This window comes from Paracoccus seriniphilus, from assembly GCF_028553745.1.
Taxonomy (GTDB): Bacteria; Pseudomonadota; Alphaproteobacteria; order Rhodobacterales; family Rhodobacteraceae; genus Paracoccus; species Paracoccus seriniphilus.
Genome location: NZ_CP067129.1, coordinates 1314692 through 1545377, shown reverse-complemented (window position 1 = coordinate 1545377; position 230686 = coordinate 1314692). Strand labels below are relative to the sequence as shown.

Genomic DNA, 230686 nt, shown 5'->3' with positions numbered 1-230686 from the left:
TGATCAATGCGGCGGGCTGTGTCTCTGCCACGGCGGCGGCGGTTTGCGCGATGCGTCGCTTCAGCTGTCGGTATTTCGGCAGGACTTCCCACAGGCCCATCAGGCTCAGTTCTTCCATCGGGAACAGCGATGACAATCCCTGTGCCTGCATCTGTGGCCCGCCTATGCCGATGAATTCGACCTCGGGGCACAATTCGCGCAGCCCCGCCATCAGCGCCGCGCCCAATTGGTCACCGGAAGGCTCGCCCGCGATCACGAAGAACTTCATCTCTGGCCTCCAGTCCGTATGCCCTGTTCAGGCGTTCCCAGAAACAAAGACTGCCCGGAGCTTTCCCGACAGTCAGCCGATCAGTCGCGGGCCCACAGGAACAACCCGGCATTGCTGGCACGTGCAACCGTCTTGTCACGCTCAAGGACAATAACGCCGCCCGCCTGCCATGCGATCCCTGCCAATCCTGCCGCCACTGCCTGAGAGACAGTCTCGGGTCCGATGGTTGGCAGGTCGATACGACGGTCCTGCGTCGGCTTGGGGGCCTTGTAGAAGACGCCTTTGGATCCGGCGGGATCGGGTTTCAGATCACGATGGCGGCCCGCAAATTCCAGCATGGCGGCGGTGCCGGGCAAGGTTTCGATGGCAAGGCACAGCCCCTGCGCAACGACGACCCCCTGACCGATGTCGAATTCTCCTGTGCCCCGCAGGATGCGGGCAGCCTGTTCGGCATCGCGCCGGTCCGCTTCGCTTGGCGCGCCGGTCAGAATACCGGCTGCGGGGACCAGATCGGGCAAGAGTTCGTCCACACCGCGCACGGAAAGATCATGTTCCTCGAAGATATCCAGAACCTCACGCAGCGCGGCGTCATCGCCCGATTGCATGGCGGTCAGGATACGGGGAACCAGTTGCGCCGTTCTGGCATCAAAGGCCTCGGGATCCAGTCGGGGACGGCGGATGGCACCGGCAAAGACGACATTCTCGACCCGGGCCTCGACCAGAGAATCGAGAAAGGGCACCAGCCGCTCCAGCCGGAAGGGCTGGGCCGGAATTCCGGGTTCGAAGCCTTCCAGCGCATAGACCAGAGGTGCATCCAGCGCGGCGACGACGGTTTCGGCAAGGGCACCCTGCCCTGCAATCACGGCGGTTCTGCTCATGCCGGCCTCGGTGCCAGGAAAGAGCGATCAGACGGCCCCAGAATGAACTCGAGAATGTCGCGCTCCATTGCGGTTACCTCATTTTCGGATCGGCTGCGCGCGGTTTCCCGAAATGACCCCTGCCCCAGATCGGCCAGCAGGTTGCGCAGCGCGATGATATCCGCCCTGGACGCCCCGCGACGTTTCAGGCCCACAAGGTTCAACCCGTCCAGATGGCCGCGCGGCCCCTGAACAAGCCCATAGGGGATGACATCCGCAGTCACCATGGTCACCGCGCCAATCATGGCCCCGCGTCCGATCCGCACCCATTGATGCACCCCGGACAGCCCGCCCACGATCACGTCATCTTCCAGCACGCAATGACCGGCCACCGAAGCGTTGTTGACCAGAATGACCCGGTTCCCAAGCTTGCAGTCATGGGCGACATGCGCCCCGGCCATGAACAACCCGTCATCGCCAATGACAGTCACCCCGCCGCCACCTTCGGTGCCGGGGTTCATCGTCACATATTCACGGATACGGTTGCGCGCGCCGATTTCCAGACGGACATCCTCGCCGCGAAATTTCAGATCCTGCGGCACCTCCCCGATCGAGGCAAAGGGGAAAATCTCGGTTTCCGCCCCGATCGTCGTGTCACCGCTGACGACCACATGCGATTTCAGAACCGCCCCGTCATTCAGCCGGACCTGCGGCCCGACCACGCAAAAGGGACCGATCTTGACCCCGGCACCAAGCTCCGCCCCTGGCGCGATCACGGCCGAGGGGTGAATTTCGGTCTCAGACATTGGGCGACAGATCCATCATGGCCGTGAAATCGGCCGAGGCGGCAAGCTGACCGTCCACCTTGGCCTCGCCATGGAATTTCCAGATTTTCCCGCCGCCGCGCATGACCTTGCAATGCAGTTCCAGAACATCGCCCGGAACGACCATGCGGCGGAACTTGCAGTTGTCGATACCCATGAAATAGGTCAGCATCTGCTTGTCGATCAGATCCATGCTGATCCCGACGACGACGGCGGATGTCTGGGCCATGGCCTCGACAATGGTCACCCCCGGCATGATCGGACGGGCCGGGAAATGCCCCTGGAAGTGAGGCTCGTTGCAGGTCACGTTCTTGATGCCCACGGCCCCCTCGTTGGGGACGATATCGCGCACCTTGTCGATCAGCAGGAAAGGATAGCGATGTGGGATGAGGCGTTTGATCAACGACAGATCAGCCTCGGTATAGGGGGCGGGTTTGCGCGTTTCGTCGGCCATAAGCGTTCCTTCGATCGAATTGAGTTCGGTTAACAACGCCGCGGCGACTTGGCAAGCTTAACAGCAGTCGCCCCTCGGCGTCACGCCCCATTCGGGGGCAAGGATCGGTCCCTGTTGCGTCCCTCGACCAACCATCCGGCCAACGCCAGCCCCGCGATCAGGCAAAGCCATGCCCAGTCGGGCATCAGCGGTTTCCGGCGCAGGCCGGTGACGGTTGCGGCATCCCGGGGTGTGATCCCGATCCAGTCCCGCCTCACGCCGCGTCCATGGGCCCGTGCGCCGACCTTCACGGCACGCAGGTCGGGAATCCCGTCAGACAATCGCACCACCTTGCCGCCGCTGCTTTTCACCAACGGCGCCATCCCGGCCTCATCCGCCACCGTGCGTTCGAACTCGCGTGGCGCGGCGGGGCCAAGCGCCAGCACCCGTTCCAGATCATGGTCGCGCAACCGGTACAGCCCTGCCGAAGGCGCTGTCCAACTGGCTGTAAATCTGCCCTTCTCGGTTTCCCGCAAGGAGATCGTCTCGGTTTCTCCGTCCGGGCGGGTGATTTCCAGCGGACCGGCGCTTTCCAGCATTGTGCGGCGTGTAAAGCGGACATTCAGCCCGCCCGAAACATCAGCAAGCAGGGCCTCTTCTTCCAGTTCGGGCTCTTTCATCGACCAATGGGCAATGCGCCGCAGCAGCTCAAGCTGAGGGCCGCCACCCTCAAAGCCACGCCCCCACAGCCAGACCTGATCCGAGGTCAGCATCGCGACCCGTCCCTTGCCGACCCGATTCATCACCAACAGCGGCTTGTCCTCGGCTCCGGTCATGACGGTGGCCGCGCCTGCTTCGGGGATCACCTCGGCCATGCGCAACCAGCGGCCCCAGTGCTCTTCATTGCCTTCGGGTGCGCCAGTCAGCCCCGCAGTCACCGGATGGCGTCGCCCGTCATCCGTCAGTTGCGGCAGAAAGGGCTGTTCGATCACGCGACCCGTCGGGCGCGCGGGAAGAATGGTCCCCATGGGCGAAAGATTCAGGCTTTCCACGCCAGCCATCTCGGGGCCGGCGGCGACCAGGATTGCCCCGCCATCCTCGACATAGCGGACAATGTTGCGGAAGTAGTCCGGGGGCAGGATTCCGCGCACACGATAGCGATCAAAGATGATCAGATCGAAGTCATCGATCCGTTCAAGGAACAGCTCACGCGTCGGAAAGGCGATCAGCGACAGCTCATCCACCGGCACACCATCGGATTTGTCGGGCGGACGCAGGATCGTGAAATGGATCAGATCGACTGCGGCATCCGATTTCAGCAGATTGCGCCAGGTGCGTTCGCCTGCATGGGGCTCTCCGGAAACCAGAAGAACCCGCAGCCGGTCGCGGACTCCGGTGATGCTGACCGCCGCGCTGTTGTTGCGGTCGGTCAGTTCCGTCCTGTCCCCTGCATCCGGCGCATCAATGGAAATCTGCACGACATTCTGACCGGCATGGTCAATGGTGACCGGCAGATCCAGCGAGACATCAAGGGGAACCGCAAACAGCTGCTCATCCTCGCCATCGATGCTGATGCGCAGGTTGACCGATCCCGCGCGTGCCGAAGCTGGAACCTCTCCGTCATCGGAAATGCGCAGGCGAATGCGGGCCTCCTGATCGATCAGCGCGAAGGCCGGAGCTTCCTCGATGACCAGTCGGCGGTCCCAGTCATCGGGCTGACCGGTCAGCAGGACATGAAGTGGCGCATCGATCGTTTCGGGCAGCATGGCGGAATCATGCAGCAATCCGTCAGTTATCGTGATGACCCCGGCCAGACGGCTGGCCGGTTCGGCAGCCACGGCGCGGGCAAGCCGCGTGGCCAGCAATGTGCCATCGACATCATCGGTCAGGCTGATCCGGCGCAACTCGGTATCGGGCATGGCCGCGATCTGTCGGGCGATATCCTTGGATGCGGCATCGATCTGACCGGGCCGTTCGCCCAGGTCCTGACTGGCGGTCCGGTCCTCAAGCAGGATCACGATATCGGACAGACCTGAACGCTGCCCCAGTTCCATCGCAGGACCGGCCAGTGCCGCTGCGGCGGCCAGACCGGCACAGCCACGCCACAGCCAGCCCCGCAATCCGCGCCAGATGGAAAAGACCATGACCAGCAATGCCAGCACCGCCAGAGCGGCAGGAACCAACCACGGCAAGGAAGGATCGAAACGCAGTTGCGTCATGGTCGCCCTCCCTCTTCGATGCGCAGGCGGTTCAGCAATTCCGGGACATGCACCTGATCAGATTTGTAATTTCCGGTCAGCACATACATGATCAGATTGATGCCGAAGCGAAAGGCCATCTCGCGCTGTCTTTCACCCTCCCAGCCACCACGGATGGGAAAGCGGGGATAGCCACCTTCGTCAATCGCCCAGGCCTGCGCCCAGCCATTGGCGCCGATCACGACCGGCGAGACGCCATCATTAAGTTGCCTGAAGCCAGAAGTCACATCACCTTGCCCGGCGGCTGGCGGTGCTTCGACCCAGACGGGATTGCCGCTCCAGCGACCGGGGAAATCGTCCAGCAGATAGAAGGTCCGTGTCAGCACATGATCTTCGGGGATCGGGGCCAGCGGCGGCACCTCCAGCGGCGCGGCCAGACGCCGCAGGTCCTGTGACATGTCCGGGCCGCCCAGTCCGGCAACATCGCCGTCATTGGTGTCAAACAGCACCATCCCGCCCGAGCGGAGAAAATGGTTCAGCCGCAGATAGGCCAAGGGCGAGGGGGCCGGCTGGCTGTCCGTGACCGGCCAATAAAGGAACGTCAGCATCGACAGATCGTCCGTATCCAGATCAACGCCGATGGGTTCGCCCGGTTCGACCGAAGTGCGTTGGCGCAGGGCGAAGGACAGGCCCTGCAAACCTTCCCGGGAGGTCCGATCAACCTCTGCATCTCCGGTCAGCACATAGGCCAGCGCAACTTCGTCGGCGGCACGGATCAACTCGGGGTCAAGAAAGCTGCTGTCCTGCGCCTGTGCCTGCGGGGACGGCAGGCACAACAGGCACAACAGGATCGCGCCCAGCACTCTGCCGCCGCGCAGGATGGCCGCCGATCCCAGAGCATCCAGCGCCAGCAGCATGGCCGCCAAAGCCAGCAGATAACCACGCAGGGCGAGGCCGGCATTCTGCGTCTCTTGCTCGATGACGGCATTGTCCCAGGTCGCGGTCGTGACCGGACCACCGGCATTCAGGGCGATGCGGCGTTCACCGGCGGCATAGATCCCCGCGGGCCGTCCGGGGCCCGGTCCGTCGTCCAGTTCCTCTGCGGGAAGCGGGGACAGGCCATCCGGCGCGCCGCTGCGGCCAAAGCCGTCCAGCACGATCTCGGGCGTCCAGAAAGGCTGTGCGCGATCGCTGCTGTCCGGTCCTCTGGCGCTGACCTTTGCCGTGGCGACCAGCCGCTCCAGCATTTCGACGAAAACGCCAGACAACGGCAGATTGGACCAGTCCGGATTGGCCGTGACATGGAACAGCACCACCTGGCCCTGTCCAAATCGCTGCCGTGTCACCAGGGGCGTGTTGTCAGACAGCGCGGCAATCGTGCGCTCGGACAGTTCAGGCGAGGGCTGGGCCATCAGCTGCGCGCGCACCGCGACATCAGGGGGCGCGTTCAACCCGGAAAAAATCCCGTCCGCAGCAAATGGCAGCAGCCCGCGCGGATCGCCCCAGCTCAGCGCGCCACCGATATCGCGCCCGCCCTGACGCAGCATGACTGGCAGCAATGGCTCGGAGGTCAGATCCTGATAGGCGGCCATGCGCGGACCGGCAAAGCGGATCAGCATGCCGCCCGCCCTCACCCAATCGGCCAGTTCATCGGCATCGGCCATATCGACCTGATCGGCGACAATCACCACATCAGGGGCAGAATCCAGCACATCGCCCAGCCCGCCTTCGGTCAGATCGGCCGAAGGGGCCAGCGCGCGACGCAGGTAATACAGCGGCGACAGCAATTGCTGGCCCTCGGCCTGATTGTCGGCATCTCCGACCAGGCCGACCTTGCGCCTGCGCACCCGATCATCGGCCAGCAGGACCGCTCCGGCATGGGATTGACCTTCGATCTGGAACCGCCGGACGCGGTTGCGCAACTCTGGCGGCATGGTCACGGGCACCACCAAGGCATCTTCGCGTGCCCCCACGGTCGCGCCATCGGTGGCCAGACGGGACAATTCACGTTCGATCCCCTGTGGATCGGGACCGATGGCCAGAATTGCCGGGCGATTGCCCTGGGTGGCGCCATGCAGCAACAGCGCGGGTTCGTCTGAATCGTTCAATTCAAGGCTGAGCAGCCGTCGCGAGGGCACATGGACCCGCAACAGGCCACGCGCTGCCAGTTCGGCCCGCCAGAGATCGCGACCGGGGTGATCCAGCCCATCCGAGATCCACAGGCTGGTCAGCCTGCCATCAGGCTGATTGCTCAATGCATCCTGAGGATCCTCGGGCAAGGTCGAGGGCCAGGAAACCGGCTGCGCCGCCCGCAATCGCGCCAGCAACCTCTCGCCGGTGGTAAAGCTCAGCGGCGCCGGTTCTGCCCGCCCATCCGCCAGCAGCAAGGCCGCGGGTCGGCCCTGCGTGTCGGCCTCCTTCAGGGCTCTTTCGGCGCGGGCCAATCGTTTCGACCAATCTGGCGCTGCGGCCCAACCGGCGTCCATGACCACCAGCAACGGGCCATCCAGCTCTGCCTGGGCCACAGGACGCCAGACCGGACCGGCACAGCCAAGGATCACCGCTGCAACCGCCAGCAGGCGCAGAAGCAACAACCACCAGGGCGTTCTTCGCGCAACCGGAGAGCGATCGGCCAGCCCAAGCAGCAGCGCGACCCCGGGGAACAGGACCCGGCGCGGCGCAGGCGGCATGGCGCGAAGGATCAGCCACAGTGCAGGCAGCGCGATCAGCGCCGTCAGAACCCAGGGCGCCGCAAATCCGATGGGACCAAGAACCAGCATCAACGCCCCAAAGTCTGATACAGCCATCCCAGGGCATGGGCGGGGGCCTGATCGGTAGAGTGACAGGTGAAATACCAACCGGCGGTTTCGGCGGCGCGGCGCAGCCTGTCGCGGCGCTCGGCAAGGCGCATCAGATAGGCCTCGCGCAAACCGGCGGCATCATGGCTGTCATGGCGCAAACCACCACTTGGCGATCTGAAAGTGACCGCGCCATCAAAGGGGAATGTCTCTTCGTCAGGATCCAGAACCTGCAACAGGACACCCGAAACGCCCAGAGCAGCGGCACGGGCAAGAAACGGGGCGACCCAGTCGATATCGGTCAGGAAGTCCGAGAGGATGACCAGCCGTTGATTGGGACGCAACTCATCCGCTTTGGGGGCATCGCCGTCACCTGTGGCCATGGGCCTGCGCAGCAATTGCTCGGCCAGTGGTCCGGATTGCGCCCGACCCAGACGTGCCGGATGCCCCAGCAGGCCAACCTTTTCACCGCCGCGCAACAGCACCATGGCCAGCGCCAGCGCAAGCACCCGTGCCCTTGCAAGTTTCGTCGGCCGCAATTCGGAACCGCTGTAGGACATCCCCTGTCCCGAAGAGACCCACAGCCGCGCCGTCTGGGCCGATTGCGCCTCGCGGTCGCGCACGAATTGGGCATCGGAACGGGCCGATCTGCGCCAGTCGATGGCGCGGGCACTATCCCCGATTCCCGCTGGCCGGTATTGCCAGAAATCCTCGCCCATGCCCGCGCGGCGCAATCCATGCGCGCCCGGCGCAACCATGGCGGCCAGGCGCTCGGCCGAAAGGATCAGCCCGGGCAGATCGGCGCTGGCCGCTTCGGCACCGGCGCGAAGATGGGCGGTGGTCGCGGTCACATCAGCCTCACGCAGCACGTTGCCCGTTCAGGCAAGACTCGATGACCTGCGAGATCACCTCGTTCACGGTTTCGCCCCTTGCACGCGCCGCGAAGGTCAGGGCCATCCGATGGCGCAGAACCGGCGCGGCCATGGCCTGCACATCCTCGATCGTCGGAGCAAATCGCCCCTGCAGCACGGCGCGCGCGCGCGTCACCAGCATCAGCGCCTGCGCCGCACGCGGCCCCGGCCCCCAGATCAGCGAATCGGTCACGAATGAGGCCGCATCTTCGGAACCCGGACGGCAGGTCCGGACCAGATCAAGAATCGCCTCCAGCACGGTTTCACCGACCGGCATCTGCCGTATCAACCGCTGCGCGGCGATCAGCGATTCGCTATCAAAGCTTTGATCTGCGGTCCCTTCTTCAATGCCGGTGGTGGCCAGCAGAATATCGCGTTCTGTCGCGCGGCTGGGATAGTCGACATCCAGCTGCAACAGGAACCGGTCCAACTGGGCCTCGGGCAAGGGATAGGTGCCCTCTTGCTCGATCGGGTTCTGCGTCGCCAGAACATGAAAAGGGCGACCCAGGGGGCGATGCTGGCCACTGACGGTGACCTCGTGTTCCTGCATGGCCTGCAACAGCGCCGATTGCGTGCGTGGCGAGGCGCGGTTGATCTCATCCGCCATCAGCAACTGGGTAAAGACCGGACCTTCGATAAAGCGGAAGCTGCGGGTACCGTCGGGCATCGCGTCCAGCACTTCCGAGCCCAGAATATCCGCGGGCATCAGATCGGGGGTGAACTGGATCCGCTGGCTGTCCAGCCCCAGCGCCCTGGCCAGCGTATCCACCAGCATCGTCTTGCCCAGTCCGGGCTGTCCCACAAGCAGGACATGCCCGCCCGCCAGAACCGCCGCCAGAACCTGCTCGACCACATCATGCTGGCCCACGAATTTCTGTTCGACGCTGGTGCGCACGGCGTTCAGTCGCTCGGCCAATGCCTGCACCTGCCCGACGAGAATTTCATCCGCACTCATGACAATGCCCTTCTGCTGCTCTAGACCGGAGCATAGGCAACTCAGCAAGAGGCGACCATATCGAATGCCGGATCAGAGTGACAAAAGCGTGAGCGCAGAAGGAATTGCCGCAGCCGCCAGCAAGGCCGCTGCAAAGGGCGGCTTGCCGCCGGTGCATTTGTGGAACCCGCCGTTTTGTGGCGATCTGGATATGGAGATCCGCGCCGATGGCACCTGGTTTCACGAGGGAACGCCCATTGGCCGCCCCGCCATGGTGCGGCTGTTTTCGACCATTCTGAAACGCGAAGGTGATGACTACTTCCTGGTCACACCGGTCGAAAAGGTCGGAATTCGCGTGCAGGACGCGCCCTTCATCGCCACGGATGCCGATATCACCGCCGATCGCATCGTCTTTACCACCAATGTCGGCGACAGCGTCGTGGCGGATGCCGATCATCCGATCATCCTGCGCGGTGACAGCAGCGCCCCCCGGCCCTATGTCCATGTCCGTGCCGGGCTGGAGGCGCTGATCGACCGCAAGACCTTCTACCGGTTGGCTGCGGCCGCGGATACCGGCCCGGATGGTCGCGCTGGCGTGCGCTCCTGCGGGCAGTTCTTTCCTCTGGAGAACTGACGGCACCGATGCCACGTTTTGCTGCGAATCTGTCGCTGATGTTTACCGAACTGCCCATCCACGACCGCTTTGCCGCGGCCGCAGATGCGGGTTTCAAGGGTGTCGAGCTTCTGTTTCCCTATGATGTCGCAACCGACACCCTTTCGCGCGCAGCGCGCGCGGCCGGTCTGAAGATCGTCCTGCTGAACACGCCACCCCCGAACTGGTCCGGGGGGCCGCGTGGTTTTGCCGCCGTGCCGGGGCTGGAAGCGCGTTTCCAAAGCGACTTCAAACGCGCCTTGCGATTCGCACAGGACCTGCAGGCGCGCCACATCAATATCATGGCAGGCGAATCCTCGGGCGATGAAGCCCGCAGGGTCTTTCTTCGGAATCTGATATGGGCGGCGCAATACGCCCCCGAGGTCAGCCTGACCATCGAGCCGGTCAGCCCGGCCCTGCATCCCGAGAACTTCCTGACCAGCTATGATCAGGCGGCGGCGTTGATCGCCGAAATCGACGCGCCAAACCTGGGGCTGCAACTGGACAGTTTTCACGCCCGGATGATGTCGAAAGATGTCGCGGCCACATTCAGAACCCATCAGGCCATGATCCGCCATGTTCAGATCGCGGGCCATCCCGGACGTCAGGAACCGTCCGACAAAGACTTTGATCTGCATGGCTTTCTGGTCATGCTGGATGATCTGGACTATCGCGGCTATGTCGGGGCCGAATACGAACCCCATGGCCTGACCCGCGCCGGACTGGGTTGGCTGCATCAGGCATTGATGGTGAAGGATGGAACCCGATCCGCCTGAGCAGGTTGGGCCGTCAATGCACCGCGATGATCGCGGCGCCCTGTCAGGAGAAGCTGTTCATGAATTCGATCATCTATATTGTCGGTCTGGTCGTTGTCGTCCTGTTCATTCTGTCCTTTCTGGGGCTGCGCTGACCCCGACCGGGCTGGTGACGTCCGGTATCGGCGTTGATAATGCGATTACCGCTGGCAATTCACCGCCCGTTTCTATAGGGCAGCGGCGAATTGTACGGAAGGCTACCATGGATATCCGCAACATCGCCATTATTGCACACGTTGACCACGGCAAGACGACGCTGGTCGACCAGTTGCTGAAGCAATCCGGTTCTTTCCGCGAAAATCAGGCCGTCGCCGAACGCGCGATGGACAGCAACGACATCGAACGTGAGCGTGGCATCACCATTCTGGCCAAGGCAACCTCGGTCGAATGGAAAGGCACGCGCATCAATATCGTCGACACCCCGGGCCACGCCGATTTCGGCGGTGAGGTCGAACGGATCCTGTCGATGGTCGATGGCGTCTGTCTGCTGGTTGATGCCGCAGAAGGACCGATGCCCCAGACGAAATTCGTGACCTCGAAGGCCCTGGCCCTCGGTTTGCGCCCGATCGTCGTTCTGAACAAGGTGGACAAGCCCGCCGCAGAACCCGATCACGCGCTGAACGATGTGTTCGATCTTTTCGCCAATCTGGGCGCCAGTGACGAGCAACTCGACTTTCCGCATCTGTATGCCTCGGGCATCGGGGGATGGTGTGACGAAACGCTGGACGGTCCGCGCAAGGACATGACTGCGCTGTTCGATCAGATCCTGAAACATGTTCAGCCGCCCAAACAGGTCGAACATGCCGATGAACCCTTCAAGATGCTGGCCACCACCCTGGGGGCCGACAACTTTCTTGGCCGCCTGCTGACCGGTCGGGTCGAAGCAGGACGCGCCAAGGCGGGCGACACGATCAAGGCGTTGTCGCGCGACGGCGACCGGATCGAGCAATTCCGCATCAGCAAGGTTCTGGCGTTCCGCGGATTGACCCAGACCCCGATCGACGAGGCTGTTGCCGGTGACATCGTCACGCTTGCCGGCATGTCCAAGGCGACGGTGGCGGATACGCTCTGCGCGCTCGACGTCGAGACCGCCCTGCCCGCACAACCGATTGATCCGCCCACCATCAGCGTGACCTTCGGCATCAATGACAGCCCGCTGGCCGGCAAGGACGGCAAGAAGGTCCAGTCGCGCGTCATCCGCGAACGCCTGATGCGCGAAGCCGAGGTGAATGTCGCCATCCGGGTCGAAGACACTCCCGGCGGCGAGGCTTTCGTGGTCTCGGGTCGCGGGGAATTGCAGATGGGCGTTCTGATCGAGAACATGCGCCGCGAAGGCTATGAACTGTCGATCAGCCGTCCGCGCGTGATCTTCCGCGAAGAAGATGGCGTCCGCATGGAGCCGATCGAAGAGGTCATCATCGATGTCGATGACGACTATACCGGCGCAGTGATCGAAAAGCTGACTGGCGACCGCAAGGGCGAAATGGTCGACATGCGTCCCGCGGGCGTCGGCAAGACGCGGATCGTGGCACATGTGCCGTCGCGCGGCCTGATCGGCTATCATGGCGAATTCATGACCGACACGCGCGGCAATGGCGTTCTGAACCGTATCTTCCATGGATGGGCACCCTACAAGGGTCCGATCCAAGGGCGTCGTCAGGGCGTGCTGATCAGCATGGAAGATGGTGTCAGCGTTGCCTATGCGCTTTGGAACCTGGAAGATCGCGGCAAGATGTTCATCGGCTCGCAAGAGCAGCTGTATCAGGGCATGATCATCGGCGAACACAGCCGTGACAATGACCTGGAGGTGAACCCGCTCAAGGGCAAGAAACTGACCAACGTCCGCGCCTCGGGCACGGATGAGGCGGTCCGGCTGACGCCCCCGGTTCGGATGTCGCTGGAAGAGGCAATCGCCTATATCAATGATGATGAACTGGTTGAAGTCACGCCCAAGAACATCCGGTTGAGAAAGCGCCATCTCGACCCGCATGAACGCAAGCGTCAGGCCCGCGCCGAGGCCTGATCCCGTCCGGACATGTCAGACCGCCGTGCAGCCCCGCTGCGCGGCGGTTGTTCTTTTATATTAGTTCGTCGTTAACCGTGTCTGTGTTACGCTGGGTCAAGTTGGGATCCAGAGAGGCTGAACATGTATCGCATTTGCGTGTCGGATGTCACGGACCGCTCTGACCTTGTTCGGAATATCTCGCGGAACAGGGCGCGAATCATGCGCAGCGCCGACGAATTTTTCCACGGGAGTATAACTGCTTGTCTCGAAGAACTGGAATGTTAGATAGACATATTGGACAATACGGATCCGTTCACATGTCAAGTTCATCTTCGTGAAAGGGCCTGCCATGGCGATGACCATCGACAAGAAGCTCGGCGCCGATTTCGGCAACATGAAAGGCGATGACATGAGCAACAGACGGCAAGGTCTTGCGGGTGTCGGCCTGCATGGCCGCACGATCGCAACGTTGCTTGATGTGCTGGAAAGTTCTCAGACGACATTGCCTCAGATCGAGGATCTTTCCGAGATCCTGGGGGTTTCGGCACAGGATCTGCGCAAGATATTCCCGGATGAGCATTCCGTTCTTGTGGCGGCCGCGGAACAGGCGCTGGTTCGCTTGATGGATGCCTGCGTCAAGGCCGTGGTCAAGGTCGACCCGCAGGACTCGGTCGCACAGTTTCTTGCCCTGGGCGAAGCCTATATCGAATGGGCCGACATGCATCGCGCGCAGTTCCGGCTGTTGTCGGATGACCGCATGCTGAACCTGCTGAACGTTCCGTCACTGCGCCGATATGCGACCTCGCTGGACGAATTGATGGGGCGTATGCTGGAACGGGCCCGCGATGCCGGCCATCTTGCCGAAGATGAGAATATCCGGCTGATGGTTCTGTCCAGCCGCTCATTTGCTTATGGGCTGGCGCGCATGGTCGTCGATCAGCGCATGTCCGAATGGTATCCCGACACGCCACAGGTCGAGGCGGCAAAGATCGCGCTTCATGATTTCGTCAGGCGTATCGCCCGCGGCTCTACGCGCAAGCCGAACTGAGCCAGTGCCCCAGATGACGCGACAGGCACGGCCAGGCCTGCGGCAGCACGCTGATAATGCCCGGCAAGGGGCGGCTGTGCGCAAAACGGCCTTTCACCTTCGGGGGGCATCCATTATCACGGGGCGAAATTCAGTTTAACGAAAGATCGCCCCCGTGACCGATTATATCATCAGGGACATCGGCCTTGCGCAATTTGGCCGCAAGGAATTCGATATCGCCGAAACCGAAATGCCGGGTCTGATGGCGTTGCGGAAAGAATATGGTGAGAGCAAACCCCTTGCAGGTGCCAGGATCGCGGGCAGCCTGCATATGACGGTTCAGACCGGAATTCTCATCGAGACCCTGACCGCGCTTGGTGCCGAGGTCCGTTGGGCCTCGTGCAATATCTATTCCACCCAGGACCATGCCGCCGCCGCAATTGCCGCCAGTGGCGTACCTGTCTTTGCCGTCAAGGGCGAAACGCTGGAAGAATACTGGTCTTATACCGATCGGATCTTCCAGTTCCCGGAGGGCACCGCCAATCTGATCCTGGACGATGGTGGCGATGCGACCATGTATATCCTGCTGGGCGCGCGTGTCGAAGCAGGCGAAACCGATCTGATCGCCGTTCCCACCAGCGAAGAGGAAGAAGCCCTGTTCGCGCAGATCCGTAAGCGGCTCGCGGCCAGCCCCGGCTGGTTCGCCCGTCAGCGCGATGCGCTGAAGGGCGTCAGCGAGGAAACCACGACCGGCGTGCATCGCCTGTATGACCTGCACAAGAACGGCCAGTTGCCCTTTCCCGCGATCAACGTGAATGACAGCGTCACCAAGTCGAAATTCGACAACAAATACGGCTGCAAGGAGTCACTGGTCGACGGCATCCGCCGTGCAACCGACGTGATGATGGCCGGAAAGGTCGCCGTTGTCTGCGGATATGGTGATGTCGGCAAGGGCTCGGCGGCCAGCCTGCGCGGCGCGGGCGCGCGCGTCAAGGTGACCGAGGTTGACCCGATCTGCGCCCTTCAGGCGGCGATGGACGGTTTCGAGGTGGTCACATTGGAAGATGTGGCGGCCGACGCGGATATCTTCGTGACCACGACCGGCAACAAGGACGTCATCCGCATCGAGCATATGCGCGAGATGAAGGACATGGCGATCGTCGGCAATATCGGCCATTTCGACAATGAAATTCAGGTCGCTGCGCTGCGCAATCACAAATGGACCAACGTCAAGGACCAGGTGGACATGATCGAGATGCCCTCGGGCAACCGGATCATCCTGCTCAGCCAGGGCCGTCTGCTCAATCTGGGCAACGCTACGGGACATCCCAGTTTCGTCATGTCGGCCAGCTTTACCAATCAGGTGCTGGCGCAGATCGAACTGTGGACCAAGGGCAGCGAATATCAGCCCGGCGTCTATATCCTGCCCAAGGCGCTGGACGAAAAGGTGGCCCGTCTGCATCTGGACAAGATCGGGGTCAAGTTGTCGACCCTGTCCAAGGAACAGGCCGACTATATCGGCGTGTCCCCGGAAGGCCCCTTCAAACCAGACCATTACCGGTATTGATCAATGCCTGAATATTCGCTTTTCACCTCCGAGTCCGTCTCGGAAGGCCATCCCGACAAGATCGCCGACCAGATCAGCGACGCGATTCTGGACGCCATTCTGGCCGAGGACCCGCGCGCACGCGTAGCCTGCGAGACGATGGTAAAAACCGGCGTCGCCATCATCTCGGGCGAGATCACCACCAGCGCTTGGGTCGATCTGGAATCGATCGTGCGCGACGTGATCAATGATATTGGCTATACCAGCAGCGATGTCGGCTTCGACGGGGCGACCTGTTCGGTGATCAATATCATCGGCAAGCAATCCCCCGAGATCAATCAGGGCGTGGATCGCGCCAGCCTGGAAGAACAGGGCGCGGGCGATCAGGGCCTGATGTTCGGCTATGCCTCGGATGAAACCGATGTGCTGATGCCCGCCCCGATCACCTATGCCCACCGGCTGGTGGAACGTCAGTCCAAGGTCCGTCGCGACGGCACGCTGAACTGGCTGCGCCCGGATGCCAAGTCACAGGTCACCCTGCGCTATGGCGAAGACGGCCGTCCGACCGGCATTGATGCGGTCGTTCTGTCCACCCAGCACAATCCCGATATCTCGCTGGCGGATCTGCGCGAAGCGGTGATCGAGGAAATCATCAAGCCGGTTCTGCCTGCCGAATGGCTGTCGGCCGAGACCAAATATTTCATCAACCCGACCGGAAAATTCGTCATTGGCGGCCCGGTGGGTGACTGCGGGCTGACCGGGCGCAAGATCATCGTCGACAGCTATGGCGGCATGGCCCGTCACGGTGGCGGTGCGTTTTCGGGCAAGGATCCGTCCAAGGTCGACCGCTCGGCCGCCTATGCCGGGCGTTGGGTCGCCAAGAATATCGTGGCCGCCGGTCTGGCCAGCCGCTGCGAAATTCAGGTCAGCTATGCCATTGGCGAGGCACAACCTACCTCGATCAGCCTCAACACATTCGGCACGGAAACGGTCGCCCATGATCGTATCGTCGCCGCGGTCCGCGAGGTCTTTGACCTGCGACCCTTCGCGATCATCCGCGATCTGGACCTGCTGCACCCGATCTATCGCCCGACGGCGGCCTATGGTCATTTTGGACGTGAGCCCTATGCGCTGGCCAATGCCACGGCCTTCAGCTGGGAGCGCATCGACCGCGCCGAAGCCCTGAAAGCGGCCTTGAGTTGAAAAGCCGGAAAAGGGGCGCAGGCCCCTTTTCCTTCATCCTTGGGCTGGAGGGCTCAATAGGCCATCATTCCCCAGTGCCGCGTCCCCGAGATCGGCTTGCCGTCATGGGCCAGCAGAAAGCCCGACAACACCCGCAACACGCCCCAGACTGCCAGGAACAGCCAGATCAGCAGGCCGATTCCGATGACCGTGGTGATCAGGGCCAGCACGGCGATGCCAAGGCTGATCCAGAAAGTTCTGATCTGAAAGGTCAGATGGCTGTCCAGAACCGGATCCTTGCCACGTGACAGATAGGCATAGACCACACCGGCCAGCGTGGTCACCGCCACCAGATAGCCAATCGCATACAGCCCATAGACAATCTTGGCGGGCATCAGATCCGGTTGCGCCTTTCCCGATGTCGGAGTCATGTCGAAATCCTGCGCTGCTTGAATGAATCCTAGCTGTAAAGCGCGCGGGCGCGATCTTCAAAGGCTTTGACGATCCGAGACATGGCTTCGTGAAAGACGACGCCGATCAGCTTTTGCAGGATGGCATTGCGAAATTCGAAGTCGACATAGAACTCGACACGGCAGCCACCCTCGGGGCGGTCGGTAAAGACCCAGCCGCTGCGCATGTATTTGAACGGCCCGTCCAGATATTCGGTGTCGATCTTCAGGGCCCCTGTTGCGCTGTCCGCGGGCCACAGGACCACCCGGCTGCCAAAGCGTTCGCGGAACACCTTGAAGCTTATGACCAGATCGGCGGCGATTTCCTCGGCGCCATCTTCGCGCGTCTTGCGGGTGCGGATCCGCGCCGCGCTGTTCCATGGCAGGAACTCGGGATATTTCTCGACATCGGCCACCAGCGCGAACATCTGGCTGGCGGTATAGGGAAGGTCGCGGCTGTCCTGATGATGCGGCAAGGTGATCTCTTGTGTTTCGTGGCATTCGGGTGTTGTCTTGCGCCACCGGCATTAGCAGGGAGAGCGGGCAATGAACAACCTGATCTGGCTGCTTCGCGCATCGAAATGGGCGCGAAACCCGCCCAGCAAGGCCCGTGTCATGCTGGTTCTTGCGGTGATTGCACTGGCCATCGGGATCGTCGCACTTGAAAAACTGGGGCTCTGGCCGGAATGGGCGCAGATGACACATGGCCGGGCGCCGCGCCTGCCGCATTGAGCCGCACCCCTACAGCCCCGCTGCCGCGAAGGTATCGCATTGCGCCATGTCGCCGGAATTATAGCCCCGCATCAGCCAGTCCTGACGTTGCCGCGCCGAACCATGGGTAAAGCTGTCGGGCATGGGCGTGCGCCCTGCCCCGGCCTGAATGACATCATCACCCACCGCATGGGCGGCCCTCATGGCCTCTTGCAGATCGCCGGTCTCCAGCAGGTCAAAGCGTTGATCCGCCTGCCGCACCCAGATGCCGGCATAGCAATCGGCCTGCAGTTCCACGAGGACCGACAGCGCATTGGAATCCGCCTTGCTGACGCGGCTGCGCAGTGAATTGACCTGCCCCAGCGTGCCCATAAGGTTTTGCACATGGTGCCCGATCTCATGGGCAATGACATAGGCGAAAGCAGCATCTCCGCCCGCCTGCATCCGTTGCTGCATCTGTTCGAAGAAATCCGTATCCAGATAGACGCGCTGGTCGTTGGGGCAATAAAACGGCCCCATGGCCGCCGAGGCCCCGCCGCAGGCCGATTGAACACTGCCGCGAAACAGGACCAGCGTCGGCTCGACATAGGAGATATCGGCCTGTTGCGGCAATACCGCCGCCCAGACGTCTTCGGTATCGGCCAGAATGACCGAAGCAAATTCGCCGTATTCCCGGTCGCGCGCGCTCAACGGCTGTCCTGTCCCGGCGGGCTGTTGATCGAGTTCACCGACGATCGGCGCGATATCGACACCGAAGAAATAGCCGACGGCTAGCACGACCAACATGCCGACAATGCCCATGCCGCCCGCACCACGCCTGCCAAGGCTGCGCCGGTCGTCGATATTGCGGCTGCTGCGCCTGCCTCGCCACTGCATGATGGTCCGCCTTTCTGCGAAGCGGTCTGCGCCATTGCGTCATGAGGCGCGCGACCGGTCACGATTGCCGAAGATGTCACAGGTCATGATCACAGCCTCGCGAAAGCAGCGCAAGGTGCTTGACCCTGTTCACTTGCCGGTCCATCCACGGCCACGGAATACGGAAGGGACCGTGATGCTGCGCAGGCTTTATGACTGGACCATGGGACTCGCGGCGCATCGCCACGCCATGCCGGCCCTTTTCGGCATCAGCTTCATCGAAAGCTCGGTCTTTCCGATCCCGCCGGACGTGCTGATGATCCCCATGGTTCTGGCGCGTCGCGCCCGCGCGATGGCCATTGCCTTCATCGCGACCTTCGGCTCGGTTCTGGGGGCCATGTTGGGTTACTGGATCGGTGCCGCGCTGATGGACAGCGTCGGCCAATGGGTGCTGAGCGCCTATGGCAAGCAAGAGGCCTATGAGGTTCTCTCGGCAAGGTTCAACGAATATGGCGGCTGGGCCGTCCTCTTCGCGGCGCTGACGCCCTTTCCCTTCAAGGTCATCACGATCTTTTCCGGCGCTGTCGCCCTGCCTCTGCCACTGTTCCTGCTGGCGACGGTTCTGGGCCGCGCCGCACGCTTCTTTGTGGTCGCCGGACTGTTGTGGCGCTTTGGTCCGCCCATAAGGGATTTCATCGAGAGACGCCTGGGCCTTGTTTTTACCGTCTTCATGGTCTGCCTCATCGGCGGCTTTGTCGCATTGAGGTATCTATGAACGCACGCCAACTGACATTTCTGGCCGGAGCCGGTTCCGCGGGCCTGCTGATCGCTGCGCTGGGGTTCCAGGCTGCGGGCTATGCACCCTGCGAATTGTGCATCCTGCAACGCTGGCCACATCTGGCGGCCGCAGTGATCGCCGCGCTGATCTGGCTGACCGGACGCCTGCGTGCATTCGCCGTGCTGGGCATGGTGGCGGCCGCGGTGGCGCTGGGACTGGCGATCTATCACAGCGGCGTCGAGATGGCATGGTGGCCAGGGCCTGCGCATTGCTCTGGCGGAGTCGGAGATATCGCCAGCATGTCCGCCCAGGACCTCTTGACCAAGCTGCAATCGGCGCCGGTGACACGTTGTGACGAGGTCAGCTGGCGCTTTGTCGGGCTGTCGATGGCCAGTTGGAACGCCATTTGCTCGGCCGGGCTGCTGGCGATCTGGACGATCGCGTCAATGCGCGGTCTAAAAGGCATCAATACGGCAAAATAAGGGGGGGCAAGATTGCCCCCAGAAACCCTGTCGGCTATACCAAACTTCAACAAGATGTTGAGGAATTTCCGTGGCCGATACTCCAGAAGACGACATGCCCGAAACGCCACAGTCCGGACCGGACAGCACCGATCCGGTGCGCAGCGTGATGCCTCATGACGGGCCGGTGATCGATATTTCATCCGAGATGCGGACATCCTATCTGGATTACGCCATGTCGGTCATCGTCAGCCGTGCGATCCCCGATTTGCGTGACGGGTTGAAGCCGGTTCATCGACGTATCCTTTACGCCATGCAGGAAAGCGGCAATACCGCCGACAAGCCCTATCGCAAATCGGCGCGACCGGTCGGCGACGTGATGGGTAAGTACCACCCGCACGGCGATGCAGCGATCTATGACGCCCTGGTGCGGATGGCGCAGGATTTCTCGATGTCCCTGCCTCTTCTGGACGGTCAGGGCAACTTCGGCTCGATGGATGGCGATCCGCCCGCGGCCATGCGTTACACCGAAGTGCGCATGGACAAGCCTGCCGATTTCCTGCTGAAGGATATCGAAAAGGATACCGTCGACTATCAGGACAACTATGACGGCAAAGACCGTGAACCCACGGTCCTGCCCGCCCGTTTTCCCAACATGCTGGTCAATGGTGCCGGCGGGATCGCGGTCGGGATGGCCACCAACATCCCGCCGCACAACCTGGGCGAGGTCATCGATGCAACATTGGCCCTGATCGAAAACCCCGATCTGCCGACCGAGCGGATCATGGAAATCATCCCCGGTCCGGATTTCCCGACCGGCGCGCTGATCCTGGGCCGTTCGGGCGCGCGCAAGGCCTATCTGGAGGGTCGGGGCAGCGTCATCATTCGCGCCAAGACCCATATCGAGGAGCCGCGCAAGGACCGCTATGCCATCGTCGTCGACGAAATCCCCTATCAGGTGAACAAATCCAGCCTGATCGAACGGATCGCCGAACTGGCCAAGGAAAAGCGGGTCGAGGGGATCTCTTCGGTTCAGGATGAATCCGACCGTCAGGGTGTCCGCGTCGTGATCGAACTGAAGCGCGATGCCACCCCCGAGGTCGTATTGAACCAACTGTTCAGATTCACCTCGCTGCAGACCACCTTTGGCTGCAATATGCTGGCGCTGAACGGCGGCCGTCCCGAGCAACTGAAGCTGCGCGATTTTCTGACGCATTTCATAAGCTTCCGCGAAGAAGTTGTGGCGCGACGTACAGCCTATGAACTGCGCAAGGCCCGCGAGCGCAGCCACGTCCTGTGCGGTCTGGCCGTTGCCGTCAGCAATGTGGACGAGGTTGTGGCCACCATCCGCAGCAGTGCCGATGGCGCGGAAGCCCGCGAAAGGCTGATGCAACGCCGCTGGCCCGCCCATGAGATTGCCGAATATCTGCGCCTGATCGACGACCCCCTGCATCCCATCAATGATGACGGCACCTATTATCTGTCGGAAACGCAGGCCCGCGCCATTCTGGACCTGCGCCTGCAGCGCCTGACACAGATCGGCGTCAAGGAGGTCACGGACGAACTGCAGCAGCTGGCTGACGCGATCCGCGACTATCTGGCAATCCTGGCCTCGCGCGAACGGATTCTGGAAATCATCTCGAATGAATTGCAGGAAGTGCGCGATCAGTTCGCCGTCCCGCGTCGCACCGAGATCACCGAATGGTCCGGTGACATGATGGACGAGGATCTGATCGAACGCGAAGACATGGTCGTCACCATCACCTCGGGGGGATATATCAAGCGTACCGCGCTGGCCGAGTTCCGTGCTCAGCGGCGCGGTGGCAAGGGCCTGTCTGGGATGGCCACCAAGGAGGATGATGTCGTCACGACATTGTTCGTCGCCAATACCCATACCGAGCTGCTGTTCTTCACGACCGATGGCATGGTCTATCGGCTCAAGACCTGGAGACTGCCCTTGGGCGGGCGGACCTCGAAGGGCAAGGCGATCGTGAACATTCTGCCCATCGACCCGGGAGTCTCGATCGCGGCATTGATGCCTGTCGATGCCCCAGAGACTGAATGGGAAGCCTATCAGATCGTCTTTGCGACCTCGCAGGGTGACGTGCGCCGCAATGCGCTGTCGGATTTCACCAATGTCAAATCCAACGGCAAGATCGCGATGAAACTGCCGGAAGGTGTCAGCCTGGTCGGTGTGCGTATGGCCACCACCGAAGACGACATGATGCTGTTCACCGAACATGGCCGTGCGATCCGCTTTCCGACCACGGCGGTTCGGGTCTTCAAGGGGCGCGATTCCACCGGAGTCCGTGGCATCCGGCTGGCCGAGGGCGACAGCGTTGTCAGCATGTCGGTCATCCGCCATTTCGAAGCCGACCCGGCAGAGCGCGCGGCCTATCTGAAGATGCGCCGAGCCGTCGCCGGTGCGCTGGATGACGGTGCCGAGGCCGACGAGGATGAAGAGAACGTGGTCGAGGGTGAAATCTCGCCGGCACGCTATGGCGAGATGTCGGCCGCCGAAGATCTGATCCTGACGATCACCGCCAATGGTTCGGGCAAGATCAGTTCCAGCCATGACTATCCTGTCCGCGGTCGGGGTGGTCAGGGTGTCATGGCCATGGACAAGGCCATGCGTGGCGGTTCCCTGGTGGCCAGTTTCCCGGTCGAGACGGATGACCAGATCATGCTGGCGACATCGACCGGTCAGTCGATCCGGGTGCCGGTCGACGGGATCAGCTTCCGCTCGCGCAGTGCAGGTGGCGTGCGTGTCTTCAACACGGCAGCAGGCGAAAAGGTCGTCTCGGTCGCGCGCATTGCGGAACAGGGCGATGCGGAAGATGCTGGAAATTCCGAAGAAGATACCTAGTGTAAACAAAGGCCGGGCGGCTATCAGCACCGCCCGGCACAGAAGATACAGGGTGAGGTAGCGATTGGATCAGCGATCTGGCGAGGCAGTTCTGCGCGAAAGACTTCAGACGGGCTTCCTTGGAATCATAGCTTTCGCTCTGTTGTTGTTCATGCTGGTTCAGGCACGCTTTCTGCTGATTTCTCTGGCCATCGCGATCATCCTGTTCTCGCTGACCTCCGATGCCATTTTCGCCATTTCGTCACGGTTGAAGGTGCCGAACTGGCTGGCAACGACGCTGGCGCTGATCGGGATCGCCCTGGGGCTTCTCTGGGTCTCCACCACCATTGTCGCCCAGGTCAACGAAGTGGTGGTAACCGCCATCGCCTATGCCGAACAGGCCCAGGCTGCCTTGCCGGGTCTGACCGAAGGCTTGGGCCCCGAGGCGCAGGAGCGCGTCCTGACCGCCCTGTCCAATTTCAACATCACCGGCTGGATCAGGTCACTGGCAGGTCAGGCTTCGGGCGTGCTGTCGGGCAGCGTGCTGGTCATCCTGTTTGTGGGCTTCATGTTTGCCGAGCAGGTCTGGTTTCCCAGCAAGATGGAGCGGCTGACGAACGACCCGGTGAAGGCCCTGCAGGTACGCCGCATCATTAGCTCCATCATGCATCGCGTGAACCGCTATCTGGTCGTCAAGACAGCGGTCAGCGGTGTGACTGCCATCGCGGTATGGCTGATATTTCATCTGGCCGGGCTTGAACTGGCCGCAGCGGTCGCCTTGCTGACCTTCGTGCTGAATTTCATTCCCTCGGTTGGATCGATCATCGCGACAGCCATTGCCGTCGTCCTTGTCTTCGTCCTCAGCGGCGACACGACATTGACCCTGTTGGTCGGCACCGCCTGCAGCCTGGTGCAATTCATCATCGGCAATGTTCTGGATCCCATGCTGCTGGGGCAGACGTTGCGGCTGTCCAGCTTTGGCATCATCCTCAGCCTGGCCTTCTGGGGCGCGGTCTGGGGCATCCCGGGCATGTTTCTGGCGGTGCCCATCATGGTGGCGCTGATGATCGTATGTGCCCATATCCCCTGGCTGCGCCCGGTTGCGGTGCTGCTCTCGCGCGAGGGGCTGCCCGATGACGGCAGCAGCGACAATTCCGAAGCGCCGCCATCCATCGCCGCCTGACAGCCCTGGCACTGCACTGCAGAAATGAAAGGGGCGCTGCAAAGACATGCAGCGCCCTTGTGACATGACGACCGTCACCCGCACTCAGCGATCTCCGCCGTCACCCTCTCCGGCATCTTCACCGGGATCATCAAAGGTGATCCGGGGATCATGGGTCGATCCCTGCGGTCGAGGACGTCCGGGCGTGGCAACACGGGGTTCCGCAGGCGTCTCGGGCATGGCGTCGCCGCGCAGGGCCTCGGGGTTGCGCAGCCAGATATCCTGCTGCGGGAAGGGCATCCTGATGCCTTCCTCGGCAAATCTCTCGGCGATGATATGGCACACCTCGGAGGTCACCCCGAGACCTGCTGACACATCGCTGAGGACAGCACGGATTTCGAAGTCGAGGCTGCTCTCGCCGAAGCCGCGGAACAGGACAGAGGGCGCCGGATCGACGGTGACGACCGGCTGATCCTCGATGATGTCCAGCAAGACCCGTTCCACATGGCGGGTGTCAGTGCCATAGGCGACCCTGACCGGGATGATGATCCGGCCGGTCAGATTGTGCCGTGTCCAGTTGACCACGGGCTGGCTGATCAGATCGCTGTTGGGGACGATGACCTCGGTCTTGTCGAAGGTTTCGACCTGGGTAGAGCGCACGGAGATGCTTTTGACGATCCCCTGCTGTCCCCCGGCGCTGATCCAATCGCCCACGCTGACGGGACGCTCTATCAGCAAGATGATGCCGGATACGAAATTCGACACGATGTTCTGCAGGCCGAAGCCGACACCGACAGACAGGGCCCCGGCCACGATGGCCAGCGAACTTAGGTCGATACCTGCCGAGACAATCGCGATCACCGCCGCAAGAAAGATGCCGACATATCCAATGCCCGCGACAACCGCCGCCTGCCCGCCCGAATTCAGCTTGGTCTTTGGCAGAATCGAATTGCGAAACGCACCTTGCAGCCCGCGGGTGATCGAATAGCCGATGGCGAACACGATCAGGAAGGTCAGCACCACGCCGGGCGACAGATTGATGCCGCCGACACTGATGCCTCTTATCACGGCGGACCAATATTCGCTGAGTTCGGCGCTCCTTGCGCCCCAGATGATCAGGAACAGCGGAACCGACAGCAGGATCAGGAAGAACCCCAGCAACAGGGGGATGAGCCCGTCCCTTGCGCCTTCCTCACCGCGCTTGATCAACGCATAGACGTCGGCGATGAAGTCCTGCAGCAGCACCAGAACACAGATCAGCGTCAGCGTCAGCGTCCAGGGCCAGAACAGCGTATTGGCAAAATTGATGAAGCCCAAGGCCCCCAGCAGAACCGACACTGCCACCACGATGCGGGTCAGCATGCCTGAATATTTCAGGACACCGTGACGATAGGCCCTGCCGTGAATGCTCTTGCCGGCATCCAGTTTGCGCAATGTCGATCCCAGCCGGAACAATGGCAGGGCACCCAAGAGCAGAATCGCGAAATGCCCAACCGATACAAAGGCATCCGACACCTCGAAGGGCACACGCGTGATATTGTCACCGATGCGCCCGTAAAGGCCCGACTGGGGCAGCAATGTCATGGAGGCGACATGGTGAATGGCGAAAACGATGGACAGCGCGGACAGCATCCGACGCGCGCGATTGCGCTGGCTCTCGTCCATGGTCAGCGTATCATAGATGATCGCCTGCCTTGGAAACAATTGCCGCCCCAGCCAGCCAAAGGCAAAGAAGATGATGAACGCCTGTGGCAAGGCGTCAAGAAATGGCGTCGTCCAGGGGCCGGCCAGCCCGGTGGCGCGCACGGCATTGATCGCCAGGTAGACGCCGATCATCGGCAAGGCGATCTGCCCCAGTGACACGACGAAAACCACGACCGAGCGCGAATATTCCGAGGCATGGACCGAAAGGCGCGAAGGCAAGGATCTGACCCAATGGCGACCGTAGGTCAGCAGGATGATCGCCGCGATCAGATAGGCCAGAGCCTGCGGCAGCCGGGGCGAAATATTGCTCCAGCTGCTGGTCTTGCCGATCTCGATGGCCTCGGCCCCGAAACCTTCCAGCAGTTGCAAGCTGTCCTTGGCCGCGGCGGCAAGGCTGGCGGGTCTCAGCGGCGAGGGCGACAGCCGCGCCAGTTCAAGCGCCTGACGCGCGTCGCTCAATCGGTCGATCTGGTGAATCAACGCATCCGCCCGGCTGAATGCCTCGACGGCGGTAAGCTGGGGCGCTTGCAGTTTCGACAGCAAGTCCTGCAGTTCGGCCCTGCGCCGGGCAATATCTTCGCTTTCGGTTTCCCCTTCGCCCGGAGCGGGCTCTAATGCCTTCAACTGTTCATTGACAGAGGCGATGCGCGTGGCATTCACCTCTTCGCCCGTGCGGAATTTCTTGCGCCAATCCGCCAGTTCGCTGCGCAGCTCGGTAAGCTGCTGATCCGTCACATCGGGATTTTCGACCAGGGCTTCGGCCTGCGACGCCCTGGACTCCCACACGGTATAGTCAGGTGTTGCGACATCCTGCGCGGCCAGAGAGGTTGCCGACAGGAACAGACCCGTCAGCCAGACGGCAAGAAATGTGCGCAACATGAATGATCAGTCCTCGAAGACTTCCGGCAACTCAGGCGCCTTGCGAGCCATCCATGCGGGAACCGGCAATCCCTTGGCCTGCAGGAATGCAGGATTGAACAATTTGGTCTGATAGCGGTTGCCGTAATCGCAAAGCACCGTCACGATGGTATGACCCGGCCCCATCTCGCGTGCCATCCGCATGGCACCCGCGACATTGATTCCCGAGGAACCACCAAGGCAAAGCCCCTCGAATTCCAGCAGGTCGAAAATGATCGGCAAGGCTTCGGAATCGGGGATCCGCCAGCTGAAGTCGGGCGTGAAACCTTCGAGATTGGCCGTGATGCGCCCCTGCCCGATGCCTTCGGTGATCGAGCTTCCGGGGCTGGCGAATTCGCCGGTGGTATAGAAGGAATGCAGCGCCGCACCCTCGGGGTCGGCCAGACCGATCTTGACCCCCTTGGGCTGCAGGGCCATGGCCACGCCCGCCAGCGTTCCGCCCGAGCCGACCGCACAGGTAAATCCGTCAACCTTGCCGCCAGTCTGCTCCCATATCTCGGGGCCGGTGGTTTCGACATGGGCCTGCCGGTTGGCGGTATTGTCGAACTGGTTTGCCCAGATCGCGCCATTGGGTTCGGTCTTGGCCAGGGCTTCCGCCAAGCGCCCGGAATAACGCACATAGTTGTTGGGGTTCTTGTAGGGCGCGGCAGGAACCTCGACCAGGGTCGCCCCGGCCAGACGCAACATGTCCTTCTTTTCCTGGCTTTGGGTCTCGGGGATCACGATTACCGATTTGAACCCCAGCGAGGCTCCGACCAGAGCCAGCCCGATCCCGGTGTTGCCCGCGGTCCCTTCGACAATCGTGCCCCCGGGCTTCAGCGCACCGCGCGCCACCGCATCCTTGATGATATAGAGAGCTGCGCGATCCTTGACCGATTGACCGGGGTTCAGGAATTCGGCCTTGCCCAGGATTTCGCAACCGGTTGCCTCGCTGGCACGGTTGAGACGGATCAGGGGCGTATTGCCGATCGCGGAGGACAAATCAGAGCAGATGGACATGGCGATCGACCTTTTCAGCAGTTCATTCGTTTCCGCATTCCTACACGTGGCGGTCCCACAGGGGCAACCCCGTCCCCAAGCGATCAGGCCCCGTAAAGTTCCTTGCGCAGGGCCGCTTTCTGATGCTGCAGCCACAGCGCCAGACCTGCCAGGGGTCCGTTGGAGATTTCATTGGCCAGAACCATCCGCATCAACTCGTCGCGATCAAGCAAATGGCCCCGGATGTCCTCGACCTCTCCGGCCAGCCCATGGATCCCCGCACTGTCATCGGGCAGATCGGCAATCCCTACATACATATACAGAAATTCGGCCGCCGCGCCGGGACTTGGGTAGTGGTGAAATGCCGGGAACAGCCGCGTCAGCGAAAGATCGGCCTCTTCACGGGTCTCGCGCCGCGCCGCCTGTTCTGCGGTTTCTCCCGCGTCGATTCGACCGGCAATCGGCTCGAGCAACCAGGGCTGAGGATCATGGCGAATGAAGGGCGCAAAGCGGAACTGTTCGATCACCAGAACCCGGTCGCGGACCGGGTCCCATGGCAACACCACGACGGCGTCGCCCATGACGAAGGCCTCGCGTGTCATCTGAGGAGTGAAACCACCCTTATGCCTGCGGTGGGTCAGTGTCTGCCGTTCGACAGCAAAGAAACCGGCAAAGGGCTGACTGCGGTCGGCAATCCTGACGTCCGAGCTTGCGCGCATGTCGACGATCTTGCCGCCTGAAACGGGACCATTCGCCGCGCGCAGCCTGCTGTCGGCCCAGACCGCAATCATCGGCAGCCGGGAGGCAATATCTTCGGCACTCATATCAGGGTCCGCATCGAGAATCTCCCGGGCAATCGCCGCGACCAGCTGCAGCGATTGTGACTCGGGGCGCCAAGGCACAGCGTCCTGACCGTCAGGTTGCGCACCAAGAATCCGAACGCCCTGCCAGTTGACGGGCTTCAGCCCCATCACGCTGGCATAGCGCTCCAGCTTGGCGTTCGCTCTGACCACGGCATGATCCAGGACCGCGTCAGCCGCCCGAAGCACCGGCCATTGCTGGCCCGGAAGTCCGGCGCGAAGTCCACCCCTCAGCCCGCCCGTCAAACGACGATCTGGAGCTTCCACCTTCAGATCAAGCGCGGCAATCATTTCGGGTGCCGCGAGCGGCCCGACCAGATGAAGAACCCGAGTCAAAGATGGTCACCTTGCATATGGCCCGCCGCCGCAAGGCCCAATTCCCAGGATGTCTGCTGGAACAGGGCGTCAAAGCCGGCAAAGAGCACCGCTGACAGCGCCTTGCCCTCGGGGGATTTCGCGAAACGGATATAGGTTTCAAGCTCGTCATCGCTTAGCGGCGCATAGGCAAGGAAAAGATAGGCTTCCATCCAGTCGATGGTCTGGGCGCGGATCTCCTCTTCCTGCGCCCATGCTTCATCAAGCATCTGCTGTTCATCCTTGGGGATATCGAAACCGCCCCCTTCCGCGAACCCGCGCGAGAACGCCATCAGCGCATTCAAACCGCCTGCAACATTGGGCGTGATCAGGTCGGCGCCCTCGATCAGGCGTTCAATCTGGTCGATTCGCGGATGGTCGCGGTTGGCGGCATCCCAAAAGGCCTTTTCTGCCCGCGCTTCGGTATCCGGGTCCAGCATGGCGCGGCGCGCCTCGGTCTCCAATCGCAGCACGCGACGCCCCAGATCGGTCTGATAGAAGGTCAGTGCCCTTTCAATGCGATCGGCCTGACGGCCTTTCAGTGCTTCTGCCGCGCCCTGCATGAAATGCCGTTTCAGCCGCTGCGGCGAGTGAATGCGCGACACGGTCCGCAACCAGACAGCATTCCCTGCGCGCCGTCCCATGTTTTCCTGCATCTGCGCAGCTTCGATCAGCGCCTCGTCATGAAGGATGGGCATCAAGGCCGCCATGTCCAGATCCTGCCATATGCGCAGAATCCCAGCCTCAGTGGCCGCGATTCGCCCGTGAGGCGTTGCCATCGACATGGGAACAACCGCGAAAGACAACGCCATCACGGCAGCAACCACAGAGAAAATCCTCAGCATATTTGCGCCTTTCGCAAGTTCCGGCTTTTTTTCGTTGAAACCCTCTTGCACTTCAACCCCTTCCCCTCTAAATCCCCGCCTCACCACACCAAAGCGCGGAGAGGTGCCGGAGTGGTCGAACGGGGCGGTCTCGAAAACCGTTGAGCCCGAGAGGGTTCCCAGGGTTCGAATCCCTGTCTCTCCGCCATTTTCCATTGTTTACATTGGAATTTTTAGGGATGATATGTTCATTCCTGTTTGAAGCCATAGCAACATTTCATGCCCCGGGATACCTCGTGGTCCCAGATGTCCCTTGCGCGATTTCATGACCTTTGGCGTTCCTGAGACGACACTCCGACTGAGCCCTGTTCATGTCGAGCGATTGACAGACATCAGATGTAAACGGCAGCGCGCGATGGGGGTCTTTTTCGTCCGGCGAAGGGATGTGTGACGATGGGTGCTGACGCGCCGTTTCAGACGCCGCCCGATCACGCGTGGACTGATATCGCGAACGAGGAAGCTGAGCCTGACACGGGTGGCACCCTGCCATATCCGGCACCATGGGCGAGGGCGTCGAAAAAACGGCATTGATGCATCAGGGCTTGCAAGACTACTGTGCGCGCGAAACAGAGGGAAACGAACATGGCCCATAACTACGACATCGACACGCTGGCAATTCACGCCGGCACGGATGCTGATCCCGCGACCGGTGCGCGGCAGGTACCGATCTATCAGTCCACCTCCTATCAGTTCCGCGATGCCGATCATGCCGCGCGTCTGTTCAACCTGGAAGAGGTCGGATACATCTATTCGCGCCTGACCAATCCGACGGTGGCCGCGCTGCAGAACCGTGTCGCGGCGCTGGAAGGTGGCGCGGGCGCTGTTTGCTGTTCTTCGGGTCATGCTGCACAGATCATGGCGCTGTTCCCGCTGATGGGACCGGGCAAGAATATCATCGCCTCGACACGCCTTTACGGTGGCACGGTCACGCAGTTCAGCCATACGATCAAGCGCTTTGGCTGGTCGGCGAAATTCGTCGATCTCGACGATATGGAGGCGCTGCGCGAGGCGATTGACGATGACACCCGCGCGATCTTCTGCGAATCGATTTCGAATCCCGGCGGCTATGTCACCGACATTCCTGCCGTGGCCGAAATTGCAGATGCGGCCGGCATCCCGCTGATCGTGGACAATACCCTGGCCACGCCCTTCCTGTGCCGCCCCATCGAAATGGGTGCAACGCTTGTCGTCCACAGCCTGACCAAATTCATGACCGGCAATGGCACCGTGACCGGTGGCGTGGTTGTCGACAGCGGCAAGTTCGACTGGTCTGCCAGCGACAAATTTCCCAGCCTCTCGGCCCCCGAGCCTGCCTATCACGGGCTGAAGTTTCACGAGACCTTCGGGGCATTGGCCTTTACCTTCCACGGCATTGCCATCGGTCTGCGTGACCTTGGCATGACCATGAACCCGCAAGGTGCGCATTATACGCTGATGGGGATCGAGACCCTTGGCCTGCGGATGCCGCGCCATGTCGAGAACGCCCAGAAGGTCGCGGAATGGCTGGAGAAGGATCCGCGCGTGACCTCGGTCACCTATGCGGGGCTGCAGTCCTCGCCCTGGAACGAAACAGCCAAGCGTCTCTATCCCAAGGGCACCGGCTCTTTGTTCACCTTCTCGATCAAGGGAGGCTATGAGGCAGCGGTCAAGCTGGTCGATTCGCTGGAACTGTTCAGCCATGTCGCCAATCTGGGCGATGCGCGATCGCTGGTGATCCATTCGGCCTCGACCACCCATCGCCAGCTGACCGAAGAACAACAGCGCGCAGCCGGGGCCGCGCCCGAGGTCGTTCGACTGTCCATCGGCATTGAAAATGTCGATGACCTGATTGCGGATCTGGATCAGGCTCTGGCCAAGGCAACCGCCTGAGTCCGGCAGATAGCTGAAGCAAAGATGAAACGGGCGGCGATCTGCCGCCCGTTCTGCGTCATTGCCCGGCCCCGGTTATACGGTGTCGGTCATTCGGTGGCCTCACCCTGTGCCGGGGCATCTGCCTGATTGTGCGCGGCGCCATCCTTGCCCTTGTGACCCTTCTTGCGATCGGGCCGTGGCGCGCAGGCATTTTCGTCGATCAGTGCGAATTCCATCTGCACCTGCGCACCAAAGGACAGTTCACCAGCCTCGACGGGAACATCCTTGGACATGCTGGCTTCGGCGCGCATCATCATCGGGCGTGGTCCACCACCCGACTGGGCGCTGGCCTGCATCCGAATGACACGCCCCAGTTTCTGACCGGCGGCCTCGGCCAGGATTCCGGCCTTGTGACGGGCATCCTGAACGGCAGCGCGACGGGCCTCGTCCTCGGCCTCGCGGCCATCCTCGCGCCCGAATGAGATGCCGTTGATTTCATTGGCCCCTGCCGTCACCAAAGCATCCAGGACCTCGCCCAGAGCGGCAAGATCGCTGACCCGCACCGATACCATATTGCGTGCCTGATAGCCGGTGACCCGCGGGGCACGGTTGTCACCGTAATCCATCATCGGGCTTAGATTCAGCCCCGAAGTCTGGATGTCCTTGCCGACGATCCCCGCAGCCTTCAGCGCCTCGATCACGGCACCCTGCTGCGCCGAGTTCTGCGACATCGCTTCGGCGGCGCTTTCCCCCTGGGTGGTAACGCCGACCTGAATGCTGGCCATATCCGGGACCAGGCGCGCCTCGCCCTGCCCCGTCACTGTCAGCCGCCCGATGTCCTGTTGGCACATGGCACCGCCATGCGTCATGCCGCCACTCTTGCCCGGGCCGGCGTCCGCAGGCCCGACGGCCCAAAGTGCAAGAACCGTGGACGCGATCAAAGCTGTTCGGCCAAGCTGAACGGGAAATCGATACATGACTAATCCTTCTGGTAAATGAAATTGCCGCCCAATTCATCTCGCCTTCCTTGCGAAAGGTCCATTAAATTGCGTTCACAGATACGCCAGATGTCCTTTCCTCATACCAGCATTTGCGGTAAATCTGGCTAATCCCACCATATCGCGGACCCAGGCCCCGCGATCATATTCGAGCAGCGAAGCAAAAAATGAACCAACACGCCGCCGCCCCTGAATTTGCCATGAGCTTCACACAGGAAGCTGTCTTGCTTGAACGGCGCGAGGGCCTTGACTGGCGCTTGCTTGGTCAGGTGCGTTTTGCAGGTCGCGAAATGACCGACAGACTGAATGCCCTGCGCCGATCAGCGGGCGATATTTCGGGTTTGTCCGAAACCGTTCTGGTCATTCCCGACGATCAGATTCTTTACACCACCCTGACGGTTCCCGTTGGTGCCGATACCGCTGCTGCGGTCGGCCGCGCACTGGAAGCCGTCACCCCATACCGGGCCGAAGATCTGGCATTCGACTGGTGCCCCTCGGAAAATGGTGACATCGAAACCCTGCGGGTGGCCGCGGTCGCCCGGCGCACATTGGAAGAGGCCGAGGAATTCGCCCGCGCCCAGGGGTTCGTCCCCTCTGCATTCGTCGCACGTCCGGGTGATGAGCGTTTTGAAGGCCAGCCCGATTTCGGTCTGAGCACGCTGCACGCCGACACACCCAGTCGCCCGCCTTTCAGCGAACCGGATCTGAGCAAGGCCCGCGTTACCGCGCCCGTCATCGAAACGCCGTCTGAAGATGAGGCACCCGAGGAAAATACCCTCGACATGCCTCCCGAGTCCGCGGCAGAAACCGCCGCGATCAGCCGCGTGATTGCGCATCACTATCCTCGCGCTGCCAAGGCACCAGCCAGGCCTGTGGCCACGAAAGAGAACGTTGCGAAAGCACCGGCGACCATCGTTACAAGGCCAGAGCCAACGCCGGAACCTGCGACCCGGCCAGAGCCCCCCAGGGCACCGGCGGTCATCCGTCACGGCGATCCGAAACCCGCCCCCGGCAAGCGCAATATGTCACCACGCGCCGAAGCGGTGCATGCTCGGGCCGCCGAGGCACGGGCCAGACGCGCCGATCAGGCAGAGGGGCAGCAGGTTTCGGAATCCGCCCTGATGGCCCTGCTGCGCAGAGCGGCTCCGGGCAAGCTGACGCTTCTTCTGGGTGGACTTCTGGTCCTGCTCTTTCTGGTCCTGTTGGTGTTTGGCAGCAAACCCGCCCAGACACCGCCAACGGCAGAACCCCAGGTTCAGCCTGCGGAAAGGGCAGAGGCACCGCAAGAACAGGCCGCCAACGAACCCGCAGCATTGCCGACAGTTTCACAGTCCGCCGCCAATCCCGAGGATGGCATCGATGGCCTCGCGTCCGAAGCAATCGCGCCCGACACCGGCGACATGCAAGGACTCGCCAGCATCCCCGAAGCGGCCCCTGATGCTGAGTTCGTACCCGAGGCAGAGCTTGAGGCAGAAGCATCGGCCGATGTCGCGCAATCTCCGGTCCGGACTGCTGATGAACCGGCGGCTGCCGAACCCCTGTCCAGCCCGTCGCAGGACGCTTTGACCCGCGCCCTCTCCGAGGCTATCGATGCGGCGGCGCAGGCAAATGATGCCGGGCCAGGAAGTCGCACCCGGACCGAGGACGGCACGGAAAATCCGGACCTGGCAACACCTGACACGGCGTCCGCGGCAACGGATGTGCCCCCGGAAGCCGTGGCGCAATCGCGCGCCGAAGCCCGGGAAGAGCGCGCGCCGGTTGCGGCGGTGGCGGCACCCGCGGTCAATGTCACACCGACTTCGCGACTGCGCAGTTCCGCCCGTCCACCCATTGCGCCGCCAACACGCACAAGCGCACCGGCAAGACCCGACAAGCTTCCCACGGTTCCGGTAAACCCGCTGCCTTTTGAGCAACGCGACCAGCCCGAGCCACCCCGGGTCAGTGGCGAACGGCCGCCGTCACGCCCCGCCCGTCCGGCACCGGCACCGGCACCGGCACCGACTCCCGCCGCAGCCCCCGCAGAGGTCAAGGCACCCGAGGTGAAATCGGTGCCAACCACCGCGCGCCCGCCGTCACGCCCGTCCCGAGGCCAGACATCGACATCTGCTTCTGCTCCGACGCCGGAAAAGGCGCCGACAGTGACCTCATCGTCATCTGTCCCACGTCCGCCCGAGCGCCCGGCAAGTCTGACCCTGCTGGAGGAAGGCAGTGCCAGCGAGGATCGCGCGCCGACACGTCTGACCGCCGCGGAAGAAGCCTTTGTCCAAGAGCTGATGCGAAATCTGCGTTCGGCGCAGGCTGGCGCAAGCGGGCTCAGTCCTGATGAGCGCAGGCTGATCCGGTTGGCCGATGCTCGCCCGGCCCGCAGACCGGTTTCCGTATCGCGTCCATCAAATGACGCCGTACGCGCCGCCGTGGCCGAGGCGGTGGCTGCCAGTGATCGGCCGATTCCGCGCGCCAGCGTCATCGGAAAGGCAGCCCCTGCCACTGCAGCGCCGCCCGGTCGCGTTTCGGGCATGACCAGTTCGTCGCGCCCCCAATCGCGCCCCAGAACGATTGCCGCGCAATCGGGGCGCGATCCCGGCCCGGGCAATGCCAGCCTTTCTGCCGGGGCGGTCGAAGATGCGATCGCCGCCGCCGTTTCCTCCAGCAGTGCCACACCGGGCGCCGTCGCTTTGACGGCGCTTCGCACATCAGCCCTGCCGCCACGCCGCAGTCGCAATAGCGGGGCACGCGCGGCCAAACCCTCGACCCCGACCACCGAAGACTTGCGCGAAGCCGCCATGAACCAGAAGCGCCAGGCCGAGATCGCCGAACAACGCCGCCTTGATGCCGAGCTTCAGGCCCAGGCCGAGGCGCGTGCCCGTGCCCGTGCCCAGGCTGATGCCCAGGCCGAGGCGCGCGCCCGCGCACAGGCCGAGGCCCGCGCCCGCGCACAGGCTCAGGCCGAAGCCCGCGCGGCAGCCGCACGCAAACAGAATTACATGCCACCCGAAGCCGAGAATGAGCCCGAGCTGCAGGCCACCCTGCCAACGGGCCGGGGTCAGGGCAGCGCCGCCCAGGCAGCCACGGTCAAGGACGGCATCCAGTTGAGTCGGACCCAGATCATCGGCACGATCGGTGCGGGCAAGGCAAGTCGCGCGCTGGTCCGACTGTCCAACGGGCGCATCATCACCCTGCGCCTGGGTGACAGGATCAATGGCGGAACCATCACCGATATCGGCGACAGCCGCATCACCTATGTGAAAGGCGGCCGTCCCCAGCAACTGTCGGTGTTGAGCGGGAAATAATGGACAATTTCCTGCTTCTCTCGACAGTCTATCTGATCACCATGGTCGTCGCGGTCCCCATCTCGGCACGGCTGGGCCTTGGTTCGGTGCTGGGGTACCTGATCTGCGGCATCCTGATCGGGCCAGTGCTTCACCTGACCGGTAACAAAACCGCAGATTTGCAGCATTTTGCGGAATTCGGCGTGGTGATGATGCTGTTCCTGATCGGTCTGGAACTGGAACCACGCAGCCTGTGGAACATGCGCCACAAGCTGATCGGGCTGGGCGTTGCACAGGTGTCCATCTCGGTTGCGGTCATCGCCACATTGGCGGCCTTCATCTTTGACCTTGGCTGGTCCAGCTCTCTGGCTCTGGGCATGATCCTGTCGCTCAGTTCGACCGCAATTGTCCTGCAAACCCTTTCGGAGAAAGGGTTGATGCAGACCGCCGGAGGTCGCTCGGCCTTTTCCGTGCTGCTGACGCAGGATATCGCGGTCATTCCGATGATCGCGCTGATGCCGTTGCTGGCCCCCTATTCCGGCAGCATGGGCGATTCTCATGGAGAAGATCATATTGGCGAGGTCTTCATGGCCCAACTTCCCGGATGGGGGGTCACCCTGGTCACGCTTGGGGCCGTGGCCGTGGTGATCGTTCTGGGGCAATATCTGATCCGCCCGATCTTTCGTCTCGTCGTGTCCTCGCATCTGCCCGAGATGGAAACCGCCATGGCCTTGCTGATCGTGGTCGGGATTGCATCGCTGATGATCCTTGTCGGCCTGTCGCCTGCCCTTGGAACCTTTCTGGCAGGTGTCACCCTGGCAAGTTCCGAGTTGCGCCACGAACTGCAATCCCAGATCGAGCCATTCAAGGGGCTTCTGCTGGGTCTGTTCTTCGTGACCGTCGGCGAAGGAATGAACTTCACCATTCTGGCGCAGAACCCCGTTCCGATCCTGTCGGCCACGGCCGGGCTGATCGCGGTCAAGGCGCTGATCCTCTGGCTGATCGGCCGATCCTCGCATATGCGGCACAAGGACCGTTCGCTGTTCACGCTGTCGCTGGCACAGGCGGGTGAATTCGGTTTCGTGCTGGTCTCTTTCGCGGTGTCGCTGGCAATCCTGCCGACCGAACTTGCGCAATCGGTCCTGCTGGTCATTGCTCTGACCATGCTGTGCACGCCATTGCTGTTCATCCTGCATGCGCAGGTGACGCGCCGGCTGGCCGAAGCAGGGGTGACCGAGCCCCCCGATGACATCACCGAACAACAGCCCATCATCATCGCAGGGGTCGGAAGGTTCGGACAGGTCGTCAACCGTCTGGTGACCATGTCGGGCTTTCAGACCACCGTTCTGGATCATGACCTGAAACTGATCCAGCTGATGCGCCGCTTTGGCTTCAAGGGGTATTTCGGTGATCCGACCCGCCCCGAGATCCTGCTGGCCGCGGGGCTGGACAAGGCCAGCATCCTTGTCGCTGCGCTGGACAATCCGGCGGCCAATCTCAAACTGATCCACTTTGCCCGCGAGCGCCGCCCCGATCTGCATATCATCGCCCGCGCGCGCGACCGGGTGAATGTCTATGAGCTGTACAGTTCCGGCGCCAATGACATCGTGCGCGAGACCTTTGACAGCTCTCTGCGTGCCGGGCGCTATGTGTTGGAGAACGCAGGTCTTTCCGAATATGAGGCATCCGAACTGGAGCGCATCTTCTATCGGCTTGACCGCGCCTCGCTGCGCGAACTGGCACAGGTATGGAAGCCGGGTGTGCCGCTGGATCAGAACGCCGAATATGTGCAGCTCAGCCGCGAATTGAACCGCAATCTTGAAAACGCCCTGATGGAACGCTTTGATCACGCGCAGCAGGCGCCGGCCGCGAAAGAAAGGGACGAACCAGAGGAACCCGAGCACGGCCTGGCCCATGAGCTTCGCCAGAACCGTCCCGGCGGACGCAGCAGATCGCGGGAACGGTGATCACCCCTCCAGCTTCTCGATCGTCCATCCCTGCTTTTCCAGCAGGCGCAGCACGCCCATCTCGCCGGGCAGATGCAAGGCCCCGAAACCGGCCATGACCCCCTTGCCACGCCGGGCCGCCTGATGGGCGGCCCGGGTCAGAGGGGCGATCCAGCGCTGATTGCGCCGGTCCATCAACTGCGTGCGTGCCAGTTCCATCAGGTCATCAACCTCTGCGCGCGACAGCCCCGAGTTTTCATAGGCGTCAAAGCGACCGAACTCCCATATCTTCCAGACATCGCCTTCGAAATAGGCGTCCGTCAGGGTGACGGCATAGTCATCGGCATAGGCCGCCGTCGGCAGGGACGCCCGGATCATGTCGATTTCTTGCGCCGGGGTCATGTCCTCGAACAGGGAAAATACCGTGTCCCAGGGCTCGAGCGGCTGCACCGGAACACCCATGTCCCGGGCCCGCGCGACCAGCAAATGATCCAACCCCGCCGCACCGTCATTGGCCCGGCCCTGCATCATGCAGGGTGAAATCCCCAGCATCATCGCGACATACCAGGGACGCAGCTTTGCCGCGACGACCGCAGGTGTGCCACGCAACGCCATGGCATCAGAAAGGGCCTGCCATTCCTCCGGGCGCAGCCGTTCCGGCAGGGTCGGGCCGGTCGGATCGACCATCAGCGTGGGATCTTCGGTCAGGGCCTGTGTCAGCCGCGCCTCTTCTTCGGGACCGGCTTCGACCAACAGCACGTCGGCAGCGACCAGGGGGGCCTCGATCCGCTTCAGATTGGCCTGATGCCGTGGATCGGCGAAATGATAGCTGCCCACGATGGTGATGACCTCATCGCCCCGACGGGCGCGCCAGAACAACCCTTCGTGGTAAGGCACCTTGCGGACCGCCTCCTCGATCCGCGCGCGCTGCTGGGGCGGCATGGTCTCGAACAGATTCTGGCCGACGCATTCCCCCGCGACACCGGCTCCAGCAAGGCCAAGAAACAAGGCAGCAGCAGTTAGCCCAAAACGCATATCCACTCTCCGGTATTCTGTCAGACAGGCCAAGTGACGCCCTATTTCACGCAGGCTGACACAAGAACGCGCCAAGCTCCACCGCCAGCGAGATTTTCTTGATCAGCGCCGTTGACAGTGCCCTCCGCCTCTCCTAGATCACCTGCATTGGCACTCGCCGAAGGTGAGTGCCAACAACACGACACTGCAACCTGAAACATCGGAGTGTTCAAAATGGCATTCAAACCGCTGCATGACCGCGTGCTGGTCCGCCGCGTCGAGTCGGAAGAAAAGACCAAAGGCGGTCTGATCATCCCCGACAGCGCTAAAGAAAAACCCGCTGAAGGCGAAATCATCGCTGTCGGCGAAGGTGCGCGCAAGGACTCGGGCGAGCTGATCGCACCCACGGTCAAAGCGGGCGACCGGGTGCTGTTCGGCAAATGGTCGGGCACCGAAGTCACGATCGACGGCGAAGAGCTGCTGATCATGAAGGAAAGCGACATCCTGGGCATCATTTCGTAATCGACGCCCCGGAAACGCAACCTTCAACGATTAATTCAGGAGATTCAAATGGCTGGTAAAGAAGTCAAATTTGGTACCGACGCCCGCGACCGGATGCTGAAAGGCGTCAACATCCTTGCGGATGCGGTCAAGGTGACCCTGGGCCCCAAAGGCCGCAACGTCGTGATCGACAAATCCTTCGGCGCGCCGCGCATCACCAAAGACGGTGTTTCGGTTGCCAAGGAAATCGAGCTGACCGACAAGTTCGAAAACATGGGCGCTCAGATGGTCCGCGAAGTTGCTTCGCGCACCAATGACGAAGCTGGCGACGGCACCACCACCGCCACCGTTCTGGCACAAGCCATCGTCAAAGAAGGCATGAAGGCTGTTGCTGCCGGCATGAACCCGATGGATCTGAAGCGCGGCATCGACCTGGCGACCTCGAAAGTGGTCGAGTCGATCAAAGCGGCTTCGCGTCCGGTCAACGACAGCGACGAAGTCGCTCAGGTCGGCACGATCTCGGCCAATGGCGAAGCTTCGATCGGCCGTCAGATCGCTGACGCCATGCAGAAAGTCGGAAACGAGGGTGTCATCACCGTCGAAGAAAACAAAGGCATGGAGACCGAAGTCGAAGTCGTCGAAGGCATGCAGTTCGACCGCGGCTACCTGTCGCCCTATTTCGTCACCAACCCCGACAAGATGGTCGCGGATCTGGAAGACGTCTACATCCTGCTGCACGAGAAAAAACTCTCGTCGCTGCAGCCGATGGTTCCGCTGCTGGAATCGGTCATTCAGTCGGGCAAACCCCTGCTGATCATCGCAGAAGACGTCGAAGGCGAAGCTCTGGCAACGCTGGTCGTCAACAAGCTGCGCGGCGGTCTGAAAATCGCAGCCGTCAAGGCACCGGGCTTCGGCGATCGCCGCAAGGCCATGCTGCAGGACATCGCCATCCTGACCGGTGGTCAGGTCATCAGCGAAGACCTGGGCATGAAGCTGGAAAACGTCACCATCGACATGCTTGGCACCGCCAAGAAGGTCACGATCAACAAAGACAACACCACCATCGTCGACGGCAATGGTGACAAGTCCGAGATCGAAGCACGTGTCAGCCAGATCCGTCAGCAGATCGAGGAAACCTCCTCGGACTACGACAAGGAAAAACTGCAAGAGCGCGTTGCCAAACTGGCAGGCGGTGTTGCCGTCATCCGCGTCGGCGGCATGAGCGAAGTCGAAGTTAAAGAGCGCAAGGACCGCGTCGATGACGCACTGAACGCAACTCGCGCGGCTGTTCAGGAAGGCGTCGTTGTCGGCGGTGGTGTTGCTCTGGTTCAGGGCGCCAAGGCACTCGAAGGCCTCAAAGGCGAAAACGCGGATCAGGAAGCTGGCGTTGCCATCGTCCGCCGCGCGCTGGAAGCTCCGATGCGCCAGATCGCTGAAAACGCCGGCGTCGACGGCGCTGTCGTGGCCGGCAAGATCCGCGAATCCGACGACAAAGCCTTCGGCTTCAACGCTCAGACCGAAGAATATGGCGACATGTTCAAATTCGGCGTCATCGACCCGGCGAAAGTTGTCCGCACCGCGCTGGAAGATGCAGCATCGGTTGCCGGTCTGCTGATCACCACCGAAGCCATGATCGCCGAAAAGCCCGAGCCGAAAGGCCAGGCTGGCGCCGGCATGCCCGACATGGGCGGCATGGGCGGCATGGGCGGCATGATGTAATCATCCCCCTGCCCCTGGCAGATACGGGAAAGGGCGTCCTTCGGGGCGCCCTTTTTCATTGCACAGCGGCACTGTCCACGAGTTATGCGGATCGGATCGTTCTTGAAAATGCCGACAGGCTGCCAGCGGGCAGATGCCCGGGCAGTTGTTCCCAACTCGGAAGGTCAAGAAATCAGTCGATGATGTCCGGTTCGACCTTCATCGCATTGCACAACGACTTGAAGCGCGCCACCGCCACCTCGCCCATCAGTCTCCGCCCCATGTCGGTCAGGTGAAGGCGCAGGATCTTGTCAGCCCGCTTGTACTTCAGCGTACCGGCATCCGCGGGGTCGTCGATGGCAAACATCGCACCGAAACGCATCGCCTTGCCCAGGATTTCCGCGTCACGCAATTCATCGTCATCCAGCAGCGAAAACAGCCGGGCCATGGGTGAATTGTTGCGGTTGTTCTTGTAGCGATGCAGCAAAGAGACGCCCAGGAAAACACGTTCCGGATGGCTGAGCGCGGCCATGTTCGCGCGGGTGACATTGTCGAAACAGGCCTCGGCGCGATAATCGGGATGCGCGCGCCATGTCGTGTCATGCAACAGGCAGGCCGCCTTGATCAGGCGATCCCGCTCGGGCGGCACATCGTCATAGATAGGCTGCAGAAAATCATACAGCTTGCGCCCCGACCCTGGAATGCGCGCCATTTGCCGTTCACTGAAACGCGCCGCTTCGATCAGCGGATCGCGCTTGCGCAGCGCGTCGGACATATGTTCGTACAGCAGGCCCTCGCGGATCCCATAGCTGGAAACGGCAAGATCTTCGGGTTTGAAGACGGAAACCAGTTCGGACAACACGCGCGAGGCCAGCGGCACCAGCTCCATCCGCGATGCGGAAATACTGACCGAACTGCGGATCTCGGACAGATCGCTGGCAGAGATGAAGTCAACGGTGTCCTGCACGGCCTCGGGGGTCATGCGATATTCATGCAAAACGGTCATCGGATATCCGGTGCGCTCCATGTCAAGGCGCGCTATTGCCCGCCACGAACCGCCGACCAGATAGATCCGCTCATGCTCGGTGCCCATTTTCTCTGCAAGCTCGGACACAATCTTGCGGATGTGTTTTCGCAAACCGTCCTTGCCGCCCTTGACCTGTTGCAGACGGAATGGCCCCAGTGGCGAGGTCACACGTCGCCCGACCTTGCCATTCGCGACTTCGGCCAGTTCCATCGAGTTTCCGCCGATGTCGCAGACCAGCCCGCTGGCTTCGGGCCAGCCCAACAGCACACCCTGTGCCGACAGACGCGCTTCTTCCTCGCCATCGATGACCAGCAGCTTCAACCCGGTTTCGCGCTCGACCCTTTGTTGAAAGGCCGGACCATCCTCGGCCTCACGCACAGCAGCGGTGGCCACGCAGGTCAGCGGTTCGATATCCATCCCCTTGGCCAGCGCCGCGAAGCGACTGAGGGCCGCGAAGCCGCGTTCGACGCCTTTGGGATTCAACTTGCCGGTCGAGGCCATCTCGGCCCCCAGCCCCGCCATCACCTTTTCATTGTAGAAATAGGCCGGAGAGCGCGCGGCACCATCGAAAACCACAAGCCTGATCGAGTTTGATCCGACATCAACCACGCCGACCCGAGACAGGGCGCGTTTGGGCAGTTTCGCAAACAGCTTGCCCAAGGGCTCATGCTGCTTTCCGGAAGTTGTCCGCACACCATTCATCGAAAAGCTCCTGCTTGCGCATTGAGGGACCTAATGCCCGTTTACCACCAAGCCGTCAATCGGGCGCATGGGTCAGGGCCGGCACATCGCGCGCTCCGGCCGTGCCGCGCCCGGACAGCGAAGGGTTCTCCATGAAGAACCGGTGACAATTGAAAAGATTGTCCCGTTCCTCGGGCAAATAGCGAATGAAACGGCCGTCCGGATGCAGCAGCCAGCTTTGCGCCTCATCGGCCATATTCGCCGCCATGATCTGGCTGACGATCTGTGCCTTGACCGTTTCGTTGTGACATTCGACCAGGGTTTCCACACGCCGCGACAAGTTGCGCCCCATCCAGTCGGCGGAAGAGAAAAACACCCGCGCCTTCTTGGATGGCAGCCCGTGACCATTGCCAAAGCAGACGATCCGCGAATGTTCCAGATAGCGGCCGACGATGGATTTTACCCGAATATTTTCGGACAATCCCTTGATTCCCGGTCGTATTCCGCAAATCCCCCGGATCACGAGACTGATCTTGACGCCTGCGGCGCTGGCCGCGTAAAGCGCCTCGATGATGTCGCGCTGGATCAGCGAGTTCATCTTTGCCCAGATCGCTGCCGGACGGCCCTGGCGGGCATATTCGGCCTCGCGGGCGATCATCGTCAGCAGATTGTCCTTCAGGTCGATCGGCGAGATCGAGAGGTTTTCAAGATTTTCCGGCTGAACATAGCCGGACAGATAGTTGAACACCTTGGTGGCATCACGTCCCAACGCCGGATCGCAGGTAAACAGCGACAGATCGGTATAGATGCGCGCCGTGATCGGATGATAATTCCCGGTGCCATAGTGGGTATAGGTGACCAGAGCGTCCCCTTCGCGACGCACGACCGAGCTGATCTTGGCATGCGTCTTGTAATTGACAAATCCATAGACGACATGCGCGCCCGCTCGCTCCAGACGCCGTGATTGCCGAATATTTGCCGCCTCGTCGAAGCGTGCTTTCAATTCGACCAGCGCGGTAACGGATTTGCCAGCCTCGGCGGCCTCGCAAAGAGCTTCGACGATCGGGCTGTCGCGGCTGGTCCGATAAAGTGTCTGCTTGATGGCCAGAACATCGGGATCCAGCGCCGCCTGCTGCAGGAAGCGGATCACCATATCGAAGGTTTCATAGGGGTGATGCAGCAGCATGTCCTTCTGCCGGATTGCCGCGAACATGTCGCCATGATGATCCTGCACCCGTTCGGGAACACGCGGCGTAAAGACGGGCCACAACAGGTCGCGGCGGTGATCCAGGACCAGTTCCTTCAGATCGGCAATGCCCAGCAAACCTTCGACCTCGACCACCTCATCGGGCGTGACCTCAAGCTCTTGCATGATCACACGGCGCAGGCTTTCGGGCGCACCGGCGGTGATCTTCAGTCGGATGACACTGCCGCGCCGACGCCGTTTCAGCGCGGTTTCGAACTCGCGCACCAGATCCTCGGCCTCTTCCTCGACCTCCAGATCGCTATCGCGCAGCACTCGAAAAGCGCAGTGCCCGACATCGGTATAGCCCGGAAACAGGCTGGTCAGATTCATCAGCAGCAAATCTTCCAGCCGCAAAAATCGCTCTCCCCCCGGCAAGGGAACGAAGCGTGGCAATTGCGCGGGAATGGGAAGCAGTGCCTGCATCCTGCGCCCGTCGGAACGCCGCGCCAATTCCAGCGCCAGTGAAAATCCGGTATTGGGAATGAAGGGAAAGGGATGTGCGGGATCAATCGCCAGCGGAGACAGCACCGGCAGAACCCGGCTTTCGAAATGCGCGCGCAGGAATTCCTGATCGTCCTCGTTCAGATGGTCACGCGACAGGATGACAATGCCCGCCTCTTCCATCTCGGCCCTGATCCGGTTCCATACCGCCTGTTGTGCGCCCATCAGGCGGCGCGCATCGGCATTGATCAGCGCCAGTTGCTCGGCCGGCGTCTTGCCGTCATCCGAAGGCGTTGTGCTGCCTTCGCGGTGCAATTCGCGCAGCCCGGCCACGCGCACCGTATAGAATTCGTCCAGATTGGCGGCACTGATCGACACGAACCGCAGCCGTTCAAGCAAGGGCACCCGTACATTGCGGGCCTCGTCCAAAACCCGCCAATTGAAACTCAGCCAGCTGATTTCACGGTTGAAAAAGCGATCTGCCCCTGTCGGTGGGCCTCCCGGCAATTCGACCGGTTCCGGAAACGGGGTTCTGAGAAAATCGGCCTGGGTCATCAGTTTCCGCGCGGATGTGAAGGCAAGAAGATCATGCGTCGGAGCGGGCCAGCTTGTCCAGAAGTTCAACCGCAATTCGGCGCGTTACAGGCCCTTTTGTCGCCATGGCGGCACGATCCATCGCCGCGACCAGTCGCCGGGCCTGTCCCAGGTCGCGATCCATATGCAGCACCAGCCATTCGATCAATTCCGAGGATACGGAAAGCTGACGGTCCGAGAACAGCTTGACCAGAACCGCAGACAACAACGCCTCATCCGGCGGCCCCAGCCGCACCTGCGGCATGGCATCCATGCGGCTGCGCAGATCCGGCAACAGCAACCCCCAGTCCCGTGGCGCGCTGCGTGCAGTCAGCAACAACAGGCAGTCGCGCGGACCACAGAGGTTCCACAGGTGGAACAGCGCCTGTTCGGCCCCTGCCGCGCGCCCTGCCCGGTCGGCATCCTCGACCACCAGCGCGCCACTTTCGGCAACCAGATGATCGGCCATCTCGGGACGCAGCGCAGCCGCCTTGATCCGCCGCGCGCCATTTTCGGCTGCCCAGAATGCGGCCATATGCGATTTCCCGGCACCTTCCGGACCGATCAGCAACATCCGGCCCTGCGGCCAGTCCTGCGGCGCATCCAATGCGGCCAGAGCGGATTCATTGGCAGCAGCAGGCAGGAAATCGGCCCGCGAATGCGCGGGCGGCGTGGTCAGGTCAAGGGTCAGCTGTCGCGACATGAAACTCCTCAGGAAGGCGTGCGGGGCCGATCATTGGGCTGCGGCGCAACGCCAGCTTTGACACGTCCGATATCTGCCTGCAGATGGGCCTCGCGCAATTGCCCCTCCAGCGTGCCGCGGGGAACAAGCTCGACCAGAACCGGCGGGCCGGGATCCGAAGGCGTGCTTTGCCCGGTGTAAAAGGCGCTTTCGCGATAGCGCTCGATGCCGAACCGGGCCAGCACCCCCAAGGCGGCAGCCAGAGGCACGGCGGCCACCATCCCGACGAAGCCGAACAGAGACCCGAAAACAGACAGGGCCAGCAGCAGCCAGACCGGGTGCAATCCGACATGACCGCCAACAATCTTGGGCTGCAGGTAATTGCCCTCGACGATCTGCCCAAGGGCAAAGATCGCGATCACGGCACCGATCCAGACCGGTTCACCCCAAAAGCTGAACAGGGCGACGCCGATGGCCGTGGCCCCGCCGATCAGCACCCCGACATAAGGGATAAAGGACAACACTGCCGCCATGATGCCGATGAAAAAGCCGAAGGGCAGCCCGACAAGCATCAGTGCAAGGGAATACCACGTGCCCAGAATCAGGATCACCAGCCCCTGTCCGCGCACGAATCCCGACAGCGCGTGGTCGATCTGCCGGGACAGGTCGCGCAGAACCGGCGCATGTTCTCGCGGCAACAGGCGGTCGATCTGGGCCACCATGCGATCCCAGTCCAGCAGCAGGTAGAAGGCCACCACCGGTACGATCACCAGCAAGGCCACGGCGCTGATCATCCCACCAAAGGAATTCAGCAGCGTCTGCGCGACATTGGTCAACTGATCTCCCATCGCTGCACCCAGGTCGGTCAGCGCCGTGCCGATGGTGCCTCCCTCGGGCAAAAGCTCGGGGAAACGCGCACTGACAAATGCGCGCGCCTGTTCGATCATGTCCGGCGCGGTGTTGATCAAGGCTGTGGCCTGGCGCAGCAGCACGGGAACGATCAGCAGGATCACCGCAACGAACAGCAGCATCGCGACAAAGGTGATCAGCACGACGGCCATGATGCGCGACAGACCCGCCCGCTCCAGCCGGTCGGCCACCGGGTCCAGCAGATAGGCGACGCCCGCGCCCAGGATGAAGGGCAGGATGGCCTGCCCCAGCAACCACATCACGATCAAGAGCAATGCGAGCGCAACACCCCACCAGATCAACTGCTTTTGCACCGGCACACGCATTACAAATGCTCCTGAATTACAACATGACTATGTGGCGGGTTGGCGCTTGGGTTGCAAGTCTGCACGACCTGCAACGGATACGCAAATCCTGCACGGTGCTTGCCCAGTGCGCGCGACTGCCCTAGAGGTGACGCAAATGCTGAAATGAGGATGCCATGCGTCTGTCGCGATATTTTTTGCCCGTTCTGAAGGAAGACCCCAAGGAGGCCCAGATCGTCAGTCATCGCCTGATGCTGCGCGCCGGGATGATCAAGCAGCAGGCGGCGGGTATCTATTCCTGGCTGCCGCTTGGCTACAAGGTGCTGCGTCGCATCGAGCAGATCGTGCATGAGGAACAGGAACGTGCCGGGCATATTCCGCTGCTGATGCCGACGCTGCAGCCCGCCGATCTGTGGCGCGAAAGCGGCCGCTATGACGATTACGGCGAAGAGATGCTGCGCATCCGTGACCGGCAGAAACGCGACCTGCTTTACGGTCCGACCAATGAAGAGATGATCACCGACATCTTCCGTAGTCATGTGAACAGCTACAAGGATCTGCCCCTGACGCTGTATCATATCCAGTGGAAGTTCCGCGACGAGATCCGCCCGCGTTTCGGCGTCATGCGGGGCCGCGAGTTCCTGATGAAGGACGGATACAATTTCGACCTGACCAGGGAAGACGCGCTGCATGCCTATAACCGGCATCTGGTCAGCTATCTGCGCACCTATGAGCGCATGGGCCTGCAGGCGATTCCGATGCGCGCCGACGGTGGTCCGATCGGTGGCGACTATACCCATGAATTCCTGGTGCTGGCCGAAACCGGCGAGTCCGAGGTCTTCTATGACAGCGCCATCACCGATCTGACCTTTGGCGACCGCAAGATTGATTATGACGATCACGCCGAATGCCAGTCGGTGCTGGACGAATTCACCAGCCGCTATGCCCGCACGGATGAAACCCACGACGAGGCGGTCTTCAATCAGGTCCCCGAAGAGCGTCGCCGCAGCGCCCGGGGCATCGAAGTCGGCCAGATCTTCTATTTCGGCACCAAATATTCCGAGCCGATGGGCGCCACCGTGGTCGGTCCCGATGGCAACCGGGTTCCTGTGCATATGGGCAGCCATGGCATCGGCGTCAGCCGCCTGCTGGGGGCAATCATCGAGGCCAATCACGACGACAAGGGCATCATCTGGCCCGAAGGCGTGACGCCCTTCCATGCCGGCATCGTCAACCTCAAACAGGGCGACAGCGCCACCGACACGGCCTGTGACGAGATCTATGCCCAGTTGCGCGCCGCAGGGCTGGACCCTCTCTATGACGACCGTAATGATCGCGCCGGCGCGAAATTCGCCTCGATGGACCTGATCGGCCTGCCATGGCGCATTACCGTCGGACCGCGCGGTCTGGCTCAGGACAAGGTCGAGCTGACCAACCGGCGCAGCGGCGAGACGGTCGAGATCTCGCCCGCTGATGCGGTAGCGCGGCTGGTCGATATCTATCGTCCGGTCCTCGAAGCCTCCAGGAAAGTCTGACAGCCCTGCCATTGCGGCGGCGCGGATCATCGCGCCGCCATTTCGTGAATCAGCTTGTGGGCAGCCACCATTGATTCGCGCCGTTTTCCCCGACGTCACAGGCGGAAATTCCCGGATCGTCGAATTGTCATGCAGGGCGGGCTGGCCTGTCTGTAAATCCATGTCTGACGTTACGACAAGCTGCTTCCCTTTTATGCAACTCCCTTCTAACCTGCCTTCAGGACAATGTTCCAACTGGGAGAAAATACTATGAAAAAACTGCTTCTTGCGTCTGCCGCCGGGGCTCTGATCGCTGGCTCTGCCGGGGCCGAGGACATCAAGCTGGGCATCTCTCTGGGCTTTACCGGACCGCTGGAATCCATGGCCCCCGACATGGCCAATGGCGCCGAACTGGCCATGAAAGAGGTGACCGAATCGGGACTGCTTCTGGATGGTTCGACCGTCACGGCAGTTCAGGGTGATTCGACCTGTGCCGATGCTGCGGCAGCTGTGGCCACCGTCGAACGCCTGATTTCGGCCGAAGGCGTGAAGGGGATCATAGGCGGCATGTGCTCGGGCGAAACCATCGCCTCGCTTGAAAATGTCGCCAAGCCGAACGGCATCGTGATGATCTCGCCCTCGGCGACCTCGCCGGCGCTTTCGGACATCGAGGACAATGGCCTGTTCTTCCGCACGTCGCCTTCGGATGCACGTCAGGGCCAGGTCATGGCCGATATCATCATGTCACGTGGCATTGATACCGTCGCCGTCACCTATACCAACAACGACTATGGCAAGGGTCTGGCCGACAGCTTCCAGGCAGCCTTCGAGGCCGCTGGCGGCACCGTGACGGTAAATGCCGCCCATGACGACGGCAAGGCCGACTATTCGGCCGAGGTCGCGGCGCTGGCATCCGCCGGTGGCGATGCGCTGGTCGTGGCAGGCTATGTCGATCAGGGCGGTTCAGGCGTCGTGCGCGCCTCGCTGGACACCGGAGCCTTTGACACCTTCGTCTTCCCCGACGGCATGGTCGGCAACCAGCTGGTAGAGAACTTCGGTTCCGAAATCGACGGCAGCTTTGGTCAGAACCCGGCCGCCGAGGGCGAAGGCCGCGATACCTATCTGAAGCTGGCCGAAGAAGCCGGCTTTGACGGCAGCGGCGCATTCTCGGCCGAGGCCTATGACGCCGCGGCGCTGATCATGCTGTCGATGGCCGCCGCAGGTTCCTCGGACCCGGCCGAATACAAGGAAAAGGTGATGGATATCGCCAACGAGCCGGGCGAAGAGATCATGCCGGGCGAACTGGTCAAGGCGCTGGAAATCATCAATGGCGGCGGAGACGTGGATTACGTCGGTGCCACCTCGGTCGATTTCGTGGGCGGCGGCGAATCTGCTGGCATCTATCGCGAGGTTGCCTTTACCGACGGCAAAATGGAGATCGTGGGCTATCGTTAAGGCCTCGTGACCCTTCGGGCTCGGCCTTTTGGAGGCCGGGCCCCTTTTTATCAAATGACAAGAGCCGTCAAGACGGCCACACTTCACTTAAAACTGTGAAGACAGGGAAACGCATATGATCAGGGTCGAGGACCTTCACCGCCATTTCGGGGGCTTTCATGCCGTCGATGGCGCCAGCCTGACGATCGAAACGGGTTCGATCACCGGGCTGATCGGGCCGAACGGGGCCGGAAAATCAACGCTCTTCAACGTCATCGCCGGAGTTTTGCCGCCGACATCGGGGCGAGTCTTCATGGATGGCGAGGAAATCACCGGGATGCCGCCGCATGAGCTGTTTCATCGCGGGCTGCTGCGGACTTTCCAGCTGGCACATGAATTCTCCTCGATGACCGTTCGCGAAAACCTGATGATGGTTCCGGGTCAGCAAACCGGCGAAACCATCTGGAAGACATGGTTCAAGCGCGGGCAGATCGAACGTGAAGAGGCCAAGCTGCGCAAGAAGGCCGACGAGGTTCTGGATTTTCTGACCATCCGCCATCTCACCCATGAAAAGGCCGGCAACCTGTCAGGCGGCCAGAAGAAGCTGCTGGAGCTGGGCCGCACCATGATGGTCGATGCCAAGGTGGTCTTTCTGGACGAGGTCGGCGCCGGCGTGAACCGCACCCTTCTGGGCACGATCGGCGATGCCATCGTGCGGTTGAACAAGGAGCGGGGCTATACCTTCTGCGTCATCGAACATGACATGGATTTCATCGGTCGCCTTTGCGATCCGGTCATCGTCATGGCCGAGGGCAAGGTGCTGGCCGAGGGCAGCGCCGATCAGATCATGCAGAATGAGGAAGTGATCGAGGCCTATCTGGGCACCGGTCTGAAGAACAAGGACATGGTGGGCGCATGAGCGACATGGATCAGACCTTCGGAAATCGCGGCAATCGCGATGCTTCCGTCGTCAATCCCCATGGACGGGGAACCATTGACGGCTCGCGCAAATCCGGAGCCGTCGGCCCGGGCAGGACCGGCGACCCCTTCCTGATCGGGGACAGCATGTCGGGCGGCTACGGCCGGGGGCCCGACATCCTGCATGATTGCACCATCGCGGTCGAGCAGGGGCAGATCGCGGTCATCGTCGGCCCGAACGGGGCCGGCAAATCGACGGCCATGAAGGCCATCTTCGGGATGCTGGACCTGCGCAAGGGCAGCGTTCGCCTGAACGGCCAGGACATCACGGCGCTGAACCCGCAGGACAGGGTCAAGGCCGGCATGGGTTTCGTGCCGCAGGTGAACAATATCTTTCCGTCCATGACCGTCGAGGAAAACCTCGAGATGGGCGCTTTCATCCGCAATGACGATATTTCGGGCACGCTTGAACAGGTCTATGACCTGTTCCCCGCAGTTGCCGAAAAGCGCAGGCAGGCGGCGGGCGAACTGTCCGGCGGTCAGCGCCAGCAGGTTGCCGTAGGGCGCGCCCTGATGACTCGCCCGAAGGTGCTCATGCTGGACGAGCCGACCGCCGGGGTCAGCCCCATCGTCATGGACGAATTGTTCGACCGCATCATCGCCATCGCACGCGGAGGATTGCCGGTGCTGATGGTCGAACAGAATGCACAGCAGGCGATGAATATCGCCGACAAGGCCTATGTGCTGGTGCAGGGGGCGAATGCCCACACGGGCACCGGCAAGGAGCTTATGGCCAATGACGAGGTGCGCCGCACCTTCCTGGGGGGCTGAGCCATGGATATTCTTAACGCCCTCGTGGCCTTTCTGAACTTTGTCTTCATCCCGGCAGCCGCCTATGGCGCGCAACTGGCACTGGGGGCCCTGGGTGTCACGCTGGTCTACGGCATCCTGCGCTTTTCGAATTTCGCCCATGGCGACACGATGGCATTCGGGACGGCCGTGACGATCCTGGTGACCTGGGGGCTGCAGGCCATTGGAATTTCCTTTGGTCCGCTGCCCACGGCCCTACTGGCCCTGCCCTTCGGCATTGCCGCGACTGCCGCGCTGGTGCTTCTGACCGATCGCGCGGTCTATCGCTTTTATCGGGTCAAGAAGGCGGCGCCGATCATTCTGGTCATGGCGTCGGTCGGGGTGATGTTCCTGATGAACGGCATCACCCGCCTGCTGATTGGCGTGGACGAGCAGCGATTTTCCGATGGCACCCGTTTCGTGATGGATGTGCGCACCTTCAAGGCCATGACCGGTCTCAAGGAAGGTCTGGCCCTGAAGACGACACAGGTTCTGACGGTGGTTGTGGCCATGATCGTCGTCTGGGCGCTGTTCCGTTTCCTGAACCGTACCAAGTCGGGCAAGGCCATGCGCGCCTATTCCGACAATGAGGATCTGGCACTGCTGTCGGGCATTGACCCGGAAAAGGTGGTGCGGATGACATGGATCATCGCGGCCTCTCTGGCGACCATCGCCGGGGTGCTTTACGGACTGGACAAGGCCTTCAAGCCTTTCAACTATTTCCAGATCCTGCTGCCGATCTTTGCCGCTGCCATCGTGGGCGGGCTGGGCAATCCGCTGGGGGCCATCGCCGGTGGCTTCGTGGTCGCCTTTTCCGAGGTCGCGGTCACCTACCCCTGGCTGAAGGTGGCGCGCTATCTGTTCCCGGGGTGGGAGCCAGAGGGGCTGCTGCAATTGCTGGGCACGGAATACAAGTTCGCGGTCAGCTTCGTCATCTTGATTGCTGTGTTGCTGTTCAAGCCCACCGGGCTGTTCCGCGGCAAGTCGGTGTAAGGGAGGAACGGTCATGTCAACCAATCGCCAAGCCGCAGCCAGCAACCCATGGCGCGCCCCGATCCTCTTCGCGGTCCTTGCAGTCCTGTTCATTCTGGAAGGCACGGTCCGCAACTCGATGTTCTCGGGCAGCTGGAATACCGCGCTGGCCATCCTGAACATGGGACTCATCTCGGCCATTACCGCTCTGGGCGTGAACATGCAGTGGGGCTATGCCGGGCTGTTCAATGTCGGCGTCGTCGGTTTTCTGGCCCTGGGCGGGGTCGCTCCTGTCCTGATATCGCTCGAACCGGTCGAGGGTGCCTGGCAGGCGGGCGGCGCGCGCATCCTGATCGCTCTGGCTGTCGGAGTCGGCACTTTGGCGCTGGCCACTCAGGCATGGAAGCGCCTGAAAACCGGTCGCGGACTTGCCGTCCTGGTCATCCTGGTGGTCGGCTTCGTGGTCTATCGCGGGCTGTTCGATCCGGCCGTCGATGCCATCGAATCCAACAATCCCGCGCGCCACGGCAATCTGGGCGGGCTGGGTCTGCCGGTGCTGCTGTCATGGGCGGTCGGCGGGATCTTTGCCGCAGCCGCCGCATGGGCCGTGGGCAAGGTGGCCCTGGGCCTGCGCTCGGATTATCTGGCGATCGCCACGCTTGGCATCGGCGAGATCATCGTGGCCGTTCTGAAGAACGAAGACTGGCTGGCGCGCGGGGTAAAGAATGTCACCTCGATCCCCCGGCCGGTGCCCTATGAGATCGACCTGCAGCAGAATCCCGAATTCGTCGAATTCGCGACCCGCTGGGGATTCAGCGCCGCCGAGGCCTCGGGGATCTGGGTCAAGCTGTGCTACATGCTGCTGTTCCTGGTGGTGCTGCTGACCATCATCCTGCTGGCAGAACTTGCGTTGAAATCGCCCTGGGGGCGGATGATGCGCGCGATCCGCGACAATGAAACCGCGGCCGAGGCCATGGGCAAGGATGTGACGGCCCGCCATCTGCAGGTCTTCATTCTGGGTTCGGCCGTCATCGGCATCGCCGGTGCGATGATGATCACTCAGGATGGTCTGATGGCACCTGTCAGCTACAACCCGCTGCGCTATACCTTTCTGATCTGGGTGATGGTCATTGTCGGCGGGTCCGGCAACAACTGGGGTGCCGTTCTGGGCGCGATACTGATCTGGTTCCTCTGGATCAAGGTCGAGGTCTGGGGACCCGAGCTGATCGGTCTGCTGACATCGCCCTTGCCCGATGGCGGGCTGAAGGAACATCTGATGGACAGTTCGGCCCATATGCGATTCATCGCCATGGGGCTGGTGCTGCTGCTTGTGCTGCGTTTTGCGCCACGCGGGCTGGTTCCCGAGAACTGAGCGGAACACGGAAAACGAAACAGGCGCGGTCCCATCAGGGGCCGCGCCTTTTCAGTTTGGATGCCATTTCATCGCGCTGGCAGGGATGGTTCAGCGGCAGTCCTCGGCCAGAACCACGCTCCACCACAGGCGACCATCGGCCCCGCGCACGACACCCGCACCTTGTTCGGTGCTCATCTGGCTGAACAGTTCCTCGCGATGAGGCAGAGAACGCTGCCAGCCGGCCAGAATGCCCTCGGGGCTGCGACCGACCGCGACAAGCTGCGCGACGCCGCAGGTGTCATAGCCGACCGCGCGGGCGCGATCGACGATATTCGAACCGTCGGAGCCCGCCACCGTGGCACGGCCCGTCGCGGCCATGTCACAGGCATGGGCTTGCGCGATCTCGACCAGCTTCGGGTCCACATCCAGAACGCTCTTGCCTGCAGAAGCACGGGCGGCATTCACCGCATCCATCATCTGCTGCTGCATGGCAGGATCACCGCTGCAGCTTGATGCAAGGGATTGGCTTGTCGGTTTTGCCGTCGGTGCATCTTCCATCAGGATTTCGGTTTCATCCGTCACGCTGCCGCCCATGTCGCAGGCGGTCAGCAATGCCACCCCCAGGATGGAAGCAAAAAGAGTTCCGTATTTCATTTTCGACCCCGCCTTCGCAGTGAACTCGAGGCGATTTTAACCGCCTCATCCCTGATAGAACAACACAACCGCCGCTTTCGCGCCACAGACCTCTTGCGCGTCTGTGAAAGCGACCTTAAAGCGCAACCATGACCCAGCACCAGCGCCTTCTCATCATCGACTTCGGCTCTCAGGTGACACAGCTGATCGCGCGCCGTTTGCGCGAACTGAATGTCTATTGCGAGATCCGTCCCTTCAACTCCGTGACCGAGGACAACCTGCGGCAGATGGCGCCACGCGCCGTCATCCTGTCAGGCGGCCCGGCCAGCGTGACCGAAGACGGCAGCCCCCGCGCGCCTCAGGCGGTCTTTGAGCTGGGCGTGCCGGTCTTTGGTATCTGCTATGGCCAACAGGTCATGATGGCCCAGCTGGGCGGACGCGTCGAAGCCGGCCATCACGCGGAATATGGGCGTGCCTTCATCACCCCCGCCCCCGGTCACAAGCAGGACGGCATTTTCGCCGGGCTGTTCGAATCCGGACGCGAAGAAGTCTGGATGAGCCATGGCGACCGCGTGACCGAACTGGCACCGGGTTTCGAGGCCATCGGCACCTCGCCCAATGCGCCTCTGGCGATGATCGCGGATGAGACCCGTCATTTCTATGCGGTTCAGTTCCACCCCGAAGTGCATCACACCCCCAACGGGCGCAAGATGCTGGAAAACTTCGTGCGGCTGGCCGGATTCACCGGCGACTGGACCATGGCGTCCTACAAGGAAGAGGCGATCCGCAAGATCCGCGAACAGGTCGGAGACCGCAAGGTGATCTGTGGCCTGTCGGGCGGCGTGGACAGCAGTGTTGCCGCGGTCCTGATCCATGAAGCCATCGGCGATCAGCTGACCTGCGTTTTCGTCGATCACGGCCTGCTGCGCCAGAAGGAAGCTGACGAAGTCGTCAGCATGTTCCGCGACAACTACAATATCCCGCTGATCCACGCCGATGAAAGCGAGTTGTTCCTTGGGGCTCTGGAAGGGGTCAGCGATCCCGAGTTGAAGCGCAAGACCATCGGCAAGCTTTTCATCGATGTGTTCCAGAAATATGCCAATGGCATTGATGGCGCGGAGTTCCTGGCCCAGGGCACGCTTTATCCCGATGTCATCGAAAGCGTCAGCTTTTCCGGAGGACCTTCGGTCACGATCAAATCCCACCACAATGTTGGCGGGCTGCCCGAGAAAATGGGCCTGAAACTGGTCGAACCTCTGCGTGAACTGTTCAAGGACGAAGTGCGCGCCCTGGGTCGCGAACTGGGTCTGCCTGCCAGCTTCATCGGCCGCCATCCCTTCCCCGGCCCGGGTCTGGCGATCCGCTGCCCCGGAGAGATCACCCGCGAAAAGCTGGAGATCCTGCGCAAGGCGGATGCGGTCTTTATCGACCAGATCCGCAAACATGGCCTCTATGACGAGATCTGGCAGGCCTTCGTGGCCATCCTGCCGGTTCGCACCGTGGGCGTCATGGGCGACGGACGCACCTATGATTATGCCTGCGCGCTGCGCGCGGTGACTTCGGTCGATGGCATGACCGCCGACTACTATCCCTTTACCCATGAATTCCTGGGCGAAACGGCGACGAGAATCATCAATGAGGTCAAGGGCATCAACCGCTGCACCTATGACATCACCTCGAAACCTCCCGGCACGATCGAGTGGGAATGATCACGCCTCAAATGCTGGTTGATGTCGTTTCGCATCAACCAGCTTTTTGATTTCAAGTTGGCGATGCCCATCTGAATTCTGGCGTTCTGGCGGTCCCCGATCGGGTTTCCGAACGTGATACCCCGCCCCGTGCCCTCGATGCATCCGGCCCGCATACCGGGGGCTGGGCAAGGGCGGGGGCTGGGCAAGGGCTTGTCTCGCGCGCCGGTGACGGGCCGCCGGATTTGCAGGTGCATCCGCTGCGTGATCAGCCAACTTTCCTTGCTTGACGCCTATTTCACAGGCGTTCCGAGAGTTTCACAGACAGCAATGCCCTTTCTGATTGCCCTTTGGGCAATTTGCTGCAGAAGCTCTGCCCATGCATCGGCTGTTGAAGATTACCATTGTCGAAAGCGATCCGGCGCGGGCCGCCCTGATCGAAGAGAGTCTGTCGCGCGCGGGTCAGTATGAGCTGAACATCGTGTCCGACATGGCACGGCTGACAGAAGCAATCGTCGCCCATAATCCGGACATCGTGTTGATTGATCTTGATAATCCGTCGCGCGACGCGCTGGAGGCCTTGACTCTGGCTTCGGCGCCGCTGGAGCGGCCTGTCGCCTTGTTTGTCGATCAAAGCGATGCGAATTTGACGAGGATCGCGATCGAGGCCGGCGTGTCGGCCTATGTCGTCGACGGGCTGCGGTCAGAGCGGCTGAAGCCGATCATCGATGCGGCCGTGACACGTTTCAACATGTTCCGTCAGATGCGTGTCGAACTGGCCGCGACCAAACGCGCATTGGAAGAACGCAAGGTCATCGACCGTGCCAAAGGGCTGCTGATGAAAGCCAAAGGCATTGGCGAGGCGGATGCCTATGCCCTGTTGCGCCGAACGGCCATGGACCAGGGACGCAAGGTCATAGACATTGCCGAGGCGCTGGTCACGACAGCAGGTCTCTTGTCATGACGACAACACTGCATATAGGTTTCCTGCCGTTGATCGATGCGGCACCGCTGATTGTCGCCGCCGAAATGGGCTTTGACCGGGCGGAAGGCATCGCCCTGGACCTTCGCCGTGCGCATTCCTGGTCTGCATTGCGTGACATGGTCTCATTTGGGCAAGTCACCGCGGCTCAGATGTTATCGGCCATGCCTGTGGCGACTGCGCTTGGGCTTGGCGGTGCGGGGGCACCCCTTGCAGCCGTTGCCGTGCTGTCGACCAATGGCGAAGTGATTGGTGTCAGCAAGGCGATTGCCGCACGTATGCGCGAAGCTGGACACGCCTTCGCTCTGAACGACCCGGATGCTGCCGGCCGGGCCCTGATTGCTGCGGCGCGCGGGCCTTTGCGCATTGCAGTTCCCTTTCCGTTTTCGATGCATGCCGAACTGCTGTACTATTGGTTGACGGCACTGGGCCTGCCCGCCCCGGCCTCGGTCGACATCCGCACGGTTCCGCCACCGCTGATGGCGGCAGGGCTGGCGGCGGGTGAACTGGACGCCATCTGTGTGGGCGAACCCTGGGGATCCGTGGCGGTGGAAACCGGCGCAGGTGCTTTGCTGCTGCCCGGATCGGCCATCTGGGCCGGTGCTCCCGAAAAGGTGCTGGGCGTACGCGCCGATCTGGCCGATGCAAATCCCGAACCGCTGCGCGCGGCCATTCGTGCGCTGTGGCATGCAGGGCAATGGTTGAGTGATCGGCAAAGCCGCACCACCGCCTGCGAGCTGCTGGCAGGCAGCCAGTATCTGGATGTTCCCGCCGAAATCATCGACCGTGCCCTTTCTGGCCATCTGACCATTTCGGGGCGCGGCAAAAGCCGGCACGTCCCGAAATTCGTCGATTTCAGCCGCTATGCCCCGCATGCCGCACATGCAGCGTGGATTGGTGAACGGCTTGCAGCGCGCCTCGGGCTGGATCGGACCGCTGCGCGCACAGCCGCTATCGCGACATATCGCAGTGATCAGAATCGTGATGTTCTGCAGGCAATTCCCGGCTATCGCGAACGCGAAACGGCCCCGGATCGTTTTTTTGATGGTCAAGAATTAGGCCTGGCAACATCAGACTGACATGATTTTCGGCATCATCGCTCCAAGGGACAGATTTTACCCCCCTCGGACTGCAGTATCGTTGATTGCCCTGCCCCGGTCCGCTTTATTCGAAGTCAGGCAGACAATGGCGTTCGCCTGATCTCATCCCCAAAGTCCGGGTTCACCCGAGCAAAGCCGCTCGACCCTTCGTGCCAAAGCATGAGGCTGGTCGTCGGCTATTTTTCGTTTGTCCAGGCGCATTTTTCGTCCGCGGATCACCACAGGGACCACACCATGAAAAAACTTGTCTTCAGCCTGCTGGCTTCGACCCTGCTTAGCGGCCCTGCCCTTGCCCAGATGCTGGATCTGGAAAAGGATGAACTGACCTTTGGCTTTATCAAGCTGACCGATATGGCCCCCTTGGCCGTGGCCTATGAAAACGGCTATTTTCTGGACGAGGGCCTGTTCGTCACGCTGGAGGCTCAGGCCAACTGGAAGGTGCTGCTGGACGGTGTGATCGGCGGACAACTGGACGGCGCACATATGCTGGCCGGTCAGCCACTGGCTGCAACCATCGGCTATGGGACACAGGCGCATATCGTCACGCCCTTTTCGATGGATCTGAACGGGAACGGGATTACCGTGTCCAATGAGGTCTGGGCGCAGATGAAGCCCAATATTCCGACGGATACCGACGGCAAACCCCAGCATCCGATCAGCGCATCCGCATTGAAACCCGTGGTCGAAAGCTATCAGGCGGCCGGAAAACCGTTCAACATGGGAATGGTCTTTCCCGTATCGACCCACAATTACGAATTGCGCTACTGGCTGGCAGCGGGTGGTCTGAACCCCGGGTTCTATAGCCCCGATGACACTTCGGGACAGATCGGCGCGGATGTGGCGCTTTCGGTCACGCCCCCGCCGCAGATGCCCGCAACGCTGGAGGCAGGCACCATCAACGGCTATAGCGTGGGCGAGCCGTGGAACCAGCAGGCCGTCGTCAAGGACATCGGCGTGCCGGTCATCACCGATTACGAGTTGTGGAAGAACAACCCGGAAAAGGTCTTTGGCATCACCGAGGCCTTTGCCACGGAAAATCCCAACACCACCATTGCGCTGACCAAGGCCCTGATCCGCGCTGCCATCTGGCTGGACGAAAACGACAATGCCAATCGCGCCGAAGCAGTCGAGATCCTGTCGCGGCCCGAATACGTGGGGGCCGATCAGGATGTGATCGCCGCATCCATGACCGGCACCTTCGAATACGAAAAGGGAGACATTCGCGATGTGCCCGATTTCAACGTCTTTTTCCGGTATAACGCCACATATCCGTTCTATTCGGATGCCGTCTGGTACCTGACGCAGATGCGACGCTGGGGTCAGATTTCCGAACCCAGGGATGACGCATGGTTCGACAAGACCGCCAGATCGGTCTACCGCCCCGACATCTATCTGCGGGCCGCGCGTCTGCTGGTCGATGAGGGTCTGGCGTCCGAGGCTGATTTTCCGTGGGACAGCGACGGATACAGGGCACCGACGCCCGCCGCCGATGTCATCGACGGCATCCCCTATGACGGCAAGGCCCCCAATGCCTATCTGGACAGCTTGCCGATCGGACTGAAATCCGACGAGCCCGCCAACGGCTGACCCGCACGGGCTGCCCCCCACGGCCCAAACCCTTCAGTATAGCCATATCGGAGAGCGCCATGACCGCTGTCGACCCCGCACATCTTGCAGCCAAGCAACGCGAAGCCCGCCGCGCCATCTGGTTCACCCGCATCAACAAGGCAGACGCATGGTTTTCGGTGCTGGGCCTTGCCTGGATCGCACCTCTGATCAAGGCCCTCGCCGGTGATAACCCACGTGGCCAGCTAAAGGATGTCTGGCGTCTGCTGGGTGTGCCCCTGCTGTCCATCGTCGTGTTCCTGATGCTGTGGTCGACGCTGGCGCCCAAGGTCGTGACTTCGCTTGGGGCCATACCCGGTCCCGTCGCCGTATGGACCGAGGCGAAGGGCTTGCATCATGATGCCACCGTCAAATGGGAAAAACAGGCCAAGTTCGACGAACGTCTGGAACAGCGCAACCAACGGCTGATCGATGCCGGACGCGCATCCGAGGTGAAGGACATCGCCTATACCGGATCGCCGACCTATTACGGTCAAATCTGGACCTCGATCAAAACGGTGTTCTTCGGCTTCCTGATCGCTTCGGCGATCGCCATTCCGCTTGGCATCGCTGCGGGCCTTTCGCCCACGGCCAATGCGGCACTGAACCCGCTGATCCAGATTTTCAAGCCGGTATCGCCGCTTGCATGGTTGCCGATCGTGACCATGGTTGTCAGCGCAGTCTATGCCACGAACGACGGGCTGTTTTCCAAATCATTCCTTGTATCGGCCATTACCGTGACGCTGTGTTCGCTGTGGCCAACGCTGATCAACACGTCCCTGGGAGTTGCCTCGATTGATCGCGATCTGATCAGCGTCAGCCGCGTGTTGAAGATGAATACCTATACCAAGATCACAAAGCTGGTGCTTCCCTCTGCCCTGCCCCTGATCTTTACCGGCCTTCGCCTGTCGCTGGGGGTTGGCTGGATGGTTCTGATCGCCGCCGAGATGCTGGCCCAGAACCCCGGTCTTGGCAAATTCGTCTGGGACGAGTTTCAGAACGGCTCTTCGCAATCGCTGGCACGCATTATCGTCGCGGTGCTGACCATCGGCATCATCGGCTTCCTGCTGGATCGCGTGATGTTCGCCATGCAGTCATTCTTTACCTTTTCGGCGCAGCGGTGACCGGCATGAGCATCCTGCAGTTCAAGAATGTCAGCAAGGGTTTCGGCCAGGGAACAGATCACACACAGATCCTGCGCGACATCACACTTGATGTGGCCGAGGGCGAATTCCTTGCCATCCTCGGCTTCTCGGGCACGGGAAAATCGACCCTGATGAATCTGATCGCGGGACTGGAACAGCCCGACACCGGAAGCCTGACCTTTCGTGGCGATGCGATCACCGGCCCAGGCCCCGACCGTGGGCTGGTCTTTCAAAGCTACAGCCTGATGCCCTGGCTGACTGTCCGCGGCAACGTGATGCTGGCCATCGATGCGGTTCACGCCAGGCTGTCCAAGGCCGAACGTGCGACAAAGGCCGACAGCTATATCGCCATGGTTGGCCTGCCCCATGCGGCACATCGCTATCCGTCGGAACTCTCGGGCGGAATGCGTCAGCGCGTCGCCGTTGCCCGCGCGCTTGCGATGGAACCCGATCTGCTGCTGCTGGACGAACCGCTGTCGGCATTGGATGCCCTGACCCGTGCAAATCTGGCCGATGAAATTCTGGAGATCTGGGAAGCCGACAAGAAGACCTGCATCCTGATCACCAATGACGTGGATGAGGCGATCCTGCTTGCCGACCGCATCATCGTCCTGAACCCCGATGGGACCCTGGCCGATCCGGTGACGGTGAACATCCCCCGCCCGCGCAACCGCGATGCGATGAACCATGACGCCGGGTTCAAGAAGCTGCGCGCCTCGGTCACGCAATATCTGATGGATGTCGGTTTCGCGGCCAAATCCACGGAAACGCGGGGGCTGCCCGATGTCACGCCTGTCCACAAGATGATCCCAAACGCGTTGCGCGACGCCCGCGACGGCATGATCGACCGGCGGTTCCTGGATTTCTCACAACTGCACAAGGTCTACCCCACACCCAAGGGTCCGCTGACCGTGGTCGAGGATTTCAACCTCAAGGTCAATCAGGGCGAGTTCATCAGCCTGATCGGTCATTCAGGCTGCGGGAAATCGACCGTGCTGACAATGGCTGCGGGCCTGAACGAGATATCGAAGGGCGCGATTACATTGGACGGCAGCCATGTCGTCGGGGCCGATCCCGAACGCGCGGTCGTATTCCAGTCGCCCAACCTGTTCCCATGGCTGACCGCCAAGGAAAACGTCGCGATCGGCGTCGACAAGGTCTATCCCAGGGCCAGCCCGGCGGAACGCCAGGAAGTCGTTGAATACTATCTTGAACGGGTCGGCCTGGCCGATGCCATGGACCGTGGTGCGCAATCCATGTCGAACGGCATGAAGCAGCGTGTCGGCATTGCCCGAGCCTTTGCCCTTTCTCCCAAGCTGCTGTTGCTGGACGAACCCTTCGGCATGCTGGACAGCCTGACCCGCTGGGAACTGCAAGAGGTCCTGATGGAGGTGTGGTCACGCACCAAGGTCACCGCCATCTGTGTCACCCATGATGTCGATGAAGCGATCCTGCTGGCCGACCGCGTCGTCATGATGACCAACGGACCGCAAGCCACCATCGGCAAGATCACCGATGTGAACCTGCCACGTCCACGCACGCGCAAGGCGCTGCTGGCGCATCCAGACTATTATGCCTATCGCCAAGAGGTTCTTGATTTCCTTACGGAATATGAACACGGCGCCAAACCGAAACGCAACCCCATCGCTGCGGAGTAAGCCATGACCAGAAACCTGATCGTCATAGGGGCCGGGATGGCCTCGGGCCGGATGCTGGAGCATCTTTTCGAAACCCAACCGGGTGAATGGAACGTCACCCTGTTCAACGCCGAACCGCGCGGAAATTACAACCGGCTGATGCTGTCGCCGGTGCTGTCGGGCGACAAGACCTATGCCGAGATCGTCACCCATGATGATGATTGGTACGCTGCGCAATCCGTGACCTGTCGCTTTGGCGAAAAGGTCCAGAGGATCGACCGCGAGCGCCGCGTCGTCATCGGCGAGAGGGGTGAACTCGCCTATGACCGCCTTGTCATGGCCACCGGGTCGAACCCCTTCATGATCCCGCTGCCGGGCCATGATCTGCAGGGTGTCATCCCCTATCGCGATCTGGATGATACCGAACGCATGATGGGTCTGGCCAAGAAACCGGGGGCAAAGGCCGTGGTCATCGGCGGCGGGCTGCTTGGGCTCGAAGCCGCCGCCGGCATGGCGGCACGTGGTGTCGATGTTACCGTCATTCACGTCATGGGCCACCTTATGGAACGTCAGCTGGACGAAGCGGCGGGATACCTTCTGAAAAAGGCACTGGAGGCAAAGGGCATTACCGTCCTCACCTCGGCCAATTCTTCGGAAATCATCGGCACCGACGGTCATGTCAGCGGTCTGCGCCTGGATGACGGCCGTGTCATCGCCTGCGACCTGCTGGTCATGGCCGTGGGGATCCGTCCCAATGTGGCACTGGCCAAAGAGGCCGGTCTGGCTGTCGGTCGCGGCATCCACGTCGATGACGCCATGATCACATCGGACCCGAATATTCTGGCAATCGGGGAATGCGTCGAACATCAGGGCGCGGTTTTCGGCCTGGTCGCGCCGCTTTACGATCAGGCCAGGGTGGCCGCCGATACATTGGGTGACACGCCCGCAAGCTTTGCCCCGAAAGAGGTCGCAACCAAGCTGAAGGTGACCGGCTGCGATCTGTTCAGCGCGGGTGATTTCGCCGATGCTGACGATCGCGAGGATATCATCTTCCGCGATCCCGCGCGTGGTATCTACAAGCGACTTGTGCTTGAAGGCCAGCGCCTGATCGGGGCCGTCATGTATGGCGATACCGGCGACGGTCCATGGTTTCACGGTCTGATCAAGGACCGCACGGACATCAGCGACATGCGCGACACGCTGATCTTTGGCCCCGCGTTCCAGGGGGGTGCCCAGGCGGACCCTTTGGCGGCCGTTGCAGCCTTACCGGCTGACGCAGAAATCTGCGGCTGCAACGGCATATGCAAATCCCGCATCGTCGATGCGATCCAGGGCGGTGCCCGGACGCTGACCGATGTGCGCGAGCAGACCAAGGCCAGCGCATCCTGTGGCACCTGCACCGGTCTGGTGGAACAGGTCATGGCCATGACTCTTGGCGACAGCTTCGAGGTCGAGACCGTCAAGCCGATGTGTTCCTGCACATCGCTGACCCATATGGATGTCCGCCGCCTGATCAAGTCACGGGAACTGAAGTCGATGGCTGCCGTCATGCAGGAATGCGGCTGGAAAACATCCTGCGGCTGCGCCTCGTGTCGTCCGGCACTGAACTACTATCTGCTTTGCGACTGGCCCGGCGAATACCGCGACGACGATCAAAGCCGTTTCGTGAACGAACGCATGCATTCCAATATCCAGAAGGACGGCACCTATTCCGTCGTGCCACGCATGTGGGGTGGCATCACCACTGCCGATGAACTGCGCGCGATCGCCGATGCGGCAGACAAGTACCAGGTACAGACCGTCAAGGTCACCGGCGGACAGCGCATCGACCTGCTGGGCGTCAAGAAGCAGGACCTGCCCGACATCTGGGCCGATCTGAACGCGGCCGGCATGGTCAGCGGACAGGCCTATGCCAAGGGCCTGCGCACGGTGAAAACCTGTGTCGGCACCGACCATTGTCGTTTTGGGACACAGGACAGTACAGGTCTTGGCATCCGTCTGGAAAAGGCCCTGTGGGGGGCATGGACGCCCGCCAAGGTCAAGATGGCGGTATCGGGTTGTCCGCGCAACTGTGCCGAAAGCACCTGCAAGGATGTGGGCGTGATCTGCGTCGATTCAGGCTATATCCTGCATATCGGTGGTGCGGCTGGCCTGCATATCCAGGGCACGGTGATCATGTGCACCGTCAAGACCGAAGACGAGGTCATGGAATACTGCGCAGCGGTCATCCAGCTGTATCGCGAAGAAGCCGCCTATCTTGAGCGGATGTACAAGTGGCTGGACAATGTCGGCCTGGATCACATCGTCGAACGTGTGGTGACGGATGGAGACAGCCGCAAGGCACTGGCCGAGCGGTTCCATTTCGCCCAGCAGTTCATGCAGCAAGACCCCTGGGCAGAACGCACCAAGGCCAGCTACCGCGAACTGTATTCCCCCCTTGCAGATCTGACCATGGAGGCCGCGGAATGACCTGTTGGACCGATATCGGCGCATTGAACGACATCCCCGAACGGGGCGCCCGCGTGGTGAAGACCCATATGGGCTGCATCGCGATCTTTCGCACCATTGATGACGAAGTCTTTGCCATCGATGACAGCTGCCCCCATAAGGGAGGCCCCCTGTCCGAAGGTATCGTGCATGGCAAATCGGTGACATGCCCGCTGCACAACATGGTTCTGCGGCTGGATACCGGGCTGGCTCAGGGATCTGATACGGGGGCAGTCAACACCTATCCCCTCCGGGTCGAGGCCGGACGCATCATGCTGGACACGCAAGGGCTGCGGCGGGAGCGGGTTGCATGACCGACGAGATCCGGACCACCTGTGCATATTGCGGGGTCGGATGCGGCATCCTGGCCAAAGCCGATGGTCAGGGCGGCGTCACCCTGCGCGGCGATCCCGACCATCCGGCCAACCAGGGGCGCCTGTGTTCAAAGGGCTTTGCATTGGGCGAAACCCTGTCTCTGGATGACCGGCTGCTGGCCCCGCGCATCAATGGCATCGAAAGTGACTGGGACAGCGCGCTGGCATTGGTCGCCGAGCGATTCTCGCAAACAATCGCGACGCATGGGCCGGATTCCGTCGCTTTCTATGTCTCGGGTCAGCTCCTGACCGAGGATTACTATGTCGCCAACAAGCTGATGAAGGGGTTTATCGGGTCAGCCAATATCGATACCAATTCCCGCCTCTGCATGGCCTCGACCGTGGCGGGGCACAAGCGCGCCTTTGGCGCGGACACGGTTCCGGGAACTTACGAGGATCTGGAATTGGCCGATCTGGTCGTTCTGACCGGCAGCAATCTGGCTTGGTGCCACCCGGTCCTGTATCAACGCATCGCCGCCGCGAAAGAGGCCCGCCCCGACATGCGTGTCGTCGTCATCGACCCGCGCCGCACGGCGACCTGCGATCTGGCAGATCTGCATCTGGCACTGGAACCAGGCAGCGACGTGGCCTTGTTCAACCGCCTTCTCGCCGCAATCCATGCAGGCGGCGCGGTGAACCGCGAATACCTCCGGCACGTCTCGGGTTTTGACGACTCCTTGCGTGTCGCGTTGGCCGAGGATGGCGCAGCCACCGGTCTGCCCCCTGATCAGATCGATGAATTCTGCCAGTTGTGGCTGGGCACGGAAAAGGTCGTCACAGTCTTCAGCCAGGGAGTGAACCAATCGTCGTCAGGGACCGACAAGGTCAATGCGATCATCAACTGTCATCTGGCGACAGGACGTATCGGCAAACCCGGCATGGGGCCGTTCTCCGTAACCGGGCAACCCAATGCGATGGGCGGACGAGAGGTTGGCGGTCTGGCCAACTCTCTGGCCTGCCATCTGGATCTGGAAAATCCCGACCACCGCGAAAGGCTGCGCGACTTCTGGAATGCACCCGCAATCCCTGCCCAGGCGGGACTGAAAGCCGTTGATTTGTTCGACCGGGTCCGCAGCGGCCACATCAAGGCATTGTGGATCGTCTGCACCAATCCTGCCGCCACCATGCCCGACGCCAATATCGTGCAAGAGGCCATTGCCGGTTGCGATTTTACGGTCGTCAGCGACCTGACCGCCCGGACAGATACCGCGCGTCTGGCAGATGTGTTGTTGCCCGCCACCGGCTGGGGAGAAAAGGACGGCACCGTCACCAATTCCGACCGCACCATCAGCCGCCAGCGGGCCATCATGCGCGCACCGGGCCAGGCGCGCCACGATTGGGACATCATGGCCGAGGTTGGCCGCCGCATGGGCTGGACCGAGGCCTTCGACTATTCCAGCCCGGCCCAGATATTCGACGAACATGCGCGGCTGTCGGCCATCGCGGCGGCCGAAGGACGTGACTTCGACATCTCCGGACTGACCGGGCTGGGCCGGGACGGGTACGATGCGCTGCCCCCTACCCGCTGGCCCATCACGGCCCAAGGCCAGCAGGCGCGTTTCTTCGCCGACGGTGGCTTCTTCACCGATAATGGCCAGGCACGAATGATCCCCGTGAGCGCGCGTCCACCGGTTGCACAAACCGATGCCGCTTTTCCCTTCCGCCTGAACACCGGTCGCATCCGCGACCAATGGCACACGATGACGCGCACCGGCAAATCGCCGCGGCTGAACCAGCATCTGGGAGAGCCGTTCCTCGAAATACACCCTGATGATGCGGCGCAGCTTGGGATTCCGCCTGCCGGTCTGGTCGAGGTCAGCAGTCCCGCAGGCCGCTGCATCCTGCGCGCATTGGTCACCGACCGCGTGCGGTGCGGTCACGTCTTTGCGCCCATGCATTGGAGCGGACAGAGCGCCCCGACGGGTCGTATCGATGCGCTGGTATCAAGCATCGTTGATCCAGTGTCTGGCCAACCGGAGAGCAAGGCCGCCGCAGTCGCCATTGCGCCCCATGACACCGCATGGTTCGGTTTTGCCATCAGCACCACCGAATTCCGGCCTGATTGCACCTATTGGGCGCGCTGTTGCGTGGCGAAAGGCTGGCGAAGCGAATTGGCCGGAACCAGAGAGGCGCAGGATTGGGAAACCTATGCCCGCGCCCTGTTTTCCCTGCCGGATGCCCGGTGCCAGAGCATCTCCGACCCGGCAACCGGCACCGCCCGCCTTGCATTTCTTGACGGTGATACATTGCTGGCGGCTCTCTTCGTGTCCCGCAATCCTGTTTCCCTGTCGCGTGACCATATTGCGGCGCAACTTGGATCGACCGGAACTGCGCCGCTGTCAGGGCGCCCCGGTCGCGATGCATCCGACCCCGGCCCGGTTGTATGCGCATGCCTCAATGTTGGCATGAACACGATCCGGGAAGCCATCGCCAGCGGGCAGGCCTGCAGCGTGGCAAGGGTCGGCGACTGCACCGGAGCGGGAACCAACTGCGGATCATGCCGACCTGAAATTGCCGTGCTGCTGGGGCAGGTCAGGCAAATGGAGGCTGCCGAATGATGCCCGCCCGTATCACGCGATTTTTCTGTCCGAAGAAACGGATTCAAGGAACCGATCCACGATCCGCCCCGCGCATCAGAAGTTCTGCTCGACAATTCTCCACGCATTTTCTGCTCTGACGCGGGCAAGATGTCCAAGCGACAAGGCCTTGCGCGAAGAGGCATTGCCCTCCAGCCCCCGCTTGTAGACGCCCTGGATGATCGCCGCGCTGCGAAAGAAGGAAAACACGACGAAGAACAGGTGGTTGGAAATCCGGTCCCGCCCCGAATAATGGCAATAGAGGTCCAGGAACTCCTGTTCAGTGGGAATGCCAAGGGCCGTGAAGTCCAGCCCCTTGAACTGTCCGGTGGGCAATTGATCGGCGTGATAATTGGCGCAGACATAACCCAGATCGGCCAGAGGATGCCCAAGGGTGCAAAGTTCCCAGTCAAGCAGGGCGATCACCTCGGGGGAATGCTGGCCCGCCATGGCGTTGCCCGGCCGGAAATCGCCATGCACGATTGCGGCTTCGTCATCCTGAGGCAGATTGGCCGGCAGCCAGTCCATCAGTTTGTCCATCGCCGCGATGGTTTCGGTTTCCGTTGCGACATATTGCTTGCTCCAGCGCTGGACCTGCCGCGACAGGAACCCTTGCGGGCGGCCGAAATCGGCCAGCCCCACCGTCTCGGGACGCACCGCGTGCAGATCGGCCAGCGCCTTGATGAAGCTGTCATAGAAGGCCCGTCTGTCCGGCGGGGTCAATCCGGGCAGGCTGGGATCATGGAAGACCCGACCTTCAACCATTTCCATGACATAGAAATCGCTTCCGATGATCGAAGCATCGCGACACAGATGCAGCATCCGGGGCACCGGGACCGGCGTATCGCGCAGCGCCTCCATGACCCGATATTCCCTGTCCACGGCATGAGCCGAAGGCAACAGCGTGCCCGGTGGCTTCTTGCGCAGCACGTATTTGCGATCCCTGACCGCAAGTTGATAGGTCGGATTGCTTTGCCCGGCATTGAACTGGCGTACCGTCAGCGGGCCGTCGAAACCCGGCAGGATATCGGCAAGATAGCGTTGCAGCGCGGCCTCGTCAAAGCTGAGTGCCTCGCTGACAGTGACCAGAGGCGGTCCGCCATTTTCACTCATGGGAGTTTCTCTTTTCGGTCGTTGAAAGTGGTTGGTCGTTCATCGGCGCAAAGCCTTCCCCCGCCTGCGCCATGCGGCGCAGCAGTTCGGGCACGCGCCAGAACTGCGGGTCTTCGCGGGAGAATCTCTCGATCCGGTCGATCAGGACGGGCAGCCCGATCCGATCCGCCTGGAACATCGGCCCGCCGCGATGGCGGGGAAAGCCATAGCCGAACAGTTCGACCGCATCGACATCGACCGGACGCAGCGCCACACCCTCTTCGATGACGCGCACGGCCTCGGCGATCATCGCCGTCAGGCAGCGGTCGACGATCTCCTGATTGCTGAACGCGCGCGCGGTGATACCCAAGACCCTGCGTTCATCATCGATGATTGCCAGAACATCGGGATTGGCACGCCGGGGTGCGGCCTTGTCATAGATGTAATAGCCGCGACCGGTCTTGCGCCCGTACCAGCCCTGCGCGCAGATCAGATCGGCCACGCGAGAATAGCGTTCATCCGGGGGGCGGGTCGCGGCCTTGCGGTCACGGGTGGCCTTGGCAACGTCCAGCCCGGCCAGGTCCGAGACCGCAAAGGGCCCCATCGCAAAGCCGAATTCCTCTAGTGCGCTGTCAATCTCTTCAAAGCTGGCGCCATCCAGCAACAGGTATTCGGCCGCGCGTCGGTATTGGGTCAGGATGCGATTGCCGATGAAACCATCGCAGACCCCTGCCCGCACCGGCACCTTGCCCAACCTGCGCGCCAGCGCGAAGGCGGTGCTGACGCAATCCGGCGCAGTCCGATCCGCCACGACCACCTCAAGCAGCCGCATGATATGTGCGGGCGAAAAGAAATGCAGGCCGATCACATCCGCCGGGCGCGAGGTGGCCTCGGCGATGAGATTCACATCCAGATAGGAGGTATTGCTGGCCAGAATCGCGCCGGTCTTGCAGATCCGGTCCAGCCGGGCGAAGAGTTCGGTCTTGGCCGAGATATCCTCGAAAATGGCCTCGATGACCAGATCCGCATTCGCCGCCGCCTCCAGCGCCTCGCCACAACTGAAACCCAGCAGAGCATCGCCATGGCCATTCGCGGTCAGCTTGCCCCGCTTCAGGGCGCCGGCCAGATTGGCCTCGATAGCGGCGCGCACCGCTGGCAGGCGCTCACCCTGTGCCTCGATCAACTGCACGCGATAGCCTGCGATCAGCAGGCTGGTGGCAATGCCGACGCCCATGGTACCGCCACCGATCACCGCCACCTGTTCGATCAGGCGCAGGGGTGCCGTGCTTTCGGGGATCTTGCTGGTGGCGCGTTCGGCAAAAAAGGCATGAACCAGACCGGCGCGTTCCTCGCCCTGCATCAGTTCCATGAACAGGGCGCGTTCCCTTGCAAGCCCCTCCTCGATGGGCAGGCTTGCCGCGGTGACCGCCTCCAGCGCCTTCAGTGGCGCAAGCAGCGCGGGTCGTTTGGCCGTCAGGCGTTGGCGCGCTGCTTCGACGGCTTGCGGATCTTCGCCCGCGCTCAGCCTGTCGGTCTGGCGCGGCGTCAGCCGGCCGGCCAGAATATCGCGCGCGGCAGCCAGCCCGGCCTCACGAGGGGACCCATCGGCCAGCCGGTCAATGATGCCCAGACCAAGGGCCTCTTGTGCCCCGACCTCGCGCCCCGAGCAGATGATGTCGATTGCAGCTGCGATCCCCGTCAGCCGGGGCAGGCGCTGCGCACCGCCGGCACCGGGCAACAGCCCCAGCCGGACCTCGGGCAGCGCAATGCGCAGACCGTTCAGCCCGACCCGCAGATGGGTGGCCAGCGCCAGTTCCAGCGCTCCGCCAAAGGCCACACCATGCAGGGCCGTGACCACGGGCTTGTCGCTATCCTGCAATGCCTTGAGAACCTGCGGCAGGGTCGGTTGAAGATCGGCCTTGCCGAAATCCTTGATGTCGGCCCCGGCGGAAAAGAAACGCCCCTCGCCATAAAGAACGATTGCCTTGACCGCCGGATCGTCGCGCAGCGTCCCATAGGCCGCGTGAATGGCTGTGCGCAATGCCACACCCAGCGCATTGACCGGTGGTTTGTTCAGGCAGATCAGGCCGATTCCGTCTTCGATCTCGACCCGCAGGATATCCGTGATTGCATCCTTCATTTCGGTCTTTCTCCCCGCTCAGTCCAGCCGTTCGATGATCATTGCAATGCCCTGGCCGAAGCCGATGCACATCGACAGGCAGGCATAGCGCCCGCCGATGGCCTCTAGCTGGCGCAGCCCGGTCAGGATCAACCGCGCCCCCGAAGCCCCAAGCGGATGGCCGATGGCGATGGCCCCACCATTTGGATTGAGCCGGGGCTCGTCATGCGCCAGACCAAGACTGTCGCAACATGCCAGCACCTGCGCGGCAAAGGCTTCGTTGATTTCCAGCACATCCATTTGCGACAGGGTCAGCCCGGCGCGATCCAGCGCCTTGGGAATGGCCTGCGCCGGACCCAGCCCCATGACCCGTGGTGCCACGCCCGAGACCGCCCCGGCAAGGATGCGTGCGCGCGGCCTGGAACCCAGGCCGGCACGGCCGATCACCAGCGCCCCGGCACCGTCATTGATCCCCGAGGCATTGGCCGCCGTGACCACGCCATCCGTGGCCAGGCTGGGCAACCGCGCCATCCTGTCCAGCGTCGTGTCCGGACGGGGGTGTTCGTCCCGATCCACCACCTGAACGGCCCCTTTGGGCCCGGTGATGGAAACTGGGATGATCTCATCGGCAAAGAAGCCGCTGGCCCGCGCGCTTTCGTAACGTTGCTGGCTGGCGAGGGCATAGCGATCACAGGCGTCGCGCGAGATGCCGAATTCCGCCGCAAGATTGTCGGCGGTCTGCGGCATGCTGTCGCCGCCGAACTGCGCCTGGAAGCGGGGGTTGGGAAAAGGCTTTCCCGCAGTGGCATCATGGATCTCGCCCTTGCGCGACCATGCGGTTGCAGCCTTGGCCATGACCAGCGGCGCGCGTGTCATGCTTTCGACCCCGCCCGCGACGAAAAGTTCGCCCTCGCCAAGAGTGACGGCCCGTGCCACATCCAGCGCAGCTGCCATCCCCGAGCCACACAGCCGGTTGACGGTCTGCGCTCCGGCCTCTTGCGGCAGTCCGGCAAGCAAGCCCGCAAAGCGCGCCAGGTTGCGACTGTCCTCGCCGGACTGGCAGACATTGCCCAGCACCACGTCCTCGATCTTGCCCTGCGGCAGATCGCTTCGCGCCATCAGGGCCGCAATGACCTGGGCCATCAGATCGTCGGGGCGGATATCGGCCAGTGCGCCGCCGTACCGTCCAAAAGGACTGCGCAAACCGTCATAGATATAGGCGTCAAGCATTCCGTGCTCCTTTCCGGATAGCGCTCAGGGTGCGGTGAAGCGACCGGCTGCGACCATCGCATCTATCGAGGGCATCACCTTGACCTCCAGATATTCCTCCAGCCCGAACTGGCCGCCTTCGCGCCCGTTGCCGGACTGCTTGTAGCCACCAAAGGGCGAACCCGCGCCGGCACCCTGCCCGTTGATCGCGACCACTCCGGCGCGCAACTGCGCCGCCACCCGACGCGCCCGCGCCGCGCTGCCGGTCTGGATATAGGCGGCCAGTCCGTAATCGCTGTCATTGGCGATACGGATGGCTTCCTCTTCGCTGTCAAAGGGGATCACCGAAAGGACAGGACCGAAGATTTCTTCCCGCGCAATGCGCATGTCGTTTCCAACATCGGCAAAAACCGTCGGCCGGGCGAACCAGCCGGTCCCCAATCCGTCAGGCCGACCCGGCCCGCCCGCCAGCAGTCGCGCGCCTTCCTGCAACCCGACATCGATCATCATCTGGACCCGGTCGTATTGCATCTTGTCGAACAGGGGGCCGATATGGGGGCCCTCTTTGGCCGGGTCATCGACAGCCTGGCTTTCGGCGGTCTCCCGCACAATCTCCAGAACCCTGTCATAGCAGCTGCGTTCGACCAGCATGCGCGTGGGCGCATTGCAGCCCTGCCCGGTGTTCAGGAAGCAGCGCCTGACCGATGCCGGAACACATGTCTCGAGATCACAATCGGCAAAGACGAGATTGGCCGATTTCCCCCCCAGTTCCAGCGCCACACGCTTGACGGTTTCGGCGCTGTCGCGCGAAACCATCGCCCCGGCGCGGGTGGACCCGGTAAAGGACATCATGGCAATATCGGGATGGCGCGACATGGCACTGCCCACATCTGCGCCATCGCCAAAGACCATGTTGAACACGCCCGGCGGATAGCCCGCCTCATGCACGCATTGCGCAAAGATCTCCGCCGACAGCGGGGTATGTTCCGAGGGTTTGAGGACGGATGTCGCCCCGACTGCCAGTGCCGGCACGACCTTCTGCGCGATCTGGTTGATCGGCCAGTTCCACGGGGTGATCAGCCCGCAGACCCCGATCGGCTCCTTGCGGATGGTATCGCCATTGGGCAGGGAGTATTCTTCTTCCAGCGCCTCAAGCGCGGCAATGAAGGCCGCCACATGGCGCGGACCGCAACCGGCCTGCGCATTGCGCGCCAAGGTAATGGGAGCGCCCATCTCCTGGCTTATGGCCTGCGCCATATCCTCGATGCGCGCCTCAAGGGCCCTTTGCAATGCGCGCAAGAGGTCCAGCCGCTCTGCCTTCGCAGTGCGCGAAAAGCCCTCGAAGGCGCGGCTTGCGGCAGCGACCGCCAGATCCACGTCCGCCGGGGAGCCAAGCGTGACCGAGCCGATCGGTGCCTCGGTCGCGGGGTTCATGATCGGCACGGTTCTGCCGCCCTGACCGGCAACCCAAACCCCGTCAATGTAATGTCTGTCAACTGTCGTCACGCTTGGCTCCTGATGCTTTGCTTTGCGGGTCACGAGTCGGCCGCATCCAGCAGCCCGCGTTCTTCCAGCACCTTGCGCGCATGGCGAAAGCACTCCAGCGACTGGGGGACACCGCAATAGATACCGATGATATGGATGATCGAGCGGATTTCTTCCTTGCTGACGCCGTTGTTGATCGCGCCGTTGCAGTGAATTTCCCATTCATGCATCTTGCCAAGAGCCGCCAGCATCACGAGGTTCAGCATCGAGCGTGTCTTGTGGTCAATGGTCTCATCGCCCCAGCCAAACCCCCAGCACCATGCGGTCATCGCCTCTTGAAATGGGCGCGAAAAATCATCCGCAGCGGCAAGGTTCCTTTCGACATATTCCGCGCCGACAACCGCCTTGCGTTGTTCCAGCCCAAGTTCGAACAATTTGTCATTCATCTGTCTGTTTCCTTCTGATCTGCGCCCAAGGGCGATGTCATGCGACCACGCCCTGTGCATAAAGCGCGTCGATCTGGTCTTTGGCGTAGCCAAGCTCGGTCAGGATCTGTCGGGTGTGCTGGCCGACCCGCGGAGACTGGGCCGCCGCATCACCGGGAACGAAAGCCGGCAATCCGGGGATATTGGGCACCGGCCATGGATCATCCGCGCCCTCCTGTTGCAGCCAAGAGAAGACGCCGACGGCCTCGGCCTGCGGATGGCGGACCAGATCCCGATAGGTCTGCACCACCTCGTTCTGCAGACCGGCCCCGCTCAGCAGATCGGACAGTTCGGCGGCCTTCCAGCCCTCGGTGATGGCGCGGACGTGATCGTTGAGGATGTCGATATCCTCCAGCCGTCCGGCAATGCTGCGGTATTTCTGGTTCTGCCAGAGTTCGTCCAGATCCAGCAGCTTGCAGAAGGTCTCGAATTCGTGATCGCGCACGATATTGATCTGGATATGGCCGTCGCTGGTCCTGAAGGTTCCCGAAGGTGCCGTCGAGGCGCGGCGCGGTCCGGTGCGATAGCCGCTGAGCAGTCTCACGGCCTGGATGCTGGCCGCGGCCTCCAGCAGGCTGACCTCGATCTTGCGCCCCTCGGCACCGTCACGACGGGCATAGAGAGCGGCGGCCAGTGCCTGCTGGGCATAGAGCCCCGTGGACATGTCGAAATAGCTCACCGGCGTATGATGGGGCGTTCCATCCATACCGGTATTTTCGGCAACGAAACCGCTGAACGCCTGCAGCATCGGATCCATTGCCGGGCGATCACGCATCGGCCCGCATTGCCCGAAGCCCGACACCGAAACATAGATCAGCCCCGGGTTCAGCGCCTGCAAACGGTCATATCCATAGCCAAGCCGCTCGGCCACGCCGGGGCGATAGCCTTCGATAAAGACATCCGCATCCGCGATCAGCCGATCGACGATCTGGCCGCTGGGTTCGCTCTTGAGGTTCACCGCCAGCGCGCGTTTGCCCATGTTGGCAACGATGGAATAGGCCGTGTGATCGCCATAGACACCACCGATCAGCCGGGCCCAGTCGCCGCCCTGAGGCTCGATCTTGATCACATCCGCACCCTGCTGGGCCATCAACATTCCGCAATAGGGGCCTGCCAGCCCCTGTGACAGATCGACGACCTTCAACCCTTCGTATGGTTTTTCGAAACTCATGGCAGCGTCCTCTTTTCAAGAACCTCGAAGACACGGGTAAAGTCCGATTGCGGCGGCAGCGCCTCTTCGACCTGCTGCCAGACTTCGGCCACCCGCGCGCCGATCAGGTTCGAGGTGCCAGCCTCTTGCACGAACTGGTTGTAAAGCCGGACATCCTTGTTCAGCAGTTCGGCAAAGAACCCGGCGTCATAGCTGCCGGTCAGGATGCGACGGGGGAACTTGTCCTCGATGGCGGTGTTATTGCCGGTCGAGACCTTCACCACGTCCAGAATGGTCTTCATGTCGACCCCATGGGCCAGCCCGAACAGCACTGCCTCGGAGGAAGCGGCCATGGCGGTCGCGGAAAGAAAGTTGTTCAGCAGCTTGACCGCCTGCCCCTGCCCCGGCTGATCACCCACGTGAAAGGCATTGGCGCAGAACAGGTCGATGATATGGCGGTGGCGGGCCATCTCGGCCTGGGGTCCGGCCCAGATGATGGTGATCGACGCCTTCAGCGCGCCCTGCCGTCCACCGCTGACCGGCGCGTCGATAAAGGTCATTCCGGCAGCGGTCAGGGTTGCCGCGGCCTCCTTGGCCGCCGCCGGGCCGATGGTCGACATATCGATGATCACCTTGCCGGCGACATCATCCATCGCGGCGATCTCGGCAGCAACGGCATTCACGATCTTGCCATCCGGCAATGACAGGAAGATCGTATCCGCGCGTGCGATGACCTCGGCCAGTTCCCCGGCCTCGATCGCTCCCTCCGGTGCGCGGCCCGGTACCCGGTCATAGCAGATCAGAGGGGTCTCTCCACGGGCGATGAAAGCGGCCATGGGCTCGCCCATCTGACCAAGTCCGACAAAGCCGATTGTGGTGGGTGCAGACATAGCGATGCTCCTATTGGGTCTTGTATTGACGCAGTTCCAGCCGCGCGATCTGATCGCGATGGACCTCATCGGGGCCATCTGCCAGGCGGATCGCGCGGGCGCGGGAATAGGCATAGGACAGCCCGAAATCATTCGAGACACCGCCCCCGCCATGCGCCTGGATGGCCCAGTCGATGACCTGACAGGCCATGTTCGGCGCAGCGACCTTGATCATGCCGATCTCCTTGCGGGCCTCGCGATTGCCGACCTTGTCCATCTTGTCGGCGGCGTTCAGCACCAGCAGCCGGGCCTGATCGATCAGGATGCGCGATTGCGCGATGCGCTCTCGCGTGACGCCCTGATCGGCCAGCGGCTTTCCGAAAGGATGGCGCTGCAAGGCGCGCTTGCACATCTTTTCCAGCGCCACTTCGGCCTGGCCGATCAGCCGCATGCAGTGGTGAATCCGCCCCGGCCCAAGCCGCCCCTGGGCAATCTCGAATCCGCGCCCCTCGCCCAGCAGGATGTTGCTGACCGGCACGCGGACATTGTCAAAGATGATCTCGCCATGGCCATGAGGCGCATCCGAGAAACCAAAGACCGGCAACATGCGCTTGATGGTGATGCCCGGCGTATCACGCGGCACCAGGATCATGGATTGCTGACGATAGACATCGGCCCCATCAGGATCGGTCTTGCCCATGAAGATGAACAGCTTGCAGCGTGAATCGCCCGAGCCCGAGGACCACCATTTGCGGCCGTTGATGACATATTCATCGCCGTCCCGAATGATCGTCGACCCGATGTTGCGCGCATCCGACGAGGCGACATCGGGCTCGGTCATGGCAAAGCAAGAGCGGATCTCGCCAGCAAGAAGCGGATCCATCCACTGCCGTTTCTGCTCTTCGGTGCCGAAACGCTCCAGCGTTTCGATATTTCCGGTATCGGGGGCCGAGCAGTTGAAAACCTCGGCCGACCACAGCGCCCGTCCCATGATTTCGCACAGGGTGGCATATTCCAGGTTGCTCAGACCGCCGCCCTTGCCGCTGTCGGGCAGGAACAGGTTCCACAGCCCCGCCGCGCGCGCCTTGGGCTTCAGCTCTTCGATGATCGGCACCGCACCCCAGTTCTCCCAGTGCTCGATACCATAGCCCATCTCTTGCAGCTGCTGCTGATAGAGATCCTGATTGGGATAGATATGTTCTTCCATGAAGGCATTCAGCCGTGCGCTGAGTTCCTTGACCTTCGGGCTTAGATCGAAATCCATTGTTTCAGCTCCATTTTCTCGACCAAAGGGCCGATTGTCAGGCAGCAGAAATCCGCGGCCTGAATCGGCCGTTACAGATTTTTGCAGCAGGGTTTGTCAGTGTCCTGGGCGCGACCTATGGGCCGACGATGGTTGTCCCGCCGTCGACCACGATGACCTCACCGGTGATGAACCTGGCCGAGGGGCCGGCCAGGAAGGCCGCGACGCCCCCGATATCCTCGGGGTTGCCAAGCCGTCTCACTGGCGTGCGGGCGATACGGTCCTCGCGCAGGCTGTCGTTTTCCCACAGGGCGCGGGCGAAATCCGTCTTGATAAGCCCCGGCATGATGCAGTTGACGGTGATGTTCTTCGGTCCCCATTCCACCGCAAGCGAGCGCGTGACGCCCACATCGGCGGTCTTGGAAATTCCATAGGCACCCAATGTGGCCGAGCCGCGCAGCCCGCCGATCGAGGATACGATGATGAAGGCGCCGCCCCCGGCCCTGGCCATATGCGGCATGGCGGCATTGGCGAACCAGATCGCGCTGTGGACATTCGAGGTCATGACCTTGTCGAAGGCCTCATCCGTCAATTCCGCAAGGGGACCGTAAACCGGGTTCACGGCAGCATTGGCAACGAAGATGTCGACCTGTCCCCATGCCTCATGGGTCCTGGCCACCAATGCCTCGCATTCCTCGCGGCGCGAGATGTTGCAGGCGATGGCCATGGCCTCACCGCCTGCGGCGCGGATGTCCCTGACGGCTTCCTCGCAGGCTTCGATCTTGCGGCTGGCGACGGCCACCCTTGCGCCCATTGCCGCAAGATGGTGGGCAATGGACAGCCCGATTCCCTTGCTGCCGCCGGTCACGATCGCGACCTTGCCGTTCAGCGAAAATGGGTTTTTCATGGTTCTTCCTCTGTCTGTATCGGTCACGCCGGGCGATCCTGCATGCGCAGTTGCAACCGCTCGCCGTTGTAAGGGTTGGCCTCGGCCACCTCTTCGTTCAGTTCGACGCCGATTCCGGGGGCCGTGGGCGGGATGATATGCCCTTCTTCCCAGCGGATCGGGGTCTTCAGGATTTCAGCCTGAAAGCCGCCCCATTGCTCGATCCCTTCCATGATCAGGAAGTTCGGGCTGCATGCCGAAAGCTGGACATTGGCGGCACCGACGATCGGCCCGCAGAACAGATGCGGGGCGATCTGGGCATGGAAAGCTTCGGCCATGGAGGCCACTTTCTTGGCCTCCAGCAGCCCGCCGACCCGGCCCAGGTTCATCTGCAGGATCGAGGCGGCATCCTGGCGCAGCAGATCGGCGAATTCGTATTTCGTCGTCAGCCGTTCACCCGTGGCCACCGGGATGCGCGTACCCGCCGCCACGCGGGCCATGCCGGCGATGTTGTCGGGCGGGGTCGGCTCTTCGAACCACAACGGATCATGAGCCTCGAGCCGTCGCGCCAGCCGGATCGCGCCCGAGGGCGACATCTCGCCATGCGTACCGATCAGGATGTCGCATGTCGTGCCCACGGCCTCTCGCACCCGCGCCGTATAGCGGTCGGCAAAATCCAGCGTTTCCATGGAAAGTTGACGCGGATCAAAGGCCGTATAGGGTCGGGCCGGATCGAATTTCAGCGCGGTAAAGCCCTGCGCCACATATTCCAGCGCCCGTTCGGCAGCCGCATCGGGATCGTTATAGACCTTTTCGTTCGATGCTGCCTCGGGGGGCGCATTCAGATAGGTGTAGCTGCGCAGCCGCTCATGCACCTGTCCGCCGAGCAATTCATAGACCGGCTTGTCCAGCGCCTTGCCGATGATATCCCAAAGCGCGATCTCGATGCCGCTGAAAATGCCCATCACGGTCGGATCCGGGCGCTGCGAGAAACCCGCAGAATAGACCAGACGAAAATGACGTTCGATCTTGAAGGGGTCGGCCCCGACAAAATGCCGTTCGAACAGGTCGTCGATCATCGCGGTCAGCGCCTTGGGATGAAAGGCGACGCCATAGATTTCGCCATAGCCGACGATGCCGCATTCGGTCGTGACCTTGACGAATACCCAATAGGGACCGCCGCGGTGGATCGATTTGTTTCCGCCCACAAAAGTCTTGATATCCTTGAGTTTCATCTTGCTGTTCGCTTCCAGGCTGCAGTTCGGGTCATGTCAGGAGATCTCCGCCAGGATCATGTCGGCAGCCTTTTCGCCGATCATGATGCAGGCCGCATTGGTATTGGCCGACACCAGCGTCGGCATGATCGAGGCATCGGCAATCCGCAGCCCGGCCAACCCGTGCAAACGCAGGCGCGGATCGACGACGGCTTCTCTGTCGGTGCCCATGCGGCAGGTTGAGCTGGGGTGAAAGATCGAGGCCCCATTGGCACGCACATAGTCCAGCATTTCCTCGTCTCGGGTCACATCCGGGCCGGGCCGGATTTCCTCGCTGATGTAATCCGCCAATGCCTCCTGCGCGGCCACCCGGCGCACCAGTTTCATGCCCGCAACCATGGTTTCGCAGTCGGTGCCGCTGTCGAGGTAATTGGGCTGGATCGAGGGTGCCACGCGGTGATCAGCCGAGGTGATGCGGACATGGCCACGGCTTTCGGGGCGCAGCTGGCACATGGTGACCGTAAAGCCAGAATGCCGATCAAGGTTGCGCCCGCGTTTCTGCGCGCTGAAGCGCATGAAATGGAACTGCACATCCGGCGAGACGACATCGGGCCGCGTGCGGGCGAATACGCCCACCTGCCCCGCGCTCAGCGACATCGGTCCGCCACGATCCTTCAACCAGCGTAGCGCGACGGCAACTTTGCCCGTCCAGTGGCGCACCTCGTCATTGACGGTGACCGGCTGGCTGCAGCGATAGGTGCTGCGGCAGGTGTAATGGTCCTGCAGATTCTCACCCACGCCCGGCAGGTCGTGCTGAACCTCGATCCCCAGATTGCGCAGCATCCCGGCCTCGCCGATGCCCGAAAGCTGCAGGATCTTGGGTGAATTGATGGCCCCCGCGCTCAAAAGCACTTCGCGCCCGGCGCGCAGCACCTTGATCCGACCCCGGTGTTCGACCTCAACGCCCGAGACCCGCCGCCCCTCGACGATCAGCCGCCGCACCATCGTATCGGTCTGGACATGCAGGTTCGGCCGTTTACGGATCGGGCGCAGATAGGCCGTGGCCGCGCTGCTGCGCCAGCCGTTGCGTGTCGTCACCTGGAAATATCCGGCGCCTTCCTGCTGCCGTCCGTTGTAATCGGGGTTGGCCGGAATTCCGGCCTGCTCTGCCGCCGCGATATAGGCATCGCACAGCGGGTTTGCGCTGGCGCGGCTGACCCCCAGTGGCCCGTCACGCCCGTGATAGTCTTCGTCGAGGCCATCGATGGTGGCCCCTTCGGCCCTGCGGAAATAGGGCAACACATCCTCGTAGCTCCAGCCGGTATTGCCAAGCTGGCGCCAGTGATCGAAATCCTCGGCCTGACCACGTGCATAGACCAGCCCGTTGATGGAACTGCAGCCGCCCAGAACCTTGCCGCGGGGCCAATCAAAACTGCGGCCCGCCGAATTCGGCACATCTTCGGTGCGATAGCCCCAGTTTATGCGGGAATCATCCATCGTCCGGTAGTATCCGATCGGGATGTGGATCCAGGGATTTCGGTCCTTTGGCCCGGCCTCCAGCAACAGCACGCGCAGCCCGGCCCTGGCCGACAGACGATTGGCCAGCACGCAGCCGGTCGAGCCGGCCCCGATGATGATGAAATCATAGTCCGGCTTGCTCATTGCCCAACGACCTCGTCCATTTGCTCAGAAAATTCCGCCATGTCGGGAATGACCCAATCCTGCCCTGGCTGCGCGGCGAGCAAGGCACGGGTATAGTCATGCTGGGGCGCCTTGAAGATCTGCCCGACACCGCCCCGTTCCACCACCTCGCCATGCTTCATCACCAGCACCTCGTCGCAGACCTGGGCGGCCACGCGCAGATCATGGGTGATGAAGATGACTGTCAGGCCCAGCCGGTCGCGAATATCATTGATCAGCTTAAGCACCTCGCGCTGGATCGAGACATCAAGCGCCGAGACCGCCTCATCCGCGATCAGAACCTTGGGGTTCACCACCAGGGCACGGGCAATGCACAGGCGCTGGCGCTGCCCGCCCGAGAACTGGCTGGGATAGCGATGCACCGAATATTTCGGCATCCGCACGATTTCCAGCAATTCGTAGACGCGCCGCCATGCCTCTTTGCGCGAGACACCGAAATTTACCGCGCCCTGTATCAGCTGGCTGCCAATCGTGCGGCGCGGATTGAGCGAGCCATAGGGATCCTGAAAGACGATCTGGATATCCTTGCGATGTGCGCGCAGTTCACCCGCGGTCTTGCTGGCGAAATCCACGCCCGAGATATTGATGCTGCCGCTGTCGGGATCCATCAGCCGCATCAGGCAGCGCACCAGCGTGGTCTTGCCCGACCCCGATTCCCCGACGATGCCCAGGGTCTCGCCCCGGCGCACCTTGAACGAGACATCGCGCACGGCGGCGACGCTGCGCCCCTTGCTGAACATCCCGCCCGCGCTGTGAAAGGTCTTTTGCAGATGATCCACCTGAATCACGACGGGATTTTCGACAGCCGCCTTGTCGGGGCTTTCCGCAGGCCGGGGCACGGCGTCGATCAGCGATCTGGTATAGGGGTGCCTGGGATGGTTCAGCACCTCGTCGGCGGTGCCCTGCTCCACGATCTGTCCCTGACGCATCACCACGACGCGATCGGCGATTTCCGCCACGACGCTGAAGTCATGGGTGATGAACATGATGCCCGCATCATGTTTGGAATTCAGCTGTTTCAACAGCCGCAGAATTTGCGCCTGGGTGGTGACATCCAGCGCGGTCGTCGGCTCGTCGGCAATCAGCAGCTTGGGATCCAGCGCAAGCGACATGGCGATCATGATCCGCTGACGCTGGCCGCCAGACAACTGATGCGGATAGGATTCGAACAACCGTTCGGGATCGGGAAGACGGACCTCCTCCAGCAGTTTCAGCGTCCGCTGGCGCCGCTCGGCCGCGCCAAGTGACCTGTGAACACGAAACACCTCTTCGATCTGGTGGCCGACGGTATATGCCGGGTTCAGGGCGGTCATTGGCTCCTGAAAGATCATCGCCATCCGGTCGCCGCGCAGCGCGTTGTGTTCGCCGGGTTCAAGCTCCAGCACATTGCGGCCGTCGAACAGGATTTCTCCGCCCGTCACCTTCAGGCTGGGCGACAGAAGCCCCATGGTCGCAAGCGAGGTGATGGACTTCCCTGATCCCGATTCACCAACCACGCAAAGGATCTCGCGCGGTCTGACGTCGAAGGTCAGGTTGTCGACAGCATTGTCACGCTCGATCCTGACCGGCAGCGCCACCGTCAGGTTGCGTATCGAAAGAATGGGTGTGGTTGTATCCGTCATGTGCGTGCCGATCTTGCGAAGGTGAATTGCCCGGACCACATCAGTTGCGATCCTCGGGAGCGGTGACATCACGCAGGCCGTCGCCGACCAGATTGATTGCCAGCACCAGGACGAACAGCGCGACCCCGGGCACGGCGATCAGCCAGCCGTCGAAGAACATCAGCCCCTTTGCGTCCGAAATCATCAGCCCCCAGCTGGGCGTCGGCGGCTGCACCCCAAGCCCCAGAAAGGACAGGGCCGCCTCCAGCAGGATCGCATGGGCCATTTCCAGCGTGGCGATCACGATGATCTGGTTCGAGATATTGGGCAGGACCTCGGTAAACAGGATGCGCGCGGTGGAACTGCCAAGCGACTGTGCCGAGGTGACGAAATCCAGACCGCGGACCTGTTGCGTGGCGCTGCGCATCACCACGGCAAAGCGGTCCCATATCAGCAGGCCGATGACCCAGATCACCACCGACAACGAAGAGCCGACAATCGTGACGACGGCCAGCGCCACCAGAACCACGGGCATCGACAGGCGCGTGGTGATGATGAAGCTGATCACCATATCGACCCTGCCACCGAAATATCCGGCGCAAACCCCAAGAACCGTTCCGATCACGCCCGAAATCAGCATGGCGGCAAAACCGATCAGCAGGGAAATCCGCGCGCCGTAGATCAGCCGCGACAGGTAGTCACGCCCCAGATGATCGGTGCCCAGCACGTGGCTCCAGCTGGTGGCGGGATTGTCGAACCAGACCGGCGGGATCAGCTTTTCCGACAGGACCTGTTCATAGGGATCATGCGGCGCAATCACGGGGGCCAGCAATGCGATCACCACGATGGCCAGGATCACCAGGCCGCCCAGGCACAATCCGCGATGCGTCATCGCGCGGCGGAACATCAGCTGGCCCGGTGACAGAACGGTCTCATGCTCGGGGGCGGTCAGGCTGTCATTGTCAAGAATGCTCATGTCATCCCATCCTTATGCGCGGGTCCAGCCAGGCGTTCAGAACGTCGGCAAGGAATGTCAGCGCGATATAGAAGAAGCTCAGCACAAGCACGATTGCCTGCATCATCGGCAGATCCGCCCGCTGGATCGATTCCCAGGCCAGGTACCCAAGGCCGTTGATCGAGAAGATGGTCTCGATCACGATCGAGCCGCCCAGCATGAAGCCGAACTGCACCGCCGCCAGAGAGACGACCGGAATGATCGCATTGCGCAAAGCGTGTTTGAAGAGAAGCGAGAACTTGCTGACACCCTTGGCACGCGCGGTGCGGATGTAATCCGAGCGCAGGACATCCAGCATCCCCGCACGGGTCAGTCGCATGACGCCGGGGGTGATGTAATAGCCAAGCGCGATCGAAGGCATGACGAAATGCGCCCAGGTGTCGGCCCCCGATACCGGCAGGATCTGCCAGTTGATGCCAAACCACAGCATCATGGTCAGCGCGAACCAGAAGCTTGGCATCGCCTGCCCCACCACGGCGGTGGTCAGGGCGATACGGTCCAGCAGACTGTTTGGCCGGATTGCCGCCAGAACACCCAGGGGAATGGACAGGGCAAGTGCAAAGATCAACGCGAACAGACCAAGCGTCATGGTGGCCGGCAATCGGGCCATGATCTCATCCGTGACGGGCTGGTTGAGGTAGTGCGAATGCCCCAGATCCCCGTGCAGCGCATTTGTCAGCCAACTGAAATACTGCACCGGGATCGGCCGGTCATAGCCATAGAACTCGCGGATGGCATCAAGATCTGCTTCGGTCGCATTCTCGCCCGCCATGGCAATCGCCGGATCGCCGGTCAGATAATTCATCGAGAACGTGATCATGGACACCGTCAACGCAACCAGAATGGCAACGGCTATCCGCTTGGAAAGGAACGCCAACATCTGTCAGCCTCGCGCGGTTTGGGAATCGTGAAGGACGAGAGGATCCCTCGGGCGCAAGCCCCCGAAAGACCCGACCCCTTGGGTCTGGAAAGTCACTTCCATCTGGCGGCATAGAGCCGGGGAATCTCGTCCGGTGTCGGGGTGAACTCCAGATCATTCGAGAAGGCATAGTATTTCGCATAGGAGAACAGCGGCAGCCAATAGATCTCGTCGGCAATGATCCCCAGAGCTTCGGCATAGGCCTCCTTGCGGACCTCGGGATCAATGGAAGTGTCACCGCGTTGCAGGGCCTCGGCCGTGCGCGGGTCCTTTGCCGGATCATCCGGCCCGCCCTTGAAGAAATGGCTGGTGATCGCCGCGACATCGTAAATCGAACTGGAACCCCAGGTCATGAAATTGACCGGCGTCTTGCCGTCCTGGACCTTTTCCAGCAGCGAACTGTATTGAAGCCAGTTCAGATTGGCCTTGATGCCGACGGCAGACAGATCGCCGATGATGGCTTCCGCGATTTCACGCTGACGATAGCCATATAGATCGAACTCGAAACCATCAGGATAGCCGGCCTCGGCCAGAAGTTCCTTCGCCTTCTCGGGGTTATAGTCGTAATGCACGACATCCTGCGTGCAGCCGAACTGATCGGGATGGCAGGCCGAGTCGATTGCTTCGGACGCGGCACCAACCAGTTCCACCGCGATGGAATCCCTGTCGATGGCATGGGCCACAGCCTCGCGCACCTTCTGATCCGTGAAGAATGTCTGCCCCGAGCTTCCGTCGACATCAAAGGCCAGATAGGCGATGCGCAGCGTCTTTTCATTGACCACCGTGACCTGGCCGCTTTGTTCCAGCCGGTCGGCCTGTTCCTTGGGCACATCCCATGCCCAGTCCAGCCCCCCGGTCATCAGTTCGGCAAGCTGGGTGTTGGATTCCTTGATGGCACGGAAATTGATATGGCCAATTTCAGGCGTGCCCTTGGGGCCACCGGAAAAATAGTCGTCGTTCTTGTCCCACAGGATGTAGTCGCCGGTCTTGATGTCCGCGACCTTGTAGGGGCCTGTCCCTGTCGGGGTCAGCGCCGAAAGATCGCGCGTTCCATCCGCACCGACCGGAGCGTTGTCATAGAACCCCTCGGGCATGATCATGATTTCATTCGCCAGATAGGCAAAAGCATTGGCAAAGGGTTCGCGCAGTTCCAGCCGCACCTTGTATTGGCCCAGCTTGGTCGCGCCCTTCATCCAGTTCACGACGGACTGGGCAGGAACTCCGTTGGATGGATCTGCCAGGAAGTTGATCGTATAGACCACATCGTCAGCATCAAATTTGCTGCCATCATGGAACACGACGTCGTCGCGCAGATCGAAATCCACGACGGTATTGCTTTGCCATTCCCAGCTCTTGGCCAGCAGGGGATCGAATTCACCGGTCTCATTGTTGAACAGGACCAGGCCATCCCAACCCATCTGCCCCATGATGACAAGCTCTCGGGTGACGCTGAAATAGGGGTCGACAACGGCAACCTCCTTGTCCGTCGCCCAGTTCAGCGTGTCATCCGCCTTGCCCGCCACTGCGGGCAGGGCCGTCGTCAACACAAGCGCAGCCCAAAGGGCCGTGGAGCCGAATTTCATCTGATATCTCCTCCCAGGTATTCTTTCCAGGTTCCCCTCGACTGCTTGCGACCGCCTCCTCGCGATCGGTCAGATCGGGTCATCAACCGCATGTGATCTCAGCCCGGAAAACCTATTTGTCTGGAGTTTCACCCCAGCATCGGCATAATGCAAATTCAATAATTTCATTCCCCCATCACAAAACTTTATGGGAGATTCTGCCCGTGCTGCGTTTCAACCTGAGACAGATCGAAGCTTTCCGCGCGGTGATTCAGACCGGCAACATGACCCTGGCCGGAGAGTTGCTGGGCGTCACCCAGCCGGCCATCAGCCGTCTCATCCGCGATCTCGAAGAGGAATATTCGCTGCAGCTTTTCGTCAGGCAGGCCGGACGCATCGAACCCACCAAGGACGCGATTGCCCTGCATGCCGAGGTCGAAAGATGCTATGGTGAACTGGAGCAGATGGTCAAATTCGCCACCGATCTGGGGTCATTTCGACGCCGCCGGCTGCGCATCGCCGCGATCGTGGGCCATTCCTATTTCTTCCTGCCCGAGGTGATCAAGAGCTTCCATGCCCGCTGTCCCGATGTCGTCATCAATCTGCGCAGCGGGTCCTCTTCCGAGGTCGTCGAACATATCGAAAGAGGCCGAAGCGATATCGGGCTGGCCTTGCTGCCCCCGGAGGTGCACGGGGTGGTCATCCGCGAAATGCCCGAGACAAACCTTGTCTGCGTCATGCCCAAGGCCCATCCCCTGGAAAAATGCGAAAAGGTCACGCCACAGGATCTCGACGGTATTCCGCTGCTGCTGATTTCCGAGAACAGCCTCATGCGCAAGCGCCTGCTGCAGGCCTTCAAGGAGGCAGAGGTGCAACCCAATGTCATCATGGAATCGACCTATACCGGCCCGATCTGCAGCCTGGTCGCCAGCGGGATGGGCGTTTCGGTCATGGATTTCCTGACCGCCGACGCCTATTCGGATCTGGACATTGAAATCCGCCCCTTCAGCCCCAGCATTCCTTGCGAACTGAAGCTGGTTCTGCCCGGATCACAAGTGGAATCTCAGCCCGCAAGGATCTTTATCGAGATGTTGAGGGAACATGTGCGCTAGTCGAAAGGAGCTTTGATGATGTAACCGCCCTCCGACGGCATCGATGTGCCAAGGTGGGTCTGACGCGGATTTGGTGCAGTTCCGGTATGCTGACGCTATATTTCGACAATCTTGGGAAAAGGTTGTGGATGATGTCATGGTTTTCTCGAGGGGATTTTCGGCCCGCAGGACTCAGTGCCGAACAGGTTGAACTGATTGGGAACACAATCCGGGTCCACGCCCGTTCCGCTAAAACCGCGGCGACCTGTCCGCGCTGTGATACGGTTTCACGCCATATACATAGCCGATATCGGCGTCAGCCTGCCGACCTTCCGGCGTATGGCCGGGCGGTGGAACTGGTCTTGTTGGTCCGATGATTTCGATGCCGTGCCCTGCCAGGATATTCGCCGAGCGGTTTCCGCCTGCCGTAACCCGGTCACATGCGCGGCGCACGCCACGCCTGCAAGGGCTGGTCCGTCATTTGGGCCTTGCTCTCGGCGGCCGCCCCGCCCAAGCGCTTGCCGGACGGCCCCTTCTGCAGTTCAGCAAGGACACATTCCTGCGGAGCGTTCGAGACACGACCGTGGCAGCGACCCGCGAACTCCGCGTCATCGGCATGGACGACCGGGCATGGCGCAAGGGGCAGAGATACGGCACGTTGATCTGCGATCTGGAGCGGCATTGGACCTGCACCGTTTTCGTTCCGGTGTGTAGCTCATGTTAGGCGGCGATCTTTTCGCAAGCCACGGGTGATTTCCAGCCGATGGCCGAATGCCGTCGGCGTGGGTTGTAGAAGCCGTTGATTTATTCGAAGGCGGCCAGTTCGACCTTTCTGCGGGTCTGCCAGGTCCGGCGCCAGATCAATTCGGCCTTCAGCGACTTGAAGAAGCTCTCGACGGCCGAATTTTCATGGCAATTTCCCTTTCCGCTCATCGACGGCACCAAGTGGTGCTTGCGCAGATGCTTTTGATACTCGTGGGCACAGTATCGGCCGCCGCGATCAGTGTGGTGGATGCAGCCCGGGGGCGGCTTTCGCAGGGCAATCGCCATGTCCAAAGCGCGCAAGGCCAGATCCTGTTTCATGCGGTTGCTCACGGCCCATCCGATCACCCGTCGCGAATAGAGGTCGATGATCACGGCAAGACAGGCCCATCCCTCGCGGGTCCAAAGATAGGTGATCTCTCCCGCCCACTTCTGGTTCGGGGCGCTTGCGGTGAAATCCTGACGCAACAGGTTGGGCGCGATATTGAAGGTGTGATTGCTGTCGGTCGTGCGCTTGAACCTGCGGCTGCGCAGCACCAGGATGCCGTTATCACGCATGATCCGCGCCACAGGGCGTTGCCCGACATGGATGCCAAGTTCATCGAGTTCCTGCGTCATGCGCGGACGACCGTAGCTACCCAGGCTCAAGCAATGCTGCTCTCGAACATGCGCCAAGAGCACCATATCCCGACGTTGGCGGCGTGACGGCGGCCTGTGCCGTCAGGCCCGAAGACCACGATCCGTCACCTGCATCAGGCGACACAAATGGCTGCGTGGCAAATCCCCGCGGTAATGCGCAATGAACTGAAATCTCATTGCTTTTGACCCGCGAAGAAGATTGCCGCCTTCCTGAGAAACACCTGCTGTCCCGGGGATGGGCGGCTACGTGCCGCTCGGCTACGACGTGGTCGACCGCAAGCTGATCGTGAACGAGGCCGAGGCGGCGCAGATTCGCACCATGTTCGAGCTCTTCGCGCGGTCGGATTCCACCGCCGCCGTGATCCGGGAGCTGAACGCCCGCGGCACCCGGTCAAAGCGCAGCCGGCCCATCGATCACGGGGCGCTCTACAAGCTGCTCCACGACCGCATCTACCGCGGCGAGATCACCCACAAGGGCGAGACCTAACCCGGCATGCACGAGCCCATCGTCGATGCGGACCTGTGGGACGCCGCGCATGCCGTGTTGGCCGGCAATCGGAACCAGCGCGCCGGACGCTCCCGGAGCACCGAGCCGGCGCTGCTGCGCGGGCTGATCTTCACCGAGACCGGCGCCGCGATGACCCCGCACCACACGAGGAAGGACAACAAGCGGTACTGCTACTACGTGTCGATGGACGTGATCTAGGAGCGGCCGACGGCCGAGCTGCGCGGCCCCCAACGGCTCCCCGCAGCCATGGTCGAGGAAGCGGTCATCGGGGAAATCCGGCGGCTGCTGCGCATGCCGGAGATCATCGCGCGCACCGCCCGCAAGCTGAAAAACGAGCGGCCCGACCTCAATGAAGGCACCGTGACCGCGGCACTCACGCAGTTCGACGATCTCTGGAAGGCGCTGATCTCGGCCGAGCAGGCCCGCGTCGTCCAGCTGCTCGTGGGGCGCGTAACGGTGGGCGAAGACGGGCTCGAGCGCCTGGTCGTGCGCCGCGCGCCCTGCGCGATCAGCCTCTACGACCTTTGCTTCGTCGCTTCGCTGCCGTGGGAGGAACAGGTGGTGAAGGTATTTGAGTGATCCTCAATGAAAGCTCGCCTGAAACGTCGTCGGTATCAGCGAGACGTGGGCGTCGAGCGGCGGGCGTAGTTCGAAGGCTTTGGGCTCGCGGGAAAACCGGTAGAGCCGGAACAGGCACCATTCCTTGCGCAGCTCCTCGGCCACGGCCAGTTCGTTGCGGCTGATGTGGAACGGCGTGCGCTCCCAGCCGTTCGTCGTCTTCACCTCGATCAGTCGCGGCCGGCCATCGGGCGCATAGCTGGCGATGTCATAGCCCGCACCGTCGCCATCCTCTTCCGACACCCACCGCACCTTGCGCGCCAGGTCATCGCGCCCCGCGGCTTTCAGCGTGGCGTGCTCATGTGCCAGCACGCGCTCTTCGCCGGCACGGCCGAGAGCGCGGTTGCGCTCGTCCCGACCGGCAACGTCGAACTTCCTGGCGATGTGCAGCATCTGGTCCAGCTCCTGCGGCGGAGGCTGGTTGGAGAGCGTCGGCGGAGGACCAATCCAGATCTGCGCGGCCTCGCGCAGGCCGTCCGCAGAGCGCGCGCCAGGCAACCGGCCCAGCCAATCCGGATGTAGCGCCAGCCACCGCGCTACGGCGTCGATCAGGGATGTCTGGAAATTGAAGGCGGGTTTGTAGCCGGCGATCCAGTCCTCGCCGAGCCCCTTGAGCACCGCGCTGATGTTCTGGTGCTTGAACTCGATCGATCCCTCCGAGCGGTCGTTCAGCAGCGGTAGGAGTGCCCTTCGATGCTCGGCCTTGTTGTAGGGTCGCCCGGCCAGATCATCGGCAAGCATCGCGAAGTAATCCGCGACGATCAGATCGTTTTCTTCATCGGTCCAGGGCACTTTCGACATCGCGGCCAGGCTAAAGGCGGAATGCGCATTTGTCATCAATGGTTTCGCCAAACCCGCTGCCGATGGAAACGCTCCGCTACGCGCTCGCCCGTTCCAGTTCTACGGCCTGCGCCTCCTGCCTGTTCGGTCTCTGTTTCGGTCGATAGCGATGAAAACAGGGCACAACGTTTTGGCGGTGTTTCGGATTAGTACATTGTAAAGGCAAGGAATTTTTCGACCTAACCGGAATCGGCGCGGTTCGCCCGACCAGAGACGGGATGCCATTCAGAGACGGAAATCGCTGCATACCCGCGTCTCAGCGGTTCGCACCCACCCGGAAACCCCTTTGAAAACAGGAGAAATTTCGCCTCGGGCGGGCGGCCTGAACTGGTTCGCAATGGTGATGATGGCGGAGGGGACGGGACCGGGATCGAACGTTCTCTAGAAGCTAAGCCGTTGATATTAATTTTCTTTAGACTAGGCTCTGCAAGCCACCCCTTGCTTAACCTCTTCAGGCAAGCGCGATGTCCGCCCTTCCGCTTTGGGCTGGAAACGAGTCGTTTGGGGACGAAGCATTCTTCACCCTCACCACGACTTCCATCGAAAGAAGATCGGAAGTCGAACCAAGGAACGTGCCAGCCACCGGGGTGACCTGCGCGATGTTCCGGGCAACGGCAAGCGGCACCAGGTTTCCGGACCCGACGCTCCGGTTCGTTGGATCGAAGGCAATCCAACCGGCGCCGGGGATGAATATCTCGACCCAGGCATGTGTAGATCCTGAACCCGCCGACCCAACGAGGCTTGTTTCGGGGTCGGAGAGATAGCCCGAGACGATGCGGGCCCCCAGGCCAAGACGGCGGGCTGCCTCTGCAAGCAGGACCGCGAAATCGCGGCACGAGCCCCATCCCCTTTCGAGAGTCTCGTTGGGCGACTGGGTGCCTTCGTCATCTCGGCTCTGATAGGAAATCTGTATGAACACGCCATTGCTGATGTCCTTCAGCAAAGACAGCGTGTCGGTCGGACGCGCCATGACAAAGCCGTCGATCCATCTGGCAAGGCGGCCATCGACATCGCCGTATTGTGGCACCGTCAACGCACCAAGGTCCGTCCATTCGTCGGCGGCGTAGACAAAGGGGTACTGGATGGCCGAGGTCGCGATGGCAAAGACCGGCCAGGCTGGCGCGGTCAGTTCCACGCTGGCGCGGCTTTCGATCACCAGATGATCTGTCGGACCGTCAAAGATGGCCGTGGCGATGGCGTTGCCAGCCACATCATGCGCCCAGGTAACGGCTGCCGTCGGCGTAATGGACAGATCGTGCGAGAACAGTCGCAGTTCCCGCGTTTCGCGCGGACGCAGCATTAGCCTGTGCGGTCCGAGAGAGACCGCATGACGGTATTGGTAGGTCGTGGTATGAACGATGTCGAGGCAGGCCAAAATGGGGGTCCAGTGTGGTTCGAGGAAGACGGCACGCGCGTCGATGTGGATCAGCGACGGCGTGATGCGCCCGGACTGACGGGCACGGCGTTTTGCCAGGCGTTCAACCCTTTGCAGCGCCGACAGATCCGCTCTCCGAACCCTTCGCTCCAGAAAAGGGTTTCGCACCGCAGGCAATGGCGTTCCTGCGGAACGTCGCGCCGGGCCCGAACGGTCACAATGTATGGCCGTTCGGCTTTGGCCATGGCCTCGTCCGACATCAAATCTGTCCCGCGACTTGACGGCCTAGCGATCGCGACAGTGTTTCCGATATTGAAGGCATGCCTTCGTTTTCGGCGGCCTGGATTGACACATCGCCCCGGTTCCTTTGGGTGGTCGTCGTCGACGCCGGCACATTCAGATCGGGATCGGGCCTCCCGCGGCCTGAATAGAGATGCCGCAGATATGCTTCGGAGACGCCATCGGCCTCCATCACGAGGCGCACCATCGGGTCAGCCAGCATTTCCTCGAGAAAAAGGTCGGACACCGCCTTGCCCGTCAGCTTGTCCCTCGCACGTGCGTGGTCGAGTTCGGCAAGGGAAACGGTCAGAGTCCGCTCAAGTCCGGGATGCGATATCCGGGGGTGAAGCTTCACAAGGACGGAGGCCTTCCACGCTTCGGGATCCTCTTGATCCGGGGGTGAAACCAACTCCGTTTCGATCTCATACTCTCCCGCCGGGAGCGTTTCGGCAAAGCCCAGAACGGTGAACGGTCGGGAAAAGACCGCAACGGACTTGCTCGTCAGATCTTCCATTGGCTTGATCCTCTCCCTTGGTGCTGTGGGGTAATCCGCGCGCCCCCGGTGATGGGGCGCGTGGGTTGTGCGCGTCTCAGGAAGTGCCGGACTTCGCGGGCGTTGCCTTGGCGTCGGCCTTGGTCTCGGTCTTTTCGGCGGGGGTCTTCGCGGTCTCTGCGGGCGTCGGCTTCATTGCGGCCGCAGCCCTGGCTGTGAGGTCCTTGAAGGACATGTCATCAATCCCTTGATTGGTCGGTGCCAACTCCTCGTCCATGTCGGACCGGGATGATTGGCAGCGGTGTCATACATATGGGGGTTGGCGCGCCGAATTGCGATGGCGCGCCGAAAAGGAAATGGCCGTCAGGCCAATTCGTCCGTCCAGACCTTGAATTCGGTCAGGGTGTTTTGCCCGAATGTCTGGGTCAGGGGCACGTCGGCGGCATCGCGGCCGCGCGCGTTCAGGATTCTTGCGATCCGCGGCTTGTTGTTGCGCGGATCGAACATGTGCCATTCGCCCCCGAGGAATACCTCCATCCACGCCGCGAAATCCCCCGGCGGGTGAGGCAGCGGGTCACCGATATCGCTCAGGTAGCCGGTGCAGTAGCGGGCCGGAATGTTCATGCAGCGGCACAGGGCAACGGCGAGATGGGTGAAGTCGCGACAGACCCCCTGCCCCTCGGCCATGGTCTGCGACGCGGTGCGCGTCGCCTTCGCCTGCATGTAGTCGAAGCGGACATGTCCATGCACGAAGTCGCAGATCGCCTGGACGCGCGACCACCCGGGTTCGGTGGCCTCGAACAGGCTCCATGCTTCCTCGGACAAAAGGTCGGTATCGCAATACCGACTGCCTTGCAGGAACACGAGCGTATCGAAAGGCAGATCCTGGACCGCGTGCTGCCAGGCGCCCGGAGAGGCGGCGTCAGGCAGGCCGCTGTCGCGGCAGATGCCATCCGTTGTCAGGCAGAACTCGCCCGCCGGCGCCAGAAGGCGCGTGCACCAGTTGCCGAAACCGTCGCGGTAGCTTTCCAGCGGCACGCTGGGCGAGGTGACGAGGTGATCGGCGCGTTCGAGATCGCCGAAACGCGAATAGTGGACGTTCAGCAGCGCGATCAGCGGCGTCGGCTGCGGGAAGCTGTATCGCAGGCGACACCCGATGCTGACGCGCATGCCAGACGCGCGGCTGCGCTTTGCCATGTCACGATCACCGTCCAAGACTGCACGCCCCGATGGAGAGCCGGAAGTCCCAATAGACTGCGGCCATTTTCAGGATTCTAGAAATCGTCAAGTTCTGGAACCTTCCCAAGCCTTACGAGGAAGCTCGGTTCGCCAATTTCTCCACTGGCCGGATCTTCAGTCACCATGTAGGCGTCCGCGCCCGCGCAACCCTCTGATTGAGACTCTCGTTCGGCTCTGTTTTGTGCTTCAGAAGCTGTGGTATATTCGAGCTGCCTGGCAATTTTCAGGCCAGTCTGCCCGTTGCGCCCAGCCTTCGCTTCAACATAAGTCTGGCATATATAGTGGTTTTTTTCTGGGGATCGCTCTGCGTTTGTCATGGATGGTTCCTTGTGATCGGCAGGGACGATTGGAAGTTCTGGGAGCAGCCCTGGCCGATTCCCGCCAAATTGAAGTGGCCATTGCCCGGCGGTGCACATCACGCAAACAGAGCCGCCGAAGTTTGACTACCGGGTGGAAGCGGCTTTCGAGCGACGCGATTTAGACGCTGCTGAATCTTTTGATACAGGTGGCGTGTGTGCTTCTCTTTCAAGGCGAGCATTGCGCAGTCGGGAATTCTTGGCTTGTCGTTGTTCCGCTTCTTCATCGACCATTTGCCTGACGACACGCGTCGTCTTATCCATCGGGGTTTCCGGTTTCGAGTCATACACCTTGAACAGATTGCTTTTTGTGAGTTTCGTCAATTTTCAGTTTCCATTATTGTTTCAGGCCGGCCGGGCCAAGCGAGGTCTTTCAAACCAGCGCCAAGTGTCCGACCTTGCCTTGGGTATGTTGTGCTGGTGGTGTGGGTGGGTCGCCCACAAGTGCCACTTCGATGTCTGGTGCGGCCATGGCATGCATCAGCGCATTGTAATTCATCTGGAATCTTACCTCGGAACCCAGCGTCGGTGGGGTGCCGGGCGTTCCAATGACAAGATGATCGCTGGTCGCACCGATCAATGTGCTTCCAAAAGGCATTGCAAGCCCCAGAATGTCGGTGTCCTGATGTCCCATAGCGACAATAGAGCGCTTGGAAACACCACTGGCTTGCGCGATGCGACGTCTTGCCAAAGTTGGATTGACCAGAGCGGTAGCGGAAGGCGTGGATTTTGCGCCCGTTTCGATAACTTCGGCAACAAGCGTGAAGGCGTCTGTGTGCATCCCTTCGATCCGGTCCCCGGACACCGGCTCGATACCCAGAAGGATCGCCTCACCCAAACGGAGGTCGTTGACGCGACCCGTCGCGTGTCCGCCAAGTGCCCAGGGCAAATTAGCTGAGCTGCCACCGGATACCACATTGAGGATTGGGCCGCATCTATGCTCGATCTCATTCGCGAGGTCACAAAAATTGGACATTTGCAACGTAGTCGGGGCAAGCCCGCTCAGACAGGCAAAGTTTGCGCCGATCCCTTTTAACGCAACCCCAGGCATATGCATGACCTGCTGCACAATACCTGCCAAGTTCTCGGGCAGTATTCCGTCCCGTTGATCGCCCATCTCGACCATTAGGACGATACCGTGGACTGCACCATTGCGGATCGCGGCAGATGCCAGTGCCGAAATGACCAAAGTCTCTGTGTTGTAGCTCACTTCGCATGACTGAACCACTTGATCGGCCTGGCTCAACATCGGGGTGCGGATCAGGGTGATGGGGTCTGTCAGCCCTGCTGCACGCAGCCTTTGCACGTTTGTGATACGCGCATCGGCAAGCCCCACAGCGCCACCCTCAAGCATCGCCCTGGCGACGGCAGGATGTCCGCAGACCGCCTTGGTCACGCCCGTGACGCTGATCCCGCGTGGGCCCAGGCGACTGACAAGGGTCTGCGTGTTGCGGCGTATCTTGGCCAGGTCCACTTCGATGCGCGGGCAACTCATATCGCGGCCACGGGCGCCCCTTGCATCAACCTCGGATATGCAGCGACCACCATCGCAAGCAGATGTGCATCGGGTCTGGCCAGTGCATCAGTGACTGGTAGCCCGAGTTTGTGGGATTGGGCCGCGATGGTCTGGGTGATTTCGGCCTCGGACATCCCTTCGTGGTTGAGCGTGACACCGATGACCTTTGTATCGGCAAAGGCTTCGATCAAGGCGATCTCACTGGCGGCAGAAGGCATCGGCATATTGGGAAAGTCGCAGCGATGCGCGCGCTTGGGCGCGTGCTGAAGGATGACAGCATCCGGCTGGCTTCCTCGCAGAATAAAGGCAGATGTGCAAAACGCGGGATGGCTGAGCGCGCCCTGGCCTTCGATCAGAATAACATCGGGGTGTTCGGTTTCAGACGCCTCAACAATCGCGCCTTCAAGCTCGCCACAGCAGAACTGGGGCGGCACGGCATCCATCGCGATACCGTATTTTGCGCCCTGCATCAGGCCGGTCTGGCCCGTCCCGACAAGCACTGTCTTGATGCCCCTCGCATTCAGTGCGCGCGCCAGAACGGTCGCCGTTGTCCGCTTGCCGATCGCGCAATCAGTACCAAGAACGGCAATCCTCAGCGCTTTTATACCAGCGACACTGCCATCGAACAGGCGCATGTCCTTGCTGGGTTTCGGCTTTCGGATGTCGCGGATCGTGACATTCCGCATCGATGCAGCGTCGGCTATTTCGCTGTCATCGCTCAGGTATTCATGCAGCCCGCTCACGATGTTCATGCCAAGCTCAATCGCGCGCAGAACGGCGCCTCGGTCCGCACTCGAGAGACGACCTGTTGAAGGGGCCATCCCATAGATCAACGTATCGGGAGGGGCGGTTTCATGGGCAACTGCGGCGTCCAGATGGCCAAAGATTGGTATGTTGTTGCCAACGTCGTCCAGAACGGATCCGCTGTCTTGTCCGCTACAGGTGCTGTCGATGACGGAAAGGATGCGATACGCTTGAGAATGGCGCACAAGGCCATTTGCCGTCTTGCCATCGATTTGCGCGAAATTCCCTTCGCAATAGACGACTGCCGTCGGTGTGCCTGTGATCCGCCCGCCTGACGTCAAGCCTGCAGGTTTGATCTGTTTCACTGGAGGCGCTTGCGCGCCCCTGACGGGACGGCGGATGGTGTCGACAGTTTCAAACTTGGTTTCCATTTTGGTTCTCTTTTATAGGTTGGCACTGAGGGCAGAATTGCTCTCTCATACGTATTTTTGAATGGGATTGGCGCCGTGGCTCTCGCCTAATTCTTAAGGACGCACAGCCCTTTCGATTTCTGGAAACTATTGTTGCATTCCCAGCGGTTTCCCGACCTGTCCAGATGGGCATTTTCGGGAACACTTAATAATTCGCATGTCTCGGCAGAGGCGGCGTATCCCCGATCACACTTCCACCCTGAGCCATAGCTTGCGTCGTCGAAGTATGCATTTGCGGGGATCACGACGGCTTCGCACAATCCGGCCCGTTCAAAGAAGCCGCGCTCACATGTCCAGGGCTGACCGTATCCTGACCCATTCAGATAGGCGTTGGCCGGAACCGCAATGGCAGTACACCGGTCGTCAGTTGCTTCAAACCCGCGTTCACACGTCCACATGGAGCCATATGAGGCATCTGCCAGGTATGCATTCGCTGGCAGCACGATCTCCTGGCACGTGTCATCGACCTTGTTGAAGCCACGCAAGCAACGCCAACGTTCGCCTGACGGGTCCAAAAACCCACCTTCGGGCACCTCTACTACAACACATGCAGCGTCATCGGTTCTGCGAAACCCATGCAGACACTCCCATCCGGCTCCGTAGGACCGATTCGTGTCGTATGCGTTTTGCGGCACAACAATAGCGACGCAGGTATCTTCGTTCAGGCGGAACCCGATGTTGCATTCCCATCCATCACCGTAACTTTTGGCACTGGCATTCTCAGGAATTGGCTGCGAAGCGGTTTGGGCAAATGCAGGCGTCAAAAGCAGTATGACCGCCAATATCGAACCCCAAAAAAGGGTCATGGTCGTTGGTGTTTGTGCAGGGGTGCAGGCAGCGATTGCATGTGGACCGCGAGGCTCTGCAAGATGCGGTTTATGATCCATCTAAAGCGAGCTCCGCAAGACATGCGTCTGCCAGATCCCGGCTCGGGGCATCAGCGCCCGGCAATGTGGCCCAGCCGGTATCCATCATCGCTTTGCGCTGCTGAAAACTGGAAGCTTCTCGAAGCGTTGCCAGTATTTCGACGCGTTCCGCATCCGCTTCTGAAAGGCCCAGACAGACCGGCACCATCGCCAAGGTGACTTGCTCTGCGGCAAAGTTGTCAGCCATCTCCTCCGCACCGCCTGCAGTTGTCCAGCCGCCCCAGCCGAAGCCAAGAATAGAGACAGCGACTGCGCCAACCAAAGCACCGTAAACACCGGATTTCGTCCATTCGGGAAATGTCATATTTGTTCCTCTGACGGAGAAAGCGCCGCCGCACCATTTTTCATTGCGTTCGTGTTTGCATTGGCGTGATCCTGCGCCAGGGTAAACTCCAGGTCTCGGTGTTCCACTGCGCGCAGCTCACACTTTCCAGCATGCCAATTGATCAATAGAAACGTTGCTGTCCGTCGGCATGCCGCAAAGCCGCGGCTCGACATGATGTCTTCGTCGGCCAATACTTCGTAGTCGCCCGCGACCAAAAACGGATGAAGAAATGCCACAACTGAAGTGGTCGTGCGCGATGACATCGGCAACCTTCCCAGACTTCAAACCCCTGCTAAAGGACGTGACAGCTGAATTTTCATGATGGAGGGTTGTGGACCGCTCTGGCAGGCTGATGCGCCTTTGCCGCAGAGAACCGCAACTTTTGTATCTTTCACATAGTCTCTTAGCTACGGAAATGCAACGTCGGTGGCTCTGGCTCCGTTTCTCAGACGACCCATACCCCAAAAAGAGGCATAGGTCGGCCAACCTCTTCCGCGTGCACCGCGGCTGGTTCATGTCCGAGAAGGGGCGGGTCGCCGATGCCATCGCCGTCACCAGCGACTATGACAATGCGACGATCCGAGTGTTCCTACAGGTGGGCGAAGCAAAGTTTGTCGATAAATCATCCACACTAGCCACGATGAAGCGCAGCAACAGGTCAAGGACACGGTGGACCGTCTGATACGTCTGTTCATCGACAACGATGTCGCCATCGCTCGGCCGGCGGCCTGCGCAAGATTGACCGATCTCCTGGTTAACCGGGACGGTGTCACGGAACGCCTTGCCAATCCCGTCCGGCGTGCCGCGTTCTTCAACGCCTTGACCGCCGGCGAAGTATCGTTCCAGATCAGTGGCGAAGCCGTGGTTTGCCTGCATGACGATCATGGACCGGTCTGGCGGTGCAAGGCGGATCCGGATCAGCCATATCTTCGCTGCCATGGTCTGACCACCCCGGCTATCCGTCAGACACTGCAGCGCACGATGGCAGGAGAGGTTCCCCATCGCGAAGATCTCGCTGACATCTACTGGTATTGCGAAAGCAACACGCGCCCAGTTCGCCTCGAACTCGGCGTCCGGCATGCGCACGAAACCCTGATCGGATCGGGGTGGTGTCATTGGATACCTCCTTGCGCCGCTCAACCAATCTTGCAACCCCAGAACGACGTCTGATCCGCCGCGAAGTAGCCGTCCGAAACCCGGAAATACCCCTGCAGCTCGACGGTATCGCCCGCCGCCAGCTCCACCATGGTCTGCAGCCAGAGGGCCGTCTCTTCCGAGACATGCGCCCCGCTGATTTCGCCGAACGAACCGCGAATCTCGGTCGTTCCGTTCAGCACCAACCGCCCACTCATGCGTGCCGAGGTGCTGGAATTGACCTTGTAGAGCAGCGTCGCGCCGAAGAGGTAAGTGCCGTCCGAGGGCGCGACGAAGCAGTTGTTCGCGGCATCGAACGCCCCCTGGTCGTTGTAGTCGGTGTTGTTGATGCCGATCTTCGTCCAGGTCCCGACGCCGACATAGTTGTCGTAGTTGGTCCAGGCCTTGAACCGCGGCAGCCGGGGCTGGTCGACGATACCACAGGCGTTGTCGACGGTGAGGGCGTCGAAGAAGGTGCTGCCGTCGTCCGAGACGGCAAGGCGGAAGCGGTCAGAGCCGAAGAGCCCCAACAGCGCCTTGGTTACGAAGCCGGTCTGCAGTGTCAGGCCGAGATCGTCTCCCGAAGCCTCCTTGTTCATCGCGTAGAACAAGTCGCCGGTGCCACCCTCGGCCACGGTCTTCGCCGTCCAGAGCGCGGCGTTCAGCCTGGCCGAGAACGGGTTCGAGGCGTCTGCCGTCGTGCCGAGCCCCAGCAGCGCAAGGTTCTGTAGCACCGCGGGCGCGGTACCAACCCAGCCTGCGCCGTCATAGGCTAGCAGTAATCCCTCGTCCTCGACCCATGCCCGCCAGCCGGTCCGTGGCGGCAGGCGCAGCCATGCGCCATCGGTCCAGAGCGCGAGGTTCAGATCCCAGCCCGCCCAGTCGCCCGTAGCGCCAGAGCCGACGATGTATCGGTCGCCATCGGCGGGGCTCGCCGGTGGTGCTGTCAGGTTCCGGTCGAGGACGGAGAGTTGCACCAGCCCGTCGAGGATCCGCAGCGCCTCGTTGTGGGTGACATGCTTCTGGGCCTGCGCCGCCAGGATGTAGGGCAGCAGGAGATGGGTCGTGCTATCGGGCATCGGGTCGCCTTCAGAGTATCAGCGTGACGGATTTCGGCGCGCCCCGCCCCACGAGGGCGGAGAGCTGGTAGATTCGGATGTCGAGGCTGTCCAGCGGCGCGCCCCAATCGGCGGTCTGCTGGGCGGTGGTGTAGACCACGCTGGTGGTGGCGGTGCTCAGCACCCGCTTCACGGCAGCGCCGTCGAGGATCTCGACCTCGTGGGCTTCGAGCTCTTCCACCAGCGGCACCTCGATCCCGGTCCAGCTGTCGGCCGCGAGCGCGCGGGACCGGCGCGTCCAGCGGATGGTCAGATCGCCGGGCGTGCGCGGCCTGCGCCATGAGCCCAAAGGCAAGTCTGATGATGAGTGCAACAGTTCGATTTCTGTTCCATCTCAAGAACGCCACCCTCATCCAAGTGCTCAGCTGCGCCCTCAAAAAACCTCAACATTTTCTGTCGATTACAAGCTATTCACCAAATCGGCGCAGTCATGAGGTCCGGAGAATGTCGGCCCTGAGAGACCGCCTTCGGCTCATCTGGCGCAAGGGGCGGTGTTCAACGCCGCGCCAGCATCCATGGGTTCGACCTCCAGAATAGACCGCTTGTGCCGCAGGTTGCAGTTCTCGGACAGCATTGTGCCGTTGCCCAAATGCACCGGCAGCACCAATAGCCAAGAGACCCCCACCGCATCGGCACGCAACCCGAGGCATGTGACAGAGTTCGTGGGACTCGTCTTGATTATATGCACGTTCGCGCTAATATGCGAATAATAGAATCGCAACAACATGGTCGCAAGATGCAAGAAAATCCCTGGAAGATCGCATTTGACGAGTTCCTCCATGTCGGAGGCGCGCTCGTCCTCATCATCGCCGTCGTGTCGGTGCTTACCGGCATCGTACGCGAATATATCCCGCAGGAGAAACTTCAGAAAAAACTGGCCAAACATGAAAAGCGCGGGCCCTTGATGGGCGCGCTGCTGGGCACGCTCACGCCCTTTTGCAGCGCCTCGATGGTGCCGGTGGTCATGGGCATGGCCGAGGTGGGGGCCTCGATGGGCACGATCTTCGGATTCTTGATCTCGGCGCCCTTGTGCAATTTCGTGGTGGTGGGGCTGATCCTCGCGACCTTCGGGGCGCAGGTCACGCTCGTCTATGTCGTCATCACGCTGGGCGGGGCGGTGCTTGCGGGCTATCTGATCGGCCTGACGCCGCTGAAAAATGCCGTTCGGCGCAACCTGACCGCGCCCGCAACCAGCTGTAATGCTGCCCCGGCCTCGGCTTGCAGCCCTGCTCCTGCCGCTGCCTCGGCTTGCAGTCCGGCCCCTGCCCCCACATGCGGCGGCGCGACACCCGCCCTCGCCACGGCAAGCTGCACCGCCATGCCGGCAACGGGCTGCGACGATACCGCAATGCCGATCATCATGTCCGACGGCACGGCCATCACCACCCATGCCACGCTGCCCCACGCCCAACGCATCCGCGCCGCGATGCCCTTTGCAATCGCGCTGTTCAAACGGATCATCCCTTACGTCTTGATCGGCGCCGTGATCAGCGCCCTGTCGGCTGCTTTCCTGCCCGCCGACATCGTTGAAAAATATGTCGGCAGCGACAGCTGGTATGCGATCCCGATTGCCGCCGCTATCGGCGTGCCGCTCTACCTGCGCATCGAGATGGCCCTGCCCCTGCTGCAAGTGCTGATCGCCAAGGGCATGGGAATGGGGGCGGCCATGGCGCTGCTGATCGGTGGCACGGGTGCCAGCCTGCCCGAAATCGCGATCATCTCGTCGATCCTCAAGCCCAAGGCCGTGGTGGCCTTTGTCGTCACCGTGCTGACGCTGGCCATGATCGGAGGGGCGTTCTTTGTGGTCGTCGCCTGACATGGGCGCTCAAGGGATATCACCGCAGGAGCACCACCGCGCCCACATCGGCCTGTTGCTCTGCGGTGATACGCCCGAGGCCCTGCAAGCCGAGTTCGGCACCTATGCCGAATGCCTCGTGCGGATGTTCCGGCTCGGGCAGGCGCGTATCAAGGTCTGGAACGTCCACAAGGGCGAGCTTCCCCGCGATACCCACGAGGCCGATGCCTATCTTGTCGGGGGAAGCCCGGCCAGCGTTCTGGACCGGCACGATTGGATCATGCGGCTTGGTGCCTTCCTCCGGCGTGCCCATGCCGCGAAACGGCGGCTTGCCGGGATCTGTTTCGGCCACCAGATCATCCACCATGCCCTTGGCGGCCGGGTCGAACGCGCGACACAGGGCTGGGGCCTTGGCGTCTATTCCGTGGGTTTGAGCCGCAAAATGCCCGGCCTGCCGGTCAGGCAGAACCTGTCGCTGCCGGCCATGCATCAGGATCAGGTGGTGTGCCCTGCCCCCGGCCTTGACCGCTATGCCGGTTCCGATTTCTGCCCGAACTACCTCACCGGGCAAGAGGGCCGGGTGCTGACGCTCCAGGGGCATCCTGAATTTACCATTCCGTTCCTCGATGCCTTTCTGTCGGCCATTTCCCATCGCTTTGACCCCCACCTTCTGCAGAGCGCCCGCGCCAGCCTGCACCAGCCCGCAGACAGCACCGGCATGCGCCGCGTCATGCGCGATTTCCTCTTTGCCGCTCCGCAAACCACAAGGGAGCCCACCGGACCATGAAACCCGCCCGTTTGCTGAACCTGTGCCCCTACACCCATCTGTGGCGGGCCGCGAAACACGCGGTGACGACGCGCAGCCTGCCACGATCCGCCCGCCCCGGCGCAAGTATCGCGCTGCTCGGGCTGTTCTGCCCCTTTTTCTGGATCGCGCTGCTCAGCGGAGCGGGCAAGGGCGAACTCCTCTTCCACGCCACCCATTCCGGCATCGTGATCCTGATCGGAATCGTGATGATGCTGGCCTCCATGACGAAAGACGGCGCCAGCCGCTAAACCCCATCGCCGCGTTGCCGTCCGCCCCGGGTCTGGATAGTCTCGCGCCACGGATTGCCGGGAGAAGAACGGGATGGATGACCGCTATGTCGAAGTGCTGAAGGCCATAGCCGAGCCGCACCGCCTTCGGCTGTTCTGGCTGCTGTTGCAGGTCAACGAACGCATCTGCGTGGCCGAGGCAATGGATGTGCTGGGCGAGACCCATTACAACGTCTCCCGCAACCTGAAGATCCTGCTCAGGGCCGATCTGGTCCGGGCCGAGAAGGATGGCAAATGGGTGTTCTACACCCTCAACCCCAAGGACGACCCGTTTCACCGCAGCATTTTCGACGCCGTGCGCGCAATCCAGCCAAGCGAATTCGAGGACGAGATCAAGCGCTGCCACCTGCGCCTGAGCCTGCGCAAGGACGGCCGCTGCGTCGTAGGCCCCGACAGCCCCGAATGGGAACGGATCTGCCGCGCCGAGGCGGGGTGAATCGCGGCTGCGTCTCTCCCCCATCCGGTTCAGCCCGAGTCGCGCAGGGCAGTGTCGAATCTTCCCTCGACGGGCAAGCAATCGTTTTCATCTGCTTCCGAAAAGTAATCGTCCTTGCGGCAGACAAGCGCGGTGAAGCTGCCCGTTGCCCTGGCCGCGCCATCTTCGAAGGAGAGCGTGTCTAAAACGATCTGCGCAGGAGGCGCACTTTGCTCGCTGTGATAGAAGGGCGCGCTCATCCCTTCGGGGAAATACGCAACCGTCGCATCAGAAACGGTTGCCGAGGCGTCATTGCCCATCACCATGAGATCGAGGGTCAGAACGTTGCGCATGATGCTTTCCGCATTCGGATCATGCCCCTGAATGCTGACGGATCTCATCGGCCCGAACGTCCGAAACTCGGCGGTCGCCGTGCCGTCGGACGGCACGTCCAGCGTCTCGCCTTCATAGGTAGTCGCGCCGATGCTGGCGACGATCGTGCCGACGGCGACTTTCTCGGTCTGCGCCATAACGGGTTGAGACAAGCAAAGTGTAAGTCCGACAATACCGGCAACATGCCATCGAACATGCGATTTCATGGTGAACTCCTTTCGGGGGGATTGTTACGGGAACGACCAGCCGTCATGCTCGATGCGGAAGATGCGCAGCGGCGCATTCGGGCGCGTGGTATCACCGCGAAGGCGGAAGACGACCGTATGTGCCTGCCCGAAATTCACGACATCGACGGTGATCGTGATCATTCCACGAAACATCGGTTGATCGGGGTCAGGTTTGGGCGCAGAAACCGTGCCTTCGAAATTCTGCGCGCCGGTCAGCAGGTCGGCTCCGGGCGGGCGAGTTTCCAAGGCCGCGACGAAATCGCTGGAGAAAAACGCATCGCGCGCGTCCGGGGCCAGGGGGCTTCGGCCCAGAGCGGGATCATCATGGCGATAAAGCGCAGCAACAAGATCACGAGCATGGTCGATCAGGGCGTCGCTCGTCCATGCCTGCGGTCCAGCCGTCGGCGCGGGCGGCACAGGAGAGGCCGCAGCGTCCCCATCGCCCCCGAAATCGGCCGTCAGATAGCGTTGCGCGACCCAGCCCGCCCTTGTCATGTCTGCCGAACGCATCAGGCACCAACGCGCAGGCAGGGCCGCGATTTCCGCCTCGCTCATCGCCATGTAATGCGCGGGCGAATAGAACGGGACGCAGGTGATTTCCTCCAATCCGCGTTCGTCATGGGCAAAGGTCTCGATCACCGGATAGCTGGTTCCCGGCCCCATACGGGCATTCAAAACGTCATTGGCGGCAACCCCCGTCACGCGCCACGCATCGGGGCCGTGACCGTCGATCTCGGCATGTGCCACCGATACGAATAGCGGCAGGACAAGGGCCGCAAGCACCTGCACCCGCCCCCGCAAATCACTACCCAACATACATCCTCCGATCATCTCCGCTCTTGTCCTGCGGACGACCCGGAATATCCCCAAGGGTGTGTACCCTTGAAATAGGGCAGATGCTCTATTGCCTCACCTTGCGGCGAGAACCGATGCAAGTTCGGCCTTGTTGGAAATTCCCAGTTTCTCGTAGATCCGCGCGACCTGATTTCGCACCGTGGATGGCGATTTCTCCAAGGCGCGGGCGACCTGCTTGTAGGTCTGGCCCGAGGCGAACAATTCGGCCACTTCGCGTTCGCGCGCTGACAGGGCAGACAGGGCCAGATGCTGGCTCGTCATATGGACCAGATAGTTGCTGCCGAAGGGCCTCATCCGCATTTCCAGCGTTTTGCCACGCCACCGCCGCCCCGCCCTGAGCGCGTCCATGACCCGCCCGGGCAATTGCGCAAGCCGCCCGTCCCATTCGCCTTCGGCAAGGTCACGAAACGCACCTTGGGCCGACAAGACCCAACCGGCGCGGTCCACCAGGATAACCTCATCCTGCTCCATGATCGCGCGGCCCGCCCATAGCTCGCGATTCATCCGCAGGGCTTGCGACAGATGCGGCATGATGGCCTGTTTGAAGGAGCGTTCTTCGTTTGAAAACGGCTTTGGCCTTTGCTCGGCGCACAGCCCCACGAAGCTGACATAGCCATCCGTTTCCTCGCCAACGATCGTCGCCATCATGTGCGAAGCATTGAAGCGCTGCCAATGCTCGTTGAAGGCCAGGCTGTCGCGATAGCCCGGCACATCGTCAAATCGGGCCGTCTCCCCCAGACGGTCAAGCGTCAGGTCGCAAAAGGCATCCTGCTGGGCAACGACCTCCCAATCGCCGAGTATTGCCTCGCTTTGATTGAGAACGGACAAGTCCGTCACCAGCCGCCCATCCGCCCAACCGCCGCCCCAGACGCCAAAGTCAAAGGGGATGCGCCGTTGCAGATTGGCAAGCACACGCAGGCGAAATTCATCCGGGCAGCATTCTGAGGCGTCATGGTAAAGTTCCAGTAGAAAATCGCTGTTCTCCACGGCGCCTTTAGTCTCCGTCATCGTGATCAGGGTCAGGGTCAGGGTCAGGGTCAGGGTCAGGAACGGGACCGTCGGTGTCAAGGGCGGCTGCGCGAAACTGCTGACCGGCCAAAACGGTGCTGCCTGCGCCTCCGCAAACCATGCCGCTTAACTAGGTCGCGTCACCCAAATTCCAACATAGCTCGCCCTCAAGTTGGCGCGGACGCCAATCGCCAATGGCTTCGCCCGCGAACTCCTGCACCACACGGCAGGAGGCTACCAGCACAAGCCGATTAGTGAATTCTGCCCCGGGGCTTCTGGACACGATCACAAGTACTCACCAAAAGTGGAATTTCCCGTCACCCCACCTTCGCCCCCCAGAACGACGTCTGATCCGCCGCGAAATACCCGTCCGCGGCGCGGAAATACCTCTGCAGCTCGACGGTATCGCCAGCCGCCAATGCCAACATGGTCTGCAACCAAAGCGCCGTCGCCTCCGAGACATGCGCACCGCTGATCTCGCCCCGCGAGCCCCGGATCTCGGTCGTGCCGTTCAGCACCAACGCCCGCATCTTTTGCGGTCTCGACGAGGGACTCGAGCTTTTCGACTGCACCGGGGAAAGCGAGGTCGGGAAAGTAGGTGACGTAGGATGCCCGGACACCGCGAAGTGCTGGGGCCCAAGTCTCCGGCGATTCCCAGTCAAAGGGAATGGCGGACCTGCGCGAGCCACGGCGGACAGGCAGTTTCTTCGCTTCCAGCTTGGCGGCAACGCGGGCCCCGGTCTTGCCGGTGGCGCCGATGACGAGGATGGGGTGGTCTTGCATGGGTCTCTCCCTTGGTTCGAGTTGACGACCAAGGGATAGGCGACCGTTGCGGCCTCGGTATTGACCGGGATCGCCAGCGTTTTGACCGGCGATGCCAGTTGCCGCCCGCGGCCCGCGTGTGTGTCGCGTCATCCGGTCCGTGACCTCGCAGGTCAACGAAGCGCATGCGTCGGAGTTCTGCTCCTCGCCGTGAGAGAAGCCTGGCGAGGCCGAACCGAGGTTTCCATGCCGGCTTGACGCATGGCCGGAAGGAGCCGTTTCTATCATTTGATTGACGGGTGACTTCGCCGAGGATAAGCAGCGTTTCATGGAAAACACGATCATTATCGCAATGACTTGGTGGCTGGCCTCCTGACAGGGTGGCCGGATGACCAAACGCATTCCGAGGCCGCCGCATGGGCGGCCTTTTGTTTTCCGAGCTTCCCGATGCGCCGCCTCTCGTTATTGGGGAAGACGTAAATGAACAAACCAACCATTCTAACCGGCGACCGCACAACAGGGCCGCTTCACATTGGGCACTATGCAGGCTCGCTTGCAAACCGGCTGCGCTATCAGGACAGTCATGAACAATTTCTGTTGCTGGCGGATACTCAGGCCCTAACCGACAACGCCCATGATCCGGAGAAGGTGCGGCGTAGCGTGATCGAGGTCGCGCTGGATTATCTGGCCGTGGGCATCGATCCCGCGCGCACGACCATCTGTCTGCAATCGCACCTGTCGACGCTGGCGGAGCTGTCGATGCTCTACCTGAACTTTGTCACGGTCGCGCGGCTCGAACGGAACCCGACGATCAAGGACGAAATCCGCGCACGTGGCTTCGGGCGCGACATTCCCGCCGGATTTCTGTGTTATCCGGCGGCACAGGCGGCGGACATCACGGCCTTCAAGGCGACGGTCGTGCCTGTCGGCGAGGATCAGGCCCCGCTGATTGAACAAACAAACGAGATCGTGCGGCGCATCAACGCAACCGCAGGCAGCACCGTGCTGCCCGAGGCTCGGGCAATCATCCCCAGCGCGGGCCGATTGCCCGGAATCGACGGCAAGGCCAAGATGTCCAAATCCGGTGGTAACGCCATTGCGCTGTCCGCGTCGCCTGAGGAGATCCGAAGCGCTGTCAGGGCGATGTTCACTGATCCAAATCACCTGCGTGTCGAAGATCCGGGCTGCATCGAGGGCAATGTCGTCTTCACCTATCTCGACGCCTTCGATCAGGACCAGGACGGGCTTGCCAAGCTAAAGGCCCAGTATCAAAGAGGCGGAATTGGCGATGGCAAGATCAAGGCACGTCTGGAAGCCATCCTTCAGGAGCTCATTGCCCCAATTCGCGAACGTAGGGCACAGTTCTCCGCGGACCGCGGATACATAATTGACGTGATCAAAGAAGGCACGGAACGGGCGCGAGAGCGCACCGAGGCGACAAAGCGCGATGTGGTGAGTGCCTTGGGTCTGTTTCAATTGTAGGTGAACAGAGGCGGACGAACCGGATAGAACTCCGTGTCGTCCGCACAGCCGACACTGGCCCAACCTTCAGTGAAGGGGCGCCTGCCGTGGTGCTTCAAAGCCGGCCGCGCCCCTTGCGGTAGCTTGCCGGCGTCATGCCGACCCAACGTTTGAACGCGCGAGTGAAAGAGCTCTGCTCGGCAAACCCGGTCAGAAAGGCGATCTCCGCCAAGGAATGACCTTCGTCGCACAGGAGCCCCTCCGCCAATTCGCGCCGGGTTTCCTCCGTCAGGGTCTGGAAGCTCATCCCGTGTTCGGAGAGCCTCCGGTGAAACGACCGCGCGCTGAGCCCGAGACCTCGCGCTATGTCGGCCATCTTCGGCGCGCCCTCGCTGAGCGCCTGTGCGATGGCGTCCTTCGTATCGGTGACCAGCGGCGCCTCGTCGGCTATTTCCGACAGTTCCTTGTCGAGATGCGAGACGAGGAAGCTGGAGATTCCCACATCCCCGAGGATGTTCGGCTGCGCCAGCGTCTCCCGCGAAAAGAGGATCGCGTCGAGATCCGACCCAAATCGAACGGGGCAGCCAAACCAATCCTCGTGCGCCTTGATCGATGCGGGCGCGGGATGCCGGATCAGGACTTCCAGCGGGGCGACGGGCACCGGGCTGACCTGCCGGGCGATCGAGATGGCACTCGCCAACGTCGCCTCGTTCGACAGACGCATTCCAAGACGCCGTTCGCCGGGACGGTGCAGGATAAAAATCGTGCCGCGCGGATCGGGCCGCAATTCGTACTCCACCACGCTGGTCCAGAGACGGGCATACCGTTCCACGCGCGCATAGGAGGCGCCGAGCGTGGTCGCCGCCTTGAACGCCAGCCCCAGCGCTCCGTATTCATCAAGCCGCATGGTCGCACCGACGCGCACCGGCAGATCAGTGGCGTCGATCTGCCGGGCAATGCGTTCAAGCATGTCGTAATAGGCCGCGGCCGGGATCATCGCTTTGGGGGCCCAGGGACCGTCGGGGTCGATCCCGACCACCGCCAGGAGCGTGGACGCATCGATGCCGTCACCCGCCGCAGCAACCATCTTCCGCGCAAAAAGTGACGTGACATACCCCATGTCGGACAGCTTACACCGAAGAAAGAGAGGCAAGTAACTCCGAAGAGCGTTGGTGGCGTGCGAAAAGCAGCCGTCGCTTGTCCGAGATATCTTTGTGATTTCCGCCGAAGTTCCATAGGTTTGGAAATATGGAGAGGTTCTTGCAGGGTGTTCGGGATGGCCCAACCGACGATGGCGGCCGGGTTTGCCGCGGCGTTTCTTGACTATGCCGAAAGCCGTGGCGCGCCTCGTGCGGAACTGCTGGCTGCGTCGGGACTGGCGGCGGGAGACCTCGCGAATCAGGACGCGCGCGTGCCGGTGGCGGCCTACCAGGCGTTGATCGTGGCGGGAATCGAGGCCACGGGCGATACGGCGCTGTTACTGAGACACACCTTCGACTCGAGGTTGGAGACGATTTCAGTTGTCGGGCAGATCGTGCATTCCTCGCAGTCCCTCGCCCATTCGATCGCGCAACTGAATCGCTATCTGCGCCTGATGGCAGAGGTCGACACGGTCGGTGGGCGCGACCGCTTCGAACTACTGCAAAAGGGTGGTGCGGTCTGGATCGTGGATCACATCGCTGTTGCTGGGCCTGACTACATTGGGCTCGAGGCCTCCTTCGCGCGCTTCATCAGTGAATTCCGCCGGTCCTTTCCGGATGTACCCTTCGCGCTGGAGATGGAGGTTACCTATCCACCCCCGCCGCACGCGGCCGAGTATCCGACCCTGTTTCGCATTCCGGTTCGCTTCGATGCGGCGCGCAACGCTCTCAGGATCGATCCTGTTTGGCTGACCGCCGAGTCTGACTTCGAGCCGGGTCATGCCTACAGCTTCGGCATCTTCACCCGTCACGCCGATGCCCTGCTCGACACGCTCGGGCGTTCCGACCGGCTTCGCGACAGGATCGAGGCGGCGATCCTGCCCGATCTGCACGAGGGGTCGCTGTCGATGGACAAGCTTGCGCGTGCTCTCGGCATGAGCCGCCAGACGCTCTATCGCCGTCTGAAGGCCGAGGGCGAGACCTTCGCCGAGATCCATGACGACTTGCGCCGACGCATGGCGTTGGACTACCTGACCGCGCGCAAGGTGTCGGTCAACGAGGCGGCCTACTTGCTCGGCTTTTCGGAAGCGTCCTCTTTCGTGCGGGCCTTTAATCGCTGGACCGGACAAAGCCCGACAGCCTATCTCGACCGGATGTCCTGACGCGGGACGGTCCCACGATGATACGCAGGGTCAACTCCTTGATCCCTGCCGTCATGGGGCGCGATGCCCGAACCCTCTATTGGTGCGGCTCGGACGATGACGTCCGGCAACTTCATAGAAAAGGGACACATCATGAAATACATGCCAGCCATCGCCGCGGCAACGCTCGTGGCTATCACGGCCGCTGCGGCCGCCCATGCCGATGACGGCTTCTACATCGGCGGTCTGGTCGGGGGCGTCAGCAACCACGATGAAGACTTCGATGCCGGCGTCGATCTGAGCGTTTTTGCAGGTTACAATTTCGGTCGGATCGGTGGTGCGGGGTCACTGCGCACCGAACTTCAGTTCTCGGGTCGGGAGTCTGAACCGCACGGGCCAGGCGCGGACAACGGCACCTATTCGGAAGATGCAACGTTTCTGAACGCGTACCATGATTTCGACATGCAAGAAAACGCCGTCTGGATCCCGTATATCGGTGTCGGGGTCGGACGCGGCCGGATCGAATACAATGATTATCGGACTGGCGCGACGGCTATGGGGCACATTCTAGATTGGGTTGCGACAGTTCCCCTATCTTGCTGGAAAGCAAGGAGAATGGAAGATGGCCCACATAGAGCTGGATTTGCGAGAACGGCGCACAATTGAGGATATGCTGAACGCAAAGACGCCCGTGAGCAAGATCGCGGCTTCGCTCGGCAGGCATCGCTCTACTGTCTACCGGGAAATCAAGCGCAACCGCTTTGAAGACAATGAACTGCCATATCTGAACGGCTACTACGGTGTGAACGCGCAGCGAGCCGCGGCCGCCAGACGCATGCGCCGGCGCAAGCTCGTGCGATTGAAAGAACTGCGCAAAGCAGTGATCACCCAATTGAAGGAAGGCTGGTCACCAGAGCAGATTGCCGGCCGTCTTTGGTTTGAAGGCCAACCGGTGCGCGTGAGCCACGAGACCATTTACGCTTACGTCTATGGCCCCGATGGCCAATCCGAAGAACTGGCGCGCCACCTGCCGAGCCGGCGCAAGAAACGGCAGCCGCGCTATGCGCGCAGGCCGCGCGGCCTTGTTTTCCCGCCGGAGCGCTCCATTCATCAGCGCCCGGAGCACGTGAAGTCCCGCGAGACATTTGGTGAATGGGAAGGCGATCTGATGATTTTCGAACGCGCTCAGGGCAATGCCAACGTGGCCACGCTTGTAGAGCGAAAGACGCGGTTTGCCGTCTTGTTCAGAAACCAGGACCGGAGCACCACACACCTGATGAACCGGCTGATGGACGTCATGGAACCCCTGCCCCAGCCGGCGCGGAGCTCCATCACTTTCGACAGAGGGATCGAGTTCCGGAACTGGCGCAAGCTCAAGCCTGGGATCGGAACGGAAGCGTGGTTCTGCGATCCCCAAGCGCCCTGGCAGAAAGGATCCGTCGAGAACCTCAACAAGCGGACCCGCCGCTATCTGCCACGGGATACGCCTGTGGCCGCGCTCTCAAATCGCTCAATGAAGGCGATTTGCGACCGCTTGAACGGCACACCCAGAAAATGCCTCGGATGGCGCACACCGGCTGAAGCCTTCAGGGACGAACTCATGAAGCTAGGATAGCAGGAAGCGTCGCAACGACCCTTGAGCCTCCATGGTCGACGGGTCCGATACGGTCTGGGGCGCGCAGGCCATCCTTGGTCTCGGGTATCAGCTGACCAACGACTTGCGCGTGTTTGCCGACTATCGATATCGCGCCTGGCAGGACACGAAGCTGACCGACGCAAGCGGCGCGCGGGTGTCCATCGATAATGCCTCGTCGAGCATCAATCTTGGCGCAGCCTACACGTTCTGAACCGCCGCCACAGTGCCCGGTCCCGTCCGGCCGGGGCCCGGGGCGCGGTCACCGCACTGGATCAGGTCCATGAAACACATCATTTCAATCATCGCCGTGGCGGGGGTTGTTGGCGCTTGCGCCGACAGCGGCGCGAACTACACACCCGTTCTGGACGGCACCCCGACGCCTGCCTTCCAAAGCGACCTTGCCGCGTGCCAGTCTCTGGCCCGCGACCAGCGGCAGTTCGATCAGGAAACTGCCGCTGCGGCCGTGATGGGCGCGGGTGCCGGGGCACTGCTTGGCGAATTCGACGATGACAGCGATGCTCTCGAAGGCGCCGTCGCCGGTGCGCTGGCGGGTGGCGTGTCCGGAGCCGTCAATGCGAGCGGACGGCGCGAGGCTATCGTTTGCGAATGCCTGCGTGGCCGCGGCCACCGCGTCGTCGGCTGAGGAGGATCCGCAATGCATGACATCCTGCATTATCGCCGCCACCGCTTCGATGCGCTGTTTACCCTGCTGACCGGCCATGACGCCCGGTCTCTGCCACAGAGCGCGCACCTGTGTCGCGACGTCGGCCTGCCGGAGCCCACCACCGCTCCAATCCGGCCTTCGCGCATCACGCTCATGGCATTGGCGCATCACGCAAGCCACTGATCCGGGAGGGAGCGACATGACACCCACAACCCTTGCCATTTTTTATGCCGCCCTCGCTGGTCTGCCGACTGCAATGCAGTTCGCGCTGGCCGCGGGGGCACCGCTGGGGCGTTTCACGGTGGGCGGGCGGTTCCCCGGTCGTCTACCAGGGCCTTGGCAGGCGCTGGCACTGGTGCAGGCATCGCTCCTCGTGGCGATGGCCTGCGCGATGTTGGATCGCGGCGGCGTGCTGCGCCTTGGCCTGCCTGACGTGGCTTTCTGGGTGGCGCTTGCGCTGACCGTGCTGACGACGATTGCCAATATCGCCACCCCTTCGTGTCCGGAGCGCCTGCTCTGGGGGCCCGTCACGCTTGCCATGAGCGCTGCCGCGTTCGGCCTCGCGCTGCTTTGAAAGGACGTTTCACATGAAGACCGTCTTCATCGCCGGGGCCACCGGCTATCTTGGGCGCCATCTCTGCGCCGAATACAGCCGACGCGGCTGGTATGTGACCGCATTGGTCCGCGACAGGGAGCGCGCGGACAATCTGGCCGCCGATACCCTGATCGCTGCCGAGGCCACGCGGCCAGAGGTCCTCTCCGGTGTCATGGACGGTGTTGATCTCGTCATCTCCGCGCTCGGGATCACCCGGCAGGCGGACGGGCTGACGTATCGCGACGTTGATTATCGGGCCAACCTGAACCTGCTGCACGAGGCCGAGCGCGCGGGCGTGGGCCGCTTCGCCTATGTCCATGTCCTGAACGCGGACGTCATGAACCACGTCCCGCTCGTCGCTGCCAAGGTCGCCTTCGTCGACGCGCTGCACGCATCCGCCCTGCCGTCGACGGTGATCGCGCCGTCTGGCTACTTCTCGGACATGGGCGAATTCATCTCCATGGCACGGTCGGGCCGCGTCTGGCTCTTCGCGCCCGGCACCGCCCGGATCAATCCGATCCACGGCGCGGACCTTGCCGCTGCGACGGCCGAGGCGACCGAAGCCGGGACCGACTGGCTCGATGTCGGCGGGCCCGAGACCTTCACGCATCTCGAGCTTGCCCGTCTGGCGGCCGCCTCGGTCGGGCGGCCCGCGCGCATCACGCTGCTGCCAGACTGGATACGACGCGCGGCTCTGAGGCTACTGCCGCGTATCGCGCCACGCCGCGTCCACGGCCCGGCACAGTTCTTCCTTACCGCGCTGTCGCGCGACATGGTCGGAACGCCGTTCGGAACTCACCGCCTGCAAGACCATTACGCGACCCTGTCTCCATAGGAGCAAACCATTCTCAAAGGAGCTTTCCCCATGACCCTCTCCCGCATCGGCGGCCTCGCCTCGCTGATCTGCGCCGCCACCTACCTGATCGGCTTCGCGCTTCTCGTCACGCTGCTGGCGCCGCTGGGCTTCGGCACCGGGCAGATCGACCCCGCCGCGGTCGTGGAATTCATCCATGTGAATTCGGGCCTGATGATCGCATGGAACACGACGATCTACGTGATAAACGCGCTCGCGCTCGCCGTGCTCGTAGTCGCCCTGTCAGAACGGTTGTCGCCTCTGCCGGGCTGGGCTGCTGTCACGCGCGCGTTCGGCCTGATCTGGGCGGCGCTGGTGCTGGGCGCCGGCATGATCGCCAACGTCGGCGTGGAGCGCGCGACGCAGATCTTCCCCGACGATCCCGAAGCGGCCGCCGATATCTGGACGACGCTTCACGCGGTCGAACTCGGCCTCGGCGGCGGCAACGAGATCGCCGGCGGCGTCTGGATCCTCTGCGTCAGCATCGCCGCCGCCCGGGCCGGCCTGCTGCCCCGCATCGCGAACGCGCTGGGCGTGCTGACCGGGCTGGGCGGGCTCGTGACGGTTTTCCCAGCCCTGGGTGATACGGCCGGCGCGGTCTTCGGGTTGGGCGCCATTGCCTGGTTCATCGCGGTGGGCGTGGCGCTCACGCTGCGCGACGGCGTCGCCCCCGCAGACCCAGGAGGACGCGTCGCATGACGGTCCTCGATGCAACCCTGCAGCGCCTGGTCGAGAGGGAACAGGCACGCGGCAAGGTGCATGGGCTGCTGCTTCATGTCCGGTCGGCGGACGGGCGGCTGAATTTCAAGGGCGCGGCCGGGGCAGCGGATCCCGACATCCGCTTTCCCATCGCCAGCATCTCGAAGATGTTCACCGCAGCCCTGATCGTGCAGTTGTGTGATGAGGGGGCGCTCGATCTTGACCAGAGGGTGCAGAGCGCCTTGCCCGGCGTCGACTTGGGCGGCCTGCACGTGGTGAAGGGCGTCGATCACGGCCCGCATCTGACGATCCGCCAGCTTCTGTTCCAGACCTCCGGCCTTGCTGACTACTATGAGGGCGGCGTGGGCCGCGACCTGATCCGGTCGAAGGACTACGCCTATGACCTTTCGGACGTCCTTGCCTGGGCCAGGGCAGGACGCCCGTTTGCCGCGCCCGACAGCGGCCGCGCGCATTACTCCGACACGAACTTCCAGCTCTTGGACACGGTCATCGAAGCCGCCTGCGGCATGTCTTACGGCGAGGCGGTGCAGCAGCGGATCTGCAAGACCCTGGGCCTGACACGGACGGCGCTCTACGACGCGGCACGCGACGGCGACGGAAGGACGCTGCCGGTCTGGCACAAGGACAAGCGCCTCGCCATTCCGGGCCTCCTGTCGAGCATGGGTCCGGACGGCGGCATCGTGTCGGACACCGGCGACCTGATGACCTTCCTGCGCGCCTTCACCGAGGGACGCCTGTTCCGCCCCGAGAACACAAGCGCGCTGCACCAGTGGCGAAAAATGCAGTTCCCGCTGCAGTACGGCGGGGGGCTTATGCGGTTCAGGCTGCCAGGCTGGATGACGCTCTGGTGGCGCTCGCCCGAGCTGATCGGGCATTCCGGAGCCAGTGGATCCTTTGCCTATCACGCACCGGAGCCGGACGTGTTCCTCGTCGGCACCTTCAACCAGACCGATGCGCCGAAGCGCCCCTTCAGCTTCATGCTGCAGGTGCTGAAAGCCATCGAGACGCATGGGGGCCGCGCATGATGTCGATTCTGAAATGGCTCTCAGGCGGAATTGCCGGTCTGATCGCCCTTGTCGTCATCCTCTTCATAGCGATGCGCGGTGACTACGCGGTGGCTGACTTGGTGACCGAAGACGGCACGCTGCCATCTCGAGAGATCGCCGATGTCAGACTTCACATGTGGATCGAGGAAGGTCCGCCCGATGCGCAGACCATCGTCGTCCTCCATGGCGGCGCGGGCGGCGACTTCCGCTCCCTGCTGGGTCTCTCGGGCCTGGCCGACACGCACCGCGTCGTCTTCTACGACCAGCGCGGCGCGGGCCTGTCCGAACGCGTACCGGCGGAGCTCCTGACGCTGGACGGCTATCTCGAGGAACTGGACGCCGTCATCGCGCTCACATACCCGGGCCGACCGGTCGTGCTGATCGGTCATTCCTGGGGGGCGATGCTCGCGTCGGCTTATCTCGGGGCGCATCCGGACCGGGTTGCGCGCGCCGTGCTCATCGAGCCGGGCGATCTGGAGGCGGATGGCAAGGTGGCATGGGATGCACGCGCGGCCGACTTCATGTCGGGCGTGGACTATGCGCTGAACGCCGTCCTGAATGGCTTTCGCGCGGCCCACGTGACCGGACCGGACGACCTGGCCAGCGACGACTTCCTGATCGGGCAGATGATAGGGGTCTTCGTAAGCCATCCCGAGAACCCCTATCACTGCGGCACGGGCTATACCGCGCCGACCTGGCGGTTCGGGTCCTTGGCGAGTGCGTTGTGGCGGGATGCCCTCGACACCGAACTGGATCGCATCGCGCAGGGAACCGAATATCCGGGCCCTGTCCTGTTCCTTGCCGGTGGCTGCAACGACTGGACGGGCGCCCCGCTTCAGAGGCGTCACGTGGCGCTGTTTGCCGACGCGAGGCTACAGGTCATCCCGGACGCCGGCCACGATGTCGTCTGGGACACTCCCGCCGCAGCGATTCCGGCGATCCGCGCCTTTCTGAGCGGGGACATCTGAGGTGGCTCGGTCATCCGACCTTGCCCGGGCCGCATGCCCAGGCATCCGTCCGACCCTGTCGAAGGACAATGAGGTGCGGCGCGTACAGACGGACCATGATGGAAGGCAGGATCGCCTCCGCGCGATGATGCAAACCTATGCGAGCGCCCACCACAGTGTCGTCGCCTTTGACCTGCACGGCGAGGCAACCGGGTTTCTTCACTCTGGCGTTCGACTGACCGACGTCCCGCCCGAAGACGTGATCTTCGAAATCGGCTCGATCACCAAGGTGTTCACCGGACTCCTGCTGTGCCTGTCGGTCGAGGAAGGCAAGGTCGACCCCCGCGCACCACTGGCTGAGATGTCAGGAGACCTGGCGGACGTGCCTCAGCATCTGACCCCCGAGCGCCTGATCTCGCATACGAGCGGATTGCCGAACATCTACATGCCCATCTGGCAGGCGGCGATCACGTCGATGCCCGAGGGGCCCTATGCCGATTTCTCACGCGCCGACCTGGTGCGGTGGCTGCAGAACTGGAAGGGCAAGCCGGCGCGTGCGCTCCGCCACGCCTACTCGAACCTCGGCGTCGGACTGTTGGGCGAGGCCATGGCCATTCAGGCCGGAAGGCCTTTCATCGACCTGCTCACCGAAAAGGTCATCGCCCCGCTCGGTTTGACGGACACGACCGACAGCCTTGGCAAAGAACAACAATGCCGCTTCGCGCAGCCCAGAAACACCAAGGGACGCGCCGTCGCACCCTGGACCTTCCAGGCCCTTGCGGCAGCGGGGTGTCTGCGCTCGTCGGCGCGCGATCTCGCGCAGTTTTCCAAGCGTCTGACGCAGGCTCTTGTCGCACCGGAGGCTGCGCTGGATCGCGCGATCTGCCGCTCCGCCGTTCCGATCATGGGGTTCGGCCGCGGCGGCGCGATGGAGACTTCGGCCCAATGCTCCGGCTGGATACGCACGAGACCTTCACCCGAAATCCTTCACGCCAGCGGCGGAACGGCGGGATCGACCTGTGCCCTCTACGTCTGTCCGGAACGCCGGGCGGCCTGCGCGATCCTGTCGAACAACGGGATCGCCGCGAGCCTGTGGGGGAGCATGAAGCTGAGCCGGTCCAATCAATCGAGACAGGCGGAACAGTTGTTCGGCATGGCTTGAACAACGGACCCCAGCGGGCGCAAAAACGGCACCTCTGTCCACTCGGCCCGGCCGGATATCCCGGACCGAACGAAAGGCCCTCCTATCTCGCCGGAGGGCCGTGAGCTATCGGCTAAGCCGCCTGCCGAACGGCAAGCCAGTCCAGCATCGCCCGGGTGGTCTCGATGGGCATCTCCTGCTGGATCCAGTGACCGCAGTCGAGGCTGAGCACCTCCACGTTCGGGACGAATTCCGCGAGGGTCTCCGATGGCGGGATCATGTCCCGCGTGCCGTAGATCATGAGCGCGGGCTGGCGGACGATGGGGTCCACATCCGCCAGAATGCGCCAGTTGCGGTCCATGTTCCTGTACCAGTTGATGCTCGCCGTGAAGCCCGATGGCTCGAAAGACGAGATGAAGACGGCAAGATCCTCCTCGCTCATCACCGGATCGCCCGAGGGCGCACTGGCAGTGGCGAGGTTGATCATCATCATGCCCGGTTCGGGTGGTACGGCCGGCACGTTCTTGCGGAACAGGTTGCTCAAGAAGCGACTGGTGTTCGCATCGAGGATAGCGTCGGCGACACCGGGCTGGCGGTTGAAGTGGACGAAATAGTTGTCGGGCCCGAACACGCTTTCCATGAACTCGATCCAGGGAACTGGCGTGCGGAGCTGATAGGGCAGTGCGAGGTTGATGATCCGTCTGACGCGACCCGGATGCAGAAGCGCCATGCTCCAGACGACGTTCGCGCCCCAGTCGTGCCCGGCGAAGGTCGCCGCGTCGTAGCCGAAATGATCGAGCAGCGCGGCGAGATCATGCGTCAGATGGACAATGTCGTAGTCCTCGACCGCCGGCGGACGTGACGAATTCCCGTAGCCACGCTGGTTGGGAACGATGACATGGTAGCCCGCGGCCGCGAGCGCCGGCATCTGGTGGCGCCATGACCAGGCATGTTCGGGCCATCCGTGGCACAGCACGATCGGGTTTCCCCGGTTCTCCCGGCCGGCCTCAAAGACCTCGAGGTCGACATCTCCGAGCGTGATCAGCGTGGGCGAGGCGAAATGGGCGTTGATGGTCATGGCAGTCACTCCTTCTTGGTTGTCTCGGAGCCGGCCTATGCCAAAAACAATCCAAAAGCTGACACCTTTGTGTGGTAGAGATCCGCCATGAAGAATCACAGTCGACAAGACGCCATCGTGCGGACCCTGCGCCGCACCGGCACGACGACAGTCGATGCGTTGGCCCGGGACGTCGGCGCATCGCGCAGCACGATCCTGCGAGACCTCTCGGCGCTGCGCGATGAGGGCTATGTGATCCATACCGAACAGGGCCGTGGCGGCGGCTTGCACCTCGATCCGAGCTCCGTACAGGCCACGGCACGGCTGTCGGTCGTCGAAGTGTTCGCTCTCATCATCGGCGTGGCGAGCATGCGAGCGGCCCGGACGCTTCCGTTCTCCAGCCTCGCGGACGCCGGCGTCGCGAAGATAGAGAAGGCGCTGCCAGCGGATAAACTGCGTGATCTGCGCCGCCTCCTCGACTGCCTTTATATTGGCCCCCTCGCACCCCAGGTCGATATATCGAACCTTGGAGAGATGGACCCCGCCCTTCTGCCAGCGTTCGAGACATTTTTCCTCAGCCGCCGATTTCTACGTTTTCGCTACCGCGATGCCCAGGGGGTCGAGTCGGAACGGCAGGTCGAACCGCAGGCCATGCTGATCCTACCGCCGCTTTGGTACCTTGTCGCCTGGGACCCGGCGCGCGACGATTTCCGTCATTTCCGCATGGACCGGATCATCCAACCCGACGTCATCGACGGAACCGCATTTCGATCGAGGCGCGTCCGGTTTGATTCTGGTGTGCAACCCGTTCGATACGCTTAACGACTGCGACGCCGCGGCATGTCGGCTGGGTTCTTGGTTTCGCCGCCATTGACCACGCTATCTCGTGATCTGGGATGCGGACGAAGCCGTCTTCCGGGCGTTGTGGGGCCATGTCGGCCTTTCCTCAGCCGATCTTGGCGCCCCAGAACGAGGTGTGGTCGGCGGCGAAGTAGCCATCCGCGGCGCGGAAGTTGCCCTGCAACTCGACGGTGTCGCCGGTGGTGAGCGAGGCCATCGTCTGCAGCCACAGCACCGTCGCCTCCGAGACACGCGCGCCGCTGATCTCGCCCCGCGAGCCGCGGATCTCGGTCGCGCCGTTCAGGACGAGCCGCCCGCTCATCCGCGCCGACGTGCTGGCGTTCACCTTGTAGAGCAGTGTCGCGCCGAAGAGGTAGGTGCCGTCCGCAGGCGCTACAAACCGGTTATTGGCGGCATCGAAGGCACCCTGATCGTTGTAGTCGGTGTTGTTGATGGCGATCTTCGTCCAAGTTCCGACGCCCACGTAGTTGTCGTAGTTCGTCCAGGCCTTGAAGCGGGGCAGCCGGGGCTGGTCGACGACGCCGGTGGCGTTGTCGACGCTGAGCCCGTCGAAGAAGGTGCTGCCATCGGCGGAGACGGCAAGCCGGAAGCGGTCGGAGCCGAAGAGCCCCGCCAACGCCTTGGTCACGAAGCCGGTCTGCAGCGTCAGGCCGAGATCGTCGCCCGCGGCCTCCTTGTTCATGGTGTAGAACAGGTCGCCCGTGCCGCCCTCGGCCACGGTCCTGGCCGTCCAGAGCGCCGCGTTGAGCTTGGCCGAGAACGGGTTCGACTCATCCGCCGTTGTGCCCAGCCCCAGCAGCGACATGTTCTGCAGCGCCGCGGGGTTAGTCCCGACCCAGCCCGCACCGTCGTAGACCAGCAGTAGGCCCTCGTCCTCGACCCACGCCCGCCATCCGGTGCGCGGCGGCAGGCGCAGCCACGCGCCGTCCGTCCAAAGCGCCACGTTCAGGTCCCAGCCTGCCCAGTCGCCGGTCGCGCCCGAGGCGACGATGTAGCGGTCGCCATCGGCTGGGCTTCCGGGCGGCGCCGTGAGATCCCGGTCGAGGACCGAAAGCTGGACGAGCCCGTCGAGGATCCGCAGTGCCTCGTTGTGAGTGATGTGCTTCTGGGCCTGTGCCGCGAGGATGTAGGGCAACAGGAGATGGGTCGTGGCGTCGGACATCGGTTGGCTTTCAGAGCGTGAGCGTGACGGTCTTGGGCGCGCCCCAGTCGGCGGTCTGCTGGGCGGCGGTGTAGACCGCGCTAGCGGTGGTCGTGCTCAGCACCCGCTTCACGGTCGCGCCGTCGAGGATCTCGACCTCGTAGGCTTCGAGCTCTTCTTCGAGCGGTACCTCGAGCCCGCCCCAGCTGTCGGCCGCGAGTACGCGCGACCGGCGCGTCCAGCGGATCGTCAGATCGCCGGGCGTGCGCGGCGTGCGCCACGGCTCCTCGACATGGGCGACTGAGAACGGCCGCAGCCCGGCGCCTTCGGGCGTGAAAGTCTGCGCCACATAGGTCTCGTCGCTGACCGGGCGGCTGGCTGGGCCGCATCGGGGTTGGTAGTGATCACCTTCTTGCCCCGCACAACGCCTTGTATTCTCATGACCTGCATCAACCTCTCCACCGTGCAGCGGGCGATATCATGGCCGCTGCGGCGTAGCTGGTGCCAGACCTTGCGCGCGCCATATCGTCCCCGGCTGCCATCGAAAACCTGCTTGATCACAGCCATGTCCTGCCGATCCTGCCTGGCCCGGCCCGAGGCAAGATCGGGATCACGCTCCACGGCCTTGAAGGCGTAATACGTCGATGGTGCGATCTCCAGAATCCGGCAGATCGGCCCGACACCATGGACACAACGGTGATCATCAATGAACGCGATCATTTGCGGAACGGGCGGTCGAGCTCCGCCGCTGCGAAATATGCGCTGGCCTTCTTCAGGATCTCGTTGGCTTGGCGCAGTTCACGGACCTCGCGCTCCAGCTCCTTGATCCGGTCTTTCTCGGCGCTCGTGAGGCCAGCGCGCTGACCGGTGTCGCGTTCGGCCTGCTGGCACCAGACCCGCAGACTGTCCGGCGAACAGCCAAGCTTCGGCGCGATCGCCTTATAGGCGGCCGTATCGCTGGAATAATCGGCACGGTTCTCTCGAAACATCCGAACACCGCGTTCGCGAAGCTCGGCCGGATAGGCGGGGATGAATCTCTGCTTTGTCATAGGGCTCATCCTTTGAGGGTTTTACTCTCCGGCAAACCCCGGGGCAGTTCACCTTTCGCGGAACGACGACGGGCGGCGCTCCGGGTGGTCTTGTCACGGTTTAGTTCCGGTCTCGTTCGAGCAATGTTTGCTATGAAGGAGACAGAAACTGTTCCGAAATCTCGCGACCACCTCTTGCCACCGTTGCAGCCGCTTTGCGTGAACCATGGTCGAACCGACAGACAGACGGCCAGATCAATCGATTGAATACGTTGAAACGTCAGACGTATGGCCGCGCCAACATTGATCTGTTCAAGCGCTCGACGCGAACCCGACTACCAAATTCTAAACTGCAGACTCTCGTTATGAACGGGGGACCAATAGGGGACAGGTCAATCACAATTTCGTGAAGTTCCAATCAAGCCAGCTGTTTCACGGTGTTTCTCTGCGTTGCACACAGTCTCATCCCGAAACGCCCAGTTCAGACTACCGTCCATCCGTGCGTAATTTCATGTTTGACCAACCCATATAACGCGCCAGTCCTGTCAACGTGAACGCTCCCAAAACCCTGGAATGAGCGTAGAGCGTGACAGGAGGACCCTACTATGCGCTATCAACTCTTACGAGATTTCAAAGCCGCTTTTGTGGTGCGCGTTGGCTGCGGTTGGCCATATGTTTCGTGTGCGAAAAAGCGGCCCAACGAGAGAGAAACCTCATTCAAATCGGGCGCATACCCAGCCTCAGCCACCATATCTCGAACGAGGTCGAGCCATGAGTGAGGCCCAGGAATTGACGGGTGCCTTGGGCGGGCGATGGAATGGCAATACTGGAACTGCCCCCTGCCCGATTTGCCAACCAGAATGTCGCGCAGATCAGAACGCATTAACCTTGAGTGACGGCCGGTTCGGCCTCCTGCTCGACTGCAAAAAATCCAAGTGCGACTTCGTCGAGATTTTACGTGCCATCGGCGCTCTTCGACGCCGGGTAATCCCCCCGTTTTTACGGGGGCTTGGTCGTAGAATTTACGCGGCCATTCTCAGTTTCTGTGCGGGTGTCATCCCGCCGTTGCCCATGTTCGGGCGTTCATTGTTGTAGGACCAGAGCCATTCGGTGGCAATCTGCTGCACCTCGTCGATGCTTTCGAAGATGTGGAGGTCCAGCCATTCGTGCCGGACCGTCCGGTTGTAGCGCTCGACATAAGCGTTCTGCTGCGGTTTCCCCGGCTGTATGTGGGCCAAGGAGATGCCCTTGTTTTCGGCCCATTCCATGAGGGTGCCGCTGATGTATTCTGGGCCGTAGCACGTCGGGAAGAAGCGCTGTTTTAAGGTTATGGCCACGCGCGTAGCCCCCAAATAGCGCAGCGTGTGGCCATAACCGGTCTCAGGTCTCAACAGTGGTTTTGCAGAACCACACCGCTGAGGAGACCGGCTATGCCCGCCAACCATTCTACTGCTGCGACTGTGCTTGTCGCCATCGACATTTCCAAGCACCGCCACGAGGTCTTGATCGAGGTACCGGGCAAGAAGCGCCGTCGTCGCATGACGATCATGAACACGTTGGAAGACTTCCAGCGCTTGTCCGCGAGCCTGGCCAGCTACGGCCTGCCTGTGCGGGTCGGGTTCGAGGCGACCGGCAACTATCACAGGCCACTGGCACATCATCTCGGGCAGGCCGGGTTTGACTTGAAGCTCATCCCTTCTGTCGGGCTCGCCCGGACGCGCGAGGCCCTGCACAACAGTTGGGACAAGAACGACCCGAAGGATGCCCAGGTCATCCTGCACATGCTGGAGATTGGCGCCGTGCAGTTCTTTCATGATCCGCTGGTCGTCGGGACCGCCGACATCCAGGAATTGTCAAAGACGCACGAGATCGTTTCACGCTCGAAGACCGAGCTCTGGCACCGCATCCTGACCCATTACCTGCCGCTCTATTTCCCAGAGGCCGAACGGTTTCACCGAAGCTCACGAACCGATTGGTTCCTGGCCTTCCTCGAGAAGTATCCGACACCGACGATGATCACGGCCATGAGCCAGGAAACCTTCATCGCAGACGCTTGGCAGGTGGTGGGCAGGAAGGTCGCCAAGGAGCGCCTGCTTTCAGATATTTACGCTACGGCGGTCAACTCTGTTGGATTGCCCGTGGAACCGGATTCCGACGCCGTTCGCATGTTCCGCCTGGTCCTTTCCGAAGGTAGAAGCCTCGTCCGCCAGCGCAACGAGATCGAGGCCCGGGCGGTCGCGCTGCTCTCCGATCTGCCGGATTATCAGCTACTGACAACCATCCCCGGCATTGGTCCGATCAATGCCATGACCATCTTGGCCGAGGCCGGTGACCTACGCCGATTTCGGCATCATCGGCAGTTCCTGAAGTTCTGCGGCATGGATCTTGCCACCGTGCAGTCCGGCATGTTTCGCGGGCAGAGCCGGATCTCGAAGTACGGCAATGCCCGGCTGCGCCGCACGCTATGGATGGCCGGCCAGACGGCGGTCCAGACAAAGACCAACAGCTTTCGGGACAAGTTCGAACGCTACATCTCGAAAGACCGACACAACGCTCATCTGCGCCGCAAGGCCTACACCGCGATCGCGGCCAAGATGGCGCGCACCGTACACGCTGTGGTCAATCACGGCGAACCCTATCGCCCCTTCTTCGAGGGGGTGAGCCCAGGCGGAAGGACCTCTCTCTGACTGAGCCGTGGAGGCAGTCAATCTGACCTCGTAGATAATGTTCGGGCCTTCTGCTTGGGATTTGGGATCTCGTATTAAGGACGGTGAGGGCCGCCAGCGCGCGTACCCTGTGTTTGCTATGGATGAGATCATTTCTTGACGGCAGAGCCCGTCTGGGCAACCTTATCAGGGTATCCGGACAGCCGGATGCCACACGACCTGCTGACCTAAGCAGCCAGATTTTCCTGACATAGGACGTTGTCGACTCGTATGGTTCGAGGCGCACCACGCCATTCGATGATCTGGTTCAGCGCCCTGACGACGCGTTCCGCGGGTAGCGAGAAGTCGACCTCGATACCCAGCCCTTCACGGTTGAAGTCGTCCAGGACATTCAGCAGCCGGAACTGGCGTCCGTCCCCGAGGCGATCTGCCATGAAGGCCATGGACCAGACTTCGTTCGGCTGTTCTGGCACGGCCAACTCGTCGGGCTTCTCCCGTTTCAGCCGTTTGCGCGGCTTGATCCTGAGGTTCAGCTCCAGCTCGCGGTAGATCCGGTAGACCCGCTTGTGGTTCCAGCCATGGCCCTGGACATTGCGCAGGTAGAGAAAGCACAGGCCAAAGCCCCAGGTCTTCTTCGCCTTCGTCAGCCCAAGCAGCAGGTCGGCGATCTGCTCGTTCTCATCGTCCAGCTTCGGGCTGTATCGGTAGCAGGTCTCGCTGACATCAAATGCCCGGCACGCCAGTGCGATGCTGACGCCCTTCATCGCCACCGCTTTCACGGCCAACTCTCGGCGTTGAGCTGGCCGCTTCATTTTTTTCCGAGCGCCTCCTTCAGCAGGTCGTTTTGCATGCTGACATCAGCGAACATACGCTTCAGGCGGCGGTTCTCCTCGGCCATCGCCTTCATCTCGCTGATCAGGCTCGCATCCATACCGCCATATTTGGCCCGCCATTTGTAAAGCGTGGCACTGCTCATGCCATGTTCACGGCACAACTCGGCAGCAGGAACGCCGCCTTCCATCTGGCGCAGCACGCCCATGATCTGGGCTTCTGTGAAACGTGTCTTCTTCATCGGTATCTCCTCGTTCATCCTGCCGAGAAAATTCTACTTCCGCAGCCCCCTAAGATCGGGGGGGATTACCCCGATGACGTTCTCTTCATCAATGCGGCCGAGCACTACCAACCGGGAAAACGGCAAAACACGCTGCTGCAGGAGCATATCAACAAAATCGTAGAAACCTATCAGCACAGGAAAGAAGAGGACCGCTATTCGCAAGTCGTGAGTCTCGACGAGATTGAAAAAGAGCATGATTTCAACCTCAACATCTCTCGATACGTCAGTACTGCTGAGCCCGAGGAAGAGGTCGATCTTGTCAGTGTGCATAAACACCTCTCGGATCTCCAGACGCAAATCAGTTCGGCGGCCGCGACGCATAATAGGTATCTGAAAGAGCTTGGAATCACGCCGCTACCACTTGGTTTTGAGAAGGCTACCGATTGACGTCGCCAGGGGCGAAATTGCCGGAAAGAGGAGCAGCCCGGAGCGAACATTAGGGTTCACGCCGGGCATGCACTTGTTGGCGAACGTCCGGTGCCGGTCGCTTTTCCGGTGTTGCCACCGCAATCGAAGTGTTCAGGTCGCGCTACATATTTTCCGAGCCCGATCAATTACTTGCGAAAAATTCACCAAACCGGCGCAGGCAACAGGTTCAGAGAATATTGGTCCGGAGAGACCGATTTTGGCCGTCTCGCGCCGCCGGTGGTGAATAGCCCCTCCCGCATAACCCTCGAAAACAACGGAAAAATCCGGCTGCGGCCGGATGGGGAGAGCGATTTCACAAAGGCAAGTGGCGGAGCGAGAGGGATTCGAACCCTCGAGACGGTTCCCCGCCTACACACTTTCCAGGCGTGCGCCTTCGACCACTCGGCCACCGCTCCGTTATGCAGCGTTTAGACCGGGATGATCGCAGGTGCAAGTCAGAGGTTGGAAATTCGTTTCTGAAGTTCCGCCAACTGTCGCCGGATCTCGGCCATATCCTCGGTTTCGCCACCTTTTGCAGGGGCTGCCGGCTTCGGATCAGCAGATCCGGCAGCAGATTCCGATCCCGCCTTGCCCGAATCACCCGCCTCTTCAGATGCATCATCCGGTTCTGCGCCGGTGCTCGTCGCCGTCCATCCGCCCATCATCGCCTTGAGGAACATGCGCTGCTGACGCTGCAATGCCTCGAACCCCGGCATGTTCGCAATGGGATTGGGCATGACGGACATGTTTTCCATCATCTTCGACTGACCGTCGCGCAGCATCTCGAAGCTGGCGGCCAGAAATTGCGGCACCACGGATTGCGCGTTGGGCGTATAGCTGCGCACCAGATCGGTCAGCACGTCGATCGGCAGGACGTTTTCTCCCCTGCCCTCATGTTCGGCAATGATCTGCAGCAGATATTGCCGCGTCAGATCATCTCCGGACTTGAGATCGACGATTTTCACATCGCGGCCCTCACGAATGAATCGTGCAATATCGTCCAGGGTTACATAGTCGCTGGTTTCGGTATTGTAGAGCCGCCGGCTGGCGTAGCGCTTGATCAGAAGGGTCTTGGCGTCGGCGGCCATATGCAGGGCCTCTTTCGATGACTTTTGCACATGATGAGTGCAGCGCAGCGAAAACGCAAAGAAAATTTCCCCTCTCGCCCCGCCTCATCGCATCCGGTTCGATCGAAACAGCCTCGAATATCCGCGACTGGAAGCAGCAGAGCATGAAAAAGGGGGCGATGAACGCCCCCTTCGCTTCCTGACCGGCAGGAAGAAATTACTTCGCGGCTGCAGCAGCGGTGGTCTTGCGGACAGCGCTTTGCGTTTCGCGTGCGGTCTTTTCGGCCACCTTCTGTGCGTCAGCAGCCAGATCCTTGCCAGCCGTCATCATCAGGTCGACGGTATCCATCTGAACTTTCTTGGCAACCTCGGCAAAGGAAGCCATGTGCTCGGCAGCAACTTCGGCAGCAGCCGAAGCATAGTCGGAAACGGCCTTCGCGTATTCGGCGGGCTCTTCCTTGACCACAGCCAGTTCACCCATGCGGGAGATGCTGTCTTTTGCCCAATTGGCCGAGATCTCGGTCGAACGCTCGGCAGCTGCCAGCGCAACCTTGGCCAGTTTCTCGCCAAAGGCGCTTTGCGATTTCATCGCGTCCTGAAAGGACGAGGTATCAATCGGGAAATTGGCCATCATGTCTTGCATGGTCTTGGTGAAATCCGGGGTCTTCGCCATAGTGATCACTCCTGTATGCGCAGCGATCAACCATCAGGGAAAAGAGGTTGCACTGCGTGTCATCAACGTATCCCAATATGCATGCTGCAGCGCAGCATTTCAAGTCTTTTCGCCGCAGTGCAGCACGTCTGATACATTGTGACGCAGCCTGTCATGCAACAGGTTGAGAAGGCTGACAAAGCCAGCTTTCAGGAAACGGCGCGTTCATGCACATAGGTTCCAGGAGCGGGACAGATTTCATCTTTGATCTCGCGAGCAGGCACCATTTTCCCTGCCCTTTCGGCCAGCCAGTCGCCCCAGCGTGGCCACCAGCTGCCCTCGAAGAAGCTGGCTGATTCGCGCCAGGCCTCATGCCCCTTGTCGAATCCGGCACCCCCTGCGTAATGGCCGTATTTCTTCTTGCTGGGCGGATTGACGATGCCGGCGATATGGCCGGATTCAGAGAGGATGAAGCTCTTGTCACGGCTGCCCATGGCGGCAACCCCGCGCCAGGAATCCGCCCAGGGCGCGATATGATCCGTTTCACAGGCCACGGCGCAAAGCGGCGTCTTGACATCGCCGAGATGCAGCCGATGACCCATCAGTTCAAAGCCCTCACCGGCAAATTCGTTCTTCTGGCAAAGCCCCTGCAGATATTGCAGCGCCATGCGGCCCGGAAGATTGGTGCTGTCGCCATTCCAATACAGCAGATCAAAGGCGGGAGGGGTCTCGCCCAGCATATAGCTGCGGATCGCCGGTCCCCAGACCAGATCATTGGCGCGCAGAAAGCTCATGGTGCGCGACATCAGCTGCGCACGCATCAGCCCGTGCCGCTGAACCTCTTCGACGATGCCGTTGATGAAATCATCCTGCAAATAGGTGGTAAATTCACCGTGATCGGAAAAATCCGTCAGCGTGGTCAGAAGGGTTGCCGAATTGACGCGATCATCGCCAAGACGGTCCAACAGCGCCAGTGTCAGCGACAGGGTCGTGCCGGCAATGCAGTAACCGACGACATTCAGTCTGGGCTGATCGGTCAGTTCCCTCACCTTGTCCATCGCATCCAGATAGGCAGCGACATAGTCTTCCATGCCGATCTTGGCATAACTGGTGTCGGGATTCTTCCAGCTGACGACAAAGAGCGTATGCCCCTGCCCCACCAGCCAGCGGATCAGGCTGTTCTGTGGCTTCAGGTCAAGAACATAAAACTTGTTGATCCAGGGCGGAAAGATCAGCAGCGGCGTCTCATGGACCTGCTCGGTCGTGGGCTTGTACTGGATCAGTTCCAGCAGATGCGTGCGATAGACCACACTGCCTTCAGCCGTGCCGATATTCTCGCCGACCGTGAACGCGTCGCGATCGGCCAGCGAAACAACCATTTCACCGCCGTTCATCTCGACATCCCGCACAAGGTTTTCCAACCCCTGCACAAGGCTTTGTCCTTCGGTCTCGATGGCTTTTTCCAGCGCATCGGGGTTGGTGGCCAGGAAATTCGTCGGGGACATCATGTCGATGATCTGACGTGTCATCCAGTCGACACGTCGACGCGCCACCTCGTCAGGCAGGTCCAGATCGCTGACGGCCTCCTGAATGGCCTTGGCATTGGTCATATATTGTTTGCGCACATAGCTGAAAAAGGGATGGGTCTGCCAAAGCGGGTTCTTGAACCGCTTGTCGGGGACCTCTTGCGCGTCATCCGATGTCGACTTCTGGCTGCGGGCCAGCGCCATTTGCGCGTCGGAATAGTTGCGCAATGTCTCGCCCCAATAGTTGACCTGCTGTTCGATCAGCTTCGTCGGTTGCTCTGCCAGAGACTTCATCCAGGCGCTCGCCGTGGTCAGCATCAGATCCGGCCCCGGACCTTCGACACCCGGATTGGGCGTGGCCCTTTCACTGAGAGCCGCGACCAGTCGATGGCCAAGTGTCTCGATCTTTTCGATGTTTTCGGTCAGCTTGCGCGCCGAGGGCAGATCCATCTCCGCAGATTTTGACTTGTCCGTCGCGGGCAAGGCACCCGTTTCCTTGCCGGCCATTTCCTTGCCGGCAGCGGCCGTTTCATCCTCTGGCACGGCCTTGCGGGCCTGAACTGCCGGGGCTGCTACCTGTGCCTTTGGCTTTGCGGGCGCCCGTTTCCGTGTCGGCTTCTTTGCGGCATCTGCCTGAACCGTCGCGGCCGAGGTGCGACGCGGTGCTGCCGGCTTCTTGGCAGCCGATGCGGCCCGGGGGCGCGCGGTTTTCTCTTTGGCGGTTTTTCCCTTCGAGGCTGTGCCGGCACGGTCGGAAGCAGCTTGCGACTTGCCGGTTTCAGCCTGCGTTTCTGTCGTTGCGGAAGCAGTCTTCGAGCCAGTGCTGCGCGTAACGTTCCGTCCCGATTCGTCCGTCTTGCTTGCCATGACCACAAAATCTCCCTAAAAATCACTTGATGATAGGCTCAGGGCTGGCATTGGGTAAAGCGGACAATTCGCCCTATTGACCCCCGAACCGTGACGAATGCCGCAGGACTGCGGCGCAGCAAATGGTGGATTCATGCCGATCAAAGGGGCCAAGGGAATTATTTCCTATGATGCGATGGAAACGATTCGAAACACGAATGAATGGCTGGGCGCGACGGCACGGGCGATTGGTTCTTATCCAGCGTTTGCGCTGATTCCCCATCCGGCCTTCAAGTTGATGAGTGCCTGGGGGCGCGTCACCGAACGCAGCTTTGCGCGCATGGTGATCAAGCCGGACTGGGAAATTCCCGCGATTGCTGGCGAGGACGGTCAGGACCATATCGTCTATGTCGAACCGAAGCTCAAACGTCCCTTCGGCGATCTGATCCATTTCCGGGTCGCGCGCCGCGAGCCCCAGCCGCGCAAGGTGCTGCTGATCGCGCCCATGTCGGGCCATTACGCGACGCTGATGCGTTCGACCGTGACCTCGCTGCTGCCCGACTGCGAGGTCTATGTCACCGACTGGCACAATGCCCGCGACATTCCGGTCAGCGAAGGCAAGTTCGACGTCGAGGATTACACACGCTACCTGATTGAGTTCATCAAGCATCTGGGGCCGGACACCAATGTGATCGCCGTCTGTCAGCCCGCACCGCTTGCGCTGGCCGCGACAGCGATCCTTGCCGAGGAAGCACCCGAGTCCCAGCCTCTCACCCTGACGCTGATCGGGGGGCCGATCGATCCGGATGCTGCCGCCACCGATGTCACCGATTTCGGCAATCGCGTGACCATGGGCGAGCTTGAGCATCTGGTCATTCAATCGGTCGGCTTCAAATACCGCGGCGCGGGCCGGATGGTCTATCCGGGCCTTGCCCAGCTGAGTTCGTTCATCTCGATGAACGCAGAAACCCACACCCGTGCCTTCGTCAACAAGATCTTTGACGAAGGGCGCGGCACCGGGTCCGAGGGCGACAAGCACAACCGCTTCTATGACGAATATCTGGCCGTCATGGATATGACCGCCGAATTCTACCTGTCCACGGTAGAGCGCATCTTCAAGAATCTCGAGATCGCGCAGAACCGTTTCGAGGTCGAGGGCAAGAAGGCCGACATCTCGAAAATCACCAATGTCGCGGTCATGACTGTCGAAGGCGGCAAGGATGACATCTCGGCCCCCGGCCAATGTGTCGCCGCCCTGGATCTCTGTTCGGGCGTTCCGGACGAACTCAAGAAACAGCATCTGGAACCCGGCGCAGGCCATTACGGCATCTTCGCCGGCAAGTCCTGGCGGCTGAACATCCGACCGCTTGTTCTGGACTTCATTGACGAGCACATGGCCCGCAAGGACAACTCCACCCCGCGCAAACGCAGGGCTATCGGCGGCGCAGCTGCCGATTGCGGACCCGATGAATCGGTCGGTGAAAACGGCAAGATCGCAGTCTGATCTCAGGGATCGCGAAAAGGGGCTTGGCGCTTACGTTGCGCCAAGCTGCGTCAGCCACAGCGTGATGGCCTTGGCCATCAAGGGTGACAGGCGCGGGGAAAAGCTGTCCCCGGCAAGCATGTGACCATAGGGATCGTCCCGCTTTCCGGGCGTGACGTTGAGACGTGTGACGCGCCCACCCCATTCCTCCGCCACCTCGCTGGTCGCCTCGGGCCGAACGATGCTGTCGTCATAGGACCAGATGAAGAAAGCCGGCTGATCTGCCTTGGAGAAATCGGCAGCCCGCGCCTTGCGCACCAGCGCGGCCATGGGGATCGCCGCTTCGATGGCCGGACAGGGTGCCATCAAGCCCGCGTCTGAATTGACGTCCTCAGAGCCGCCGCAACGGTTTTGCGGCAAGACGAGGCGGACGATCTGGCGGGCGAATGGCAGATCAAGCACCCGGATATAGCGGTCATTGACCCCGAAGTTCGGGGACAGCAGGACGACCCCGTCAATTCGTGCGCCCAATTCACCATCCAGCGCCGCCAGTGCGGCCAGAGTCCCGCCGGTGGACAGCCCCATCAGGACGACCTTGTGTCCCAGCCGCTCTCCGACGGACACGGCCTCGGCAACGTCGTGCCACCAGTCAGCGACATGAGAACGCGCCAGCGTCTCGTCGGCGCCGCCATGCCCGGCCAGCCGCACCGAGTAGAGATTGGCACCCACGGCCTCGGCCACCTCATGCGGGACGGGGTTCAGTTCAGAGGGATTCCCCGAAAAACCATGGATATAGATCAATGCCAGATCAGTCCGTTGTCCCGGCTGTCCACGCCAGTCGATCCATGCCGCCTTGCTGGCGGCGATCCCGGCCTCTCTTTCGGCAAGCCAACCATCCAGATCGTCGGGCAAGGTGATTGTCGGCGTGTCGAGGGTGACGGCTTCCTTGGGACCGAACACGCAAAACAGGACAAGCCCGACCATCAGGGCAACAAGAATTCTGGCGGCGTTCCTACCCCAGAACATCTTCAACCGCCTGCTCGATCAGAGAGAGGCAGTCATCGGATGAAAATCGGTGATCGGCACCCTTCACCAGAGTCAGACGGATATCATCACCCTGCGCATGGTTCAGCAGGTTCACCGCCCAATCCATGGGCACATCCGCGTCATCGGTACCCTGCAGCATCCGTGTCGGGAACGGCAGCGACAGGGGCTTGTCCATGATCAGGTTGTCGCGACCATCCTCGATCAGACGGCGGGTGATCACATAGGGCGAGTCGCTGTATTCGCTTGGCAGTTCCAGGCGGCCATCTCGCTGAATGATCTCGCGCTGCGCCTCGCTGAAACCAGCCCAGAACCCCTGCTGCGTGAAATCGGGGGCGGCGGCAATCGTCACCAGCCCCGCGATATGCTCGGGCATGGCCCGCGCCAGCAGCAGGCTGATCCAGCCGCCCATGCTGGAGCCGACCAGAACCTGGGGGCCTGCGGTCAGTTGGGTGATCGCGGCGCGCGCGTCCTCGGCCCAGTCGCCGATACAGCCTGCTTCGAAATCGCCGCTGCTCTCGCCGTGACCGGAATAGTCAAAGCGCAGGAAGGCCCGGTCATGGCGGCGCGCCCATTCTTCCAGATGCACGGCCTTCGTGCCGGTCATGTCGGATTTGAAACCACCCAGAAACACCACGCCCGGCCCTTGCCCGGTCCGGCGATGATAAGCGATGCGACGCCCCGAGGCCGTATCCAGAAACTGCGCCATGACCCGAAATCCCGTTCAGTTGCAATCAAGATCGTCGCCGGTACCGAAGGCGGAAAAAACGGCATCGATCGCTTCATGTTGTGGCATATTACCTCAAGACCATGAAGCCCCTTTGACGTCGCGCGGGAGGGGCGCGGGCTTGACACCATGTTGTCGCGGGTTCATTTGGGCGGCACATATACTTGCAACCGGGCGTTCCGTGGGCGCCAAACCGACGAGGAGGACTTGATGTCCCTGATTTCCCTCACCTTCCCCGATGGCAACTCGCGCGAATACCCCGCCGGGATCACCGCTGGCGACGTGGCACAAAGCATTGCCCCCAGCCTGGCAAAACGCGCGATTTCCGCCAGCCTTGACGGCAAGCACATTGATCTGGCCTGGCCGATCAATACCAGCGGTTCCATTGCCATCCACACCATGAAGGATGAGGAACAGGCGCTGGAACTGATCCGCCATGATTTCGCCCATGTGATGGCCCGTGCCGTCCAGGAAATCTGGCAGGACGTCAAGGTCACCATTGGCCCGGTCCGCGATCATGGCTGGTTCTATGATTTCGACCGTGCCGAGCCATTTACCCCCGAAGACCTGGGCAAGATCGAGACCCGGATGAAGCAGATCATCGCCGCGCGCGAGCCGGTCCGCACCGAGGTCTGGGACCGCGACCGCGCGATCGCCCATTACGAGGCCGCGAACGAACCCTTCAAGGTCGAGCTGATCAACCGCATCCCCGAAGGCGAGGAACTGCGGATGTATTGGCATGGCGACTGGCAGGATCTGTGCCGCGGTCCGCATCTGCAATCGACAGGCCAGCTGCCCGCCGATGCCTTCAAGCTGACCCATATCGCCGGGGCCTATTGGCTGGGCGATTCCGACCGCCCGATGCTGCAGCGCATCTATGGCGTGGCCTTCCGCAACAAGGACGAGCTGAAGGCACATCTGCACATGCTGGAAGAGGCAGCCAAGCGCGACCACCGCAAGCTGGGCCGCGAGATGGACCTGTTCCACATGCAGGAAGAGGCCCCCGGCCAGATCTTCTGGCACCCCAACGGCTGGAACATCTATACCACGCTGCAGGACTACATGCGCCGCAAGCAGCGCGCCGATGGTTACGTCGAGGTCAATACGCCGCAGGTGGTGAACCGCAAGCTGTGGGAAGAATCGGGCCACTGGGAAAACTACCAGGAAAACATGTTCATCGTCGAGGTGGACGAGGAGCACGCCAAGACCAAGACCGTCAACGCGCTCAAACCGATGAACTGCCCCTGTCATGTGCAGATCTTCAACCACGGTCTGAAGTCCTATCGCGACCTGCCCCTGCGGATGGCCGAATTCGGGTCCTGCAACCGCTATGAGCCCTCGGGCGCGCTGCATGGCATCATGCGGGTGCGCGGCTTTACGCAGGATGACGCGCATATCTTCTGCACCGAAGACCAGATCGAATCGGAAACCAGGAAATTCATCGAGTTCCTTGCCGGGATCTATGCCGATCTGGGATTCGAAGGCTGGCGCATCAAACTGTCCACCCGTCCTGACAAGCGCATCGGATCGGACGAAAGCTGGGATCATGTCGAGGCCGCACTTGGCAACGCCTGCAAGGCCGCCGGCTATGATTACACGATCTTCCCGGGCGAAGGCGCCTTTTACGGACCAAAGCTGGAATTCGTGCTGACCGACGCCATCGGGCGTGACTGGCAGTGCGGCACCCTGCAGGTGGATCCGAACCTGCCCGAGCGGCTGGATGCCGAATATGTCGGCCAGGACGGGCACAAGCACCGGCCGATCATGCTGCACCGCGCGGTTCTGGGCAGCTTTGAGCGTTTCATCGGCATCCTGATCGAGAACAGTGCCGGCAAGCTGCCTTTCTGGCTGGCTCCGCGTCAGGTCGTGGTGGCCTCGATCGTTTCCGATGCCGACGATTACGTGCAAGAGGTGGTCGAGACCCTGCGGGCTGCCGGCATTCGCGCCGAAGCCGATACACGCAATGAGAAGATCAACTACAAGGTGCGCGAACATTCGGTCGCCAAGGTGCCCGCGATTCTGGCCATCGGCATGAAAGAGGTCGAGAACCGCACCGTATCCATGCGCCGTCTGGACCAGCAGGGCAGCCGCACGCTGTCGCTGGAAGAGGTGACACAGGCCCTGAAAGCCGAGGCAACAGCGCCGGATCTGCGCTGAAAACAGGCTTTGTTACAGCAACTTCACGCCCGCATTACATTTTGCGGGCGGTTCTGTCTTGCCTTTTTTAGCGATTCGGTCATCCTCCTGAATTGTGAGCAAGGACTTTCTACCGCCTCCCTTCATGGGCTGCCGGAATACCGAAAGCGGGCTGCACGACCTGGCGCAATCCAGCGTCGGGATGACTTGAAGGAGAGACGGTTATGGCGACCGGAACGGTTAAATGGTTCAACGCCACCAAAGGCTATGGTTTCATCGCACCTGATGACGGCGGCAAGGACGTGTTCGTGCATATTTCTGCAGTCGAACGCGCCGGGCTGACCGGCCTGCAGGACAATCAGAAGATCAGCTATGAATTGCAATCGGGCCGCGACGGTCGCGAATCGGCAAGCGATCTGCAACTGCTCTGATCCAGATTTGAATCCAGAGAAGCGGCCCGTTCACGCGGGCCGCTTTTATTTGTGTCTATGGAACATCTCAATCGCCCGAGAATCGCCATGAATCTTGCTGAACATGTGCTTGCCGCCGGGACGGCATGCCCCGACAAGCTTGCCCTGTCCGTGATCGGAACCAGCCGCGCCAGCCGCTGGTCCTATGGCAAGCTGACAGCCGCGGTGCGAGGATGCGCGACGGGGCTGCTGCAGGCCGGATTGCATCCACAGGATCGGGTGTTGATGCGGCTGGGCAATCACGCGTCCTTCCCGATCGCATTTCTTGGGGCCCTGACCGCCGGTTTGGTGCCGATCCCGACCTCGGCCCAGTTGACGCATCGCGAAATCAGCAAGATCGCGGCACAGACCCGTCCCCGCCTGATCATTGCCGGCAAGGACATCGCCCTGCCAGACAGCCCGGCCCGGGTGATCACCGAGGCCGAGATCGCCGCCTTTGCCGACCTTCCGCCCGCCGACTACCATCAGGGCGATGCCGAGCGTCTGGCCTATATCATCTTTACATCCGGAAGTTCGGGATCGCCTCGCGCGGTCATGCATGCGCATAGGTCGATCCTTGCCCGACAAATGATGTTCAAGGGTTGGTATGACCTGCGCCGCGAGGACCGCCTGATGCATGCCGGGGCCTTCAACTGGACCTATACGCTGGGAACGGGCCTGATGGATCCCTGGACCGTCGGAGCCACGGCACTGGTCCCGGCCGAGGGCACCAGGCCCGAGCAATTGGGCCTGCTGGCCGCCCGCCACGGCGCGACGATTCTTGCAGCCGCGCCCGGTATCTTTCGCAAATTGCTGCGCGCTGATTGGCCCGCCATCACGACGCTGCGCCATGGGCTGGCGGCGGGAGAGCGCCTTGATCCCGCGCTGCGCGAGGCATGGCAGGCCCGCACAGGCACCGATCTCCATGAAGCGATGGGCGCCTCCGAGATATCGACCTTCATTTCCGGCAGCCCAGACCGCCCTGCCCCCATCGGAACCGCCGGTTACGCACAGACCGGGCGCAGGGTCGCGATACTGGCGCCGTCGGGCAACCCGCTGCCCGCCGGCCAGCCCGGGTCACTGGCCATCGACCGCAACGATCCGGGGCTTTTCCTTGGCTATCTGGACCAACCCGAGGACACTGCCGCCCGTTTTCGCGGCGACTGGTTCGTCACCGGCGATCATGCCGTGGCCGATACTGATGGCGCCATCACCCTGCTGGGGCGCGAAGATGACATCATGAATGCTGGCGGCTTTCGCGTCGCCCCGGCCGAAATCGAAGAGGTGATCTCTCGCCATCCCGCCGCGGGCGATGTCGCGGCGGCGGAACTGCAGGTCGGTCCGGCCACCAGCATCATCGCCCTGTTCTGGACCGGCACGGCCCCGCGCGAGGAACTGCAACGTCTGGCCGAATCCGAGCTGGCCAGATACAAGCAGCCCCGTGAATATCGGCGGCTCGACGCCTTGCCGCGAACAGCTACCGGCAAGATAAACCGCCGTGCCCTGCGCCAGGCCTTTGGAGAACAGCAACATGACAACTCTTGATATTTTCTCCGATCCCGTCTGCCCCTGGTGCCTGATCGGCAAGCTTGAACTGGATCAGGCGCTGGAAAGTCGCCCCGATCATCCCTTCGAGATCATCTGGCATCCCTTTCGCCTGAATCCGCAGATGCCGGCAGGTGGCATGGACCGGCACGAGTATCTGCTTGCGAAATTCGGCCAGCGCGCCGAAGAGGTCTCGCGCAGCATTGCGCAGCGTGCCGTGCAGATGGGGCTGGATCTGAACCCCTCGTCCATTCAGCCCGATACCACCGACGCCCATCGGCTGATGTATTGGGCCGGGCTGGAAGGTGCCCAGACCCGTGTCATGTCGGGACTTCTGCGCGCCCATTGGCAAGAGGCGCGCAATATCGGTGACAAGGAAGAACTGGCCGAGATCGCCGCATCGGCGGGCATGGACAGGGAACTCGCCGTGCGGCTGCTGGCCAGCGATGCTGATCGCGACGAGGTTCTCAAGCGCGAACAATATGCCCGTGAACGTGGCATCAATGCGGTTCCGACCTTCATCGTGGACAATGTCCATGCGGTCAGCGGGGCGCAGCCCGCATCACTGTGGATGCAGGTCATTGACGAGCTGATCTCGAAGCAGGATCAATAGCAGGCCGCTCGCTTGCATTATGTGCAAATACTGGCTAGCAATTCTGCTTCAGCCCTCAGGTGCGCATAATGACCCAGACAACTGACTTCTCGCAGGCGCCGGTGCGGCGGCTGCCCATGCCGGAATTCATCTCGATGCTGGCGTTCCTCTTTGCGATCATCGCATTCTCGATTGATGCGATGTTGCCGGCCCTACCCGAAATCGGCCATGAGCTGACGCCGGGGAATATCAACCGTGCACAGTTGATCCTGACGGTTTTCGTCGCAGGAATGGGTGTCGGGACGCTGTTTGCCGGCCCGATCTCGGATTCGATCGGACGCAAGGCCACGATCACCATCGGATTTGTCATCTATGCCGCAGCCTCGGTCGCCGCGATCTTTTCCCATTCCATCGAGATGCTGCTTGTGGCGCGCTTCATTCAGGGGATGGGTGCCTCGGGGCCGCGCATCGTCGGGCTGGCACTGGTTCGCGACCTCTATGCCGGGCGTGACATGGCGCGGATCACCAGCATTGTCATGATGGTCTTCATCATCGTTCCCGCCCTTGCCCCATCGCTTGGCGCGGGAATGATCGCTCTGGCCGGATGGCATGGGGTGTTTTACGCATTCCTGATCTTTGCCCTGATCGGCTGCCTCTGGCTGAACCTGCGTCAAGCCGAGACCCTGGCCCCTGAAAGGCGGCGCGAATTGCGCATCAAGCCGATCTTCGAAGCCGCCTCGGAAGTGCTGCGCAACCGCCATGTCATGCTGTGCACACTGATCCTGACGCTGGGATTTGGCCAGATGTTCGGCCTGCTGTCTTCGGCCCAGCAGCTTTTCGGCGAGGCCTATGGCAAGGGCGATGCTTTCCCGACATGGTTTGCAGCCATGGCGCTGCTGTCGGGGTCGGGGACAATTCTGAACGCGAAATTCGTCACCCGCTTTGGCATGCGGCGGATCGCGAAATGGGCCTATATCATGCAGACATGCGTCAGCGGGACGATGCTGATCCTGCTGACGAGCGATGCCCTGCCCGACGTGCTGCGTTTTCCGGCCTTTTTCATCTGGGCGGTCAGCGTCTTCTTCATGGCCGGGGTGACCTTTGGCAATCTCAATGCGCTGGCGCTGCAATATATGGGACATATTGCGGGCATGGCGGCATCGATCGTCGCGGCGATCTCCACCGTCTCGGCAACATTGATCGCCTCGCCCGTCGGGTTGCTGTACAATGGCACGGCGCTTCCGGTTGTTACCGCAACGCTGATCTGTTCAGGACTGGCATGGTTCCTGATGCGCTATCTGACCGACTAAAGGCCGATTCCCTTCCGGTTACGGCGCAACGGCTCTGGAAAGCCCGACATAAATCAATCAATGTCGCTCCGAATTAATCGGAGGGATGTGCATGTTCTTGGGAATCGATCTGGGGACGTCGGGCGTGAAGGTCGTCCTGATCAATGACGCGCATGAGGTTCTGGGCACCGGACATGCCGGTCTGACGGTTCAATCTCCTCAGCCGGGCTGGTCCGAACAAGACCCCGCCGACTGGATCGCGGCAACCTGCGCCGCGATTGCCGATTTGAAGCAACCGCTGGACAAGGTCGCCGGCATCGGCCTGTCGGGCCAGATGCATGGCGCCGTCTGCCTGGACAGCGCCGATGCGGTCCTGCGTGCCGCCATCCTGTGGAACGATGGCCGCGCCGCCGATGAGGCCACCGCGCTGGACAGCGATCCGCAGTTTCACGCCATTACCGGCAATATCGTCTTTGCGGGCTTTACCGCACCCAAGCTGGTCTGGATGCAACGCCATGAACCCGATCTGTTTGCGCGCACCCGCCGGGTGTTGCTGCCCAAGGACTATCTGCGCCTCTGGCTGACCGGAGAGGCCATCAGCGACATGTCCGATGCATCGGGCACTGCATGGTTCGACCCGGCCCGACGCGACTGGTCCGACCAGCTTCTGGCCGCAACCGGCATGGATCGCTCGATGATGCCGGCCCTGGCCGAGGGCAGCGAAGTGGCCGGGCATCTGCGCGCTGAACGCGCATCTGAACTGGGGTTGCCCGCCGGTATCCCCGTGGCCGGCGGCGCGGGCGACAATGCTGCAACCGCGATCGGGGCGGGAATCGCGGGGCCCGGCCCGGGTTTGATTTCACTGGGGACATCGGGCGTGATCTTTGCCGCAACCGACCGCTTCCTTCCCGCCCCCGAAACGGCAGTTCACGCCTTTTGCCACGCCCTTCCCGACCGCTGGCACCAGATGGGCGTCATGCTGGCCGCTGCCTCCAGCCTTGACTGGTGGGCAGGCATTACCGGCGCGACGCCCGCCGATCTGCTGGCCGAGCTGGACCAACAGCCCGGACGGCCCGGCACGATCTCTTTCTGGCCCTATCTGTCGGGCGAGAGAACGCCCTTGAACAACCCCGCGCAACGCGCCGGATTCACAGGACTTTCATCACGCACGGATCGCCCCAGAATGACCCGTGCAGTGCTGGAAGGCGTCACATTGGCGCTGTCCGAGAACATGGAGGCCCTGCGCGCCGCTGGCGGCGGGGCCGATTCCCTGCTGGCCATGGGCGGCGGGGCACGATCCGATCTGTGGCTGTCGATGCTGGCTCAGGCCACCGGGGTGCCGGTCCTTCGTCCCGCCGGGGCCGAAACCGGCGCGGGCTTCGGCGCGGCGCGGCTGGGCCTGATGGCTGCCACCGGGGCGGGGTCAGAGGTGCTGACCACGCCCGAAATCGCAGCAACATTCGACCCCGACCCCGCCCTTGTTCCGGCCTGGGCCGAGGGGCTGGAGCGGCTTCGTCAACAGCGCGCTTGACACCGCGCCGCAACACTCTATAAGCGCGCACTTCATTGGTGTTGGTGGTTCCCGCAAGGGATTGCCTGTCAGGCGCGAGCCAGAGGACAACGCCCTTCGAAATAACAAAGAAGGAGATCAGCCGTGACAAAACGCACGTCTGCCAAGTACAAGATCGACCGTCGCATGGGCGAAAACATCTGGGGCCGCGCCAAATCCCCGGTGAACCGCCGCGAATACGGCCCCGGCCAGCATGGTCAGCGCCGCAAGCAGAAGCTGTCCGACTTCGGCACCCAGCTGCGCGCCAAGCAAAAGCTGAAAGGCTATTACGGCGATCTGACCGAAAAACAATTCCGTCGCATCTTTGCCGAAGCCGAGCGCGTCAAGGGCGACACGGGTGAAAACCTGATCGGTCTGCTCGAGCGCCGCCTGGACGCCGTTGTCTACCGTTCGAAATTCGTTGCGACCATTTTTGCCGCACGTCAGTTCGTGAACCACGGTCATGTCGAAGTGAACGGCAAGCGCGTCAACATCCCCTCCTACCGCGTCAAGGAAGGCGATGTCATCTCGATCCGCGAACGTTCGCGTCAGCTGGCCTTCGTGCTGGAAGCCGTGGCCCTGGCCGAGCGTGATGTCCCGGACTATATCGAAGCCGATCACAACAAGATGACCGCAACCTTCGTTCGCACCCCGTCGCTGGGTGATGTGCCCTATGCGGTGCAAATGGAACCGAACCTGGTTGTCGAATTCTACGCGAAGAACTGATCTTCGCCGACCCCAAGACATTCAAAGGCCGCTTCTTCGAAGCGGCCTTTTTTCATGTTGTCTTGCGGCTTTGACCGGCCCTGGGAAAGCGCAGACCTATTTCCCGGCAGCCGCCTCGCGGTAGATTTCGACCATCCGGTCGACCTTGCTTTCCCAATCGAAATCACGATGCACGATCTTCTGACCCGCCTGCCCCATGCGCTGGCGCAGGGCCGGATCCTCGGCCAGGGCCACAAGCGCGCCGGCCAGACGCCTGTCGAAATCCTCACGCGGAGAGGGATGAACCAGAAAGCCGCTTTCGACGTTCAGATAGTCCAGCGGCCCGCCCCAGGCGCTTGCCACCACCGGCAGCCCCATGGCCATTGCCTCAAGCACCACGGCCCCACCGCATTCCCGCAGTGAGTTCAGGATCAGCGCATCCGAACGCGCCAGAATGGCCGCGCATTGTTCCTGTGGCTTGAAGCCGTGGAAGGTGACATGTTCGGCAATGCCCAGATCGAAGGCCAGAGACTCAAGTTCTTCGCGCCCCTCGCCATCACCCAGCAGGTCCAGCGAGACATCGGCACCCGAACGCCGCGCCATGGCGACAGCCTGCAGGGTAATGTCGATGGCCTTCCAACGGACGAAACGGCCCAGGAAGACCAGCCGCAGCCTGCCGGATTCAGCCTCTGATCGCTCTTGTTGTGGCGCGCGCCATTTCGAAAAGTCGATGCCATTCTCGATCAATGTCTCGATGCGCGGATGGCGGGGGTTGGGCAGGGCGCGCCGCGTGCGCTCATTGGCGACCAGCAGGACGGCGGCGCGGTGCTTGCCCGGCTTCAGGCGGTTCATCAACAGGGCGACGCGCCGCCCGATGGCAATCGAGGCCCGCGTTGCGCCGCCTTCGTAATCCTCGTAACCGGGCGGATAGTCCATCCCGCCATTCATCGGACCGATCACCAGCGGCACTCCGAAGCGGTGCAACCCTGAAGGAATCAGCGGCGAAACCGGTATGGGCTGATGGATGACATCCACCTCTCCTTCGGCCACCAGCTTGCGGATCAGCCGGGCCTGATAGATCTCGTTCAACCCGGTCATCAGGCCGCCTCCGATCAGGTCGCGCACCCGTTCGGGAAAGCGGCTGAACAATCGCCAGATGGCGCGGTGCCAGCGTGTATCGGGGACGAAATGCATTCGCGCCGGGTCACAATCCGGCAGGGACAGCAATTCCTCCTGATTGCGATGATGCGCGATCAGATGCACCGGATGGCCACGCCGCGACAAGATCCGGAAATAATTGAGCGGCAGAAATGCCTCTCCGCCGAAACGAGCCGAGGCATTCGGGGCAACGATAAGAATTTTGGGCAGAGAGTCGTCAGGCATCATACTCGGTTCTTACTGGCTACAGGTCTTTATCGGACAGCCGAGGCTGAAGGGCAAAGAAATTCGCCACTTCCCATAATGCGGCGGGGCGAATAAACCGGCCTCAACAGAGGATGACGACATGACCAAAATCTCCCCGCAGCCCGGCATCATGGATATCGCGCTTTATGTCAGCGGCGAAAGCAAGCTGGCGGGGCATGAACAGGTGCTGAAACTCTCCTCGAACGAGAACCCGCTGGGTTGCAGCGACAAGGCGATTGCGGCCTTTACCGAGGCGGGGACAAATCTGAACCGCTATCCGGCAACCGATCACGCCCCCCTGCGTCAGGCGATCGGCGAGGTGCACGGTCTTGACCCCGATCGCATCATCTGCGGCGTGGGATCGGATGAGGTGTTGCAGTTCATCACCCAAGCCTATGCCGGTGTCGGGGATGAGATCATCACCACGGAACATGGTTTTTCGATGTATCCGATTCTTGCCAAGATGGTCGGAGCCAACCCCGTCACCGTCCCGGAACGCGAACGGGTGATCGACATTGACGCCATTCTGAACGCCGTCACGGCACGAACCCGAATTGTCTTCATTGCCAATCCGGCCAATCCGACCGGCACATTCCTGTCCGAAGATGCGCTGGTCCGGCTGGCTGCAGGGCTGCCCGAGAATGTGATCCTGGTCCATGACGGCGCCTATACCGAATTCGTCGAAGGCTTCGACGGCGGGGCCTCTCTGGTGGACCGCTTTCCGAATGTGGTGATGACGCGCACCTTCTCGAAGATCCATGGTCTGGGCGGATTGCGGATCGGCTGGGGCTATGCGCAACGGGCGGTCATCGACGTGCTGAACCGCATCCGCCAGCCCTTCAACCTGTCCGAACCCCAGATGGCCGCGGCAAGCGCCGCCATTCGCGACACCGGTTTTACAGCCCATTGCGCCGAGTTGAATGCCCGAATGCGCCTGCATCTGCGTGAAGCATTGCTGGACATGGGGATCGCCTGCGATGAAAGCCATGCCAATTTCGTTCTGGCCCGCTTTGTTTCGCCCGATGAGGCCGCGGCGGCAGATGCGGCATTGCGCACCGAGGGCATCCTGGTCCGCTCGGTGTCGGGCTATGGCCTGCCATCCGCCCTGCGGATCACTGTCGGGGATGAGGACGGATGCGCTCGGGTGATCGATTGCCTTGCGCGATTCATGCAAGGGCGGAGACCGGCATGAGCGTGATCTATGACCGCATAGCGCTGATCGGGCTGGGGCTGATTGCTGGTTCCATGTCGCTGGCGATTCGCGATAGAAAGCTGGCCAATGAAGTTGTCGGCTATGCCCGCAGCCAGCAGACGCGCGACACAGCGCGCGAAATCGGCCTCTGCGATCGCGTGACTGACAGCCTTGCTGAAGCCGTGGCCGATGCGGATCTGGTGGTTCTGGCCGTGCCGGTCGGGGCCATGGGCGACGTGGCCGCCGAGATCGCTCCCCATCTGAAACCGGGTGCGACGGTCACCGATGTCGGCTCGGTCAAGCAGGCCGTGATCGACGCAGTGCAGCCGCAACTGCCCGACGATGTCCATTTCATTCCCGGCCATCCCTTGGCGGGGACCGAACATTCCGGTCCGCGTGCCGGTTTTTCGACGCTGTTCATCAACCGCTGGTGGCTTCTGACCCCCCTGCCCGACAGCGACCCGCAGGCCGTCGATCGCCTTGCGGAACTGGTCAGCGCCATGGGTGCCAAATGCGACCGGATGGAGCCCGGCCATCACGACCTGGTGCTGGCCGTCACCAGCCATGCCCCCCATCTGATCGCCTTCACGATGGTCGGCGTGGCCGACCACCTGCGGCGCGTCACCGATGAAGAGGTCATCCAGTATTCGGCCGCGGGCTTTCGCGATTTCACCCGCATCGCCGCCAGCGATCCGACCATGTGGCGGGATGTATTCCTGCACAACAAGGAGGCAACGCTGGACATTCTGGGACGCTTCACCGAGGAACTGTTCACCCTGCAACGCGCCATCCGCATGGGCGATGGTCAGCAATTGCATGACTATTTCACCCGCACACGCGGCATTCGGCGCGGCATCATCGAGGCTGGTCAGGACACCGAAGCCCCCGATTTCGGCCGTGTCGCCACTTCGGGCAAATCCGACTAGCCACGCCCGTTTCCGCAGGCATGACGCTGGCGAAACCCGCCGTTGCGCCCCGGATCATGTCATGGGGCTTTAATCCCCCCGATCCCTGACCTAACTTTGCCATTCGAAAGGGGTCGAACTGACATGGGCAAGGTAAATTGGGTCTTCGGTTACGGCTCGCTGATGTGGGATCCCGGCTTTGCCGTGGCCGAGTCGGTGCGCGCACAACTGACCGGCTATGCCCGCAGCTTCTGCCTGCGCTCGACGCGCTATCGCGGCACCGAGACAAACCCCGGGCTGGTTCTGGGGCTGGATCGTAATCCCGATGCACGGTGCAGTGGCTTGGCCCTGCGCATTCCCGATGGTGATCACGCCGAGGTCATGGATTACCTGCGCGAGCGTGAGATGGATACCGGGGCCTATCGCGAGGCCATCGTGCCGCTTGAACTGGAAGATGGCCGCCAGATCGAGGCCATCGCCTATGTGATGCGGCGCGATCACTGGCAATATGCCGGAGGTTTGTGCCTGCATGAGCAGGCGCGCATCATCTCTTGCGCGCAGGGAAAACGCGGCCCGAATGCCGAATACCTGTTCAACACCGCCCGCCATCTGAGCGAAATCGGCCTGCCGGATGAGACGATGAACAAACTTGCATCAAATGTTCAGGAAATTCTGATGGGTGAAGGCAACAGACAAACGCCCGACTGACCCTCGGATCGCTTGGCAAGTCGCAACCGCCCGCCTACACTCAAGATGATTTCCTGACGGCAACCATTACGGGACTGGCACCTCTTGAGCGATCCAGACAACGACCAGACACCACATAGCCCCGACAACCGCCTGTCCTCACCTGGAGAGCGCATGAAACTGACGAACCGGCGCATCACCGCATCACGCGGGGCCGGTCCGAACAGCCCCGCCACGCCGCATTTTTCACAGCCCGTCCGCCAGATCCTGTTGATGCTGACCGTGCTGGCGCTGGTCTTGACCGGCGGATGGTTCACCTATGGGCGGATTCTGCCGATCTTCATGGCCAACACATGGCTGAACGGGTTGATCCTCGCGGTGTTCTCGGTCGGCGTGCTGGCCTGTTTCTGGCAGGTGGCACAGCTGGTCCGCTCGGTCAGCTGGATCGAACGTTTTGCCGGTCGCCGCCGCAATGCGGTTGAGAAAGGCGTGGCCGCACGGTCCGCCATGGATACCGATACCGCGCCGCGACTGCTCGCCCCTCTGGCGGCTCTGCTTGGCACAGGCGGGCCATCGGGCGGCATCATCTCGACCGGATCGGCACGCTCGATCCTGGATTCGGTCGCCACGCGGATCGACGAACTTCGAGACATTACAAGATATCTCTCCAATCTCTTGATTTTTCTCGGACTTCTTGGAACCTTCTATGGGCTGGCGACCACAGTTCCCGCAGTTGTGGAAACCATCCGTGCGCTGGCCCCGCAAGACGGCGAAACCGGACTGCAGGTCTTTGAAAAGCTGATGACCGGGCTGGAGGCTCAGCTGGGCGGCATGGCCACGGCCTTTTCCTCGTCCCTTCTGGGTTTGGCAGGATCCTTGGTCGTGGGCCTCCTGGAACTGTTCGTCACCCACGGGCAGAACCGCTTTTACCGCGAATTGGAAGAGTGGATGTCGGGTTTCACCCGTGTCAGCCTTGCCGATTCCGACACCGGCGGCATGGATCAGGCCGTCATGTCCAGGGCCATCGACCAATTGGCGGCGCAGATGGATCGCCTGCAAAGCTATCACGCCGAACGCGATGCGCTGCGCGACGAATCGGCAATCATGGCAGACGAGAGAATCGTGGTCATGGCCGAGGCCGTCGAGGCCCTGACCCGCCGGGTCGAGGCCGAACAGGATGCCGCGGTTGCGCGGATTGCCTCGCTCTCGAAAGCCTTGAACCAGATGGTCGAAGGGCAGAATCAGTTGATCGCGCTGGCGCAACGACCACCCTCGACAGATCTGGGGCCGGATCTGTCAGGCATCGAGGCGGCATTGGATCGCCTGAACCGTGATCTGGCCGAAGGGCGCGACGAGATGGTGGCCGAATTGCGCTCTGACATTCTTGTTCTGACCCGCGCCGTACGCGCCGCACGTTTCAACGACCCATTCCGCGACGATCTGCTGCGCGATCCGCTGCTGGACAGAGAGCGGGGTTGATCCATGGCATTGCGCAGGGCGTCGTCGGGAAACCGGTTTTCGGCCTCGATCTGGCCTGGCTTCGTCGATGCGATGACGGCGCTGCTGATGGTGCTGATGTTCGTGCTGACGATCTTCATGGTTGTCCAGTCGGTTCTGCGCGAACAGATCACGACACAGGATGACACGATCGAACAGCAAAGCCGGAAGCTGTCGCAACAGGAAGCGCAATTGCAGGATCTGGGGCAGCAGGTCTCGGCACTTGGCGAGGCGCTGACCGCATCTCGGAACCGGGAAGAAAGCCTGACCGATCAACTCGAGGCCGAGGAAGCACGTCTGGCACAGGCGCAAGAGGCCTTGACACAGGCCGAAGCCGAGGCCCGTGACCGCGCAGCGCGGATCACGCGGTTGAACAACCAGCTTGAGGAAAGCCGGACAGAGCTGACCGAGGCGCGCAGCCGACTGACCGATTTCGAGGCCGAAGTGGCCGCCCTGATTGCTGCGCGCAGTCGTCTGCAGGAACAGGCCCGCAGTGAACGCGAACAGTTGCAGGCCGAACTGGCTGAACGAGAGGAAGAACTCTCGGCGGCCCAACTGGCCATTGCTGCAGCGCGCAATGAAGTCGACAGCGCCCAGGAACAGGCCCGGCTGGCCGCTGCGCGGCGCGAAGCGCTGGAGGCTCTGGTCGCTGATCTGCGCAGCAGGAATACGGAAGCAACCTCCCGGACTGCAGCACTTGAAAGCCGGCTCTCGGAAGCCGAAGCGGCCCGCGCCGCAGAAGCCGAGGCCGCTGCCCTGCTGCGCGACCGGCTGGAACAGGCAGACAGCGAGTTGACGGCAATGACCCTGGCTCTTGAAGAAAGCCGAAAATCCGCAGAGGAAACCCTGACCCTGCTGGCAGCGGCACGCGCCGCACGCGATGAAAGCGAGGCCCGCGCTGCCGAGCAAGCGTCGGAAGCCGAACGGCAGGCCGCGCTGCTTGCCCTGGCCCGCCAGGAACTGAGCGCGCAGGAAAAACTCTCTGACGAAGGCCAGAAGCGCGTAGCCCTGCTGAACGAACAGGTTGCGACCCTGACCGCGAAACTGGGATCATTGCAGGCCCTGCTGGATGTTGCCGGAGAAGACCAGCGCGACGCGGAACTGCGCGTCGAAAAGCTGGGCCAGCAGTTGAATGCCGCCTTGCTGCGCGCCGCCGAGGAAAAGGAACGTCGCCTCGCGCTGGAAGAGGAAGCCCGCAAGAAGGCCGAGGAAGAGGCGCGCGATCTGGCACGATATCGCTCGGAATTCTTTGGCCGGCTGTCACAGATCCTGTCAGGGCGCGAAGGGGTTCGGATCGTCGGTGACCGCTTCGTCTTTCAGTCGGAAGTCCTTTTTGCCCCCGGCGAGGCCAATCTGTCCGAAGCCGGACGGAAACAGGTTGCGGGTGTCGCAGACATGCTTTCCGATATTGCAGATGATATTCCACCCGAGATCGACTGGATCATCCGTGTCGACGGCCATACCGACAGCACGCCGCTGTCAGGCAGCGGGCGCTATCGCGACAATTGGGAGCTTAGCCAGGCCCGCGCTCTGGCAGTGGTTCGCTACATGACCGAAAATCTGGGTTTTCCGGCCAACCGTCTGGCACCGACGGGTTTTTCCGACACAAGGCCCGTCGCGCAGGGATCCAGTCCCGAGGCCCTGGCACAGAACCGCAGGATCGAACTCAAACTGACCGAACGCTAGTCGTTCAGTGCCCGACAGTGCGTGAGAAAAGATTGACCACGATTACCCCGGCAATGATCAGCCCCATGCCAATGACGGCAGGCAGGTCAAGCTTCTGTCCGAAAACCAGCCATCCGATCATGGCCACCAGCACGATGCCAAGGGCGCTCCAGATCGCATAGGCGATGCCCAGAGGCAGGACCCGCAGGCTGAGCGACAACAGGTAGAAACTGGCCAGATAGCATATTGCCATGCCGATGGTCGGCCACAGTCGGCTGAATTGCGAGGATTGCTGCAACAGCGAAGTCCCCACAACCTCCAGCGCAATGGCCAGGATCAGAGGCAGAAATGGAGAAATTGTCATTCATTGTTCCTGACGATCAGATGGGCCGCTTTGGGCTTTTTCCTTCATGCGCTGTTCCACCGCCGAGTTCAACTCGGCCCCGACCAGAACCACTGTCGAACTGAGCCAGAGCCACATCATCAGGCCGATCACCGCCCCCAATGAGCCATAGGTCTTGTTGTAATTGGCAAAATTCGCAGCATACCAACTGAAGGCCATCGACACGACGACCAGTGACACAGCCGCAAACACCGCCCCCGGAGAGATCCAGCGCCAGCGTCGCCCGGCTGCCGCCGGTCCCCATCTGTATAGCCCGGACAGGGCCAGCACCAGCAATGCAAACATGACCGGCCAGCGGATCGACTGCAGCCACAACCGTTGATCCTGTTCGACAGGCAGCCAGGCAAGCGCCAGCGGCACGACCGTCACCGCAGTCAGCATCAGTGCAAGCATTGCCAGCGCCGCAAGGGTAAAGCCCATGGCGACAAGGTTCAGGCGCAGAAAACCGCGGCGTTCCTTTTGCATCTGGGCCACATTCAGGGCCGAGAGCATCGCCTTCATCCCGCTGTTGGCACTGTAGAAGGACATCAACAGCCCGACGATACCCGCCGCCGACAAGGCACTGCCAGACGAACTGGCGATGCTTTCAACCTGCGTGCGAATGATGTTCAGCGTCCCTTCCGGCATGAAGCGCTGAAGAAGACTGAGATGCTCGGCGATGATCGCCGGATCGGCAATCAAACCATAGATCGACACGAAAGCCGTGATGGCAGGAAAGAGCGACAGCAAGCCAAAGAAGGTCACCCCTCCAGCAACGGCCGTCACCCGATCTTCGCCTACCCGCGACAGGGTCTTTCTGGCAATGGCGATCGCATCCTTTGGCTTGATCCCGCGATCCGAATTCCCTGAACCTGACCTCTTCCCATTGTCTCTGGCGGGCTCCGGCTGAACCAAACCGTATTTCCGGCGTGTCTCGGGGTCCAGATCTCCGAACAATGCGTCATATATCCCTCGGCGATCAGAGTTTGGCATCGGCACGGACTTCCTGATGGTTCTCAAGCTTTGCGTTCGCGATCATCACCGGCTTCGTCTTCACGATGTGGAGGACGTGAAGAGCTTTGCAAGATGTCATTGACCTGATCGGCCACAACGGCAAAATCTTCAAGTAGCCTGGCTGATTGATCTGCAACCATACGCAGGCTCTCAAAGGCTGCGATGATGGTGCGCACCACCCCGTTCAGCCCGTCAGACAGCCTGTTCGCCTTGTCGGTCAGTTCGACGGCCAGATCCTGGCTGTTTCCGGGGTCGCGGTCCGTCGCAGCTGCGGGGCCATGTCCTGGGGCAGGTTGATCGTCACGACCGCCCCCTTTCCCCATGTGCGGACGCGGGTCATCGCCATTCGCGCGGTCGGTCAGCCTGCGCGCGGCGATCACGCCTGCCGCCGTGACGCCAGCCACGCCAAGCGCCACCCCGCCCCAGATCAGCAACTGTCCCACCGCGCCCGATGCGGGGCCTGCCGCGCCGGGTCCCGTTTTTCCTGTTGTGCTGGATGGCATGGTTTTCCTCGTTGAATTGTCACGACGTCCCGGTGAAGAACCCGGATCCCGCGGGCTTTGTTCCCCTCATGTCGCGGAAAGCGGGATGAAAACTTGCCCCCACGCGGCCACAAGGCTATTCCCGCCCCAACGATAAGGAGCCCCCCATGATCCCTCGCTATGCACGCCCTGAAATGACCGCAATCTGGTCGCCCGAGACCAAGTTTCGGATCTGGTATGAAATCGAAGCCCATGCCTGCGATGCCCAAGCCGAACTGGGCGTGATCCCCAAGGAAAACGCACAGGCCGTCTGGCGCGCCAAGGATGTCGAATTCAACGTCGACCGCATTGATGAAATCGAGGCGGTGACCAAACATGACGTGATCGCCTTTCTGACCCACCTGGCCGAGCATATCGGATCCGAACAGGCACGTTTCGTCCACCAGGGCATGACCTCTTCGGATGTTCTGGACACCACGCTGAACGTCCAGCTGGTTCGCGCCGCCGATATCCTGCTGGCGGATATGGACAGGCTGCTCGCGGCGCTGAAGACCCGGGCCTATGAGCACAAGGACACGGTGCGCATCGGCCGCAGCCACGGCATCCATGCCGAACCGACCACCATGGGGCTGACCTTTGCCCGGTTCTATGCCGAAATGGCCCGCAACAAGGCCCGCCTGCAGGCTGCGCGCGCCGAAATCGCCACCGGAGCAATCTCGGGCGCCGTCGGCACATTCGCCAATATCGATCCTGCCGTCGAGGAACATGTCTGCAAGCAGATGGGTCTGCGCCCCGAGCCGATCTCGACCCAGGTGATCCCGCGCGACCGCCACGCCATGTTCTTTGCCACGCTTGGCGTGATTGCCAGCTCGATCGAGAATGTCGCCATCGAAATCCGCCACATGCAGCGGACCGAGGTTCTGGAAGCCGAAGAATTCTTCAGCCCCGGACAGAAGGGCTCGTCGGCAATGCCGCACAAGCGCAACCCGGTCCTGACCGAAAACCTGACCGGCCTTGCCCGGCTGGTGCGGATGACCGTCGTCCCGGCCATGGAAAATGTCGCCCTGTGGCATGAGCGTGACATCAGTCACTCCTCGGTGGAACGCGGCATTGCGCCGGATGCAACCATCACGCTGGATTTCGCGCTGAACCGTCTGGCCGGCGTGGTCGAAAAACTGGTCGTCTACCCCGAGACCATGTTGGCGAACATGAACAAGTTCAAGGGACTGGTCATGAGCCAAAGGGTTCTTCTGGCTCTGACGCAGGCCGGTGTATCGCGCGAGGACGCCTATCGGCTGGTTCAAAGAAACGCCATGAAGGTTTGGGAGCAAGGCAAGGATTTCAAAGAAGAATTGCTTGCTGACTCCGATGTGACCGCGGCACTGTCCCCGGCAGAGATCGAAGAAAAATTCGACCTCGGCTATCACACCAAACATGTCGACACGATCTTCCGCCGCGTTTTTGAAGAGGCCGCCATCTGAACGACCGGATCGCTAACCCGATCTTAGGAAATTTCATCCAATCTGGCCGCGACTTGGACATCGTGGTCATTTCGGGTGAAGGATGGATATTCAGCGCAGCCTGACACAAAGGCAGAAGGCGGCGGTCATCGTGCGCCTTCTGCTGGATGAGGAAGATGACGAAGCGGTCAGCCTGACACGGTTGAACGTGGATTTGCAGACCTTGCTGGCCGAAGAAATGGCCGGAATGGAATTGATCGACCGGCAGACACGTGACGCCGTGATCAACGAATTTTGCGAAAATCTTGAAGCGGTCGGCGTGACCTTTCCCGGCAATCTCGATGGTACGCTGGAGATGTTGGGGGGAAAGCTGTCACAGGACAGCGCCGACCGTCTGCGCCGCATCGCCGCCATGTCCGGACGTGGGGATCCCTGGCAACGCATTGCGGCACTGGGCAAAGAGAGCCTGATCTCACTGGCCAGCAGCGAATCCGTGGAAATGGTAGCGCTGATGCTGTCCAAACTGCCCGTGCCCAGGGCGTCAGATGTATTTTCCAGCCTGCCGCGTGATCGCGCAAGGGCTGTCGCCCAGGCCATGTCCATGACCGGAAACATCGGCGCGGAAACCCTTCATCGCGTTGGCCTTATCCTGCTGCAGGCCGCTGAATCCCTGCCCCGCCCGGCAATCGACACACCGGCGACAGAAAGGATCGGGGCGATCCTGAACCTTGCAACGGCGGATCTGCGCGAAGAGGTCCTGGGATCTCTCGAGGCAGAGGACATGGAGTTTGCCGATGGTGTGCGGCGCAGCATTTTCGTCTTTGCCCATATCCCGGCCCGGATCGCACGGCGCGACATTCCCCGCATCCTGCGAGAGGTCGAACAACCGGTCCTGCTGCGCGCCCTGTCGGGAAAGACGGCCGAACAACAGGCTGCGACAGAATACATTCTTGCCAATATATCGCAGCGCATGGCCGAAGCCCTGCGTGATGATCTTGCCGATCTGGGCAAGATCAACCCTCGCGATGTCGAAGAGGCGCAGAATCAGGTGATCACTGCAATTCGGGAACTGGAGGCCATGGGTGAATTGACATTGCAGCAGCCCACCGACGATGAGGACGCATAGCGACGACGTCCCATGACTGCTGATTCAGGCTTGAGCCCCCCTTGCAGTGATAGCATCTTGCGCGGGCAATGCGTTCAACACGAAAGGCGCAAGATGACCAACCAGATTGCAATCGCATTGGGGCTTCTGATCCTTGGCGTCTTTGCCGCTGACATGCTGTGGTTCGACGCCGGGCTTCCGGTTATGGTGGGCAAACAGCTTGCGGCCCTGATCGATTACGTCAGCTTCTGGCGCTGACATCCGTTTGCCCGGGGACCACATCCGGTAATTTTCCAAGGTCGCGAAATCAACTGCATTTGCATCGGGCGGATTGCCGCGTTAGATGATGCCCAACGTCATCTGGTCGGGAGAAAGAACCATGGCAGTCAAAGTCGCCATCAACGGTTTCGGACGCATCGGGCGCAACGTCTTGCGCGCAATCGTTGAGTCGGGGCGCACCGATATCGAAGTCGTTGCCATCAACGATCTGGGTCCGGTGGAAACCAATGCCCATTTGCTGCGCTACGACAGCGTTCACGGGCGCTTTCCGGCAACGGTGACCGTTGACGGCTCGTCAATTGATGTCGGTCGCGGACCGATCAAGGTCACCGCGATCCGCAATCCGGCAGAACTGCCTTGGGGTGATGTCGATGTCATCATGGAATGCACCGGCATCTTCGCCTCGAAAGAGAAATGCCAGGCGCATCTTGAAACCGGTGCAAAACGCGTGCTGATCTCCGCCCCTGGCGAAGGCGCCGACAAGACCATCGTCTTCGGAGTGAATGACGACACGCTGACCTCGGACGATCTGGTGGTTTCCAATGCAAGCTGCACCACCAACTGCCTGTCGCCGGTGGCCAAGGTCCTGAACGACACGATCGGGATCGACCGCGGTTTCATGACCACGATCCACAGCTATACCGGCGACCAGCCGACGCTGGACACCATGCACAAGGATCTGTATCGCGCCCGCGCCGCAGGTCTCTCGATGATCCCGACCTCGACCGGTGCGGCCAAGGCCGTTGGTCTGGTGCTGCCCGAACTGAAGGGTCGCCTGGACGGCGTAGCCATCCGTGTTCCGACCCCGAATGTGTCGGTCGTGGATCTGGTTTTCGAAGCCAAGCGTGAAACCACGGTCGAAGAAATCAATGCGGCGATCAAATCCGCGGCCGATGGCCAGCTGAAAGGCATTCTGGGCTATACCGAAGAGAAGCTGGTTTCCTCGGATTTCAATCACGACCCGCATTCCTCGGTGTTCCATATGGATCAGACCAAGGTCATGGAAGGCAAGCTGTGCCGGATCCTGACCTGGTATGACAATGAATGGGGCTTCTCCAACCGCATGTCCGACACGGCCGTTGCCATGGGTAAATTGATCTAAGCCCTGTGATCAGCGGCAAAGGTTTCCAGACGTCTTGGTTTCTTGCCGCTGACATCAAAAAACGGGGAAGGCTGATCCGGCCTTCCCCGCCCTCTCCGAATATCCGCACATGACAGATCCGATGGCCGCCGTCTTCCTGACCACGCGGCACTGATCTATGCTCCGATGGCGATCCTGCCTTCTTCGGCAGGCCCCGGATCGCGCAAGACATATCCACGCCCCCATACGGTCTCGATATAGTTCTCGCCTCCCAGAGCCTCGGACAGCTTCTTGCGCAGCTTGCAGATGAAGACATCAATGATCTTCAGTTCGGGCTCATCCATTCCGCCGTAAAGGTGGTTCAAGAACATTTCTTTCGTCAGTGTCGTTCCCTTGCGCAGGCTGAGCAGTTCGAGAATCTGGTATTCCTTGCCGGTCAGATTGACCGCCTTGCCGTTCACCTCGACCGATCTCGTGTCCAGATTCACGACGATCTCTCCGGTCTGGATCGTGGCCTGGCTGTGCCCTTTCGAACGGCGAATGATCGCCTGAATCCGCGCCTGCAACTCCTCGCGGTTGAAAGGCTTGGTCATGTAGTCGTCAGCGCCGAAACCGAAACCGCGCAATTTGCTTTCGGTATCATCGGAACCGGTCAGGATCAGGATTGGCGTATCGATCCGCGCCATGCGCAAATGCCGCAAAACTTCCATTCCATGCATGTCCGGCAGGTCCAGATCCAGCAGGATCAGATCATAGTCATACAGTTTGGCCAGATCGATGCCCTCTTCGCCCATATCGGTCCGAAAGACATTATAGCTGGCCGCCGTCAGCATCAGCTCGATTGCACGTGCAGTGTTGGGATCGTCCTCTACCAGCAATATCCGCATGTTTAGCCCCCTGAGGTCATAGGTTCCGCAAAGAACATCGGCAAATATCGTTAATATGTTGTTACCGGAGAAAAAAAATCTATCAATAGTTGAATTACCCTTGCCGATAGCGCTTGGTCGCCGTGACTTTCAGTGCTGCGGGGCCATGCAGTTTCACGGCATTGATCCAACTGTCAAACTCTTCATCCGAAAGGCCATAGCGGCGCATGGCCTCGTCGCGCGACAGCAATCCATATTCAACCGCACGTACCACGATTTCCTTGCGTCGTGCGACCCATCGGGTCGTTGTGGGCGGCAAGTCAGCCATCGTCAGTATCTGGCCATTGGGCAAAGTCACCGTCCTGGGTCTGCTGGTCTTCTTCACGAACATTCCATCTGTCCTCTGCATCGCCAGAGATCATGCCACGACGGGCTTAAGCGCCCGTTAGCGTCGCAGGTTTTTTGGCCGGCCATGGGTTGAGAATGACGGGAATTTACCTATATTTTGTCTGAATTCGCGTCAAAGCTCCGAGACATCCAATGACAATGACCACCACCACCCGCGCTCCGGCGCGCGATATGCCGTTGAACAGCCTCGGCTTTGCCAAGCCGCCGTCGCAGACGCGGGTTGTCGTTGCCATGTCCGGAGGCGTGGACAGTTCGGTCGTGGCCGCAAAGCTGAAATCGGAAGGCTATGATGTCATTGGCGTGACCCTGCAGCTTTACGATCACGGCGCCGCGCTTGCCAAGAAGGGCGCCTGCTGCGCCGGACAGGATATCCATGACGCGCGGCGCGTTGCCGAACGCATGGGATTTCCGCATTACGTCCTTGATTATGAAAACAAGTTTCGCGAATCCGTCATCGATGAATTTGCCGATGCCTATCTGGCCGGGGCGACGCCGGTTCCCTGCATTCGTTGCAACGAACGGGTGAAGTTCAGGGATCTTCTGCAAACTGCGCGCGATCTGGATGCTGATTGCATGGCCACGGGGCACTATATCCAACGCAAGGCCGGAGCAACCAAAGCCGAACTGCACATGGCGGCAGATGCGAATCGCGATCAGAGCTATTTCCTGTTCTCGACCACGCAGGAGCAGCTGGATTTCCTGCGCTTTCCATTGGGCCATCTGGAAAGCAAGGCAGAAACCCGCGCCCTGGCCGAGGAATACGGCCTGGGCGTGGCGGACAAGCCCGACAGTCAGGATATCTGCTTCGTTCCCAACGGCAATTACGCTGCCGTCATCGAAAAATTGCGCCCCGGCGCCGCGGATCCCGGCGATATCGTCGACATGCAGGGCAATGTTCTGGGTCAGCACCGCGGCGTGATCCATTATACCATCGGGCAGCGTCGCGGTCTTGGCATCGGCGGACTGGGGGATCCGCTTTACGTCGTGCGGCTGGACCCCGATCTGCGCCATGTCGTCGTCGGCCCCAAGGCTGCTCTGGCGACGACCATCGTCCCCGTCAGCGAGGTCAACTGGCTGGGTGACACCCCGTTGACCGCCGAGATGCCCTGCATGGTGCGCATTCGCTCGACCCGCCCCCCCAAGCCTGCCTTGCTGCGGCCGCTGGACAACGGGCGCGCCGAGGTAGAACTGCTGGATCCCGAAGAAGGCGTCAGCCCGGGTCAGGCCTGTGTCTTTTACGAAACGGGCTCGACCCGGGTTCTGGGCGGCGGCTGGATCACATTGCGTCGGCGGCAAGCAGCCTGATCCGGTCCACCATGGCGCGCAGGCCATTGGACCTTTGCGCCGAAAGATGCTCATCCAGCCCCAGCCGGGCCATCTCGGCAGGGGCATCGACCCGCGTGACTTCCTCGACCGTCAGCCCTGAATAGAGCGCATGCAGGATGGCGATCAGACCACGCACGATCATCGCATCGCTGTCACCCTGAAAGTCGAACCGACCGTTCTCGATGCGGGGCATGATCCAGACCTGGCTGGCGCAACCGTCGACTTTGGTGGCAGGCACCTGAAACGCCGGGTCCATGGCCGGCATGGCCTTGCCCAGTTCAATGACATGGCGATAGCGTTCCTCCCAGTCATCAAGAAAGTCGAAAGTTTCTGCAATTTCTTCGAATGCGGGGCTGGCCATCTGCAATCTCCTTTTACGCAGACGGGTTAGCGCGTGTCTGCACCAAGGTCAAAGAGGCTTTCCCCCCGGCCCGCTTTCGCCTAACAATCCCCTCAAAAGCAAGGGATGTCGCCATGAGAAAACTGACCGTGCCACTTTTGTGTTCAGCCCTGTTCCTGACAGCTTGCGGTGACAGCGGCTGGAACCCGCTCGGCTGGTTCTCGAGCGAACCACCGCGAAGCACGCTGGAACCCGAAACAGGCTATGAACAAAGCAGCGAGCTTCGCCCGGTCATCGGACAGATATCTTCGGCGCGATGGGAACCTCTGAACGAAGGCCGCCTTCTGGTCGTGACTGCGACAACGCCCACCAAGGGTTATGCGTCGGTCGAACTTGTCACTGCAAGACCGCAACCGGCGGAACGGATCACCCCGGACAGTGATGGCGTATTGCGGCTGCGTCTGGTCGGCTGGCCCCCGGCGCCCGATGCGCCGGCGGGTCAGATTGCCCGACGTCCAAACGATCCGATCACCGCTGCCCTGGCACTGTCCAGCACGCAACTGGCTCCGATTTCCTCGGTTGAAATCACCAGCGCCACGAACACCGTCACCCTGCGCCGCTGATTGACATCAACGGCTTGCGCATGGTCGCACAAGCCGTTAATCCACCACCGTCGGAGGCGTGGCAGAGTGGTTGAATGCACCGGTCTTGAAAACCGACGTGGGTTAACGCCCACCGTGGGTTCGAATCCCACCGCCTCCGCCACTTATCCAGTGCAACTTCCTGTTTTAATTTAATTTTTCGCCCTAATGTGGAATTATTTCCCCCAAGACTTCCCCCTTTTTATTTTGGAACGTGCTGGATCATTTGAGCAATGACCCGATGGGATGAACTGCCTTCCTGCCAAGACCGCAGCTATTGTTGTGGAAACAACGGAGGGAGAGGAGCATTCCGATGGATATCGCAGCACTGGGCATCGATCTGGGGAAGACGACCTGCAGCGTTGCGGGGCTTGATAGGGATAACGCGGTTGTCCTGCGTACATGCGTCCAACGCCATCGGCTCCAGGCTTTCCTGTCGGGCCTCCCTCCTTGCATCGTGGCGATGGAGGCGTGCGGTGGGGCCCACCACCTTGGTCATTTCTGTGTCGAGCAGGGCCACGAACCGCGCTTGATGTCGCCCCAGTACGTCCGGCCTTACGTGAAGGTCCACAAGACCGACGACCGAGACGCCGAAGCCATCGCGGAGGCCGCAACGCGCCCTACCATGTCTTTAAAGCGCTCGACGAGGTCTTCCCGGGCACGCGTCACCAGAGGTGCTGGGTCCACAAGAGCGCCAATGTCCTGAACAAGTTCCCGAAATCGATGCAGCCCACGGTGAAGACCGATCTGCGCGAAATCTGGCAGGCCGAGACCCGCGCTGCCGCCGAGACAGCCATGGACACCTTCGCCGAGAAATACGGGAGCAAATACGAGAAGGCGACCTGCCTGACAAAGGACCGCGACGCCCTCTTGGCGTTCCGTGACTTCCCCGCGGCCCACTGGGATCACCTGCGCACAGGCAACCCGATCGAGAGCGTCTTCGCCACCGTCCGGCACAGGACTGTCCGAACCAAGCGGGCGCTGTCGCAGAAGACCAACAAGCTCATGGTCTTCAAGCTGGTTCAGGCCGCTGCCAGGACGTGGCGCCGCCTGAAGGGCGCGAACCGGTTGCCAATGGTCATCGAAGGCGTCACCGTCACTGACGGTGTCGCTGCAAAGGACACCAAAAACCGCGCCGCTTGATCAGGCCCCGTCACCCAAAATCCGGTATAGCTCCCGCCCTCACCGCGCCAGGCTATCTCGCCTCCTCATGAGCATGAGCCACCGCGCGTTTCCCTGGGCGCAGCGTTACCTCGTCTATTGGAGATAGCTGGCAGCGCTAGAGGCTGCGGGACCACAGCGCCCGCGTCATCGGCTTCAAGAACATGAAGCCAGAGCAAGTCTGACCGCTTTGCCTTCCCCAGCGCGACCGCCCATTTGGGTTCCCATCGTCCCCTGGGCACGCGGATGTCATCGCCGGCGATTGCATCACCATGGGGTCGCCGAAGGGAAGCGATTGCCCTTCGACGACTGCTTCACAGGATGATCGGAAAGCCGGACCTTACCTCATTCACCGGACCACTGGACCTTCAGGCTGTTTTCTGGTGGTTTGCTCGCGAGGATATCGGAAATCTCGCGCAGGGACAGCCTGTGTGAAACCGTGCGATCAATGTCATTGCCGATTTTCGATATGACCCCCAACGACCGGGGGATGTTGTGGTTGAGCGAATGCGATCCGGCAAGCGTCAACTGCCGACGAAACACCTCGAAAGGGGAGATTTCGATTCTGGCAGAGGACGGGCAGACCCCGAAAAACAGACCTTTGCCACCATTTGCCATATATGTCGGCAAGCCGGCTGCGACAGCCGGAACGCCAGTGGCGTCAACGACAAGATCGCCCCGGCGATGCCATTCCTTCAATTCGTCCGAGCCGGATGCCACCGCCGCGAATCCGAAACTGGACGCCAGCTCCAGCCGGCTTTGCGCGATATCTACGAAGGCAATATTGGACAGACCTTCCGCCCTGAGCGCCAGCCCCATCAAGAGGCCCATCGGCCCTGCCCCGAAAATCAGCGCCTCTTCCATCCAGGGCGCATGCACCGCGTCCAGCCCGTTGAGAACACAGCCCATCGGTTCTGCCAAAGCGGCTTGCATATAGCTCATCTCACCAATGGGATGAACCGCCGACGCCTTGACAACACTGCGTTCGGCGAACCCGCCATTCGTCGTCACGCCATAGGCGCCCAGATTTTCGCACAGATGCGCCCAGCCACGCTTGCAGGCACAGCAGGTCCCGCATTCAAGGTTGGGATCAACGACAACGCGATCCCCCTTGCTGACATTGGTGACGCCCTCCCCGGTTTCAACGACAACTCCGGCGTATTCATGGCCGGGAACGACCGGAAAGGCGCCGGTGCCATAATTGTCCTTCAACACCTCGTAATCGGTGTGGCAGATACCACTGGCCTTGACCTCGACCACGACTTCGCCCGCATTCGGCCTGGGGTCGGGCAAATCGGTGAATTGCACTGTATTCCTTGCGCTGAAAACAACGGCTTTCATTTATTCTGTCCTTGGAGATATGAGCGAAGGGTGGCTTCCAGACCATCCGACCAGATCAGCTTCAACCAGCGGACGAAAGCGCGTTGAAACGGGATGTTGTCTGCCAGTTCCCCGTAAAGGTCGCGTTGGTTCAGCCAGACCTGAGGATTGGATCGGGCCGCCTGCGCAGCCTTATTGAGTTGCGCCCAGATCGGGTCATTGGGCTGGATCGTCGTCCCGTCCTCACGCGTGCCCTCGCACATGCGCGCCCAGATCGCCTGCGACAGGGCAAGCCCCTGCATTGCAGCGCCTTTGGCAAGCGCGTCCCGCAGACTTGGCAGGATAAATCCGGTTTGCCGCGAGGATCCGTCAAAGGCCACACGGCGGACCGTATCGACAATCTCGGGGTTCGAGAAGCGCTGGCTGATCAAACCGGCATAGGCCTGCGCTGTCGTGCCCGGAACATCTGCCACATGGGGCGCGATCTCTGTCGTGACCGTCTTGCGAAAATATGCGCCGATCAGCGGGTGATTCATGCAGCCCGAAATGAATTCGACCGAGAGGATTTCGCCGGCGTCGGCAATCAATTGATGACCGCCGTTGAGGATGCGGATCTTCATCGCCTCGAAGCTGTAGACATCATCCGTGAAGGTCGCACCGACCTTGTCCCAATCAGGGCGACCGGCGCAGAACTTGTCCTCGATGACCCATTGACGATAGTTCTCATGGGTCACAGGCGCGGCGTCTTCGATACCGAAAGTCCTGACCAGTTCCAGTTCCTTTGGCCCGGTGGCCGGAACGATGCAATCCACCATAGAATTCGGGAAGGTGCAGTTCTTCTCGATCCAATCCGCAAGCTGCGGATCCGACATCCGCGCCAGCGAGACCAGCGTCTGGCGCAGGATCGCGCCATTGCCCTGCAGATTGTCGCAGCTTTGGCCTGTAAAGGGACCAAGACCCGCGTCCCGACGTTTTCCAAGGGCACTGATCATGGCCCCAAAGGCCGTGCGGGGGTGGTCCGGATGGGCCGCATCATGGCGCATGTCGGGGTGATCGGCGTTAAAGGCCTTGGTCACGGGGTCGATGTAATAGCCGCCCTCGGTCACGGTCAGGGAAACGATGCGAATGGCCGGATCCGCCATCCGGGCAATCAGGGCGGCGTTATCCTCTTGCACCGGAACGAAGCCGATCATCGCACCGACAATCTCTGCCGAGCGCCCTTTTGGATCCAGTTCGATAAGGGTCGTCAGGTAATCCTGCGCCGCAAGCCGTTGTCGCTGAGCATCATCACCGGGGCGGACCCCGGCGCCGATGATGCCCCAATCCATCGCCTCGCCTTGCTGCATCAGGCGATGCAGATACCAGGACTGATGCGCGCGGTGGAAATTCCCAAGCCCGATATGGACGATGCCGGGGGTAATGCGACTGCGGTCATAGGTAGGACGCAAGACGTCCTTCGGGACTGCATCGAGAGTGGCGTTGGACAACAGCATGTCAGCTCATCCAGTTACCGCCATCGACGTTCAACGTCTGGGCGGTCACATAGCGGGCCTCATCCGAGGCCAGAAAGACAACAGGATCGGCCACATCCCGCGGGTCGCCCATGCGCCCCAAGGGAACGGCCTCGGCCACTTCGCGCTTTTTCTGGCCTTTCGGCTTGTTTTCATAGGCGGCAAACTGTGCGTCGACCACATCCCACATGGGGGTGTCGACAACGCCAGGAGCAATCGCGTTCACGCGGATATTGTCCCTGGCCAGTTCCAATGCGAGGCTTTGGGTAATCGAGATCACGGCAGCCTTGGTCGAGCAATAGATCGCAATATTGGGCTCTCCCCGCCGTCCCGCCTGCGACGACATATTGATGATCACCCCGCCGCCGCGTTTCTTCATCGATGGCACAACCGCCTGACAGAGGAAGAGCGTGCCGCCGACGTTGACATCATATTGGCGGCGATAGTCCTCGGGCGTGATCCTGTCGAGCGAGGCCATGTTGAAGATGCCCGCGTTATTGACCAGGATGTCGATCCCGCCAGTTTCGTCCTCGATGCGAGACAGGCTGGGCGTGATCCCCCCGAAATCCGTCACATCCATCTCGACGGCCAGCCCGCCGATGGCCGTGGCGGTCTGGCTGGCATCCTCCAGACGCATATCGGCCACCACGACCTTGGCACCTTCGGCCGCAAGGGCTTCGCAAATCGCCCGACCAATGCCCCGGGCACCGCCGGTCACCAATGCGACCTTTCCCTTCAGACGTGTCATGCGATCCGCAGCCCCTGCTCGTCAAAGCGGTGAATATGCTGGGTCTGGGGCGTCAGATAGACGGTATCCCCATGTCCCACGCTCACTTCGCCGCCAGCACGCACGGTCATCGGGTCGCATCCCGGAATGCCGTGGATATGCATGAAGGTATCCGACCCCAGATGTTCCGCCACGCCGACAGTCCCCTTCCAGGTTCCTTCGGTTCGCGAGATGTCGATATGCTCGGGCCGGATGCCAATGGTCTGAGCATCATGTTTGGCAGCATCTGCGCCTTCGATCAGGTTCATCTTGGGTGAACCGATAAAGCTGGCGACGAATTTGTTCCGCGGTGCGCGGTAAAGCTCCAGAGGGCTGCCCACCTGCTCGATGACGCCCGCCTGAAGCACCACGATCTTGTCGGCCATGGTCATCGCTTCGACCTGATCATGGGTCACATAGATCATGGTGGTCTCAAGCTTCTTGTGAAGCTCGGAGATCTCCATCCGCATTCCGACCCGCAAGGCCGCGTCAAGATTGGACAGCGGCTCGTCGAACAGGAAGGCCGCCGGTTCGCGCACGATGGCACGGCCGATCGCCACACGCTGGCGCTGACCGCCGGAAAGCTGACCGGGGCGACGGTCCAGATAATCCGTCAGGTTCAATGCCTTTGCCGCGCTCTCAATGCGGCGGTTCTGCTCTTCGATCGGCATCTTGGCCATTTTCATCGGAAAGGCGATGTTCTTGCGCACCGACATATGCGGGTAGAGCGCATAGGACTGGAACACCATCGCCAGCCCGCGTCTGGCGGGGGGCAAAGCGGTGGCATCGGCGCCATCGATCTCGATGATACCAGAACTCGTGTCCTCCAGCCCGGCGATCAACCGCAGCAGAGTCGACTTGCCACAGCCTGACGGCCCGACGAACACGACGAACTCGCCATCTTCGATTTCCAGATCCAGGGGCGGAATGACCTCGACATCGCCGAATTTCTTCTGAACCTGCTTGAGCTGTATGCGTCCCATATTCTTGTTCCTTACTTCACAGCGCCGAAGGTCAAACCCCGGACAAGTTGTTTCTGGCTGAACCAGCCCATGATCAGGATCGGTGCAATCGCCATGACCGAAGCCGCGCTCAGCTTGGCGTAGAACAGTCCTTCGGGGCTGGAATAGCTGGCGATGAAGGCAGTCAGCGGCGCCGCATTCGCGGCCGTCAGGTTCAGGGTCCAGAAGGCTTCGTTCCAGGCCAGAATGATGTTGAGCAACACCGTCGAGGCAATGCCCGGAACGGCCATCGGCGTCAGGACATAGATCACCTCTTCCTTCAGTCCCGCCCCATCCATGCGCGCCGCCTCGAGGATCTCACCGGGGATTTCCCTGAAGTAGGTGTAGAGCATCCAGATGATGATCGGCAGGTTGATCATCATAAGAACGAATGTCAGCCCGGTGCGGGTATCCAGCAATCCGAAGTCACGAAAGATCAGATAGATCGGTATCAGGACGCCGACCGGCGGCAACATCTTGGTCGAAAGCATCCACATCAGCAGATCCTTGGTGCGCCGGGCCGGGACAAAGGCCATCGCCCAGGCGGCGGGAACCGCGATCACCAGTCCCAGAAGAGTCGACCCCACCGAGATCACCACCGAGTTCATGAAGTGGGTGAAATAGTCCGAGCGGGCCTGCACCGTGGTATAGCTGTCCATGGTCCATCCGGTGCCGAACAGAACCTCCAGCGGGGCCCTGATCGCATCCTCCTCGGTCTTGAACGACAGGATCAGGATCCAAAGGATCGGAAAGAACATCAGAAAGCCAAGCGTTCCGGCTATGGCGGTATTCGAAACCTTGCGGCGGTTTGTGACTGCGCGTGCCATAGGTGTTCCTCCTTATGCGTCGAGGTTCTTGCCGATCATCCGCATCAGGAAGAATGCAACGATATTGGCAAGGATGATTGCGACGACACCACCAGCGCTTCCGATGCCAACGTCATATTGCAGAAGCGACGAGACATAGATCAGGTAGGTGAGATTGGTTGTCGCCACGCCGGGGCCGCCGTTGGTGGTCACAAGGATTTCGGCGAAGATCGACAGCAGAAAGATCGTCTGGATCAGGATCACGACCGTGATGGCGCGCGACATGTGCGGCAACATGATGAACCAGAACCGGTTGAGCCAGTTCGCACCGTCCATCTCGGCCGCTTCCAGCTGTTCCTGGTCAAGCGATTGAAGTGCGGTCAGCAGGATCAGCGTTGCGAAGGGCAGCCACATCCAGGAAACGATGAAGATGATCGAGGCCATCGGAATCTGCCCGAAGAAATCGATCGGCTGGAACCCAAGTCCCTTGGCGATCTGCCCGAAGATGCCGTTCACCGGGTTCATGAACATGTTCTTCCAGACCAGGCCCGAGACCGTCGGCATGACGAAGAACGGGGCGATGACCATGATACGGATGATGCCCTGCCCGAACATCGGACGATCAAGCAAAAGCGCGAAACAGATGCCACCGACGGTCGTGATCGTCAGAACCCCGCCGACAAGGATCAGGGTATTCCACATCGCTGCACTGAAGCTGGGATCGGTAAAGAACCAGTAATAGTTCTCCCATCCGACGAAGGGCGTCTCGCCCGGCTGCAACAGGTTGTAGCGAAGGAAAGAAAAATAGACGGTCATGACCAGCGGCACGATCATCCAGCCCAGCAGCAGGATTACCGCGGGCGAGATCATCAGACGGGCCGAAGATCTGGAAGCTTTGGTCGACATTAGGTTCTCCCTCCCTGCGAAAGTTAGTGTTCAGGGAAAGGGCCTCCTCGGCTCCTTGCCACATCACTAGCGTTCAGCGGACGATATCTCGCGGGTCCAAGGCGCACGCCGGACCCGCGAGGAACGACGGTTACTTGATGTAGCCCGCCTTGGTCATTTCGCGCACAGCGAATCTCTGGCTGTTTGCCAGCGCTTCCTCGACAGTCGACTGCCCAGCCAGAGCTGCGGCGATCTGTTGCCCGACATAGTTGCCGATACCCTGGAATTCGGGAATCGCGACAAACTGGACACCGGTATAGGGGACCGGGTCGCGGGTCGGATCTGCGGGATCCACCGACAGGATCGCATCGACGATGGTCGTGGCGAAAGGTGCGGCTTCCAGGCGGCGCGGGTCTTCCTCGACCGATTTGCGCGTACCGCTTGGCACGGCCACCCAACCCTTGGTTTCACCGACTGCCTCGAAATACTCCTTGGACGTCGCCCACTTCAGGAAATCCTTGGCTGTGTCCACCTTCTGCGAGCTTGCGGGGATCGCCAGCGCCCAGGACCAGAACCAACCCGTTCCCTTGTCGGTCTCTTGCCTGGGAGCCTTGAAGAAGTCGGTCACATCGGCAACCGAAGAGGTGTCCGGGTTGCGCACATCACCGGCGGCCGAGGTCGCATCGACCCAGGTTGCGCATTTGCCGTCCTTGAACAGCGCACGGTTTTCATTGTGACCGTTCGCCGAGGCCCCCGGAGGGCCCGATTGGGTCATCAGATCGACATAGTAATGGATCGCCGCATTCCATTCGGGACTGTCAAGCTGCGGGTTCCAGTCCATGTCGAACCAATCGGCACCAAAGGCATTGGCAACGGTCCCGACGAAGGCCATGTTCTCGCCCCAGCCGGCCTTGCCGCGCTGGCATGTGCCATAGATCCCATTGTCCGGATCATGCAACTTGGCCGCGATCTCGGCAAATTCGGTATAGGTGATCTGCTCGGTCGGCACCTCGATTCCAGCCTTTTCGAAAAGATCGGTCCGGTAAAAGGTGAATGAGGTTTCGGAATAGAGCGGCACTGCATAGAGATGCCCTTCGGCGGACAGGCCGTTACGAACCAGCGGGAAGATATCCTCCAGATCGTAATCCGCATCTTCCGCGAAATCATCCAGCGGCGTCAGCCAGCCCTTGGCGCCCCAGATCGGTGTTTCATAAGCACCGATGAACATCACGTCGAAGGATCCGCCATTGGTGGCGATATCCGTCGTGGTGCGCTGGCGCAGCACGTTTTCTTCCAGCACGACCCAGTTGATCTTGTTCCCGGTGGCCTCCTCCCACATCGGGGCCAGCTCCTGCATGGTGATCATGTCGGCGTTGTTAACGGTCGCAACGGTGATTTCTTCGGCCCAGGCCGAGGCAGAAATCCCTGCGGTCAGCCCCAGCCCGACAGCCGAAGTCAGTAAAGTTCTCTTGATAGACATGGAGGCCCTCCCTTTTGGCACGTGTAAAAACTATGCTGGGACGCAGAGCCGAGTCAAGATATTTTACACGTGCAAAAACCGGGGCGATCTATCAATCTTCCAGTATTCCCGCCTAGGCCGACTCGCGAATCTTAAGACTCCCCCCCCTCAGCTTTTTGACACCATCCCCGTCACGGCCATTGCGCAGGCGGTTCACCAACAGTGACACCGCGTCACGACCGATTCCCTCGACCTCTTGTGCGACCGTGGTCAGAGCCGGAAAGATGTAACGGCTCAACGGATGATCATCATGCCCGGCAATTCGCAATCTGCCAAGCCCTTCTCCGGTTCGCGTGAAAAGACCATGGGTGGTCGCCGCACGAATGGCGCCAATCGCGACCCGGTCGTTGGCGCAAAGGATCGTCGCATCGGCATAGCGCCCCCGGCTGAAATGATCATTCATGACATCAAAGCCGAAGCGTTCGAACTCCCAGGACTCCATATGGGTCGGTGTTTCGATGACCCTGCCCTCGGCCCCGCATTCCTGCATCTTGCGGAAATAGGCATCCTGCCGCTCGACCGCATTCGAATTGAGCTTGGGCATCGCCAGAAAGACCGGAGGGGCGCCCGTCCGGCACAGGTATTCCACCATCACCCCGATACTGTCCATATTGTCGGTGCCAGCAAAATCGGCCTTCGGCAGATGACCGATGGGACGGGAATCCGCAAAGACGATGGGGAAATCACTGCCGATCTCCTTGAAGACCTCGAAATTTCCATCCGTGCCAAGAGGAGACACGATGGCCCCATCCACATTCATGGAACGCAGCTTGCGCAGCGCCTTCATTTCAGAGGTCAGATCGCCGTGCGAGCTTTGCGTGATCATCGTGAATCCCGCCTCGCGCGCGGCAACATCGATCGAATCCAGAAGGCTTGCGAAGAACAGATCCTCGAAATGGGGAATCACGACACCGATCATCCCCGTCGATTTCCGGTTCTGCCGCGTCGCCAGAAAATTGTAGACATAATCGACCTCGGCCAGGCGCTTCCTGATCTTTTCGGCCGTCGAGGGAAGCACGCTGTTCTCATCCTCGAAGAAGCGCGCCAATGTCGGCCGAGAGACCGAGATCGCCTGCGACAGTTCTTTCATCGTATGGATCCTGGGCTTGCTCATGAACTCTGCTCTCTTCTGTCGCGCTCGGTCGGGCAGGCTGTGACCAGCAGTATGACATAACTTTTGACACGTGCAAAAAGTTTATTTATACGCTATCCCGACAAGGGGAAGCGTCATGCACGAAACTGCCACCATTGCAACCGTCGGTGAAATATTGGTCGAGTTCGTATCGCACCGGAAAAATTGCGGCTTGCGCGAGATCAGCGACTATTCAGGCCCCTATCCAAGCGGCGCACCCGCCATCTTTCTTGACCAGGCGGCCAGAATGGGGGCCAGGACGGAGATGATCGGCGGCGTCGGCGATGACGGCTTCGGAAGGGCCGTGCTGGACCGGCTGACGACGGATGGCGTGGGCACGTCCGGCGTGACCGTCAGCCCCGATCACAGCACGGGCGTCGCCTTCGTCTCATATTACGACACGGGACACCGCGACTTCATCTTCCATCTGACCAATACGGCGGCGGACAGTTTTCTGCTGCCCGAGGGTCTGCTTGACCCGGCACGGACCTGCCTGCATGTTTCGGCCGCTTCGCTTGGCAATCCCGCGATGCGCGACATGATCATGACCACCCTGCGCAACGTCGATGAAGCCGGAGGCAAGATCAGCTGCGATCCCAACGCGCGCCCCGAATTGATGCGCGACGATGCCGTGCGCGAGGCCCTGACAGAGGCAATCGAGCGCAGCACCTTCCTGATGCCCAGCACAAGCGATCTGGACTTCCTGTTTCCCGATCTGTCCGAGGATGCCGCCATCGATCGCCTGCTGGCGGCCAAGGCCGAGGTCATCGTCATCAAGCGTGGTGCCCAGGGTGCCACGGTGGTCGGCAATGGCGCAAGGTTCGACTTCGCGGGGCATCCCGTCGACGAAATCGATCCGACAGGGGCCGGCGACTGTTTTGGCGGCACCTTCGTCTCGCTGATGGTGCAGGGTGCCTCGCTTGAAGAGGCCGGCCGAATGGCAAATGCCGCCGGCGCGCTGGCGGTGACCCGGCGGGGCCCCATGGAGGGCAATTCGGGCCCGGCCGAAATCGCGGCATTTCTGGAACAAAACGCGGCAGGAGACATTGCATGAGCCTGGTTCACGATCTTATTGCGCGCAATCGCGCGGGCGAAGCCATTGGGTTGCCCTGCTTCTGCACGGCGAATGAACATGTCCTGCGGGCGGTTCTGGCTTATGCGAAGAAGACCGGATTGCCGACCGTCATCGAGGCCACCTGCAATCAGGTGAACCAGAACGGCGGCTATACCGGAATGACCGCATCGGACTTCATGTCCTGGCTGAACGGCATGGCGGCCGAGATCGGCGTTCCGACCAGTCAGCTGATCCTTGGCGGCGATCATCTTGGCCCCAATCCCTGGCGCTCCGAGCCGGTCGATATCGCCATGGAAAAGGCCCGGGAACTGGTCAAGAGCTATGTTCAGGCCGGCTTCAGGAAAATTCACCTGGATGCCAGCATGGCATGCGGGGGCGAACCGAACCCCAGCTTCGAGCAGATCGCGGAACGTGCAGCCGACCTCTGCGCCGTCGCCGAGGCCCATGCGCCGGACCCTTCGAAACTGATCTACATCATTGGCACAGAGGTCCCCATCCCCGGCGGCGAAACCGAAGAGCCGGACGCCCTTGACGTCACATCCGTCGACCGCTTTCATGACACGATCAGCACCCATCGCGCCGCCTTCATGGCCCGCGGGCTGGATGCCGCATGGGAGCGGATCGTATCGGTCGTCACGCAGCCCGGCGTCGACTTTGGCCATAGTTCGATCTACCCCTTCGTTCCGGAAAAGGCCCGCCCCCTCAGCGCCGCGATCCTGACCGAGAACGGCCTGACCTTCGAGGCTCACTCGACCGACTATCAATCCACGCAGGCTCTGGCCGAACTGGTCAAGGCCCATTTCTTCTTTCTGAAAGTCGGCCCCGAGCTGACGTTCCGCTTTCGGCAGGCGGTCTGGGCGCTTGCCTCCATCGAAGATCAACTGGACGTCGATCAGCCGTCGCGCATCCGTGACATCATTGACGAACAGATGACGGCCAATCCCGGGTATTGGCAGGACTACTACGGCGGGTCCGAGGCAGAGCTACGGCTTCTGAAGACGCATAGCTACAGCGACCGCATTCGATATTACTGGGCAGACGAGAGGGTTTCGGCAGCCCTGGATCGGCTGATCAAGACCCTTGAAACCGCCCCGGCCCCGGAAACCGTGATTTCGCAAGCCTTCATGGGGCTGGAGTTCGGCGAAATACCGCGCTCTCCGCAAGAGCTGATCGAAACCCACGTGCAGCGTTGCGTGCAGCGCTACTTCATTGCAGCGGGACATGAGGCCACTTGACGGGGCTTTTCTGCCGCAAGCTGATCTGACTGCCTGCGCGATTGAAAATACCCGCTTCCGGGCACAGGAAAAAAACTGGCAAAACCTGAACTTCCGCGCTATAGGCGCGTCCATGACAGACAGCTTGCCCCCCTGCCCCGCATGTTCTTCCCCCTACACCTATGAGGCGGATGCCCTATTGGCATGTCCCGAATGCGGACATGAATGGGCACCCGGTTCAACTGACGAGGATGCCGTCGTGATCCGCGACAGCGTGGGCAATGTGCTGGCCGATGGGGACACGGTGACCGTAATCAAGGATCTGAAGGTCAAGGGATCGTCTTCCTCGATCAAGGTCGGCACCAAGGTGCGCGGCATTCGTCTGGTCGATGGCGATCACGACATCGACTGCAAGGTTCCCGGTTTCGGACAAATGGGGCTGAAGTCTCAATTCGTGAAGAAAGTGTCCGACTAGACAAGCGGCCCCATCACGCCGCGAAAGACGACTTCCCAATGTGATATCGGTGACTGCTCTCTGAAAACGAGGGCGGTCACTTTTTTCATGTTCATATGGGCGGCAGAAATCCCCCGCGGCGGATGCCCACCTGCGGCCGCCATATTCCGAGACGCGCCATCCGCCACGGATGGCCGATGGCGACAACCGCCCCTCATGGATTGCCGCAACCGGCCCCAATGCGAAGTCACCCCAACGATTATATTGGTGCGCGGCATTGAAACCAGCCATTTGACACCCATATACCATCCACATGGATGGAGAACAGCAGATGAGCAACGTCAGGCCGCTTCGGGCCAAATTTCCCGAGAACGAGAAGATCACCATCAACATGGGCTATGTCGATCTGGGCCGGATCGATCTTCTGGTGCAGGAAGGTTTCTACTCGAACCGCAGCGATTTCATCCGCACCGCGATCCGCAACCAGTTGGCCAGCCAGTCTGACACCGTTTCGAAATCCATAGAACGCCACACCATGGAGCTTGGCCTGCGCGATTATCGCGTCGCCGATCTTGAGGCTGTGCGTGCCGCCAATGAAATCCTGCATATCAAGGTCGTCGGTCTGGCGCGAATTGCCAGCGATGTAACGCCGGAACTTGCACGCGCCACGATCGGGTCGATCTCGGTCCTGGGGGCCTTGCAGGCCAGCGCCGAGGTCAAGGAAGCCCTGGCCGACCGCATCAGCTGAACAGATCTTTCAAAGGAAAACCAGATGAATGACGATTTTTCGGCAGCGATGCGGCGGGCCAGCGAACTTGTTCGCGGCGGTGACGCCGCAGGGGCCACCAGCCTGATTCAGTCATTGCTTGGCGGAGCTTCACCGACAAGTCCCGATCTCCAGGCATCAGCACCTCAGGCGCCACAAGGATTGGGCAAGGCGCTGGCAGAGCTGAAGGCAAGGATGCCGCGCGTCACCACGCCCGGTTTCACGATGCCCGGTCTTGCGACCCCTGAACCCGCGCTGCCCGAGGGCGCCCGATTTGATGGAGGCACATTCGCCTGCGCCGCAGGCAGTCGTGACTATCGCGTCTATCTGCCCCGACTTGACGGCGCGGCTCCGACAGGGCTGGTCATGATGCTGCATGGTTGCACGCAAAATCCGGTCGACTTTGCCAATGGCACCGACATGAACCGGCTTGCCGAAGAGCATGGGCTGATCATCATCTACCCGGCACAGGCGCGGGGTGCGAACATGCAATCCTGCTGGAACTGGTTCAGCCAGCGCGATCAGCAGCGCGGTGCGGGCGAGCCCGAAATCCTTGCAGGGCTGGCCTCCAGGATTCGCGAGGATCATGAGGTGCCGCATGATCGCATCTTTGTCGCCGGGCTTTCGGCAGGCGCGGCAATGGCCGTGATTCTGGGTCGCGTCTATCCCGATGTCTTCGCTGCTGTCGGGGCGCATTCAGGGCTGCCCTATGGCTCGGCCAGCGACATGCCCTCGGCCCTTGCCACCATGGCGGGCAATGCCCCTGCTTTGCCCCGCAAGGCTGAATCCACGGTTCCGATCATCATCTTTCACGGCAGTGCGGACACCACGGTCCATCCCTCCAACGGTCAGCGGATCGCGGATGACATCCGACCCTCGGGCACGGAAATACAGGACAGCGGAATGCAGGGCGGTCGACGCTTCACCCGAAGAATGGTTCTGTCCGAATCCGGCAGTTCGACCTCTGAGCATTGGTCGATCGAGGGCTTGGGCCATGCATGGTCGGGGGGCAATCCCGCCGGTTCCTATGTCGATGCCTCAGGCCCCGATGCCAGCGCCGAAATGTTGCGCTTCTTCCTCGACCTGCCCCGGAAAGGCAACTGACATGAGCCATTCACTGGTCTTTGACGCCGTATCCGAAGACAGCCCCGGCCCGAAATGGGTGGCGCGATGGCACAGATCCTGGCCTGCCTATCAGGCGTGGTTCCTCAATAGCGGTGGCGACAGCGGCCCCGATCGCGCAGCCTGCGAAAAGGCCCTGCGGCGCCATATGCCCGAACTGGTGCCGGTCCATGCAAGGCTGGTGGCGCTGGCCGGAGGATCGGACCGCGCGGCGCGTTTCCTGTCGACCTGGTGTCCTCCCAGCTATCTTGGGGGATGCTCTCTTGCCTGCGCCGTATCGGATGATGATGTCCGACTGCTGCGCAATTACGACCTGTCGCCAGATCTGAATGAGGGACTGTTGCTGCGCAGCAAATGGTGCGGCAAGCCGGTGATGGGCATGGTGGAATTTCTCTGGGGGCTGTCGGACGGCATCAATGCCGCGGGTCTCAGCATAGCCCTCGCCTATGGCGGGCGACAGGAAACCGGCCGCGGCTTCGGGATCACCACGATCCTGCGCTATGTGCTGGAGACCTGTGACACGGTGGAACAGGCACTGCGGGTCCTGCAGCGGGTGCCTTCGCATATGCCCTATAACGTTCTGGTGGCAGACGCCCAAGGCGCGGCAGCAAGTGTCGAGATCTTTGCCGGGGGCGGCGCCAAGGTTCAACCGCATCTCATCGCGACCAACCACCAGAGCGATGGCAGCCAGCCGGACCGTGCGGCTTTCACGAAAACCCATGAACGCTTCGATCACCTGGGCGAACTGTTGTCATCGACGTCCGATCCGGCACATCTGGTCCACGGCTTCACCCGCGCCCCGCTGAAACAGGATCGCTATGGCGAAGGCTTTGGCACCCTGTTCACGGCGGAATATGAGCCGCTGAAGACACGGATGACGCTGCATTGGGGCTGTGACAGATCCGTGCAAACGCTCGCCGCTTTCAAGGAGGGCCGCAAAGAAGTGCATTACAGCACGATGGCACCGGGCCCGGCCCGGAAGGATGATATCGACTGGGTCAAAATCGGCATGGATTACGCGGCTGGCCATGACATCGACTGGCGTCGCCTTGTGCCGGGATGGTGCGACGTCGCCTGAGCCGCGCCCTGCCCGGCTATGACCCTTGCGCAACCGCGGGCGGATTGGGCATCCGTTTGCCGCGCCTGGGGCGCAACAGCTTTGGCCCATATAGCAGTGCAAACCCCGCAAAGCCGATGATCCACAGCAAGGCGGACAGATGCAGCGCCGCCACCGGCACCCATGGAAGCCCGGAGATCACGCGAAGCAGGATCGAGACCAGAAGCGACAGGAAAATCGCCGCGGTTCCCGCCCCTGCCTGCAATGGATAGCCGGTATGCCCCAGGGTCGCACGGCACATCACCGCCAGTGTCATCATGCCGATCGCCCCGGCCAGCCAGACGTGGCGCGCGGCAGGGATGGACAGCAGGCCGAACTGCGCCAATCCCTCGGCCAGAAAACCAAGCGCCAGGAATCCATATGCGAGATGCAGAACCCACAGCAGCGGCTCGCCCAGAACCTGCCCACCGCACCAGCGCGACATGCGCCACAGATGCGCCGTTCCACATGACAGCATGATCCAGCGCAAGACGGCATTCTCGGGCCGGATCACGAAGGTCAGCAAAGTCAGGGCAGTCAATGCCAGCACCACGATATCGGCGCGCTGGAAACCATGGGGCAAACGCCTGGCTCCGCGCGCTGACAACCAGTTTCGGGTAAAGCTGGGGATGATCCGCCCGCCGATCAGCGCAATCAGCATCAGCGCCGAGGCCAGCCCCAGCCGCATTCCGGCATCGTCAAAGGCAATGCCGGACAGATGCGCCTCGACATGAAACAGTGCATTGCCGGCCCCGTAGCTCAGGACCAGCACGACCACCGGAAGATTGCGCCAGTTGCGCCCGCGAATGACCTCGCGCGCCAGAAAGAAGACAAGCGCAAGGACCAAGGCCAGATCCACAGCCAACACGACTGGCCATGCCAATGCCCCTGACAGGGCCATCGCCACGCGACCAGCCAGCCAGAGCAGAACCAGCACCGCCAGCCGCCCCCCCATCACCGGCAAGCGTCCGGTCCAGTTCGGCACAGCCGTCAGCACGAAGCCGGCAATGACCGCTGCAAGATAGCCAAACAGGAACTCATGCGCATGCCATGTCACCGGATCAAAACGCATCGGCAGGCTTGCCATGCCGGTCAACATGGCAAGCCAGCATATCATGGCCAATACGGCCCAAAGCGCAGCCGCAAGAAAGAACGGCCGGAACCCGTAGCAGAGCACCGACGGCCCCCGATAGTTTCGCAGCGCTTCCATGGTTCCGGACATTCTTGCCTCCTGTCAGGCAGCCAGGTTTTCATCGGCCGGGCCAAAGAACTCGTAATGGATCCGATCCACGGGAACCCCCGCCCCCGCCAGGTCCGAAACGAAATTGCGCAGGAATGGTTTTGGGCCACATAGATAGATGTCGGCTTCCTCCAGCGGGGTATTCTCGCGCAACCAGTCCAGCGTGATCCGCCCCGGATTGGCATGTTCCTCTCCGGCGAAATCTTCATAGAAGGTGGCCACCTGCGTCTTGCCATGACGCTGCGCCGCGGCGCGCACCTGCCCGTCCAGAGCGTGGCGCCTCGCGTCCCGGCTCGCATGAACATACCAGGTCGGCAGATTGCCATGTCGCGCCGAGATCTGTTCCAGCATGCTGACCATTGGCGTCAGGCCCACGCCGCCGGACAGCAACACGACCGGGCGCTCGGGCTGTTCGGGCAGATGGAAATCACCTGCGGGCGGCGTGGCCTCGATTACCGCGCCGATCTGCGCATGCTCATGCAGGAACCCCGAAGCTTCGCCATTCGGCTCACGCTTGACGGTAATGCGATAGTATTCATCATTGGGCGCGCAAGAGATCGAATAGTTGCGCTTGACCCCTGCAAGCCCTGCCTCGTCAAAGCGCAACGTCAGATATTGGCCCGGACGATGTGGCACGACCTTTCCACCGTCCTGAGGGCGCAGAATGAAGGACATGATGTCCTGTGCCTCCACCCGCCGCTCGGTCACGCTGAAACGGCGCCAATCCGTCCAGCCTCCCGGCTGCGCCATGATTTCCCTTCTGATCTGGGCTTCACGTCCCTGCAGGATCTCGGCCAGCATCCAATAGGCCTCGCCCCATGCCGTCAGGATCTCGGGCGTCGCCGCATCACCGAGTTCCTCGGCAATGGCTTCCAGCAAGGCCTTGGCGACATGGGGGTAGTGTTCGGGCAGGATGGCATAGCCGATATGCTTTTGCGCCATCCTTTCCACCGCTGGAGCCAGGGCCCCCAGATCGTCGATATGCTTTGCATAGGCCAGCACGGCATTTGCCAGCGCAAATCGCTGCGCGCCGCTTTTCTGGTTGGCCTGATTGAACAGCGCCGCGATCTCGGGGTCGCGAAACAGGCGGCGATACATGGTTTCGGTGATCCTGGGACCATGCGCCTCCAAGGCGGGAATCGTTGCTTTCACCAGAGCGACAGTTTCGGGCGAGAGGCTGGCAGACATGGGGATCTCCTTATCATGTATTTAAATTACATCTTTAATCTCCATATACATGCATTGACGATACATCTAATGTGACAAAATGAAGCTGTCCCGCTATACCGACTATGCCCTGCGCGTGTTGATCCAATTGGCGACGCAGCCTGATCGCCTGATCTCGATCAGCCAGATCGCGGCGACCTATGACATTTCGCAAAACCATCTGATGAAGATCGTGCAGGATTTGGGTCGGGCCGGATTTGTCGAAACCCAGCGTGGGCGCAACGGAGGCCTGCGGCTGGGGCGGCCCGCCGATCAGATCACCATCGGGGCGGTGGTTCGCCACACCGAAACTCAGACAGCCATCGTCGATTGCAGCACCTGCCTGATAGCACAGGGCTGCGGCTTGCCCCGCATGTTCAGCGAAGCACAGCAGGCGTTCCTGGCCGTTCTGGACCGCTATCGCCTGTCTGATGCGGTGATGAATTCAGACGAGTTGATGGGCATGTTCCAGGCGGGCGAACAGCAGATCAACCTTCGCCAACCGTGACTGCTTGCCGGTCAGCGGCGCCAAGCCGCGCCAGTTCTCCGGCCAGATCCTGACAAAGCTGGTTCATGCGTTCCGGGTCGCTCTCTCGCTGTGCCTGGATCTTGAGTCCGAAAATATAGGTCTGCAGGCGACGGGCTACCCGCTCTGGCTCCAGCGACTGCGGCAGCTCACCGGCGTCCTGCGCTGCACGCACGGCTTCTGTCAGTGACTGTTGCACGCGGTCAAGATGCGTTCTGACAATATCACGCAGTTCGCCTTCCTGACTGACCTCCAGCAGCGACTTCACCAACATGCAGGCCGTGGAAGGCTTGTCGCGAGGCGTCAGATCGGCCAGCGACAGAAGCTGCTTCTGCAAGCCGGTCAGCGCCGAATCCGCCCCGCTGACCGTCGCCTGCATGTCATCGGCCATGCGCGCGGCATATCGGTCAAGCGTAGCGCGAAACAGCGCCTCCTTGCTTTGAAATGCGGCATAGATCGAACCCGGTTTCATCCGCAGGGTCGTCTCGAGATCCTTCAGCGAGGTGGCATGATAGCCCTTGCGCCAGAACAGCGTCATGGCGGCGTCCAGCGCCTGTTCCCGATCATATGAAGGTGTGCGTGCCATGGGACACAGTTATAGCCCCCTTCGCCGCGCCGGGACAGCCCTTCGACACGCATTTGTGAGCGATTGCTCAAATTAATTATTGAGTGATCGCTCATTATATGCGAGTGACGGCACATCCAATGAGAAAGCAAGGCCAGACCATGACCGATTTTCAGCGCTATGACGCCACCAATGCACCGGAAGCCTCGCTTCCGCTGATCGAGAAATCGCAGAAGGCTTTTGGCCGCCTGCCCGGCCTGCATGCCGTGATGGCGGGCTCGCCTGCCCTGCTGGAGGGCTATCAGGTCCTTCACCGGCTGTTCGCCGAAGAAACCGCCTTTGACGCTGATGAAAAAACCGTCGTCTGGCAGACCATCAACGTCTATCACGAATGCCATTACTGCGTTCCCGCTCATACCGGGATTGCCAAGATGATGGGCGTCAGCGACGAGATCTCGAACGCCCTGCGCGATGAAACGCCCCTGCCCAACGCCAAGCTGGAAGCGCTGCGCGACTTTACGCTTGCCATGCTGGACAGCCGCGGCAACCCCAGTGAAGAGCAAATGCAGGCATTCCTGGACGCCGGTTATGAACAGCGTCACGTTCTGGACATCATTCTGGGCCTTGCCCAGAAGGTAATGAGCAATTTCACCAACCATGTCGCACAGACGCCGGTGGATGAGGTGATGCAGAAATTCGCCTGGACCAGAAAAGCCTGAAACCCTGATCTCTGAACAACATTTCAAGGCCGGCGGCAAAACCGTCGGCCTTTGTCATTGCGCTTGGTGAAATACGATTGATTCGCGACATCACTGCAATGAATTTGCAATCGCTGTCCCGGTTTCCTGCCGGGAACTCATGCTCCACCGCCCTGAAACACTGGGAGGAAAATCAGCTTCCCTCGCAGGAATCTGCCCGTCCTGAGCACGCCCAGATGCTTTATTGCAACCGGTTGCATTATGTGGCAAGGTCTCCGACAGCGAACGGGTAAGCTGGACAGCGCCTCTCTTCCTTTTGGGGGCAAGGCGCCACGACAGCCGGGGACGATCGCGAACAAAAGGTGGAGGAAAAGCGTGATGAAAACCCTTATCGGCGCCAGTGCCGTTGTTCTGGCCATGACTTCGGCCGCGCATGCCGAAAAGATCGGCGTGACCATGGCGGCATTCGACGACAACTTCCTGACCGTGCTGCGCGCCGGCATGCAGGAACACGCAGCAGAACTTGATTCCGAATTGCAGCTGGAGGACGCCCAGAACGAAGTCGGGAAGCAGCTGAACCAGATCCAGAACTTCGTTGCCAGTGGCGTGGACGCCATCATCGTGAACCCGGTGGACACCGACGCCACCATCCCGATGACCCAGCTTGCCGAACAGGCCGGCATCCCGCTGGTCTATGTCAATCGTGAACCCGTCAACCTGAAACAACTGCCCGCGAACCAGGCCTATGTCGGCTCTCAGGAGATCGAGGCCGGCAACCAGCAAGGCCAGCACGCCTGTGAACTGCTGAAAGCCATGGGCAAGAGTGAAGCAAATGTCGCCATCCTGATGGGCGATCTGTCCAACCAGGCCGCCCGTCTCAGAACGCAGGGCGCGGAAGACGTCTTTGCCACCGATGAGTGCAATTTCATCAAGGTCGTCGAGAAACAGACCGCAATGTGGCAGCGCACGCTGGGGTCGGACATGGTCACCAACTGGCTTTCCACCGGACTGCAACTTGACGCGATCCTGGCCAATAATGACGAAATGGCCGTTGGTGCGGCACAGGCCCTGCGCAATTCCGGCGCGGATTTCGACCAGATCGTCGTCGCCGGTGTCGACGGCACCCTTGATGCCAAGGCCATGATCCAATCCGGCGAAATCGATCACACCGTCTTTCAGGACGCGGTCGGCCAGGGCTATGGCGCTGTCGAAGCCGCAGTCGGCCTGGCCCGCGGCGAAGAGGTCAAGCAGATCACCTATATCCCATTCCAGCTGATCACCCCCGAGAACCTGGATCAGTTCGCATCGAGCAACTGATCGGGACTTGATCCGTCGGCAGGGCTGCAAGGGCCCTGCCGGCTTCAAGGGGACGGAATCACCAAGGGAGAAAGAGGATGCTTGACGCAGGCGTTGAACCCGCACGCGAAAGTTTCAAAGGGGAATTCATTCTGGAGGTGGACCACGTCCGCAAGGAATTCCCGGGCGTCGTCGCGCTGGATGACGTGCAGTTGCGCATCAGGCCAGGCAGCGTACATGCGCTGATGGGGGAAAACGGTGCAGGGAAATCGACGCTGATGAAGATCATCGCCGGTATCTACAGCCCCGATCGCGGTGAAGTGCGCTTTGCCGGAAAACCATTGAACATCCGCACCCCGATTGACGCATTGAATTCGGGGATCGCGATGATCCATCAGGAACTGAACCTGATGAATTCCATGACCGTCGCGGAAAATGTCTGGATCGGACGCGAACCGCGCAATGGCTTTGGCCTGATCGACCACGCCAAGATGAACCGCATGGCTGCCGATCTGTTCGCCGATCTCAACATCAAGCTGAACCCCCGGGCGATGGTCGGCGATCTGACCGTTGCCCAGAAACAGATGATCGAGATCGCCAAGGCGGTGTCATATAATTCCGACGTGCTGATCATGGACGAGCCGACTTCGGCCATCACGGAAAGCGAAGTCGAACATCTGTTCCGCATCATTCGCGATCTGCGCGCCAAGGGTGTCGGCATCGTCTATATCACCCACAAGATGGACGAGCTGTTCGAGATCGCTGACGAGCTGACCGTGTTCCGAGACGGCAAATACATCACGACCGTCAAGGCGACCGATGTGACACGCGATGACATCATCACCATGATGGTGGGCCGCGAGATCACCGACATGTTCCCCAAGATCGACTGCGAGATCGGCGAGGTCACGCTGGAGGTTCGCAACCTGAGCCGCGAAGGGCAGTTCAGGGACGTCAGCTTCCAGCTCCACAAGGGCGAGATCCTCGGCGTGGCCGGACTGGTCGGATCAGGTCGTTCCGAAGTGGCCGAATCCGTCTTTGGCATGCATCCCGCCGATTCCGGCGAAATCCTGATTGACGGCAACCCTGTCGACATCCGCAATCCGGGCGAGGCAATGCGCCACGGCATGGCCTTCCTGACCGAGGACCGCAAGGAAAGCGGCTGCTTTCTGATCCTCGACTGCCAGGAAAACGTCCAGATGGCGCTTCTTGCGCAGGGCAAGGCCGACCGTTTCGGTTTCATTGACGGGCGCAGGGTCGAAGGTCTGGTGCAGGAATACATTCAGAAACTGCGCGTCAAGACACCGGGACTGGCCGAAACCGTGCAGAACCTGTCGGGCGGCAACCAGCAAAAGCTGTTGATCGCGCGCTGGCTGCTAACCAATCCCAGCATCCTGATCCTCGACGAGCCGACCCGCGGCATTGACGTCGGGGCCAAATCCGAGATTCACCGCCTGATCACGCAACTGGCCGCACAGGGGGTGGCGATCCTGATGATTTCATCCGAACTGCCCGAGGTTCTGGGCATGTCGGACCGGATCATGGTCATGCACGAAGGCCATGTCAGCGGTTTCCTGGATCGGTCCGAAGCCGATCAGGTCAGCATCATGCAGCTTGCGGCGAAGTAAGCGGGAGGAAAATTTTCGATGACGACGACAGATATCAATACGGCGCAAGCGGTGCGCAAGACTCGCCGGATGCCGGCCGAAGTGAACATTCTGCTGGTTCTGGTAGGGATTGCGCTTCTTTTCGAAATCCTGGGCTGGATCTTTCAGGGCCAGTCATTTCTGGGCAACATGGCACGCCTGAAGATCATGATCCTGCAGGTCTCGGTGATCGGAATCATCGCGGTCGGCGTGACACAGACCATCATCACCGGCGGCATTGACCTCAGCTCGGGATCGCTGGTCGGCGCGGTCGCCATGGTGTCGATGTCTCTGGCACAGACTGGCGCCTATGGACTGGACCGCGTGCTCTACCCCGGCCTGACGGACCTGCCGGTCATCATTCCGGTCGCCGTGGGTCTGCTGGTCGGTCTGGCCGCAGGTTTCGTCAACGGCTGGCTGATCGCCTATACAAAGATCCCCCCCTTCATCGCCACATTGGGGATGATGGTCGCTGCCCGCGGTTTCGCGAAATGGTACACCAAGGGCGCTCCGATCTCTTTTCCGACGGAATCCTTCGCCTTTATCGGCTCGGGGATGATGCCGGTACTGATCTTCGTGATCGTGGCAGTCATCTTCTACATCCTGATGAAATATACCCGTTACGGCAAATTCACCTATGCCATCGGTGCCAATGAGGTCGCCGCGCGGGTTTCGGGCATCAATGTCGAACGCCAGAAGGTCAAGATCTACATGGTTGCGGGCCTGCTGTCGGGTCTGGCCGCCATCGTCGTGGCCGCACGTGGCCAGACCGCCCAGGCGGGCATGGGCCTGATGTATGAGCTTGATGCCATCGCCATGGCCGTCATCGGGGGCACATCGCTGACCGGGGGACGGGGTTCGATCCTCGGCACGGCCATCGGCATGGTGATCTTCGGCGTGATCATCTCGGGATTCACCTTCCTGCGGCTGGACGCCTATTATCAGGAAATGATGAAGGGCGTGATCATTGTCGCGGCAGTCATCGTGGATACCTATCGCCAGAAAAAGGGCAGCAAAAGCTGACGACCAACGCGCCGGGGTTCGCCCCGGCGTTTATCATTCCCGCGAATTCATGAGATGGAGGAGACCATGAAGAAACACACTACCGCCATGGCATTGGCCACCGGACTTTCCCTGCTGGCAACAACAGCCCTTGCAGATACCCGCATCGGCGTTTCCATGACCAGCTTTGACAACCCTTTCCTGACCATTCTGCTGAATGGCATGAAGGAAGAAGCGGCCAAGCATGATGACCTGGAGCTGATCCTCGAGGATGCACAACTCGATGTGCCGCGCCAGTTCAATCAGGTCGAGAACTTCATCGCCAATGGACTTGATGCAATCATCGTCAATCCGGTCGATGGGGCGGCCTCGCTGCGCATGACGCAGGCGGCGCTGGATGCAGGCGTTCCGATTGTCTACGCCAATCACCCCCCTGCCGAACACGCCAATATGCCCGCCGGGTCGGCCTTTGTCGGCTCGAATGAGGTCGAATCCGGCACCATGCAGACCGAAGCTGTCTGCGAGATGCTGGGAGGCAGTGGCAATATCCTCGTGCTTGTCGGCGCGCTGGAAAACGAATCCGCCATTGTTCGCACCAAGGACATCGAGGACGTGATTTCAAAGGAACCCTGCACCGGCATGAAGATCCTCGACAAGCAGGTCGCCAACTGGAACCGCACGCAGGGTGCCGATGTCACCGCCAATTGGCTGACGACCGGCATGGAATTCGACGCGATCATTGCCAACAATGACGAAATGGCCATCGGCGCCATCCAATCACTTAAATCCGCGGGCGTGCCGATGGATGATGTGATCGTCGCGGGCATTGACGCCACGCCCGACGGGCTGGCCGCCTTGCAGGCGGGGGATCTGGATGTGACCGTCTTCCAGAACGCGCGTCGTCAGGGCATCGAATCCGTCAAGGCGGCGCTGGACATGGCCGCGGGCAAAGAAGTCCCCGGCAATATCTGGGTTCCCTTCGAGCCGGTCACCTTGGAAAACATCGCTGACTTTCAGTAATCCATAGGGCGACGAAGCCTCACCTCCCGCTTCGTTCCCGAATGGTGGCGGCCCGTTCCGGATATCACCGGGCGGGCCGTCTTCATTCCTGCTGCCCGCTTGTAATGGATGTCGGGCTCATCCCCGATCGATACGCGGGGCACCATACTGTCCATGCATGAAAAAGGGGGCGCAGAGCGCCCCCTTGTCAGTTCGATGCCACCGGGATGTCAGCGGAACATCGGTGGGCGGGCATCGACCCAGGCACCACCCTGTTTGGCCGAATCCACCGAGTAATGCACCGCGGCCATCGAGCGAACACCATCCGCGGCCACCGGCAGGCTGTCACGGGCTTGCCCCTGAATCGCATCTGCCAGATCGCAATAGATGTTCGCCACGGCCATCGGGAAGCCCTCGGGGTGGGCAATCGCCACGCGCGACAGGCGGGTTGCCTCATCATACAGACCGCCCTCACCCTTCTCGATGATCTGCGTGCGCCCGCCAACGGGCGTATAGATCAACTGGTTGGGCTGCTCCGAGAACCAGCGCAAGCCACCGGTTTCCCCGAAGACCTGAATCTCGAAGCCATGCTGACGGCCGATGGCCACCGATGACGTCCACAACCGGCCGACGGTGCCGCGCGACATGCGGAAATTGACCATGGCATCATCTTCCAGCTCGCGGCTGGCAATGCAGGACGCGAAATCCGCCGACAGGGTCTCGACCTCGTCATTGCAGATAAAGCTGGCCATATGCAGCGCATGGATGCCGCAATCGGCAAACTGGCCGGAAACTCCGGCCATCGCCGGATCATAGCGCCAGCGCACACGCGGATTGTCGGCATCCGTCGCATCGCCGTGATGGCCGTGGCTGAAGGCGGTGACGACCAGACGCACCTTGCCGATATCGCCATTGGCGACCATGGCCCGCGCCTGGCGCACCATCGGATAGGCCGAATAGCAATAGTTCACGGCGCAGATCTTGCCGGTCTTTTCCGAGATCCGGACAAGTTCCTCGCCCTCTTCGACGGTCACTGTCATCGGCTTTTCGCAAAGCACGTTGAAGCCGGCTTCCAGGAATGCCTTCGAGATCTCGAAATGGGTCGAATTCGGCGTCGCCACCGTGACCAGATCGACGCGATCTTCGCGGTCGCGCTCTCCCTGCAGCATTTCCTTCCAGTCACCATAGGCACGATCTGCCGCAACGCCCAGACGCTGTGCATATTCACGCCCGACCTCGGGGCGATGGTCCAGGGCTCCGGCGGCCAGTTCGAACCGCCCGTCAGCCAATGCGCCAAGACGATGTGCCGGGCCGATCTGGCTGCCTTCGCCGCCGCCGATCATGCCCCATTTGAGTTTGGTCATGAGAACGCCTTTCCTAATGACGGATCACTTGAATCCGATCGATTCCAGATATTGACGGTTCAGGATCGAATCCTCCATGGGCGTCACATCCATGGTCGGATCGCAATCCTGTTCGACGGTGCACCAGCCTTCAAAGCCTGCATCCAGCAAGACCTGGCGCACGGCCGGGAAGTCGACATCCCCCTGCCCCAGCTTGCAGAAGATTCCCTGTCCGCAGGCGTCATAGAATCCGGTCCGCTTGGCGATGACATCCGCCTTCACCTTGGGGTCGATATCCTTGAAGTGCATGTAGGAGATCCGGTCGACGTGGCGCTTCATGAAGGCCACGGGATCGAAGCCCGCATAGGAATGGTGGCCGGTGTCAAAGCAGATCTTCAGGATCTTCTCGTCCACTTCGGAAAGCAGGCGCTCCAGCTCGGGTTCAAAGTCGATGAAACCTGCCGCATGTGCGTGGATGCCGACGGTCAGCCCGTATTCCTCGGCACCGATCCGGGCCGATTCCGCAATCCGGTCGCGGAAGGCAACCCATTCTGCCTTGTCCATCTGTTCGGCCTCATCCGCGCGACCGGCGGTCGGCGCACGGCGTGGCGAGATGGAATCGATCAGCACCATGTTCTTGGCGCCATGGGCTTTCAGCGCCTTTGCCGTGCGATGCGTGGCGTCCAGAACGTCATCCCAGGCTTCGGGATCGTGATAGGGGCGGAAAACCACCCCGCCGATCAGTTCCAGACCATATTTGTCCAGCGCCTCGCCCAGAATGGCCGGATCTTCGGGCATATAGCCGACGGGACCAAGCTCGATCCCCTTGTATCCGGCTTCGGCGCATTCGCGCAGAACGGTTTCCCAGGCCGGGTTGCGGTCGTCATTTGCAAATTCCACACCCCATGAACAGGGGGCGTTTCCGATACGAATAGTCATGTCGTGCCTCTCAGAAGCTCGGTTTCAGATTAAAGATCCTGCCATGTCCGGCTGCGTGCCGATTCGATGGCGGCATGAATGACGCGCACGACATCCAGCCCGTCGCGGAAGGTCGGCCAGCGCGGCGTCCCCTCTGCGATCGCCTCGAGGAAATCCTTGGCCTCGATGATGATCTGATCCTGATATCCGGTGCCATGCCCCGGCCCCAGGCAAAAGGGGCGATAGTCGGGATGGGCCGGACCGGTCAGAATCTTGGTATATCCACGCTCGGCTTCGGGACCGGTTGCACGGTACAGCCACAGGGAATTCTGATCCTCTTGATCGAAACGGATCGCGCCCTTGGTGCCGTGGATTTCATAGGCATAGCCCATCTTGCGCCCGGTCGCGATGCGGCTGGAATGCAACTGCCCCATGGCGCCATTGGCGAAACGGACCATCATCTGCACCTGATCGTCATTGGTCACCTTGCCGCCCGGACGTTCGTGATGAACGGTCTCAAGCTCGGCCACCAAGGATTTGATCGGCCCCATCAGCGCCAAAGCGGCATTCAGCATGTGCGGCGCCAGATCTCCGATCGTGCCATTGGCCATGCCCTCGGTCCGCCAGGTCGCCGGAGACTCGGGGTCGGACAGGAAATCCTCGGCATTTTCACCACGGAACCAGGTGATTTCGCCGATCGCACCTTCGCGCAGCAATTGCCTTGCATATTGGCTGGCCGGAGTACGGATGTAATTGTACGCGACCATATTGACCTGACCGCTGGCCTCGGCAGCGGCGACCATGGCCTCGGCATCGGCCAGCGACGCCCCCATCGGCTTTTCGCACATCACCGGCTTGCCCGCGGCAAAGGCCGCCTCGGCAATCTCGCGATGCAGTTTCTGCGGGGTCGCAATGATGATCGCGCCGACCCTGGGGTCGTCGATCACCTCGCGCCAGTCGGCCGTGGCGCGCTGATAGCCAAAAGCCTTGCGATAGCGTTCCGCCGATTCGGCGCTGGTCGCGGCGATCATTTCCAGACGTGGTCGCAACCGCGTGTCGAAAACGGCCCCGACAGCAGCCATGGCGACAGAATGGGCCTTGCCCATGTAGCCGCCGCCAATCATGCCAATCCCAATATCTGTCATTCGAATCCGCTCCTCCTCAGATTCAGTTTGCAACCGGTTGCAAAAGTTGTATCCTCATGCCCGGGATTGCGCAAGCGGCAATCGTTCCGGCGCCGCATGCAAAGCAAAATAGGGATGGAGACATCATGACAGACAGGACGTATCGTCTGACGACGGCTCAGGCCATCGTGCGCTGGTTGGCAAATCAGTTCATCGAGATCGACGGCGAGGAGTATCGCCTGTGCGGCGGCGGCTTTGGCATCTTTGGCCACGGCAATGTGACCTGCCTGGGCGAAGCGCTGTATGAACATCGCGAAGAACTGCCGCTGTATCGTGGTCAGAACGAACAAAGCATGGGTTTCGCCGCAGCGGCCTATGCCAAGCAATGGCTGCGCCAGCGCTTCATGCTCTGCACCGCCTCGGCCGGCCCCGGCACATCGAACCTTGTGACCTCATCGGCGCTGGCACATGCCAACCGCCTGCCCATGCTGATGCTGTGCGGCGATGCCTATGTCACCCGCCTGCCCGATCCGGTGCTGCAGCAGATGGAAAATTTCAACGATCCGACCTTCGGCGTGAATGACGCGTTCCGGTCGGTCACCCGCTATTGGGATCGAATCACCCATCCGGCGCAGATCCTGAATTCGCTGCCCAATGCACTGGCTACCATGCTGGACCCCGCTGACTGCGGCCCGGCCTTCATCGGCCTGCCGCAGGACGTGCAGGGCTGGGCCTATGACTACCCCGAGGAATTCTTCGCCAAGAAGGTCCACCGGATTCGCCGCCAGGCACCCGACGAGGCCGAAATCGCCGATGCCGTCGCCCTGCTGAAAACAGCCAAACGTCCGGTGATCATCGCTGGCGGTGGTATTCAGTATTCCCGTGCGGTTGCCGAGCTGACCGAATTTGCCGAAACGCTGCAGATCCCCGTGGTCGAAACCATTGCGGGCCGCGCGAACCTTCTGGCCACCCATCCGCTGAATATCGGCCCGGTCGGCGTCACCGGCTCGGATTCGGCCAATGCCGTCACCGAACGCGCGGACGTGGTCCTCTGCGTCGGAACGCGGCTGCAAGATTTCACGACCTCTTCCTGGACCGGCTTTGCCGGGGATGCGAAGCTCATCTCGCTGAACGTCGGGCGTCATGACGCGGGCAAGCACATGTCGATGCCGGTGGTGGGTGACGCGCGCCTGGGCCTGACCGCGCTGCAGGCCGCCGCTGCGGACTACCGTGCCCCTGCCGATTGGGTCGCCTTTGCACAGGATCAGCGCAAGGAATGGGACGCCTATGTCGCGGACAACACCGCGATCGAGGGTCGGACGAACTCCTATGCGCAGGCCATTGGCGTGGTGAACGCGCTTTGCGATCCGCGTGACCGCATCGTGACCGCATCCGGTGGCCTGCCTGCCGAGGTGACCGCCAACTGGCGCACGCTGGACATCGGCACCGTCGATGTCGAATTCGGCTTTTCCTGCATGGGCTATGAAATCGCCGGCGGTTGGGGGGCACGCATTGCACAGGCCGAACGCGAGCCCGAGCAGGACACCATCGTCATGGTCGGCGACGGAGCCTATATGCTGATGAATTCAGACATCTATTCGTCGGTTCTGACGCGCAAGAAGATGATCGTGCTGCTGCTGGACAATGGCGGCTGGGCGGTCATCAACAAGCTGCAGAACAATACCGGGAATGAAAGCTTCAACTGCCTGTATGAAGATGCGCCGACCATTCCCGAACCCTTCGACGTCGATTATGAATCCCATGCCCGCGCCATGGGGGCCATTGCCGAAACCGTCTCTGATGCCAGCGAACTGGCCGAGGCATTCAAACGCGCAAAAGCTGCCGACCGGACCTATGTGATCTGCATGAAGGTCGAAGCCTATGGCCGCTGGACCGACAAGGGACATGGCTGGTGGGAATGCGGCACGCCCGAGGTCTCGAACAGCGAACGTGTCCGCGCCGCCCATGATGACTGGGAATCCGGTCGCGTCGCGCAACGGAGAGGTGTGTGATGAACGCCCTGATCGACGCAATCCGCAAGAACAGCTTTCTGGTCTTCGGGAGGGCGGGCATGGACATGTTCGCCACCCCGGAAGGCACGAAAAGCGAGCATGCCGAGAGTTTTCGCGCTGATCTGGGTGGCTCTTCGGCCAATATCTGCGCCGGGCTGTGCAAGCTGGGTGCCGAATCGGCGCTGGTGACCTCGGTTTCCGATGATGCAGTCGGGCGGTTCTGCCTGAACCGGCTGCGCCACTACGGTGTCGATACCCGTTACATCCGCTCGATCGGCGGGGAATACCGGACCTCTCTGGCGGTCTATGAAAGCTGCATCGAGGATTTTCAGAACGTGATCTATCGCAACAACGCGGTGGATTTTCAGGTCACGAATGAAGATGTCGACCAGCCTGATTACGCCGCATTCGGTGCGCTGATCACCGCTGGCACGGTCTTTGCGGCGCAGCCCTCACGCGGATCGACCTTCCGGGCCTTTGAAAACGCCCGCAAGGTCGGCATGCCGGTGATCTTCGACATCGACTATCGGCCCTATTCCTGGGTTTCGGCCCAGGACGCCGCCGAGGTTCTGTCGCGCGCCGGTGATGAAAGCGATCTGATCGTCGGCAATGATGAGGAATTCGGCTTCATGGCCGGCGACATGGACAAGGGGCTGGAAAAGGCGCGCGAGCTTGCCCGCCGCCCCGGTCGGATCGTCATCTACAAGATGGGCCAGCACGGCGCGATCACCCTGGCCGATGGACAGGAGATCCGCACCGGCATCTATCCCGTCACCGCCGTCAAGCCCAATGGCGCGGGCGACAGCTTCATGGCTGGCTTGCTGGCCGGGCTGGCCGAAGGTCGCGACCTGCGCGAGGCGGTGCTGCGTGGCTCGGCCTGCGCCTCGATCGTGGTCTCGCAGCCGGGTTGTGCCCCGGCGATGCCGACGACCGCCGAACTGGAAAATTTCCTTGCTACACATCCGGGCCCCACAGCGGCCTGACGAAAGGGCAACACATGCATATCCCCCCCTATGACAACCAGAACAAACCCATCGTCGATGTCGAAGACTCGCTGGTGCCGTTGAACTATTTCAACATCGTCAAGCTGAAGAAGGGCGAGGCCTTCGAATACAGCGTGCCGGGCTATGAAACCTGCATCGTTCCCGCCACGGGCACCGTGGATGTGGACGTCGAGGGCGTGGCCTTCCCGTCCCTGGGCAATCGCGGTGTCGATGTCTGGGACGGAGAGCCGGAAGGTGTCTATGTCCCCGTCGGTGCCAAGGCCCAGATGGTCTGCACCTCGGATGAGACCGAAGTCTTCATTGCCGGTGCCAAATACGACAAGGTCCTGGATCCCTTCGACGTTCGCGCCGACGGCATCGACCTGGTGCAATACGGCAGCGATGACACCAAGACCCATCGCAAGATCAAGCATATCCTTGGCCAGAAACAGCATGACAAGGTCGGCCGGCTGCTGGTGTCGGAACTGTTCACCGTCGGTCAGGGTGGCTGGTCGGGTTTTCCCTCGCACAAGCATGACACCGACCGCCTGCCGCTGGAAACGCGGCATGACGAGACCTACAACTTCCGCTTCCGGCCCAATCACGGTTCCGGTCTGCAGATGCTGCAGCGCGAAGACAATCTGCCCGGAGACGCCTATCACATCGTCGACGGCTCGACGATCAAGCTGGACAAGGGCTATCATCCCTGCTGCGCCCTGCCCGGCTATGAGATGTATTACTTCACCATCCTTGGCGGTCTGTCACAGCGTTCGCTGGTGCAATACTTCCAGCCGACCCATGCCTATCAGGTTGAAACGATCCCCGGGATCAAGGACATGGTGGCAAAGTTCAAATGACGCTGGCAACGCTTTCAGATGTATTGCAACCCGCGCTCGGGGGCGGCTATGCCGTCGCCGGGCTGGTTACCCTCGGCTGGGAAGAGATGCGCGCCTATGTCGCCGCCGCCGAGGCCGAGAACTGCCCGGTCATCCTTCAGGCCGGACCGGGCTGTCGCGCGCATACGCCGCTGCCCGTTCTGGGACGGATGTTCACCTATCTGGCCGAGAATGCCAGCGTCCCGGTCGTGGCGCATCTTGATCACGGCTATACCCATGAGGAATGCCGCATCGCGCTGGATTGCGGTTTTTCCTCGGTGATGTTCGACGGATCGCGCAAGCCTCTGCAGCAGAATATCGACGAAACTGCGGCGATTGCGCAGATGGCCCATGAAGCGGGTATTTCCTGCGAAGGAGAAATCGGCTTTGTCGGTTATTCCGGAGGCGAGGCCTCGGCGGGAACCGATCCGGCCGAAGCGGCGCGCTTTGCGCGGGAAACCGGCGTCGATGCCATGGCGATCTCGGTCGGAAACACGCATCTTCAACAGGAAAGCGGAGCTGGCCTGGACGAAGAGCGCATTCGGGCCATCGAGGCCGTGACCGAGGTGCCGCTTGTCATCCATGGCGGGTCCGGCGTGCCGGATGAGCAGCGGCTGAAGCTGGCGCGCACATCGCGGATCTGCAAGTTCAATATCGGGACCGAGCTGCGCATGGCCTTTGGTGCCGCATTGCGCGAGGCGGTGAACCGTGATCCGACCCGTTTCGATCGGGTGTCGATCCTGTCAGAGACCCATGACCCGGTGGTCGCCGCGACCCGGCACGTGCTGCGCACGATGAAAGCCTGATACTGGCGAAAGACGGATCCGGCCGGAAGTTTCGGCCGGATCCCGGACGCTGGCTGCCGATTGCGGCATGATGCCCTGTGGCGCGAGGCCGGAATGACCCGGCCCCGGCGCAAACATCAGATCATGTTCAGGGCGGATTTGTACATTTCCAGAAGTGCCTCTTCTTCCGCGATATCGTCGCGGTCGCGTTTGCGCAGGGCGACGATCTTCTTCATGACCTTGGTGTCATAGCCGCGCGCCTTGGCCTCGGCCATCACTTCCTTCTGGCGTTCGGAGATATCCTTCTTTTCAGCTTCCAGTTGCTCGAACTGCTCGATGAACTGGCGAAGTTCATCGGCGGCAACGCCGTAGCTGCGATCTTCCGACATGGTTTCCTGTCCTTTCCTTCGTTTCCGGGCCTGCCCATATGCGGTCAGACTGTTAGGCTCTCTTGTTCCCGTGCGCAATCGCGGCTAGGCCCTTCTGGCTGGAACATGACAGAAAGACATAGGCCAACATGACTGTTTTTGACTGGGTGATCTGGGGTGGCGCCGCGCTGACCATTGCGGGATTGCTTGCCCTGATCTGGTGCATCGTCACCGTCGCCAAGGCGCGCCGTGCCGGGTTGGACGATGCGCAGTTGCGCGTACGCATGCGCGGGGTTCTGGCCGTCAACATGGGCGCGCTGGCCGCTTCGATGATTGGCTTGATGCTGGTTGTCATCGGAATCGTGCTGGGCAAGTAGGCCCGCCGAGGCAGATCGCGGATGGCAGGGCAGCACGCATATCTGCAACAGAATTCGCGGCGCGACGATCAAACCATCGAATCCGGGGATATTGTCGCGACAACGGCTTGACTTATCTGCGGCATTCGCCCATTTGACCCCTAGTCGACACCGTTGCCGCGTGAGCAGCCGCGAGAAATTTCTTGCAGGTGTCACAATCAATCCAGTTTCCCATTCACGCGGGGAGGCTTGCGGACATCCTCGTCGTATCGGGTCCGCATCCCTGTGTTCGCCGCGCCTTGATGCGTGGCAGTGACCCTGCATCCGGTACGAGGGATGTCGGGATGAAAGATCTTATGGAACAGAAGAATTCCCGCCGCCGCCCCGCTCGTGGCAGCAACAGCCCGAAGCGTAGCCAACCCCTGAACAACATGCGCGCCAATGAAGGCCGCAAGGCACCCGCGCGTGATCCGCTGCCCACGGGCGCATTCGCAGATATGGGGATCGATCCGCGCATCAATGCGAATATCGCCGCATTGGGGCTGAATCAGCCCACGCCGATCCAGGAAAAGGGCATTCCGGCCATCGTGGAAGGTCGCGATGTTCTGGGCCTTGCCCAGACCGGCACGGGCAAGACGGCAGCCTTCGGACTGCCGATGCTGACCCGCCTGATCAAGTTCGGCAAGAAACCCGATCCCAGGACCTGCCGCGCGCTGATCCTCGCACCGACGCGCGAACTGGCAACCCAGATTGCCACCAATATCGACGCCTATGCCGAAGGCACGCCGATCCGCAGCTTTCGTGTTGTGGGCGGTGCCTCGATCAATGTGCAGACCGAACGTCTGTCACGGGGCGTCGATGTGCTGATTGCAACGCCGGGCCGTCTGATGGACCTGATCGAGCGTCGCGCCATCAGCCTGGAAGCAACGACTTACCTGGTGCTGGACGAGGCCGATCAGATGCTGGACATCGGCTTCATCCACACGCTGCGCAAGATCGCACGGATGCTGCCTCGTGAACGGCAGACGTTGATGTTTTCGGCCACCATGCCGAAGCTGATGTCGGAACTGTCGGACACCTATCTGACCAATCCGGTCAAGGTTGCCGTCAACCCTCCGGGACAGGCCGCCAAAAAGATCGAACAGGGCGTTCATTTCGTCTCTCAGGGAGACAAGGCCACCCTGCTGGCGGAATATATGTCAAAGCACACCGGCGAACTGGCCATGGTCTTTGGCCGCACGAAACATGGTTGTGAAAAGCTGACCAAACTGCTTGACAAATGGGGCTTTGCGGTCGCCGCGATCCACGGCAACAAGAGCCAGGGGCAGCGCGAACGCGCGCTGCAGGCGTTCCGCAACGGCGAAACCAAGGTTCTGGTTGCCACCGACGTGGCGGCCCGTGGTCTGGACATTCCCGATGTGGCCCATGTCTACAACTATGACCTGCCCAACGTTCCCGAGAACTATGTGCACCGGATTGGCCGGACCGCGCGTGCGGGCCGCGAAGGACGGGCGGTCGCCTTCTGCGCACCGGCAGAGGTCGGAGAACTGCGCGCCATCGAACGCGCCATGAAAGCACCGATCCCGGTCATCGGCGGCGAGGTTCCCACCTCGATCCCCGCAGCCGCGCGCGGTGGACGCATGCGGGGCAAGCCGATGGATGCCGGCGGTCAGAAACGCCCGGCGCGCCGTCCGTCGCGCAAGCCCAGGAACCAGCAGGCCTGAGACCATCCGGTTTCACCCGGGTGCCAGTTCTCTGAATAAGGGAAAGCCGCAGGATTTTCGTCCTGCGGCTTTTTTTTCATGCGGTGCCCAGGCGCAATCTTGGCAGGGACAGCGCCGCAGCCAGCCACGCCAACAGGGCGCAGGTCGCAATGGCAGGCACCATGGTGGCCGAGGAGTTCTGCATGAAAGGGCCGGTCAAGGCGATCATCGCGCCTCCGGTCAGCATCTGGATCGTACCGCCCAGAGATGATGCCAGTCCGGCAATATCGGGATGGGGATCAAGCGACATCACCATGGCGGTCGGAATGACAAGGCCAAGGCAGGCATTGGCAAGGAACAGCCCTGCGATCACGACGGGCAGATCATCCACGCCCAGCCAGACGATCATGGTCAACAGCAGTGTCATGCCCGCGAAACCGGTAATGGCAAGCGAGATGACCCGCTCCATCCCGAATTTCTCGGCCAGGCGGGCGGCAAACTGGCTGGCCGAGAAAAAGCCGACCGCATTGATGGCAAAGGCAATCGAAAATCCGGTCGGGCTCAGCCCGTATTGCCGCGTATAGACAAAGCTGGCCGATGACAGAAACACGAAGAAACTGGCCATGCCAAAGCCGCCAATCATGGTCAGCCCCATGAAGCGGCGATCCGACAGCAGGCGGCGCGCGCCCGAGGACATCGCTGAAAGCTGCACCTTGCGCCGGTTCCCGGGCGCAAGGGTTTCGGGCAGCGCAAAGAAGATCAGGCACAGACTGATGATCGCAGCCACGGCCAGCACCATGAAGATGTCGCGCCAGTCACCCCAGGCCATGACCAACGACCCGGTCAGGGGTGCCAGCATTGGCGAAATCGAGATCACGATCATGATCAGCGCCATCATCCGCGCCGCCGCAGGTCCGGTCGCCATGTCACGGATTACCGCGCGTGGCACAACCATCAACGTCGCCGCGCCCAGCCCCTGAACAGCACGCGCCACGATCAACCAGCCGATGGTCGGTGCCATGGCCGCCAGAATGGTCGCGACGATAAAAACAACCACCCCAAGGATCAAGGGCCGCTTGCGCCCGATGGAATCCGCCATGGGGCCATAGAACATCTGCGCAATGCCGAAGGCGATGAAGTAAGAGGTCAAGGTCAGCGCCGCCCCGGCCTCGGTGGTGCCCAGATCCTGGGCCACCTGCGGCATGGCGGGAAGATACATGTCGATTGCAAAGGGGCCGACGGCAGACAGCAGCCCCAACACAAGAGCCATGCGGAACAATGGGTCACGCATCGGGAACACCTGATTCTGGAAAATGAAAAGGGCGACGCAGGAACGTGCCAATTATCACGAACCGTCGCCTTGGCACCATATGCCAGTTTCGCGCCCGCGAAACAACCCTGCCACTCGCCCGGTTCTACGGCTTGCCGTCATCCGGATGCGGCGCTATCTGCTGCCGACATGGCCAAGCTCTATTTCCACTATTCGACGATGAATGCCGGCAAAAGCACGCTGCTGCTGCAGGCAGCCCATAACTACCGCGAACGCGGCATGGGCACCCTGTTGCTGACGGCTGCTCTGGACGACCGCGCGGGCCCGGGCCGGATCGCCAGCCGCATCGGCATTGGCGAGGATGCCGATACCTTCACCGCCGACAGCGATCTGTTCGAACAGATCGGTGCACAGGCTGCAGGCTGTGCCTGTGTCTTCGTCGATGAAGCCCAGTTCCTGACCGCGGAACAGGTCTGGCAATTGGCGCGGGTGGTGGATGACCTGAACCTGCCCGTCATGTGCTATGGGCTGCGCGTCGATTTCCGGGGCGAGCTGTTTCCCGGCTCGGCCGCACTGCTGGCCCTTGCCGATGAAATGCGCGAGGTGCGCACCATCTGCCATTGCGGCAAGAAGGCCACGATGGTCATTCGCCGTGATGGCGAGGGCCGCGTGCATACCGAAGGCGCCCAGGTACAGGTTGGCGGCAACGAGACCTATGTCTCGCTGTGTCGGCGTCACTGGCGCGAGGCGGTCGGACAATAGCCGCGCACGCGGGATACGACGCGCTCCACTCTTGCCCGAAAGGATGATTGCTGCCACTCTGCAAGGCAGGGAGTGCATAAATGGACGGCAGCGCGAAAACCCGCAGGAAACTGGACGCGGCAGAGATGGGCGTCGTTGCGCATCTGTATCGCGGCGAGGTCTATCGATCAACCATCTGGCGCACGCGACTGGACACCACGACCAATTGGTCGGTCGTCACCCTGGGCGTGGCCCTGTCGATCACCTATTCCTCACCACAGGCATCGCCACTGCCGCTGGTGCTGGTCGGCATATTGATCATCTTCTTCCTGATGCTTGAGGCCAGACGCTATCGCTATTTCAATGTCTGGCGGGCGCGTTGCCGCTGGCTTGAACTGCATTTCATGGCTCCTATCCTGAAGGAAGGAAACCTGCATCTGGAAGAACAGTGGCAGGATCGCCTGGCCGAGGATTACCTGCATCCCGCCTATCACGTCAGCATGTGGACCGCGATCGGACGGCGCATCCGGCGCAACTATTTCTGGATACTGCTGATCCAGACCGTCGCCTATATGGGCAAGCTGGTCGTCCACCCCACACCGCTGGAATCGACCGGACAGTTGCTGGAACGTGCCGCAATCGGCCCCCTGCCCGGCTGGCTGGTGTTGCTGGTCGGCGCGGTCTATTGCATCAGCTGGGGCATAATCGCCTATGTCAGCGAACAGCAGGATGCCGCCCGTGCAAGGTTGAAAAGCGACCCTCTGGGCATGGGGTGAACCGCAACCGGGCCATTGCCTGCATTTTCCGGTTCAATTTCCCGCGTGACGTGCGCACGCCGCGTTGCGAGGGTGGACCTGATCCTGTAACCATCGTCAGCAAACAGGCAAAGGACATCCCATGCGCGCATTTCTGTTGAGGTTCATCGCAGTGCTGTCACTGGCCGCCCCGGCGCAGGCTTTTGATACCAACGCGCGAACGGCCTGGGTCTACGACGTCTCGACCAGCACCATTCTGATGGAAAAGAACGCCGATGAAGCGATTCCGCCGGCGTCGATGTCCAAACTGATGACGGTCTACATGCTGTTCGAAGCCCTGGATGAAGGGCGCGTCCAGATGGACACCCGCCTGCCGGTCTCGACCAAGGCCCGGCAGATGAAGGGCTCGACCATGTTCCTCAACGAACAGGACCGGCCCACGGTCGAGGAACTGATCAAGGGGATCATCGTCCTGTCGGGCAATGATGCCTGCGTGGTCGTTGCCGAGGGGCTGTCAGGCACCGAGGACGCCTTTGCGCGCCAGATGACCGAAAAGGGCAAGGAACTTGGGCTGACCCAATCGACCTTTGCCAATGCCTCGGGCTGGCCCGATCCCCGCCACCGCATGAGCGCACATGATCTGGGGATCCTGGCCCAGCACCTGATCGAGGATTTCCCCGATCTCTACAAGAATTTCTCGCTGACCGAATTTCCCTTCGACAATCGCGCTCCGGCCAACCGCTATAACCGCAACCCGTTGCTGAAGCTGGGCATCGGGGCAGACGGTCTGAAAACCGGCCACACCCAGGAGGCCGGCTATGGCCTGGTCGGCTCGGCCGTGCAGGACGGTCGCCGGGTGATTTTCGTGATTACCGGGCTGCCGACAGAAACCGCCCGTGCCGAAGAGGCCGAGCGGATCGTGAACTGGGCCTTCCGCCAGTTCACCATGCAGACATTGGTTCCCGCCGGACAGAATGTGGTCGAAGCTCCGGTCTGGCTGGGAACGACCAACCGCGTCGGCCTGACCACCAGAGACGGCGTGCGCGTGCTGATTCCCGCAGGTGCCCAGGATCAGGTCAAGGTCGAGGCGGTCTATGACTCGCCCATCCCCGCGCCGATCAAGAAGGGCGACCGGCTGGGCGATCTGGTCGTGACCGTGCCCGGAGCCAAGGATGCCGTTACCCCGCTGATTGCCATGCAGGACGTGCCCGAGGCCGGGTTTGCAGGCCGGATGAAAGGCGCGGTGCTGCGGCTGGGCCACAAGGCGTTCGAAGCCGTGGGCCTGTAAATGTTCATCAGCTTCGAGGGAATCGACGGCTGCGGCAAGACGATGCAATCCGCATTGCTGGCACAGGCCCTGCGTGACGAGGGACGGCAGGTGGTCCACACACGCGAACCCGGCGGCAGCAAGGGGGCCGAGGAAATCCGCCGCCTGCTGGTCGAAGGGCATGGCGAGCGCTGGTCGCCCGAAACCGAATGCCTGCTGTTCACGGCGGCGCGGCGCGATCACCTGGAACGCACCATCATGCCCGCCCTTGAACAGGGGCAGACCGTCATCACCGACCGTTTCGCGGATTCCACCCGCATCTATCAGGGCGCGGCACGGGCCGATCTGCGCGATGTCGTCGATCGTCTGCATGCGCTCATGATCGGCACCGAACCCGACCGGACCTTCATTCTGGACATCGACCCGGAAATCGCGCTGGCACGCGGCAACGCCCGTGGCGGAAATGAAGACCGGTTCGAGAGTCTGGGTCTGAAATTCCAGCAGAAGCTGGCAACCGGCTTTCGTTCCCTTGCCCGTGAATTTCCCCAAAGAGTGCGCCTCATCGACGCCAGCGGAACTGCTGACGAAGTGGCCGCACGCATCCGGGCGGCGCTGTGAAAACCGATCTGGACGATATCCCCGAACCCGACCGGGTGCCCGGCGCGCCGCATCCGCGCATGACCACCCGGCTTTATGGGCAGGACGCTGCCATTCGCGATTTTGTCGAGGCCGAACGCGGCGGCCGCCTGCATCACGCATGGCTGCTGACCGGGCCGCGCGGCGTCGGCAAGGCGACCTTGGCCTGGTCCATCGCACGCTGGCTCTTGTCGGGGGCGGCCAGTTCCGATCTGTCGGTTGCGCCGGATGATCCCGTGGCGCGGCGCATCGCGGCCCTGTCGGATCCGCGCCTGCAACTGATCCGCAGGCCATGGGATGACAAGAACGGCCGACTTCGCGCCGAGATCACTGTTGACGAAATCCGCCGTCTTCTGTCCTTCTTTCACATGTCCGCAGCCGAGGGCGGACGGCGCATCGCCATCATTGATGCCGCCGACGAAATGAACACGCAGGCCGCCAATGCGCTGCTGAAGGTTCTGGAAGAGCCGCCCAGGGACGGGCTGATCCTGATGATCGCGCATCAGCCCGCGCGGCTGCTGCCCACCATCAGGTCGCGCTGTCGCACCTTGCGGTTGAATGCCCTGTCACCGGAACTGATGACGCAGGCGCTGGCCGGACTGGGCGTCGAGGAAGACGCCGAGGCGCTGGCCGCCCTGTCCGAGGGTTCGGTCGGAGAGGCCTTGCGGCTGACCGGCCAGGGCGGGTTGCAGCACTATCAGCAGATCATTGATCTGTTCAAAACCCTGCCACGCATGGACCGTCTGGCCGCCAACAAGCTGGCCGAGGCCGCAGCAAAACGCGCCAATGCCGATGGCGATCCCTTCGATCTGATCACAACGCTTCTTGACCGCTTTCTGACCCGAACCGCCCGCGCCGGGCTGATGGGCGCCCCCCTGCCCCAGGCAGCCAGGGGCGAGGGAGAGCTTCTTAGCCGTTTGTCGCCGCATGATCTGGCAGCGCGGGACTGGGCCGAGGCCCAGGCGCGTCTGTCCGCCCGCGCACGTTCGGGGAAGGCCGTCAACCTTGACCCCGCCGCGCTGGTGATGGATATGCTCACCGAACTGGCGCATCTTCCGCCAGCACAATCCGCATTGCCAGCCAAAGGTTGACCCATGATCCAAGCGGCCTTACCGCCGATTGTCGATAGCCATTGCCATCTCGACTTTCCTGATTTCGAGGGCGAAAGAGACGCCCTGATTGCCCGCGCAAGAGAGGCCGGCGTGACCCGCATGGTCACGATCTGCACGAAACTGCGGCAAGAGCCGCAGGTGCGCGCCCTGGCCGAGGCCCATGACGGCGTGTTCTACGCCGCTGGAACCCATCCGATGAGCGTCGCCGACGAGCCGATGGCCACCGTCGAACAGCTTGTCGAAATGGCCAGGCACCCCAAGTTCGTCGGCATCGGCGAAACCGGTCTGGATTACCACTACACGGCAGAAAGCGCCGAAATCCAGCGCGAGAGCCTGCGCCTGCATATCGAGGCGGCGCGGCGCACGCAGTTGCCGCTGATCATCCATTCCCGCAATGCCGATGACGACATGGCGCAGATTCTGACCGAGGAACATCGCGCCGGTGCCTTTGACTGCGTGATGCATTGCTTCAGCTCCAGCGCGGCTCTGGGCAAGGCGGCGCTCGACCTGGGCTTTTACCTGTCGATGTCGGGGATCGCCGCATTCCCGCGCTCGACCGAGTTGCGCGAGATTTTTGCCGCCGCTCCGGTTGATCGCATCCTTATCGAGACGGACAGCCCCTATCTTGCGCCGCCCCCCTATCGCGGCAAGCGCAATGAACCGGCCTATGTCGCCAAGACCGCCGTAGTCGGTGCCAAGGTGTTCGGCCTGAGTTACGAAGACTTCGCCCGTCAGACCTCGGCCAATTTCGACCGCCTGTTCCGAAAGGCCGCCGGAGGTGAAGCGTGATCCGCGCAACCATATTGGGCTGCGGTTCGTCAGGTGGCGTGCCCCGGCTGGGAAACCGCTGGGGCAGCTGTGATCCGTCCAACCCCAGGAACCGGCGGCGGCGCTGTTCCCTGCTGGTGGAACGCCAGCAGAACGGCGGGGTAACGCAGGTTCTGATCGACACCGGCCCTGATATGGTGCCGCAACTTCTGGATGCGGATGTCGCAACGCTGGACGCGGTGATCTATACGCATCCCCATGCCGATCATGTGCATGGCATCGACGACCTGCGCCAGTTGGTCTTCAATGCCAAGCGGCGGATGCCGGTCTGGGCCGATGAGCCGACCAGCAGCGCACTGATCGAACGCTTCGGCTATATCTTCCAGACGCCCGAGGGCAGCTTCTATCCGCCAATCGCCGATCTGCATCAGATCGACGGGCCGGTCACGGTCTCGGGGGCTGGCGGCGACATCACCTTTCACCCATTCCGTGTCCAGCATGGAGAGATTACCGCCCTTGGATTCCGCGTTGCCGGGCTGGTCTACCTGCCCGACGTCTCGGCCATTCCCGAGGCAGCCTGGGAGGTCATTTCGGGCGCTGACACCTTCATCTGCGATGCCCTGCGGCACGAACCTCATCCCAGCCATGCCCATCTGGACCAGGCGCTGGAATGGCTGGCCCGCTCCGGGGCGTCCAAGGGGGTGCTGACCAACATGCATATCGACATGGATTACGATGATGTCATGGCCCGCACGCCTGCGCATATCGTCCCGGCGCATGACGGCATGGAACTGACGACCGAGTTGCGCCCGGCGCCGGTGCCAGACGCATCGTGAGCGCACTCTTCACCATAGTCCTACCCGTCTTTCTGGTGGTCGGCTTTGGTTATCTTGTCAGCTGGCGCGGATGGTTCAGCGAACGCGATGCCGACGGGCTGATGCGCTTTGCCCAGAATTTCGCGGTGCCATGCCTGCTGTTCGCATCCATGGCGCGGCTGGATATCGAAAGCGAATTCCGCCTTTCGCTGTTGCTTCCCTTTTATATCGGTGCATTTTCCAGCTTTGCGCTGGGTTGGGCCGGGGCACGCTATCTGTTTCGCCGCCCCCTGCCCGATTGCGTGGCGATCGGCTTTGTCTGCCTGTTTTCCAACACCGTTCTGATGGGAGTGCCCATCACCGAGCGCGCCTATGGGCCCGCCGCCCTCAGTGGAAATTGGGCGATCATCGTGCTGCATTCGCCGATGCTCTACACCTTTGGCATTACCACGATGGAGTTCACGCGGGCGCGCGGGCAGGACCTCTCGGTGGGCCGGGTCGCGCTGCGCGCCCTTTCCGGCGTCCTGCGCACACCGCTGGTCATCGGCATTGCCTGCGGCGTGGTAATGAACCTGTCAATGCGCGCCGGGCTGGTCATGCCCGCGGGCTTCTGGGCGGCGGTGGACATGCTGGTGCGCGCCGCGCTGCCTGCTGCACTGTTCGGCCTTGGCGGCATTCTGTATCGCTACCGCCCCGAAGGCGATCTGGCCACGATTGCCATGTGCTGTGTCTGCGCGCTGATCCTGCATCCGGCAATCACCTATGGGCTGGGGCGCATGGCGGGGCTGGATGTCGCGGGAATGCGCTCGGCCGTGGTGACGGCCTCGATGGCTCCGGGCGTCAATGCCTATCTCTTTGCCAATATCTATGGCAGCGCCAAGCGGGTCGCTGCAAGCACGGTTCTGGTGGCCACGGCAGCCTCGATCTTCACCATCTGGATGTGGCTGGCGATTCTGCCATAACCCAACCCGGAACCATCCGCGTTCAACAAGGACCGAATGATGAGCAAACCCGAAATGATCGCCGTTCACTGCCTGTCGGATCACCTGAAGCTTTGGGTCATGGGGTCTGACGGCACGCTTGTCGCCCAACGGGCAGGTGATTCCCCTGCGTCAAGCGACCATGCAGCATTGCAGCAGGCCATTCTGCGTCTGCTGGACGGCGAGATCGCGCATGGCCAGAACCTGTCGGTGATCTGCTGCGGGCATGAACTGGGCGGCGCGGCCTCGGTGCCCTGTGGCATTGGCGCGTGGGAGGATGCGCCCTACCTGCCCGCCGATCAACCGGGGCTTTCCGGGATCACCTATCTGCCGGGGATCGTCCAGCAGCGACCCGCTGCTCGACTTTCGGGCGAAGAGACCGCCATCGCCGGATTCCTGATCCAGAACGAGAAATTCGACGGGGTCGCCCTCTGCCTGACGCCTGCGCAAAGCAGTTGGGTGCATATCAGCGCCAGCGAAGCCGTCAGCTTTCGCAATTTCGTGACGCCGCAGCTCTCCGCCGCCTTGTCGCCCCCCATGAACGCCAAGGCAGAGGCTGATGGCATCGCCGATGACAGTGATTTTCTGGGCGCGGTCGAACAGGCCATGACCCGCCCCGCGGCCATAGCCGCCGAAATCGGCTCGATCCGGGCCGAGATGCAGCTGTCCGCCCTGCCTGCCGATCGCGCCCGGGCCAGATTGAACGGATTGCTGATCGGAATAGAGCTTGCAGCGGCGCGCCCCTATTGGCTGGGGCAACAGGTTGCGGTGATCGGTGATGGACCCTGGACAGGGCTGTATAGCGGCGCACTTTCTGCTCAGGGACTGCAGCCCCGACAGGTGTCATCCAGCGCCATGACCCTGGCGGGAATGGCCAGGGCCCATATGGCCAAAGAGCGTGGCAAAACGACCTGAGCCGACAACCGACACCTTCGGCCTTGTTGACGCGGCATGATGGCAGTCGTATCGACCCCAGACATGCCATTCCCTGCAAATCGGTCTGCCATCCCATGCCCCTGCAAACCTCCCCTGTCCTGCTGACCGGCCAGATCGCGCCCATCGGCACAAGCACGGTCGATTCCGGCATCGCCAAGACCCCCATCCGAGGCGTGACGCAGATCGGCGACGAAGGGCTGCAGGGTGATGCGCAGGCTGACCGGCGGGTGCATGGTGGCCCCGAAAAGGCCCTGCACCATTACCCGCAGGATCATTATCCGGTCTGGCGCAGCGAGTTGGGCGATTGCCCGGTGTTGGCGCGCCCCGGAGCGTTCGGAGAGAATATCTCGACCAATAGCATTCGGGAAAGCGATATCGCGGTGGGCGATATCTTCCGCCTTGGCACTGCGCTGATCCAGGTCTCGCAGGGGCGGCAACCCTGCTGGAAGCTGGATCTGCGTTTTGGCCAGCGCGGCATGGCGCGACAGGTGCAGGAGAGCGGTCGAACCGGCTGGTATTACCGGGTGCTGGAACCCGGCCAGGTGACGCCGGGCGACCAGATGACCCTTGTCGAGCGCCTGGCCCCGGACTGGACGATCCAACGGTTGTGGCATGCGATGTATGTCGACCGGATGAACCGCGACCTTCTGACCGAAATTGCCGGGCTTTCCGTTCTGGCAGAGGGTTGGCGCAAATATGCGCGCCGCCGCCTGGACAGCGGAAGGATCGAAGACTGGACTGCACGACTGGAAGGATCAGCATGACCACGCAAACCCGCCCGCCCCTGATCATCTCGATCCAGAGCCAGGTCGTCCTTGGCCATGTCGGCAATTCCGCCGCGGTCTTCCCGATGCAGGCCGCCGGTCTGGAGGTGGCGGCGATCCCGACCGTGCTGTTTTCAAACACGCCCCATTATCCGACCCTGCGTGGCGCGGCGGTGCCTGCGGATCTGTTCGCTGACCTGCTGCTGGGCGCGCAGGAACGCGAATTGCCGCAACGGGCAAGCTGGATCATGACCGGCTATATCGGATCTGTCGAGGTGGCCGAACTGACGGCGGATTTCATTGCCCGCGCCAAACAGGCCAATCCCGACCTGCGCTATCTTTGCGACCCGGTGATGGGCGATCATGCCCCCGGACTGTATGTTCCGCCCGAGATCGCCGCCGTGATGCGCGACCGATTGCTTCCGATGGCCGAACTGGCGACGCCGAATGCCTTTGAACTGGCCTATCTGACCGATCTTCCGGTCACCTCCCTGCCCCAGCTTGAAGAGGCCGCCCGCCATCTGCGGTTGGCGGAGAAGGGAATCACCGTCGCCACCGGTTGCGTGCTTGCGGATACGCCGCGCGACATGCTGGAAACCATCATCTGTGAAGGCAGCCATACCCTGCGCCAGCGGACCGCGCTGCAACCCGTTGCCCTGCCCGGCACGGGTGATCTTTTCGCAGCCTTGGTCATGGCCGGAATCTCTCGTGGTCGCGATCTGCCGACGGCTGTCGGCAAGGCCCAGGACCTGACGGCCGGAGCTCTGTCCCATGCGGCGCAGATCGGGGCTGGCGAAGTCGTCTTGAGCGATCCAGGCTTTCGCCAGGCGCTGTTGCAACTGTAGAAAGACCGGGCGGCAAAATGCCTTGGTGCCAAGCAATGGCCTCTCGTGACACTGCCCGTGCGTTAGCGTAAACACCTCGCGAAACAGACCTGCTTAGGAGACCGGCAATGTCACAGGCCGAAATCGGATTGATCGGATTGGGAACGATGGGCGCGGCGCTTGCCCTGAATATTGCCGAAAAAGGCTTTCCCATTGCCGTCTGGAACCGCACCACCGAGGTGACGCGGCGCTTTCACGCGACCGCCGGTGATCTGGCTGATCGCGTTGTCCCGACCGAAACTCTGGAAGGTCTGGTCAAGGCCATCGCCAAACCGCGCACCATCATCCTGATGGTTCCCGCCGGACAGGCAGTGGATGACCAACTGGACGCCCTGACCCCCTATCTGGACAGCGACGATCTGGTCATTGATGCGGGCAATGCCGATTTTCACGACACCAATCGCCGCAGCGCCGCGGGCCTGCCCTTCCGCTTTCTGGGCATGGGCGTCTCGGGTGGCGAGGAAGGCGCGCGCCATGGTCCCTCGATCATGGCTGGCGGCAGCGCGGATGACTGGGACCGGATCGGCAATGTCCTGACGGCGATTTCGGCCAAGGCCGAGGATGGCAGCCCCTGCGCAGCGCGAATGGGCGATGCAGGGGCCGGACATTTCGTCAAGATGGTCCATAACGGAATCGAATATGCCGACATGCAGATGATCGCCGAGGTCTATGGCCTGATGCGCGACGGCATGGGCAAAAGCGCCGGCGACATCTCGACGGTCTTTGACAGCTGGAACGCGGGCCCCCTGCAATCCTATCTGATCGAGATTTCCGCCAAGGTCACTGCTGCCAACGATCCGCACAGCGACAAGCCGATGGTCGACATGATTCTTGACCGCGCCGGTCAAAAAGGCACCGGGCGCTGGACCGCCATCGAGGCCCAGCATCTGGCCGCGCCTATTCCGGTGATCGAGGCTGCCGTCATGGCGCGCAATGTTTCGGCCCGTCTGGATGAACGTCAGGCCGGACAGGCCCGTTTCGGCGCATCCGCACAGGCAATCGACCTGCCTGCCGAGACTCTGGAACAGGCCCTGATCGCGGGCAAGATCCTGTGTTATGCACAGGGCTTCTCGATGATCGATGCGGCGGCGAAAAGCTTTGGCTGGTCGCTGGATCTGCCGGGCATAGCAAGGGTCTGGCGCGCAGGCTGTATCATCCGCTCGGCCATGCTGAACGATATGGCTGATGCGCTGGCCGAGGATCCGGCCCGCAACCTGGTCATGGCACCCTATTTTGCCGATCTGATCGAATCCGCCCTGCCCGCGCTGCGCCAGGTGGTGGCAAGCGCCATCGCGGCGGGCCATCCGCTGCCGGCGCTGGCTTCGGGGCTGATGTGGTTCGACATGATGCGGACCGCACGCGGCACTGCCAACATGATCCAGGCGCAGCGCGATTTCTTTGGCGCGCATGGTTTCGAGCGCCTTGACGGCGTTGACGACAAGCACGGCCCCTGGGGCGCGTCGCATTAGAACCTGAAAGACTAGCGCGGGCGGCCCGTTCGGATGTCGCCCGTCGCCAAGACCGGCGAAGCGTCGATCTCGCCCGCGTTCAGCATCGAGGCGACACGCTCCAGCCCGGCAATCAGCATTGCCTGCTCCCAATCCGCCAGTTTCGCGAATCCGTGCACGAATTGCTGCTGCAGGGCATTGGGCGCATTGCGCAGCGCATCCGCGCCGGCCTGTGTCACCGAAATCAGCATCTGCCGGCGGTCGCTGCTGGAGCGATGCCTGCTGACATATCCCAGCTTTTCCAACTGATCGACAAGCGTCGTCACCGTCGCCTGGCGCACACCCATGTGGCGGGCCAGTTCGGTCGGGGTCGCGCTTCCGGTGCCCTTTCCGGCCAGCAACTGCAAGACCCGCAGCTTGGCTGGCGTCAGCCCGACGGATTGCGCCAGATCGCGCTCATGCAGTTCGGTCGCGCGCAAGATGCGGCGCAGCGCAATCAGCGCATCATCAATACGGTCTGGCTCGATCCTGCTCATGCGCTGATAGTGCCATGAGAGGGCAATTCCCTTCAATCCTCTAAATATCTGTCAAAAAATAATTCGCTTGACTAAGCAATTTCTGCGCATGCGAGATGCACATTGTGCAGATTACCTGTTTTGATTCAGTGAATTAGCGGGATTTTTCGGCTTTTCTGCGAACGGGTTGCAACCTTAGCGGTCCTTTACTAGTTAGATAGCCGAAGCAATTGAGGATCACGAGCCTATGCCCAAGGACCTGGCAGATTTCGACACACTTCGTCCGCGCACCCTGACCATGCGCCGCCCGGACAGCACCGATGGTGCCGCGGTCTGGGAGTTGGTGCGTCAGTGCAAGCCACTGGATGAGAATTCGATGTACTGCAATCTGGTCCAGGCAGAGCATTTCGCCGATACCTGCGTCGTGGCGGAAATGGATGGCGAGGTCGTCGGCTGGATTTCGGGTCACATGATTCCGAACAAGAACGCGCTGTTTGTCTGGCAGGTTGCCGTCAGCCCCAAGGCACGCGGCCTGGGGCTGGGTCGTCGGATGCTGGAGCACCTTACCGCGCGCGACATCTGCACCGAAGCCACCTGCCTGAACACCACCATCACCAAGGACAACGAAGCCTCCTGGGCGCTGTTCCGCAGCTTTGCCCGCGAGATCGGCGGGAAACTGTCCGACCGCGCACATTACACGCGCGACACCCATTTTGATGGAAAGCATGCCACCGAACACATGGTGACGATCACGCTTTCCCAGTCGGCCACAGCACAGACCGCGCAAGCCGCCTGATTCTCTGCAAAGCACGCATTTCCCCGAACGCACATGGTGCGAAAGGAAGACCCATGCCCAAAGACATGACCACCCCGACCGACATCTTCACGCGCCGCGAAAGCGAAGCACGTTCCTATTGCCGCGGCATCCCCGCCGTTTTCACCTCGGCACGCGGATCGGTACTGACCAGCGAAGACGGCGCGGAACATATCGATTTTCTGGCCGGATGTTCGTCGCTGAACTATGGTCACAATGACCCCGACATGAAGGCTGCCCTGATCGACCATATCTCCGGCGACGGGCTGGCCCATGGCCTGGACCTTCATACCACCACCAAGGCCGCCTTTCTGGACGCCATGGACACGCATATCCTGGCCCCACGGGGCATGGATCACCGGGTGATGTTCACCGGCCCCACCGGCGCGAATGCGGTCGAAGCAGCGATGAAAATCGCTCGCAAGGCCACTGGCCGGACCAATATCATCGCCTTCACCAATGGCTTTCATGGCGTGACCATGGGTGCCCTGGCCGCGACCGGTAACAGCTATCATCGCGGTGGTGCCGCAATGGCCACGCAGGGCGTGACCCGCATGCCCTTCGATGCCTACGCCGGTGGCGTGGACAGCGCCGCCCTGTTGGAACAGATGCTGTCGGATGCCTCGGGAGGGATCGATGCGCCTGCCGCCATCATGCTGGAAACGGTGCAGGGCGAAGGTGGCCTGAACGCCGCATCGGCCGATTTCATCAAGAAGATCGTCCGCACCGCCAGAAAACACGGCGCCTTGCTGATCATCGACGACATTCAGGCAGGCTGTGGCCGCGCCGGAACCTTTTTCTCTTTCGAGGGAATGGGTGTCATGCCCGATATCGTGACCATGGCGAAATCGGTGTCGGGCTTTGGCCTGCCGCTGGCCCTCGTTCTGGTCAAACCGGAACATGACGTTTTCGGCCCTGCCGAGCATAACGGCACCTTTCGCGGCAACACCCATGCCTTCGTGACCGCGCGCGTCGCCATCGAGAAATTCTGGTCCGATGCTGCCTTCGAGACCGAACTGGCCAAAAAGGCCGAGCTGATCAAGAAACGCCTGACCGAGCTGTCACGCATGATCCCGGGCTCTTTCCTCAAGGGCCGTGGCCTGATGCGCGGCGTCGATGTCGGCAGCGGCGAACTGGCTGGCGAGATCTGCGCGCGCGCCTATGAGCGTGGCCTGGTCATCGAAACTTCGGGCAGCCAGGGGCAGGTCGTCAAGGTGCTGGCACCGCTGACCACTTCGGTCGAACTGTTCAACAAGGGCTTTGACATTCTGATCGATGCGGCCCGTGACACCCTTGAAACCACAAAATTTGCTGCGGAGTAACCGATATGATCGTTCGCGATTTCAACAAGCTCAAGGAAACCGACCGTTCCGTTTCGGATGCGAAATGGAATTCGGTCAGAATGCTTCTTGCTGATGACGGGATGGGATTTTCTTTCCATATCACGACGCTGGAAGCCGGGTCGGAACATACGTTCCACTACAAACACCATTTCGAAAGCGTCTACTGCATGTCGGGTCGAGGCTCGATCACCGATCTGGCCACCGGCGAAACTCATGAGATCAGGCCGGGCGTCATGTATGCGCTGAACCTTCATGACAAGCACACGCTGCGCGCCGAAGAAGAACTGGTCATGGCCTGCTGCTTCAATCCACCGGTGACCGGCACGGAAGTCCATCGCGAAGATGGCTCTTACGCACCTGTAGAAGAACTTGCGGACTGACATGATGACAGAACCCCAGCAACATACGGTCGAGAAAATCGGCGGCACATCGATGTCGCGGGTCAATGAACTGCGCGACAGCCTGTTCATCGCGGGTCGCAAAGGTGGTTCGCTTTACGGGCGCATCTTTGTCGTCTCCGCCTTTGGCGGCATCACCAACCTGTTGCTGGAGCACAAGAAATCAGGCGAGGCCGGCGTCTATGCGGCCTTTGCCAATTCCGACAGCGACCATCGCTGGCACGATGCCTTGGACCGTGTTGCCGATGCCATGTCGCAGGCCCATGGTCAGGTTCTGGAACATCCGGCCGATATCGAGCGCGCCGGGGCCTTCGTCAAGGATCGCCTTCTGGGCGCCAGAAACTGCCTGATCGACCTGCAGCGTCTATGTTCCTACGGGCATTTTCGTCTGTCGGAACATATGCTGCAAACGCGCGAATTGCTCTCGGGGCTTGGCGAGGCGCATTCCGCCTTTGTCACGGTGCTGATGCTGCAGCGCGCCGGCGTCAACGCACGTTTTGTCGATCTTTCGGGCTGGCGTGACGAGGGCAATGTCACCCTCTCCCAGAGGGTCGAGAATGCTCTGAAGGATGTCGACCCTTCGACGGAAATGCCGATCGTGACGGGCTATGCGCAATGTGCCGAGGGGCTGATGCGCGAATTTGATCGCGGCTATTCCGAGGTGACCTTTTCGCGCCTGGCCGCCCTGACCGGCGCGAAGGAGGCAATCATCCACAAGGAATTCCATCTGTCCTCGGCAGATCCCAATCTTGTCGGCGTGTCCGCCGTGCGCAAGCTGGGCCGGACCAATTACGATGTGGCCGACCAGCTTTCCAATCTGGGCATGGAGGCGATCCACCCGAAAGCTGCCAAGACATTGCGTCAATCCGGCGTGCCCCTGCGCGTGACCAATGCCTTCGAACCCGAAGACTCGGGCACGTTGATCGACGATCAGCCAGCCCTTGAATCGGCGGTAGAGATCGTCACCGGGCTGGATCTGTTCGCGCTGGAAGTCTTTGAACAGGACATGGTGGGTGTCAAAGGCTATGACGCCACGATCATCGACATCCTGACCCGGCACAATGTGCGCATCGTCTCGAAGGTCTCCAATGCCAATACCATCACCCATTATGTCGACACGTCGCTGAAGGTCCTGCGCCGGGTCGAAAAGGATCTGGTCGAAAAATATCCCTCGGCCGCTGTCACCTCGCGCGGCATCTCGATGGTCGCGGCGGTGGGGCGAAACCTGGACGGGCTGGCGGTTCTCAGTCGCGGCCTGAATGCCCTGGCCGGGAAAGGTCTGGAAGCAATAGGCGCCACTCAGGGTCCGCGTCAGGTCGATGTGCAATTCATTGTCGAACGTGATGTTCTGAAACCGGCAATCAAGGCCCTGCATGCCGAGTTGGTCGAAGACCGGGAAGCCGATCTTTCACAGGCGGCCTGACCGCCGCGTCCATGACCTGTCGGACCTGCTGCCGTTTCGGTGGCGGGTCGATTTCGCTCAGCGCGACGGCGCCACTTCGAACAGGCCGTCGAAATCCTTGAATCCCTTGACCTCGATCGGATTGCCGGACGGGTCGAAAAAGAACATCGTGCGCTGTTCGCCCGCCTGCCCCTCGAAACGGATCACCGGCGGGATATCGAATTGCACACCGGCGTTGCGCAATCTTTCGGCAAGCGTCATCCAGTCATCCAGCCGCAGCACCACCCCCATATGCGGCATCATCACCATGTGGTCACCAACCTTGCCGCTGCGCGTGGTCGTGAAGGGCTTTCCCAGATGCAGGGACAGTTGATGACCGAAAAAGTCAAAATCCACCCAGGTGTCCGTTGACCGCCCTTCGGCACAACCGAGAACCCCACCATAGAATTGCCGCGCGGCGTCGAGATCCTCGACATGAATGGCCAGATGGAACAGAGATCTCATTCGGGCGTCCTTTCGCGACGGGCGATCCGGTTTGCAGAAACTATTGCATGACGGAACGGCTGCGCAAGACCAAGGGACAGGTCAAAGCGATTCGCTCCAGTCATGACAGGGAATGCAAAGACCATGCTTCCCTGAGGTCAGCCAAAGCGCATTAGGGTTGTATTGTATAGCCGCAGATAATGCAGGCTAATTATGCATATTAATACAATAGATATATAATGAGCAGTCACTCGCTTAGAACTTAATCCGAATGGTGATTTTTTGCCGACGCCTTAATCGGATTTCCACGACGCCTTGCGCCGCAATTACACAATCCACTAGTGTTTGCGCAACCGCGCGGTGTGGTAATTAGTATTTTCTTCATTTTATGGTTGCATATCAGGCTGGCACTTCAGCCGTGCGACACACTGTATCAAAAAATGGTTCTGGCACCGATGCCAGAGCCTTGAACCCGATTGCAAGAAGGTCGTGACGAATGGCTAAACTACCGGTTCCGACAGGCAATACGCTAGACGAGAACACCTATACATCCGGACTGATGGGAAATGTCTATGTAGGTGGAAATCTGCATGATCTCGACTCGGCATTGTCGCTCATGGGCAGCGAGGCCGATGCAAGCTTTGTCGCGACCGATCTCAATTATCGCGTAAGCCGCGGATCGCTGGCCTCATTCCTTGGTGACGATGCTGGCTCGCTCAGCACCTCTGACGGCGACCAGCTGTTTGACCAATATGCGCTCAGCCTGACGGGCCAGATCTATCTCGAAGCCGGCACTCATGACTTTCGCAATACTACCGATGACGGCTTCCGTCTGACCATCAACGACGATGTGATCTCCGAGTATCAGGGCACGCGCGCCTCAGGCTCCACCGAAGGCAACCTGACGGTGGCGGAATCGGGATGGTATTCCATCAAGGTGGACTACTTCGAGGAAAGCGGTTTTTCGGAACTGAGAATCCGCCACAGCGCCAATGGTGGGGACTATTCTTTTCTGGATTCATCGGTTCTGCGCCATGCCGCAAACGATGCACCAGATGACACGCCGGTAGAACCTGTCGAGCCTCCGGTTGAAAATACCGCACCCGTGGCGCGTCCGAATGCCCGGGGCGTCTGGGAAGACGGCAGCGTCACGCTGGACCCGCTGAACAACGATACGGATGCAGATGGCGACGAGGTCCGCGTCACCAGCGTTGGAAATGGCAGCCACGGCACGACCACATTGAATGCTGACGGAACCATCACCTACGTTCCAGAGGCTGATTACCACGGTTCGGACGTATTCGAATATGAAGTGGGCGACGGCCGTGGCGGTTCCTCGACTTCCCGGGTCAACATGACCGTCAGACCTGTCAACGACGCCCCCGAGGCGTCGGATGACGGCGGCTTTGTCGTCACGCAGGGTGAAACCCTGTTCATCGACATCGCCGATCTTCTGTCAAATGACCGCGACATTGATGGCGACACGCTGTCCGTTGCAGCGATCACCAATGTGACCAATGGAAGCGCCGAGATCGTCGGCGACCGTATCCGCTTTGTCAGTGACAGCGCCGGTGATGCAGGCTTTGAGTATCGCCTGTCCGATGGGCAGGGCGAGGAAGACACTGCCGCAGTGGCCATTTCGGTCGAAAGCGATGACACGCCCGCGCCCACTCCGGTCGAAAACAGCCGACCCAACGCGCGCGCCGACAGCCGGAACATGTCCGAAGATGGCAGCATTCGCGTTGCCGTACTTGCAAATGATCTCGACTCCGATGGTGACACTCTGACGATCTATGCTGTCGAGCAGGCTGACAACGGGACCGTCACCCTGAATGACGACGGCACGATCACCTATGCGCCGAATGCCAATTTCAACGGCACCGACAGCTTCATCTACCGGGTGGCCGACGGAAATGGCGGTACGGATTTCGCACGCGTCACTGTCAATGTGGCTGCTGAAAATGATGCTCCCACGGCCGGAAACGACGCAGGCTTCACCGTCACGGACGGCAATATGCTGATGATCGACATTGCGGATCTATTGGCCAATGACAGCGATATTGACGGCGACGATCTGTCGATCACCGGGCTGACCGGCATTTCCAACGGCAGCGCCATGATCATGGGCGACCAGATCCACTTTACCGCAAGTGGCGAAGGCGATGGCGGTTTCAGCTATATCCTGTCTGACGGCAACGGCGGTGAAGACCGCGCCACCGTAGCAATCGACATAACTGCCTCGGATGATGGCACGACAGGTGAAGACGGCGGTGACAGCGGCAGCGATGATGGCAGCCATGACGGACACGGAAGCGGGACAGGCGAACTGATCGACCCGCCGCAAACCGCCCAGGAGATCGCCGCATTCGTCGAGATGGTCCGCAACATGGCCGAGCATGAGATGGACGGTAACATGGCCGGCATGGCCAACCACATGGCGTCTCTGGATCTGGTGCCCCGGCAAGAGGCCACACATATCGCCATCAATCACGGCGATTGGAACGATCCTTCGACGTGGCACAATGGCGAAGTTCCCGGTGACGGCGCACAGGTTCTGATCCCCGAAGGGATCGCGGTCGAATACAGCGAAGAGAACGACAGTTCCATCTTCACGCTGCGCGTGGATGGCGTGCTGCAGTTCGCGACCGATGAAGACAGCCGGCTTGTCGTCGACACCATAGTGGTATCGCCCTCGGGCCAGCTTGAAATCGGGTCCGAGCATCACCCCGTCGAAGAAGACGTCAATGTCGACATCGTCTTTGCCGACAACGGCAATATCGACGTTGACTGGGATCCGGCCCTTCTGTCGCGCGGCCTGATCGCAATGGGCGAGGTGAACATCCACGGACAGGAAAAATCCTCGCATCTGAAGGTCGAAACCGATGCCATGGCCGGGGACAGAACCCTGTCACTGGAAGAGGTTCCTTCTGGATGGCAGGTCGGTGACAAACTGGTTCTGACAGGCACATATCAGCAGGGTTTCTATTGGAACAATGATCTGGGCCGCATGGATTTTGCCGAGAGCCAGGATGAAGAGGTCTATATCACCGCCATCAACGGCTCGACGATCACTCTGGACCGCGGCCTGACCTATGACCACGACACGCCGCGCGAAGACCTCAAGGCCTATGTCGCCAATATGACCCGCAACATCACCTTTTCCAGTGAGGGCGGCGAGGACACCCCGGTGCATCAGCGCGGGCATGTGATGTTCATGCATAATGATGACGTCGATGTTCGTTATGCCGCATTTGCGGATATGGGCCGCACCGACAAGAGCGAATTCGCGGGTTCCGCCGATGACTTCGGCGGCGTGGGCAATCTGTCGCCTGATACCAATGTCGAGGCACGCTACCCGTTCCACTTCCACGAAGCCGGTGTTGATGATGTCGAAAACCCCGCCATTGCGATCGGCAATGTCGTTGACGGATCTCCGGGCTGGGGCTTTGTCCAGCATTCCTCGAATGCCAATCTGACCAACAATGTCGCCTTCGACGTCTGGGGCGCCGCATTCGTCGCCGAGGATGGCAATGAAACCGGCACCTGGCTTGAGAATATCGCCATCAAGTCCCAGGGCTGGGCCGCCGGTGATGTCGCCGTCAAGCACAGTGAAGTCGACGGCAATGACGGCCGGACCGGCGATGGCTTCTGGTTCGCCGGGCGTCTCGTCGAAGTCGTCGGCAATGTCGCCGCCAACACCACACATGGTTATGTCTGGCTGCATCGCGGAGAGCGCGACTCGATTGACCCTGACACCATGCATCAATCCGAACTGGGATATGGCCGCGACAGCCTGCTGGTGGACAAGGCGCCCATTCAGGGCTTCCGCGACAACGAGGCATTCGGGACCAATACCGGCTTGATCGTCGTGAAGGAGAACCCCGATCAGGGTCATGACGTGCGCAGCGTCTTTGATGGTTTCCTGAACTGGGAAACACGCGAAGGCGTCGCCGTCAGCTATACGACCCACTACACCTTCCTGGATTTTGACCTGCTGGGTCAGCGCGACGAAGACGGAGATGTCTGGGATCACGCCTATCAGGGGGTGAATCTCGGCACCAATGCCATCGACATGGTCTTCAACGACATCACCATTGACGGCTTCGATCACGCATTCAACCTGACCGACAACGACAATGTGAATACGGGGTCGGCAGGCGATTTCCACAACACGGTTATTGATGGAAACTTCGTGAACATTCGCAGCGGAGACATCGAGGAAACCGTTGACGGTCAGATGACCATCCTGCGGGAATCGGATCTGGTCGAGGGACGACTGGAGTTCGAACTGACCGCCGATCAATATATCTCGGATGCGGACAACCTGTTCTTTGACGGCATCAAGACGGACTCGATCGGTTCGGTCGAGCGCACCTTCGATCTTGAGCAACAGGGCCTGTGGGGCTGGCACAAAGAGACCTATCTCAACACCAATGGCTATTGGCGCCTGCCTGATGGCACGCCCGTCCTGCTGATCGAGGATTACATCGCCGATCGCGCAACCGGCGAGCTTGCCAAGCAAATGCTGGTGTTCGAACTGGATTATTCAGACGGTGCCCTGCAGTCCCGCTATCCCTATAATGGCGAGATCAATCTGGGCGGGCCAGCCGCAACGGCGCGCGACGATCTGGGCTCGACGGCACAGAACACCGACCTGTTGATCGATCTGACCGCGAATGACACGGACCCTGACGGCGGAAATGTCTACGTCGATGGTCTGACAAATCCGGAAAACGGCAACGTCTATCTGCAAGATGACGGCACGGTTCTCTACCGTCCCAACGAAGGCTTCACCGGCTCGGATCGCTTCTTCTATTGGGCGGCCGACGAAGAGGGCAACTTCTCGCGCGCCGAGGCCGTCATCAATGTTGCAAGTGCTGCGGACAGCATGGCCGCGGCCATGGAAAGCGACAGCTTCCAGTTCTGATCTGCAGATCAATTCTGCCGGTTCGCGAACTGGCAGAAAGGCAATGACTGCAAAGCCAGAATTTCCGGCCCGATCCGCCTTTGCGCTGATCGGGCCGGTTTTCATTTCATCGCACAGGCGGCCTTCGTCCCATCCGGTTTCAAGTGACCTGCCACTGAACTTTCATCCAGCCACGACTTGAGCCTGGTTGCTTTTCACGCCGATTGGCGCAGGTTTAGCAATCGCCCGGCACTCGGAGCTTTCATCTCGCGCAGCGGGACAGGCGATTGCGGTCGTTTGGGGCCGTGCATAGGCAGCCGGGCTCTGGCAGTTCAAAGTCGAATGCGGGCGTTCGGTGTTGTAGTCGGTGGTCCAGAGCGCGATCACGGCTCGGGCGTGAGCCAGATTGCAAAAAAATGAGGTCTCGTTGAGCAGTTAGCAGCGCATGCGGCCATTGAAAACTTGAGAAACGCGCGAATGTTGGTGATGCCCTGAGGGGCGGCATATCATGGCGGTGTCGAGTCGCCTTCAGTTCTCTGCTGAGAAAAGGATATGCCACGTGTCAAAGACGACCATCACTCAACTGCCCGATCCATCGGGTTTTACATCCGACCCCTTCACGGACATCCTGCGCGATGGAGCGCGCAAGCTGATCGAACAGGCGATCCATGCCGAACTGGCCGCGTTGCTGAACAGCTTTTCCGGGGAAAGGCTGGAGGACGGGCGGGCCCGCCTGGTGCGCCATGGTCACTTACCCGAACGCGAGGTGATGACCGGCATTGGGCCGGTGCCGGTGAAAGTGCCGCGTGTACGGGATCGGGGCGCTGGCGAAGACAAGATCAGCTTCACACCCAGCATCCTGCCACGCTATCTTCGCAAAGCGAAATCGGTCGAAGAACTGCTGCCGTGGCTTTACCTCAAGGGCGTGTCCACGGGCGATTTCACCGAGGCCCTGCAGGCGCTGCTGGGCCCGAACGCCAAGGGCCTGTCTGCCAAGACCATCACGCGGCTGAAGGCCGACTGGTGGACAGACTATGAGTCGTGGCAGAAGCGCGATCTTGGCAACCGTCACTTTCTCTACATCTGGGCCGACGGGGTCTACTTCAAACCGCGCATGGCTGAGGAAAAGCAATGCGTTCTGGTGGTTGTGGGCGCGGATGAATATGGCCGCAAGGAGCTGCTGGCGATGACCGACGGCTTCCGTGAAAGCACGCAAAGCTGGCGCGAGCTGCTGCTTGATCTCAAGCGTCGCGGCCTGAAGCAGGACCCGAAACTGGCCATCGGCGACGGCGCCATGGGGTTCTGGACGGCCCTGCGCGAGGTGTTCGCCACAACGCGAGAGCAACGCTGCCGGGTTCACAAGACCATGAACGTGCTGAACGCGATGCCGAAATCCGTGCAAGCCAAGGCCAAGGGGCATCTGCACGACATCTGGCAGGCTGAGACCAAAGCCGAAGCGAACGCAGCCTTCGAGTTCTTCGTCGAAACCTACGGCGTAAAATGGGACAAGGCGGTCGCCAAGCTGGTCAAGGACCGGGATGCGCTGCTGACCTTCTACGACTATCCGGGCGAACATTGGAAACACGTCCGGACGTCAAATCCGATCGAAAGCACCTTCGCCACCGTCCGGCATCGCATTTTATCTCTGCCATGAGCCAGGAGGCATTCATTGCCGATGCTTGGGAAGTCGTCGGTCGCAAGGTCTCAAAAGAACTCTTGCTTTCAGATGTTTACCAGACAGCCAAATCATCTGTGGGCCTGCCCATTGCGCAGGGTTCCGATGCAGCCCGGATGTTTCGAATGGTCCTCGCAGAAGGGCGCAGCTTGATCGCACAACGCAATGCAATCGAAGACCGTGCTGTCGATCTGCTCAAGCACCATCGGGACTATCCGCTGCTGACATCCATCCCGGGGATCGGGCCGATCAATGCGTTGACCATCCTGACTGAGGCCGGCGATCTGCGCCGCTTTCAGCATCACCGCCAATTCTTGAAGTTCTGCGGCATGGATCTGGCGACCATCCAGTCGGGTACTTTCCGAGGCCAGACCAAGCTGTCCAAATACGGCAACGCCCGATTGCGCCGCACACTATGGATGGCCGGTCAGGTGGCGATCATGCAGCGGACCAACAGCTTCCGCGATAAATTCGAGCGTTACATCGCCAAGGATCGACAAAACACCCATTTGCGCCGCAAGGCGTATACCGCAATCGCCGCAAAGATGGCCCGCACCGTGCATGGAATCATCAAGCGTGGCGAACCCTATCGTCCCTTCCTTGAGGGATGATCGACAGCAGAAGGACCTTTCTCTGACAGGGCCGTAGAGGCGGGCATTCGACCTCGTAGATAATGTTCAGGCCTTATGCTCAACAACCCGAAGATCTCGTCTTAAGGACGGTGAGAGCCGCAAAAGCGTACTCTGTGTTTGTTATGGGAGAAACATGTCGTTGACCAAAATGCCGAACTGACACAAACTCGACCATGCTGGAACGCTGCAGCATGACAATGACCTGATGCCAAATCAGCAAATCATTCCGCGCATAGGATGTTGTCGACTCGAATGGTTCGAGGCGCACCGCGCCATTCGATGATCTGGTTCAGCGCCCTGACGACGCGTTCCGCGGGGAGCGAGAAGTCGACCTCGATGCCCAGCTGCATATTTCGGGGTTATGCGCCCACCGTTTCCGATTTGATGCGCCCACCCGTTCCGATTTCATCCGCCCATCGATTACGAGGCATTCGTCCCCCTGTGACTTGCTGCTGCGAGGCAATCTGTAACTGGCTACCTTCGGCCTCTTTGGCACGAAGGTAGCCCGATGAAGAGATTGCCGATGCGGAAGATACGCGACGTTTTGCGGCTGTCAGCCGAGGGTCTGTCGACACGCCAGATTGCAGCGAGCCTGGCGATCGGGCGCACCACCCTTCGGGGCTACCTCGATCGTGCCAGTGAATTGGGCCTGAGCTGGCCTCTGCCGCCCGAGATGTCCGATACGGACCTCGAGCGGCTGATCTATTCGCGGACAGCGCGCGATGTTCCGAACCGCGCGACCCTACCTGACTGGACTCATATCCACTGCGAGTTGCGCCGCAAGGGCGTGACGCTCTCGTTGCTGTGGGAGGAATATCGCGCCGATCATCCGGAGGGCTACGGCTACTCCCGGTTCTGCGAACTGTATACGCGGTGGGAAGGCAGGCTGTCGCCGGTGATGCGACAGCGCCATCCGGCGGGCGAGCGGCTGTTTGTCGACTATGCAGGGCACACGATCAACGTGATCGACCCCATGACTGGCGAAGTACGCCCGGCACAGCTGTTTGTCGCGACCCTTGGAGCCACGAACTCTACCTTTGCGGAGGCGACCTGGACCCAATCGCTGCCGGATTGGATCGCGAGCCATGTGCGTGCCTTTGGCTTCTTCGCAGGAGTGACTGCGCAAATCGTGTCCGACAACCTGAAGGCCGGGGTCACCAGGGCCTGCTTCTACGACCCTGCGGTCAACCGGACCTATGTGGATCTGGCCGCGCATGACGACGCGGCTGACCCATCACTGCGACATCGTTGAGACCGGCAACGAGAGCTGACGCTTCAAGGCTCTTGAATGATCAAGGCTCCCGCTGGCCCGATACGGCTGCGCTGTCTGATGGCTCCACCGCATCGGGCCAGCTACCCGGTGCGCTCTAAGGGGGGCATTTTTGGGTGCCGATACGGGATCAAGTGCGGCGCGACAAACTGGATGAGATTCCGCGTCAATCAGGATGAGACGTTGCGGCGGACGTATGTCGAAGGGAGAACACGCGCGTCCATGACGACCGTCACTGGGTTCTCCCCTTCGCGGAAGCCCCGTGAGCGGGCCACGTCCAAAACCGCCTTCACGCGTTGCGCGACACGGCGGGCGGTCTCATGCTTCTCGGTCCAGATAGGGGAGAGGACTTGCAGTACTTCTGGCTGGTCGATCTCCGATACGGGCAAACGGCCGATCTTGGGGAAAGCGTAATCTGCAAGCGTATTGATCCACTGCTGGCCGTGCTTCGGGTTCTTCCAGGTCGGCAGGCGTTTGATGTGGACCTGACGTGCGACCTCCTCGAAGCATGGCACCTCCTTGTCGCGGTGGTACTTCGGGTTCAGCCTCTGCTTGGCGAGGCGTCGGTATTCAAGCGCTCGCTCGCGGGCGACTGTCAGGGTTATGATGTCAGCGCCGCCTAGACCAAAGTCCGTTCGGTTGGACTTGCCTTGGCGATTGCGCTGCCCCTTCACGGTGACGCGCACGATCCAGCGGCGGGTACCCGATGGGTCTACGACAAGGTAGAGGCCATTGGACGTACCACCTTTCATACCATGGAACGAACAGCGTCGGGCGCAATCGAAGTGAATCGAACGCAATCAATGAATAAAAATAATCGTATAAATACATGTATTTATACGATATCAAGCGATCTAGGGCCATTCAATGAGAATGGTAGGTGGCGGAGGATATGGGACCGGGATCCGACGTTACCCAACGATCTAGGCGTCGCAAAAGCCCACATCGAAACCGTCGCGGATTGATCCTGATCAGAGAGCCCAAGGCCACGGTTCGTATATTTCAACGGCATGGAAACAGGGAGAGACTCGATTGCACGTGGCACTTGAAACCAGTGAGAGGCGCAGAGGTGCGGCCGGGTTCGTGGCCTTTCTGTCCATCACCTTCGCGATCACCTGGGGGGTGATCGGCAGCTACATCATCTGGCCAGAGGCGATGGCGACCCGGTTCGGCGAGATCAGCGGCTCTCATCCATTCTACTTTCTGGCCACTTGGGCACCGGCCATCTCGGCGGTTGTGCTTGTCCTCGCTCTCTTCGGCATCTCGGGATTGCGCGGATTGCTGTCGCGTCTGTTGATGTGGCGTTGTCCGCCCGGCTACTGGGCGTTCATCCTCGTCGTGATCCCGCTCGTCTTCATCGCGGGGTCGCTCATCAAGGGCGGGCCGCTCTTGACGCCCTTGCCGCCCGAGGGCGTGGGGCCGATGGTGGCTGCGATGGTGATGATGCTGTTTCTCGGCCTGATCGGCAACATCACGCTGGCGATCCTCGTGACGCCGATCTTCAACGCGGCGCGCGGCAGCCTTCTGTTGTCTATGCTGTTCCACTGGCAGCTTATCAACCCGTTCTGGCCGGATGCGCAGCCGTGGGACTCCTGGATCCTCGTCGGCGTCGCGGCAGCCGTCGTCTGGTGGAACCGCAAGACGATGTTCTCGCGCGAGGGCGCTGTGACCGAGATCATCCTGCGCGAGGCGCGGTCATGATGCGGATGCTTCTGGCGAACGATCCGGTGGTCTTCCATGCCCGGTGAACGCATGCGTCTGGCGGTCGTCTCCGGTCTCGTGGCGGTTCTCCTCGCCACCTTCCCGGTCTCGCCCGGCATTGGGGCAGACGGAACGCTGCCGGACCGGCTGACCGAAAGCGTCGAGGCACGCATGGCTGCCGACGGTGTGGCCGGTGCCGTTGTTGTGCTGATCGAGGGCGGCGAGCCGGTCTGGACCAAGGCCTTCGGCATGGCCGATCCGACCTCCGTTCGGCCGATGAAGGCCGATGCCCTGTTTCGGGTCGAGTCGATCTCGAAACCCGTCACCGCCTGGGGCGCGATGCGGCTGGCCGAGACTGGGCGGCTGGACCTCGACGCGCCGATCGGTGCGTGCCTTTCGCGCTGGTCCCCACCCGAGGCGATGCGCAAGGTCACCCCGCGCATGCTGCTCAGTCACACCGCCGGGATCGGCCTTGGCGACTTCGCCGCGCGCTTCCCGCCCGAGGAGCCCAGGCCCGACCTGCCCACGCATATCGCGCAGGATTTCACTCTGATCGCCGCGCCCGGTTCGGGATTTTCCTATTCCGATACCGGCTACAACCTGATGGAACTCGTGGTCGAGGACTGCACCGGCGAGGATTTCGCCGCGCTCATGGCGCGCGAAGTGCTGGCGCCGCTCGGGATGGCAGGGGCGAGCTTCGACTGGATCGGCGCGGAGATGCCCGTGGGCCACGACCTACGGGGAGGGCCTGTCGCGCCTTACGTCTATCCGGGCCGTGCCTCGGGCGGGCTGCACGCCACCGCCGCCGACATCGCGCGTTTCGCTGTGGCTGGGATGGAGGGTGCGGAACAACCTGTTCTTTCGCCCGAGGGGGTGGCGGCGCTGCACCGGCCCCAAGTTGCGGTTGGTGGCCTGTTCGGCATGGCCGCGCAGGGCTACGGGCTTGGCCATTTCACCGAAGTCCTGTCGGATGGACGCGCGGCGGTCTGGCACGGCGGACAGGGCCATGGCTGGATGAGCCATATGCACATCGTGCCAGAAACCGGCGACGGTATCGTGATCCTGTCAAACAGCCAGCGGGCCTGGCCACTCTTTGCCGCCCTTTTGCGCGACTGGTCGGAAAGCCTCGGTGTTGCACCAGTCAGAATGACGCGCGTGCTTTGGGCAGAGCGCTTGGCACGTCTCGGCATCGCACTCGGCCTCCTTGTCGCGACGTTCGGTGCATGGATGGCCCGCAGACCCAGACGGCGGCCCGAAGTCGCGCGGATCGCGGCGGCGGGGATCGGCGCGGCCATGATCCTCTGGCCCCTCTGGGCTGCGGCGCAGGATTACCTGTTCCTGTTCTCGATCCTGCCCGGCCTCTGGCCATGGCTGGGCGCAGCCTCGGGCCTGGCGGGGCTGGGCCTTGCCGCAATGGCCCTTGCACCGGAGCGGCAACGATGACCCTCTTGCGTCTTGTGCCCCTTGTTCTGATGGCGGCTTTGGCCTGCGGACTACTCTGGAAAACACTACCCGCCCGCACCTCTCCCGTCGCCGGTCCCGACCCGATCGCCGAGTTGATAGCGGCGGAAATCGGCGGGATGACCCAGTGGCTGCTGATCCGAGGGGCGGACCGAGATGCGCCAATCCTGCTCTGGCTGCACGGCGGGCCCGGCGCGGCCCAGATGCCTGCCCACGGCCTCACCGCTGCGCTGGAGCGCGATTTCGTCGTCGTGCACTGGGACCAGCGCGGCGCGGGCAAGTCGAACCCGCCCAGTTTCGACCCGGCGACCATGACGCTTGAGCGATTCCTCATGGACGCGCGAGAGGTCACGGCGATTTTGAGGGAGCGCGTGGGCAGACAGCCCCTGTTCGTGTTCGGCCATTCCTGGGGAACGATGCTGGGCGCACGGCTGATGGCGCGCTGGCCGGGGGAATATGCGGGCTATATCGGGGTCAGCCAGCAAGTGGACACGCTGCGGGGAGCGGCGCTGACACGCGACTGGCTGCAAGAGGTGGCCCCGTCCGACCTCGCCCGCCTCGATCCGCAGGCCTTCCGCGACCACGATCTCTATGTCCGTCTCATGCAAGAGGTCGAGGCCCAAGGCGGCGGGATGGATGTCTCACTTGTCTCCATGATGCCACGCGCGCTTGCCGCACCGGAATATCGGCTGCCCGATTACTGGCGCTGGCTCGACGGTGCAAACCGTGGCAGCGGGCCGATGTGGGACGAATACCTCGTGCGGGACCTAATCGCCGAGGTGCCAGTGATGCCGGTGCCGATGCTGCTGATTTCGGGTGCGCAGGACTGGAACACGCCGGTCGAACTGGTACGGGAATGGTTCGCGGCGGTCGAGGCTCCGCAGGGCAAGCGGATGGAGGTGTTCGACCAATCCGGCCACGCGCCCTTCCTGACCGAGACCGCGCGCTTCGTGGACACGGTGCGCGGCTTTGCGGCTGAAATCGAAGAGATCCCGGAATGACTGTGGCATGGCTGACGATCTTTGGCGCCGCGTTGACCACTCTGGCAGCGACGACGAGCCTCGGCATGGTCATTCTTCCCGAACGCTGGAGCAGGCTTGAGGCTCGGGCCTATGGCGGCGCAAGGCGGCCTTGGTGGGTCTGGGTTCTGGCCGGGCTTCTGCTTGCCGTCTGGGGGATTGGCGCGGTGGATCATGCGCTGCATCCCGCAGCCGGCAGGACCTGGGCAGGCTGGGCGCTCGTCGTCGGTGTCCCGGCGCTCTGGGCGGTCAAATCCGCTGCGCTGGTGTTCAATCCCAAGGGGCGCGCCGTCGTGTCCTCGATGTCCGACCCCAAGGCATGGCGCCAGATCGGGCTGGCCCGGTTGCCGATCGTTCCGGTTCTGGCTGTGCTAACCCTGTTTGCCTAAGCGCCCGTTCAGTTCAGCGCGCCGGGCAAGCGATCGCCCCGCACGAGGAACCGACCGTCGATCCGCAGGCCCAAAGGCTCGCCCGAGATTGGCGGTGCGCCTTCGGACGCGGGCCGTTGCGCATGGATATGCAGATGCGGCTCGGTCGAAGCGCCGGAGTTGCCAACCTCGCCCAGCCGGTCGCCCACTACCACCCGGCCACCGGGCACGAGCGAGATACTCCCTTGTCGCATGTGTGCCAAAACGATCTCGGCCTCGCCACAACGCAGGATAACGTGGTTGCCGAGGCGGTTGACCGTGTCCTGCTCCGGCACCTCGAAATCGGGCTGGTCGTTCTCGACGGCGACAACCGTGCCAGCGCAGGGCGCGCGCAGCTCGGCCCCGAAAATCGCGTAGGCAGCCGGATCGGCAGGCCGCCAGCCAGACGCACGCAGCCCCCACGGCCCCAGCCCGAAGAAATCGACCGCGAAAGATTGACCGCGCCAAGGGCGGAACCGCTCGACGTTGGCATCGAGCGTCCGCATATGCCCGTTCACCAGCGGATCGGAACCTCCATGGCCGACCAGATAGCGCCCCGGGCCGAAGGGATTGGCGATATCCACCACCTCTACCGGCGGCGGACGCTGGCCCAGCATCGCCCGGGCACCGGTCCAGCCGCCGAGACCGAGGAGCAGGACCGACAAGGCGATTGCGCCCCATCCCCCAACCGCGTCGGGCAACCATGGCAGCCCCGAGATTTCCTGACGCCAGCACGCTGCGACCGCCAGCACGAGCCAGAGCGCGCCGTAGACCCTCGGTAGCCACCAGACCGGAACCGCCCATTGCGCAACCCGCGCCAGTGCAAAGAGGAAAGCCCCGGTCCCCGCGGCCTGAAGCAGCAACCCGATAAAGCTGCCGGCGGGCCAAAGGCCGAGCCAGGCAAGGAGTGTCAGGGGAAGGGCAATTTGCGTCAGCAAGATCAGGACTGTCATGGCGAACCGCTCCCGGCGAGATCATAAGTGGTGCGCATCAAACCGGCCCTCCGAAGGCGAGCTCCCAGCGCAACAGAAAGGTCGCAAGCGCCGCGAGCGACAGCGCAAAGGCCGTGTCGTGGATGCGCCGCCAGAGGCTCCAGCTCGCAACACGCCAGACCGGGACGAGCGCCAGCAGCGCGAGGGGGGCGACCACCGCAACCATATTGCCCATGGCGAGAAAGGTCTCAAAGGTCGGTTGCGGCTGGTCGAACAGGAATCCCTGCCGGCGCGCGCCGCCGTCACGCCAATCAAACAGAGTGCCAGGACGGCTGCGACAGGCAGGGCGATGGATCCGAGCAGCCGTATCATGGCCCTGCCCCGGGAAAGGTGATGGCGGTCACCTCGGCCAGAAAGAAGGGGAAATAATCGTCGGTCCCGAACATGTTCCCCGCCTCGACCCGGAAGGGCAGACGATATCCCCCCACCTCACGGAAATCGGACAGATGGCCGCCAAAGGGTTGCAGGCGATGCACCTTGTCGGGGTTGGCGTCGCTCCAGCGCATGAAGGCAACCTGCACCGGACGCCCTTCGCCATCCACCGTCACATCCACCACCTGTTCGAGCGGGCCATGGCGGATGGTCACGCGGGCGATGTTCTCGTCCACCGCCTCCCAAGTCACACCGGGTCCGGGCAGAAACGCAGTCGGGGACCAGAACACGGCCTCGCCCACATAGCGTCCAAAGGCCGAGCGAGCGTGGTCCAGATCGCCGCCCATACGGGTCACCGGGATCAACCCGAAGATGCGAAAGCGGGTCCAGCGGCCGGAATCCGATCCGGAAATGGGCATTCCGCTGGTTGTGCGCATGGCCCAGACGAAACCCTCCGGCGCGGCAAGGATCTGGTGCGCTTCCATCGGCTGATAGGCGGGGTTGTCCTTCGTGCCGAGGCTGAACTGCCCCCGCATTTCGATCTCCGCCACTGGCAAGAGCGGCGCGCCGGGAAGAATCGTAAACCGGAAGTAGCGCCGGGCCGGTTCCGGCATGTCCGCCACCATCGTCGGGTCAAAATGCTCCGGGTTCGCCGGCTGGAGTGCGGCCAGCCTGTCCCATTCGGCACCGTCGGCACGCAAATCCAAGAGCCTGATGGCGAAAAGCGCCATGAACACAAGTAGGATCGTAGCAATAATTCCGATGACGACATTCACGCGATCTGCTCGCTGGCTTGTGGCACCGTACCGATAAAACTGATCGAAAGAGGCAACTTTGACTTACATCAAGGCTGCCCGCCTCTGTTGCAACCAAGCCCGCATAGACCGCAAAATTGCTCTGCGATCCTATTGAGACAGCCGCAACAGTCGAACGACCAAGGACACCCCCGCGCGTTCAATGCGGCGCATTGGACGGCTGGAGGGCGTGCATTCCCATGTCCGTTCCGTGGCTGAGCAGGCAAAACCAGCCTGTGCAGGTCTCAAGTGGGAGGGCAGACCCAATCGCGGATAAAATCAAATCCGAGAAATCCAAACTCTCTCACCACAGTCGCGACCGCTGCAAGTTCGTAGTTTATCATGGTGTGCCTTCCTTATCCAATCTTGCTCCCCCAGAACGACGTCTGATCCGCCGCGAAATACCCGTCCGCGGCGCGGAAATTCCCCTGCAGCTCGACGGTATCGCCAGCCGCCAACGACACCATGGTCTGTAGCTCGGGCGAGAGGGCTTTCACCTCCGCCCCCAGCTGCGCAGCAATGCCAGCCAGGCCAACGCGGAGAAGACGCCTCCTCCGCCTGCGCCGGCCAGGGCATAGAGGTTGAGCGGCTTCAGGTCGAACGTCCCCATGGCAAGGTCGAACTCCGCCAGCCCGGCCATCGCAAGGCCCGAGGCCGCCAGGCAGGCCAGATAGACCAGCCCGCGTGCAAGATTCCAGGTCATGATGTTGCCCTTTTTGCGAGCATTGCTCGCAGAAAACCGGAACAAAAGTGCAGCAGGTCCAACCTGGCGCTGCCTTACCAGCCTCTCACCCCAGTCCCATGGACCAAGTTCATGGAAAGCGTATTCGGGCACGACAACTATTTCGTCCACTTCAACCGTCAGCCGGTGTCGCGGTCGCTGTGCTGGATGCCCACACCGATCGCTTCCTGCGCAACCTGTTCCGCAATAACCTGCCGCCTGCGCCGCCCGAGCCGGGCATGATGATGATCAACCTCGCAACGGCTGCGGCGCCCGCAGGCGATCCCGTGATGAGCGGCGAGGATCTTGCCGTCTTCATCGCAGCTTTCGAGGAAACCGGGTTCACGGCAAGCATCAATTGGTACAGAAACATGGATCGCAACTGGCACATCCTCGCGGATGTGGACCCCATTGTCCGGCAGCCGGCACTCATGATCTACGGGACGCGGGACATGATTCCGCCATCCGAAGCCCTCGCGGATTTCGTCCCGAATGTGGAGATGCTCAGCCTCGACAGCGGCCACTGGATCCAGCAGGAGAAGCCCGGAGAAACCACTCGGACGATCCTGGACTGGCTTGCGGTTCGGCAGGCGGCCTAGGCGGCAGTCACGGTCCATCGGCGGACGCGAACGCAATCCGTTCGCTCCTTGCCGTGCCCGTGATATGGTCGAGGGACATGCGACCCGCAAGGGGCGCTCACGCGAGGGACGACCGAGAAGAATGGACAAACTTTCCGTCATGCACGCCTTCCGCCGCATCGTCGAACGCGGCAGCTTCGCGCGTGCGGCGGAGGATCTTGGCGTATCGCCCGCGCTTCTGAGCCGCGAGATCAAGCTGCTCGAAGAGAGTCTTGGCACCACGCTGCTCACCCGCACGACCCGCTCCATGTCGCTTACTGATGCCGGGCGGCTCTACTACGACGAGGCGACAGGCATTCTGGATGCCGTAACCCATGTCGAGACGCGCATCCGCGATGGTGCCGGGGCGGTCCGGGGGCACCTCAAGGTCAACGCCTCCAGCTCGTTCGGGCAGACAGTGATCGCGCCGATCCTGCCGACGTTTCTCGACGCCTATCCCGATCTGCGGCTGACGCTGTCCATGGACGACCGGGTGGTGGACATGGTCGAGGGCGGGTTCGATGTCTCGATCCGCATTCGGCCTGCCATGCCGGACTCGGCGCTGGTGGCGCGCAGGGTCGGGACGATGCGACAGCGGATCTTCGCGGCACCCGCCTATCTGGAAAGGGCGGGCATGCCGGTTGTCCCGAAAGACATCGCCCGGCACCGGGTGATCGGCTTCCTGCTTGCGGACCACTTGACCTCATGGGCGCTGACTGGCCCTTCTGGCACGGTCACGATCGACCTCGATCCGCCGGTTCGTGTCGGCAACAGCCTCGTCCTGCGCGACCTCCTGATCGCAGGCCAGGGCATCGGCACCTTGCCTGACTTCGTCTCGAACGAAGCCGAGGCGCGGAGCGAACTGGTGCGCGTTCTGCCCGACTGGGAGCTTCCTGCGCCGGAGATCTTCGCCGTGACGGCCTCGCGGCTGGGGATGGACGCGAAGGTCACGGCCTTCCTCGACCACCTGCGCGCGGCGCTCCGGCCCTGACATTCTTCAACCTGCGTAAATAATGAAGTGACATCCGGCCGATTATTCCGGCCCGGCCGATCCCCGATCCTCTCAGGCATCGAAACCTGAAGCTCCGAGAGGATCCCATGACCCGCGTTCTTGTTCTCTACTATTCCAGCTATGGCCATGTCCGTGCCCTTGCGCAGGCCGAAGCCGAAGGCGCACGCAGCGTGCCCGGCACCCATGTCGACCTGCGTCGCGTGCCTGAAACTGTTCCCCAGGAAATCCGGCAGAAGGTTGGCTTCGCAGCGGATGACACGCACGTTGCCGCACCGGCCGATCTGGAGGCCTACGACGCCATCATCTTCGGTACGCCGACGCTCTTCGGCATGATGGCCGGGCAGATGAAATCCTTCCTCGACCAAGCCGGTGGCCTCTGGGCGCAGAATGCACTGGTCGGCAAGGTCGCCGCCGTCTTCGCCTCCACCGGCTCGCAACACGGCGGACACGAGGCGACGCTGTTGTCGACCCAGATCCCGCTGCAGCACTTCGGGATGCTGATCGCGGGCATGCCCTACACCTTCGCCGGTCAGACGACGGCCGAAAGCATTGTCGGCGGCGCGCCCTATGGCGCGGGCACCATCGCCGGGGCCGACGGCTTACGCGCGCCCTCCGAGACCGACCTGGCCGGCGCGCGTTTCCAGGGCGCGCATGTTGCGCGGATCGCGACACTGCTGGCTGGCGCCAATCTGAACGAGGAGGCCGCGTGATGCCTGCTTTGACCATCGACTTCTTCCACGACGTGGTCTGTTGCTGGTGCTTCAACATCTCGTCGCGGATGCGGCCGCTTGCCGCCGAGTTCGATCTCGATATCCGGCACCGCACCTTTGTCCTGCAAGCCAGTCGCGCCGAGATGGCCACCCGCTGGGGCACGCCGGAAGACGCCCGCGAGACCATCCTCGGGCACTGGGCGGCCTGCCGTCAGGTCAGCGACCGGCCGGAGCTCATCGATATCGACGCGATGCGCGCGGCCCCGTTTGACTATCCCC

212 protein-coding genes, 3 tRNA genes, 13 pseudogenes and 1 other annotated feature (2 of these 229 cut by a window edge) are annotated in these 230686 nt (G+C 61.5%); of the genes and pseudogenes, 126 read left to right on the top strand and 102 right to left on the bottom strand.

The window, feature by feature from the left end; genetic code table 11:
• The 8 genes from lpxB to JHW44_RS07505 all read right to left on the bottom strand — a co-directional run.
• Positions 1-268, bottom strand: partial view of a lipid-A-disaccharide synthase gene (gene lpxB, locus JHW44_RS07540; RefSeq protein ID WP_089343545.1) — the 5' end (the start) only. The gene continues 875 nt to the left of window position 1, outside the view; 268 of the gene's 1143 nt are visible here — the first part of the coding sequence; the start codon lies at positions 266-268; its stop codon lies off the left edge, out of view.
• An 80-nt stretch (positions 269-348) separates the two neighbouring features.
• A complete protein-coding gene (locus tag JHW44_RS07535) occupies positions 349-1146 on the bottom strand; it encodes an LpxI family protein (RefSeq protein ID WP_089343546.1) in 798 nt (265 codons plus the stop codon).
• Positions 1143-1931: an acyl-ACP--UDP-N-acetylglucosamine O-acyltransferase gene (lpxA, locus tag JHW44_RS07530; RefSeq protein ID WP_089343547.1), complete on the bottom strand. Its 789-nt coding sequence runs from the start codon at positions 1929-1931 to the stop codon at positions 1143-1145. Before lpxA ends, JHW44_RS07535 begins: the two co-directional genes overlap by 4 nt.
• On the bottom strand, positions 1924-2403 hold the full coding sequence (gene fabZ / locus JHW44_RS07525; protein WP_089343548.1) for a 3-hydroxyacyl-ACP dehydratase FabZ: 480 nt from the start codon (positions 2401-2403) through the stop codon (positions 1924-1926). The genes lpxA and fabZ overlap by 8 nt, the downstream gene beginning before the upstream one ends.
• Positions 2404-2483: 80 nt before the next feature.
• Positions 2484-4601 (bottom strand): hypothetical protein, encoded by a 2118-nt coding sequence (locus JHW44_RS07520; RefSeq protein WP_089343549.1) that lies wholly within the window; start codon positions 4599-4601, stop codon positions 2484-2486.
• A complete protein-coding gene (locus JHW44_RS07515; RefSeq protein WP_089343550.1) occupies positions 4598-7360 on the bottom strand; it encodes a DUF4159 domain-containing protein in 2763 nt (920 codons plus the stop codon). Before JHW44_RS07515 ends, JHW44_RS07520 begins: the two co-directional genes overlap by 4 nt.
• Positions 7360-8247 carry a DUF58 domain-containing protein gene (locus tag JHW44_RS07510; protein ID WP_419182494.1) on the bottom strand — a complete coding sequence of 296 codons (888 nt, stop codon included), beginning with the start codon at positions 8245-8247 and terminating at the stop codon, positions 7360-7362. The genes JHW44_RS07515 and JHW44_RS07510 overlap by 1 nt, the downstream gene beginning before the upstream one ends.
• The gene (locus tag JHW44_RS07505) at positions 8237-9244 is read right to left on the bottom strand and encodes an AAA family ATPase (RefSeq protein ID WP_089343551.1); all 1008 of its coding nucleotides are present in this window, start codon (positions 9242-9244) and stop codon (positions 8237-8239) included. The genes JHW44_RS07510 and JHW44_RS07505 overlap by 11 nt, the downstream gene beginning before the upstream one ends.
• A 64-nt stretch (positions 9245-9308) precedes the next feature.
• Between JHW44_RS07505 and JHW44_RS07500 the strand changes: the two genes are divergently transcribed.
• From JHW44_RS07500 to metK, 6 genes are all read left to right on the top strand, one after another.
• Positions 9309-9857 (top strand): DUF1285 domain-containing protein, encoded by a 549-nt coding sequence (locus tag JHW44_RS07500; protein WP_089343552.1) that lies wholly within the window; start codon positions 9309-9311, stop codon positions 9855-9857.
• Positions 9858-9865: 8 nt separating this feature from the next.
• On the top strand, positions 9866-10651 hold the full coding sequence (locus tag JHW44_RS07495) for a hydroxypyruvate isomerase family protein (RefSeq protein ID WP_089343553.1): 786 nt from the start codon (positions 9866-9868) through the stop codon (positions 10649-10651).
• Positions 10652-10892: 241 nt separating this feature from the next.
• Complete coding sequence (typA, locus tag JHW44_RS07490) at positions 10893-12713, top strand: translational GTPase TypA (protein ID WP_089343554.1); 1821 nt, start codon at positions 10893-10895, stop codon at positions 12711-12713.
• Positions 12714-13044: 331 nt separating this feature from the next.
• Complete coding sequence (locus tag JHW44_RS07485) at positions 13045-13743, top strand: TetR/AcrR family transcriptional regulator (RefSeq protein ID WP_089343555.1); 699 nt, start codon at positions 13045-13047, stop codon at positions 13741-13743.
• Positions 13744-13897: 154 nt separating this feature from the next.
• The gene (ahcY, locus tag JHW44_RS07480; protein WP_089343556.1) at positions 13898-15289 is read left to right on the top strand and encodes an adenosylhomocysteinase; all 1392 of its coding nucleotides are present in this window, start codon (positions 13898-13900) and stop codon (positions 15287-15289) included.
• Positions 15290-15292: 3 nt separating this feature from the next.
• Positions 15293-16471 carry a methionine adenosyltransferase gene (metK, locus tag JHW44_RS07475; RefSeq protein WP_089343557.1) on the top strand — a complete coding sequence of 393 codons (1179 nt, stop codon included), beginning with the start codon at positions 15293-15295 and terminating at the stop codon, positions 16469-16471.
• Positions 16472-16524: 53 nt separating this feature from the next.
• Here the strand turns inward: metK and JHW44_RS07470 are convergent, their stop codons facing one another.
• Together JHW44_RS07470 and JHW44_RS07465 are read right to left on the bottom strand one after the other, a co-directional pair.
• A complete protein-coding gene (locus tag JHW44_RS07470) occupies positions 16525-16881 on the bottom strand; it encodes a DUF4870 family protein (RefSeq protein WP_179217657.1) in 357 nt (118 codons plus the stop codon).
• A gap of 29 nt (positions 16882-16910) precedes the next feature.
• The gene (locus tag JHW44_RS07465; RefSeq protein WP_089343558.1) at positions 16911-17375 is read right to left on the bottom strand and encodes a type II toxin-antitoxin system RatA family toxin; all 465 of its coding nucleotides are present in this window, start codon (positions 17373-17375) and stop codon (positions 16911-16913) included.
• Positions 17376-17445: 70 nt separating this feature from the next.
• Between JHW44_RS07465 and JHW44_RS07460 the strand changes: the two genes are divergently transcribed.
• Positions 17446-17631 carry a hypothetical protein gene (locus tag JHW44_RS07460; RefSeq protein WP_089343559.1) on the top strand — a complete coding sequence of 62 codons (186 nt, stop codon included), beginning with the start codon at positions 17446-17448 and terminating at the stop codon, positions 17629-17631.
• Between the two features lie 9 nt (positions 17632-17640).
• Here the strand turns inward: JHW44_RS07460 and ypfJ are convergent, their stop codons facing one another.
• Complete coding sequence (ypfJ, locus tag JHW44_RS07455; RefSeq protein ID WP_089343560.1) at positions 17641-18486, bottom strand: KPN_02809 family neutral zinc metallopeptidase; 846 nt, start codon at positions 18484-18486, stop codon at positions 17641-17643.
• 175 nt (positions 18487-18661) lie between these two features.
• On the opposite strand from ypfJ, the gene JHW44_RS07450 reads away from it, so the two are divergent.
• From JHW44_RS07450 to JHW44_RS07435, 4 genes are all read left to right on the top strand, one after another.
• Positions 18662-19240, top strand: coding sequence for a YqaA family protein (locus JHW44_RS07450; RefSeq protein WP_089343561.1), 579 nt, complete (start codon positions 18662-18664; stop codon positions 19238-19240).
• Complete coding sequence (locus JHW44_RS07445) at positions 19237-19725, top strand: disulfide bond formation protein B (protein WP_089343562.1); 489 nt, start codon at positions 19237-19239, stop codon at positions 19723-19725. The genes JHW44_RS07450 and JHW44_RS07445 overlap by 4 nt, the downstream gene beginning before the upstream one ends.
• Positions 19726-19873: 148 nt before the next feature.
• Positions 19874-22570: a DNA gyrase subunit A gene (gene gyrA / locus JHW44_RS07440; RefSeq protein WP_089343630.1), complete on the top strand. Its 2697-nt coding sequence runs from the start codon at positions 19874-19876 to the stop codon at positions 22568-22570.
• 64 nt (positions 22571-22634) lie between these two features.
• Positions 22635-23732: an AI-2E family transporter gene (locus JHW44_RS07435; protein ID WP_089343563.1), complete on the top strand. Its 1098-nt coding sequence runs from the start codon at positions 22635-22637 to the stop codon at positions 23730-23732.
• Between the two features lie 84 nt (positions 23733-23816).
• On the opposite strand, the gene JHW44_RS07430 is transcribed toward JHW44_RS07435, so the two are convergent.
• From JHW44_RS07430 to JHW44_RS07415, 4 genes are all read right to left on the bottom strand, one after another.
• The gene (locus JHW44_RS07430) at positions 23817-26294 is read right to left on the bottom strand and encodes a DUF3772 domain-containing protein (protein WP_089343564.1); all 2478 of its coding nucleotides are present in this window, start codon (positions 26292-26294) and stop codon (positions 23817-23819) included.
• 6 nt (positions 26295-26300) lie between these two features.
• Complete coding sequence (locus JHW44_RS07425) at positions 26301-27332, bottom strand: cysteine synthase A (protein ID WP_089343565.1); 1032 nt, start codon at positions 27330-27332, stop codon at positions 26301-26303.
• Between the two features lie 83 nt (positions 27333-27415).
• Complete coding sequence (locus tag JHW44_RS07420) at positions 27416-28507, bottom strand: NUDIX domain-containing protein (protein ID WP_245846909.1); 1092 nt, start codon at positions 28505-28507, stop codon at positions 27416-27418.
• Positions 28504-29457, bottom strand: coding sequence for a DUF2059 domain-containing protein (locus JHW44_RS07415; RefSeq protein WP_272850260.1), 954 nt, complete (start codon positions 29455-29457; stop codon positions 28504-28506). The genes JHW44_RS07420 and JHW44_RS07415 overlap by 4 nt, the downstream gene beginning before the upstream one ends.
• Before the next feature lie 10 nt (positions 29458-29467).
• Between JHW44_RS07415 and JHW44_RS07410 the strand changes: the two genes are divergently transcribed.
• Both JHW44_RS07410 and JHW44_RS07405 read left to right on the top strand, forming a co-directional pair.
• A tRNA-Ser gene (locus JHW44_RS07410) sits at positions 29468-29557 on the top strand.
• Between the two features lie 434 nt (positions 29558-29991).
• Positions 29992-31278 (top strand): O-acetylhomoserine aminocarboxypropyltransferase/cysteine synthase family protein, encoded by a 1287-nt coding sequence (locus tag JHW44_RS07405; protein ID WP_089343567.1) that lies wholly within the window; start codon positions 29992-29994, stop codon positions 31276-31278.
• 89 nt (positions 31279-31367) lie between these two features.
• Here JHW44_RS07405 and JHW44_RS07400 read toward each other — a convergent pair whose 3' ends face one another.
• Entirely contained in the window at positions 31368-32237 is an 870-nt protein-coding gene (locus JHW44_RS07400) for an SIMPL domain-containing protein (RefSeq protein ID WP_089343568.1), read from the bottom strand.
• 188 nt (positions 32238-32425) lie between these two features.
• Here JHW44_RS07400 and JHW44_RS07395 point away from each other — a divergent pair, with 188 nt between their 5' ends.
• Positions 32426-35548 (top strand): hypothetical protein, encoded by a 3123-nt coding sequence (locus tag JHW44_RS07395; RefSeq protein WP_143811440.1) that lies wholly within the window; start codon positions 32426-32428, stop codon positions 35546-35548.
• Positions 35548-37494: a cation:proton antiporter domain-containing protein gene (locus JHW44_RS07390; protein ID WP_089343570.1), complete on the top strand. Its 1947-nt coding sequence runs from the start codon at positions 35548-35550 to the stop codon at positions 37492-37494. The genes JHW44_RS07395 and JHW44_RS07390 overlap by 1 nt, the downstream gene beginning before the upstream one ends.
• On the opposite strand, the gene JHW44_RS07385 is transcribed toward JHW44_RS07390, so the two are convergent.
• Positions 37495-38508: a TraB/GumN family protein gene (locus JHW44_RS07385; protein WP_089343571.1), complete on the bottom strand. Its 1014-nt coding sequence runs from the start codon at positions 38506-38508 to the stop codon at positions 37495-37497.
• Between the two features lie 213 nt (positions 38509-38721).
• On the opposite strand from JHW44_RS07385, the gene groES reads away from it, so the two are divergent.
• Complete coding sequence (gene groES, locus JHW44_RS07380; protein ID WP_089343572.1) at positions 38722-39009, top strand: co-chaperone GroES; 288 nt, start codon at positions 38722-38724, stop codon at positions 39007-39009.
• 48 nt (positions 39010-39057) lie between these two features.
• Complete coding sequence (groL, locus tag JHW44_RS07375) at positions 39058-40707, top strand: chaperonin GroEL (RefSeq protein ID WP_089343573.1); 1650 nt, start codon at positions 39058-39060, stop codon at positions 40705-40707.
• A gap of 172 nt (positions 40708-40879) precedes the next feature.
• Here the strand turns inward: groL and JHW44_RS07370 are convergent, their stop codons facing one another.
• Genes JHW44_RS07370 through JHW44_RS07355 form a run of 4 tightly spaced genes read right to left on the bottom strand, consistent with a single transcriptional unit; the run spans position 40880 to position 46571 of the window.
• Positions 40880-42415 carry a Ppx/GppA family phosphatase gene (locus tag JHW44_RS07370; RefSeq protein WP_089343574.1) on the bottom strand — a complete coding sequence of 512 codons (1536 nt, stop codon included), beginning with the start codon at positions 42413-42415 and terminating at the stop codon, positions 40880-40882.
• A 55-nt stretch (positions 42416-42470) separates the two neighbouring features.
• A complete protein-coding gene (locus JHW44_RS07365) occupies positions 42471-44636 on the bottom strand; it encodes an RNA degradosome polyphosphate kinase (RefSeq protein ID WP_089343632.1) in 2166 nt (721 codons plus the stop codon).
• 31 nt (positions 44637-44667) lie between these two features.
• Positions 44668-45357, bottom strand: a complete 690-nt coding sequence (locus tag JHW44_RS07360) for a P-loop NTPase family protein (protein WP_089343575.1) — start codon at positions 45355-45357, stop codon at positions 44668-44670.
• 8 nt (positions 45358-45365) lie between these two features.
• Entirely contained in the window at positions 45366-46571 is a 1206-nt protein-coding gene (locus JHW44_RS07355; protein WP_089343576.1) for an AI-2E family transporter, read from the bottom strand.
• 155 nt (positions 46572-46726) lie between these two features.
• Between JHW44_RS07355 and proS the strand changes: the two genes are divergently transcribed.
• The 6 genes from proS (at position 46727) to JHW44_RS07325 (ending at position 53609) form a co-directional block, all read left to right on the top strand.
• The gene (gene proS / locus JHW44_RS07350) at positions 46727-48085 is read left to right on the top strand and encodes a proline--tRNA ligase (protein ID WP_089343577.1); all 1359 of its coding nucleotides are present in this window, start codon (positions 46727-46729) and stop codon (positions 48083-48085) included.
• Positions 48086-48334: 249 nt separating this feature from the next.
• On the top strand, positions 48335-49519 hold the full coding sequence (locus JHW44_RS07345; RefSeq protein ID WP_089343578.1) for an ABC transporter substrate-binding protein: 1185 nt from the start codon (positions 48335-48337) through the stop codon (positions 49517-49519).
• 115 nt (positions 49520-49634) lie between these two features.
• Positions 49635-50417, top strand: a complete 783-nt coding sequence (locus JHW44_RS07340; protein ID WP_089343579.1) for an ABC transporter ATP-binding protein — start codon at positions 49635-49637, stop codon at positions 50415-50417.
• A gap of 5 nt (positions 50418-50422) precedes the next feature.
• Positions 50423-51247 (top strand): ABC transporter ATP-binding protein, encoded by an 825-nt coding sequence (locus JHW44_RS07335; RefSeq protein WP_372799894.1) that lies wholly within the window; start codon positions 50423-50425, stop codon positions 51245-51247.
• A gap of 3 nt (positions 51248-51250) precedes the next feature.
• Positions 51251-52258 carry a branched-chain amino acid ABC transporter permease gene (locus JHW44_RS07330; protein ID WP_089343581.1) on the top strand — a complete coding sequence of 336 codons (1008 nt, stop codon included), beginning with the start codon at positions 51251-51253 and terminating at the stop codon, positions 52256-52258.
• A gap of 13 nt (positions 52259-52271) precedes the next feature.
• Positions 52272-53609 carry a branched-chain amino acid ABC transporter permease gene (locus tag JHW44_RS07325; protein ID WP_089343582.1) on the top strand — a complete coding sequence of 446 codons (1338 nt, stop codon included), beginning with the start codon at positions 52272-52274 and terminating at the stop codon, positions 53607-53609.
• Positions 53610-53699: 90 nt separating this feature from the next.
• Here JHW44_RS07325 and JHW44_RS07320 read toward each other — a convergent pair whose 3' ends face one another.
• The gene (locus tag JHW44_RS07320) at positions 53700-54245 is read right to left on the bottom strand and encodes a CAP domain-containing protein (RefSeq protein WP_089343583.1); all 546 of its coding nucleotides are present in this window, start codon (positions 54243-54245) and stop codon (positions 53700-53702) included.
• Positions 54246-54373: 128 nt separating this feature from the next.
• Here JHW44_RS07320 and guaA point away from each other — a divergent pair, with 128 nt between their 5' ends.
• The 9 genes from guaA (at position 54374) to JHW44_RS07275 (ending at position 67800) form a co-directional block, all read left to right on the top strand.
• On the top strand, positions 54374-55933 hold the full coding sequence (gene guaA / locus JHW44_RS07315) for a glutamine-hydrolyzing GMP synthase (RefSeq protein WP_089343584.1): 1560 nt from the start codon (positions 54374-54376) through the stop codon (positions 55931-55933).
• 358 nt (positions 55934-56291) lie between these two features.
• Positions 56292-56876, top strand: a complete 585-nt coding sequence (locus tag JHW44_RS07310; RefSeq protein ID WP_089343585.1) for an ANTAR domain-containing response regulator — start codon at positions 56292-56294, stop codon at positions 56874-56876.
• Complete coding sequence (locus JHW44_RS07305) at positions 56873-57973, top strand: ABC transporter substrate-binding protein (RefSeq protein ID WP_089343586.1); 1101 nt, start codon at positions 56873-56875, stop codon at positions 57971-57973. The genes JHW44_RS07310 and JHW44_RS07305 overlap by 4 nt, the downstream gene beginning before the upstream one ends.
• A 255-nt stretch (positions 57974-58228) precedes the next feature.
• Positions 58229-59581 (top strand): CmpA/NrtA family ABC transporter substrate-binding protein, encoded by a 1353-nt coding sequence (locus tag JHW44_RS07300; protein WP_089343633.1) that lies wholly within the window; start codon positions 58229-58231, stop codon positions 59579-59581.
• 59 nt (positions 59582-59640) lie between these two features.
• Positions 59641-60723, top strand: coding sequence for an ABC transporter permease (locus JHW44_RS07295; protein WP_089343587.1), 1083 nt, complete (start codon positions 59641-59643; stop codon positions 60721-60723).
• Between the two features lie 5 nt (positions 60724-60728).
• The gene (locus JHW44_RS07290; protein WP_089343588.1) at positions 60729-62402 is read left to right on the top strand and encodes an ABC transporter ATP-binding protein; all 1674 of its coding nucleotides are present in this window, start codon (positions 60729-60731) and stop codon (positions 62400-62402) included.
• A gap of 3 nt (positions 62403-62405) precedes the next feature.
• A complete protein-coding gene (nirB, locus tag JHW44_RS07285; RefSeq protein WP_089343589.1) occupies positions 62406-64850 on the top strand; it encodes a nitrite reductase large subunit NirB in 2445 nt (814 codons plus the stop codon).
• Positions 64847-65182, top strand: a complete 336-nt coding sequence (nirD, locus tag JHW44_RS07280) for a nitrite reductase small subunit NirD (RefSeq protein ID WP_089343590.1) — start codon at positions 64847-64849, stop codon at positions 65180-65182. The genes nirB and nirD overlap by 4 nt, the downstream gene beginning before the upstream one ends.
• Entirely contained in the window at positions 65179-67800 is a 2622-nt protein-coding gene (locus JHW44_RS07275; protein WP_089343591.1) for a nitrate reductase, read from the top strand. The genes nirD and JHW44_RS07275 overlap by 4 nt, the downstream gene beginning before the upstream one ends.
• 75 nt (positions 67801-67875) lie before the next feature.
• On the opposite strand, the gene JHW44_RS07270 is transcribed toward JHW44_RS07275, so the two are convergent.
• The 15 genes from JHW44_RS07270 to JHW44_RS07200 all read right to left on the bottom strand — a co-directional run bounded on the left by JHW44_RS07270 (position 67876) and on the right by JHW44_RS07200 (position 86389).
• Complete coding sequence (locus tag JHW44_RS07270) at positions 67876-68931, bottom strand: phosphotransferase family protein (RefSeq protein ID WP_089343592.1); 1056 nt, start codon at positions 68929-68931, stop codon at positions 67876-67878.
• Positions 68924-71050: a 3-hydroxyacyl-CoA dehydrogenase NAD-binding domain-containing protein gene (locus JHW44_RS07265; RefSeq protein WP_089343593.1), complete on the bottom strand. Its 2127-nt coding sequence runs from the start codon at positions 71048-71050 to the stop codon at positions 68924-68926. Before JHW44_RS07265 ends, JHW44_RS07270 begins: the two co-directional genes overlap by 8 nt.
• 18 nt (positions 71051-71068) lie before the next feature.
• On the bottom strand, positions 71069-72259 hold the full coding sequence (locus JHW44_RS07260; RefSeq protein WP_089343594.1) for an acetyl-CoA C-acyltransferase: 1191 nt from the start codon (positions 72257-72259) through the stop codon (positions 71069-71071).
• A 24-nt stretch (positions 72260-72283) separates the two neighbouring features.
• Positions 72284-73744, bottom strand: a complete 1461-nt coding sequence (locus tag JHW44_RS07255; RefSeq protein ID WP_089343595.1) for an aldehyde dehydrogenase family protein — start codon at positions 73742-73744, stop codon at positions 72284-72286.
• A gap of 29 nt (positions 73745-73773) precedes the next feature.
• Complete coding sequence (locus tag JHW44_RS07250) at positions 73774-74169, bottom strand: carboxymuconolactone decarboxylase family protein (RefSeq protein WP_089343596.1); 396 nt, start codon at positions 74167-74169, stop codon at positions 73774-73776.
• Positions 74170-74206: 37 nt separating this feature from the next.
• Positions 74207-75379, bottom strand: coding sequence for a CaiB/BaiF CoA transferase family protein (locus tag JHW44_RS07245; RefSeq protein ID WP_089343597.1), 1173 nt, complete (start codon positions 75377-75379; stop codon positions 74207-74209).
• The gene (locus tag JHW44_RS07240; protein ID WP_179217659.1) at positions 75376-76248 is read right to left on the bottom strand and encodes an NAD(P)-dependent oxidoreductase; all 873 of its coding nucleotides are present in this window, start codon (positions 76246-76248) and stop codon (positions 75376-75378) included. Before JHW44_RS07240 ends, JHW44_RS07245 begins: the two co-directional genes overlap by 4 nt.
• Positions 76249-76258: 10 nt before the next feature.
• A complete protein-coding gene (locus JHW44_RS07235) occupies positions 76259-77491 on the bottom strand; it encodes an acyl-CoA dehydrogenase family protein (RefSeq protein ID WP_089343599.1) in 1233 nt (410 codons plus the stop codon).
• A 115-nt stretch (positions 77492-77606) separates the two neighbouring features.
• Complete coding sequence (locus JHW44_RS07230) at positions 77607-78377, bottom strand: SDR family NAD(P)-dependent oxidoreductase (protein WP_089343600.1); 771 nt, start codon at positions 78375-78377, stop codon at positions 77607-77609.
• Positions 78378-78400: 23 nt separating this feature from the next.
• The gene (locus JHW44_RS07225) at positions 78401-79591 is read right to left on the bottom strand and encodes a mandelate racemase/muconate lactonizing enzyme family protein (RefSeq protein WP_089343601.1); all 1191 of its coding nucleotides are present in this window, start codon (positions 79589-79591) and stop codon (positions 78401-78403) included.
• Positions 79592-79627: 36 nt separating this feature from the next.
• Positions 79628-81232 (bottom strand): GMC family oxidoreductase, encoded by a 1605-nt coding sequence (locus JHW44_RS07220; protein ID WP_089343602.1) that lies wholly within the window; start codon positions 81230-81232, stop codon positions 79628-79630.
• Positions 81229-82893, bottom strand: coding sequence for an ABC transporter ATP-binding protein (locus tag JHW44_RS07215; RefSeq protein WP_089343603.1), 1665 nt, complete (start codon positions 82891-82893; stop codon positions 81229-81231). Before JHW44_RS07215 ends, JHW44_RS07220 begins: the two co-directional genes overlap by 4 nt.
• A 40-nt stretch (positions 82894-82933) precedes the next feature.
• Complete coding sequence (locus JHW44_RS07210; protein ID WP_089343604.1) at positions 82934-83848, bottom strand: ABC transporter permease; 915 nt, start codon at positions 83846-83848, stop codon at positions 82934-82936.
• Position 83849: 1 nt separating this feature from the next.
• Positions 83850-84767: an ABC transporter permease gene (locus tag JHW44_RS07205; protein WP_089343605.1), complete on the bottom strand. Its 918-nt coding sequence runs from the start codon at positions 84765-84767 to the stop codon at positions 83850-83852.
• Positions 84768-84859: 92 nt separating this feature from the next.
• Positions 84860-86389 carry an ABC transporter substrate-binding protein gene (locus JHW44_RS07200; RefSeq protein WP_089343606.1) on the bottom strand — a complete coding sequence of 510 codons (1530 nt, stop codon included), beginning with the start codon at positions 86387-86389 and terminating at the stop codon, positions 84860-84862.
• A 203-nt stretch (positions 86390-86592) separates the two neighbouring features.
• On the opposite strand from JHW44_RS07200, the gene JHW44_RS07195 reads away from it, so the two are divergent.
• On the top strand, positions 86593-87480 hold the full coding sequence (locus JHW44_RS07195; protein WP_089343607.1) for a LysR substrate-binding domain-containing protein: 888 nt from the start codon (positions 86593-86595) through the stop codon (positions 87478-87480).
• Positions 87481-87608: 128 nt separating this feature from the next.
• A pseudogene (locus JHW44_RS20515) lies at positions 87609-88138 on the top strand (transposase family protein); the annotation flags it as partial.
• Between the two features lie 41 nt (positions 88139-88179).
• Here the strand turns inward: JHW44_RS20515 and JHW44_RS07190 are convergent.
• Positions 88180-89052 (bottom strand): annotated as a pseudogene (locus tag JHW44_RS07190) (IS3 family transposase); the annotation flags it as partial.
• A gap of 43 nt (positions 89053-89095) precedes the next feature.
• Between JHW44_RS07190 and JHW44_RS07185 the strand changes: the two are divergent.
• The 3 genes from JHW44_RS07185 to JHW44_RS07175 are packed head-to-tail and all read left to right on the top strand — an operon-like array spanning position 89096 to position 89947.
• On the top strand, positions 89096-89347 hold the full coding sequence (locus JHW44_RS07185; protein WP_089346082.1) for a recombinase family protein: 252 nt from the start codon (positions 89096-89098) through the stop codon (positions 89345-89347).
• Positions 89348-89353: 6 nt separating this feature from the next.
• Positions 89354-89566, top strand: coding sequence for a hypothetical protein (locus JHW44_RS07180; protein WP_245847481.1), 213 nt, complete (start codon positions 89354-89356; stop codon positions 89564-89566).
• A gap of 48 nt (positions 89567-89614) precedes the next feature.
• Positions 89615-89947 carry a hypothetical protein gene (locus JHW44_RS07175; protein WP_245847479.1) on the top strand — a complete coding sequence of 111 codons (333 nt, stop codon included), beginning with the start codon at positions 89615-89617 and terminating at the stop codon, positions 89945-89947.
• Between the two features lie 3 nt (positions 89948-89950).
• On the opposite strand, the gene JHW44_RS07170 is transcribed toward JHW44_RS07175, so the two are convergent.
• The 15 genes and pseudogenes from JHW44_RS07170 to JHW44_RS07100 all read right to left on the bottom strand — a co-directional run.
• Positions 89951-90787 (bottom strand): protein NO VEIN domain-containing protein, encoded by an 837-nt coding sequence (locus JHW44_RS07170; protein ID WP_089346081.1) that lies wholly within the window; start codon positions 90785-90787, stop codon positions 89951-89953.
• A gap of 490 nt (positions 90788-91277) precedes the next feature.
• Positions 91278-92369, bottom strand: a complete 1092-nt coding sequence (locus JHW44_RS07165) for a transglutaminase family protein (protein WP_245847484.1) — start codon at positions 92367-92369, stop codon at positions 91278-91280.
• A 91-nt stretch (positions 92370-92460) separates the two neighbouring features.
• On the bottom strand, positions 92461-92994 hold the full coding sequence (locus JHW44_RS07160; protein ID WP_089346080.1) for a hypothetical protein: 534 nt from the start codon (positions 92992-92994) through the stop codon (positions 92461-92463).
• A gap of 76 nt (positions 92995-93070) precedes the next feature.
• Positions 93071-93250 (bottom strand): hypothetical protein, encoded by a 180-nt coding sequence (locus JHW44_RS07155; RefSeq protein WP_089346079.1) that lies wholly within the window; start codon positions 93248-93250, stop codon positions 93071-93073.
• 86 nt (positions 93251-93336) lie between these two features.
• A complete protein-coding gene (locus JHW44_RS07150) occupies positions 93337-94143 on the bottom strand; it encodes a transglutaminase-like domain-containing protein (RefSeq protein WP_089346078.1) in 807 nt (268 codons plus the stop codon).
• Positions 94144-94247: 104 nt separating this feature from the next.
• Positions 94248-94529, bottom strand: coding sequence for a hypothetical protein (locus JHW44_RS07145; protein WP_089346077.1), 282 nt, complete (start codon positions 94527-94529; stop codon positions 94248-94250).
• Between the two features lie 126 nt (positions 94530-94655).
• Positions 94656-94892: a hypothetical protein gene (locus tag JHW44_RS07140; RefSeq protein ID WP_143811512.1), complete on the bottom strand. Its 237-nt coding sequence runs from the start codon at positions 94890-94892 to the stop codon at positions 94656-94658.
• 49 nt (positions 94893-94941) lie between these two features.
• Positions 94942-96063: an alanine/ornithine racemase family PLP-dependent enzyme gene (locus JHW44_RS07135; RefSeq protein WP_089346076.1), complete on the bottom strand. Its 1122-nt coding sequence runs from the start codon at positions 96061-96063 to the stop codon at positions 94942-94944.
• On the bottom strand, positions 96060-97259 hold the full coding sequence (locus tag JHW44_RS07130; protein WP_089346075.1) for an N-acetyltransferase DgcN family protein: 1200 nt from the start codon (positions 97257-97259) through the stop codon (positions 96060-96062). Before JHW44_RS07130 ends, JHW44_RS07135 begins: the two co-directional genes overlap by 4 nt.
• Before the next feature lie 86 nt (positions 97260-97345).
• Positions 97346-98185: a hypothetical protein gene (locus JHW44_RS07125; RefSeq protein WP_245847476.1), complete on the bottom strand. Its 840-nt coding sequence runs from the start codon at positions 98183-98185 to the stop codon at positions 97346-97348.
• The gene (locus JHW44_RS07120) at positions 98175-98528 is read right to left on the bottom strand and encodes a hypothetical protein (protein WP_089346073.1); all 354 of its coding nucleotides are present in this window, start codon (positions 98526-98528) and stop codon (positions 98175-98177) included. The genes JHW44_RS07125 and JHW44_RS07120 overlap by 11 nt, the downstream gene beginning before the upstream one ends.
• Positions 98525-98812 (bottom strand): hypothetical protein, encoded by a 288-nt coding sequence (locus JHW44_RS07115; RefSeq protein ID WP_089346072.1) that lies wholly within the window; start codon positions 98810-98812, stop codon positions 98525-98527. Before JHW44_RS07115 ends, JHW44_RS07120 begins: the two co-directional genes overlap by 4 nt.
• A 298-nt stretch (positions 98813-99110) precedes the next feature.
• Positions 99111-99665, bottom strand: a complete 555-nt coding sequence (locus JHW44_RS07110) for a hypothetical protein (protein WP_089346071.1) — start codon at positions 99663-99665, stop codon at positions 99111-99113.
• 20 nt (positions 99666-99685) lie between these two features.
• A complete protein-coding gene (locus tag JHW44_RS07105) occupies positions 99686-100762 on the bottom strand; it encodes a DUF2793 domain-containing protein (RefSeq protein WP_089346070.1) in 1077 nt (358 codons plus the stop codon).
• 10 nt (positions 100763-100772) lie between these two features.
• A pseudogene (locus JHW44_RS07100) lies at positions 100773-101081 on the bottom strand (hypothetical protein); the annotation flags it as partial.
• A 456-nt stretch (positions 101082-101537) separates the two neighbouring features.
• Here JHW44_RS07100 and JHW44_RS07095 point away from each other — a divergent pair.
• The 4 genes from JHW44_RS07095 (at position 101538) to JHW44_RS07080 (ending at position 104127) form a co-directional block, all read left to right on the top strand.
• On the top strand, positions 101538-102617 hold the full coding sequence (locus tag JHW44_RS07095; protein WP_089346068.1) for a permease: 1080 nt from the start codon (positions 101538-101540) through the stop codon (positions 102615-102617).
• Entirely contained in the window at positions 102601-103383 is a 783-nt protein-coding gene (locus JHW44_RS07090; protein ID WP_143811511.1) for a type 1 glutamine amidotransferase, read from the top strand. Before JHW44_RS07095 ends, JHW44_RS07090 begins: the two co-directional genes overlap by 17 nt.
• A complete protein-coding gene (locus JHW44_RS07085; protein ID WP_089346066.1) occupies positions 103380-103652 on the top strand; it encodes a hypothetical protein in 273 nt (90 codons plus the stop codon). Before JHW44_RS07090 ends, JHW44_RS07085 begins: the two co-directional genes overlap by 4 nt.
• Before the next feature lie 73 nt (positions 103653-103725).
• Positions 103726-104127 (top strand): ArsR/SmtB family transcription factor, encoded by a 402-nt coding sequence (locus JHW44_RS07080; protein ID WP_089346065.1) that lies wholly within the window; start codon positions 103726-103728, stop codon positions 104125-104127.
• Positions 104128-104156: 29 nt separating this feature from the next.
• Here the strand turns inward: JHW44_RS07080 and JHW44_RS07075 are convergent, their stop codons facing one another.
• From JHW44_RS07075 to JHW44_RS07060, 4 genes are all read right to left on the bottom strand, one after another.
• The gene (locus tag JHW44_RS07075; RefSeq protein ID WP_089346064.1) at positions 104157-104705 is read right to left on the bottom strand and encodes a hypothetical protein; all 549 of its coding nucleotides are present in this window, start codon (positions 104703-104705) and stop codon (positions 104157-104159) included.
• A 24-nt stretch (positions 104706-104729) separates the two neighbouring features.
• A complete protein-coding gene (locus JHW44_RS07070) occupies positions 104730-105539 on the bottom strand; it encodes an SH3 domain-containing protein (protein WP_143811510.1) in 810 nt (269 codons plus the stop codon).
• 96 nt (positions 105540-105635) lie between these two features.
• The gene (locus JHW44_RS07065; RefSeq protein ID WP_218822627.1) at positions 105636-106649 is read right to left on the bottom strand and encodes a helix-turn-helix transcriptional regulator; all 1014 of its coding nucleotides are present in this window, start codon (positions 106647-106649) and stop codon (positions 105636-105638) included.
• 257 nt (positions 106650-106906) lie between these two features.
• Entirely contained in the window at positions 106907-107119 is a 213-nt protein-coding gene (locus JHW44_RS07060) for a hypothetical protein (protein WP_245847474.1), read from the bottom strand.
• A 712-nt stretch (positions 107120-107831) separates the two neighbouring features.
• Here JHW44_RS07060 and trpS point away from each other — a divergent pair.
• On the top strand, positions 107832-108833 hold the full coding sequence (trpS, locus tag JHW44_RS07055) for a tryptophan--tRNA ligase (RefSeq protein ID WP_089346062.1): 1002 nt from the start codon (positions 107832-107834) through the stop codon (positions 108831-108833).
• A 94-nt stretch (positions 108834-108927) separates the two neighbouring features.
• Here the strand turns inward: trpS and JHW44_RS07050 are convergent, their stop codons facing one another.
• The gene (locus tag JHW44_RS07050) at positions 108928-109932 is read right to left on the bottom strand and encodes an AraC family transcriptional regulator (RefSeq protein WP_089346061.1); all 1005 of its coding nucleotides are present in this window, start codon (positions 109930-109932) and stop codon (positions 108928-108930) included.
• Positions 109933-110088: 156 nt separating this feature from the next.
• On the opposite strand from JHW44_RS07050, the gene JHW44_RS07045 reads away from it, so the two are divergent.
• The 12 genes from JHW44_RS07045 to JHW44_RS06990 all read left to right on the top strand — a co-directional run bounded on the left by JHW44_RS07045 (position 110089) and on the right by JHW44_RS06990 (position 118716).
• A complete protein-coding gene (locus JHW44_RS07045; RefSeq protein WP_089346060.1) occupies positions 110089-111114 on the top strand; it encodes an AraC family transcriptional regulator in 1026 nt (341 codons plus the stop codon).
• 132 nt (positions 111115-111246) lie between these two features.
• Positions 111247-111759, top strand: coding sequence for an outer membrane beta-barrel protein (locus JHW44_RS07040; protein ID WP_272850259.1), 513 nt, complete (start codon positions 111247-111249; stop codon positions 111757-111759).
• The gene (locus tag JHW44_RS07035) at positions 111716-112708 is read left to right on the top strand and encodes an IS30 family transposase (protein WP_272850258.1); all 993 of its coding nucleotides are present in this window, start codon (positions 111716-111718) and stop codon (positions 112706-112708) included. Before JHW44_RS07040 ends, JHW44_RS07035 begins: the two co-directional genes overlap by 44 nt.
• 31 nt (positions 112709-112739) lie before the next feature.
• Entirely contained in the window at positions 112740-112940 is a 201-nt protein-coding gene (locus tag JHW44_RS07030; RefSeq protein WP_089346154.1) for an outer membrane protein, read from the top strand.
• Between the two features lie 69 nt (positions 112941-113009).
• The gene (locus JHW44_RS07025; RefSeq protein WP_089346153.1) at positions 113010-113372 is read left to right on the top strand and encodes a glycine zipper family protein; all 363 of its coding nucleotides are present in this window, start codon (positions 113010-113012) and stop codon (positions 113370-113372) included.
• A gap of 12 nt (positions 113373-113384) precedes the next feature.
• Positions 113385-113576, top strand: coding sequence for a hypothetical protein (locus JHW44_RS07020; RefSeq protein ID WP_089346152.1), 192 nt, complete (start codon positions 113385-113387; stop codon positions 113574-113576).
• 16 nt (positions 113577-113592) lie between these two features.
• Positions 113593-113967, top strand: a complete 375-nt coding sequence (locus JHW44_RS07015; RefSeq protein ID WP_089346151.1) for a hypothetical protein — start codon at positions 113593-113595, stop codon at positions 113965-113967.
• Between the two features lie 13 nt (positions 113968-113980).
• A complete protein-coding gene (locus JHW44_RS07010) occupies positions 113981-114823 on the top strand; it encodes an SDR family oxidoreductase (RefSeq protein WP_089346150.1) in 843 nt (280 codons plus the stop codon).
• Positions 114824-114853: 30 nt separating this feature from the next.
• On the top strand, positions 114854-115540 hold the full coding sequence (locus JHW44_RS07005; protein WP_089346149.1) for a DUF4386 family protein: 687 nt from the start codon (positions 114854-114856) through the stop codon (positions 115538-115540).
• Positions 115537-116586, top strand: a complete 1050-nt coding sequence (locus tag JHW44_RS07000) for a serine hydrolase domain-containing protein (protein ID WP_089346148.1) — start codon at positions 115537-115539, stop codon at positions 116584-116586. The genes JHW44_RS07005 and JHW44_RS07000 overlap by 4 nt, the downstream gene beginning before the upstream one ends.
• Positions 116583-117575, top strand: a complete 993-nt coding sequence (locus JHW44_RS06995; RefSeq protein ID WP_089346147.1) for an alpha/beta fold hydrolase — start codon at positions 116583-116585, stop codon at positions 117573-117575. Before JHW44_RS07000 ends, JHW44_RS06995 begins: the two co-directional genes overlap by 4 nt.
• A 124-nt stretch (positions 117576-117699) precedes the next feature.
• On the top strand, positions 117700-118716 hold the full coding sequence (locus JHW44_RS06990) for a serine hydrolase domain-containing protein (RefSeq protein ID WP_089346146.1): 1017 nt from the start codon (positions 117700-117702) through the stop codon (positions 118714-118716).
• Positions 118717-118828: 112 nt separating this feature from the next.
• On the opposite strand, the gene JHW44_RS06985 is transcribed toward JHW44_RS06990, so the two are convergent.
• A complete protein-coding gene (locus JHW44_RS06985) occupies positions 118829-119773 on the bottom strand; it encodes an alpha/beta fold hydrolase (RefSeq protein WP_089346145.1) in 945 nt (314 codons plus the stop codon).
• 87 nt (positions 119774-119860) lie between these two features.
• On the opposite strand from JHW44_RS06985, the gene JHW44_RS06980 reads away from it, so the two are divergent.
• On the top strand, positions 119861-120574 hold the full coding sequence (locus JHW44_RS06980) for a helix-turn-helix transcriptional regulator (protein WP_089346144.1): 714 nt from the start codon (positions 119861-119863) through the stop codon (positions 120572-120574).
• A gap of 124 nt (positions 120575-120698) precedes the next feature.
• On the opposite strand, the gene JHW44_RS06975 is transcribed toward JHW44_RS06980, so the two are convergent.
• The 5 genes and pseudogenes from JHW44_RS06975 to JHW44_RS06960 form a co-directional block, all read right to left on the bottom strand.
• Positions 120699-121775, bottom strand: coding sequence for a DUF2793 domain-containing protein (locus JHW44_RS06975; protein ID WP_089346143.1), 1077 nt, complete (start codon positions 121773-121775; stop codon positions 120699-120701).
• Positions 121776-121809: 34 nt separating this feature from the next.
• A pseudogene (locus tag JHW44_RS06970) lies at positions 121810-122145 on the bottom strand (hypothetical protein); the annotation flags it as partial.
• 29 nt (positions 122146-122174) lie between these two features.
• Positions 122175-122321: pseudogene (locus tag JHW44_RS20510) on the bottom strand (IS3 family transposase); the annotation flags it as partial.
• Between the two features lie 78 nt (positions 122322-122399).
• Positions 122400-122516, bottom strand: a sequence feature (AL1L pseudoknot).
• Complete coding sequence (locus JHW44_RS06965) at positions 122471-122803, bottom strand: transposase (protein WP_089346141.1); 333 nt, start codon at positions 122801-122803, stop codon at positions 122471-122473. Its footprint overlaps the feature before it by 46 nt.
• A 1001-nt stretch (positions 122804-123804) precedes the next feature.
• Positions 123805-124077: pseudogene (locus JHW44_RS06960) on the bottom strand (transposase); the annotation flags it as partial.
• A gap of 135 nt (positions 124078-124212) precedes the next feature.
• Here JHW44_RS06960 and JHW44_RS06955 point away from each other — a divergent pair.
• Positions 124213-125469, top strand: a complete 1257-nt coding sequence (locus JHW44_RS06955; protein WP_089346217.1) for an IS110 family RNA-guided transposase — start codon at positions 124213-124215, stop codon at positions 125467-125469.
• Positions 125470-125705: 236 nt separating this feature from the next.
• On the opposite strand, the pseudogene JHW44_RS06950 reads toward JHW44_RS06955, so the two are convergent.
• A pseudogene (locus JHW44_RS06950) lies at positions 125706-126520 on the bottom strand (IS3 family transposase); the annotation flags it as partial.
• On the opposite strand from JHW44_RS06950, the gene JHW44_RS20445 reads away from it, so the two are divergent.
• On the top strand, positions 126428-126949 hold the full coding sequence (locus tag JHW44_RS20445; RefSeq protein WP_419182492.1) for an N-6 DNA methylase: 522 nt from the start codon (positions 126428-126430) through the stop codon (positions 126947-126949). The pseudogene JHW44_RS06950 and the gene JHW44_RS20445 sit on opposite strands and share 93 nt — an antisense overlap.
• Before the next feature lie 347 nt (positions 126950-127296).
• Here the strand turns inward: JHW44_RS20445 and JHW44_RS06940 are convergent.
• Together JHW44_RS06940 and phaR are read right to left on the bottom strand one after the other, a co-directional pair.
• Positions 127297-127386: transfer RNA gene (locus tag JHW44_RS06940), tRNA-Ser, on the bottom strand.
• Between the two features lie 39 nt (positions 127387-127425).
• Entirely contained in the window at positions 127426-128058 is a 633-nt protein-coding gene (gene phaR / locus JHW44_RS06935; protein ID WP_089345386.1) for a polyhydroxyalkanoate synthesis repressor PhaR, read from the bottom strand.
• Between the two features lie 17 nt (positions 128059-128075).
• On the opposite strand from phaR, the gene JHW44_RS06930 reads away from it, so the two are divergent.
• The gene (locus JHW44_RS06930; protein WP_272850256.1) at positions 128076-128240 is read left to right on the top strand and encodes a hypothetical protein; all 165 of its coding nucleotides are present in this window, start codon (positions 128076-128078) and stop codon (positions 128238-128240) included.
• A 14-nt stretch (positions 128241-128254) separates the two neighbouring features.
• Here JHW44_RS06930 and JHW44_RS06925 read toward each other — a convergent pair whose 3' ends face one another.
• Together JHW44_RS06925 and JHW44_RS06920 are read right to left on the bottom strand one after the other, a co-directional pair.
• Positions 128255-128710: a phasin family protein gene (locus tag JHW44_RS06925; RefSeq protein WP_089345387.1), complete on the bottom strand. Its 456-nt coding sequence runs from the start codon at positions 128708-128710 to the stop codon at positions 128255-128257.
• 188 nt (positions 128711-128898) lie between these two features.
• The gene (locus JHW44_RS06920; RefSeq protein WP_245847333.1) at positions 128899-130665 is read right to left on the bottom strand and encodes a PHA/PHB synthase family protein; all 1767 of its coding nucleotides are present in this window, start codon (positions 130663-130665) and stop codon (positions 128899-128901) included.
• A 550-nt stretch (positions 130666-131215) separates the two neighbouring features.
• Here JHW44_RS06920 and phaZ point away from each other — a divergent pair.
• Positions 131216-132565: a polyhydroxyalkanoate depolymerase gene (gene phaZ, locus JHW44_RS06915; RefSeq protein ID WP_089345389.1), complete on the top strand. Its 1350-nt coding sequence runs from the start codon at positions 131216-131218 to the stop codon at positions 132563-132565.
• A 30-nt stretch (positions 132566-132595) separates the two neighbouring features.
• Here the strand turns inward: phaZ and JHW44_RS06910 are convergent, their stop codons facing one another.
• Together JHW44_RS06910 and JHW44_RS06905 are read right to left on the bottom strand one after the other, a co-directional pair.
• Entirely contained in the window at positions 132596-133570 is a 975-nt protein-coding gene (locus tag JHW44_RS06910; RefSeq protein ID WP_089345390.1) for an alpha/beta hydrolase, read from the bottom strand.
• Positions 133557-134297, bottom strand: a complete 741-nt coding sequence (locus tag JHW44_RS06905; RefSeq protein ID WP_089345391.1) for an alpha/beta hydrolase — start codon at positions 134295-134297, stop codon at positions 133557-133559. The genes JHW44_RS06910 and JHW44_RS06905 overlap by 14 nt, the downstream gene beginning before the upstream one ends.
• Positions 134298-134525: 228 nt before the next feature.
• Between JHW44_RS06905 and thrS the strand changes: the two genes are divergently transcribed.
• From thrS to rpsD, 7 genes are all read left to right on the top strand, one after another.
• Positions 134526-136472 carry a threonine--tRNA ligase gene (gene thrS, locus JHW44_RS06900; RefSeq protein ID WP_089345392.1) on the top strand — a complete coding sequence of 649 codons (1947 nt, stop codon included), beginning with the start codon at positions 134526-134528 and terminating at the stop codon, positions 136470-136472.
• A 203-nt stretch (positions 136473-136675) separates the two neighbouring features.
• A complete protein-coding gene (locus JHW44_RS06895) occupies positions 136676-136882 on the top strand; it encodes a cold-shock protein (RefSeq protein ID WP_089345393.1) in 207 nt (68 codons plus the stop codon).
• 87 nt (positions 136883-136969) lie between these two features.
• Complete coding sequence (locus JHW44_RS06890) at positions 136970-138445, top strand: class I adenylate-forming enzyme family protein (RefSeq protein WP_089345394.1); 1476 nt, start codon at positions 136970-136972, stop codon at positions 138443-138445.
• Complete coding sequence (locus JHW44_RS06885; RefSeq protein WP_089345395.1) at positions 138432-139058, top strand: DsbA family oxidoreductase; 627 nt, start codon at positions 138432-138434, stop codon at positions 139056-139058. The genes JHW44_RS06890 and JHW44_RS06885 overlap by 14 nt, the downstream gene beginning before the upstream one ends.
• Before the next feature lie 68 nt (positions 139059-139126).
• Positions 139127-140347, top strand: a complete 1221-nt coding sequence (locus tag JHW44_RS06880) for a multidrug effflux MFS transporter (RefSeq protein ID WP_245847318.1) — start codon at positions 139127-139129, stop codon at positions 140345-140347.
• 91 nt (positions 140348-140438) lie between these two features.
• Positions 140439-141857, top strand: coding sequence for a xylulokinase (xylB, locus tag JHW44_RS06875; RefSeq protein WP_089345396.1), 1419 nt, complete (start codon positions 140439-140441; stop codon positions 141855-141857).
• A gap of 123 nt (positions 141858-141980) precedes the next feature.
• Complete coding sequence (gene rpsD, locus JHW44_RS06870) at positions 141981-142601, top strand: 30S ribosomal protein S4 (RefSeq protein WP_089345397.1); 621 nt, start codon at positions 141981-141983, stop codon at positions 142599-142601.
• A 96-nt stretch (positions 142602-142697) separates the two neighbouring features.
• Here rpsD and JHW44_RS06865 read toward each other — a convergent pair whose 3' ends face one another.
• Complete coding sequence (locus JHW44_RS06865) at positions 142698-143966, bottom strand: glycosyltransferase family 4 protein (protein ID WP_089345398.1); 1269 nt, start codon at positions 143964-143966, stop codon at positions 142698-142700.
• A 118-nt stretch (positions 143967-144084) separates the two neighbouring features.
• Between JHW44_RS06865 and hisC the strand changes: the two genes are divergently transcribed.
• From hisC to JHW44_RS06840, 5 genes are all read left to right on the top strand, one after another.
• Positions 144085-145176 carry a histidinol-phosphate transaminase gene (gene hisC / locus JHW44_RS06860; RefSeq protein ID WP_089345399.1) on the top strand — a complete coding sequence of 364 codons (1092 nt, stop codon included), beginning with the start codon at positions 144085-144087 and terminating at the stop codon, positions 145174-145176.
• A complete protein-coding gene (locus JHW44_RS06855) occupies positions 145173-146102 on the top strand; it encodes a prephenate/arogenate dehydrogenase family protein (RefSeq protein ID WP_089345400.1) in 930 nt (309 codons plus the stop codon). Before hisC ends, JHW44_RS06855 begins: the two co-directional genes overlap by 4 nt.
• Before the next feature lie 123 nt (positions 146103-146225).
• Positions 146226-146789 carry a gamma-glutamylcyclotransferase gene (locus JHW44_RS06850; RefSeq protein WP_089345401.1) on the top strand — a complete coding sequence of 188 codons (564 nt, stop codon included), beginning with the start codon at positions 146226-146228 and terminating at the stop codon, positions 146787-146789.
• Positions 146790-146942: 153 nt separating this feature from the next.
• Positions 146943-148247 (top strand): hypothetical protein, encoded by a 1305-nt coding sequence (locus JHW44_RS06845; RefSeq protein WP_089345402.1) that lies wholly within the window; start codon positions 146943-146945, stop codon positions 148245-148247.
• Positions 148248-148250: 3 nt separating this feature from the next.
• Positions 148251-149951, top strand: coding sequence for a peptidoglycan -binding protein (locus JHW44_RS06840; protein ID WP_089345403.1), 1701 nt, complete (start codon positions 148251-148253; stop codon positions 149949-149951).
• A gap of 4 nt (positions 149952-149955) precedes the next feature.
• Here JHW44_RS06840 and JHW44_RS06835 read toward each other — a convergent pair whose 3' ends face one another.
• The 3 genes from JHW44_RS06835 to JHW44_RS06825 are packed head-to-tail and all read right to left on the bottom strand — an operon-like array spanning position 149956 to position 151829.
• The gene (locus JHW44_RS06835; RefSeq protein WP_089345404.1) at positions 149956-150294 is read right to left on the bottom strand and encodes an SMR family transporter; all 339 of its coding nucleotides are present in this window, start codon (positions 150292-150294) and stop codon (positions 149956-149958) included.
• A complete protein-coding gene (locus JHW44_RS06830) occupies positions 150295-151305 on the bottom strand; it encodes a YihY/virulence factor BrkB family protein (protein ID WP_089345405.1) in 1011 nt (336 codons plus the stop codon).
• A gap of 23 nt (positions 151306-151328) precedes the next feature.
• Positions 151329-151829 carry a hypothetical protein gene (locus JHW44_RS06825; protein ID WP_089345406.1) on the bottom strand — a complete coding sequence of 167 codons (501 nt, stop codon included), beginning with the start codon at positions 151827-151829 and terminating at the stop codon, positions 151329-151331.
• A gap of 146 nt (positions 151830-151975) precedes the next feature.
• Between JHW44_RS06825 and purB the strand changes: the two genes are divergently transcribed.
• The 4 genes from purB to gap all read left to right on the top strand — a co-directional run bounded on the left by purB (position 151976) and on the right by gap (position 155754).
• Complete coding sequence (purB, locus tag JHW44_RS06820) at positions 151976-153289, top strand: adenylosuccinate lyase (RefSeq protein WP_089345407.1); 1314 nt, start codon at positions 151976-151978, stop codon at positions 153287-153289.
• 82 nt (positions 153290-153371) lie between these two features.
• A complete protein-coding gene (locus JHW44_RS06815; RefSeq protein ID WP_089345408.1) occupies positions 153372-154394 on the top strand; it encodes a flagellar motor switch protein FliG in 1023 nt (340 codons plus the stop codon).
• Positions 154395-154487: 93 nt separating this feature from the next.
• A complete protein-coding gene (locus JHW44_RS06810; RefSeq protein WP_179217767.1) occupies positions 154488-154631 on the top strand; it encodes a hypothetical protein in 144 nt (47 codons plus the stop codon).
• Positions 154632-154752: 121 nt separating this feature from the next.
• Entirely contained in the window at positions 154753-155754 is a 1002-nt protein-coding gene (gene gap / locus JHW44_RS06805; protein WP_089345458.1) for a type I glyceraldehyde-3-phosphate dehydrogenase, read from the top strand.
• 155 nt (positions 155755-155909) lie between these two features.
• Here gap and ctrA read toward each other — a convergent pair whose 3' ends face one another.
• Both ctrA and sciP read right to left on the bottom strand, forming a co-directional pair.
• Positions 155910-156620 carry a response regulator transcription factor CtrA gene (gene ctrA, locus JHW44_RS06800; RefSeq protein WP_089345409.1) on the bottom strand — a complete coding sequence of 237 codons (711 nt, stop codon included), beginning with the start codon at positions 156618-156620 and terminating at the stop codon, positions 155910-155912.
• Between the two features lie 94 nt (positions 156621-156714).
• Positions 156715-156990: a CtrA inhibitor SciP gene (gene sciP / locus JHW44_RS06795; RefSeq protein WP_089345410.1), complete on the bottom strand. Its 276-nt coding sequence runs from the start codon at positions 156988-156990 to the stop codon at positions 156715-156717.
• A gap of 155 nt (positions 156991-157145) precedes the next feature.
• Between sciP and mnmA the strand changes: the two genes are divergently transcribed.
• Positions 157146-158312 (top strand): tRNA 2-thiouridine(34) synthase MnmA, encoded by a 1167-nt coding sequence (mnmA, locus tag JHW44_RS06790; RefSeq protein ID WP_419182516.1) that lies wholly within the window; start codon positions 157146-157148, stop codon positions 158310-158312.
• On the opposite strand, the gene JHW44_RS06785 is transcribed toward mnmA, so the two are convergent.
• On the bottom strand, positions 158284-158694 hold the full coding sequence (locus JHW44_RS06785) for a SufE family protein (protein ID WP_089345411.1): 411 nt from the start codon (positions 158692-158694) through the stop codon (positions 158284-158286). The genes mnmA and JHW44_RS06785 overlap by 29 nt on opposite strands.
• Positions 158695-158807: 113 nt before the next feature.
• On the opposite strand from JHW44_RS06785, the gene JHW44_RS06780 reads away from it, so the two are divergent.
• The 4 genes and pseudogenes from JHW44_RS06780 to JHW44_RS06765 all read left to right on the top strand — a co-directional run.
• Positions 158808-159296 carry a hypothetical protein gene (locus JHW44_RS06780; RefSeq protein ID WP_089345412.1) on the top strand — a complete coding sequence of 163 codons (489 nt, stop codon included), beginning with the start codon at positions 158808-158810 and terminating at the stop codon, positions 159294-159296.
• Between the two features lie 52 nt (positions 159297-159348).
• Positions 159349-159438: transfer RNA gene (locus JHW44_RS06775), tRNA-Ser, on the top strand.
• A 189-nt stretch (positions 159439-159627) separates the two neighbouring features.
• Positions 159628-159942 (top strand): annotated as a pseudogene (locus tag JHW44_RS06770) (IS110 family transposase); the annotation flags it as partial.
• Positions 159943-159944: 2 nt separating this feature from the next.
• Positions 159945-160457 (top strand): annotated as a pseudogene (locus JHW44_RS06765) (transposase); the annotation flags it as partial.
• A gap of 363 nt (positions 160458-160820) precedes the next feature.
• Here the strand turns inward: JHW44_RS06765 and JHW44_RS06760 are convergent.
• From JHW44_RS06760 to JHW44_RS06725, 8 genes are all read right to left on the bottom strand, one after another.
• Positions 160821-161816: an alcohol dehydrogenase catalytic domain-containing protein gene (locus JHW44_RS06760; RefSeq protein ID WP_089345413.1), complete on the bottom strand. Its 996-nt coding sequence runs from the start codon at positions 161814-161816 to the stop codon at positions 160821-160823.
• Positions 161813-163288 carry a mannitol dehydrogenase family protein gene (locus tag JHW44_RS06755; RefSeq protein ID WP_089345414.1) on the bottom strand — a complete coding sequence of 492 codons (1476 nt, stop codon included), beginning with the start codon at positions 163286-163288 and terminating at the stop codon, positions 161813-161815. Before JHW44_RS06755 ends, JHW44_RS06760 begins: the two co-directional genes overlap by 4 nt.
• 1 nt (position 163289) lies before the next feature.
• Positions 163290-164054 (bottom strand): L-iditol 2-dehydrogenase, encoded by a 765-nt coding sequence (locus tag JHW44_RS06750; protein ID WP_089345415.1) that lies wholly within the window; start codon positions 164052-164054, stop codon positions 163290-163292.
• Entirely contained in the window at positions 164051-165055 is a 1005-nt protein-coding gene (locus JHW44_RS06745) for an ABC transporter ATP-binding protein (RefSeq protein WP_089345416.1), read from the bottom strand. Before JHW44_RS06745 ends, JHW44_RS06750 begins: the two co-directional genes overlap by 4 nt.
• Before the next feature lie 11 nt (positions 165056-165066).
• Entirely contained in the window at positions 165067-165900 is an 834-nt protein-coding gene (locus JHW44_RS06740) for a carbohydrate ABC transporter permease (RefSeq protein WP_089345417.1), read from the bottom strand.
• 12 nt (positions 165901-165912) lie between these two features.
• Complete coding sequence (locus JHW44_RS06735; RefSeq protein WP_089345418.1) at positions 165913-166785, bottom strand: carbohydrate ABC transporter permease; 873 nt, start codon at positions 166783-166785, stop codon at positions 165913-165915.
• Positions 166786-166915: 130 nt separating this feature from the next.
• Positions 166916-168244 (bottom strand): ABC transporter substrate-binding protein, encoded by a 1329-nt coding sequence (locus tag JHW44_RS06730; RefSeq protein WP_089345419.1) that lies wholly within the window; start codon positions 168242-168244, stop codon positions 166916-166918.
• Positions 168245-168356: 112 nt separating this feature from the next.
• Entirely contained in the window at positions 168357-169397 is a 1041-nt protein-coding gene (locus tag JHW44_RS06725; protein WP_089345420.1) for a LacI family DNA-binding transcriptional regulator, read from the bottom strand.
• Positions 169398-169512: 115 nt separating this feature from the next.
• Between JHW44_RS06725 and JHW44_RS06720 the strand changes: the two genes are divergently transcribed.
• From JHW44_RS06720 to JHW44_RS06695, 6 genes are all read left to right on the top strand, one after another.
• Positions 169513-170469 carry a carbohydrate kinase family protein gene (locus JHW44_RS06720; RefSeq protein WP_089345421.1) on the top strand — a complete coding sequence of 319 codons (957 nt, stop codon included), beginning with the start codon at positions 169513-169515 and terminating at the stop codon, positions 170467-170469.
• On the top strand, positions 170466-171725 hold the full coding sequence (locus tag JHW44_RS06715; protein ID WP_089345422.1) for a class II D-tagatose-bisphosphate aldolase, non-catalytic subunit: 1260 nt from the start codon (positions 170466-170468) through the stop codon (positions 171723-171725). The genes JHW44_RS06720 and JHW44_RS06715 overlap by 4 nt, the downstream gene beginning before the upstream one ends.
• Before the next feature lie 112 nt (positions 171726-171837).
• Positions 171838-172179, top strand: coding sequence for a zinc ribbon domain-containing protein YjdM (locus tag JHW44_RS06710; protein WP_089345461.1), 342 nt, complete (start codon positions 171838-171840; stop codon positions 172177-172179).
• A gap of 310 nt (positions 172180-172489) precedes the next feature.
• Complete coding sequence (locus tag JHW44_RS06705; RefSeq protein ID WP_089345423.1) at positions 172490-172906, top strand: CopG family transcriptional regulator; 417 nt, start codon at positions 172490-172492, stop codon at positions 172904-172906.
• Between the two features lie 24 nt (positions 172907-172930).
• Positions 172931-174028 carry an extracellular catalytic domain type 1 short-chain-length polyhydroxyalkanoate depolymerase gene (locus JHW44_RS06700; protein ID WP_089345424.1) on the top strand — a complete coding sequence of 366 codons (1098 nt, stop codon included), beginning with the start codon at positions 172931-172933 and terminating at the stop codon, positions 174026-174028.
• 1 nt (position 174029) lies between these two features.
• Positions 174030-175124 carry a C45 family autoproteolytic acyltransferase/hydrolase gene (locus JHW44_RS06695; RefSeq protein WP_089345425.1) on the top strand — a complete coding sequence of 365 codons (1095 nt, stop codon included), beginning with the start codon at positions 174030-174032 and terminating at the stop codon, positions 175122-175124.
• 16 nt (positions 175125-175140) lie between these two features.
• Here the strand turns inward: JHW44_RS06695 and JHW44_RS06690 are convergent, their stop codons facing one another.
• Entirely contained in the window at positions 175141-176364 is a 1224-nt protein-coding gene (locus tag JHW44_RS06690; protein ID WP_089345426.1) for an NnrS family protein, read from the bottom strand.
• A 12-nt stretch (positions 176365-176376) separates the two neighbouring features.
• The gene (gene hmpA, locus JHW44_RS06685; protein ID WP_089345427.1) at positions 176377-177570 is read right to left on the bottom strand and encodes an NO-inducible flavohemoprotein; all 1194 of its coding nucleotides are present in this window, start codon (positions 177568-177570) and stop codon (positions 176377-176379) included.
• A 79-nt stretch (positions 177571-177649) separates the two neighbouring features.
• Here hmpA and JHW44_RS06680 point away from each other — a divergent pair, with 79 nt between their 5' ends.
• A complete protein-coding gene (locus tag JHW44_RS06680; RefSeq protein ID WP_089345428.1) occupies positions 177650-178096 on the top strand; it encodes an RrF2 family transcriptional regulator in 447 nt (148 codons plus the stop codon).
• Here the strand turns inward: JHW44_RS06680 and JHW44_RS06675 are convergent.
• Positions 178077-178700 carry a TetR/AcrR family transcriptional regulator gene (locus tag JHW44_RS06675; RefSeq protein WP_089345429.1) on the bottom strand — a complete coding sequence of 208 codons (624 nt, stop codon included), beginning with the start codon at positions 178698-178700 and terminating at the stop codon, positions 178077-178079. The genes JHW44_RS06680 and JHW44_RS06675 overlap by 20 nt on opposite strands.
• Positions 178701-178840: 140 nt before the next feature.
• Between JHW44_RS06675 and JHW44_RS06670 the strand changes: the two genes are divergently transcribed.
• From JHW44_RS06670 to JHW44_RS06650, 5 genes are all read left to right on the top strand, one after another.
• Entirely contained in the window at positions 178841-179398 is a 558-nt protein-coding gene (locus JHW44_RS06670) for a carboxymuconolactone decarboxylase family protein (protein ID WP_089345430.1), read from the top strand.
• A 357-nt stretch (positions 179399-179755) separates the two neighbouring features.
• The gene (locus JHW44_RS06665; RefSeq protein WP_089345431.1) at positions 179756-180694 is read left to right on the top strand and encodes a sugar ABC transporter substrate-binding protein; all 939 of its coding nucleotides are present in this window, start codon (positions 179756-179758) and stop codon (positions 180692-180694) included.
• 77 nt (positions 180695-180771) lie between these two features.
• The gene (locus JHW44_RS06660; RefSeq protein WP_089345432.1) at positions 180772-182301 is read left to right on the top strand and encodes a sugar ABC transporter ATP-binding protein; all 1530 of its coding nucleotides are present in this window, start codon (positions 180772-180774) and stop codon (positions 182299-182301) included.
• An 18-nt stretch (positions 182302-182319) separates the two neighbouring features.
• Entirely contained in the window at positions 182320-183342 is a 1023-nt protein-coding gene (locus tag JHW44_RS06655) for an ABC transporter permease (RefSeq protein WP_089345433.1), read from the top strand.
• Positions 183343-183408: 66 nt separating this feature from the next.
• Entirely contained in the window at positions 183409-184341 is a 933-nt protein-coding gene (locus tag JHW44_RS06650) for a sugar ABC transporter substrate-binding protein (protein WP_089345462.1), read from the top strand.
• 209 nt (positions 184342-184550) lie between these two features.
• Here the strand turns inward: JHW44_RS06650 and JHW44_RS06645 are convergent, their stop codons facing one another.
• Genes JHW44_RS06645 through JHW44_RS06635 form a run of 3 tightly spaced genes read right to left on the bottom strand, consistent with a single transcriptional unit; the run spans position 184551 to position 187726 of the window.
• Entirely contained in the window at positions 184551-185684 is a 1134-nt protein-coding gene (locus JHW44_RS06645) for a Gfo/Idh/MocA family protein (RefSeq protein WP_089345434.1), read from the bottom strand.
• Between the two features lie 24 nt (positions 185685-185708).
• Positions 185709-186602 carry a TIM barrel protein gene (locus JHW44_RS06640; protein WP_089345435.1) on the bottom strand — a complete coding sequence of 298 codons (894 nt, stop codon included), beginning with the start codon at positions 186600-186602 and terminating at the stop codon, positions 185709-185711.
• Positions 186603-186631: 29 nt separating this feature from the next.
• Positions 186632-187726, bottom strand: coding sequence for a Gfo/Idh/MocA family protein (locus JHW44_RS06635; RefSeq protein ID WP_089345436.1), 1095 nt, complete (start codon positions 187724-187726; stop codon positions 186632-186634).
• A gap of 125 nt (positions 187727-187851) precedes the next feature.
• Between JHW44_RS06635 and iolD the strand changes: the two genes are divergently transcribed.
• The 4 genes from iolD to JHW44_RS06615 are packed head-to-tail and all read left to right on the top strand — an operon-like array spanning position 187852 to position 192381.
• Positions 187852-189717 carry a 3D-(3,5/4)-trihydroxycyclohexane-1,2-dione acylhydrolase (decyclizing) gene (gene iolD, locus JHW44_RS06630; RefSeq protein WP_089345463.1) on the top strand — a complete coding sequence of 622 codons (1866 nt, stop codon included), beginning with the start codon at positions 187852-187854 and terminating at the stop codon, positions 189715-189717.
• A complete protein-coding gene (iolC, locus tag JHW44_RS06625) occupies positions 189717-190700 on the top strand; it encodes a 5-dehydro-2-deoxygluconokinase (RefSeq protein WP_089345437.1) in 984 nt (327 codons plus the stop codon). The genes iolD and iolC overlap by 1 nt, the downstream gene beginning before the upstream one ends.
• A 14-nt stretch (positions 190701-190714) precedes the next feature.
• Positions 190715-191557: a 5-deoxy-glucuronate isomerase gene (locus tag JHW44_RS06620; RefSeq protein WP_089345438.1), complete on the top strand. Its 843-nt coding sequence runs from the start codon at positions 190715-190717 to the stop codon at positions 191555-191557.
• Positions 191554-192381 (top strand): class II fructose-bisphosphate aldolase, encoded by an 828-nt coding sequence (locus JHW44_RS06615; protein WP_089345439.1) that lies wholly within the window; start codon positions 191554-191556, stop codon positions 192379-192381. Before JHW44_RS06620 ends, JHW44_RS06615 begins: the two co-directional genes overlap by 4 nt.
• Positions 192382-192497: 116 nt before the next feature.
• On the opposite strand, the gene JHW44_RS06610 is transcribed toward JHW44_RS06615, so the two are convergent.
• Positions 192498-192749 carry a DUF2312 domain-containing protein gene (locus JHW44_RS06610; RefSeq protein WP_089345440.1) on the bottom strand — a complete coding sequence of 84 codons (252 nt, stop codon included), beginning with the start codon at positions 192747-192749 and terminating at the stop codon, positions 192498-192500.
• Between the two features lie 128 nt (positions 192750-192877).
• Here JHW44_RS06610 and JHW44_RS06605 point away from each other — a divergent pair, with 128 nt between their 5' ends.
• Positions 192878-193105 carry a hypothetical protein gene (locus tag JHW44_RS06605; protein ID WP_089345441.1) on the top strand — a complete coding sequence of 76 codons (228 nt, stop codon included), beginning with the start codon at positions 192878-192880 and terminating at the stop codon, positions 193103-193105.
• Positions 193106-193515: 410 nt separating this feature from the next.
• Complete coding sequence (locus tag JHW44_RS06600) at positions 193516-194808, top strand: DEAD/DEAH box helicase (protein ID WP_372800128.1); 1293 nt, start codon at positions 193516-193518, stop codon at positions 194806-194808.
• A gap of 76 nt (positions 194809-194884) precedes the next feature.
• Here the strand turns inward: JHW44_RS06600 and JHW44_RS06595 are convergent, their stop codons facing one another.
• A complete protein-coding gene (locus tag JHW44_RS06595; RefSeq protein ID WP_089345465.1) occupies positions 194885-196078 on the bottom strand; it encodes a multidrug effflux MFS transporter in 1194 nt (397 codons plus the stop codon).
• Between the two features lie 168 nt (positions 196079-196246).
• Here JHW44_RS06595 and JHW44_RS06590 point away from each other — a divergent pair, with 168 nt between their 5' ends.
• The 12 genes from JHW44_RS06590 to gndA all read left to right on the top strand — a co-directional run bounded on the left by JHW44_RS06590 (position 196247) and on the right by gndA (position 207184).
• On the top strand, positions 196247-196819 hold the full coding sequence (locus JHW44_RS06590) for a thymidine kinase (RefSeq protein ID WP_089345442.1): 573 nt from the start codon (positions 196247-196249) through the stop codon (positions 196817-196819).
• An 80-nt stretch (positions 196820-196899) separates the two neighbouring features.
• Positions 196900-197574, top strand: coding sequence for a DUF2270 domain-containing protein (locus JHW44_RS06585; RefSeq protein ID WP_245847321.1), 675 nt, complete (start codon positions 196900-196902; stop codon positions 197572-197574).
• A gap of 121 nt (positions 197575-197695) precedes the next feature.
• Complete coding sequence (locus JHW44_RS06580; protein ID WP_089345443.1) at positions 197696-198841, top strand: D-alanyl-D-alanine carboxypeptidase family protein; 1146 nt, start codon at positions 197696-197698, stop codon at positions 198839-198841.
• Positions 198842-199438 carry a dTMP kinase gene (gene tmk / locus JHW44_RS06575; protein WP_089345444.1) on the top strand — a complete coding sequence of 199 codons (597 nt, stop codon included), beginning with the start codon at positions 198842-198844 and terminating at the stop codon, positions 199436-199438. It abuts the gene before it with no gap.
• Complete coding sequence (locus tag JHW44_RS06570; RefSeq protein WP_276327953.1) at positions 199435-200547, top strand: DNA polymerase III subunit delta'; 1113 nt, start codon at positions 199435-199437, stop codon at positions 200545-200547. Before tmk ends, JHW44_RS06570 begins: the two co-directional genes overlap by 4 nt.
• 3 nt (positions 200548-200550) lie before the next feature.
• Positions 200551-201357: a TatD family hydrolase gene (locus tag JHW44_RS06565; protein WP_089345445.1), complete on the top strand. Its 807-nt coding sequence runs from the start codon at positions 200551-200553 to the stop codon at positions 201355-201357.
• Complete coding sequence (locus tag JHW44_RS06560) at positions 201354-202172, top strand: MBL fold metallo-hydrolase (protein ID WP_089345446.1); 819 nt, start codon at positions 201354-201356, stop codon at positions 202170-202172. The genes JHW44_RS06565 and JHW44_RS06560 overlap by 4 nt, the downstream gene beginning before the upstream one ends.
• The gene (locus JHW44_RS06555) at positions 202169-203113 is read left to right on the top strand and encodes an AEC family transporter (RefSeq protein WP_089345447.1); all 945 of its coding nucleotides are present in this window, start codon (positions 202169-202171) and stop codon (positions 203111-203113) included. Before JHW44_RS06560 ends, JHW44_RS06555 begins: the two co-directional genes overlap by 4 nt.
• A gap of 36 nt (positions 203114-203149) precedes the next feature.
• Positions 203150-204046 carry a 2-dehydro-3-deoxygalactonokinase gene (locus tag JHW44_RS06550; protein WP_089345448.1) on the top strand — a complete coding sequence of 299 codons (897 nt, stop codon included), beginning with the start codon at positions 203150-203152 and terminating at the stop codon, positions 204044-204046.
• 95 nt (positions 204047-204141) lie between these two features.
• A complete protein-coding gene (locus tag JHW44_RS06545; protein ID WP_089345468.1) occupies positions 204142-204831 on the top strand; it encodes an MOSC domain-containing protein in 690 nt (229 codons plus the stop codon).
• Positions 204828-205676 (top strand): pyridoxal kinase, encoded by an 849-nt coding sequence (gene pdxY, locus JHW44_RS06540; RefSeq protein WP_089345449.1) that lies wholly within the window; start codon positions 204828-204830, stop codon positions 205674-205676. Before JHW44_RS06545 ends, pdxY begins: the two co-directional genes overlap by 4 nt.
• 107 nt (positions 205677-205783) lie before the next feature.
• Positions 205784-207184: an NADP-dependent phosphogluconate dehydrogenase gene (gene gndA, locus JHW44_RS06535; protein ID WP_089345450.1), complete on the top strand. Its 1401-nt coding sequence runs from the start codon at positions 205784-205786 to the stop codon at positions 207182-207184.
• An 11-nt stretch (positions 207185-207195) separates the two neighbouring features.
• On the opposite strand, the gene JHW44_RS06530 is transcribed toward gndA, so the two are convergent.
• Positions 207196-207699, bottom strand: coding sequence for a MarR family winged helix-turn-helix transcriptional regulator (locus JHW44_RS06530; RefSeq protein WP_089345451.1), 504 nt, complete (start codon positions 207697-207699; stop codon positions 207196-207198).
• 226 nt (positions 207700-207925) lie between these two features.
• Between JHW44_RS06530 and ectA the strand changes: the two genes are divergently transcribed.
• The 4 genes from ectA to JHW44_RS06510 are packed head-to-tail and all read left to right on the top strand — an operon-like array spanning position 207926 to position 211656.
• Positions 207926-208474, top strand: coding sequence for a diaminobutyrate acetyltransferase (gene ectA, locus JHW44_RS06525; RefSeq protein WP_089345452.1), 549 nt, complete (start codon positions 207926-207928; stop codon positions 208472-208474).
• Between the two features lie 53 nt (positions 208475-208527).
• Positions 208528-209814 carry a diaminobutyrate--2-oxoglutarate transaminase gene (ectB, locus tag JHW44_RS06520; protein ID WP_089345453.1) on the top strand — a complete coding sequence of 429 codons (1287 nt, stop codon included), beginning with the start codon at positions 208528-208530 and terminating at the stop codon, positions 209812-209814.
• 5 nt (positions 209815-209819) lie between these two features.
• The gene (locus JHW44_RS06515; protein ID WP_089345454.1) at positions 209820-210215 is read left to right on the top strand and encodes an ectoine synthase; all 396 of its coding nucleotides are present in this window, start codon (positions 209820-209822) and stop codon (positions 210213-210215) included.
• Positions 210216-210219: 4 nt separating this feature from the next.
• Entirely contained in the window at positions 210220-211656 is a 1437-nt protein-coding gene (locus JHW44_RS06510; RefSeq protein WP_089345469.1) for an aspartate kinase, read from the top strand.
• 57 nt (positions 211657-211713) lie between these two features.
• Here the strand turns inward: JHW44_RS06510 and JHW44_RS06505 are convergent, their stop codons facing one another.
• Entirely contained in the window at positions 211714-212139 is a 426-nt protein-coding gene (locus JHW44_RS06505; protein ID WP_089345455.1) for a VOC family protein, read from the bottom strand.
• A 475-nt stretch (positions 212140-212614) separates the two neighbouring features.
• Between JHW44_RS06505 and JHW44_RS06500 the strand changes: the two genes are divergently transcribed.
• Positions 212615-217045, top strand: coding sequence for an Ig-like domain-containing protein (locus JHW44_RS06500; RefSeq protein WP_089345456.1), 4431 nt, complete (start codon positions 212615-212617; stop codon positions 217043-217045).
• Between the two features lie 162 nt (positions 217046-217207).
• Here the strand turns inward: JHW44_RS06500 and JHW44_RS06495 are convergent.
• A pseudogene (locus JHW44_RS06495) lies at positions 217208-217483 on the bottom strand (integrase core domain-containing protein); the annotation flags it as partial.
• 100 nt (positions 217484-217583) lie between these two features.
• Here JHW44_RS06495 and JHW44_RS06490 point away from each other — a divergent pair.
• The 3 pseudogenes from JHW44_RS06490 to JHW44_RS06480 all read left to right on the top strand — a co-directional run.
• Positions 217584-218660, top strand: a pseudogene (locus JHW44_RS06490) (IS256 family transposase); the annotation flags it as partial.
• Positions 218651-219336 (top strand): annotated as a pseudogene (locus JHW44_RS06485) (transposase); the annotation flags it as partial. The pseudogenes JHW44_RS06490 and JHW44_RS06485, both read left to right, overlap by 10 nt.
• 503 nt (positions 219337-219839) lie before the next feature.
• Positions 219840-220487, top strand: a pseudogene (locus JHW44_RS06480) (transposase); the annotation flags it as partial.
• A 284-nt stretch (positions 220488-220771) separates the two neighbouring features.
• Here the strand turns inward: JHW44_RS06480 and JHW44_RS06475 are convergent.
• Positions 220772-221353 carry a tyrosine-type recombinase/integrase gene (locus JHW44_RS06475; RefSeq protein ID WP_089342893.1) on the bottom strand — a complete coding sequence of 194 codons (582 nt, stop codon included), beginning with the start codon at positions 221351-221353 and terminating at the stop codon, positions 220772-220774.
• Between the two features lie 331 nt (positions 221354-221684).
• Between JHW44_RS06475 and JHW44_RS06470 the strand changes: the two genes are divergently transcribed.
• Genes JHW44_RS06470 through JHW44_RS06455 form a run of 4 tightly spaced genes read left to right on the top strand, consistent with a single transcriptional unit; the run spans position 221685 to position 225171 of the window.
• Positions 221685-222302, top strand: coding sequence for a CPBP family intramembrane metalloprotease (locus JHW44_RS06470; RefSeq protein ID WP_272850309.1), 618 nt, complete (start codon positions 221685-221687; stop codon positions 222300-222302).
• A gap of 36 nt (positions 222303-222338) precedes the next feature.
• On the top strand, positions 222339-223745 hold the full coding sequence (locus tag JHW44_RS06465; protein WP_089342895.1) for a serine hydrolase domain-containing protein: 1407 nt from the start codon (positions 222339-222341) through the stop codon (positions 223743-223745).
• The gene (locus JHW44_RS06460) at positions 223742-224764 is read left to right on the top strand and encodes an alpha/beta fold hydrolase (protein ID WP_179217621.1); all 1023 of its coding nucleotides are present in this window, start codon (positions 223742-223744) and stop codon (positions 224762-224764) included. The genes JHW44_RS06465 and JHW44_RS06460 overlap by 4 nt, the downstream gene beginning before the upstream one ends.
• Positions 224761-225171, top strand: a complete 411-nt coding sequence (locus tag JHW44_RS06455) for a hypothetical protein (RefSeq protein WP_089342897.1) — start codon at positions 224761-224763, stop codon at positions 225169-225171. Before JHW44_RS06460 ends, JHW44_RS06455 begins: the two co-directional genes overlap by 4 nt.
• An 8-nt stretch (positions 225172-225179) precedes the next feature.
• Here the strand turns inward: JHW44_RS06455 and JHW44_RS06450 are convergent, their stop codons facing one another.
• From JHW44_RS06450 to JHW44_RS06435, 4 genes are all read right to left on the bottom strand, one after another.
• The gene (locus tag JHW44_RS06450; RefSeq protein WP_089342898.1) at positions 225180-226142 is read right to left on the bottom strand and encodes a M23 family metallopeptidase; all 963 of its coding nucleotides are present in this window, start codon (positions 226140-226142) and stop codon (positions 225180-225182) included.
• A gap of 37 nt (positions 226143-226179) precedes the next feature.
• Complete coding sequence (locus JHW44_RS06445) at positions 226180-226356, bottom strand: hypothetical protein (protein ID WP_179217622.1); 177 nt, start codon at positions 226354-226356, stop codon at positions 226180-226182.
• Positions 226357-226489: 133 nt separating this feature from the next.
• Positions 226490-227284 carry a DUF6544 family protein gene (locus JHW44_RS06440; RefSeq protein WP_089343258.1) on the bottom strand — a complete coding sequence of 265 codons (795 nt, stop codon included), beginning with the start codon at positions 227282-227284 and terminating at the stop codon, positions 226490-226492.
• A 556-nt stretch (positions 227285-227840) separates the two neighbouring features.
• Positions 227841-228050 carry a hypothetical protein gene (locus tag JHW44_RS06435; RefSeq protein ID WP_089342899.1) on the bottom strand — a complete coding sequence of 70 codons (210 nt, stop codon included), beginning with the start codon at positions 228048-228050 and terminating at the stop codon, positions 227841-227843.
• A 179-nt stretch (positions 228051-228229) separates the two neighbouring features.
• Between JHW44_RS06435 and JHW44_RS06430 the strand changes: the two genes are divergently transcribed.
• The 4 genes from JHW44_RS06430 to JHW44_RS06415 all read left to right on the top strand — a co-directional run.
• Positions 228230-228667 (top strand): alpha/beta fold hydrolase, encoded by a 438-nt coding sequence (locus JHW44_RS06430; RefSeq protein WP_179217623.1) that lies wholly within the window; start codon positions 228230-228232, stop codon positions 228665-228667.
• Positions 228668-228788: 121 nt separating this feature from the next.
• Complete coding sequence (locus JHW44_RS06425) at positions 228789-229676, top strand: LysR family transcriptional regulator (protein ID WP_089342900.1); 888 nt, start codon at positions 228789-228791, stop codon at positions 229674-229676.
• A 107-nt stretch (positions 229677-229783) separates the two neighbouring features.
• Positions 229784-230407 (top strand): NAD(P)H:quinone oxidoreductase, encoded by a 624-nt coding sequence (gene wrbA, locus JHW44_RS06420; RefSeq protein WP_089342901.1) that lies wholly within the window; start codon positions 229784-229786, stop codon positions 230405-230407.
• Positions 230407-230686, top strand: the start of a protein-coding gene (locus tag JHW44_RS06415; protein WP_089342902.1) for a DsbA family oxidoreductase. It continues 359 nt past the right edge of the window; only the first 280 of its 639 coding nucleotides appear in the window; its start codon is at positions 230407-230409; its stop codon lies beyond the right edge, outside the window. Before wrbA ends, JHW44_RS06415 begins: the two co-directional genes overlap by 1 nt.

Excerpts from the sequence above, each read along its gene's own strand:
- JHW44_RS07535 (WP_089343546.1), bottom strand. The coding sequence starts at position 1,146 with ATGAGCAGAACCGCCGTGATTGCAGGGCAGGGTGCCCTTGCCGAAACC.
- lpxA (WP_089343547.1), bottom strand. The coding sequence starts at position 1,931 with ATGTCTGAGACCGAAATTCACCCCTCGGCCGTGATCGCGCCAGGGGCG.
- fabZ (WP_089343548.1), bottom strand. The coding sequence starts at position 2,403 with ATGGCCGACGAAACGCGCAAACCCGCCCCCTATACCGAGGCTGATCTG.
- JHW44_RS07520 (WP_089343549.1), bottom strand. The coding sequence starts at position 4,601 with ATGACGCAACTGCGTTTCGATCCTTCCTTGCCGTGGTTGGTTCCTGCC.
- JHW44_RS07515 (WP_089343550.1), bottom strand. The coding sequence starts at position 7,360 with ATGCTGGTTCTTGGTCCCATCGGATTTGCGGCGCCCTGGGTTCTGACG.
- JHW44_RS07505 (WP_089343551.1), bottom strand. The coding sequence starts at position 9,244 with ATGAGTGCGGATGAAATTCTCGTCGGGCAGGTGCAGGCATTGGCCGAG.
- JHW44_RS07500 (WP_089343552.1), top strand. The coding sequence starts at position 9,309 with ATGCCGGATCAGAGTGACAAAAGCGTGAGCGCAGAAGGAATTGCCGCA.
- JHW44_RS07495 (WP_089343553.1), top strand. The coding sequence starts at position 9,866 with ATGCCACGTTTTGCTGCGAATCTGTCGCTGATGTTTACCGAACTGCCC.
- typA (WP_089343554.1), top strand. The coding sequence starts at position 10,893 with ATGGATATCCGCAACATCGCCATTATTGCACACGTTGACCACGGCAAG.
- JHW44_RS07485 (WP_089343555.1), top strand. The coding sequence starts at position 13,045 with ATGGCGATGACCATCGACAAGAAGCTCGGCGCCGATTTCGGCAACATG.
- metK (WP_089343557.1), top strand. The coding sequence starts at position 15,293 with ATGCCTGAATATTCGCTTTTCACCTCCGAGTCCGTCTCGGAAGGCCAT.
- JHW44_RS07470 (WP_179217657.1), bottom strand. The coding sequence starts at position 16,881 with ATGACTCCGACATCGGGAAAGGCGCAACCGGATCTGATGCCCGCCAAG.
- JHW44_RS07460 (WP_089343559.1), top strand. The coding sequence starts at position 17,446 with ATGAACAACCTGATCTGGCTGCTTCGCGCATCGAAATGGGCGCGAAAC.
- ypfJ (WP_089343560.1), bottom strand. The coding sequence starts at position 18,486 with ATGCAGTGGCGAGGCAGGCGCAGCAGCCGCAATATCGACGACCGGCGC.
- JHW44_RS07450 (WP_089343561.1), top strand. The coding sequence starts at position 18,662 with ATGCTGCGCAGGCTTTATGACTGGACCATGGGACTCGCGGCGCATCGC.
- JHW44_RS07445 (WP_089343562.1), top strand. The coding sequence starts at position 19,237 with ATGAACGCACGCCAACTGACATTTCTGGCCGGAGCCGGTTCCGCGGGC.
- gyrA (WP_089343630.1), top strand. The coding sequence starts at position 19,874 with ATGCCTCATGACGGGCCGGTGATCGATATTTCATCCGAGATGCGGACA.
- JHW44_RS07430 (WP_089343564.1), bottom strand. The coding sequence starts at position 26,294 with ATGTTGCGCACATTTCTTGCCGTCTGGCTGACGGGTCTGTTCCTGTCG.
- JHW44_RS07425 (WP_089343565.1), bottom strand. The coding sequence starts at position 27,332 with ATGTCCATCTGCTCTGATTTGTCCTCCGCGATCGGCAATACGCCCCTG.
- JHW44_RS07405 (WP_089343567.1), top strand. The coding sequence starts at position 29,992 with ATGGCCCATAACTACGACATCGACACGCTGGCAATTCACGCCGGCACG.
- JHW44_RS07400 (WP_089343568.1), bottom strand. The coding sequence starts at position 32,237 with ATGTATCGATTTCCCGTTCAGCTTGGCCGAACAGCTTTGATCGCGTCC.
- JHW44_RS07395 (WP_143811440.1), top strand. The coding sequence starts at position 32,426 with ATGAACCAACACGCCGCCGCCCCTGAATTTGCCATGAGCTTCACACAG.
- JHW44_RS07390 (WP_089343570.1), top strand. The coding sequence starts at position 35,548 with ATGGACAATTTCCTGCTTCTCTCGACAGTCTATCTGATCACCATGGTC.
- JHW44_RS07385 (WP_089343571.1), bottom strand. The coding sequence starts at position 38,508 with ATGCGTTTTGGGCTAACTGCTGCTGCCTTGTTTCTTGGCCTTGCTGGA.
- groES (WP_089343572.1), top strand. The coding sequence starts at position 38,722 with ATGGCATTCAAACCGCTGCATGACCGCGTGCTGGTCCGCCGCGTCGAG.
- groL (WP_089343573.1), top strand. The coding sequence starts at position 39,058 with ATGGCTGGTAAAGAAGTCAAATTTGGTACCGACGCCCGCGACCGGATG.
- JHW44_RS07370 (WP_089343574.1), bottom strand. The coding sequence starts at position 42,415 with ATGAATGGTGTGCGGACAACTTCCGGAAAGCAGCATGAGCCCTTGGGC.
- JHW44_RS07365 (WP_089343632.1), bottom strand. The coding sequence starts at position 44,636 with ATGACCCAGGCCGATTTTCTCAGAACCCCGTTTCCGGAACCGGTCGAA.
- JHW44_RS07360 (WP_089343575.1), bottom strand. The coding sequence starts at position 45,357 with ATGTCGCGACAGCTGACCCTTGACCTGACCACGCCGCCCGCGCATTCG.
- JHW44_RS07355 (WP_089343576.1), bottom strand. The coding sequence starts at position 46,571 with ATGCGTGTGCCGGTGCAAAAGCAGTTGATCTGGTGGGGTGTTGCGCTC.
- proS (WP_089343577.1), top strand. The coding sequence starts at position 46,727 with ATGCGTCTGTCGCGATATTTTTTGCCCGTTCTGAAGGAAGACCCCAAG.
- JHW44_RS07345 (WP_089343578.1), top strand. The coding sequence starts at position 48,335 with ATGAAAAAACTGCTTCTTGCGTCTGCCGCCGGGGCTCTGATCGCTGGC.
- JHW44_RS07340 (WP_089343579.1), top strand. The coding sequence starts at position 49,635 with ATGATCAGGGTCGAGGACCTTCACCGCCATTTCGGGGGCTTTCATGCC.
- JHW44_RS07335 (WP_372799894.1), top strand. The coding sequence starts at position 50,423 with ATGGATCAGACCTTCGGAAATCGCGGCAATCGCGATGCTTCCGTCGTC.
- JHW44_RS07330 (WP_089343581.1), top strand. The coding sequence starts at position 51,251 with ATGGATATTCTTAACGCCCTCGTGGCCTTTCTGAACTTTGTCTTCATC.
- JHW44_RS07325 (WP_089343582.1), top strand. The coding sequence starts at position 52,272 with ATGTCAACCAATCGCCAAGCCGCAGCCAGCAACCCATGGCGCGCCCCG.
- JHW44_RS07320 (WP_089343583.1), bottom strand. The coding sequence starts at position 54,245 with ATGAAATACGGAACTCTTTTTGCTTCCATCCTGGGGGTGGCATTGCTG.
- guaA (WP_089343584.1), top strand. The coding sequence starts at position 54,374 with ATGACCCAGCACCAGCGCCTTCTCATCATCGACTTCGGCTCTCAGGTG.
- JHW44_RS07310 (WP_089343585.1), top strand. The coding sequence starts at position 56,292 with ATGCATCGGCTGTTGAAGATTACCATTGTCGAAAGCGATCCGGCGCGG.
- JHW44_RS07305 (WP_089343586.1), top strand. The coding sequence starts at position 56,873 with ATGACGACAACACTGCATATAGGTTTCCTGCCGTTGATCGATGCGGCA.
- JHW44_RS07300 (WP_089343633.1), top strand. The coding sequence starts at position 58,229 with ATGAAAAAACTTGTCTTCAGCCTGCTGGCTTCGACCCTGCTTAGCGGC.
- JHW44_RS07295 (WP_089343587.1), top strand. The coding sequence starts at position 59,641 with ATGACCGCTGTCGACCCCGCACATCTTGCAGCCAAGCAACGCGAAGCC.
- JHW44_RS07290 (WP_089343588.1), top strand. The coding sequence starts at position 60,729 with ATGAGCATCCTGCAGTTCAAGAATGTCAGCAAGGGTTTCGGCCAGGGA.
- nirB (WP_089343589.1), top strand. The coding sequence starts at position 62,406 with ATGACCAGAAACCTGATCGTCATAGGGGCCGGGATGGCCTCGGGCCGG.
- nirD (WP_089343590.1), top strand. The coding sequence starts at position 64,847 with ATGACCTGTTGGACCGATATCGGCGCATTGAACGACATCCCCGAACGG.
- JHW44_RS07275 (WP_089343591.1), top strand. The coding sequence starts at position 65,179 with ATGACCGACGAGATCCGGACCACCTGTGCATATTGCGGGGTCGGATGC.
- JHW44_RS07270 (WP_089343592.1), bottom strand. The coding sequence starts at position 68,931 with ATGAGTGAAAATGGCGGACCGCCTCTGGTCACTGTCAGCGAGGCACTC.
- JHW44_RS07265 (WP_089343593.1), bottom strand. The coding sequence starts at position 71,050 with ATGAAGGATGCAATCACGGATATCCTGCGGGTCGAGATCGAAGACGGA.
- JHW44_RS07260 (WP_089343594.1), bottom strand. The coding sequence starts at position 72,259 with ATGCTTGACGCCTATATCTATGACGGTTTGCGCAGTCCTTTTGGACGG.
- JHW44_RS07250 (WP_089343596.1), bottom strand. The coding sequence starts at position 74,169 with ATGAATGACAAATTGTTCGAACTTGGGCTGGAACAACGCAAGGCGGTT.
- JHW44_RS07245 (WP_089343597.1), bottom strand. The coding sequence starts at position 75,379 with ATGAGTTTCGAAAAACCATACGAAGGGTTGAAGGTCGTCGATCTGTCA.
- JHW44_RS07240 (WP_179217659.1), bottom strand. The coding sequence starts at position 76,248 with ATGTCTGCACCCACCACAATCGGCTTTGTCGGACTTGGTCAGATGGGC.
- JHW44_RS07235 (WP_089343599.1), bottom strand. The coding sequence starts at position 77,491 with ATGGATTTCGATCTAAGCCCGAAGGTCAAGGAACTCAGCGCACGGCTG.
- JHW44_RS07230 (WP_089343600.1), bottom strand. The coding sequence starts at position 78,377 with ATGAAAAACCCATTTTCGCTGAACGGCAAGGTCGCGATCGTGACCGGC.
- JHW44_RS07225 (WP_089343601.1), bottom strand. The coding sequence starts at position 79,591 with ATGAAACTCAAGGATATCAAGACTTTTGTGGGCGGAAACAAATCGATC.
- JHW44_RS07220 (WP_089343602.1), bottom strand. The coding sequence starts at position 81,232 with ATGAGCAAGCCGGACTATGATTTCATCATCATCGGGGCCGGCTCGACC.
- JHW44_RS07215 (WP_089343603.1), bottom strand. The coding sequence starts at position 82,893 with ATGACGGATACAACCACACCCATTCTTTCGATACGCAACCTGACGGTG.
- JHW44_RS07210 (WP_089343604.1), bottom strand. The coding sequence starts at position 83,848 with ATGAGCATTCTTGACAATGACAGCCTGACCGCCCCCGAGCATGAGACC.
- JHW44_RS07205 (WP_089343605.1), bottom strand. The coding sequence starts at position 84,767 with ATGTTGGCGTTCCTTTCCAAGCGGATAGCCGTTGCCATTCTGGTTGCG.
- JHW44_RS07200 (WP_089343606.1), bottom strand. The coding sequence starts at position 86,389 with ATGAAATTCGGCTCCACGGCCCTTTGGGCTGCGCTTGTGTTGACGACG.
- JHW44_RS07185 (WP_089346082.1), top strand. The coding sequence starts at position 89,096 with ATGGGCGGCTACGTGCCGCTCGGCTACGACGTGGTCGACCGCAAGCTG.
- JHW44_RS07180 (WP_245847481.1), top strand. The coding sequence starts at position 89,354 with ATGCACGAGCCCATCGTCGATGCGGACCTGTGGGACGCCGCGCATGCC.
- JHW44_RS07175 (WP_245847479.1), top strand. The coding sequence starts at position 89,615 with ATGGTCGAGGAAGCGGTCATCGGGGAAATCCGGCGGCTGCTGCGCATG.
- JHW44_RS07170 (WP_089346081.1), bottom strand. The coding sequence starts at position 90,787 with ATGTCGAAAGTGCCCTGGACCGATGAAGAAAACGATCTGATCGTCGCG.
- JHW44_RS07160 (WP_089346080.1), bottom strand. The coding sequence starts at position 92,994 with ATGGAAGATCTGACGAGCAAGTCCGTTGCGGTCTTTTCCCGACCGTTC.
- JHW44_RS07155 (WP_089346079.1), bottom strand. The coding sequence starts at position 93,250 with ATGGACGAGGAGTTGGCACCGACCAATCAAGGGATTGATGACATGTCC.
- JHW44_RS07150 (WP_089346078.1), bottom strand. The coding sequence starts at position 94,143 with ATGCGCGTCAGCATCGGGTGTCGCCTGCGATACAGCTTCCCGCAGCCG.
- JHW44_RS07145 (WP_089346077.1), bottom strand. The coding sequence starts at position 94,529 with ATGACAAACGCAGAGCGATCCCCAGAAAAAAACCACTATATATGCCAG.
- JHW44_RS07135 (WP_089346076.1), bottom strand. The coding sequence starts at position 96,063 with ATGAGTTGCCCGCGCATCGAAGTGGACCTGGCCAAGATACGCCGCAAC.
- JHW44_RS07130 (WP_089346075.1), bottom strand. The coding sequence starts at position 97,259 with ATGGAAACCAAGTTTGAAACTGTCGACACCATCCGCCGTCCCGTCAGG.
- JHW44_RS07125 (WP_245847476.1), bottom strand. The coding sequence starts at position 98,185 with ATGGATCATAAACCGCATCTTGCAGAGCCTCGCGGTCCACATGCAATC.
- JHW44_RS07120 (WP_089346073.1), bottom strand. The coding sequence starts at position 98,528 with ATGACATTTCCCGAATGGACGAAATCCGGTGTTTACGGTGCTTTGGTT.
- JHW44_RS07115 (WP_089346072.1), bottom strand. The coding sequence starts at position 98,812 with ATGTCATCGCGCACGACCACTTCAGTTGTGGCATTTCTTCATCCGTTT.
- JHW44_RS07110 (WP_089346071.1), bottom strand. The coding sequence starts at position 99,665 with ATGACACCACCCCGATCCGATCAGGGTTTCGTGCGCATGCCGGACGCC.
- JHW44_RS07105 (WP_089346070.1), bottom strand. The coding sequence starts at position 100,762 with ATGCCCGATAGCACGACCCATCTCCTGCTGCCCTACATCCTGGCGGCG.
- JHW44_RS07095 (WP_089346068.1), top strand. The coding sequence starts at position 101,538 with ATGCAAGAAAATCCCTGGAAGATCGCATTTGACGAGTTCCTCCATGTC.
- JHW44_RS07085 (WP_089346066.1), top strand. The coding sequence starts at position 103,380 with ATGAAACCCGCCCGTTTGCTGAACCTGTGCCCCTACACCCATCTGTGG.
- JHW44_RS07080 (WP_089346065.1), top strand. The coding sequence starts at position 103,726 with ATGGATGACCGCTATGTCGAAGTGCTGAAGGCCATAGCCGAGCCGCAC.
- JHW44_RS07075 (WP_089346064.1), bottom strand. The coding sequence starts at position 104,705 with ATGAAATCGCATGTTCGATGGCATGTTGCCGGTATTGTCGGACTTACA.
- JHW44_RS07060 (WP_245847474.1), bottom strand. The coding sequence starts at position 107,119 with ATGCGGGCGTTGGTGCTGAACGGCACGACCGAGATCCGGGGCTCGCGG.
- trpS (WP_089346062.1), top strand. The coding sequence starts at position 107,832 with ATGAACAAACCAACCATTCTAACCGGCGACCGCACAACAGGGCCGCTT.
- JHW44_RS07050 (WP_089346061.1), bottom strand. The coding sequence starts at position 109,932 with ATGGGGTATGTCACGTCACTTTTTGCGCGGAAGATGGTTGCTGCGGCG.
- JHW44_RS07045 (WP_089346060.1), top strand. The coding sequence starts at position 110,089 with ATGGCCCAACCGACGATGGCGGCCGGGTTTGCCGCGGCGTTTCTTGAC.
- JHW44_RS07040 (WP_272850259.1), top strand. The coding sequence starts at position 111,247 with ATGAAATACATGCCAGCCATCGCCGCGGCAACGCTCGTGGCTATCACG.
- JHW44_RS07035 (WP_272850258.1), top strand. The coding sequence starts at position 111,716 with ATGGCCCACATAGAGCTGGATTTGCGAGAACGGCGCACAATTGAGGAT.
- JHW44_RS07030 (WP_089346154.1), top strand. The coding sequence starts at position 112,740 with ATGGTCGACGGGTCCGATACGGTCTGGGGCGCGCAGGCCATCCTTGGT.
- JHW44_RS07025 (WP_089346153.1), top strand. The coding sequence starts at position 113,010 with ATGAAACACATCATTTCAATCATCGCCGTGGCGGGGGTTGTTGGCGCT.
- JHW44_RS07020 (WP_089346152.1), top strand. The coding sequence starts at position 113,385 with ATGCATGACATCCTGCATTATCGCCGCCACCGCTTCGATGCGCTGTTT.
- JHW44_RS07015 (WP_089346151.1), top strand. The coding sequence starts at position 113,593 with ATGACACCCACAACCCTTGCCATTTTTTATGCCGCCCTCGCTGGTCTG.
- JHW44_RS07010 (WP_089346150.1), top strand. The coding sequence starts at position 113,981 with ATGAAGACCGTCTTCATCGCCGGGGCCACCGGCTATCTTGGGCGCCAT.
- JHW44_RS07005 (WP_089346149.1), top strand. The coding sequence starts at position 114,854 with ATGACCCTCTCCCGCATCGGCGGCCTCGCCTCGCTGATCTGCGCCGCC.
- JHW44_RS07000 (WP_089346148.1), top strand. The coding sequence starts at position 115,537 with ATGACGGTCCTCGATGCAACCCTGCAGCGCCTGGTCGAGAGGGAACAG.
- JHW44_RS06995 (WP_089346147.1), top strand. The coding sequence starts at position 116,583 with ATGATGTCGATTCTGAAATGGCTCTCAGGCGGAATTGCCGGTCTGATC.
- JHW44_RS06990 (WP_089346146.1), top strand. The coding sequence starts at position 117,700 with ATGATGCAAACCTATGCGAGCGCCCACCACAGTGTCGTCGCCTTTGAC.
- JHW44_RS06985 (WP_089346145.1), bottom strand. The coding sequence starts at position 119,773 with ATGACCATCAACGCCCATTTCGCCTCGCCCACGCTGATCACGCTCGGA.
- JHW44_RS06980 (WP_089346144.1), top strand. The coding sequence starts at position 119,861 with ATGAAGAATCACAGTCGACAAGACGCCATCGTGCGGACCCTGCGCCGC.
- JHW44_RS06975 (WP_089346143.1), bottom strand. The coding sequence starts at position 121,775 with ATGTCCGACGCCACGACCCATCTCCTGTTGCCCTACATCCTCGCGGCA.
- JHW44_RS06965 (WP_089346141.1), bottom strand. The coding sequence starts at position 122,803 with ATGACAAAGCAGAGATTCATCCCCGCCTATCCGGCCGAGCTTCGCGAA.
- JHW44_RS06955 (WP_089346217.1), top strand. The coding sequence starts at position 124,213 with ATGCCCGCCAACCATTCTACTGCTGCGACTGTGCTTGTCGCCATCGAC.
- JHW44_RS20445 (WP_419182492.1), top strand. The coding sequence starts at position 126,428 with ATGTTCACGGCACAACTCGGCAGCAGGAACGCCGCCTTCCATCTGGCG.
- phaR (WP_089345386.1), bottom strand. The coding sequence starts at position 128,058 with ATGGCCGCCGACGCCAAGACCCTTCTGATCAAGCGCTACGCCAGCCGG.
- JHW44_RS06930 (WP_272850256.1), top strand. The coding sequence starts at position 128,076 with ATGACTTTTGCACATGATGAGTGCAGCGCAGCGAAAACGCAAAGAAAA.
- JHW44_RS06925 (WP_089345387.1), bottom strand. The coding sequence starts at position 128,710 with ATGGCGAAGACCCCGGATTTCACCAAGACCATGCAAGACATGATGGCC.
- JHW44_RS06920 (WP_245847333.1), bottom strand. The coding sequence starts at position 130,665 with ATGGATCTGCCCTCGGCGCGCAAGCTGACCGAAAACATCGAAAAGATC.
- phaZ (WP_089345389.1), top strand. The coding sequence starts at position 131,216 with ATGCCGATCAAAGGGGCCAAGGGAATTATTTCCTATGATGCGATGGAA.
- JHW44_RS06910 (WP_089345390.1), bottom strand. The coding sequence starts at position 133,570 with ATGTTCTGGGGTAGGAACGCCGCCAGAATTCTTGTTGCCCTGATGGTC.
- JHW44_RS06905 (WP_089345391.1), bottom strand. The coding sequence starts at position 134,297 with ATGGCGCAGTTTCTGGATACGGCCTCGGGGCGTCGCATCGCTTATCAT.
- thrS (WP_089345392.1), top strand. The coding sequence starts at position 134,526 with ATGTCCCTGATTTCCCTCACCTTCCCCGATGGCAACTCGCGCGAATAC.
- JHW44_RS06895 (WP_089345393.1), top strand. The coding sequence starts at position 136,676 with ATGGCGACCGGAACGGTTAAATGGTTCAACGCCACCAAAGGCTATGGT.
- JHW44_RS06890 (WP_089345394.1), top strand. The coding sequence starts at position 136,970 with ATGAATCTTGCTGAACATGTGCTTGCCGCCGGGACGGCATGCCCCGAC.
- JHW44_RS06885 (WP_089345395.1), top strand. The coding sequence starts at position 138,432 with ATGACAACTCTTGATATTTTCTCCGATCCCGTCTGCCCCTGGTGCCTG.
- JHW44_RS06880 (WP_245847318.1), top strand. The coding sequence starts at position 139,127 with ATGACCCAGACAACTGACTTCTCGCAGGCGCCGGTGCGGCGGCTGCCC.
- xylB (WP_089345396.1), top strand. The coding sequence starts at position 140,439 with ATGTTCTTGGGAATCGATCTGGGGACGTCGGGCGTGAAGGTCGTCCTG.
- JHW44_RS06865 (WP_089345398.1), bottom strand. The coding sequence starts at position 143,966 with ATGATGCCTGACGACTCTCTGCCCAAAATTCTTATCGTTGCCCCGAAT.
- hisC (WP_089345399.1), top strand. The coding sequence starts at position 144,085 with ATGACCAAAATCTCCCCGCAGCCCGGCATCATGGATATCGCGCTTTAT.
- JHW44_RS06855 (WP_089345400.1), top strand. The coding sequence starts at position 145,173 with ATGAGCGTGATCTATGACCGCATAGCGCTGATCGGGCTGGGGCTGATT.
- JHW44_RS06850 (WP_089345401.1), top strand. The coding sequence starts at position 146,226 with ATGGGCAAGGTAAATTGGGTCTTCGGTTACGGCTCGCTGATGTGGGAT.
- JHW44_RS06845 (WP_089345402.1), top strand. The coding sequence starts at position 146,943 with ATGAAACTGACGAACCGGCGCATCACCGCATCACGCGGGGCCGGTCCG.
- JHW44_RS06840 (WP_089345403.1), top strand. The coding sequence starts at position 148,251 with ATGGCATTGCGCAGGGCGTCGTCGGGAAACCGGTTTTCGGCCTCGATC.
- JHW44_RS06835 (WP_089345404.1), bottom strand. The coding sequence starts at position 150,294 with ATGACAATTTCTCCATTTCTGCCTCTGATCCTGGCCATTGCGCTGGAG.
- JHW44_RS06830 (WP_089345405.1), bottom strand. The coding sequence starts at position 151,305 with ATGCCAAACTCTGATCGCCGAGGGATATATGACGCATTGTTCGGAGAT.
- JHW44_RS06825 (WP_089345406.1), bottom strand. The coding sequence starts at position 151,829 with ATGCCATCCAGCACAACAGGAAAAACGGGACCCGGCGCGGCAGGCCCC.
- purB (WP_089345407.1), top strand. The coding sequence starts at position 151,976 with ATGATCCCTCGCTATGCACGCCCTGAAATGACCGCAATCTGGTCGCCC.
- JHW44_RS06815 (WP_089345408.1), top strand. The coding sequence starts at position 153,372 with ATGGATATTCAGCGCAGCCTGACACAAAGGCAGAAGGCGGCGGTCATC.
- JHW44_RS06810 (WP_179217767.1), top strand. The coding sequence starts at position 154,488 with ATGACCAACCAGATTGCAATCGCATTGGGGCTTCTGATCCTTGGCGTC.
- gap (WP_089345458.1), top strand. The coding sequence starts at position 154,753 with ATGGCAGTCAAAGTCGCCATCAACGGTTTCGGACGCATCGGGCGCAAC.
- ctrA (WP_089345409.1), bottom strand. The coding sequence starts at position 156,620 with ATGCGGATATTGCTGGTAGAGGACGATCCCAACACTGCACGTGCAATC.
- sciP (WP_089345410.1), bottom strand. The coding sequence starts at position 156,990 with ATGTTCGTGAAGAAGACCAGCAGACCCAGGACGGTGACTTTGCCCAAT.
- mnmA (WP_419182516.1), top strand. The coding sequence starts at position 157,146 with ATGACCACCACCACCCGCGCTCCGGCGCGCGATATGCCGTTGAACAGC.
- JHW44_RS06785 (WP_089345411.1), bottom strand. The coding sequence starts at position 158,694 with ATGGCCAGCCCCGCATTCGAAGAAATTGCAGAAACTTTCGACTTTCTT.
- JHW44_RS06780 (WP_089345412.1), top strand. The coding sequence starts at position 158,808 with ATGAGAAAACTGACCGTGCCACTTTTGTGTTCAGCCCTGTTCCTGACA.
- JHW44_RS06760 (WP_089345413.1), bottom strand. The coding sequence starts at position 161,816 with ATGAAAGCCGTTGTTTTCAGCGCAAGGAATACAGTGCAATTCACCGAT.
- JHW44_RS06755 (WP_089345414.1), bottom strand. The coding sequence starts at position 163,288 with ATGCTGTTGTCCAACGCCACTCTCGATGCAGTCCCGAAGGACGTCTTG.
- JHW44_RS06750 (WP_089345415.1), bottom strand. The coding sequence starts at position 164,054 with ATGACACGTCTGAAGGGAAAGGTCGCATTGGTGACCGGCGGTGCCCGG.
- JHW44_RS06745 (WP_089345416.1), bottom strand. The coding sequence starts at position 165,055 with ATGGGACGCATACAGCTCAAGCAGGTTCAGAAGAAATTCGGCGATGTC.
- JHW44_RS06740 (WP_089345417.1), bottom strand. The coding sequence starts at position 165,900 with ATGGCACGCGCAGTCACAAACCGCCGCAAGGTTTCGAATACCGCCATA.
- JHW44_RS06735 (WP_089345418.1), bottom strand. The coding sequence starts at position 166,785 with ATGTCGACCAAAGCTTCCAGATCTTCGGCCCGTCTGATGATCTCGCCC.
- JHW44_RS06730 (WP_089345419.1), bottom strand. The coding sequence starts at position 168,244 with ATGTCTATCAAGAGAACTTTACTGACTTCGGCTGTCGGGCTGGGGCTG.
- JHW44_RS06725 (WP_089345420.1), bottom strand. The coding sequence starts at position 169,397 with ATGAGCAAGCCCAGGATCCATACGATGAAAGAACTGTCGCAGGCGATC.
- JHW44_RS06720 (WP_089345421.1), top strand. The coding sequence starts at position 169,513 with ATGCACGAAACTGCCACCATTGCAACCGTCGGTGAAATATTGGTCGAG.
- JHW44_RS06715 (WP_089345422.1), top strand. The coding sequence starts at position 170,466 with ATGAGCCTGGTTCACGATCTTATTGCGCGCAATCGCGCGGGCGAAGCC.
- JHW44_RS06710 (WP_089345461.1), top strand. The coding sequence starts at position 171,838 with ATGACAGACAGCTTGCCCCCCTGCCCCGCATGTTCTTCCCCCTACACC.
- JHW44_RS06705 (WP_089345423.1), top strand. The coding sequence starts at position 172,490 with ATGAGCAACGTCAGGCCGCTTCGGGCCAAATTTCCCGAGAACGAGAAG.
- JHW44_RS06700 (WP_089345424.1), top strand. The coding sequence starts at position 172,931 with ATGAATGACGATTTTTCGGCAGCGATGCGGCGGGCCAGCGAACTTGTT.
- JHW44_RS06695 (WP_089345425.1), top strand. The coding sequence starts at position 174,030 with ATGAGCCATTCACTGGTCTTTGACGCCGTATCCGAAGACAGCCCCGGC.
- JHW44_RS06690 (WP_089345426.1), bottom strand. The coding sequence starts at position 176,364 with ATGTCCGGAACCATGGAAGCGCTGCGAAACTATCGGGGGCCGTCGGTG.
- hmpA (WP_089345427.1), bottom strand. The coding sequence starts at position 177,570 with ATGTCTGCCAGCCTCTCGCCCGAAACTGTCGCTCTGGTGAAAGCAACG.
- JHW44_RS06680 (WP_089345428.1), top strand. The coding sequence starts at position 177,650 with ATGAAGCTGTCCCGCTATACCGACTATGCCCTGCGCGTGTTGATCCAA.
- JHW44_RS06675 (WP_089345429.1), bottom strand. The coding sequence starts at position 178,700 with ATGGCACGCACACCTTCATATGATCGGGAACAGGCGCTGGACGCCGCC.
- JHW44_RS06670 (WP_089345430.1), top strand. The coding sequence starts at position 178,841 with ATGACCGATTTTCAGCGCTATGACGCCACCAATGCACCGGAAGCCTCG.
- JHW44_RS06665 (WP_089345431.1), top strand. The coding sequence starts at position 179,756 with ATGAAAACCCTTATCGGCGCCAGTGCCGTTGTTCTGGCCATGACTTCG.
- JHW44_RS06660 (WP_089345432.1), top strand. The coding sequence starts at position 180,772 with ATGCTTGACGCAGGCGTTGAACCCGCACGCGAAAGTTTCAAAGGGGAA.
- JHW44_RS06655 (WP_089345433.1), top strand. The coding sequence starts at position 182,320 with ATGACGACGACAGATATCAATACGGCGCAAGCGGTGCGCAAGACTCGC.
- JHW44_RS06650 (WP_089345462.1), top strand. The coding sequence starts at position 183,409 with ATGAAGAAACACACTACCGCCATGGCATTGGCCACCGGACTTTCCCTG.
- JHW44_RS06645 (WP_089345434.1), bottom strand. The coding sequence starts at position 185,684 with ATGACCAAACTCAAATGGGGCATGATCGGCGGCGGCGAAGGCAGCCAG.
- JHW44_RS06640 (WP_089345435.1), bottom strand. The coding sequence starts at position 186,602 with ATGACTATTCGTATCGGAAACGCCCCCTGTTCATGGGGTGTGGAATTT.
- JHW44_RS06635 (WP_089345436.1), bottom strand. The coding sequence starts at position 187,726 with ATGACAGATATTGGGATTGGCATGATTGGCGGCGGCTACATGGGCAAG.
- iolD (WP_089345463.1), top strand. The coding sequence starts at position 187,852 with ATGACAGACAGGACGTATCGTCTGACGACGGCTCAGGCCATCGTGCGC.
- iolC (WP_089345437.1), top strand. The coding sequence starts at position 189,717 with ATGAACGCCCTGATCGACGCAATCCGCAAGAACAGCTTTCTGGTCTTC.
- JHW44_RS06620 (WP_089345438.1), top strand. The coding sequence starts at position 190,715 with ATGCATATCCCCCCCTATGACAACCAGAACAAACCCATCGTCGATGTC.
- JHW44_RS06615 (WP_089345439.1), top strand. The coding sequence starts at position 191,554 with ATGACGCTGGCAACGCTTTCAGATGTATTGCAACCCGCGCTCGGGGGC.
- JHW44_RS06610 (WP_089345440.1), bottom strand. The coding sequence starts at position 192,749 with ATGTCGGAAGATCGCAGCTACGGCGTTGCCGCCGATGAACTTCGCCAG.
- JHW44_RS06605 (WP_089345441.1), top strand. The coding sequence starts at position 192,878 with ATGACTGTTTTTGACTGGGTGATCTGGGGTGGCGCCGCGCTGACCATT.
- JHW44_RS06600 (WP_372800128.1), top strand. The coding sequence starts at position 193,516 with ATGCGCGCCAATGAAGGCCGCAAGGCACCCGCGCGTGATCCGCTGCCC.
- JHW44_RS06595 (WP_089345465.1), bottom strand. The coding sequence starts at position 196,078 with ATGCGTGACCCATTGTTCCGCATGGCTCTTGTGTTGGGGCTGCTGTCT.
- JHW44_RS06590 (WP_089345442.1), top strand. The coding sequence starts at position 196,247 with ATGGCCAAGCTCTATTTCCACTATTCGACGATGAATGCCGGCAAAAGC.
- JHW44_RS06585 (WP_245847321.1), top strand. The coding sequence starts at position 196,900 with ATGGACGGCAGCGCGAAAACCCGCAGGAAACTGGACGCGGCAGAGATG.
- JHW44_RS06580 (WP_089345443.1), top strand. The coding sequence starts at position 197,696 with ATGCGCGCATTTCTGTTGAGGTTCATCGCAGTGCTGTCACTGGCCGCC.
- tmk (WP_089345444.1), top strand. The coding sequence starts at position 198,842 with ATGTTCATCAGCTTCGAGGGAATCGACGGCTGCGGCAAGACGATGCAA.
- JHW44_RS06565 (WP_089345445.1), top strand. The coding sequence starts at position 200,551 with ATGATCCAAGCGGCCTTACCGCCGATTGTCGATAGCCATTGCCATCTC.
- JHW44_RS06550 (WP_089345448.1), top strand. The coding sequence starts at position 203,150 with ATGATGAGCAAACCCGAAATGATCGCCGTTCACTGCCTGTCGGATCAC.
- JHW44_RS06545 (WP_089345468.1), top strand. The coding sequence starts at position 204,142 with ATGCCCCTGCAAACCTCCCCTGTCCTGCTGACCGGCCAGATCGCGCCC.
- pdxY (WP_089345449.1), top strand. The coding sequence starts at position 204,828 with ATGACCACGCAAACCCGCCCGCCCCTGATCATCTCGATCCAGAGCCAG.
- gndA (WP_089345450.1), top strand. The coding sequence starts at position 205,784 with ATGTCACAGGCCGAAATCGGATTGATCGGATTGGGAACGATGGGCGCG.
- JHW44_RS06530 (WP_089345451.1), bottom strand. The coding sequence starts at position 207,699 with ATGAGCAGGATCGAGCCAGACCGTATTGATGATGCGCTGATTGCGCTG.
- ectA (WP_089345452.1), top strand. The coding sequence starts at position 207,926 with ATGCCCAAGGACCTGGCAGATTTCGACACACTTCGTCCGCGCACCCTG.
- ectB (WP_089345453.1), top strand. The coding sequence starts at position 208,528 with ATGCCCAAAGACATGACCACCCCGACCGACATCTTCACGCGCCGCGAA.
- JHW44_RS06515 (WP_089345454.1), top strand. The coding sequence starts at position 209,820 with ATGATCGTTCGCGATTTCAACAAGCTCAAGGAAACCGACCGTTCCGTT.
- JHW44_RS06510 (WP_089345469.1), top strand. The coding sequence starts at position 210,220 with ATGACAGAACCCCAGCAACATACGGTCGAGAAAATCGGCGGCACATCG.
- JHW44_RS06505 (WP_089345455.1), bottom strand. The coding sequence starts at position 212,139 with ATGAGATCTCTGTTCCATCTGGCCATTCATGTCGAGGATCTCGACGCC.
- JHW44_RS06500 (WP_089345456.1), top strand. The coding sequence starts at position 212,615 with ATGGCTAAACTACCGGTTCCGACAGGCAATACGCTAGACGAGAACACC.
- JHW44_RS06475 (WP_089342893.1), bottom strand. The coding sequence starts at position 221,353 with ATGAAAGGTGGTACGTCCAATGGCCTCTACCTTGTCGTAGACCCATCG.
- JHW44_RS06465 (WP_089342895.1), top strand. The coding sequence starts at position 222,339 with ATGCCCGGTGAACGCATGCGTCTGGCGGTCGTCTCCGGTCTCGTGGCG.
- JHW44_RS06460 (WP_179217621.1), top strand. The coding sequence starts at position 223,742 with ATGACCCTCTTGCGTCTTGTGCCCCTTGTTCTGATGGCGGCTTTGGCC.
- JHW44_RS06455 (WP_089342897.1), top strand. The coding sequence starts at position 224,761 with ATGACTGTGGCATGGCTGACGATCTTTGGCGCCGCGTTGACCACTCTG.
- JHW44_RS06450 (WP_089342898.1), bottom strand. The coding sequence starts at position 226,142 with ATGACAGTCCTGATCTTGCTGACGCAAATTGCCCTTCCCCTGACACTC.
- JHW44_RS06445 (WP_179217622.1), bottom strand. The coding sequence starts at position 226,356 with ATGGGCAATATGGTTGCGGTGGTCGCCCCCCTCGCGCTGCTGGCGCTC.
- JHW44_RS06440 (WP_089343258.1), bottom strand. The coding sequence starts at position 227,284 with ATGGCGCTTTTCGCCATCAGGCTCTTGGATTTGCGTGCCGACGGTGCC.
- JHW44_RS06435 (WP_089342899.1), bottom strand. The coding sequence starts at position 228,050 with ATGACCTGGAATCTTGCACGCGGGCTGGTCTATCTGGCCTGCCTGGCG.
- JHW44_RS06425 (WP_089342900.1), top strand. The coding sequence starts at position 228,789 with ATGGACAAACTTTCCGTCATGCACGCCTTCCGCCGCATCGTCGAACGC.
- wrbA (WP_089342901.1), top strand. The coding sequence starts at position 229,784 with ATGACCCGCGTTCTTGTTCTCTACTATTCCAGCTATGGCCATGTCCGT.